Origin of the sequence: Sphingobacterium sp. UBA5996 (genome assembly GCF_002429765.1) — a bacterium.
Taxonomy (GTDB): Bacteria; Bacteroidota; Bacteroidia; order Sphingobacteriales; family Sphingobacteriaceae; genus Sphingobacterium.
The window spans coordinates 1-230,686 of record NZ_DJAS01000012.1; the positions used below are offsets into that span (position 1 = coordinate 1).

At 38.6% G+C, this 230,686-nt stretch carries 203 protein-coding genes, 1 tRNA gene and 2 riboswitches (1 of these 206 cut by a window edge); of the genes, 97 read left to right on the forward strand and 107 right to left on the reverse strand.

What is annotated here, in order from left to right; all coding sequences use genetic code 11:
• Positions 1-619: 619 nt before the first annotated feature.
• From B3E00_RS08765 to dinB, 10 genes are all read right to left on the reverse strand, one after another.
• Positions 620-2,446 (reverse strand): UvrD-helicase domain-containing protein, encoded by a 1,827-nt coding sequence (locus B3E00_RS08765; RefSeq protein WP_293938101.1) that lies wholly within the window; start codon positions 2,444-2,446, stop codon positions 620-622.
• On the reverse strand, positions 2,446-4,374 hold the full coding sequence (locus tag B3E00_RS08770) for an ATP-dependent nuclease (protein WP_293938103.1): 1,929 nt from the start codon (positions 4,372-4,374) through the stop codon (positions 2,446-2,448). Before B3E00_RS08770 ends, B3E00_RS08765 begins: the two co-directional genes overlap by 1 nt.
• A gap of 122 nt (positions 4,375-4,496) precedes the next feature.
• Complete coding sequence (locus B3E00_RS08775; RefSeq protein ID WP_293938105.1) at positions 4,497-6,032, reverse strand: ADP-ribosylglycohydrolase family protein; 1,536 nt, start codon at positions 6,030-6,032, stop codon at positions 4,497-4,499.
• Positions 6,032-6,712, reverse strand: a complete 681-nt coding sequence (locus B3E00_RS08780; RefSeq protein ID WP_293938107.1) for a DarT ssDNA thymidine ADP-ribosyltransferase family protein — start codon at positions 6,710-6,712, stop codon at positions 6,032-6,034. The genes B3E00_RS08775 and B3E00_RS08780 overlap by 1 nt, the downstream gene beginning before the upstream one ends.
• A 2-nt stretch (positions 6,713-6,714) precedes the next feature.
• Positions 6,715-8,223, reverse strand: coding sequence for an ATP-dependent helicase (locus B3E00_RS08785; protein ID WP_293938109.1), 1,509 nt, complete (start codon positions 8,221-8,223; stop codon positions 6,715-6,717).
• A gap of 24 nt (positions 8,224-8,247) precedes the next feature.
• Positions 8,248-8,427 (reverse strand): heavy metal-binding domain-containing protein, encoded by a 180-nt coding sequence (locus tag B3E00_RS08790; protein ID WP_293938111.1) that lies wholly within the window; start codon positions 8,425-8,427, stop codon positions 8,248-8,250.
• Positions 8,428-8,881: 454 nt separating this feature from the next.
• Positions 8,882-9,679, reverse strand: coding sequence for an SOS response-associated peptidase (locus tag B3E00_RS08795; RefSeq protein ID WP_293938114.1), 798 nt, complete (start codon positions 9,677-9,679; stop codon positions 8,882-8,884).
• A 111-nt stretch (positions 9,680-9,790) separates the two neighbouring features.
• A complete protein-coding gene (locus B3E00_RS08800) occupies positions 9,791-10,264 on the reverse strand; it encodes a hypothetical protein (protein ID WP_293938116.1) in 474 nt (157 codons plus the stop codon).
• A gap of 125 nt (positions 10,265-10,389) precedes the next feature.
• Positions 10,390-13,326: a DNA polymerase III subunit alpha gene (locus B3E00_RS08805; protein WP_293938118.1), complete on the reverse strand. Its 2,937-nt coding sequence runs from the start codon at positions 13,324-13,326 to the stop codon at positions 10,390-10,392.
• On the reverse strand, positions 13,307-14,488 hold the full coding sequence (gene dinB, locus B3E00_RS08810; RefSeq protein WP_293879018.1) for a DNA polymerase IV: 1,182 nt from the start codon (positions 14,486-14,488) through the stop codon (positions 13,307-13,309). Before dinB ends, B3E00_RS08805 begins: the two co-directional genes overlap by 20 nt.
• Positions 14,489-14,691: 203 nt before the next feature.
• Between dinB and B3E00_RS08815 the strand changes: the two genes are divergently transcribed.
• Positions 14,692-14,931 (forward strand): hypothetical protein, encoded by a 240-nt coding sequence (locus B3E00_RS08815; RefSeq protein WP_293879020.1) that lies wholly within the window; start codon positions 14,692-14,694, stop codon positions 14,929-14,931.
• A gap of 124 nt (positions 14,932-15,055) precedes the next feature.
• Here B3E00_RS08815 and B3E00_RS08820 read toward each other — a convergent pair whose 3' ends face one another.
• The 6 genes from B3E00_RS08820 to B3E00_RS08845 all read right to left on the reverse strand — a co-directional run bounded on the left by B3E00_RS08820 (position 15,056) and on the right by B3E00_RS08845 (position 24,424).
• A complete protein-coding gene (locus tag B3E00_RS08820) occupies positions 15,056-15,472 on the reverse strand; it encodes a hypothetical protein (protein ID WP_293879022.1) in 417 nt (138 codons plus the stop codon).
• Positions 15,473-15,788: 316 nt separating this feature from the next.
• Positions 15,789-16,226, reverse strand: coding sequence for a hypothetical protein (locus B3E00_RS08825; protein ID WP_293879024.1), 438 nt, complete (start codon positions 16,224-16,226; stop codon positions 15,789-15,791).
• 339 nt (positions 16,227-16,565) lie between these two features.
• Positions 16,566-16,928, reverse strand: a complete 363-nt coding sequence (locus B3E00_RS08830; RefSeq protein WP_209581916.1) for a DUF1493 family protein — start codon at positions 16,926-16,928, stop codon at positions 16,566-16,568.
• Positions 16,929-16,976: 48 nt separating this feature from the next.
• Complete coding sequence (locus B3E00_RS08835; protein WP_293938120.1) at positions 16,977-20,411, reverse strand: DUF6443 domain-containing protein; 3,435 nt, start codon at positions 20,409-20,411, stop codon at positions 16,977-16,979.
• Positions 20,412-20,413: 2 nt separating this feature from the next.
• On the reverse strand, positions 20,414-23,374 hold the full coding sequence (locus tag B3E00_RS08840) for a hypothetical protein (protein WP_293938122.1): 2,961 nt from the start codon (positions 23,372-23,374) through the stop codon (positions 20,414-20,416).
• 351 nt (positions 23,375-23,725) lie between these two features.
• Complete coding sequence (locus tag B3E00_RS08845) at positions 23,726-24,424, reverse strand: YbjQ family protein (RefSeq protein ID WP_293938124.1); 699 nt, start codon at positions 24,422-24,424, stop codon at positions 23,726-23,728.
• A 571-nt stretch (positions 24,425-24,995) separates the two neighbouring features.
• On the opposite strand from B3E00_RS08845, the gene B3E00_RS08850 reads away from it, so the two are divergent.
• The 5 genes from B3E00_RS08850 (at position 24,996) to B3E00_RS08870 (ending at position 33,293) form a co-directional block, all read left to right on the forward strand.
• Entirely contained in the window at positions 24,996-26,234 is a 1,239-nt protein-coding gene (locus B3E00_RS08850; protein ID WP_293938126.1) for an exonuclease SbcCD subunit D, read from the forward strand.
• Between the two features lies 1 nt (position 26,235).
• A complete protein-coding gene (locus B3E00_RS08855) occupies positions 26,236-29,970 on the forward strand; it encodes an AAA family ATPase (RefSeq protein ID WP_293938128.1) in 3,735 nt (1,244 codons plus the stop codon).
• A gap of 130 nt (positions 29,971-30,100) precedes the next feature.
• A complete protein-coding gene (locus B3E00_RS08860; protein WP_293938130.1) occupies positions 30,101-31,273 on the forward strand; it encodes an SIR2 family protein in 1,173 nt (390 codons plus the stop codon).
• 2 nt (positions 31,274-31,275) lie between these two features.
• Positions 31,276-33,063, forward strand: a complete 1,788-nt coding sequence (locus B3E00_RS08865; protein WP_293938132.1) for an ATP-binding protein — start codon at positions 31,276-31,278, stop codon at positions 33,061-33,063.
• Between the two features lie 17 nt (positions 33,064-33,080).
• Complete coding sequence (locus B3E00_RS08870) at positions 33,081-33,293, forward strand: KTSC domain-containing protein (protein ID WP_293938134.1); 213 nt, start codon at positions 33,081-33,083, stop codon at positions 33,291-33,293.
• A 421-nt stretch (positions 33,294-33,714) separates the two neighbouring features.
• Here the strand turns inward: B3E00_RS08870 and B3E00_RS08875 are convergent, their stop codons facing one another.
• The 7 genes from B3E00_RS08875 to B3E00_RS08905 form a co-directional block, all read right to left on the reverse strand.
• Positions 33,715-35,976 carry a hypothetical protein gene (locus B3E00_RS08875; RefSeq protein WP_293938136.1) on the reverse strand — a complete coding sequence of 754 codons (2,262 nt, stop codon included), beginning with the start codon at positions 35,974-35,976 and terminating at the stop codon, positions 33,715-33,717.
• Positions 35,976-37,154: a hypothetical protein gene (locus B3E00_RS08880; RefSeq protein ID WP_293938138.1), complete on the reverse strand. Its 1,179-nt coding sequence runs from the start codon at positions 37,152-37,154 to the stop codon at positions 35,976-35,978. The genes B3E00_RS08875 and B3E00_RS08880 overlap by 1 nt, the downstream gene beginning before the upstream one ends.
• Before the next feature lie 93 nt (positions 37,155-37,247).
• The gene (locus tag B3E00_RS08885) at positions 37,248-37,811 is read right to left on the reverse strand and encodes a hypothetical protein (RefSeq protein ID WP_293938140.1); all 564 of its coding nucleotides are present in this window, start codon (positions 37,809-37,811) and stop codon (positions 37,248-37,250) included.
• Positions 37,812-37,843: 32 nt separating this feature from the next.
• Positions 37,844-38,053, reverse strand: coding sequence for a hypothetical protein (locus B3E00_RS08890; RefSeq protein WP_293938142.1), 210 nt, complete (start codon positions 38,051-38,053; stop codon positions 37,844-37,846).
• 14 nt (positions 38,054-38,067) lie between these two features.
• Positions 38,068-39,555, reverse strand: coding sequence for a P-loop NTPase fold protein (locus tag B3E00_RS08895; protein WP_293938144.1), 1,488 nt, complete (start codon positions 39,553-39,555; stop codon positions 38,068-38,070).
• 416 nt (positions 39,556-39,971) lie between these two features.
• On the reverse strand, positions 39,972-41,720 hold the full coding sequence (locus B3E00_RS08900; protein ID WP_293938146.1) for an ATP-dependent nuclease: 1,749 nt from the start codon (positions 41,718-41,720) through the stop codon (positions 39,972-39,974).
• A gap of 64 nt (positions 41,721-41,784) precedes the next feature.
• A complete protein-coding gene (locus B3E00_RS08905; protein WP_293938148.1) occupies positions 41,785-41,937 on the reverse strand; it encodes a heavy metal-binding domain-containing protein in 153 nt (50 codons plus the stop codon).
• A 417-nt stretch (positions 41,938-42,354) separates the two neighbouring features.
• Here B3E00_RS08905 and B3E00_RS08910 point away from each other — a divergent pair, with 417 nt between their 5' ends.
• Positions 42,355-43,587 carry an IS256 family transposase gene (locus B3E00_RS08910; protein ID WP_293938151.1) on the forward strand — a complete coding sequence of 411 codons (1,233 nt, stop codon included), beginning with the start codon at positions 42,355-42,357 and terminating at the stop codon, positions 43,585-43,587.
• 111 nt (positions 43,588-43,698) lie between these two features.
• Here B3E00_RS08910 and B3E00_RS08915 read toward each other — a convergent pair whose 3' ends face one another.
• On the reverse strand, positions 43,699-44,571 hold the full coding sequence (locus B3E00_RS08915; protein WP_293938153.1) for a restriction endonuclease: 873 nt from the start codon (positions 44,569-44,571) through the stop codon (positions 43,699-43,701).
• A 652-nt stretch (positions 44,572-45,223) separates the two neighbouring features.
• A complete protein-coding gene (locus B3E00_RS08920; RefSeq protein WP_293938154.1) occupies positions 45,224-45,853 on the reverse strand; it encodes a hypothetical protein in 630 nt (209 codons plus the stop codon).
• Positions 45,854-46,031: 178 nt separating this feature from the next.
• Here B3E00_RS08920 and B3E00_RS08925 point away from each other — a divergent pair, with 178 nt between their 5' ends.
• Positions 46,032-46,394, forward strand: a complete 363-nt coding sequence (locus B3E00_RS08925; RefSeq protein ID WP_293879033.1) for a hypothetical protein — start codon at positions 46,032-46,034, stop codon at positions 46,392-46,394.
• 645 nt (positions 46,395-47,039) lie between these two features.
• Here the strand turns inward: B3E00_RS08925 and B3E00_RS08930 are convergent.
• From B3E00_RS08930 to B3E00_RS08950, 5 genes are all read right to left on the reverse strand, one after another.
• On the reverse strand, positions 47,040-47,507 hold the full coding sequence (locus tag B3E00_RS08930; protein ID WP_293938155.1) for a hypothetical protein: 468 nt from the start codon (positions 47,505-47,507) through the stop codon (positions 47,040-47,042).
• Between the two features lie 337 nt (positions 47,508-47,844).
• Positions 47,845-48,375 (reverse strand): DUF6705 family protein, encoded by a 531-nt coding sequence (locus B3E00_RS08935; protein ID WP_293938157.1) that lies wholly within the window; start codon positions 48,373-48,375, stop codon positions 47,845-47,847.
• A 147-nt stretch (positions 48,376-48,522) separates the two neighbouring features.
• Entirely contained in the window at positions 48,523-49,587 is a 1,065-nt protein-coding gene (locus B3E00_RS08940; protein WP_293938159.1) for an RES family NAD+ phosphorylase, read from the reverse strand.
• 10 nt (positions 49,588-49,597) lie between these two features.
• Complete coding sequence (locus B3E00_RS08945; RefSeq protein WP_293879041.1) at positions 49,598-50,536, reverse strand: sce7725 family protein; 939 nt, start codon at positions 50,534-50,536, stop codon at positions 49,598-49,600.
• Positions 50,537-50,543: 7 nt separating this feature from the next.
• Positions 50,544-51,434 carry a sce7726 family protein gene (locus B3E00_RS08950; RefSeq protein WP_293879043.1) on the reverse strand — a complete coding sequence of 297 codons (891 nt, stop codon included), beginning with the start codon at positions 51,432-51,434 and terminating at the stop codon, positions 50,544-50,546.
• 117 nt (positions 51,435-51,551) lie between these two features.
• Here B3E00_RS08950 and B3E00_RS08955 point away from each other — a divergent pair, with 117 nt between their 5' ends.
• The 4 genes from B3E00_RS08955 (at position 51,552) to B3E00_RS08970 (ending at position 54,627) form a co-directional block, all read left to right on the forward strand.
• Positions 51,552-52,754 carry a hypothetical protein gene (locus tag B3E00_RS08955; RefSeq protein ID WP_293938161.1) on the forward strand — a complete coding sequence of 401 codons (1,203 nt, stop codon included), beginning with the start codon at positions 51,552-51,554 and terminating at the stop codon, positions 52,752-52,754.
• Between the two features lie 108 nt (positions 52,755-52,862).
• On the forward strand, positions 52,863-53,180 hold the full coding sequence (locus B3E00_RS08960) for a hypothetical protein (RefSeq protein WP_293879047.1): 318 nt from the start codon (positions 52,863-52,865) through the stop codon (positions 53,178-53,180).
• 17 nt (positions 53,181-53,197) lie between these two features.
• Positions 53,198-53,698: a hypothetical protein gene (locus B3E00_RS08965; RefSeq protein ID WP_293938163.1), complete on the forward strand. Its 501-nt coding sequence runs from the start codon at positions 53,198-53,200 to the stop codon at positions 53,696-53,698.
• A gap of 77 nt (positions 53,699-53,775) precedes the next feature.
• Entirely contained in the window at positions 53,776-54,627 is an 852-nt protein-coding gene (locus B3E00_RS08970; protein ID WP_293938165.1) for a hypothetical protein, read from the forward strand.
• Between the two features lie 69 nt (positions 54,628-54,696).
• On the opposite strand, the gene B3E00_RS08975 is transcribed toward B3E00_RS08970, so the two are convergent.
• The gene (locus B3E00_RS08975; protein ID WP_262886229.1) at positions 54,697-54,831 is read right to left on the reverse strand and encodes a hypothetical protein; all 135 of its coding nucleotides are present in this window, start codon (positions 54,829-54,831) and stop codon (positions 54,697-54,699) included.
• Between the two features lie 56 nt (positions 54,832-54,887).
• Positions 54,888-55,484, reverse strand: a complete 597-nt coding sequence (locus B3E00_RS08980) for an SHOCT domain-containing protein (RefSeq protein WP_293938168.1) — start codon at positions 55,482-55,484, stop codon at positions 54,888-54,890.
• Between the two features lie 142 nt (positions 55,485-55,626).
• On the opposite strand from B3E00_RS08980, the gene B3E00_RS08985 reads away from it, so the two are divergent.
• Positions 55,627-55,854, forward strand: coding sequence for a hypothetical protein (locus tag B3E00_RS08985; protein ID WP_145326993.1), 228 nt, complete (start codon positions 55,627-55,629; stop codon positions 55,852-55,854).
• A 104-nt stretch (positions 55,855-55,958) separates the two neighbouring features.
• Positions 55,959-56,678, forward strand: coding sequence for a hypothetical protein (locus tag B3E00_RS08990; protein WP_293938172.1), 720 nt, complete (start codon positions 55,959-55,961; stop codon positions 56,676-56,678).
• Between the two features lie 764 nt (positions 56,679-57,442).
• Here B3E00_RS08990 and B3E00_RS08995 read toward each other — a convergent pair.
• Positions 57,443-57,910, reverse strand: coding sequence for a hypothetical protein (locus B3E00_RS08995; RefSeq protein WP_293938174.1), 468 nt, complete (start codon positions 57,908-57,910; stop codon positions 57,443-57,445).
• A 266-nt stretch (positions 57,911-58,176) separates the two neighbouring features.
• On the opposite strand from B3E00_RS08995, the gene B3E00_RS09000 reads away from it, so the two are divergent.
• From B3E00_RS09000 to B3E00_RS09020, 5 genes are all read left to right on the forward strand, one after another.
• Positions 58,177-58,971: a hypothetical protein gene (locus B3E00_RS09000; RefSeq protein ID WP_293938176.1), complete on the forward strand. Its 795-nt coding sequence runs from the start codon at positions 58,177-58,179 to the stop codon at positions 58,969-58,971.
• Positions 58,972-59,141: 170 nt separating this feature from the next.
• Complete coding sequence (locus tag B3E00_RS09005; protein WP_293938181.1) at positions 59,142-59,399, forward strand: DUF7660 family protein; 258 nt, start codon at positions 59,142-59,144, stop codon at positions 59,397-59,399.
• Positions 59,400-59,483: 84 nt separating this feature from the next.
• Positions 59,484-59,891 (forward strand): GNAT family N-acetyltransferase, encoded by a 408-nt coding sequence (locus B3E00_RS09010; protein WP_293938183.1) that lies wholly within the window; start codon positions 59,484-59,486, stop codon positions 59,889-59,891.
• Between the two features lie 180 nt (positions 59,892-60,071).
• On the forward strand, positions 60,072-60,611 hold the full coding sequence (locus B3E00_RS09015) for a hypothetical protein (protein ID WP_293938185.1): 540 nt from the start codon (positions 60,072-60,074) through the stop codon (positions 60,609-60,611).
• 287 nt (positions 60,612-60,898) lie between these two features.
• A complete protein-coding gene (locus B3E00_RS09020) occupies positions 60,899-61,342 on the forward strand; it encodes an SMI1/KNR4 family protein (protein WP_293938187.1) in 444 nt (147 codons plus the stop codon).
• A gap of 19 nt (positions 61,343-61,361) precedes the next feature.
• On the opposite strand, the gene B3E00_RS09025 is transcribed toward B3E00_RS09020, so the two are convergent.
• A complete protein-coding gene (locus B3E00_RS09025) occupies positions 61,362-61,574 on the reverse strand; it encodes a heavy metal-binding domain-containing protein (protein WP_293938189.1) in 213 nt (70 codons plus the stop codon).
• Positions 61,575-61,869: 295 nt separating this feature from the next.
• Between B3E00_RS09025 and B3E00_RS09030 the strand changes: the two genes are divergently transcribed.
• The 8 genes from B3E00_RS09030 (at position 61,870) to B3E00_RS09065 (ending at position 67,514) form a co-directional block, all read left to right on the forward strand.
• Positions 61,870-62,448 carry a zeta toxin family protein gene (locus B3E00_RS09030; RefSeq protein ID WP_293938191.1) on the forward strand — a complete coding sequence of 193 codons (579 nt, stop codon included), beginning with the start codon at positions 61,870-61,872 and terminating at the stop codon, positions 62,446-62,448.
• Positions 62,438-62,620 carry a hypothetical protein gene (locus B3E00_RS09035; RefSeq protein ID WP_028069684.1) on the forward strand — a complete coding sequence of 61 codons (183 nt, stop codon included), beginning with the start codon at positions 62,438-62,440 and terminating at the stop codon, positions 62,618-62,620. The genes B3E00_RS09030 and B3E00_RS09035 overlap by 11 nt, the downstream gene beginning before the upstream one ends.
• A gap of 685 nt (positions 62,621-63,305) precedes the next feature.
• The gene (locus B3E00_RS09040) at positions 63,306-64,037 is read left to right on the forward strand and encodes an SMI1/KNR4 family protein (protein WP_293938193.1); all 732 of its coding nucleotides are present in this window, start codon (positions 63,306-63,308) and stop codon (positions 64,035-64,037) included.
• Positions 64,038-64,211: 174 nt separating this feature from the next.
• Positions 64,212-64,889 carry an SMI1/KNR4 family protein gene (locus tag B3E00_RS09045; RefSeq protein WP_293938195.1) on the forward strand — a complete coding sequence of 226 codons (678 nt, stop codon included), beginning with the start codon at positions 64,212-64,214 and terminating at the stop codon, positions 64,887-64,889.
• A 35-nt stretch (positions 64,890-64,924) separates the two neighbouring features.
• Entirely contained in the window at positions 64,925-65,470 is a 546-nt protein-coding gene (locus B3E00_RS09050; RefSeq protein ID WP_293938197.1) for an HAD family hydrolase, read from the forward strand.
• 51 nt (positions 65,471-65,521) lie between these two features.
• On the forward strand, positions 65,522-66,055 hold the full coding sequence (locus B3E00_RS09055) for a hypothetical protein (protein WP_293938199.1): 534 nt from the start codon (positions 65,522-65,524) through the stop codon (positions 66,053-66,055).
• A 98-nt stretch (positions 66,056-66,153) separates the two neighbouring features.
• The gene (locus B3E00_RS09060; RefSeq protein WP_293938201.1) at positions 66,154-66,711 is read left to right on the forward strand and encodes a hypothetical protein; all 558 of its coding nucleotides are present in this window, start codon (positions 66,154-66,156) and stop codon (positions 66,709-66,711) included.
• A gap of 26 nt (positions 66,712-66,737) precedes the next feature.
• Entirely contained in the window at positions 66,738-67,514 is a 777-nt protein-coding gene (locus tag B3E00_RS09065) for a DUF4241 domain-containing protein (RefSeq protein ID WP_293938203.1), read from the forward strand.
• 16 nt (positions 67,515-67,530) lie between these two features.
• On the opposite strand, the gene B3E00_RS09070 is transcribed toward B3E00_RS09065, so the two are convergent.
• The 3 genes from B3E00_RS09070 to B3E00_RS09080 form a co-directional block, all read right to left on the reverse strand.
• The gene (locus B3E00_RS09070) at positions 67,531-68,034 is read right to left on the reverse strand and encodes a hypothetical protein (protein ID WP_293938205.1); all 504 of its coding nucleotides are present in this window, start codon (positions 68,032-68,034) and stop codon (positions 67,531-67,533) included.
• A 55-nt stretch (positions 68,035-68,089) separates the two neighbouring features.
• The gene (locus B3E00_RS09075) at positions 68,090-68,845 is read right to left on the reverse strand and encodes a DUF6882 domain-containing protein (RefSeq protein ID WP_293938207.1); all 756 of its coding nucleotides are present in this window, start codon (positions 68,843-68,845) and stop codon (positions 68,090-68,092) included.
• 121 nt (positions 68,846-68,966) lie between these two features.
• Entirely contained in the window at positions 68,967-69,632 is a 666-nt protein-coding gene (locus B3E00_RS09080) for a DUF4844 domain-containing protein (protein WP_293938209.1), read from the reverse strand.
• A 65-nt stretch (positions 69,633-69,697) separates the two neighbouring features.
• On the opposite strand from B3E00_RS09080, the gene B3E00_RS09085 reads away from it, so the two are divergent.
• The 3 genes from B3E00_RS09085 (at position 69,698) to B3E00_RS09095 (ending at position 70,720) form a co-directional block, all read left to right on the forward strand.
• On the forward strand, positions 69,698-69,904 hold the full coding sequence (locus tag B3E00_RS09085; RefSeq protein ID WP_293938211.1) for a hypothetical protein: 207 nt from the start codon (positions 69,698-69,700) through the stop codon (positions 69,902-69,904).
• A gap of 180 nt (positions 69,905-70,084) precedes the next feature.
• Positions 70,085-70,528 (forward strand): DUF6934 family protein, encoded by a 444-nt coding sequence (locus B3E00_RS09090; RefSeq protein ID WP_293938213.1) that lies wholly within the window; start codon positions 70,085-70,087, stop codon positions 70,526-70,528.
• Between the two features lie 30 nt (positions 70,529-70,558).
• Positions 70,559-70,720, forward strand: a complete 162-nt coding sequence (locus B3E00_RS09095) for a hypothetical protein (RefSeq protein WP_209581852.1) — start codon at positions 70,559-70,561, stop codon at positions 70,718-70,720.
• Between the two features lie 110 nt (positions 70,721-70,830).
• Here the strand turns inward: B3E00_RS09095 and B3E00_RS09100 are convergent, their stop codons facing one another.
• Entirely contained in the window at positions 70,831-71,124 is a 294-nt protein-coding gene (locus B3E00_RS09100) for a DUF6896 domain-containing protein (protein WP_293938216.1), read from the reverse strand.
• A gap of 58 nt (positions 71,125-71,182) precedes the next feature.
• Between B3E00_RS09100 and B3E00_RS09105 the strand changes: the two genes are divergently transcribed.
• From B3E00_RS09105 to B3E00_RS09115, 3 genes are read left to right on the forward strand one after another with little or no spacing between them, the layout of a single operon-like run.
• Positions 71,183-71,659, forward strand: coding sequence for an energy transducer TonB (locus tag B3E00_RS09105; protein ID WP_293938218.1), 477 nt, complete (start codon positions 71,183-71,185; stop codon positions 71,657-71,659).
• A complete protein-coding gene (locus tag B3E00_RS09110) occupies positions 71,640-72,386 on the forward strand; it encodes a metallophosphoesterase (protein WP_293938220.1) in 747 nt (248 codons plus the stop codon). Before B3E00_RS09105 ends, B3E00_RS09110 begins: the two co-directional genes overlap by 20 nt.
• A 19-nt stretch (positions 72,387-72,405) precedes the next feature.
• Positions 72,406-72,825 carry a hypothetical protein gene (locus B3E00_RS09115; RefSeq protein WP_293938222.1) on the forward strand — a complete coding sequence of 140 codons (420 nt, stop codon included), beginning with the start codon at positions 72,406-72,408 and terminating at the stop codon, positions 72,823-72,825.
• Positions 72,826-72,862: 37 nt separating this feature from the next.
• Here the strand turns inward: B3E00_RS09115 and B3E00_RS09120 are convergent, their stop codons facing one another.
• Positions 72,863-73,168: an HAD domain-containing protein gene (locus B3E00_RS09120; protein ID WP_293938224.1), complete on the reverse strand. Its 306-nt coding sequence runs from the start codon at positions 73,166-73,168 to the stop codon at positions 72,863-72,865.
• Positions 73,169-73,293: 125 nt separating this feature from the next.
• Here B3E00_RS09120 and B3E00_RS09125 point away from each other — a divergent pair, with 125 nt between their 5' ends.
• Entirely contained in the window at positions 73,294-73,881 is a 588-nt protein-coding gene (locus B3E00_RS09125) for a hypothetical protein (RefSeq protein ID WP_293938226.1), read from the forward strand.
• 486 nt (positions 73,882-74,367) lie between these two features.
• Here the strand turns inward: B3E00_RS09125 and B3E00_RS09130 are convergent, their stop codons facing one another.
• The 3 genes from B3E00_RS09130 to B3E00_RS09140 all read right to left on the reverse strand — a co-directional run bounded on the left by B3E00_RS09130 (position 74,368) and on the right by B3E00_RS09140 (position 76,836).
• Positions 74,368-75,279: an Rpn family recombination-promoting nuclease/putative transposase gene (locus tag B3E00_RS09130; RefSeq protein ID WP_293938228.1), complete on the reverse strand. Its 912-nt coding sequence runs from the start codon at positions 75,277-75,279 to the stop codon at positions 74,368-74,370.
• 484 nt (positions 75,280-75,763) lie between these two features.
• Entirely contained in the window at positions 75,764-76,000 is a 237-nt protein-coding gene (locus B3E00_RS09135) for a hypothetical protein (protein WP_293938230.1), read from the reverse strand.
• 470 nt (positions 76,001-76,470) lie between these two features.
• A complete protein-coding gene (locus B3E00_RS09140) occupies positions 76,471-76,836 on the reverse strand; it encodes a winged helix-turn-helix transcriptional regulator (protein WP_293887865.1) in 366 nt (121 codons plus the stop codon).
• A gap of 128 nt (positions 76,837-76,964) precedes the next feature.
• Between B3E00_RS09140 and B3E00_RS09145 the strand changes: the two genes are divergently transcribed.
• From B3E00_RS09145 to B3E00_RS09185, 9 genes are all read left to right on the forward strand, one after another.
• Positions 76,965-77,756 (forward strand): SDR family oxidoreductase, encoded by a 792-nt coding sequence (locus tag B3E00_RS09145; protein WP_293938232.1) that lies wholly within the window; start codon positions 76,965-76,967, stop codon positions 77,754-77,756.
• 21 nt (positions 77,757-77,777) lie between these two features.
• The gene (locus B3E00_RS09150; RefSeq protein WP_293887863.1) at positions 77,778-78,095 is read left to right on the forward strand and encodes a nuclear transport factor 2 family protein; all 318 of its coding nucleotides are present in this window, start codon (positions 77,778-77,780) and stop codon (positions 78,093-78,095) included.
• Between the two features lie 261 nt (positions 78,096-78,356).
• Complete coding sequence (locus B3E00_RS09155; protein ID WP_293887862.1) at positions 78,357-79,340, forward strand: phosphotransferase; 984 nt, start codon at positions 78,357-78,359, stop codon at positions 79,338-79,340.
• A 767-nt stretch (positions 79,341-80,107) separates the two neighbouring features.
• On the forward strand, positions 80,108-80,620 hold the full coding sequence (locus tag B3E00_RS09160; RefSeq protein WP_293938234.1) for a sigma-70 family RNA polymerase sigma factor: 513 nt from the start codon (positions 80,108-80,110) through the stop codon (positions 80,618-80,620).
• 86 nt (positions 80,621-80,706) lie between these two features.
• Positions 80,707-81,888 carry a FecR family protein gene (locus B3E00_RS09165; protein WP_293889160.1) on the forward strand — a complete coding sequence of 394 codons (1,182 nt, stop codon included), beginning with the start codon at positions 80,707-80,709 and terminating at the stop codon, positions 81,886-81,888.
• A 172-nt stretch (positions 81,889-82,060) separates the two neighbouring features.
• Positions 82,061-85,345: a SusC/RagA family TonB-linked outer membrane protein gene (locus B3E00_RS09170; RefSeq protein WP_293889159.1), complete on the forward strand. Its 3,285-nt coding sequence runs from the start codon at positions 82,061-82,063 to the stop codon at positions 85,343-85,345.
• A gap of 11 nt (positions 85,346-85,356) precedes the next feature.
• Complete coding sequence (locus tag B3E00_RS09175; protein WP_293889158.1) at positions 85,357-86,952, forward strand: RagB/SusD family nutrient uptake outer membrane protein; 1,596 nt, start codon at positions 85,357-85,359, stop codon at positions 86,950-86,952.
• Positions 86,953-87,638: 686 nt separating this feature from the next.
• Positions 87,639-88,472: a hypothetical protein gene (locus tag B3E00_RS09180; protein WP_293889156.1), complete on the forward strand. Its 834-nt coding sequence runs from the start codon at positions 87,639-87,641 to the stop codon at positions 88,470-88,472.
• A 460-nt stretch (positions 88,473-88,932) separates the two neighbouring features.
• Entirely contained in the window at positions 88,933-89,235 is a 303-nt protein-coding gene (locus tag B3E00_RS09185; protein WP_293889166.1) for a GNAT family N-acetyltransferase, read from the forward strand.
• Positions 89,236-89,660: 425 nt separating this feature from the next.
• Here the strand turns inward: B3E00_RS09185 and B3E00_RS09190 are convergent, their stop codons facing one another.
• The 3 genes from B3E00_RS09190 to B3E00_RS09200 all read right to left on the reverse strand — a co-directional run bounded on the left by B3E00_RS09190 (position 89,661) and on the right by B3E00_RS09200 (position 92,901).
• On the reverse strand, positions 89,661-90,581 hold the full coding sequence (locus B3E00_RS09190; protein WP_293938236.1) for a hypothetical protein: 921 nt from the start codon (positions 90,579-90,581) through the stop codon (positions 89,661-89,663).
• 513 nt (positions 90,582-91,094) lie between these two features.
• Positions 91,095-91,697: a DUF421 domain-containing protein gene (locus B3E00_RS09195; RefSeq protein WP_293938238.1), complete on the reverse strand. Its 603-nt coding sequence runs from the start codon at positions 91,695-91,697 to the stop codon at positions 91,095-91,097.
• A gap of 340 nt (positions 91,698-92,037) precedes the next feature.
• Positions 92,038-92,901, reverse strand: coding sequence for an SDR family oxidoreductase (locus B3E00_RS09200; RefSeq protein WP_293889150.1), 864 nt, complete (start codon positions 92,899-92,901; stop codon positions 92,038-92,040).
• 204 nt (positions 92,902-93,105) lie between these two features.
• Between B3E00_RS09200 and B3E00_RS09205 the strand changes: the two genes are divergently transcribed.
• From B3E00_RS09205 to B3E00_RS09220, 4 genes are all read left to right on the forward strand, one after another.
• Complete coding sequence (locus B3E00_RS09205) at positions 93,106-93,246, forward strand: hypothetical protein (protein WP_293938240.1); 141 nt, start codon at positions 93,106-93,108, stop codon at positions 93,244-93,246.
• Positions 93,247-93,387: 141 nt separating this feature from the next.
• Complete coding sequence (locus tag B3E00_RS09210; protein WP_293938242.1) at positions 93,388-93,846, forward strand: GNAT family N-acetyltransferase; 459 nt, start codon at positions 93,388-93,390, stop codon at positions 93,844-93,846.
• A 394-nt stretch (positions 93,847-94,240) separates the two neighbouring features.
• Complete coding sequence (locus B3E00_RS09215; RefSeq protein WP_293889148.1) at positions 94,241-95,296, forward strand: saccharopine dehydrogenase NADP-binding domain-containing protein; 1,056 nt, start codon at positions 94,241-94,243, stop codon at positions 95,294-95,296.
• A gap of 260 nt (positions 95,297-95,556) precedes the next feature.
• Positions 95,557-95,751, forward strand: a complete 195-nt coding sequence (locus B3E00_RS09220) for a YdeI/OmpD-associated family protein (RefSeq protein ID WP_293889164.1) — start codon at positions 95,557-95,559, stop codon at positions 95,749-95,751.
• Positions 95,752-95,784: 33 nt separating this feature from the next.
• Here the strand turns inward: B3E00_RS09220 and B3E00_RS09225 are convergent, their stop codons facing one another.
• From B3E00_RS09225 to B3E00_RS09250, 6 genes are all read right to left on the reverse strand, one after another.
• Positions 95,785-96,339, reverse strand: a complete 555-nt coding sequence (locus tag B3E00_RS09225) for a hypothetical protein (protein WP_293938244.1) — start codon at positions 96,337-96,339, stop codon at positions 95,785-95,787.
• 55 nt (positions 96,340-96,394) lie between these two features.
• On the reverse strand, positions 96,395-96,958 hold the full coding sequence (locus B3E00_RS09230) for a hypothetical protein (RefSeq protein ID WP_293938246.1): 564 nt from the start codon (positions 96,956-96,958) through the stop codon (positions 96,395-96,397).
• Positions 96,959-97,490: 532 nt separating this feature from the next.
• Positions 97,491-97,838 (reverse strand): dihydrofolate reductase family protein, encoded by a 348-nt coding sequence (locus B3E00_RS09235; protein ID WP_349681459.1) that lies wholly within the window; start codon positions 97,836-97,838, stop codon positions 97,491-97,493.
• A 30-nt stretch (positions 97,839-97,868) separates the two neighbouring features.
• Positions 97,869-98,063, reverse strand: coding sequence for a hypothetical protein (locus B3E00_RS09240; protein ID WP_293938250.1), 195 nt, complete (start codon positions 98,061-98,063; stop codon positions 97,869-97,871).
• Between the two features lie 149 nt (positions 98,064-98,212).
• Positions 98,213-98,878 (reverse strand): DJ-1/PfpI family protein, encoded by a 666-nt coding sequence (locus tag B3E00_RS09245; RefSeq protein ID WP_293889141.1) that lies wholly within the window; start codon positions 98,876-98,878, stop codon positions 98,213-98,215.
• A gap of 218 nt (positions 98,879-99,096) precedes the next feature.
• Positions 99,097-99,510, reverse strand: coding sequence for a hypothetical protein (locus B3E00_RS09250; protein ID WP_293938252.1), 414 nt, complete (start codon positions 99,508-99,510; stop codon positions 99,097-99,099).
• A gap of 372 nt (positions 99,511-99,882) precedes the next feature.
• Here B3E00_RS09250 and B3E00_RS09255 point away from each other — a divergent pair, with 372 nt between their 5' ends.
• Entirely contained in the window at positions 99,883-100,485 is a 603-nt protein-coding gene (locus B3E00_RS09255; protein ID WP_293889137.1) for a DUF6624 domain-containing protein, read from the forward strand.
• Between the two features lie 51 nt (positions 100,486-100,536).
• Positions 100,537-101,292, forward strand: coding sequence for an immunity 22 family protein (locus B3E00_RS09260; protein WP_293938254.1), 756 nt, complete (start codon positions 100,537-100,539; stop codon positions 101,290-101,292).
• 70 nt (positions 101,293-101,362) lie between these two features.
• On the opposite strand, the gene B3E00_RS09265 is transcribed toward B3E00_RS09260, so the two are convergent.
• Positions 101,363-101,983: an alpha-ketoglutarate-dependent dioxygenase AlkB family protein gene (locus tag B3E00_RS09265; protein WP_293938256.1), complete on the reverse strand. Its 621-nt coding sequence runs from the start codon at positions 101,981-101,983 to the stop codon at positions 101,363-101,365.
• A gap of 245 nt (positions 101,984-102,228) precedes the next feature.
• Positions 102,229-103,209, reverse strand: coding sequence for an SDR family oxidoreductase (locus B3E00_RS09270; protein WP_293938258.1), 981 nt, complete (start codon positions 103,207-103,209; stop codon positions 102,229-102,231).
• Positions 103,210-103,496: 287 nt separating this feature from the next.
• On the opposite strand from B3E00_RS09270, the gene B3E00_RS09275 reads away from it, so the two are divergent.
• Positions 103,497-103,934, forward strand: coding sequence for a hypothetical protein (locus B3E00_RS09275; protein ID WP_293938260.1), 438 nt, complete (start codon positions 103,497-103,499; stop codon positions 103,932-103,934).
• A 298-nt stretch (positions 103,935-104,232) separates the two neighbouring features.
• On the opposite strand, the gene B3E00_RS09280 is transcribed toward B3E00_RS09275, so the two are convergent.
• A complete protein-coding gene (locus B3E00_RS09280; RefSeq protein ID WP_293938262.1) occupies positions 104,233-104,592 on the reverse strand; it encodes a winged helix-turn-helix transcriptional regulator in 360 nt (119 codons plus the stop codon).
• Between the two features lie 48 nt (positions 104,593-104,640).
• Between B3E00_RS09280 and B3E00_RS09285 the strand changes: the two genes are divergently transcribed.
• Entirely contained in the window at positions 104,641-104,817 is a 177-nt protein-coding gene (locus B3E00_RS09285; RefSeq protein WP_293938264.1) for a hypothetical protein, read from the forward strand.
• Positions 104,754-105,374 carry an SDR family oxidoreductase gene (locus tag B3E00_RS09290; protein ID WP_293938358.1) on the forward strand — a complete coding sequence of 207 codons (621 nt, stop codon included), beginning with the start codon at positions 104,754-104,756 and terminating at the stop codon, positions 105,372-105,374. The genes B3E00_RS09285 and B3E00_RS09290 overlap by 64 nt, the downstream gene beginning before the upstream one ends.
• A gap of 517 nt (positions 105,375-105,891) precedes the next feature.
• On the opposite strand, the gene B3E00_RS09295 is transcribed toward B3E00_RS09290, so the two are convergent.
• Positions 105,892-107,460: a hypothetical protein gene (locus B3E00_RS09295; protein WP_293889124.1), complete on the reverse strand. Its 1,569-nt coding sequence runs from the start codon at positions 107,458-107,460 to the stop codon at positions 105,892-105,894.
• A 15-nt stretch (positions 107,461-107,475) separates the two neighbouring features.
• Positions 107,476-107,649: a hypothetical protein gene (locus B3E00_RS09300; RefSeq protein ID WP_209574193.1), complete on the reverse strand. Its 174-nt coding sequence runs from the start codon at positions 107,647-107,649 to the stop codon at positions 107,476-107,478.
• 297 nt (positions 107,650-107,946) lie between these two features.
• Here B3E00_RS09300 and B3E00_RS09305 point away from each other — a divergent pair, with 297 nt between their 5' ends.
• From B3E00_RS09305 to B3E00_RS09350, 10 genes are all read left to right on the forward strand, one after another.
• Complete coding sequence (locus B3E00_RS09305; RefSeq protein WP_293889122.1) at positions 107,947-108,576, forward strand: response regulator transcription factor; 630 nt, start codon at positions 107,947-107,949, stop codon at positions 108,574-108,576.
• Positions 108,560-110,467 (forward strand): sensor histidine kinase, encoded by a 1,908-nt coding sequence (locus B3E00_RS09310; RefSeq protein WP_293889120.1) that lies wholly within the window; start codon positions 108,560-108,562, stop codon positions 110,465-110,467. Before B3E00_RS09305 ends, B3E00_RS09310 begins: the two co-directional genes overlap by 17 nt.
• A gap of 394 nt (positions 110,468-110,861) precedes the next feature.
• Positions 110,862-113,672, forward strand: a complete 2,811-nt coding sequence (locus B3E00_RS09315; RefSeq protein ID WP_293938266.1) for a SusC/RagA family TonB-linked outer membrane protein — start codon at positions 110,862-110,864, stop codon at positions 113,670-113,672.
• Between the two features lie 11 nt (positions 113,673-113,683).
• Positions 113,684-115,378, forward strand: coding sequence for a RagB/SusD family nutrient uptake outer membrane protein (locus B3E00_RS09320; protein ID WP_293889116.1), 1,695 nt, complete (start codon positions 113,684-113,686; stop codon positions 115,376-115,378).
• A 23-nt stretch (positions 115,379-115,401) separates the two neighbouring features.
• Complete coding sequence (locus B3E00_RS09325; protein WP_293938268.1) at positions 115,402-118,503, forward strand: SusC/RagA family TonB-linked outer membrane protein; 3,102 nt, start codon at positions 115,402-115,404, stop codon at positions 118,501-118,503.
• A gap of 9 nt (positions 118,504-118,512) precedes the next feature.
• Entirely contained in the window at positions 118,513-120,264 is a 1,752-nt protein-coding gene (locus B3E00_RS09330; RefSeq protein ID WP_293938270.1) for a RagB/SusD family nutrient uptake outer membrane protein, read from the forward strand.
• A gap of 177 nt (positions 120,265-120,441) precedes the next feature.
• Positions 120,442-121,470, forward strand: a complete 1,029-nt coding sequence (locus tag B3E00_RS09335; protein WP_293889110.1) for a LacI family DNA-binding transcriptional regulator — start codon at positions 120,442-120,444, stop codon at positions 121,468-121,470.
• A gap of 147 nt (positions 121,471-121,617) precedes the next feature.
• Positions 121,618-123,906, forward strand: coding sequence for an FAD-dependent oxidoreductase (locus B3E00_RS09340; protein ID WP_293879113.1), 2,289 nt, complete (start codon positions 121,618-121,620; stop codon positions 123,904-123,906).
• A 20-nt stretch (positions 123,907-123,926) separates the two neighbouring features.
• The gene (locus B3E00_RS09345) at positions 123,927-125,609 is read left to right on the forward strand and encodes a sodium:solute symporter family protein (RefSeq protein WP_293938272.1); all 1,683 of its coding nucleotides are present in this window, start codon (positions 123,927-123,929) and stop codon (positions 125,607-125,609) included.
• Positions 125,606-127,009, forward strand: coding sequence for a sialate O-acetylesterase (locus B3E00_RS09350; RefSeq protein ID WP_293938274.1), 1,404 nt, complete (start codon positions 125,606-125,608; stop codon positions 127,007-127,009). Before B3E00_RS09345 ends, B3E00_RS09350 begins: the two co-directional genes overlap by 4 nt.
• 47 nt (positions 127,010-127,056) lie before the next feature.
• Here B3E00_RS09350 and B3E00_RS09355 read toward each other — a convergent pair whose 3' ends face one another.
• The 4 genes from B3E00_RS09355 to B3E00_RS09370 all read right to left on the reverse strand — a co-directional run bounded on the left by B3E00_RS09355 (position 127,057) and on the right by B3E00_RS09370 (position 131,623).
• The gene (locus B3E00_RS09355) at positions 127,057-128,211 is read right to left on the reverse strand and encodes a glycoside hydrolase family 88/105 protein (RefSeq protein ID WP_293879119.1); all 1,155 of its coding nucleotides are present in this window, start codon (positions 128,209-128,211) and stop codon (positions 127,057-127,059) included.
• A 260-nt stretch (positions 128,212-128,471) separates the two neighbouring features.
• A complete protein-coding gene (locus B3E00_RS09360) occupies positions 128,472-128,657 on the reverse strand; it encodes a hypothetical protein (RefSeq protein WP_209574231.1) in 186 nt (61 codons plus the stop codon).
• A 41-nt stretch (positions 128,658-128,698) separates the two neighbouring features.
• Positions 128,699-131,398 (reverse strand): DNA ligase D, encoded by a 2,700-nt coding sequence (gene ligD / locus B3E00_RS09365; RefSeq protein WP_293879122.1) that lies wholly within the window; start codon positions 131,396-131,398, stop codon positions 128,699-128,701.
• A 33-nt stretch (positions 131,399-131,431) separates the two neighbouring features.
• Positions 131,432-131,623, reverse strand: a complete 192-nt coding sequence (locus B3E00_RS09370; RefSeq protein ID WP_293879124.1) for a DUF3606 domain-containing protein — start codon at positions 131,621-131,623, stop codon at positions 131,432-131,434.
• 349 nt (positions 131,624-131,972) lie between these two features.
• On the opposite strand from B3E00_RS09370, the gene B3E00_RS09375 reads away from it, so the two are divergent.
• Together B3E00_RS09375 and B3E00_RS09380 are read left to right on the forward strand one after the other, a co-directional pair.
• Positions 131,973-132,737, forward strand: coding sequence for a DUF6597 domain-containing transcriptional factor (locus B3E00_RS09375; protein ID WP_293879126.1), 765 nt, complete (start codon positions 131,973-131,975; stop codon positions 132,735-132,737).
• A gap of 24 nt (positions 132,738-132,761) precedes the next feature.
• A complete protein-coding gene (locus B3E00_RS09380) occupies positions 132,762-133,163 on the forward strand; it encodes a VOC family protein (RefSeq protein ID WP_293938275.1) in 402 nt (133 codons plus the stop codon).
• A 184-nt stretch (positions 133,164-133,347) separates the two neighbouring features.
• Here B3E00_RS09380 and B3E00_RS09385 read toward each other — a convergent pair whose 3' ends face one another.
• A complete protein-coding gene (locus tag B3E00_RS09385) occupies positions 133,348-134,301 on the reverse strand; it encodes a fasciclin domain-containing protein (RefSeq protein ID WP_209574249.1) in 954 nt (317 codons plus the stop codon).
• Between the two features lie 340 nt (positions 134,302-134,641).
• Here B3E00_RS09385 and B3E00_RS09390 point away from each other — a divergent pair, with 340 nt between their 5' ends.
• Entirely contained in the window at positions 134,642-135,523 is an 882-nt protein-coding gene (locus B3E00_RS09390; protein WP_293938276.1) for a DJ-1/PfpI family protein, read from the forward strand.
• 76 nt (positions 135,524-135,599) lie between these two features.
• Here B3E00_RS09390 and B3E00_RS09395 read toward each other — a convergent pair whose 3' ends face one another.
• The 4 genes from B3E00_RS09395 to B3E00_RS09410 all read right to left on the reverse strand — a co-directional run bounded on the left by B3E00_RS09395 (position 135,600) and on the right by B3E00_RS09410 (position 140,651).
• Positions 135,600-136,370 carry a hypothetical protein gene (locus tag B3E00_RS09395; RefSeq protein ID WP_293879133.1) on the reverse strand — a complete coding sequence of 257 codons (771 nt, stop codon included), beginning with the start codon at positions 136,368-136,370 and terminating at the stop codon, positions 135,600-135,602.
• A 78-nt stretch (positions 136,371-136,448) separates the two neighbouring features.
• Positions 136,449-136,919: an SRPBCC family protein gene (locus B3E00_RS09400; RefSeq protein WP_293938278.1), complete on the reverse strand. Its 471-nt coding sequence runs from the start codon at positions 136,917-136,919 to the stop codon at positions 136,449-136,451.
• Between the two features lie 197 nt (positions 136,920-137,116).
• Positions 137,117-137,764 (reverse strand): type A chloramphenicol O-acetyltransferase, encoded by a 648-nt coding sequence (gene catA / locus B3E00_RS09405; RefSeq protein ID WP_293879137.1) that lies wholly within the window; start codon positions 137,762-137,764, stop codon positions 137,117-137,119.
• A 283-nt stretch (positions 137,765-138,047) separates the two neighbouring features.
• Complete coding sequence (locus B3E00_RS09410; RefSeq protein ID WP_293938280.1) at positions 138,048-140,651, reverse strand: alpha-L-rhamnosidase; 2,604 nt, start codon at positions 140,649-140,651, stop codon at positions 138,048-138,050.
• A 191-nt stretch (positions 140,652-140,842) separates the two neighbouring features.
• Positions 140,843-140,938, forward strand: a riboswitch (TPP riboswitch).
• A 59-nt stretch (positions 140,939-140,997) separates the two neighbouring features.
• On the opposite strand from B3E00_RS09410, the gene thiS reads away from it, so the two are divergent.
• From thiS to B3E00_RS09450, 8 genes are all read left to right on the forward strand, one after another.
• Positions 140,998-141,204, forward strand: coding sequence for a sulfur carrier protein ThiS (thiS, locus tag B3E00_RS09415; RefSeq protein ID WP_293879141.1), 207 nt, complete (start codon positions 140,998-141,000; stop codon positions 141,202-141,204).
• A 45-nt stretch (positions 141,205-141,249) separates the two neighbouring features.
• A complete protein-coding gene (gene thiC, locus B3E00_RS09420; RefSeq protein ID WP_293938282.1) occupies positions 141,250-143,064 on the forward strand; it encodes a phosphomethylpyrimidine synthase ThiC in 1,815 nt (604 codons plus the stop codon).
• Positions 143,061-143,678, forward strand: coding sequence for a thiamine phosphate synthase (locus tag B3E00_RS09425; RefSeq protein WP_293879145.1), 618 nt, complete (start codon positions 143,061-143,063; stop codon positions 143,676-143,678). Before thiC ends, B3E00_RS09425 begins: the two co-directional genes overlap by 4 nt.
• Entirely contained in the window at positions 143,624-144,256 is a 633-nt protein-coding gene (gene thiE / locus B3E00_RS09430; protein ID WP_293879147.1) for a thiamine phosphate synthase, read from the forward strand. The genes B3E00_RS09425 and thiE overlap by 55 nt, the downstream gene beginning before the upstream one ends.
• Positions 144,253-145,023: a thiazole synthase gene (locus B3E00_RS09435; protein ID WP_293879149.1), complete on the forward strand. Its 771-nt coding sequence runs from the start codon at positions 144,253-144,255 to the stop codon at positions 145,021-145,023. Before thiE ends, B3E00_RS09435 begins: the two co-directional genes overlap by 4 nt.
• Before the next feature lie 10 nt (positions 145,024-145,033).
• Positions 145,034-146,158 (forward strand): 2-iminoacetate synthase ThiH, encoded by a 1,125-nt coding sequence (thiH, locus tag B3E00_RS09440; protein ID WP_293889101.1) that lies wholly within the window; start codon positions 145,034-145,036, stop codon positions 146,156-146,158.
• A 4-nt stretch (positions 146,159-146,162) separates the two neighbouring features.
• On the forward strand, positions 146,163-146,873 hold the full coding sequence (locus B3E00_RS09445) for a HesA/MoeB/ThiF family protein (protein ID WP_293879153.1): 711 nt from the start codon (positions 146,163-146,165) through the stop codon (positions 146,871-146,873).
• Between the two features lie 143 nt (positions 146,874-147,016).
• Entirely contained in the window at positions 147,017-148,252 is a 1,236-nt protein-coding gene (locus B3E00_RS09450; RefSeq protein WP_293879155.1) for a YaiO family outer membrane beta-barrel protein, read from the forward strand.
• On the opposite strand, the gene B3E00_RS09455 is transcribed toward B3E00_RS09450, so the two are convergent.
• From B3E00_RS09455 to B3E00_RS09470, 4 genes are read right to left on the reverse strand one after another with little or no spacing between them, the layout of a single operon-like run.
• Positions 148,249-151,668, reverse strand: a complete 3,420-nt coding sequence (locus B3E00_RS09455; RefSeq protein ID WP_293879157.1) for a sulfatase-like hydrolase/transferase — start codon at positions 151,666-151,668, stop codon at positions 148,249-148,251. The two genes, B3E00_RS09450 and B3E00_RS09455, sit on opposite strands and share 4 nt — an antisense overlap.
• Complete coding sequence (locus tag B3E00_RS09460) at positions 151,662-152,729, reverse strand: HEAT repeat domain-containing protein (protein ID WP_293879159.1); 1,068 nt, start codon at positions 152,727-152,729, stop codon at positions 151,662-151,664. The genes B3E00_RS09455 and B3E00_RS09460 overlap by 7 nt, the downstream gene beginning before the upstream one ends.
• Before the next feature lie 5 nt (positions 152,730-152,734).
• Positions 152,735-153,091: a response regulator transcription factor gene (locus B3E00_RS09465; protein WP_209574302.1), complete on the reverse strand. Its 357-nt coding sequence runs from the start codon at positions 153,089-153,091 to the stop codon at positions 152,735-152,737.
• A gap of 4 nt (positions 153,092-153,095) precedes the next feature.
• Positions 153,096-157,013, reverse strand: a complete 3,918-nt coding sequence (locus tag B3E00_RS09470) for a response regulator (RefSeq protein ID WP_293879162.1) — start codon at positions 157,011-157,013, stop codon at positions 153,096-153,098.
• A 301-nt stretch (positions 157,014-157,314) separates the two neighbouring features.
• On the opposite strand from B3E00_RS09470, the gene B3E00_RS09475 reads away from it, so the two are divergent.
• The 3 genes from B3E00_RS09475 to B3E00_RS09485 are packed head-to-tail and all read left to right on the forward strand — an operon-like array spanning position 157,315 to position 159,238.
• Positions 157,315-158,241, forward strand: a complete 927-nt coding sequence (locus B3E00_RS09475) for a ring-cleaving dioxygenase (protein ID WP_293879164.1) — start codon at positions 157,315-157,317, stop codon at positions 158,239-158,241.
• A gap of 42 nt (positions 158,242-158,283) precedes the next feature.
• Complete coding sequence (locus B3E00_RS09480; RefSeq protein WP_293879166.1) at positions 158,284-158,583, forward strand: GNAT family N-acetyltransferase; 300 nt, start codon at positions 158,284-158,286, stop codon at positions 158,581-158,583.
• Between the two features lie 22 nt (positions 158,584-158,605).
• The gene (locus B3E00_RS09485) at positions 158,606-159,238 is read left to right on the forward strand and encodes an alpha/beta hydrolase (protein WP_293879168.1); all 633 of its coding nucleotides are present in this window, start codon (positions 158,606-158,608) and stop codon (positions 159,236-159,238) included.
• A gap of 49 nt (positions 159,239-159,287) precedes the next feature.
• Here B3E00_RS09485 and B3E00_RS09490 read toward each other — a convergent pair whose 3' ends face one another.
• A complete protein-coding gene (locus B3E00_RS09490) occupies positions 159,288-160,571 on the reverse strand; it encodes a Gfo/Idh/MocA family protein (protein ID WP_293879170.1) in 1,284 nt (427 codons plus the stop codon).
• Positions 160,572-160,876: 305 nt separating this feature from the next.
• Between B3E00_RS09490 and B3E00_RS09495 the strand changes: the two genes are divergently transcribed.
• Both B3E00_RS09495 and B3E00_RS09500 read left to right on the forward strand, forming a co-directional pair.
• The gene (locus B3E00_RS09495) at positions 160,877-161,068 is read left to right on the forward strand and encodes a cold-shock protein (protein ID WP_046672944.1); all 192 of its coding nucleotides are present in this window, start codon (positions 160,877-160,879) and stop codon (positions 161,066-161,068) included.
• A gap of 186 nt (positions 161,069-161,254) precedes the next feature.
• Positions 161,255-162,379 carry a DEAD/DEAH box helicase gene (locus B3E00_RS09500; protein ID WP_209574322.1) on the forward strand — a complete coding sequence of 375 codons (1,125 nt, stop codon included), beginning with the start codon at positions 161,255-161,257 and terminating at the stop codon, positions 162,377-162,379.
• Positions 162,380-162,449: 70 nt separating this feature from the next.
• Here B3E00_RS09500 and B3E00_RS09505 read toward each other — a convergent pair whose 3' ends face one another.
• From B3E00_RS09505 to B3E00_RS09515, 3 genes are all read right to left on the reverse strand, one after another.
• On the reverse strand, positions 162,450-164,717 hold the full coding sequence (locus tag B3E00_RS09505) for a cation:proton antiporter (RefSeq protein WP_209574325.1): 2,268 nt from the start codon (positions 164,715-164,717) through the stop codon (positions 162,450-162,452).
• A 177-nt stretch (positions 164,718-164,894) separates the two neighbouring features.
• Entirely contained in the window at positions 164,895-165,617 is a 723-nt protein-coding gene (locus tag B3E00_RS09510; RefSeq protein ID WP_209574330.1) for a LytR/AlgR family response regulator transcription factor, read from the reverse strand.
• On the reverse strand, positions 165,607-166,341 hold the full coding sequence (locus B3E00_RS09515; protein ID WP_209574333.1) for a histidine kinase: 735 nt from the start codon (positions 166,339-166,341) through the stop codon (positions 165,607-165,609). The genes B3E00_RS09510 and B3E00_RS09515 overlap by 11 nt, the downstream gene beginning before the upstream one ends.
• Positions 166,342-166,603: 262 nt before the next feature.
• Between B3E00_RS09515 and B3E00_RS09520 the strand changes: the two genes are divergently transcribed.
• Positions 166,604-166,822, forward strand: coding sequence for a hypothetical protein (locus B3E00_RS09520; RefSeq protein ID WP_209574336.1), 219 nt, complete (start codon positions 166,604-166,606; stop codon positions 166,820-166,822).
• Positions 166,823-166,940: 118 nt separating this feature from the next.
• On the opposite strand, the gene B3E00_RS09525 is transcribed toward B3E00_RS09520, so the two are convergent.
• The gene (locus B3E00_RS09525; protein WP_293938287.1) at positions 166,941-168,119 is read right to left on the reverse strand and encodes a thiolase family protein; all 1,179 of its coding nucleotides are present in this window, start codon (positions 168,117-168,119) and stop codon (positions 166,941-166,943) included.
• A gap of 320 nt (positions 168,120-168,439) precedes the next feature.
• Here B3E00_RS09525 and B3E00_RS09530 point away from each other — a divergent pair, with 320 nt between their 5' ends.
• Together B3E00_RS09530 and B3E00_RS09535 are read left to right on the forward strand one after the other, a co-directional pair.
• Positions 168,440-169,615: an acyl-CoA dehydrogenase family protein gene (locus B3E00_RS09530; protein WP_293879191.1), complete on the forward strand. Its 1,176-nt coding sequence runs from the start codon at positions 168,440-168,442 to the stop codon at positions 169,613-169,615.
• Positions 169,616-169,647: 32 nt separating this feature from the next.
• Positions 169,648-171,762 (forward strand): 3-hydroxyacyl-CoA dehydrogenase NAD-binding domain-containing protein, encoded by a 2,115-nt coding sequence (locus tag B3E00_RS09535; RefSeq protein ID WP_293938288.1) that lies wholly within the window; start codon positions 169,648-169,650, stop codon positions 171,760-171,762.
• Between the two features lie 167 nt (positions 171,763-171,929).
• On the opposite strand, the gene B3E00_RS09540 is transcribed toward B3E00_RS09535, so the two are convergent.
• The 8 genes from B3E00_RS09540 to B3E00_RS09575 form a co-directional block, all read right to left on the reverse strand.
• Positions 171,930-173,387, reverse strand: coding sequence for a bifunctional 2-methylcitrate dehydratase/aconitate hydratase (locus tag B3E00_RS09540; RefSeq protein ID WP_293938290.1), 1,458 nt, complete (start codon positions 173,385-173,387; stop codon positions 171,930-171,932).
• A gap of 117 nt (positions 173,388-173,504) precedes the next feature.
• Positions 173,505-174,656 carry a bifunctional 2-methylcitrate synthase/citrate synthase gene (prpC, locus tag B3E00_RS09545; protein ID WP_209574347.1) on the reverse strand — a complete coding sequence of 384 codons (1,152 nt, stop codon included), beginning with the start codon at positions 174,654-174,656 and terminating at the stop codon, positions 173,505-173,507.
• Positions 174,657-174,665: 9 nt separating this feature from the next.
• A complete protein-coding gene (gene prpB, locus B3E00_RS09550) occupies positions 174,666-175,541 on the reverse strand; it encodes a methylisocitrate lyase (protein ID WP_293889079.1) in 876 nt (291 codons plus the stop codon).
• A gap of 297 nt (positions 175,542-175,838) precedes the next feature.
• The gene (gene prfH, locus B3E00_RS09555) at positions 175,839-176,465 is read right to left on the reverse strand and encodes a peptide chain release factor H (protein ID WP_293889077.1); all 627 of its coding nucleotides are present in this window, start codon (positions 176,463-176,465) and stop codon (positions 175,839-175,841) included.
• Between the two features lies 1 nt (position 176,466).
• Positions 176,467-177,858 (reverse strand): RtcB family protein, encoded by a 1,392-nt coding sequence (locus tag B3E00_RS09560; RefSeq protein ID WP_293938292.1) that lies wholly within the window; start codon positions 177,856-177,858, stop codon positions 176,467-176,469.
• A gap of 534 nt (positions 177,859-178,392) precedes the next feature.
• A complete protein-coding gene (locus B3E00_RS09565; protein ID WP_293938294.1) occupies positions 178,393-179,706 on the reverse strand; it encodes a PDZ domain-containing protein in 1,314 nt (437 codons plus the stop codon).
• 629 nt (positions 179,707-180,335) lie between these two features.
• Positions 180,336-180,415 (reverse strand) — tRNA-Leu (locus B3E00_RS09570).
• Positions 180,416-180,529: 114 nt separating this feature from the next.
• The gene (locus tag B3E00_RS09575) at positions 180,530-181,267 is read right to left on the reverse strand and encodes an SIMPL domain-containing protein (RefSeq protein WP_293938296.1); all 738 of its coding nucleotides are present in this window, start codon (positions 181,265-181,267) and stop codon (positions 180,530-180,532) included.
• Between the two features lie 94 nt (positions 181,268-181,361).
• On the opposite strand from B3E00_RS09575, the gene B3E00_RS09580 reads away from it, so the two are divergent.
• Both B3E00_RS09580 and B3E00_RS09585 read left to right on the forward strand, forming a co-directional pair.
• Positions 181,362-184,169 (forward strand): S9 family peptidase, encoded by a 2,808-nt coding sequence (locus B3E00_RS09580; protein WP_293938298.1) that lies wholly within the window; start codon positions 181,362-181,364, stop codon positions 184,167-184,169.
• 173 nt (positions 184,170-184,342) lie between these two features.
• Entirely contained in the window at positions 184,343-186,532 is a 2,190-nt protein-coding gene (locus B3E00_RS09585) for a glutamine synthetase III (protein WP_293879208.1), read from the forward strand.
• Positions 186,533-186,628: 96 nt separating this feature from the next.
• Here B3E00_RS09585 and B3E00_RS09590 read toward each other — a convergent pair whose 3' ends face one another.
• The gene (locus B3E00_RS09590; protein WP_293938300.1) at positions 186,629-189,079 is read right to left on the reverse strand and encodes a TonB-dependent receptor; all 2,451 of its coding nucleotides are present in this window, start codon (positions 189,077-189,079) and stop codon (positions 186,629-186,631) included.
• A gap of 343 nt (positions 189,080-189,422) precedes the next feature.
• Here B3E00_RS09590 and B3E00_RS09595 point away from each other — a divergent pair, with 343 nt between their 5' ends.
• From B3E00_RS09595 to B3E00_RS09610, 4 genes are all read left to right on the forward strand, one after another.
• Positions 189,423-191,450, forward strand: coding sequence for an FUSC family protein (locus B3E00_RS09595; RefSeq protein ID WP_293938302.1), 2,028 nt, complete (start codon positions 189,423-189,425; stop codon positions 191,448-191,450).
• A gap of 180 nt (positions 191,451-191,630) precedes the next feature.
• Positions 191,631-191,743: riboswitch (SAM riboswitch) on the forward strand.
• A 256-nt stretch (positions 191,744-191,999) separates the two neighbouring features.
• Positions 192,000-193,310, forward strand: coding sequence for an O-acetylhomoserine aminocarboxypropyltransferase/cysteine synthase family protein (locus B3E00_RS09600; protein WP_293879214.1), 1,311 nt, complete (start codon positions 192,000-192,002; stop codon positions 193,308-193,310).
• 35 nt (positions 193,311-193,345) lie between these two features.
• Positions 193,346-194,389, forward strand: a complete 1,044-nt coding sequence (locus tag B3E00_RS09605; protein WP_293938304.1) for a homoserine O-acetyltransferase family protein — start codon at positions 193,346-193,348, stop codon at positions 194,387-194,389.
• A 38-nt stretch (positions 194,390-194,427) separates the two neighbouring features.
• Positions 194,428-195,609 carry a homoserine dehydrogenase gene (locus B3E00_RS09610; RefSeq protein ID WP_293938306.1) on the forward strand — a complete coding sequence of 394 codons (1,182 nt, stop codon included), beginning with the start codon at positions 194,428-194,430 and terminating at the stop codon, positions 195,607-195,609.
• Positions 195,610-195,673: 64 nt separating this feature from the next.
• On the opposite strand, the gene B3E00_RS09615 is transcribed toward B3E00_RS09610, so the two are convergent.
• Positions 195,674-198,004 (reverse strand): GH92 family glycosyl hydrolase, encoded by a 2,331-nt coding sequence (locus B3E00_RS09615; RefSeq protein WP_293938308.1) that lies wholly within the window; start codon positions 198,002-198,004, stop codon positions 195,674-195,676.
• Between the two features lie 352 nt (positions 198,005-198,356).
• On the opposite strand from B3E00_RS09615, the gene B3E00_RS09620 reads away from it, so the two are divergent.
• Positions 198,357-199,691, forward strand: a complete 1,335-nt coding sequence (locus B3E00_RS09620; RefSeq protein WP_293938310.1) for a hypothetical protein — start codon at positions 198,357-198,359, stop codon at positions 199,689-199,691.
• A 64-nt stretch (positions 199,692-199,755) separates the two neighbouring features.
• On the opposite strand, the gene B3E00_RS09625 is transcribed toward B3E00_RS09620, so the two are convergent.
• Positions 199,756-200,490, reverse strand: a complete 735-nt coding sequence (locus B3E00_RS09625; RefSeq protein WP_293879222.1) for a GntR family transcriptional regulator — start codon at positions 200,488-200,490, stop codon at positions 199,756-199,758.
• A gap of 93 nt (positions 200,491-200,583) precedes the next feature.
• Between B3E00_RS09625 and B3E00_RS09630 the strand changes: the two genes are divergently transcribed.
• From B3E00_RS09630 to B3E00_RS09640, 3 genes are read left to right on the forward strand one after another with little or no spacing between them, the layout of a single operon-like run.
• Entirely contained in the window at positions 200,584-201,921 is a 1,338-nt protein-coding gene (locus tag B3E00_RS09630) for a sugar porter family MFS transporter (RefSeq protein ID WP_293889062.1), read from the forward strand.
• 53 nt (positions 201,922-201,974) lie between these two features.
• Complete coding sequence (locus tag B3E00_RS09635; protein WP_293938312.1) at positions 201,975-203,729, forward strand: class I mannose-6-phosphate isomerase; 1,755 nt, start codon at positions 201,975-201,977, stop codon at positions 203,727-203,729.
• 30 nt (positions 203,730-203,759) lie between these two features.
• Complete coding sequence (locus B3E00_RS09640; RefSeq protein WP_293938313.1) at positions 203,760-205,061, forward strand: amylo-alpha-1,6-glucosidase; 1,302 nt, start codon at positions 203,760-203,762, stop codon at positions 205,059-205,061.
• A gap of 259 nt (positions 205,062-205,320) precedes the next feature.
• Here the strand turns inward: B3E00_RS09640 and B3E00_RS09645 are convergent, their stop codons facing one another.
• Positions 205,321-205,956 (reverse strand): nitroreductase family protein, encoded by a 636-nt coding sequence (locus B3E00_RS09645; protein WP_293879230.1) that lies wholly within the window; start codon positions 205,954-205,956, stop codon positions 205,321-205,323.
• Between the two features lie 288 nt (positions 205,957-206,244).
• Here B3E00_RS09645 and map point away from each other — a divergent pair, with 288 nt between their 5' ends.
• Both map and B3E00_RS09655 read left to right on the forward strand, forming a co-directional pair.
• Positions 206,245-207,006, forward strand: coding sequence for a type I methionyl aminopeptidase (map, locus tag B3E00_RS09650; protein WP_293938315.1), 762 nt, complete (start codon positions 206,245-206,247; stop codon positions 207,004-207,006).
• A gap of 523 nt (positions 207,007-207,529) precedes the next feature.
• On the forward strand, positions 207,530-208,312 hold the full coding sequence (locus tag B3E00_RS09655; RefSeq protein ID WP_209574378.1) for an alpha/beta fold hydrolase: 783 nt from the start codon (positions 207,530-207,532) through the stop codon (positions 208,310-208,312).
• A gap of 77 nt (positions 208,313-208,389) precedes the next feature.
• Here the strand turns inward: B3E00_RS09655 and B3E00_RS09660 are convergent, their stop codons facing one another.
• The 7 genes from B3E00_RS09660 to B3E00_RS09690 all read right to left on the reverse strand — a co-directional run bounded on the left by B3E00_RS09660 (position 208,390) and on the right by B3E00_RS09690 (position 213,713).
• Positions 208,390-209,688, reverse strand: coding sequence for a cryptochrome/photolyase family protein (locus B3E00_RS09660; protein ID WP_293938317.1), 1,299 nt, complete (start codon positions 209,686-209,688; stop codon positions 208,390-208,392).
• Between the two features lie 155 nt (positions 209,689-209,843).
• The gene (locus B3E00_RS09665) at positions 209,844-210,899 is read right to left on the reverse strand and encodes an NAD(P)-dependent alcohol dehydrogenase (protein WP_209574381.1); all 1,056 of its coding nucleotides are present in this window, start codon (positions 210,897-210,899) and stop codon (positions 209,844-209,846) included.
• Positions 210,900-211,141: 242 nt separating this feature from the next.
• Positions 211,142-211,372, reverse strand: a complete 231-nt coding sequence (locus B3E00_RS09670; protein ID WP_293879239.1) for a hypothetical protein — start codon at positions 211,370-211,372, stop codon at positions 211,142-211,144.
• 7 nt (positions 211,373-211,379) lie between these two features.
• Positions 211,380-211,688: a hypothetical protein gene (locus tag B3E00_RS09675; RefSeq protein ID WP_293879241.1), complete on the reverse strand. Its 309-nt coding sequence runs from the start codon at positions 211,686-211,688 to the stop codon at positions 211,380-211,382.
• A 127-nt stretch (positions 211,689-211,815) separates the two neighbouring features.
• Complete coding sequence (locus B3E00_RS09680) at positions 211,816-212,403, reverse strand: TetR/AcrR family transcriptional regulator (protein ID WP_293879243.1); 588 nt, start codon at positions 212,401-212,403, stop codon at positions 211,816-211,818.
• 186 nt (positions 212,404-212,589) lie between these two features.
• Entirely contained in the window at positions 212,590-213,270 is a 681-nt protein-coding gene (locus B3E00_RS09685) for a hypothetical protein (RefSeq protein ID WP_293938318.1), read from the reverse strand.
• A gap of 248 nt (positions 213,271-213,518) precedes the next feature.
• A complete protein-coding gene (locus B3E00_RS09690; protein ID WP_293879247.1) occupies positions 213,519-213,713 on the reverse strand; it encodes a hypothetical protein in 195 nt (64 codons plus the stop codon).
• Between the two features lie 286 nt (positions 213,714-213,999).
• Here B3E00_RS09690 and B3E00_RS09695 point away from each other — a divergent pair, with 286 nt between their 5' ends.
• Together B3E00_RS09695 and B3E00_RS09700 are read left to right on the forward strand one after the other, a co-directional pair.
• The gene (locus B3E00_RS09695) at positions 214,000-214,200 is read left to right on the forward strand and encodes a YqaE/Pmp3 family membrane protein (RefSeq protein ID WP_293879249.1); all 201 of its coding nucleotides are present in this window, start codon (positions 214,000-214,002) and stop codon (positions 214,198-214,200) included.
• Between the two features lie 192 nt (positions 214,201-214,392).
• Complete coding sequence (locus B3E00_RS09700) at positions 214,393-214,842, forward strand: hypothetical protein (RefSeq protein ID WP_293879251.1); 450 nt, start codon at positions 214,393-214,395, stop codon at positions 214,840-214,842.
• 68 nt (positions 214,843-214,910) lie between these two features.
• Here B3E00_RS09700 and B3E00_RS09705 read toward each other — a convergent pair whose 3' ends face one another.
• From B3E00_RS09705 to B3E00_RS09765, 12 genes are all read right to left on the reverse strand, one after another.
• Complete coding sequence (locus B3E00_RS09705; RefSeq protein WP_293879253.1) at positions 214,911-216,119, reverse strand: DUF1266 domain-containing protein; 1,209 nt, start codon at positions 216,117-216,119, stop codon at positions 214,911-214,913.
• A 29-nt stretch (positions 216,120-216,148) separates the two neighbouring features.
• The gene (locus B3E00_RS09710) at positions 216,149-216,802 is read right to left on the reverse strand and encodes a hypothetical protein (protein ID WP_293938319.1); all 654 of its coding nucleotides are present in this window, start codon (positions 216,800-216,802) and stop codon (positions 216,149-216,151) included.
• Positions 216,803-216,989: 187 nt separating this feature from the next.
• Positions 216,990-217,343: an arsenate reductase (glutaredoxin) gene (gene arsC, locus B3E00_RS09715; RefSeq protein ID WP_293938320.1), complete on the reverse strand. Its 354-nt coding sequence runs from the start codon at positions 217,341-217,343 to the stop codon at positions 216,990-216,992.
• 286 nt (positions 217,344-217,629) lie between these two features.
• Positions 217,630-219,369: a HAMP domain-containing sensor histidine kinase gene (locus tag B3E00_RS09725; RefSeq protein ID WP_293879258.1), complete on the reverse strand. Its 1,740-nt coding sequence runs from the start codon at positions 219,367-219,369 to the stop codon at positions 217,630-217,632.
• Positions 219,370-219,393: 24 nt separating this feature from the next.
• The gene (locus B3E00_RS09730) at positions 219,394-220,515 is read right to left on the reverse strand and encodes a sensor protein KdpD (RefSeq protein WP_209574406.1); all 1,122 of its coding nucleotides are present in this window, start codon (positions 220,513-220,515) and stop codon (positions 219,394-219,396) included.
• Positions 220,516-220,578: 63 nt separating this feature from the next.
• Positions 220,579-221,664 (reverse strand): porin, encoded by a 1,086-nt coding sequence (locus tag B3E00_RS09735; protein ID WP_293938321.1) that lies wholly within the window; start codon positions 221,662-221,664, stop codon positions 220,579-220,581.
• 47 nt (positions 221,665-221,711) lie between these two features.
• Positions 221,712-222,278, reverse strand: coding sequence for a K(+)-transporting ATPase subunit C (locus tag B3E00_RS09740; RefSeq protein WP_209574410.1), 567 nt, complete (start codon positions 222,276-222,278; stop codon positions 221,712-221,714).
• Positions 222,279-222,300: 22 nt separating this feature from the next.
• Entirely contained in the window at positions 222,301-224,310 is a 2,010-nt protein-coding gene (gene kdpB, locus B3E00_RS09745; protein WP_293889034.1) for a potassium-transporting ATPase subunit KdpB, read from the reverse strand.
• A gap of 24 nt (positions 224,311-224,334) precedes the next feature.
• Positions 224,335-226,020, reverse strand: coding sequence for a potassium-transporting ATPase subunit KdpA (gene kdpA, locus B3E00_RS09750; protein WP_293879267.1), 1,686 nt, complete (start codon positions 226,018-226,020; stop codon positions 224,335-224,337).
• Positions 226,021-226,149: 129 nt separating this feature from the next.
• Positions 226,150-226,227 carry a potassium-transporting ATPase subunit F gene (locus B3E00_RS09755; protein WP_209575115.1) on the reverse strand — a complete coding sequence of 26 codons (78 nt, stop codon included), beginning with the start codon at positions 226,225-226,227 and terminating at the stop codon, positions 226,150-226,152.
• The gene (locus tag B3E00_RS09760; protein ID WP_293879269.1) at positions 226,228-226,605 is read right to left on the reverse strand and encodes a DUF7674 family protein; all 378 of its coding nucleotides are present in this window, start codon (positions 226,603-226,605) and stop codon (positions 226,228-226,230) included.
• A 26-nt stretch (positions 226,606-226,631) separates the two neighbouring features.
• The gene (locus tag B3E00_RS09765) at positions 226,632-226,754 is read right to left on the reverse strand and encodes a hypothetical protein (RefSeq protein ID WP_293879271.1); all 123 of its coding nucleotides are present in this window, start codon (positions 226,752-226,754) and stop codon (positions 226,632-226,634) included.
• 728 nt (positions 226,755-227,482) lie between these two features.
• Between B3E00_RS09765 and B3E00_RS09770 the strand changes: the two genes are divergently transcribed.
• Complete coding sequence (locus B3E00_RS09770) at positions 227,483-228,214, forward strand: 3-keto-disaccharide hydrolase (protein WP_293879273.1); 732 nt, start codon at positions 227,483-227,485, stop codon at positions 228,212-228,214.
• Between the two features lie 255 nt (positions 228,215-228,469).
• Here B3E00_RS09770 and B3E00_RS09775 read toward each other — a convergent pair whose 3' ends face one another.
• Positions 228,470-229,378 (reverse strand): NAD(P)/FAD-dependent oxidoreductase, encoded by a 909-nt coding sequence (locus B3E00_RS09775; RefSeq protein ID WP_293879274.1) that lies wholly within the window; start codon positions 229,376-229,378, stop codon positions 228,470-228,472.
• Between the two features lie 10 nt (positions 229,379-229,388).
• A complete protein-coding gene (locus B3E00_RS09780) occupies positions 229,389-230,015 on the reverse strand; it encodes a class I SAM-dependent methyltransferase (RefSeq protein WP_293879276.1) in 627 nt (208 codons plus the stop codon).
• Positions 230,016-230,260: 245 nt separating this feature from the next.
• On the opposite strand from B3E00_RS09780, the gene B3E00_RS09785 reads away from it, so the two are divergent.
• A protein-coding gene (locus B3E00_RS09785; RefSeq protein ID WP_209574425.1) for a DUF1349 domain-containing protein crosses the window boundary here: on the forward strand, positions 230,261-230,686 show its 5' portion. The gene runs 237 nt beyond the window's last position; only the first 426 of its 663 coding nucleotides appear in the window; it begins with the start codon at positions 230,261-230,263; its stop codon lies beyond the right edge, outside the window.

The window sequence follows — 230,686 nt, forward strand, 5'->3', positions numbered from 1 at the left end:
CTATTTTTAGGGGAGATTACAGAACGAACTGCTGGAACTGGAGGATCCGATTCTCGACGGGCTTCTTAATGCCGGTAATCCAGCCTATCGAGATGCCCGGTTTGAGGATTTCAAAGAGCGACTTTCCTATTTTCAGCAGGAACTCAGCCGTGCGGGTGTTACCCGTAAACTTCTTTGGGAAGAATATAAGCAGAGCGTGTCGGACGGCTATGAACTTTCACAGTTCTGTTTCGGTTTGACCGAAATCACTGGCATCATTGCTCCGAAATACCCAAAACCGACCTTAAAACTCTTTAAGAACTCCTTGTCGTTTAATAGTGACTCCTTGTCAATCATACTCTTATAGAGTTAATAAATAAAAAATGCGAATTCCTTTCAAACTCCGCATTTTTATAACTTACACACTTTATGAGACAGTTTCTGTTAAAACTCTACACCAAAGTAGTGTATTCTGCAGCGGAATAGTGGTGTAATATGGTGCGGAATATGCAACACTAGCACCTTCAAAGAAAAGTGCCTAGTTCAATGTTCAAGTTTCTGCTTTAGCTCTATTAGTTTTTAACATAAAAAAAATGATTATACATTATTTTCAAAGATATGAGCTTGAGCTACAAAGTCATCAATTACCCTTCAATTCTTTTTCCGCAATTATTATAATCTTTTCCCCAAATTTCTCTTTAATTTCAATATCGCTTATCGAATTTGGGAAGGCCATCGCTAACATTTTTTTTGGTCTAGATAAAGCGACATAAATTAATCGTTTAGTTTCATCTGGAAATGTATCATTTGAATTAGAAATGTTCTCAAACCTAATATTATCCTTATGCTTCTTCTCATTAAAAAAAACAAGAATTGAATCAAGTGTTTGTCCTTTAACTTGATGAATTGTGGTTATTGGAGTATTAAAAGTCGAGAAGGACTTTTTAAAGTGTATATTAACACTTTCAAATAATGTTGTTTTTTCAAAATATTTTGATTTTCTACTTCGTAAATTAAAATCTACATCATAACTAAGTTCCAAACTATCCTTCAAGAATTGTTGAGTTTCAAATGTCCAATCTTGAATTGATTTATCAAAATCTGGCAATCCGTCTAAAAGAGTAATCATTAAAGAATTAAATTCAGGATCAATACTCTTTTCTTTTTCAATTTCCTTTAATTCATGGTAATCTGTTGAATCTGGATAAATAAGTTGAACACTAATTGCTCGAATTTCTTTTACAGCATTTTTGATATCACCACTGGCGTAAAGATTTTTAGCATAAATGATATTTTGCGGTAATTGAGTACCCCAGGGCCGCTGTTCTATTTTTCTTCCTAATAATGAATCTTTCAGCGAATTTCCCCGAACTACGATGCAGTTATTTAGGTATTTTTTTGTTACACAATAATCATCATAATGCTTAATAATCAATTGGTGATTAGTGTTTGAATATTTGTAGACTAAAACTGAGTTATTTAATTCTTCACATGATAAACTTTTGATTTTTGAGTCATCTGAGCGTCTGACCTTAGAAAAAATATCAATAATGCTTTGGGGAGAACGTCTATTGTCCGTTAAGTCATACGATTGCCACGTTTGATCATTTCCATATTTTCTTAAAAATTCAGCAGGATTTGCATCTCTCCATTCATACAAACTTTGATAAGGGTCTCCAATCAATTCAATATTGTTCAAACCCTGCTTCACCAACTCCTCGAATATGGCATGCTGCATTAGGGAATTGTCTTGCGCTTCATCTATTATAATATAAGGGAATCGTAAACTAAGCCATTGACAAATTTTAGGGTTATTTCTTAGTAGATAAAGTGCAATATATGCTGAATCACCCGTTGATATAAGCCCTTTTGTAAACTGCGTTCTTTTTATAAATTGACAATATTTGTTAAAATTATCTTTACTCACTTTATCTGGCGATGGTTGATTACCATTAATTGAAAACGTGCCATCAGGTTCAATTCTTATATCGCTGGGAGGATACAAATGATATATACTTCGATTATTTTTAGCTTTGAATTCTGTGCTATTTAAAGGTCTCAATAGGCCCTCCAGCGTTTTGCCATCCTTAGTGTAGGTAGTTTTCCACATATCGTCCAAAATACTTGTGTGATCCAGTATTTTCGGCCTATTGAAGTCACGATTAAGTAAGTTATAGAATGGAAGAGTAATAAATTTATTTATAAAACTATCAATAGTCGAAACATGGTTAGGAAACTGTAATAATATGCCACTCATTTTCTTGTATGCTTCATTAATTTCGTCTTTAGCTGAATTTGTAAACGATAAACATGCAACTCCTGAGTAACCTCCTATCTCTTTTGAAGTTTCTAAATTTATTATTTTCTTAGCAATAGTCGTCGTTTTACCACTACCTGGACAGGCATTCAGAATAACTTTTCCTCTAGCTCTTAAATATGCTAATCTTTCCTCATTTTCAAAATACATTATAATCCGTTTTTTAAATGATTTAAAGCATTTAATATATAGCTGGGCACTCTAAATGTTGTCTTCGCATCTTCTAAATTATCTAACAAATGGATTGAGAAATCTTGAGCAAACTCAGCTTTACCAGGGAATGTCTTCCATAAAAGAATCGCAACTTTCCTTTTTTGGTCAAGTGTCATCAAATCTGTTCCAAATGTTGATATATAGAGTTCAATTTTATTGATCTTGGATTTTTCGATTACATCCAAATATTGTACTAAAAAGTTGTTTTTAAAATTTCTCCTGTCGATATTTACATTATGCAATGCGATTTCGTACTCCAATGTTTTGAATGATTCAAAGATTTGAATATTATCAGAACTATTTTTAACAGAATTTAAATTTTTTATTCGCGATACAGGATTAGCTTTCTGGATAGAATTATCTAATAAATCGAGAATATATGTGTCATTTATAAGACTGTCAAAACTATATTCAGAATTTTTTGAATCTGTAAATCGATCGTCATCTGTGATAATAGAAATAGGTTTATTAATTCGTCTTAAAACATTCGAATGATTGAAAAGATATAAAAAAGGGTAGAATGATGTTCCTTTTACGTTTACAATTTCCGCTCTATAATCTTCTAATTTATAATCCTCTAAAAGTGTAAAAGCTGAAACTAATAGTTCTTCTGATATTCCCTCAATGAACAAAATTGACTTTGCAAATAGAAGTTGAGATTTTGTTACATCAATATATCTCTGAAGTTTCTTCATTCTATTTTCATAATCAGGGTCTTTTAATTCTTTATTTTTAGTTGTATCCTCAATTATTTTCTCAGGTTCTCTATTTTGAAATTGTTTATCAAGCTTTGTCGCTTTACCACCATCTAACAGAATTAAATTTTTTAAAGGTACTTTTGAGGTTAATGTTGGAGAATGAGTAGTTATAAATAACTGACTATTTTCAGTGGCATTTGCATTGTTGAGGAAGTTATACAAACTTAATTGTAATTGGGGATGCAAATGAGATTCTGGTTCCTCTATCAATAAGGCAAAATGAGGAAGGCCATTGTCCTTAATTTGTTCTTTAATATCACCTAATACGACTGCTATATATATGAGATTGTTTAATCCTAAGCTGTTTTGCCATAAATGAAATCCCTCATCCGTCAGAGTTGTTCTATCATGTGGAAGATACGGCTTAATAGCATTAACAATATATTCTGTTTTTGCTTCTTCAATTCTAACTCCTATCTTATTATCTATAACTTTTTTAAAAATACTTTCAAGGTTAGTATTTACCCCATCTCTAGTATCCCTAACTTCATCTCGCCTTAATAATTGGGAATTAGCATCTTTAATGATTTGTTCAATCTCAGATTCGGATTTTTCTCTTTTAACAAATCTCCTTATAACTTTTCCTAAAATATTATTCCGAGTGCTCAACAAGTCTTTTGTACTATCCCTCAATGCTCCTAAGTAATAATGCTGAAACAGTTCAAATGTTTTATAATCTGCTTTTTGGCCATCAATATTCCCCGTGTTATAAGAGAAGTTGGGGTATTTTCCGTCTCTTTCCTCATAACTGATAGAAATTTTAGCATAATCCTCTTCAACTCTATTTGGGTCAATTACCATGTATTCATAAAAAGCTCCTTTTTGCGCTGTCGATAATCCCTTAAAAATATACGTGATAGTGATAATGTAAGACTTTTGAATAGTTTTATTCGTTCCATTCTTAATTGTCTTTTGATAAAAATCATCAGATGAAACAGATAATTCTCTAATAGGTTCTCCAATATTGTATAAGAGGCGTATAGCATCAATGATAGCAGACTTCCCACATCCATTCTCCCCTATAATAATATTTAGTTTTGGGTCAAACTCCGTTTCTATAACCTCGATACCCTTATAATTCTCAACTTTGATATAAGCCAAATGCATTTTGTCGGTTGATTTTAGTAAATAATATTCATTTTGCTCAATATTTTCCTTAAGAAGTTATACTACAACAAATCGCCTCTCGATAAACAATTTATTAATACAACTCTATCCTGTATAAAAAACTATCTTTCATTCTTGATTATGAGTTCAAATATTCTAATTTGCTCTTTCGATAACTTGGTATGTTTAGCGATATATTCCTTAAATTGCTCATAAACATTTGGTTTCAAATTTATTGAAGCTAATTCTGTTATAGCTTCAATGTCAGAGACAGGGTTATTTGTATTTATAACCGTTTCAACATTAGAATTATTAAATATTTTGGACACTAAAATGCTTTGCCCTATTTCCAAATTTGCTTCAATTAACAAGTTATATTTCCCTTTGGTCAGAGTAGGTTGCCTGTTAATATTTACAATCTCACCTTTTCCTAAAGGGACAAACTCAATTTCTTGATTTAGTTCGAAATCATCATTTAAAGGATTATTTAATACTTTTTTTTCTAATTGAAAATTATTTCTCTTTTCTTCGAATCTACCTTCTGAAATTGCCAATAGTCTCTCAGATATTTTATCCAAATATTCAATATCTTGTACCCTTTTCCATTTCTCAGGGATAATGTTATGGCCGTGTAAAGCTCCAGTAAGACCTCCTACGAAAGCTGCGATACTGTCAGTATCAGAGCCTAGAGCATTGACGGCTTCAACTATTGCGAATAATGGTTTATTATGAAATCTTGTTGCTAAATATATTCCTGCGATTACAGTAGAAGTGCCAGAGCCTTTGGTAGCTGATGCGAAACACCCTAGTTGTTGGAGTGTTTCTTTAACAGATATATTCTGTTTAATATTGTTATAAATTAACCTTAAATACTGTCGTGTTTCAATTAATATTTCCTCATAAAGTAATTCAAAAGGCTTACCACTTGATCTGTTCCACTCCTTTAACCATACTTTTATCTCAGGCTTATTGATAAACGATAAATTAAACTTGTTTGGAAAATCTAATCCTATTTGAGTTATATAGTTTTCCCAATTAAAATCTTCTGGTCTAATAACTATAATTTGATTAATTGCGTATCCATACAACATCGCACCCAATAGTGCTCTTGGATGACCATGTGTGATTATACTATTGCAAAAGATTTCCTCTTTTATTTTTTCTGTATCACCAAGGTTAGCCATTGCTATAGGAAGTACTCTCATAGCAGCACCATTAGCTCCGCTTTGTCTGTAATCGTTGTTCTCTCCGTTGACTTTGAAACTATAAAAATTATTAAACCACTGAACAGATTTTCGTTGAATTTTTTCTGCAGCCGTTTTTACAGTTCGTCCTCCTCCCCTAGAATAGTCTAGCCAATTGGCAAGTTCAATCTTCGCAAAATAATCATTATTTAAACTTCCGTCCGATTTAATACTCCTTGCTACAGCTAAAAGTAACTGCGTATCGTCCGAATAAGATCCAGCTTTAATATAGTCAACATATCCGTAAAATCTCCCACCTACTTTTTTTTCCCATGAATAAAATTGGTCAATTTTTTCTGTATTGAATTTTTCCCTAAGAGAGCTAGGGTCTCTTTCAAATTCAGTAATCCAACCTAAAGCATCACCAATAGCTGATAATTTTATACTTCCTTTATATTTTGATTCTGCTTTCATTATAATCTCGAATTGGAATACAAAGACTCTTCTATCACAAAGTTACTGGTATTATAGTCGCTTAATGCAGCTTTTCCTATTGCCAAATCATTTTCATCTCTAAAACATACTTGGAGAATATCTGACACTAAAATCTCATTTTTCACCAAAACTTCCGCCTGTTCATCCGTTGGATATTTATATTTCAATTGATTTCTTGCAATAGTTCTTGAATTATTTGAAGTGACGATTTGCAACGAATTTGCAAACAACATTTTGAATTTAGCAATATCCCCGGTAATTCCCATATTTTTTTTATTGTGACTATTTGCGGCATTGGTGACAGAAAATAATGTATCAGCTTGGTAAATGTATTTCTTATCAATTTTCAACACACACCAAAATATATGACTTTCTTTTGCTAATTTTTGACGAAAACGATTAAACAAAAATGAATTGGGATGTTGTATTGATAGGTTGATATAGCTTTTGTCGTCAAATCTAATTTGGTCGGTGAATTCCACATAATCAAAAATGTCAGTTTGACCAATGTCGAATTTTTCAAGCAATGATCTTGATAATATTTTATCTTGCTCAAAAATGCTCAATAAATTGATTACAGGCGTGAAATGAATTAAATATTCAATACCTCTTTTATCAATTTCACTCTGAAAATCTACGTAATTTGGCTTTAAAATCATACTCAAAAAGGTAAATCATTATTAAAAATTGGAGCTGATTGATTAGGCGAAATTATCTCTAATAATGAAGCGTCGATTTCTATTAAATACCGCGATGGATTTGAACCATCACTACTGAAAAGAAAAAGTGTATTTCTAGCTCTTGTCATGCAGGTATATAACAATCGTCGTTCTGTAGAAATATGATATTCATCATCAGCTTCTATAAACCCTGGAGGATATGGGATTATATCATCATTTAGATCTAGGATAAAAACGTTGTTAAATTCGAGACCCTTAACGGAAGACATTGTACATATTTTAATAGTTTCACTTCCATAATTTATGGGGAGATTGGATTTTATTAATTCTGTTGAGAAGCCACTTTTAATTAAAAATAAATTTATTTCCTTTACACCAAACGTGCTTCTGTGGAGAACAACAGTATTCGATATTTGATTACTATTTTTGAGTGCATTTAATTGGGAGATTAGACTATTCATTTGATTCGAAAAATCGCTGTAGTAGCCAATTTTAGGTTTATCTCCTTTCCTAACCGAATATTCTATTTCTGTAAAGTCTTCATTATCCTTTTCGTTTTCTAGTAGTGATTTAGCCGCTGTTGCAATTTCAACCGTATTTCTATAATTTTTCTTAAAGGAGATAGTCCTACCTCCCCTAACTTCTATTCCAACTTCAGACCAGGTAAATCCACTTTTAAAAATTCGTTGAGCAGCATCTGCAATTATCGATAAACTATTGGTTTCTTCGTCAACCAACTTTGAAATTGCCAAAATTTGAGCCTTATTTAAATCTTGAGCTTCGTCTATTATAATATGGGAAAATGGGGGAACAAAATTTGGATCGTCTTCGATTTTTTTCAATGCAAGTAAAGCGTAGTCGTCAAAATCTACTTGCCCCAATCTTTGAAGCTCCAAATTGTATCGCTCAAACACTTCCCAAATTACCTCTTTGTCTCCTTTTGTAACACGATCAGAAGTTCCTCTTCCAGTTCTTACCGCTTCAAGATATTCATTCTTGTTTTTAAAAAGCTTGCCTTTCATCCATGATATTTCCTCTTGAAAAAATTCAGGGCTTTTTTCAAGGATATTTGAAGAATTGGAAGACAACTCATTCATTATGCCTCTTACAATCTCAATTTGTTTCCATTGCATTATAGTTTGATCCTTTTCGATCCCAGAAAAATGATAAGCCCAACTATGAAAATTTACAATTTGTACATTTAACCCATCTGGAGTGTTTGACTTTATTTCATCACTATCTTTTTGGTAACCTCCATTTATATAAGGCTTTATCGCCGTAATGTATGCAGCAAGAGTTTTATTGTAAGTAAATATCACAACCCTCGTTTCTTTAAAAAGATTGGCTTGTGTTTCAAGAAGATGTTTTGCTCGATAAAGTGCTACTGTCGTTTTTCCACTTCCGGCAACTCCTTTAATCTGAATTGGATTTGTTGGAGAAAGAAATAATACTTTTTTCTGCTCTCCAATAAGTGTAATCTTTTTTAGCATATTATTCTTTTCATTTTAGGCTATTTAATCAGTAAATATGGATTTCTTATTTTCGTTACTACTCGAATGACCGTTAAAGAAATCTACATAGCTCGCGCCTATATCGCTAAAGACAGTGGTGCCGATGACAACATTGGCTGCTATTGGATCATTATATCGTGAAATCTCCCTCCCTTCGATGGAATTGGTCGTGGTTACTATCATGGCATGCTACTTTTCAATCGGGCAAGGTTAATACCCAAGCCTAATATACATTATTTATTCTGAATTAATATGTTTACAGATATTAACTTTCAAGATTATTACAAACTGTAAGGCTAAGGTATGGCTTTGAAAGTAGGACTGGTTACGGGAAACCGTAGCTGGTTTATTCAGCGGTTTTACTAAGACAATAAAGTAAACAAAAAAGCTCCCCTTGTTAACCGCCAAGGGAAGCAATTTGGCTAGATGCTCGCTTTGTCAACCAATTTAACTGGCTTGGGGCGTTCATCTATTGTAAAGATCGTTAGATTATTTGAGATATCAGTTGCTCATTTTATTCAACTACTTGCTAAAATTCGAACTTTTAATCTTTTTTTATGAAGGAATAAGATTTGTACTGCCAATAGTTGGCGATCGTTCGATACAGATTTTGTTAAACTTGTTATAGAATACCGATTTAAAACAACGAAGTCTGTGCGGTATCGCTGCCTAATGGTGGCAGTCCCTCCCAGTCGAAAGCCTCATAACGGTGCTTTCCATCCGGACGAACTGGATATCCCCGCAACGTATAAACCGGGTAATGTCTCAGCTTTTCATTGGGCATTTCAAAAAGGAAAATAGGTGGCATATCGTCCTCCTGAATATCCTCTATCCACTGCCGCTCGAGATCCTCTGGCAGAAACAAAGGCATACGGTGTTTATTCGGACCATCATTGTGGATATTGGCCATCACTTCATTAGCCGCACGGGTAAGCATACCAAAAGACCCTACACGTTCAACAACGCCATCCTCATCCACAGTCTCGTGCCACTGATACAAGCCAGGTAAATAGATGAGATCTCTTCCCTCCTCTCCAATGAAATAAGGGACTTTCTTTTTCCAGCCCTTCACGGCCCGGTGTTCGAAGGTTCCGCTCACCGGAATAAGGCAGCGCTGCTTGCGCAGACGGTACCAATAGGACTTTTTATCTTCGAGGATACGCTCGCTGCGCACATTGATCATATTGCGCCTGCGATCGGCCTGCAGCTTGGGATCGTCAATGTAGGTGGGTAATATGCCCCACTCCATCTCGGTCAATGCCAGCTGGCTTGAATCTTTATCTTTATAGAGGATCGGATACTTGGGAAAGGTAATGGCCTGCACATTCTCCAGATAGTCATAGTTGTAGTCTAACTGACGGCGCTCGTCCCGCAATTGCGGAAAGGTCTTTTTGATAATCTCAATATCGGTATGAAGGCTAATATCCCAGCACATAATAGTATCCTTTTTTTGTTTGGCTCTGATACGAATATACGCAATTTGTGCTGTATACAACGATTGTCCTAAGGCAAGAAAAAAGGGTATTTCAGTTTGGCTCCCATCATGCTACCGAAGTATCTCTATGGCAAATACTTTCTTTGTGGTCTGCCCATCGGTAATGGTCGCCACCACACGGCCATATTCCAGTGAAAATAGGATATCAATGGGACTCTTGCGCTGAAAACGGGTCCTGGTACGTAAATAGTTAACAATATTTTTCTCATAGAGCTTGAGCATGCGCGTGTCCCAGTTCTCTTCCTTGATCCGGTTGAGAAAGATCCGGTAACCGGAACCTGTTGCTAGCATATTCTCGATCTTATCGGCATCTTGGGGCAGTTGCAAAGCTCTTCCCTCCTTTGGATCCAGCTGATGGGCATGCTGACCAGCAGTTTCCTTATCATCGTAAGGGCTGAGCAGAAAGCCTGTTTTCTCCCTGACATCTGGCCACTCAAAACGCTGCAGCACAAAGTCAGTATAGCCGGACTCAACGAGCTCGCGGAAACTATTTTTGGTGACTTGTTCAAAGGGATTGTACAGCATAATATTCCATGATAACTATTGGTAGAATAAAAATACAAACAATGATCTCAATTATTGACAGGGAAAGCATATTAAACTCGTGATTATTTATTATGTTTTCTTCGCTATATTTTTTTTAAGACTTCTTATTCACTCCTTGGATCGGGTTTTAAGGGCATCTTGGCACAGCGGATCACTTCAATAGATGGGCATCCATATTCGACGACAACCTTTCCCTCGACCAGATAGATACCTGCACCCCGCAATGGATACTTTGCCAGGCTCTGCGGAAAATGCACCGTATCGAAGAAATAGCCATCCGCATCAAGGAAGGTTCCAAATTTCATCAGGTCTCCCCGCTTGGTCTTGACAAATTTCTCGCAGACAAAATCACCCACGACCCTTACAATTTTACCTTCATGCTGGCCTAGTTCTTTCGACGATATATCACCGCGATAGTCACTTTTGGTCAGATCAAATAATGTACCTGTGACACAGAACCCGATGAGCTCCATCTCGTCGTAGTAATCCTCCAAAATATCTTCCTCCAGTGGCGGAAGAATCGGCTTACGGCTTTCCGTTTCAAAAAGGGCCATGCTGGTCACTACGGGTTTGTGTTTGCTCATCAACAGATGGGCTTCCCAAAGCAGCTGTTTTTTGCCTATACCTATAAACCGCAGCGCACCGACCCGAATAAGGAGGATTACCTGTTCGAGCCCGGCCTGAGTTCTTTTAACAAAGTCTTCCAGACTACGATATTGACCGCCATATTCCCTCTGCTCGATGATCCGGTTTGCTAGTTTTCCTTCCAGATTGAGAATACAGTCAAATCCGAGATAGATATCTTTCCCCTTAATGGAGGTATTGAAGACGGACAGGTTGACGCATGGAAGACAAATGTTTCCGCCTGAAATACGTGCTTCGTTTACATAAACCTTGCGGTTATAAAAACCGCCATAATTGTTGAGCACCGCAACCATAAATTCCAGGGGATAATAAGTCTTCAGAAAAAGACTCTGATAACTCTCTACAGCAAAAGAAGCCGAGTGTGCTTTGTTAAAGGAATAGCCAGCAAAACTTTCCATCTGACGCCAGATTTCACGGCTCACCTTTTCGTCATATCCTTTTGCCTTACAGTTTGAAAAGAATTTGTCTTCGATCTCAATCAGATGGTCCTTGCTCCGATATTTGCCCGACATCATGCGCCGCAGCACATCTGCATCGGCCATATCAAGTCCACCATAGGCATTAGCAATTTTCATAACATCTTCCTGATAGACCATCACGCCATAAGTTTCCTCCAGCTGTTCTTTAAAAACCGGATGTGGATAGACCACTGTGGAGGGATCATGATGGCGACGGATGTATTCGCCCATCATTCCGGAACTTGCAACACCTGGCCGGATAATAGAAGACGCCGCTACTAAAGTGAGGTAATCATCACAGCGCAATTTGGTCAGAAGCTGTCGCATGGCGGGACTTTCAATATAGAAACATCCAATGGTATTGGCCGATTTAAGCTGTGCAGCAATAAGCGGGTCCTGAAAAAAACGTTTTGGATTGTCCGTATCGATGACTACCCCGAGATTTTCGCGTACAATGCTGCGGCAATCTTCGATATGCCCGATGCCGCGCTGCGACAGGATATCGAATTTTTCAAAACCGATATCTTCGGCCACATACATATCAAACTGCATGGTCGGCAATCCTTTAGGCGGATTGTCCATCGCTGAATAACAGGTAAGCGGTTCTTCCGAGATGAGCACGCCACTGGCATGGATTGTTCGCTGATTGGGGAAATCGGCCATCCGGTTGTAAACGCTCAAGATCGTATTGGTCACCTCGTTTTTATTGAGCAGATGTTCAGGTTCATGAACCAGCCTATCAATTTCCGCTTTGGGTAGACCGTAGACCTTTCCAAGCTCGCGCAGGATACTCCTTGAACGGAAAGTGCTCATTGCGCCCATGAGGGCCGTGTGACCGGTCTGATAGCGGTTGAAGATATAGTCGTACATCTCGTCGCGCTCATTCCAGCTAAAATCCACATCAAAATCCGGTGGACTTTTCCTTTTGGGATTAAGGAAACGCTCAAAGGGAAGATTGAGTGCAATAGGGTCAACATCTGTGATACCAAGACAATACGCTACTGCAGAATTTGCTCCGGACCCCCTGCCTACATAATGAAAATTACGTCCACGTGCATAGCGGCAGATATCGTCGGTAATCAGAAAATAACTGGAGAAGCGCAGATTTTCGATAATCTCTAGTTCCCGCTGGATACGTTCTGTGGCGATCCGGTCATTCTTGCCATAGCGCCTGGCAAAACCATCCATGCAGTACTTATGCAATAGCTGTTTATCGTTATAACGGTTTCCTGTAAAAGTTGCTTTATTCTTAACGCTTGTAAAATCAAAACCAAAGGAACATTGCCCCAGCATACGGTTGGTATTGGCAAGCAGCTGCGGCAGCTCCGAAAATAGGCGCATCAGTTTTGCCTTGGGAATAAATACCTCATCATTGGTGGCAACCTGCTGGCTTTCGAGCTGCGAAATCAGCAGATTGTTGTCAATGGCCCTTAACTGCCTGTGCAGGGTGTAGTCGGATTTACGAAAGCTAACAGGTGCAAGGATCACACAGCGGTCAAGGATACGCCGTTCCATCAATTGGGCTTTTGTACGTTCGCCAGGTCTTATTCCGATATATTCGAAATCACGCAGTACAAAGCCATCTATTTTATGAAAAGGATAGATTACGAAGACCTGATCAAAACCGGGCGCACGCTCAGGTACCGCACGGTTTTCCATATTGAGCCGGGTGCGGTATTCGTTGATCTCACGGAAACCGTGTTCATTCTTGGCAATGGCAACAAAACATAGTTTGTCTCCATCCCGAAATTCCATGCCTGCAAGTAAATTCAGACCAGCTTCCCTACCCTGTTTGATAAAATCCAGCGAACCGGAACTGTTGTTGATATCGGTCAGCACAGCAGTGTCATACCCTCCCGCCAGCATTCCAGAAATGAGATCCTGTAGACTGAGGGTGCCATATCGAAGGCTAAAGTAGCTATGTAGATTTAAAAGCATCTCCCCCTCCTTTCTCCGGCAGCGGTGCGCAGATCCCTTTCATCAAAAATTCTGACCCATATCGCTTTCTGATCTTATCCATTGCCTGCATCAGGTTTACTTCCTCTGCACTATCATCAAAAAGGTCGGTCTGATAGGATCCGTAAATCAGTCCAGAAAACTTGATTCCGATAAGCCGTATAAGCATCCGCCGGCTATAAAGCTTTTTAAAAAGGGAAAGCACAACATCTGTGAGTTTCCGGTCCGAGTTAGTATAGGAAACGGATAACTGCTGGGTATGGGTATCAAAATTACTGTACCTGATCTTGAGCGTAACACAGCTGGTCAGTTTTTGGTCTTTTCTCAGATCAAAGGCCAGTGTATCGACCATACCGATCAAAGTGCGGCGCAGTATATCCATATCTATCGTGTCCTGTTGAAAGGTGTTTTCTTTGGACATGGATTTCTGTTCACGGAAAGGTACCACGAGAGAATCGTCAAGTCCATTCGCTTTGCGCCAGATATTGATACCATTCTCACCAAGCACTTTCTGCATGGTAAATACTTCCATCTGCTGTAAAGTACCGATTCTGGAGAGACCCATATTGCGGAGTAGTGTAAAGGACTTCTCTCCGACCATCGGTATTTTTCGGATGGACAATGGCGCCAGAAATCCTTTTTCTGTTCCGCTGTTGACATGCTTTTCGCCACAGGGTTTGGCCTGACCGGTAGCGATCTTGGAAACTGTTTTGTTGACCGAGAGTCCAAAACTGATCGGAAGGCCTGTTTCCTTGATAATCCGTTGCCGCAGTTCCTGGGTCCATTTCCAGCAACCAAAAAAACGGTCCATTCCCGTAACGTCGAGATAGTGTTCATCAATGCTGGCTTTTTCGACAATGGGGGTATCCTCCTCGATTATCTGGGTAACAATTCCGGAATAATGGCTGTAAAGATCATGATCTCCCCGGACAACGATGGCCTCAGGGCACATCCGTAAGGCCAGTCGCATGGGCATAGCAGAATGCACACCAAACTTACGGGCTTCATAAGAACAGCTTGCTACTACCCCACGGTCACTGCTTCCTCCAATGAGCACAGGCATGCCCATGAGCTTGCTGTTCTGCAGTCGCTCCACGGATACAAAAAATGTATCAAGATCACAATGTACTATACTCCTTTCCATGTCTTTCAATTGTATAAAAAGCCGTCCGCCGGCTTCTATTAATCTGGTAGTTGCCGTGTTCAAAATTACTAATATTATTAGCAAACAATCAAGAAGGCGTAATGGTTTAATTTTTATTACATTCATTGTCAGCGACATAATTTATAGCAGGGGCTTTGCTTAAACAAGTGGGGTACTGTGCTGTTTATTATAAAACAGGACCTATGAACGAAAAGATACTCAGCTATCTGAAAAGTGAAGGATTCACTTATCTATGGCGGAAATTCGGCGAACATGCCTATAGACCCATGAAGGGAAATCTTGAGCAACTGCTCACCCGAACCTGCACAACCCCACTTTGGGAAGACGATCTACTGTCGATCGACGATGCGCTTTTATTGGTGGGTACGGAGAGCGCGCAAGACGGCTGGATCGTCCTTGTGAAGCAGAAAGGGATATGTTAAAGTTTTCATTTTCTAATGCTTTTGTTCTGGAGATAATATACGTACCCCCATTTTTAACAGTTCCACCACTTGCATTAATTATTTTGTCTTGGTTATTTTTCTTAAAGACAGAACAGAATTCCTATCAACCAGCGTTGGGTTTTATATATCCAGGAAGGAGTGTTTCTATCCATTCCTCTTCCATGTATTCTAAAACTTCACTATAATTGCCCTCTTTCGGGGAGACCACTGTAAAATTTTGGTGCAAGGTCCCTTCCAAATCCATATGCTGATAAATATAAAACACATCCCTATTTGAAAGCTTAACGAAGTAACTTGTTAATTCATCTTCTTTAATTTCTGTAATGTGCAATGAATCTTTTCCAAGCTCTTTATAAATTAGTTTATTCCAATTTCTCCATCCATCAAATTCAGGAGCATCTGTATATATAAAAGTCGTCGAATCAAACAGCAGGTATAACCCGTCCAAATCAAACACAAACTTAAGTCCATAATTTCCTTCTTCAAAATTGTAATAGATATTTTTCAGATTTTTTGTCATATTATTTATTTTCTAATTCTACACCTTTCGTTATAACTTTATCATATACAGTCTCTCCTGCTGTTCTACCACTGAAATATCCAGCTGCCCCACCTATTAATCCTCCGACAAATCCACCTAAAACGACACCTCCGATATAGCATAACTATTACCTAATTTGTAAGACGATCCACCAGTTTGATCCATCCATTTGCACTAATTTAAGTGCCGAACGGATATTACGGCTCATAAGCCGTGAAAAGCTTATATACAATAACAAGAAAAGCCTAATCTTTCATTGGATTGGGCTTTATATTCGCTACTTTGAGTAGTCAATTTAATTATCATATTCAACTCCCTGTATTTTTTCGAAGATATTCCCAATGAAACTATCATCTTTACTACAGACTAGCCAATAGGATGAATCAACCAACTCAATTATGTATTCACAATTTTCATACATCAACTTATCACCCTCATATTTTCTGATATTTTCAATATTACTGTCGCCAATCACTAAAAGTTCAATTGCTTGATCGATTTTAGAAGACAAGTTCAATATGCTATCCAAAGAGATTAATTTGCCACGCTTTGATTTGTTGATTTCTTCTTCAAATTTAACAATATCACAATCCACCTCTTGGACTGTTGTCACGTATACCCATAGCAACCCCCAAAAAACTTCATCCTTTTTTCTTTCAAAACAGTTCAATATATCTTCAAGTCGCACAGACAGAATAGAACTATCGTCTCCATGTATTATAATTTTTCTCATCTTCACTTATTTAGGCCATTTATCCAATCTGTATATGTTAAAGGTGCTGGAGTTTTATCTCTGAATTCTTCTGATTCCCTCATTATTCAGGTAGACTTCTGCTTTTATGCATGGTTTCAGTTTGGCTGGAGATTCCGCTAGCATTAACGAGGTAAATTCGGAAATCGGAGGCCAGTCAATATGGATAACTTGGACCAGCAAAAAAAATCAACCTAAACAAGTTTTAATTCGTTTTTTATATCATTTTGTACATTATCTCTTCCGATAAATTCTCAAAAGAATGCAGTCCGACTTTCAGAAATCTCCACTAAGCCTCCTGCATTTATAGTAAAATATTATTTAAGAATTTATAACATCCTCATCTAAACGACCAGCTATAACCGCTTTTTCCAATTGACCTATGTTTAATGATTTTATACCTTTTTCCTTATTTCTAAAGAGGTCTTTGATCAGGCTGGAAACAAAGTCTTCTTCATTGCCAAAATAGTCTCCTATTTTAAATCGGCTTATATCAACGTTAAATTTTTCAGCAAAGGCAATAAAAAAATCATCTGCATCATCACCTGTTATTTTTAAATCAACTACTAATTTTGTATCCCTATTAATTTCCTTTTTTTTAAACAAAAATGGAAATGGTAAAGTATACCCCCAACCACCATCATACACGAATGTTCTGATTTCGTTTAAAATTTCATCTTCCATATCCATAATTTTAGAATCTAAGAAAGCTCTATTTATAATAGTTATGCTTTACTTTATATACATCCAGCCATTCTTTGGATCCGCTTGAAGTTTATAATAGTCTCCTCCTCCCATACTAAATGCTTTAGCGCCCGCTGCAATTTCTTTTCTAAATTCCCATAAATCAGTTGATGTTATCGCCCATCCAGCCACAGGGATGGCTCTACCTAATAATCCACCCAAACGCTTAAAAATTAAACTAGCAGTCTTCTTGCCTATAGCTTTTGCAACTTTATCACCTGCTTTTTTTTCAATTGTTCGTACTGTTACTCTTGAAGCTAGAGAAGCAACTGAGGTACTCTTGTTCTTACCTACTGCAAGTGCATGGCCGTAAAAATACTTAACAATAACTCCATCTTTCGGAAGAACCGGTTGCCCCAGCATAATCAAACTAGGTCCCCAAGGATTAATTTTTTTGTAATCGGTAACCGTAACTTCTTGCAATGTTTTAGTTGTATCAAGTCCCATAGGATCAATAAAACTAAGAGGATTGTTCAATACATAGGCATAAGGACTTGAATTATAATGAACCGCAGAATTATCAGCAGTAATCACATTGCGTGGACCTAATAAACTAAAATAGTTACCTGCATTTACTCTACCTTCAGCAAGGTCCACATCATATCCCAAATTTGAAAGTTCCTTAGCATAAGTATCATCATATGCACTCCAATATTCATCCTCTTGAAGTGGATCCAAAACATTCCACCTCCCTATCTCAGCATCATAAAACCTTGCCCCGTAATCCAGCTGTCCTTCCAGTACATAAGAAGCTCCCAAGGTGTGCGTACCACCATTCAGGTCGGTCTGCATCTCCTTGCCATTATAAAGATACTTATTATTGATACTTGTTGCAATAGATTTCGTCTTACCGAATGGATAGTAATCCTGCTTCTGCATCACTGTAGCAACAGGTGCTGTTGACGTACCATCTTTCTTGAGTACCACCCGCACATTGCCTAGATGATCTGTCAGGTTATAATAGTAACTATAGTTTCCTGAACTGTTCAAAAGAAAACCATCCTCTGTAGCGATACGTTCAATCACTGGATTTGCTCCATTAGCTTTGATGTATTCAATCCCGCTAATATAATCCTGCTCAGTAGTGATACCGCCGACCGTAGATTTGCGGTTAAGCTTGGCACCAGATGCATCGTAGGTGTAGGCAATGCTCTTACCTGTACCGCTCACTGTTTTTGGAAGATTCAGATAATTGTAGCTAAGGATCATCCCCGTACGGTCCTTGGTCGCATTTCCGTTCAGGTCATAGGTAAATCCCCCGGTCAAACCGCCCGAAAGACTGGCCAGCCTATTGCCCTTATTTGCATTGTTATAGTTGTACGTAATCGCCGTACCATTGTCACGAACAAGGGTTTTGATATTGCCCATATCGTCGTAGGTCAATACCTCGCTCATCACCGTACCTGTACTCACTCCACTCATCAACCTGTTGAGCGCATCGTAAGCGTAGGTGAATGTATTGCCTGTGGTAGCAGCATAGCCCCACATTTGCTGCGCAATATTTCCATTATACTGCGCATTAGCAAGCACGGTTGTACCATTGACATTATAGTTCAATTGCGAGGTGAACTGCGCTGAGCTTGCTTTGGTCTGCCATCCACGTTCATTATAGGTATACCCAATGCTAGTCATGAAGTTGCCACCACCGTTCTCACTATGAAGGGACTTGGTCTTCAATTGACCGATCTCATTATAGGCAAGCCTGCTCTGGATCACCTCATCCTGTTCATTGATCTTTTTTTTGATCTGCACCAACCGGTCAACGTGATCGTAATTATTAGTGGTCAATATCTTGGTTACCGAATTAGTTCCGTTGATACTATGTTGCCTATTACTTGTCAATAGTTTTCCTGTAAAATCATAAGTATTAGCGGTCCTGTCAACCCCTGACAAATTGTTATCCGCAACAATTTCTACGATCCGTCCATAACGATCATAATAGATAACAGACATCAGTGGATAACTTCCATCTTCCCTACTTACTTTTATCCCAGTGAGTAATCCCTTGACCAAATAAGTACTATCTATTCCATTTCCTGCAGCAAGGGTCGTTACGGGTTTAAATTTATAGTCGTCATAATAATTTACAATAAGTTCCTGAAGCTGTGAAAGAGTACTGGGAAAACTCGCATTCGTATAAGTTGTGGCCCCATTTCTGCTTTCATACTGTACAGAGACTGCATCAGCCAATGCCTGCACTTGAACTCTTGTCGTTTGGTTAATTATCGAATTTGTATAAATTCCGGAAGATACAACCTTACCAAAAGCATCATACTTTATATAAGACCACTTCTTAGCGCTCCGTTGATTAGCATCCTGAGTCAATATGACTCTGTCGCCGCGGTTGTAGATCAAATACTCCCACCCCTTTCCGGGCATCTTCTTCTCCACTAGTCTTCTTTTGTCATCATACCGATAAGCATAAATGAGTTCAAAGAAATCCGTTGTGTTTTCGTCTATTGTGTTGCCAGTGAATCCAGGAGGGATAACATAGCTCAGAGCCCCGAAATCATCGTATACATAATATGTGTCCAGTTTCTTTGTTTCGGTTTCCCAGATCCGTTTTAAGACCGTTTGGCCATTATCATCAATAAAGTTTTCGATAGTACCCTGCTTTCCCGCGATCCAGTTCTCATCTTTAGTAATATTTTTCTTTAATCTACCACGTAAATAGTATTCGGTGCCATCTGCACCTCCAACTGAGGGAAACCAAAACTTCACCTCATTCTCAATATTATTTTCATAGGACTTCTTTACGGTATGGCCGGAATTCGCAATTTCCGAGCTGAAAGGTTGCCAATGCTCTCCGACTGCGCCCTGCTCTAAGGTGCGGCCGAAAGCCGAGAGATCAAAAGAAATCACTGAAAAAGGTTTGGTTGTTTTGGGAGTAGAATCATCCCAACCTGTTGTAGCCGAATAAAAATCCAATTGCTGTTGCTTTACATTCGTCTTAAAACTACCATCATTACTAAGGTTGTCGGCATAAGGCTCATATAATTTGCTTTCCCTTCCGTATTCGTCGTACTCCTTATAACTTACTACGTCACGATAGGCTGGGCTCGCCTTTAAATCTATTTTTTGAATCAGTCTCCCCAGTCCATCAAAATATGAAATAGTCTGGTTCTCTTCAAAAATACTTCTTTCATTATCAATATTAAGTAGATTGACGCCCTCCTTTTTAAATTTCCTTGTAAGTATGTAATTTTGAGTGTTACTTGGCAAACTACCAACATTGACCGTATTTGATATATATAGCCGTACATTGCTTCCTGTAGGAATAACAAAACCGTTCTGAAGGGTAATACTCGAGATAGCAGTTATAGTAGGCTGTCCTCCATAAGAACTGAGCTTTAAATCGACCTGTTGTGAAGTAGCCTGTTTTGCCATTCCCAAAAGCATTATTGATATCCAAATCTTTTTCATAATTAATGCTTGTAATTGTATTTGTATTGCTCCAACCAACTTCCCTCAAAATTAACCATACCTTCCAAACGGCCAGAGCTGTCATAACGGAATTCTTTTTTCTTTAGATTGTTATCAATTATTCCAGTCACCCCGACCAAATGCTTGTATGTAAAACCAGTAATCTCTACATTTGAAAGCTGTGACCTGAGTAATTTTAGAACGTTCATAACAAGGTTATCAGAAATATTACTAGAATTGAGCTGATCAATTGTTGACTGTCCAATGATGGCAAAAACCTGAGAGTAACTTGTGTTATCTATCTTTGCAATGGGATATTTTCCTTTGTAGCCCCAAATGTAGGTTGTAAGTCTGCCGTCCTGCTCCTTGATCTCTACAGGATTTCCATATTTATCATAAACTGTAAATTCGGTTGTTCCATTTCTTTTCACATGGTATTCATTTGTCATTGAATTTGCCACATCTGATACCTGGTAAATATATTTTGGATAAACTTTAGAACTGTTGAAGTATCCGTATTCCGTTACCTGGGAATTATTAACCGAGCGCATTCTAACTTCGGTACCATCATTCACAAAGGTAAATTTGCTCTCAGCAAGACTCGGATAAAAATTACTTTGGTTAAACTGAGATAATAGTTGTCCATAATTGGTTTGGATAGCATTATCCGTAACAAGCAAGGGATACTGGGAATAGTTTTTTATTGCATAAACAGTCGTTTTTGTCTTAAGAAATCTGGAAGTCGAATATTCTTCCACTTCCGAGGAAATGGAACTCTGCAATCTAGGTCCTATATATTCATACTTTGCCTTGTTAACTATACTGTCCGCCCCATAATATTCAACTTTCAAAGACTGATCAAGAACTGTAGTCGCAATATCAATCGTTAGGGGTTTATAAATAATTGGTGGCACTTTGAAAGTAACACAGGCTCCCGCAACATTCAAGCCGAGCCCAGAAACCAGCTGAGGTTCGTATTCAATACTTAGTACCGGGCCGTTGACCAAGATTCTCTTATATTCAGCCATCCGAACAGCTTTAAAATATTGTAGCTGCTGTTTATTAATTTTGCGGTAGATATTCTTCTCAGAACCGATTAGAACGTACTGACCATTCCTGAAATCAAAAATATTCTTTCTCTTCAGTTGGGCAATGTTGAATTCATTACCAATCAAATCATCAAAAACTGGGAAACCCGGAACGCTTTCAAATCCCGGCTCAGGGATAAGTGGCCAATACCTTGATAAATAACTCTTTTTTTGAGTATTCATAAAAATAAGAGGAAATTCGAATTCATAGGTTTCCCGAATATTTTTCCCAGTAACAGTATTGACGATATATTTTGCTACATTTCTGTAATATATATTTCGTGGGTAATTACTTGATATTGGCATATATAGATCCACTGGAAAACTATTTCCATAGTTCCAAGATGTGTGGGGCTCATTTGCTGTAAAAACAAGTTTGAAGGTCTCCAGATCTCTATCACTAATACTGACAGCCAGTTCACCCGCACCATTTTCGTTCAGACCGTATCTAAATTCTTCTATAATAGCTGGACTATCTTCTGAACTATATTTGATCTGCTTCAAACGGATACCATAATAATTATCCAACACTCCATTTTTCAAGACTTTGTTCTGCTCCCAGACAAAATTATATAAACCTTTCGTCGGAAGCTCTATAGTAGATAGTGCAAAAGAACTCGTAAATAACGGCGAGGGTTGTCTCCTATTGGTCATTACATTACCATTGCCATCGTAAGATTCGTTAATAAAATTTCCCAACCCAGAATAATAGCCATACCAGTCCCTCCTGTAACCGGTCGAACTTCTAAAATCATAATTATCTGGGCAGGAAAGATAAGTAAACTTAAAAGTCGAATTATCCAAAAACTTAATTTGTTCCAATTTACTGTGCGGATGGTTGGTTGAAAGCGGCATATAAGAAAGAGTGGAATTATAAACAACTTCCTGGAACATATTTTTTACAATTACATTCTGAAGATTAATATTATTATAGACAAAATCAACTGCCCCCCCCCTAAATTTGATCTGCTTGAGATATTTTGTATAATAATAACTTATTTGACTATTGGTTGAGTTGTTGTAATCAAAAATAGGTACACAAGTACTAGGAGTTGCGTTGTATACTCGGTCGCTAGCTAGATAGCTGTCATCACTAGTGATGAGTCTCGGGTTTTGCTCGTACTCAAATGATATTGTATCGATCTTATTGTAATCGACCATACGATTCAGCAACCAGGCCGTCGGCTCCCCATTTGAAGAATACATATACCTCTCAATTTCACCGCCTTCACCAAAATCATAACTTGTCCCATCCTGATCAATGATCTTAAACCCATTTAATCCACTATTGGTAGAACTAGTTACATCAATTAGGGGAATAATTTTTGTCAGTGTATCACCTGAGAGTGTTACAACCTGAACGCTGTTATTTACCTTACGGAGGATAAAGCTATCAGATCTATCACCAAGTGAATAAGTAAATACATCGGGTTCAGTATCAGCTTCACCATCCACCGCTTTTCTCAGATGATAATACTCTTGTAGTACAGTCTGGCTGTTGAGATCCGCTATCGAATTTATTGTACTGCTTAGTTTCAATTTACCAGAAGGGTGTTCATCTGCAATGCCCCGAATGACACGGGAAATACTACCACCTGCCTTTAATCCCCAGCCCAATCCTACCTTGCTGTAAGTTTCATGGGGTTTAAAGCCTGTAAAATAGTAAAAGAGAGAAATGGCAGACCTGAGTTTTCCCGAGGTAATTTCGTATAGTGGCACTGAGTAATCAGGAAGTCCCTGAAATTCATTCGCCTTAATTTTTTGAAATTCCACCAGACGGTTGACTTCGGGAGAAGGAAGTATAAAATCCTTCTTCTGCCCCTTAACAATCAAGGCACATAAAATAACTATAATAAAAAAAATACCTTTTCTCATTTGTTTATTCAAAAATTAGGTTAAACAGGTTAAACAAAAATTACACTAAGGAAAGATTATGACCCTAGAGGTGAAAACGGAAATTAACAACAAATTTACAAACACATTAAAACCAACTTAATAATATTTAAAACGAATTGTTATTTAGTCACCCCTACACAAACAACTTTTATATAAAATAATATTATAAATTTAATATTAAAAATCAATATTTTTATGAATTTTAAAAAAAATCACAACTGTTGCTTTTATAATAAAATATATTCCTCTACAAACGAAAAAATGCGACACAGCGAAAAACACATTTATACACTGAACTTTAAATAGTTATTCTTTCACTAGCTTGTTAATTCAATTTTCGTCCATACTAATTAATAGCTTTGTATAATCCATAAATTTGGATGAAGTGATAATCGCATTGATACGTTTTACTTGTAAGGTTGTCAAATTACCTTCTAATAAAGCGTTATAAAGTATAGCAATGGCTTCCTCATCGGGTAAGTAATCAAAATAACGGAATAGCATTTCCAGTTTATCTTTTGGAGTTTGTTCTAGGCCATAATCTTCATTCATTGCTTTGAACACAAGCGGCTCAAATTCCCTTAGGCCCGATGTAGCTATAAATTCAGCAGTTTCCTTATTGATAGATTCTACCGACTTATAATTTTCTAAGATAATGTCTGCTCGGACCTTTTGCTGAATCAGTTCGCCATCCAATAGATCATCCTGCTTCTCCACCGGAACGCGAGCGACCTCTTTGAGATGTACTGGTGTACCCACTGCAGTAATCATAAACATTTGACTCCCCTTTCCTGAGATTTCGTCGATATCTACACTAAGCCCAATAATAGCATCAGCACGAATTGCCTGTGCACGCTGTTTGAGCGTTTCAGTAACACGTTTGTACATCTCTTGCATCTTCTTCTCATAGCTGGTAGAGCGACCGCCAAAGGAATTGACATAGCTCGTTCCTATAAAACTAAAGATATTGGCCCCGATTAGAACATTAGCTGCTATTGGAAGGATGGAATAATTACTGGTTACTATCATGGTTTGTTACTTTTCAATCGGGCAAGGTCAATACCCAATTCTAATATACATTATTTATGCTGAATTAATACGTTTACAGATATTAATTTTCAAGATGATTACAATATGTAAGGCTAAGGAGTGAGTTTGAAAAAACTTATGGTTACGGGAAACCGTAACTGATGATCAAACAGCTCTAATAAGAAATCAAGGTAAATAATTAAACAAAAAAAATCTCCCTTATGACCTTAAAGGGAGGCAGTTTTGACTAGATGTCCGCTTGAGCTAGATCATCGGTCGCAAAAAGGATGTAATAAATTACAATTTTCAAAATATTTTATCAATTCTCTTGGCCAAATACGGTTTCCCGTAAAAAATTTAAAATTGCACACTGTATTTTTCCCTAGAATAATCGAAAGAACTTTTTCTTGTAATTCTTTATTAAACGCTGTAAAAATTATGCTTAAAAAATTTATGTTTTAAATTACAATTATTATATTGTACTCACATATTATTAGACCGTAACACCTTTTTTCCGTCGTGATAAAAACGAGTTCAAAAGGACGATTTATGAACTAGCCATTTATTAAAAATGAAAATTCTTCATACAGCAGACTGGCATATTGGCCAATTATTTCACGAATATGATCGTACCTATGAACATCAGCAATTCTTAGATTGGCTGGTCGAAACATTGCATCATGAAAAAATTGACGTACTGCTTATTAGCGGAGACGTGTTTGATATATCAAATCCGTCGGCTCAGTCGATCAGAATGTTTTATTCCTTCTTGAATCAAGCTACTTCTAGAAACCCAGATCTACAAATTATAATCACTGCCGGAAATCATGACTCTGCATCACGCCTGGAGGCGCCAAAGCCTTTACTGCTGTCTTCAAAAATTCATATTGTTGGATTGGTTGAGAAAGATGCGGAAGGAAAAATAGATTATGAAAAGTTGATTGTACCGATATATGATCAGGCTGGAAGAATCAAGATATACTGCCTTGCTGTACCATTCCTGCGTATGGGAGATTACCCAGCCATACCTGACTGCTCTAACCCCTATACAGAGGGTGTAATCGCACTTTATAAAGAGTTATTTGACTATGCGCAAGAAAAAATTAAGGACGATCAAATCATTATATCGATGGGGCATCTACATACGCACCATGCTGAAATAACTGAGCTAGATACAACAGAAAGACCAATTATGGGTGGTGTAGAATGTATTCCGGCAACGACATTTCATGATGATATAAAATATGTTGCTCTTGGACATATTCATAAGGCGCAAAAAATAGGCGGCAAAGATCATGTGCGTTATGCTGGCAGTCCCCTGCCTATGTCCTTCTCAGAAATTAACTACAAGCACCAAGTCATCGCATTTGATCTCGACGACGAGATGCGTAACCTACGATCGATCGAGATACCATTGTTTGTACCTCTGCTGAGAGTTCCGTTAAAACATCAACCTTTACATGATGTCATTGCTTTGCTTGAACAACTACCTCCTTCTGATCAAGCTAACAAAGCTACAATACCTTATCTGGAAGTTCGTGTATTTTTAGAAGGTCCTGAACCAGCATTGAGGCATAAGGTAGAGGTGACATTGCAGAAGAAAAAAGTGAGACTTGCGAAAATTGATGTGAAGTATCCTGACTCCAAAACGGTGCAACATCAACTCATCGCTCCAGAGCAGTTGCAGGAATTAAAGCCGATTGATGTATTTGGAAGAATATACCAATCGAGATATAATAGTGCCGTACCCGAAGAGATCCTACATCTTTTTCAACAAGTAGTGGAAGAAGTCAATCAAACAGCCGAGTAGAATGAAGATATTAGCTATAAGAATTAAAAATCTTGCTTCCCTAGAGGGAGTGACAGAAATTGACTTTACTTCCGAGCCATTATCATCCGCTGGCATATTTGCGATTACGGGAGCTACTGGCGCTGGAAAATCTACGATATTAGATGCCTTGTGCCTTGCTCTTTACGGAAAGACACCGCGGTATCTGCAGGCGAAAGAATCTGGTATCGAAATTAGAGATGTTGAAGGGAGCACCCTAAATCAGGGTGATGTGCGGAGCATCTTGCGCGATGGTACCGCGGATGGCTTTGCTGAAGTAGATTTTGTTGGTATTGACGAACAATATCATCGTGCTACTTGGAGTGTAAGGCGTGCGAGAAATAAAGCAGATGGTAGCATGCAATCTGATGCTGTGACGTTGAAAAATATAACTACGAATATCGATTTTCCAGCGAAAAAAGCTGAAACGTTAAGTGAGATTGCAAGGTTGGTAGGTCTAAATTTCGATCAGTTTACCCGGTCTGTGTTACTAGCTCAAGGCGATTTTACAGCTTTTATGAAAGCCGATAAGGGTGAAAAAGCTTCTCTGCTTGAAAAGTTGACGGGCACTCATATTTATTCGGAAATATCGAAAAAGATCTATGAAAAATACAGAGCTGAAGAAGTGCTGTTGCGAGAGCTTAATATTCGGAAAAACGAAATCATTACGCTCACCGACGATGAGTTGAAGGCGCTGTCGGATGAACAGGAAGCATTGGAAATCGAAATCAAAAGTCTAGAAAAAGAAATCGAAAAACTTACTACCGAAATCATCTGGCACGAACAGCTCGCTAATTTGCAATCCAATATTAATCTAGCGTACACAGCATTAAATGTTGCAACGGAGATCCAAAGCTCTGCCCTGCCACGCAAACAAAAACTGAAAACTGTTGAGCAAGCACAGCAAACAAAAAGTTGGGCGGATGCATTGAAAAATGCTCAACAGCAGCATGCTGAAAAAACAGCTGCCCTCGCACAGATCAAAGCAAACATCGTTGTCCTACAGGAGGAAAAAGAAAAGCTTGAAAATAAGCTGGAGGTAGCCGAAACCAATCTTTCAGAAAAAGACAAAGCGCTAACCGATGCCCTTCCCCTACTGGAGCAAGCTAGACGACTTGATACGCGGCTGGCGGAGAAAAAACAACAGGTAGAAAAACTTAAAGAAGAAGCTGAAAATTCTGTTGAAGCCAATAATCAACATCAAACCTTACAGAAGGCTAAACAAGAGGAGTTTGCAAACCTTGCTAATCAAATAAAAGATATCACCGACTGGAAAGCAGGCAACAAATACCGCAGCCCGATTGCGGAAAATAAAGACCTCATCTTGTCAAAACTAAAGGATGCGCAGCAGTTTCTAGAAATAGCGCAGCAATCGTCCGCTATGTTGAAAAAAATACAGGATAAATTCGATAAAAACGAAGCCGAGAGGTCAACAATAGAATCTGATTGGAAGCAACAGGTAGATCGCCTAGAAATTTTAAGAAAAAGCAATGATTTGCTATCCAAAGAGTTAAAATTAACCCCTATCGAAACTTTAGGCTTAGAAAAATCCGAAACAGACAGACAGGTTGAATACACTATAAAAGCACAGGCGCATTGGCAACTGTTTTATGGTGCACTTACGGAATTGGAAGCACTAAACCAGAAACAGGCAAATGATAAGTCTGACCTTCAAACAAAACAGGAATCTTTACAAAATTTAGCCCAGCAGCTGCCGTTGGAAAAGGCACAACGCGATACGGCGCAGCAGCTTTTACAGCAAGCTCGTCTGGCATCGACCGAAAACGTAGAAACATTGCGGGCGGCTTTAGTGGATAACGAGCCTTGCCCTGTTTGCGGAAGCATAAGTCATCCCTATGTGCTTCATAATCCGCAATTGGAAAATGTATTGGTGAAACTGGAAAAATCCTTCGAGGAACATGATCGGAGCTATCACGCGAGCAATAACCTCTATATAGCCCTGGAACAGGAAAGTAAGATGCTACAGCAAAACATTGAGCGCCAAAATGAAGAAATTGCAGCAAGGCAAGTAGCATTAGTCTCTAAAAAGCAAATTTGGGAACAATTTGATATTGCCGACGAAAGTAAGGCCATAGCCAGTGCTGAAAAAGCAGCCTGGATTGAAACAAAATTACAGGATCTTAAAATCAAACAGGGTGATCTGCAAGCGCAAATACAAGTTTACACTGAGAAAAAGCAACAAATAGAAGTTGGCAAAACACAAATAGACCAACTTAAAGAAAAGACCGATAGCCTTGCCAATCAACTCAAAGACATCCAAAACCAACTGGCTATTTACAAAGAACAGCAAAGCAGCCATACGAGAGATCGTGATAAGGCATCACGTGATTTAGACAGTGTTGAACGGCTGCTCTCCCCCTATTTCACCGCTCCAGAATGGATGAAAAATTGGAAAGCTTCACCTCTAGCATTCGTTGAGCGTATTGAAACCTTTGCCCGCGATTGGAAAGAAAAAAGCGAAAGGATGGATCAATATACCCGTCAACATACAGCACTCGAAGCCACGATAAGCCAACTGGAACACCAAGCTAAAAGTCTTGCTTCAGATGTTAGAAAAAAAACGGAAACTCATATTGTGGAAAATAAACTGTATCTAGCGTTATATCAAGAGCGCAATTCGATATTTGGAGGTCAATCTGCAAGCGAAACGGAGACCAAGCTAAAGCAAGCCATAAACGATGCTCAGCACCAACTCGATCAACTTAAAATAACCAGAGAACAACTCAATATCAACAGCACCAAAGCCCAAACCCAATACGATGAATTGGCCGCTTCAATAATAGCTTTAAAAGCCGACGCTCAAAATGCATTGGAAAAAATGCAGGGTTGGCTTGACGATTTCAACACAAAGAACAGTCAATCGTTAACCATTGAGGAACTCCATGATTTATTGTCAATGAGCAACGATTGGATGGCTAAAGAACGCGGGGAATTGCAAACGATGGACGAGGAAGTAACCAAAGCTACCAGTGTTCTTTCAGAACGAAAACATGCTTTAGACACCCACAAAGAAAAAAGTATATCCGACCGAGCAGTTGAGGAACTCATTGATCTCAATGCCGTAGCAAAATCGGCTCTGGAAACTAATAAACACAAAAAAGGGGAAAACAGCTTCCGCCTACAACAAGATGCTGTGCATAAACAGAATATTGGTGACTTGCTGGAACGTATAGCGGCGCAGGAAGCTATCAAAGATAACTGGAGCAAACTAAATGAAATCATCGGTTCCGCCGACGGTAAAAAATTCCGTCAGATTGCCCAAGAATACACACTCGATGTTTTACTAGGCTATGCCAATATTCATTTGCAAGCACTGACCAACCGGTACAAAATCGAACGGATACCTCTTTCACTGGCTCTACAAGTAGTCGACCAAGACATGGGCGATGAAGTGCGTACGGTATACTCTCTTTCGGGCGGCGAATCGTTTCTGGTTTCGCTTGCCTTAGCATTGGGCCTTGCTTCTTTGTCATCTAGCCGTATGAAAGTGGAATCTTTATTTATTGACGAAGGTTTTGGGTCGTTAGACCCTAATACACTGAATATCGCTATGGATGCTCTTGAACGCCTGCACAATCAGGGGCGTAAAGTGGGTGTCATCTCTCACGTGCAGGAAATGACGGAAAGGATCCCTGTACAGATTAGAGTGAGTAAGCAGCAAAGCGGGAAGAGTATGGTGGAGGTGATAAGCTTATGAAAACAACATTGATATATTATGTCTCTGGGTGTGCCCCGTCGGGTCGGGCTATCCGATTCAAGTTCTCACTACGCTGTGGCCATTACTCTACTATCTCTCACGCAAGAGTACACATTAAATATAAAATCTTATGAATATGACCGGTTACAAACATGATCCATTAAGGGAATTATTAGAGATACGAAATCAATTATCTTACACAAAACGACTAGGGTTTCTTTTTGGAGCTGGAACCTCAAAGGCAATGGGAATATCTGACATTGCGAGTCTCACAAAAAAGATAGAAGAATCTTTAGGAGAAGCAGATAAAAAAGAATTTTTTTTAGTTAAAAGTTCTCTTGATCCAGAGAGCCAACACATTGAAGCAATTCTTAACCAGATTCGACTTATTAGACAATTAACAAGTGATAAGGCTACAAAATCATTTGATGGAATTGACGGTGAAAAAGCTAAGAATTTAGACAAAGTAATTTGCAATAAGATTTACGAAATAATTTCTGAAGAAGAAAAAACCGCAAACTTAAAGATATCAAAGAGTTTTATAAGTTGGCTGAACTGGATTTCAAGAGATTTTACCAAAGAAATTTTTACTACAAACTATGACTTGATTCTTGAAAAGTCATTTGAAGATCTATTAATACCATTTTATGATGGGTTTGTTGGGGCGCATGAACCTTTTTTTTGTCATGAAACCTTAGATGGTAAATCAAAATATGATCGCCCACCTGTGTCATGGATAAGACTTTGGAAACTACACGGTTCATTGGGCTGGTTTTGGAAAGAGAAAGAAGATAATTCATACAGAGTGATAAGGCTAAGTTCTGGAGCGAAAGCAAAACTACCAGACTCAGAGTTAGTTATATATCCTTCTAGGGATAAATATGAATCATCTCGTAAGCAACCTTTCACAAGCTATTTTGACAGACTTAAAGAATGCCTTATAGGCGGGGAAGGAATATTTATTATAAGTGGATATTCATTTTCTGATGATCATGTAAATGAGGTGATATTTAATGCACTCAATCAAAACAACAGACTCCATGTTATTGCTTTCTTTTATGATGATAACCCATTAGAAAAAATTATAGGGGAAGGTAAAAATTTCCCAAACTTGACTTTGATTGGCCCATCCAAGGCATCTATTTCTGGAATTGCCGCAGAATGGAAACATAGTAAGGGAGGTGATTTACTTGATCCATTTTGGAATAACAATAAATTAAAACTTGGGGATTTTAAAGAGCTGGTTAACTTCCTTATACTATGCTCAGGAAAAAAAGACAAGATAGAAAATCAACTAAAATAACTATGCAGTCAGAAATTACATACTTAGGAAAAGTCATAAATGTTAACAGTGGTAGTGTTGAAGTAGAAGTATCAAAAGATATTCCATCTGCTGCCCCTATCATCAATGGTAGATTATATAAAATTGGCCAGATTGGTACATTTATAAAATTCCCTCTAGGAAGTTTAACTCTTTATGGACTGGTATCTTCCGTTAGTAATACTCCCTCGACAATCGACAACGCTATTTATGAACCTAATTACGGATCAAGATTTCTTCAGGTTCAATTAATAGGTGAAAAATTGGGAGATGAGCGCTTTCAAAAAGGCATAGGAACATTCCCCACAATTAACGATGAAGTACATATTGTCACCGAAGAGGATTTAAAGTTAATATATGGAGATAAGTCTGAGGGATTTGTTGAAATAGGTAAACATTCATCTTCTGAAAATTTATCAGTCTATATTGACACTCATAACCTTATTCTTAGACATTCTGCTATTTTGGGATCTACTGGTAGTGGGAAATCCAATACTACTGCACACTTGGTAAAAAGAATTCTAAACGATTATACAGGTTCTAGAATAGTTTTGGTTGATACACATGGCGAGTATTCTTCTGCTTTTACGGACAAAGCCCAAATATTTAGAATAAATGACGAAGCTAGCCCTCTGTGTGTTCCTTTTTGGGCAATGACATTTGATGAGCTATCATTCTTTTTAGTTGGCCGCCCAGAAGGGCAGGAAAGACCAGAAGATAAAGAGTTACGTGAAAAAATAATCGCATTAAAAAAAGCAAGTGCTGGCAAGCTAAAAGCAGGAGCAATAGATCAAGCTTATATAACTGCCGATTCCCCAATCCCTTTTGATATTAAGCAAATGTGGTACGACTTTGATAGAGAGATTAATGCTACTTATAATCATACGAGCGATCATATCCATGCTAACGAATGCTTAGAGGAAGAAGGAGATCCCAAAATTCTAAAGCCTGCGCGGTTTACACCTTATTCTCCAGGAGGAGGCAGCCCTTTTAAATCAAAGAAACTAACCATGTATCCTTATTGTGGAAAAATATATTCCAGAATAAAAGATAGCAGATACAGCTTTATGTTTAATCCTATTGAATACAAAGATGCTGAAGATCCAAATAATGATATTGACCACCTATTAAGATCTTGGATAGAACACAATAGCAGGCTAACGATACTTGACCTTAGTGGTATTCCTTTTGAATTGATAGATATATCTGTGGGTTTAATTAGTAGATTTTTATACGATTCCATGTATTGGGGTAGATTTGAGGCATATACAGGACGAAATAGACCTTTACTTATGGTATATGAGGAAGCTCATTCGTATTTACCTAGGTCAGAGAAAAGTTCTCACGTATATGGATATGCTAGAAAGGCAGTCGAAAAAATATTTAAAGAAGGAAGAAAGTTTGGAATTGGAGCAATGGTAGTAACACAAAGACCATCCGAAATATCCGAGACTATATTGGCACAAGTAGGTACTTTCATTGCGCTAAGATTAACAAATAGCGGAGACAAAGGTACCGTCCAATCTTCTGCTCCTAATAATATGAATAGTCTAATAGAACTACTCCCATCACTTCGAATAGGAGAAGCAATTATTGTAGGCGAAGCAATTAATATACCATCGCGAGTACGTATTGAAATAGTTGAACCACGTCCTTCAAGCAATGACCCAAATCTTGTGGACTCATGGAAAAATACTTTTGAATCAAATGAGCATAATTACAAAGCTGTAGTAACAGCGATAAGAGAACAAAAAGCTATTATTAAAAAATAATCTAAACAATAATTATTATGGAAATGACACCAGTAAATTCTTCAAACATTGAAGCTGTCGGATACGATCCAGACAGCGCGACGTTGACAATGCAATTTAAAAAGGGCTCTGTATATGAGTATTACGATGTTCCCCAATACGAATATGATGGTCTAATGGTTGCAGATTCCAAAGGAGAATATGCACATGCAAACATTTATAAAAACTATAGGCAACAAAAGATCGCCTAAACAATGTAATCTAAGGATGGCTATAAATATTATAAAAAGATCCAAGATCCAAGGACAGACCTGCTTTGTGAATTAATTATTTATAACCTGATTNNAATCAGGTTATAAATAATTAAAATATCTAAAATTGACAACAAACTGTATAAATAAATAGCAAAGGTTGTCGGGGTGTAAATTTTTGAAAAATAGGCAGGGTATGATACGGTTTTTACTTTACCGTTTTGGTGGGTGAATCGATATTATGAAATAAGCATATCACCGGAATTTTTATCTCCCAATACTCACAGCGGTTGGAGTAATATGGTATCCGCCTTATGAATTACAGGATAAGCTATAGATTTTTTTCAATAGGCCAACGAGTAGCCAATCATAAAAAATCTGAAGGATTCAAAACGTAATCCTATAAACCGCTTCGTGCTATTTACAATGAGCTTTTATACACTCTGTTTATAGATTTGCTGAATATCGTAACATATTCGTTCTCTATCTTGTTTATCTCATCTAGCAAAGTAAGATAATGGTCCTTTACAAGACGGAGCTTTCCTATCGACAACGCATAAAGAAATTCCAATATTGCTTCCCCCTGATATTCTTCCCTATGTTTTATAAAAGTCTTTAAAAGCATGAGCATATCTTCTGAATGGCGACGACTAAAAGAATAATTTATTTCGTCATACTTTGCCGCTCTTAATATCGATGCCTGGATAACTCCATCATTAAATCGATTGAAGATAAAAGGATCGAGTAGGTTTTTCACAAAACTAGTTTGACAAAGTCCATCTATCTTATTATTCCGCATGTTGTTTAATACACAGGCAATCGTAAAGTAAACATCCGATTGACACACATTGTCAAAGTAATCGTTACTATTGAAAAAGGCAGAATTTTTTCTGATTTCAAGCTCCGATCCATGGATATCGGTATAGAAGATTTTTTCGGCACCACCCTTACCTTCTTTACTTGCAAAAGTATTAATTGTACAAATCCTTTCATCTATAAAACGGGATGGTTCATCCAATTCCTCCTGTATCTCCTTTAGATGGTTCAACTCCGTTTCCCAAGGAGTACCATGATTAGAATTATCACAGTTAATTGCTTCAATTTCGATGAAAGAACTGTTTTCTGCACCATGTAACCCATACTTAATATTACTCTTAAGTTCTCTCTGCTTATCGGTATCACTGATTCTATTAATACCTATAAAATAAATCAGTCTTATGTCTTCATAGTTACGGAAAAATCTACTTAAGTAAAGTAGATTTTTACCATTGGTTATACATGAGCCGGCAATCAAAATCGAGCCTACTTCACTCTTGGATATGAGTTCTTCTGTCAATTCCGATTGATTTATGACATTTATGGAATGCCTAGAAGCCGTCTCAATCCTTTTTAGAATATAATCCGCCAATAAGTAGGATCCTTTATCATTTAAATGAATAATGTACTTTAATGATGCAGGAACATATTGATCAATGAAGGCATCTAGCTTAGCTTTATGGCCTTGAAATTGTTTATGATTTATATTTTTTATAATGTTCTCATAATCAATATATAAATTATACTTTTTTCTAGTAACTGTATCTTCACTAAAAGAAACCTTTAAAGACGTACCAATATCACGATTGTGCTTAAACATTTCAACAAAATCCTTTAAGTCTTTGGTGATGTACCTTTTTGCGACAATGTTTCTCGTATTAATTATTGGCTCGTCCAGACTAAAAGAATCCCCAGTTATTTTCACAGCAGTAGATTGATTCGTGCAAAAAGGACATTTTTCACCGGGCTTGGACTGTTGATAAACCTCGATGCCGTAATTGAGTTTTTCATTACGTTCCAAGTTGCACAAAACTCGTTCTAAAGCCAGTTGTGACTCACGGTCAATAGGTAGGTAATAAAGAACGCAGATATCTTCAGAATGAATCTCGGGATGTTTCTCTTTTAAGTAATGAACCAACCCTCCAGAAGTCGATGCTGATATTAAAAAAATAGAATCGTCGTAAAAGACTGCATTTCTATTATAAATTCCATCATAAGATTTGAAAGACTCAATATTGATATCCTCTCGCTTTTCAAAACGCTTTATGTAATCACTTATAGCATACCCCACCACATTTATGGATAGAGTATCACAATAGATATTTTTAATTGATGACTTTTTTAATAGATACAGCGTATTTAATGCTATAAAATCTATTTCACTCTTGCAGACTAAAACGTTAGCTGTTCTAAGAAATTTCGAAGAATGCTTTCCTGAAGGGAAAACATAGTGATGGGAAATACCATTACTCTCTACCAATCCCCCATTGCAAACAAATATGTTGGTCAAGCCCTGATTAATTATCTCTGTGAAATTCTTTTGCAGAAATACATCTCCCTTTGGAAACCCAAAACCTAACTGGCTGAAAGAAACATAGAAAATATTATCCGCCAAAGACTTTTCCTCAACTTTGGGAATACTTCTGAAAATCTTGTCAATATTTTCTTTAATCAGCGTTTCTGTAGAAGAAATTGTTGAACAATGAACGAAAATAAGCGCTGTGGTTTGATGGAAGTATCGAAAATGTTCTGTCAATTCATTTTTTAAAGCTCCGAAATCAAATGCTACACCTGGGTTAAAGACAACAGTAACAGACCTGTATTTCTTATGCTCGATATTTGAATTATAGATATAAAACTTGCCCATTAACTGTTACTTTTGAAAGGGTACAAAATGCTAATGAAGGAACCTTGTGATTTTACAACACTATCCATTGCGAAATCATTTTTGCTCCAGTCTTCAAGTTTGAGATATGCTAATTGATTCACATCAATCGGCATATAGTTATCTTTTATCAAATCCCTATAAACACAGTATTTATCCGTTGATATCCTTAAAAAACCTCTCTCATTTAAGATGTTTAAAATCCGGTCTAACCCTATTCCCTTTTTAGACTTCAGGTTGGATGTAGAGGATGTTTGGTTTTTCACTAAGCACTTCTTAATAATTTCCAAATCAGTTAAATCCCCCCTATCATAAAATTTATCTATGAAACCTACCCCTGAATCAAAAACCAATATTTCTAGATAGTAAATTTTGTTTTGGACATTAATACAGTTCTCCAAAATAAAAGGATGTCTAAAAAAAGACTGAATAGGTGTACCCTCAAATTCCCGATCAATTTTATCACTGTCATTTATATGAAATCTAAAATATACTCCTCGTATACTAGCTGCTACGTCTATAAGGGTAGAATCCGTTTTTCCCCATTCATAAGTGTTCTTTGTCAATTCATAGATTATAGCACCTATGTCCCCGATCATATGCCCAATTTCTTCTTTATTATTTTTATTGAACGTTAAAACGTATTCATGAAATATTTTGAATACGCTTTGAGTTATCTGATCTTCATTATCATTAAATCCATTTGCATCTTCAAACAGCCTAATTAGACCTCTGCTTTTTGAAAGATGATCTGCATTGGTGAGTATATACTTATTCCCCTTGATCCTAGATAAGGTATTCATTTTTATAAAAAAAAGATTCTGCTTATCTCTCAATAAAGTTTTGATATTTACATCGTTTTTATCGACAAAAGTCGCTGTATTCCATAACAGCGAAACTATCGGATAGGCATATTCCTGATTATAGAACTCGTCCAGGTCCTTCACACTCATATCAAGAACCAATGTGCTTATAGAGGACCTTTTATTTAAGGTAATAACAAACCTGAGCAAATCGGCCAATAAACCAAAAGTATATTTACTTACAGAAGCCGGGATTTTTAGAATCACCTTCTCGAGCTGCTGCCCGTTTATATACCCGGCATACAATTCATCGATCTTTTGTGGAGTAATACTTTTAGGTATCGTAATTTCAGTCATTAATTTGTTTTATTGCATGGTAAGCTAAATACATTGCAAACATAATAAATATTACAGAGAATATTAAGCGACAAGTAATCCCCTACTAGTCTATCAAATACTGTGAAGCACGTTTTCCCGCTCATCATTCAAATCATCAATATAACACCTCAAGTTGCTTGACACTTTTTCTAGGACCTTTAATAAATAAGGGCTAACACTTTCCATAGTCAACTGCTGACTTAGATCAAATCCATGGTAATTATGCAAATGATGCTTTACGTCTTCGACTTCTCGATCTTCGAGATACCGAAAAGGATTAGATATTCGATAATCAGCCATAGGTGACAAGTGTATAAACGCACAACCTAAACGATAAACGGAATTTGTCCAACCATGTAACCTGTCGGTCAGATCCACCATAGCCCTATCCGTAACTATTGTCCTTGACTTCGGCAGCGTCCATTTTGCATTGTCTAGGGTTTGGGATATAAAATTTCGTCGCGTAGATAAATCCTTACTGAGTAAAAAGACAGCTCTAACCAAAGAGTCAAGTTCCTGCCTCAACACCGATATAAGTTGCCCATAAATTCGATTTTCAAAAAGTAGCCTACCTGCCGAAACATTTTCGGCAGACCGTTCTTTCAAAAGCTGGCAAAACTGTTCATTTTCAGCCATATACTAAGTTCATCATTACATTAATACTATATTTAAAAATCATCATCTTCTCCTGCCCTTTCATGCCAGGAATAGGTATCAACATCGTAATCATCCACATTATAGTTGCCCAAGGGAAAATCTTCGATAGCTCCATAGCCATAGGATTCAATCACATCACATATTGTAGCGAGTTGATCATGAAAGCCATAGACCGTGGAACCTATCATAATCTTAATCTTCGAAGAACTCGATTTTGCCATAATAAATCATTTGGTTAGGAAAGCAATTTCCTGTTTTCAACTATGGTTAATGCTTTTTCTAAAATACCTAATAAGTTTAATTGGGTGTGGAGTATATTCAAACTATCTACGGCTATCGATACAATTTTTCCATGTTTATAGTTATCCACTTCATACTCTAGCTCAGATATACTGTCTCCCAATTTTAACTTGAATTTGTGTTTGCCTCTATCTGTATTCTCAAAAGTTACATCTATAAGGATCATCATTTCTAACAAACTTTGCAATACGTCTTGATAACTGTATGGATCAATACCCAATGACAAAAGGTCACCGACATCAATCTGTAATGCTAGATGTTGAACAACTTCTTTAAATCTCGCCCTACTGCCAAAAAATTGGGAAAGATAGTGGATTAACACAAGAAGTTCATAATTATAAATACTCGAATTGCGTCCTCGTTTACTTAAATAAATCCCTTTATTTGGTATTTTGAGTTCTTTAATATTTTTTAATGCCCTCAAACTCAATACACCCTGCAAGACAAAAATCTGCAAAAGATTGTGAATGACTAAATAAAAATGATGATTTGTACTATCAGATAAATGATATTTTATATGTTCTGAATTACCACTTATATCCGGATACTGAAGATTGTCAAGGTAATCTCGTAATGCATCTTTTATATAGCGTCGATTATCAAATTCATAGATCGAACGGCTATAAAATTTATTAATATATCCTTGAAAATCTACATTCCTACCATAACGGTGTTCGTATATGCGCTTTATATTTTCAATATCACAGACCAAAATAACTTTATCAAAGCCAAACTTATTTTTTGATGTATGGTAGTCACGATGTGCGCTTAATACGTTAAAAATGCGGAATATATGTTCGGGATCTATACGGTCGAGATCGTCAATAATCAAAACATTTTGCTTATTTCTCAATTTCAATCGCCGAAGTATTTCGCTAATCAGAGCTGATATAGTATCATATTCCTTTAAACCTCTCCCCCCTTCAAATGACTCAAGATATGCCCTTATCGTTTCAAATTCATTGGCTTTCAGACCACTATAAAACTCATCAAATTTATCCTTTTCAATTTTTAACAGGCCTAATATATCAGATATACTTTTTCCTAGCTTTGTAGTGGCTTTGAAAACTTGTTGAGTAAAATCCAGTGCCTTAAAGTTATCTTGCATATAGAGCTGCAATGCTAGGCCTTTGTCCAATTCTAATGCATCTATATTCTCAATAGAATCCTTATATTTCAATACTAATTCAAAAAGTATATCGTACTTTATCAACTCGAATATATCTTCATTACTTGATACAGAATAATTGACAGGATATAGATGTATTGCATTATACTGTTCTTCACACTTGGGTACAAAATCTTCCTTTAAGAAAAAGGTCTTTCCAGTCCCAAAGGGCGCCGAAAAAATAATATCATTATTCCCTTCTAGTTCCAGATGATTCAAAAAATCCTGAAGTAAAGTGTCGTTTTTAATATTCATGTGTTAATCTTTGTTCATTATATATTAAGTTTGGCTACTTCACCAATCCCATATTTATAGCTTCCAAAGCCTTCGTGACTAAAAAAGACTTGCTTCGGCTTAGCGGTAATGAGATATCATATTTTGTTTCATTTCCATTTATTCTTATGCAAGGTCTGTAATTCTGATTTTTTTCTTGTACAATATTTATAAGGCTAATATTGTATCTCGACTCGATGAAAATAATCAGGCGATCAATCGGCTTTAATTTCATTATCCGACTAGAACAATGATCGCTATATTGTTTATAGATGTTTGGAAAGCTTTCCGCAAGTTCTTTTAATGTCATGGTGATAATTTCCGGATACTAATTTAAATTTTGTCGATATTCTCAGATATTAACCTTATTATATGATTAATACCTGAAATTTAGTTTTCTAATGATTTGTAATATTTTTTAAATATCTAATTATTGGTACTTGATCTATTTCTTGTTTTGAGAGATTGGGTTGAAGAATCTCTTTCCAATACAAATTGGCATTATATGGTTTTCCATCGGTTGCTTGATACAAATTACTATATCTTAAAATTTCAACGATATTGTCATTTCGGTGGGCAGGTTCAAATGTTGGCTCGTTAATTTGAAATAGGCCGCATTTATAATTAACCTTTTGATAATCCGATCTAAACTGATCATAGATAGTTTTCTGAATTCCTGAAATAAATCCTACAAGGCCATATTCATCTATTGCTTGCATCTTGGCTTTATCAGAATCACAAATAACATGATATTTAATATTAAATCGAGAAAATATCTTTTGGAAAAACGGAATATTATTCACTGTACCGCAGTTAACTACAAAAATATCTTTATCAGATTGAATCTCATTTAGATACCCCCTTAAGATTATTTCCTCTGTAGGACCTTCGATCAAAATAACTTCATCGGCATAGAACGATTCGCAAATAAATGGATTGAATCGCAAAACCTCATTCATCTCCTGCTTAAGCTGTTCCTTCGTTTTAATATCTTTCGAATCCTTAAGAAATTCATCATTAATCTGATACAATTGTGTTCCTTCATTATTCTTTACCATTCTAACCAAGGATGACTTTTCTTTTGTAATGTCTATCATCTGGGGCGAATGAGAAGCACATAAAATTTGGTATGGAGTACTGCTTTCACTCACTTTGTATATTAAAGACCTTAATTGTTTCATCAATTTTGGATGTAAAAACAATTCCGGTTCTTCAAATAGGACTATATAGTCTTTTCTATGTTCCACTCTAACAAACTCTTCAGCAATATCTTTCATCAGTAATAGTGAAAAAATGGCAGAACGTACTGCTCCATGCCCAATTCTCTCGTAACTGGTCGGAATTGTATTATCTTTAACACCATCAGTACTGTGCTCGAAATGTATCGAAAAGCTTTTACCGATAGAGTTTTCAGTCCATTTAGCTTTATCTTTTTCGCTTAGTTCTATTTTTGTATTCGGGAATAATGATTGAAAATATTTATTTACCTCTTCTTTGTAGGTTTTGATTGAATCTGGATTATACAACTTGTCTTGAAGTTCCTGAATTTTCGCCTGTGCCTCCTTTAATTCTTGTCTTTCTTTATCCTCTAACTTCGAACTTGCCTTTTGTTTCAAAATTTCATTAATAATGGCTTCTCCCTCAGCCTCCGTGGGCATAGCTTTAATGAAAATTGGTGTCGGCAAAGCCGCTTGGAAAACTGTATCTAATCCTATACCACCATAGTTCTTCTTTTCCCATGAACCATTTTCATAGCTCCAAGTAAAGTTTTCCGCTTTCTCGAAGCTTAATTTCTTCCCCTCAGCAGGCTTTATAGTCCTTCTTATTCTTAGATAATTATTTTCGCTTAACCACTTCTTTAATCCTTCTCTTTTATTATTTATAGAATCTTTTGCAAAATCATAATCATCTAGTTGAAGTACCAACTCGAATTCGATAATGTTTTCAGGGTCCATTCTATAGATATCTTCCGCTAATGGTGTAGCATTTTTATAATAAAACTCATAAGCCTTTAAAAAACTAGATTTCCCAACGTTATTTTGGCCCAACAGAAAAATCGTATTTGAATTATTGAATTCGATGATGTTTTTTTCTAGTCCACCAGCTATTCCCCTAAAATTATTGACTCCGAACGATACAATTTTCATATTTTATATTTTTTTAAGACGTAATTGTGAGTAAATTTTGCAGAATTAAATAACATAATTTTGATTATAAAAGATACCAAAAGTCCTCAAAGAAATTGACATAGCTCGCTCCTATATCGCTAAAGACAGTGGTGACGATGACTACATTGGCTGCTATTGGATCATTATATCGTGAAATCTCCCTCCCTTCGATGGAATTAGTCGTGGTTACTATCATGGAATTATACTTTTCAATCGGGCAAGGTTAATACCCAAGCCTAATATACATTATTTATTCTGAATTAATATGTTTACAGCTATTAACTTTCAGGATTATTACAAACTGTAAGGCTAAGGTATTGATTTAAAAGAAGGATTGGTTACGGGAAACCGTAGCCGATTTATTCGACCGTGTTAATAAGACAATAAAGTAAAAATTAAATAAAAAGAAGCCCCCCTCGTTAACCTTCGAGGGAGGCCATGTTGGCTAGATGTCCGCTTGGGCTAGATGTTAACCGGCTTTGGGCATTCATCTATTGTAAAGATCGTGAGATTAGTTGAGATAATTGTTGTTCATTGAGACTGTAACGTGAACTGTGTCAACGGAATAATTCAATAAGGTTTTTTTATATTTAATTATTCAAACGACATGGTCATGAAAGAAAAGACCCCATTTGACTTTGAACGCTTCAAAGAGGAAGCTATGCAAGGTCTTTATAACGGAAAGAGTTTATCTCCCAATGATGGCGTTCTAGCGCCCTTAATGAAGCACTTACTGGAGTCGATGATGGATAGCGAGCTGGAAAGTCACCTTCAGGAAGATAAAGCTTCCGGGAACTCCAATCGTCGTAATGGCAAGACCAAAAAGACTGTTCGAGGTCTTAATACCGGAACATTTGAGCTTGAATCTGGACGGGATAGATCGGGTACATTTGAGCCCAAGGTAGTTCCCAAACGTCAGCTTATTATAACAGAACAGCTGGAAGGTCACGTGCTGAGCATGTATGCCAAAGGTATGAGCACACGTGCAATAAGTGATTTTATCCGCGAGATGTATGCTATGGAGATTTCTGCAACTGAAATATCCCGCATTACAGAAAGCGTCATGCCTGCTGTTAACGAGTGGCGAAGTCGTCCGCTAGAAGCCGTCTATCCCTTTGTCTTCCTAGACTGCATGCATTATAAAGTCCGTCAGAACGGTACGGTTGAGTCCCGGGCCATTTACAATATCCTGGGCATAGGAATGGATGGGCGTAAAGACCCGATAGGGCTTTATAGTTCGGAAAACGAAGGAGCAAAATTTTGGCTATCCTTACTCACCGATCTAAAGCAACGCGGTGTCGAGGACATCCTGATAGCCTGTATTGATGGACTGAAGGGCTTTCCTGAAGCTATAGAAGCTATTTTTCCAAAAACAAAAGTTCAGTTATGCATTGTCCACCAGATCCGTTCAAGCATGCGTTACGTTACAGAAAAGGACAAAAAGGCCGTTATTGAAGATTTAAAGCTCGTTTATAAAGCTGTAAACGAAGAAATGGGATATGAAAAACTACTGGTCTTTGAAGAGAAATGGGGCAAGAAATACCCCATAGCCGCTAAGTCATGGCTCGATAACTGGATCAACCTCTCTACTTTTTTTGAGTATGATGAGCAGGTGCGTAAGACTATCTATACCACTAATCCTATTGAAGGAATGCACCGTCAGATCCGAAAAATAACGAAGTCTAAAGGTGCATTCAGTTCTGTGCAGGCTCTTATGAAGCTGATGTTTCTGATAATAAAGGATATCTCTAAAAAGTGGACAATGCCTGTGCATAACTGGGGCCTGACCATATCCCAACTTTACATTAAATTTGGGGATAGGCTCAAACTTGATAGAGGCTTTTAGATTTTGGTTAATTATCCAATGACACAGTTCAGTTTACACTCCCTGTTCATTTCTTAAAAAATGTTGTTCAAAAATTGTATCCTAATAATAATTTAATTCCAAAAGGCTATTTCACTTCACCAAAATATTATTATCTGTCTCACGAACACTCCAGATCAACCCACTCTTCGATAATGATAGTCGTCTTTTATCAAAAAGTTCTTCCATGATCATCCATACCTGATCCGTCAATGTAAAATATTTTTTTGTGCTTAGATCATCTATAGTCAAAAATCCGGTAACAGAAAACTTTTCGATGACTAGTACTCCGTTTTCAACATCCAGAAATAATTTTCTATCCGTTGAATAATCAAGTGTAATATTCTTTAGAACCTCTCTCCTTTTGGTAACCTCAGAAGCAAATTTTAGCAGATACGGTTTTAAGTTAACTTCTCTTCCACAAGCATCACGAAGATTAAATAAATAGGCCGCACCTTTCAAAGGATCAAAATGAATAGTTTTATCTACAAAGGTTATACTGGTTATATTAGCACGAGTGCGTGTAATGTTTAGACGAATATCCAGAGTTCCAAATTCTATTTCCTTTTTGTAATCCACATGACTCTCTCCGACTTCCCAGAGCTTAACTAGCTTTATGCCTTTGTGTTCAGCATACATTACGGTGTCTTTGGTAAATCCTGATTTGCATACAATTATTCCCTTTTCTATACCCAAGTCAAGCATAGTTTCAGATAGTTTCATTACAATATCCTTATTAGCTTTCTCTTTGCAGTATTTACATTCAATCGCAGTGCGCATGCTTTTCGTACCATCTAATTGCTCAGTCAAGACATCAATCTGATGCATGACACCAGACTTCCCTTTCAACTTACACGCATTACCGTAACCTAAGATCTTGATGCCATATTGCGCACCGAGCGACTCATATACGTATTTAGTAATGGCTTCATAGTCCTTCCAGTTTATTTTGGATGTCTTAGACATAGCTAGTTTTTAAGTTTCATTGATTATATAAAATGTGAAATTCATGTAATTGAATTAAATCGACATTGAAACCTATGCAGTTTGTTCAGTCCAATAGCTAAATCATATTTTTATTTCCGATTTCTATTAATCCAACTATTGTATATTGCCAATTCTAAGTCAGCTATAAAATCAAATGATTCTTTACTCATCCTAACTTTGGCAAATTCAATAAATCGTTTATAGGTTTCGACATTATCCAATTCCGTCCAGTTAAATAAGAATTCATATTTTAATACCTGTTGAATCATTCGTTAATAAACTTTTTGGGATAAAATAGGTCTTTTAACAATACAAAATATAAACCATTTAGCGTTGCATGGGGGATTAAAATAGCACTGACAAGCCGTGTATCAGCATATAAATAGGTATTGCGGCTCAATCTTCTAGCTCATATTAATCTGACAAGCCGTTAACCATAATTTTATTCCAGAACTTATTCTTCATAATATATCTAAGGCCCGTCATAAAGTTTCTTTCAAAAAGTTTTAGCACGGCAATTAAGAGTCAGTATTCTGCCAAAATATTCTTATTTTTTACGAATCCATTTCAAATACCATGATAGCCTACAGCAAAATTTTACAATATGATATTATTTAGAATAATACGTTCCTTATGGAACTAATCTATCCAAATCCAGGAGATGGTATTCCGATAGTTCGACAGAATTTGGCCTGACACTGTCTCGCCAGCTCATACTTCTATGACAGGACGGTCCGGCCTGATATTGACCGGAGCTACCTATCTCCTCTACAAATGAGAATAAATAGATTTTATGTTCCGGAAATATCACTTCCTGTTCGTATATGAGCGGCTGCTCCTTCAAACTGCGGCTTAATTTCTTTATTATGGTAACAGGATCCTCCAGAAAAACCGGAATATTCATAAAAGTTAGCTTTTTACAGTTTTCATCAACGAAGATTTCTGTAAGTCGGCCAGATGTATATTCAAAAGATAAACCGTTTGTCCTGAATTCCACAACCCTGTCATCCATTGCAGGACCAAACTCTACGATTGCTTCTGAAACTGTTTTAAAATCTTCGTCATTAAAAAGATCGGGAAAAACTTTATAAAGATCCTCCAGTCCAGCTTGTTGACTTTCAACTGTATCACTTCTTTCAGCCTGAATTGAGCCAATGTCTGCACTAAATCGATCGACCTGCGAACGCGACATGGAAAATTTGATCGGCCCAAGACCTCTTAAAGTATGTACTTGCCATATAATATCACCATGTTCGGACATAACTCTTAATTTTAATAGTTTACACAAATTTAATTTTTTTTTCATCAATATCTTGACGGTTTAGATCATTTAGGTAGTCACAATTAAAGTAATGTTTAAATGATAAGGTAGACTTACCTGTTTGGTAGATTTACCTGTTTGGTAGATTTACCAAAATGGTAAGTCTTCAAATTCAATATTGATAGGAACACCGCTGAGTCAACTATTAACAAATTATAAATTTGAAAAAGCAGAAAGCATTAACTATGTCGGCTATAAAATAGCCAACTGCGAAACAACATCCACTAAAGCTTTTGGTTTCTCAAACTTCACTGTATTTTTTGATACGGAAGAAGAATTTGTAAAACATATTTGGCTTTCGATCAACGCGACAGCTTCTCGAACGGAAATTTCACGGGAACATTTCAAATTGATTAAAGACGCACTATATAGCTTAGGAGAAGAATACGAAATGGTTTTAGCGGACTGGAATAGCTTGCAATTAATCGATTTAAGCAACAGAAATCAGATTGACAAATACCTTAACGGTTACTGGAAATAGTACGTAAGGTATTTTGTATAGCGAAGAATTAGATCATATAGGGAACTCCTTTGAAGAAAATATGAAATTTCCAACCAGTAATTGCATATTTGACCAAAGGAGTAATGTTGGCATGCTTAATTTATTCAACAATTTTAAGAAGGTAAAAATTAAAAAAAAGCCTCCCTTATAACCGTTAAGGGAGGCAATTTTGGCTAAATGTCCGCTTGAGCTAGATGTTAACTGGCTTTGGGCATTCATCTAGTGTAAAGATCGTAAATTATTTGGAGATAATAGTTGTTCATTTCATTCAGATTGTTGTTCAAAACTTGCCAACTGATAAAAAATTGATTTTATAATGCTATTTCACTTCATCGAATATTATTGTTAGCCTGACGAGTACTCCAAATCATCCAAACCTGGTCCGTCAATGTGAAATATTTTTTTAGTGCTTAGATCATCTATCGTTAAAAATCCAGTAACAAAAACCTTCTAGACAGCTAATACTTCATTCTCAACACCAAGGAATAATTTTTTTTAAAACCAAACAGGATTCGATATTGTATTAATAGTACTTTTCAAAAATAGGTAGTAATTTAGGTAGTAATTGGTAAACCTTGAGATCCTCCCAGACTCAAGGTTTTTTTATTGTTTTTATATTCTTTTTCATTGAATATCATCCTTTATCCACTTTAATTCCCCGCGCTGGATCATGGCAATATACTTTTGCACGTGATCATCGGTCAATAAGCAATTGTCATCAAGGTGGTAATTGAACTGCTTAGTGAAGCTATAATATTGAATACTTCCTACATAAGCATTATTGAGATAAATATGCCAAAGGCTGTATTCCTTGGCCCGAACTTCCACTACCTGGCGTTTTCCATGGTGATAAAACAGCTCAGGCACATCCGTATCAAAGCGAAGTATAAGGGCGTCAATGCACGCTTCCCTGATGTCATCGGCAAGTACACCGTATGCCAATTGCCACACGCCCTGAAATTTCCTGAAAACATAAAAAGCAAGGCCATTTTTGTTATAGACATGATAATCTTTCATGCCCATGCTTTTATCATGCACGGTAATTTGAGCGTGCATTACCCGATTTCGGCAAAAGATTTCTAGTGGTTTCATTTTACAAAATTACTAATAATATTAGTAATATTGTATATGGTAAAGATATTTGGGTTTCTCATTTTTTATATGCATTTGGAATGTTGGAATTGGTATGCTGAATTGATAGGCTTACAGCTATTAACTTCAAGATTATTACACATTGTTAGGATAGGATATGTGTTTGAAAGTAGGACTCGTCACGGGAAACCATACTGATTTAGTTAGCAGTTTTACTGAGACAATAAAGCGAATACTTAAATAAAAAAGCTTCCCTCTAATTCACAGAGAGAAGCTTTTAAGCTAATGTGTTACTCTGAAATTGCGCAAATATCTATCACGCACTGTACATTTTTTTCTATTTCACTCTTTTCAATTCAATATTATTCGGAACGTGAAGTTTATATTGACCACCTTTCCCATCTATACTTATCATTCCCCAACCTTCCGCTAATATAAATTTTAAAACTAGTTTATCAGGATTTCCTTTGACATAAGTTAATGTTCCTCGGGCATTAACACGATTTTTAGTTTCCCTAAATCGAAAAGATAATACATTTTCATTATCTATTTTTTTATCAAAAGATCCGGTAGTTATGGTATTCTTACCACCAACGTCATAACCATCGATCAACGCACCATCCTTTTTATAAGAATGGTAACCAACTGCGAAATCTAACTTATCACCATTTTTTTTGTTAAAATACTCTTCTTTTACTAAAACTATAGTAAACACTTCATCCTGCCCCTCATACTTCCAGGTACCATAAAATTTATTTAATCCAGCTGGCTTAAGGTGTCTACCTGATTCATTTCTATTATCCTTAGATTGAGAGAAAATACATCCTGTGATTAAAAACATCATAAATAGAATTGCTGCTTTTTTCATCTTTACCATTTTTATTGAATTTAACATGGATGGGATATTATAGCTATGATTACAAACTGTAAGTCTAAAGTATTGGTTTGAAAGAAGGACTATTTACGGGAAACCGTACACATAAAAATCTAGTTTAAAAAATTGAACATAAGCATGTTACCAATTATATTTCAAGCCTTTCACATGATAATGTTTCACTTCCATACAAACTAAGTCAGTATCATTAAAAACTGCCAAGTTATAGCCTCCGGCCTTCATTGCGCTTCGATATTCTACCGCATGAAACCCTAATGACTTAATATACTCACAAAGATATTGGGTAGGCAAGTAATCAAGGTTTACATCTTGCTTCCGAACGGGTTTTGACAGCTCTTCTTCGAGTTTTAGCAAATAAGATCGGACCAACATAAACTCCTCAATATCAAATCCACGATCCTGAATTTCAAATGGTCCGTAATCTTCAATATTTTTTAAGGAAATGACCTGCAATGGAGCCTTTAACGTAAAACGTCCGATACTAATGGACTCGTGCAAAGAAACCCGTGTTTCATAAAAGGTCGTCTCTTCACTTTCAGAAATATATAGATACGGTATACCAACTGGATTGGCCCTGCCTGGTGTTGTATACAGCTTGGGCGGTTTACCCAGCTCATAGACTTCAAGTGGGCGCTCGCTGATCCGCGCTCTGTAAAAATGCGTTCCAACAGGATAGGTTTTTGCAAATCTGCTAAAGGTAGACTCCAGCAACTCAAAATCTAAGGTATTAGCAATAAAAAAACGGTTCTCCTCTTTTATCTCGGATGCAAATTTCTCCCATTGCATCCGATGGGAATCGTCCGTCGCTTCACCATTAAGATAGATCTGCAACTCTACTGGTTCCTCAAATAATGATTCCTTGAATCCGACCCAGCCCCGGCCAATCTGGTTAAGCAACTGTTTTACATCTTTGGGTTTTAGTTTGTTGCTATCGAACAACTTTGGCCAATAACATATTAAATGTTCATGCATTGCAACCGACCTGTCATCTTTGAGGGATAATACAGCCGTTGGATGATTGATATAAAGTTCAAATAGTGCATCAAAGACATCAGATAGTTCCTCGCAGGCTATCAAAAAGACATCTTTACTTTCACAAAAATCACAAAGTCCCTTTCCATTTGATTCCGCTTCTATCCTATCCCGCACCCCTTGGTCTGCGAAACAGTTTACACAACAATTCATAGCTTTGAGATTAGGAGATTAGCCCTTGGATTAATTCGATGTGATGCATGATGGAGAGCTTTTTGACAACGCCGAGGCCCGAAAAAGATTGCTGCCGATAATGTCTACGAAACTCTCTTATTGCTATTGTTTCAGGGATTCTCTTTTCATCAACAAATTGTATTAAATCCTCCAAGGCTTCAAAATATTTCCTTGCCGGATCGGATGCATCATCATTTGATTTAGAAACAAAGTGTGCAATACGGATATCCTCGTCTCCATCCAATTTAAAGGTTAGATGTATGGCGACAGCATAAGCAGGACCTCCGCCCTCACTATAAGCGCTTCCAATGGATTGGTAATCTGCAAAAGCAATGCATCCCTCATCCGGATAGTAAAGGTAATCAGTTGAAAATACTTCTTCTCTTATCCCAATGTAATCCGTATTCTTTGTAAGTTTATTGAAATTATCACTCAATAACGCTCTGTTATCATACTTCCGCTTAAGACCAAAAAGATTGTTTATATGAATGGTATTATAAAGGCAGGCTGTATCCTTTGTAAAATCGCTTAAAGATTGAATATCATTTGTTTTATTAAGATGAACCAATGCATAACCACTATCTGAAAAGCCTCTTTGCCTAATGCTTTCTTGCGCAAAAAAGCTATCACGATCAGTCTTAATTAAATAGGTCGGTATAATGGATGTGACACCTAGATCTTTTAGTTCTTCAATTAAATTAAAAATGGATTCACTATCACCTTTTAATTCTCCATGCTCAGTATTTACCACCAACTGTACACGGATATTAGCCCCGCTTAAAGCTTTAAGTGCTGTCCTTAGCGAAGAGGTATTCTTCTTTACAGGTTCAATAATAGGAATGATCTTCTCTGGGTTTAATGGAAGCCCTACAAGTTCACGTAATGCAATTAACTCAAATTGCTTACCTCGGAGATACGGGAAATACATAAGCGCTTTATAATAATAGGTTCTTACTTAGATTATTAATCAAAGTAAGATACGACTTTTTATTGTATTTCGCCTGATAAAAAGAGAAGTTAACGAATGAAGGTACATCGCCAAGAGTCAAGTATAAATTGGTTTGTGGATCAATACGACTTTTTAAGATATGGCAATACATTGCTTGGACTTCTTCTACTGGCAGCTCCGTTAATATTTCCAGACATGCTCGATAATAAAATACTGGTGTTACGTCAGGTAAAAACCCTACAAGTTCTTTTATAAGCCGGCTATATTCAGGTTTTCGCAAGGACGACATCATATAGCTGGCATCAAGACAAGCTGTGTATTTGACAGCAGCACGATATTCAGAAACCTCTCCCTCTTCTGTATAGATCAATACGCCTACGTAAGCAGGAAGTACCCGAAGATATTTGTTTAGCAAGGAAACGTGCGTAAATAGATAAACCTCGGTAAAAGCTCGGTAATAATCGTTCAACTGACTTACTAAGCGTTCGGGGGAATCCAGCTCGGTCTTTATTTCAAAAACCTTATTCGTTCCGTTGACAAGCACCGTATCTGCAATGGACTGACCAACACGAAACTCATTGAGTAGAATTGTGTCATCTAAGGAATAGTTTTTCAAGACATACTCATTGAGCAACTTATTCTTGTAGATATATTCGTGCCTATAATTTTGTTCAAGGATCTGATAAGAATGTGCGATTAAATCGCCTAATTGGTTGGGTTTATTTTCAACCATCTCATTCCAACCTACATACTTTTTCATCTTCCTGATATAAGAAGACTGATTGGTACTGCTTGAAAGCTTCTTGAATGACGCATGAGACACCAAAGAAGCCAATTCTCGCAAGTTCGCTTTGTCGTATGTGAGATCGGATTGCATATAGCAAATTTAAAAACTTATCGCGACTTAACGAAAATGATATGTGCTGATTTATTATTTGAAGAAGCAAAGAGGATTTTTCGCTACCTTTGTTTTTAATATTAACCTTAGAAAAAAATGAATTTCGGAAAAGTATGTTTAAGAAGCATGCTATTGTTAGGGATTAGCTTATCAAGCTATTTTTCTACGAAAGCACAATATAATAAGATAGACTACGACAATAGCAATTATCCCGAATTGATCATCGAACAAATTGATCAATACGATTATAGTACTGTCATTCATTTTTCATACACAAGCATTACATCTCTGGAATTAAATGGATCTGAGGATATACAACTTATTTCCAACGGAAAGGCAAAAAAATTATTGAATAGCTACAATCTCCCGTTGGATGAAAAGAAACATTTATTCAACGATTCTGGTGAAAAATTAAATTTTTCACTTGAATTTGAAAAAATAGATAATGTTAACGATGCCTTTGCTGTCCAAAGCGCAACGATTAAGAAATTCAACCTTCCTCATTTAAAGATCGATAGTTCACAATCAACAGAGTTTTTAGATGTTGATGCATTCATTGGTAAAACACCTTCGAGAGAATTTTACATCTTCTACAATGAAGGCTCCCCCGTACTACGGTATGCATACAAAGGAATGATTATCGCGATTAAATTGGCCATTGAAGAAAACTATGGGAAATTTTTTCAGCCACAGATTTTTGTACAAAATTACAACAAGAAAGATATATTGTTAGATCCATCCAAAATATATGCTCAATATGAAGTGAAATCCAAATTCTTTACTGCTCCAATTTTTGACTATAAAAAATACCTTTCAATGGTCAAGAAAATCCAAAAGAGTGAGATGTTTTGGAATGGGCTATCTGAGGGGCTCGCAGCTGTTGCAGCTGGTTATTCTTTTATATCTTCCAACTCGAACACATATGTAACTGCAAATGGTCGCTCTCTTAATTATGGATTTTTCGGAAATAATATGTACGCTGGAACTAGTTCTACGTCCATGACAGGTTCCATAAATACAAAATCAAATTCGACAGTATTTAATGGTGGCAACGCTTATATAGCCGCTCAATACGCCCGCCAAAACTTAGAAAGTTTGAAAGCAAAACAGGTTGATCGGCTTACGTCTATTCAAAATGGCTATATAAAGATGAACACAATATTCCCAAACACTGAGTATAGTGGTTATTGTAATATTCCGTTTAGATTAGACATTAATTCATTTTTGATGAAAGTTGAAATTAATGGTAGCGATTTCTTCTTTGAGTGGGACAACGATAAATTAAATTCAATGCTTTAGGAACTCGTAGGATTAATATTGTTTTAGATAATTGCTATTTACTATTTTAATCTTATAAGTCCTCATTATAAACCTATTGAAGCATTTAGCTCAGTTTAATATACCAACATGATGAAAAAAATACTATTCGCTATATTATCAATCCTGACGTTATCTCTAAGTGCGCAAAACAAATATGCAACAACGACGGATGGAAAAACGGTATTATTAAAAAGCGACGGAACCTGGGAATATGTAAAAGACAAATCTACATCATCAAATATCAATCAATTTAAAAGTACGAGCTCCTCCCCTTCGCCGCGCAAAACAAATAAATCTAAAAGTAGTTCTTCTTCGAGAAATTACATCCGTGGCCCTCGTGGAGGCTGTTATTATATTAACTCCAATGGCAACAAGACTTATGTTGACAGAAGCATGTGTAATTGATTGGGCAAACAAGATCTATGACTATTAGGGCTATTCTCATCATATGTATATATTTATTTATATCCTGTAAATCGGACGTAAATAAAAGATACTACGTCGACTCTAACGACGATAACCCAAATTCTTTTTATGAAAAGTCTGAACAGCAGAACATCCTCGAGGACGAGAAAGATGATGACGGATATGAATACAAGGACGGAATGTACTGTGCATCCGTAGAATACTATAATCCAAATACAGGAACTAATAGTACATATACCTTAAATATTGAGGTGGAAAGTGACAACTTAGTTATTATACATTGGCCAAATGGTGGTTGGCTGGACGAGTCTCATTTTATATCGAAAGACATTTCTAGTGGCACCTGTTCGTTTACAAGCGATAAAGGCTATGAGTATAATGTAACTATTTTAGGTAAAAATTGCCAGTTCACGGATAGCTCGATATCTGAAGACCTTAATGAAGAACAAGAAATAGATATTGAAGATGAAGTACAGCCTGATGAAGAAATAGAATAATGTCGCTTTACGGTATTCCGTAACATGAATATCTGTCAATACTTTATTTTCGAAATCTACTAAAATATTAACGTTATATGCAGCATAACATGACCAATTTTGATATCGATAAGATTGTTAATTATTTAAAGCCTCTGTGTGGCCATTTAAATGAACTTTACAACTGGAATGCAAATCTAACAGCACTAATTCCTCTGCAAATACTGACGCAAGAAATGGTAGATGAACTAAATAGTAAAAGTTTCTATGAAAAAGAAATAACACTAAAAGCTATCTTGCGCCCGCATTTAATTGATGCTCATACCAATGACACCATATTGTTTGAAAAGTTGACAATGTGGATTATTAAAGAATGGGGTGGAATTAAAGTCGCAAATGAAGAAAGTACCAAACTATTAATACAGGAATTTCTCAAAAATCGAGTAGCCAAATTTGACCGTATTGCGAGTATCTCAAAAGTTGCCGCATATATGTTCCCCGAAGAATGCATTATTTATGATTCTCGTGTTGCTTACTCCCTAAATTGGATATTGCTCTCTCAAAATGCGGGTCATAAATTTTTTCCAATCCCAGAAGGCCGCAATTCCAAAATGTCCGCTTTCAATATGGATACACTTATCCGACTAAAATATGTGCATAAATATGTTGCTCCAGATAAAACATCGCTAAGCAACAAAAAGTATATTAGCAAAATAGACAGCGAGTTATATATCAGTAAAGAACGAGCATACCAAACACTCAATTGCCTCATTAAAGAGATAGCAAAAAGACTTTGGGTTGGACAAAAGGAGAAATGCGACCAACTTTTTTTTACCGAAATGCTCTTATTCTCCATTGCCGATCGAGAAGTATTTTTGGATATAACAAAACATTTCTCCGAAGATCCATACACCTCTCATCAACGATTAATAGAGCTTTCATTTCAGTAGGGGTTAAGATCCTTACAATATTTAAATACACAATGCAAATAACTTTGCATTGTGTATTATGAAAAAATACTACTTCTTCCCTTGTTGTCTTTTTGGAGGAGGTAAAGAAGGCGTATTGCCTGGAGTTTCTTTGTTGTCTCTTTGGCGTCTGTCTGGTTTGCCTGTCGATTCGGCAATTCTTTTTGGTCCTGGTTTTAGTGCCATAATTTTGAAATTTATTTATAAAGTATGTTTATTAATAGCCGCATATTTCTAATAGTCTATGACCTGCTATAGACTTCAAAAATATCGTAATAAGCAGCTTCATCTTTGATAGTTTTAAGATATACGGTCTTTTCGCTTGCGAATACTGATTTAGGACTAATCACCACTTTCACGTCATCTGTCTGTACATTGAAATCTATTGCATCATTCTTACTCCAAGGTAAAGTAACGAAACCTCCTATATCCCCCACCCTTACCATAAGTGTTCCTGACATACTTGGAGTCTGCGAGCAATATAAGGCAAGTACCGTTTTCTTAATAGGGGCATTTCGTCTTAAATTCTCTTTTTCCGACTCGAACTCCTCTCTGCTAATCAGACCGGAGTCCAACAATGTCTTAAGTTTAAATAACTCATCTGTAAATGATTTATGACCAACGTTTAAGATGCCATCGGTTTGCTTTTTTGCATGTGAAAGCAATTCCGTTTCAAATCTGAGTTGCTCGTCTGATTTAGACACCAGCGTAAAAATGAGTCCAATAACCGGAGATAGGAATAATGAAAGAAAGAATGCTCCGGCAAAACCTATATTTCTATTAACACCAATAGCTCCCACTGCTAACGAAAAGATAATCCATCCTAAAAATATTTCCATTGTCTATGTTCTTTATAATAACTTGAAGCAAAACTAAAGCTTGTTTAAAATGAAATTATACGGGAACCCGTAAGGAGAAAGTAAAAGAAAGGCTGAGATTTGCTAGTAGATTCTATTTAATCTTAGAACCAACTGCAACAACATGGCGCAAAGAAAACCTTATAATCCGAATACGAAATATGGTCGTCGCAAATTAAGGGAAGATCATTACCGTCGAGTGGCAAATATGACGGACGACGAAAGAAGTAAACTAGAAGCCAATACTTTTGGATGTTTGCTAATGTTTATCATCATAGGTGGTTTAATTGTATTTTTTCTTTTTGGCGGAGATGGACTTATGAGATGGCTTGGTGGAAAACACCCCTATTAAAACAGTTCATTTAAACTTTAAATAGCTTAGAGTACAGGAAATCTTAGCTTGTTTAAAATCGCAAACAGGAAATTTAACCAAAGCACATATTAAAGAATACTACGATGAAAAGATTTTTATTCACATCCCTGAGTGCAACAATACTTTTTGCTAGCTGTCTAAATTCAGAAACAACTGAGTCTACTGAGTTGACAGACACAACTAATGATGAAATAAGTATAGCGGCCCCCACTAAACTAAGCGGATACACAGTATCACCACCAACCATTTCTAGAACACCGACAAAAACCTTATATAGAGCCGACATCGTATTAAAGGGTGACGATGGATTAAATGATGAAAACAATAAACAGCTTCTACTCCATCTTTATGATTCTATAAAGAATAGTGATGCAAGCCCAAATGCAGTCAGTCTATTTCTATTTCAAACGGAAGAGCACAGTCAAAGTGGTATGGGACAATGGGTCGCAAGGCTTTCAAAGGCTAAAAACGATGATGAACCTACCGTAGCTGCACAGCATTTTAAAATTCCTCCTCCGGAAAATGCACCATCCTATCGCAAATCACTTACACTTGAAATTCGAAAAGAGATATTTAAGGAGATTATCCAGGCAGAGGACAGGTCGATGCAAGAGGCCGAAAGAAAGTATCCATTGACGAGCTTTAGCAACGCAGAGAAGAATGATAGTTATCAGCATCAACTGGCAAAAAAGTTCAAGGCCGAGATTCAAAGAAAATTTAAAGTAGACCAGAAAACACTTAAAACAATATCGTTGGAAGGATTGGAATATAATTGGCCTATGCCAAAATATTCGAAAGACTAACAATAGATATTAAACAAGGTACGACGTTCTATCATGGCGTTATACTTTTCAATCAGGCAAGGTCAATACCCAAGCCTAATATACATTATTTATGCTGAATTAATATGTTTACAGCTATTAACTTTCAAGATTATTACAAACTGTAAGGCTAAGGTATTGGTTTGAAAGCAGGATTGGTTACGGGAAACCGTAGCCGATTTACTCAACCGTTTTAATAAGACAATAAATAAACAAAAAGGCCTCCCTCGTTAACCGTCGAGGGAGGCCATGTTGGCTAGATGTCCGCTTGGGCTAGATGTTAACCGGCTTTGGGCATTCATCTACTGTAAAGATCGTGAGATTAGTTGAGATAATTGTTGTTAATTTCTTAGAAAATGTTGTTCAAAAATTCCATCCTAATAATAATTCAATTCCGAAATGCTATTTCATTTCATTAAATATTATTATCAGTTTCGAGAACACTCCAGATCAACCCACTCTTCGATAATGATAACCGTCTTTTATCAAAAAGTTCTTCCATGATCATCCAAACCTGATCTGTCAATGTAAAATATTTTTCGGTGCATAGACCATCTATAGTTAGAAATCCAGTAACAGAAAACTTTTTGACAGCTAGTACTCCGTGCTCAACAGCTAGAAATATTTTTTTTAAAAACCAAACAGGACTCGATATTGTATTAATAGTACTTTTCAAAATAGGTAGTAATTAGGAAGCCTTGGGATCCTCCCAGACTCAAGGTTTTTTTTTCCTTTTATATCTTTTTTCATCGAATATCGTCCTTTATCCACTTTAGTCCCCCGCCTTGGATCATGGCTATATATTTTTGCACCTGATCATCGGTCAATAAGCAATTGTCTTCAAGGTGGTAATTGAACTGTTTAGTGAAGGTGTAATATTGAATACTTCCTACATAAGCATTATTGAGATAAATATGCCAAAGGCTGTTTTTCTTGGCCCGAACTTCCACTACCTGGCGTTTTCCATGATGATAAAACAACTCAGGCACTTCCGTATCAAAGCGAAATATAAGGGCGTCAATGCACGCTTCCTTGATGTCATCGGCGAGTACACCGAATGCCAATTGCCACTCTCCCTGAGATTTCCTGAAAACATAAAAAGCAAGACCATTTTTGTTGTAAAGATGATAATCTTTCATGCCCATGCTTTTATCATGCACGGTAATTTGAGCGTACATTACCCGATTTCGGCAAAAGATTTCTAGTGGTTTCATTCCACAATAATACTAATAATATTAGTATTATTGTAAACGATATAGATTTATAGGGTTTCTCATTTTTAATATCCAATTGGATGTAGTAAGCCTATCATAGCCCGATAATAGCATTATGGGAAACCTTAGTCTATATTAAGATTGGAATTGACGTAAGCCGTCGCTACGCGGACAGCTTACCATAAGCGACTTGGTTAAACAGCTCCACTTTCGTATCTTCGATACGGCTACGTTACTTCGCTAAGTCGCCGCTCCATAATATAACAATGCTAAAAACTACCATACATACATTCAATGACCTTGACAAATGGTTGTCCGACAACTTCTATTTTGAAGACGGACACGTTTTGGCAATAAAAGAAAATCCGCTTGAAATTATTGTTGGTTATAATGTGAAAGCAAATTATAAGGCAAATTCAGAAAGACACATTTTGCCTTTCAAAATCATTCCATCAAAAATTTACGAATGGACTTTTGACATAGATGTAACAAATGTTGGTGACGGCAACTACATTGAATATATTGAAGCACGAGAAGTTGAAAATGGAATTTGCTTAGAGTTCGCTACACCTGCGACTTTTCGCCTTGTTACAAACAGCCTTGTCATTGAAGAACAAGAGCTAATAAAAACAACATTTAAGCCTTGGACAAGTGAAAAAGAAGTGTATCTGACCGCTGACCTTTCTGAAGTTCCGAGACCTTTGTTTTGGAAAGAAAAATTAAGCAAATACGGACACGACATTTTGTTCCGTTATTATTCAGGTGAAGAAAGACAACCAGAGCAAGTTCCTTATCCAGACTATCAAGGTTACTATATACAACTTGCGGATAGAATTAGCTCGACACAAGAAGGTATTTTTCTCAAGCATATAAAAGCAGAAAACGGAAAATTTAGTTTAAATTTTGAAAACAAGGACAATGAATTGAAAGATGTTTGGAACGGCTTAACAGCAATTCTTGCAGACTTTCCTAATGCTCAAATCAAAAGCGGAAATTGCGAGTTTATTGGAAAAAAATGGAAACAATATTTAGCTGACAAACTATTACCGACTACAGAATGACAGGAAGCACAGCATATAACGGTGGTGACTTAATTCGCTTGCCGTAAGCTCCCTCACCATTACCCGCTATTATTGCGAAATATTGCAACTAACATTTACGAGTAATTGATAATAAAGGACATTTATTTATTAAACTAGTAAAAGTGTTATAATCAATTATGTAAAAACACATGGATAATCAATTGTACGAATTAAAAGTCACAGACAGACAAAGCTTCATTAAATTTCTTGATCTTCTGCATAAGAATCTGCTCCAAAATCCTGAAACTTGGGAAAACAAAACTTTACCCGACTTTCTGGAGGCTTTGGCCTCATACGCAGAAGATATCCAAGGGTATTATGATAATACAGACGCAAATGTAGATGCTGAAAAAGCTGCGTGGTCAACGTTTGCTGATATTTTCAAAGGAGCGAAAGTTTACGAGTAATAGTAAGCATTTCTTTCAATCGTCCGCATATTTACTAGCGAAGAACATTTGCTAGATATACCAACAAAAACTGCAGAATAATATATGAACATACAGCTTAGTGCCAATAGAGATTTAAACGCAAACGATATACTACAACTTTATCAAGCCAATAAATGGAGTGCAGCCGATAAACCAGAACTACTGATTAAAGCACTCTTAAATTCGCATTCTTTAGTTACGGCATGGGATGGTACAACATTAGTAGGTCTCGGAAATGCAATTTCCGATGGGTATCTCGTGGTTTATTATCCGCATCTACTAGTGCTACCCTCCTATCAAGGCAAAGGGGTTGGTCATTTGATTATGGATAAAATGCAAGAAATTTATAAGGATTTTCATATGCAGATGCTTACTGCTGACGGTAAAGCCATAGACTTTTATAAAAAGAATGGTTTTGAACGAGCTGGTCAAACAGAGCCTATGTGGATCTATTCTGGCGGTGATCATTAAAATGGAAAAAATCACAAAGTTCGAGCAAATATTGTCAGTAATAATGGCATGATACAAACATTACAAATATCATATAGTGATTCCTTGTTAAATTCTACTTCACAAATTAAAAGGAATTGCATTTACTATTTTTTTTCGGGCAAACTAGCCGAATATAAGAGATTAAAAAAACTTAAACGTGTGGATTATTGGTGGGTAGAAATTGACGATATAAATAATTCAATTACAAGGAAGATTCCCTTTGATGTTTTTAAAAATCCAATAAGGGGATTGAGGGACGCAGAATTACATTTAAGCTCCATTCAACCCATAAAGGACATAGATAGGGAGTTGTTTAACGATATGTGGAGTATATATGACAATTTCAATTTCAACAAACTTGAGCAAATCATTTCCAAATACTTGAAAAACTGGAAAAGCAAGGACAAATTTAATCCTCCCTTGTTTCCTTCGATAATAATTGACTTAAAATATCCCAAAGATATTATTGAATTGGAAACGATTGAAGAATTAGTAGACCAAGTTGATTTCATTGGGTACGAATGGTCTGACTCAGAACGATTGATTGATTCGACAGGAAACATGTACAGCACCGAATACTTAAATTTTGGACATCCGGTTGGCGTTGTACTACCGAAAAAAATTGATGGAAGTATAACGAACGAAGAACTACTCCTTTTAATAGGGAATAACAAACTGAACTTTAAAATTATTGATTAAACATCCTATGCTAAAAATAACAGATATTAATCAGGGAGACTTGTTAACATTCAAAGCCGCTGACAATAAATTTAAAGTGTTACTTTGTACGAGTACAATGGAAAATTTAAACGAAAGAGTTTGATATGCTTGTTATGGTTCCACCGAAGGTTTCGAGAAATTGGAACGGAGGTATTAACTTTATCAGAACTACATTTACTCCTACTGCGTTTACTTATGGACGAATATATTTAATAACTTTATCTTAAGATGATGTTATACCCCGCCAGTTTTACCACATAATAGCAATGAGACAATTAATTACAGCTATAAAACAAAAGCACGAGAAAGATGGAATTGACATCTATCCTGGAGCAATGCTCTCGGAGATTGATACCTTTGAGCAAAAAATTGGATTTCCTTTGCCCGATGAGTTTAGAAGATTTTATCTCTTATGTAATGGTTTCGGTTGTAATGAAGATATTTTCAATATTATACCACTTGATGGAATAATGGAGTACTCAGACAACTATGGGAATAATTGGTTTTATTTTTCAGAATATATGATTAATTCAGATATATGGGGATTAAGGTATTTAAGAGATTGCCGATATGAAATATTTAATGCAACGCACCCTAAAATTGCATTGACGTCGTCCCTCACAGAGTTTTTGCAGCGTTTTTTAAAAGGGAATGTCTTCGACCCCGGAGGATTATATCAGTGGCATCGAGAGTTGGGTATTACATCCTAAAATTCCGTCGATATCGACACTAAACCCAATAATAGCAAGCACGAATTGCCTGTGCACGCTGCTTGAGCGTTTCGGTAACACGCTTGTACATCTCCTGCATCTGCTTCTCATAGGTGGTAGAGTGGCCACCAAAGAAATCAACATAGCTCGCTCCTATATCGCTAAAGACAGTGGTGCCGATGACTACATTGGCTGCTATTGGAAGGCTGGAATTGGTCGTGGTTACTATCATGGCATGCTACTTTTCAATCGGGCAAGGTTAATACCCAAGCCTAATACACATTATTCATGCTGCATTAATAGGTTTACAATATTAACTTTCAAGATTATTACAAATCGTTAGGCTAAGGTATGGGTTTGAAAGCGGGATTAGTTACGGGAAACCGTAGAGCTGTTAAAAAAAGCCTACTCGAACTTTGTGCTCCTTCCGCTTTTGAAGTGAGTAAACTACCGCTACTGAAATAACCAATTTTAAATAAGAAATTAAAATTTGGTCAATTTTCCCTATTTTAACAAAAAAACAGCATATGCCAAATATCTACATTATCTCTGGCTGCAACGGAGCAGGAAAAACAACCGCTAGTTACACCGTGTTACCGGAGATATTAGATTGCAGGGAATTTGTAAATGCCGACAACATAGCAGCAGGTATTTCTCCTTTCAACCCGCAAAGCGTAGCTGTATCAGCTGGACGAATTATGTTGGAGCGTATAGCGGAATTGATGAAGAATAAAGCTGATTTTGCATTTGAAACAACGCTCTCCACTCGAAGCTATAAAAATTTAGTAACCGATGCTCAAAAAATGGGCTATTTAGTCACTGTACTCTATTTTTGGCTCGACTCGCCTTCACTGGCCATTCAACGTGTGAAAAAAAGAGTAGAAAACGGGGGACACAATATTCCATCTGATGTGATAGAAAGACGATATAATCGTGGTTTAGAAAACCTGTTTAACATTTATATTCCGATATGTGATCGATGGCTGGTTTTTGATAACATGGATCTAATCCCCGAAATTATTGCTCAGGGTGATAAATTTGGAGAATTCGTTTCAAATAGCGAAATTTGGTCAACACTAAAATCGAAATACTATAATGAACGATAAGGTAAATATTGAAAATATTAATCTTGCTGAACGAATTCGTTTAGGAGTGCAAAAGGCTTTACGAAAACTAGCCGAAGAAAGTGCAGCAAAGGGTGAGAGTTTGGTGGTAAAAGTTGACGGAAAAATACAAGAAGTACCTGCAAAGGAACTACTTATGAATTTACCAAAATAGTTTCTTCTGTAAACTATTTAACTAGGCCCCCGGCTATACGCCAAAAAATCTTTAATTCCTTAACGCGTATATTTATTATCTGGAGTTTCTCTTCTGTCTCTTGATTAAAATAGCCTTACCACTGCATATAAATCTCTGATATATCATACCGAGTGGCTTCATGCTTCACTGCTTTTAGATAGACCATCTATTCCTTGGCAAAAATTCCAGTCGGACTTTGACTTCGCCTGCATGTACCCCGAAATCTAAAGCGCTATTCCGTCCCTGTGGTAAATCGATAAAGTTTTCAATGCACCACCATGCTTCGTAATTTGGGGTAACTTTTGACCACACACGTCACATTCGAACTTTCTATCCTTTTTCATCGAATATCGTCCTTTATCCACTTTAATTCCCCACGTTGTATCAGGGCTATATACTTTTGCACGTGATCATAAGTCAATAAGCAATTGTATTCAAGGCTTTCTCAACTTCAAAAAATCTCAATTCCTTGTCAATATCTAGTGGTATCTCCATAAAAATTCCGATAGCTTCAGATTCCTCATTTAATGGCGCATCCACTAAATTATAACAAGTGACTTGGCAAAACAGCTCCACTTTCGTATCTTCGATACAGCTACGACAAGTCGCCGCGCCAATTACCTACAAGCATAACACGACACATCAAGAAAACACAATTGCATTTATGACACCGACAGAAAAACTGACATCCATTTTGACAGAACAATATATTTCAGAAGATGGCGACGAATATAAAGTAGAACTAAAAGAAGGTTTGACCAACCAACAGATTGACGAATTAGCCAAACGACTGCCGACAGGACAAATTCCGCCAGAGATAAGAGAATTACTAAAATTTGCTAGCGGCTTTGAATTTTTTGGACTTGAAGAAATCACATTTGACGGAGTAGGTCAATTTGGATTTGAAGAGTTTTTTCCTAATTCAGTTCAACTTGCGGGAGACGGATTCGGAAATTTTTGGATTTTAGATGTTGACAACAGTGGAAGTTGGGGAAGCGTGTTTTATATGTGCCACGCCCCAGCTGTAATCGTAAAACATTCGGACAACTTAACTCAGTTTATAGAACACATCGACGATTTTGGAAAAAATGGGAATAAGTCAAACCTTGATATTATTCACGAAAAAGTGGTTATCGATATTTGGAGCAAAGGAAATGGATTTATTGAACTTGAAAACGCAAGACAATCTAACGACACAACATTGAAAAACTTTGCACAATCGCTTCCTGACAATTTTGTAATTGCAGACTTGAGAAACAAACAAATTCAGAGCGGATTTGCGTGGGGAAAATTCGGGCCGAACATTGACAAAGCAAAACGACACGAAACGGAATTAATGTGGGGAATTGAGAAGCCAATTAAAAAAGGATTTTTATCAAAATTATTTGGACGATAATGATAACAGAATAACACCTTTAATAAAATACATAATTGGATTAATTAGAAAATCCAGTCCCTGTAAACCGGGATTTCAAAATGGACGTGCTGTGAAATGTGGATACACCTCCCCCCTATCATTCAGTGATGGTGATTTAAAATTAGATAATTAAAGTGATAAAACTGACTGCAAATGACCGACAATATCGAACAATTTTTTAATGCATATCTGACCAGAGATGTAAGTTCTGTTTACACAGAAGATGTTCCAAAGGAAATGATGGCATCCAAGGTAAACGAAGATGGCTGGTACGAATGGAAGCTTATTCCTGGATCATTAAGTAATGATGATTACAAAAAAGTGGCTGCAGAATTTGGCACTTCGTTACCCGTTAGCTTTATTGAATGGCATAAGCGCTATTTCTTTGCCGACTGTGATTGTTCAATCGTCAGACTACCTCACTCTTTGCCTTCTCAACCGTTAGCTGAAATAACAGCTAATCTGGATTGGTACCTACCTGAACAACTCATCCCACTTGGCCTGATTCCGTTTGCGAATGAAGGTAATGATGCAGGACCACTGGTATTTGATACGAGAGGCTCGGTCGAAACAAATGATTATCCGATCAGAGTCTACGACCATGAATATGATGGTGATCTCGACGGACTGAGCGAAATTATCTTTTCGTCATTCAACAAGATGTTGGCATGCTTAACCCATTTTTTAAACGAAACTAATACAAGAAAAAATTTTGAAGTGATCACTGACTTTTATACTATCGACCCAAACGGTGCTGGGTCTACGGGTCAATCATATTGGGAAAGCTGGATAGCAATGGGCCGGGCGAACTTTGAAGAATTTGGATATTAAAGTCAGAACACCGGAAATGAACCGGTATAAATAATATGAAGGAAACTCTTTTGGTATTGGATTTGGACGAAACATTGCTGTACGCTACAAAAGATAAGCTGGAACAGCTGGAAGACTTTGTTGTAGGGCCTTATTATGTATATGTCCGTCCAAATTTAGCCTATTTTTTATCAGAAATGGCTGGAGATTTTAAACTGGCCATTTGGAGCTCTGCGGATGATGCTTACGTGCATGAGCTCGTTGATAAAATAAAACCAGACGCTGTCGATTTTGAATTTATATGGGGAAGATCTCGCACAACAAAAAAACGGATCAGTGTGACTGATGAATATTATTACGTAAAAAGGTTATCCAAAGTAAAACGCAAAGGCTTCTTATTGGAAAGAACGCTTATAATAGACGACACCGCTGAAAAATCAATGCTGAACTATGGCAATGCAATCCAAATAGCTGAATTTACAGGGAACGCCAGCGATGATGAGTTACTCCTATTGGCTTCTTACCTAAAACAATTAAAGAATGTACGGAATGTCAGACAAATCGACAAAAGATATTGGAGGAATCAAGATTTGCCGACATAGATGATTATAATAACGATCGGGGTTCATGAACTAAAATCTAAAGACAGGAAAATGCAAATTATTAGAATAACCACGACTTCACTCTGCTGCATTTTGGCGGGCTTTATTTCTTCAGTTTTCATAAAATGGGATTGGTCATTTATCCTTATTCCGACATTAATATCATTAGCCGTATCATTAAGCAATTTTGATAGGATCAGTTTTCCCAAGAAATTGATAGGCATGCTCCTACATTGGTTTTTGAGTATTGTTATCTTTATCATCACGATTGGCATCAGTGTATTTATTCTTTCTCCAATGGGAATGCATGCGATGTATATTGGTTCCGCTTTAGCTGCCATACTATTTGCACTTATTACAAATATAAACTTGACTTTTCCAAAGTTCTGGCTGTCAATGGTGGTTATATTCGTATTGTCTTTACCAGTATGGCCGATAGCAGATTATATGCACGCCCATCCAACATTTAAATTCGCAGCATTAAATGGGCGTGAAAATATCATCACGATATGGTGCTCACTTGTTGGATTTGGAGTTGCATTGGGTATACATTATAAGAAGTACAATCCCGATGACAACTCATGACTGCGATAATTTGATTCATTTTAGAAAAAGTCATGATATATGGTACAATTTTGTTACGCTAGAGTGTCTAGCAGATAACTATAGACTTGAATTAATACATGTCCAAAGATAGCGTAAAAGGCAATTCAGTAAACTCTGCTGATTATATAAAAGGCTTGCCATTTGACTACATCGAAACATATTCCCTCCAGCGCGGAGAGGAATACAATGCAGTGATCCAAATTCTAAAACCGGAACGACATACTTTAAAAGTAAGAAAGGAGAAAAGCAATAATCTGACCGACACCGAAGAAATTCGACTGAGCGAACTTGACGCGCCATTAGGTTTAACACAGTACTTAATTGATAGTACAGGTCGATTTCATTTTTCCGGTCAAAGAACCAATACTTTCCAGCATGGTAATGAGACAATCAGTCTACTAAAGAATATTTTACTTAAAAAAACAACTAACGTCAACAATTGGATATGTGCCCCCATTTACAGGGATGCTATTGTGTTCTACAAAAGCTCTGGCGAAATTGTATCTGTTTTGAATATCTGTTTAAGTTGTGAAGCAATGGCGCTAATTAGTTCCAATCAGGTTAAAGCCGATAGTAGCACATATGAAATGCTTAGACAGTCTTTTAAGGAGATAGGTCATCCTGTAGAGTCATGAATTAGACAAAGATAATTATACGTTCAATGCACAAAAGAATAATAGCAATATGTTTAATGGCCCTGGTGCTATTTTCATGTACTTCGACAAACAAAGTTCCAAGTAATAGTAACGACATCGTTGTACCGACAGCCAAATTTGACTTCACAGATACCATACCGAAAATAACCGTTCGGGATACATCTCTTGCATTCCCACAGATATTTGAGGGAAGTTTCTTTGCCGATACAAAAGTATTGCAATTCGGCACAGAAATAACTTTTGACAAGATAGCTGTAGGAAATCTAAAGGTATCATCAGGGCAGATTATCGCAACTGATCCCGTTACCCTAGGAGATGCAATAGCTTTTAGCGAAAATTTCTCTCTTGGTGAGTTTCCGGTCGAATTGGCAATGGCAAACATCAACGCCAATAAGGATCGAAGGGTCGCATTTTCACGGGTAAAATTCTCAGATGAGCCCATCCGAAAATGGGAGTTTGCCTTATTACCTAAACAGACTCCAATCCCCCTTAAATCCAAAGAAATCTATGGCTACGGAGTAGATGCAGGACTAGGTCTTTTCGTTGATCAAGCAGCAAAGAATAGTCTGGATACGCTGCTGGATGAAAATTGGAACAATATGTTTTCCGAAAAATTCGAGCATTATTTAAATTACAGCTTTCAGAATCAAAATGCCGCCTTTTTCTCCACGGGGTTTGGAGATGGTTTTTATGCTACTTACATCGGAAGAGATAGTTCAGGTAAAATTTGTCAACTATTGACTGATTTTAATATTGTACTGTGGCGGAATGTTGCAGAGTAGCGAAAGATTGAGCGTTTTATTTCTTTTCTAAGGAATCTAAATTAAGCTCGTAAACGTCCCCTAATTCACCACTGCATTTTATGAAGATATTCTTAGGAATCTCAGAAAAATCAATTTTGGTGATTAACGATCGGTCACATTCATTTTTAGTTGTGTTATAAAAGAACAGTTCATTCTTGTCTAACTTTATAGGTAGATCACTTGATGCTCCCAAAACATAATTCCCAAAGTATTGTTTTTTATTATCATATAACAGAATTGAACCTGAAGTATGTTTATTCGGGCCCCATACCCTACCCCAAGTTACTATGTAGTATTTTTCCTTGGCTTTCGTCTCTATCTCACCTAGATAGGCTACATCGACTTCATTCAGGTAATCCTTCTTATCACTCAGATTAAACCTGAATGTCTTCCCTACAACGTTTTTGGATAAAACAGACAATACGATCTCATCTGTATCTCGAAATTGTCTCGCGCAAGACAAACAAAGCAGAATAGAAATAATTAAAAGCTTATTCATACATCTAATAATTTTGCAATGCTAGAGAGTTAAGCTCAAGAAAATAATCGTCTGTTTAAAGACAATTAAAGGATTTTAGTTCAAAGTAGCAATATTCACAGACCAGTTTGATCTTTGCAAACTCTTCAGCGTATTCGTTCCAACCGTTATTTCTGATCCTGACCTTTTCACATTCATCACACCATGCTTGAAAATCGTCATCTTCACTAAGTTCCATCCCCTTATATGTTTCAAAAGCCTCCTCAAAACCTTTCGGATGCTCCACGTTAAGATGCCGACAAACAAACGCTGGCCTTGACCGCCCATGGATTTTGCATTCAACTTTTGCCTGGTTAAAATGGATAACTTCCCGCGAATCTTCTTCCAAAACAGCGGTAATTAGAAGATAGCTTTGAAGTTTTTCGGTGGGAGCTCTATAAACTCCTATCCCCTCCAAAATGGCAAATGATATCGCAGCAAACTCCCAACAATCATATTCATCGGCCGAGAAAGTGCCTGCTGTCAATTTCGGGTAATCGTTTTCAATGCCAAGTTCCCTAACAACAGATGTTCTGTCCTTATTGGGTTCAAAACTGTGATCATTGAACCAACTCCACATCCAAGTTTCTGATGTAAGCGAAAAGGTACCAATGGGGATATATTTTAGATACAGTTGATCTGTATCGTCATTGTATAACCGCAAGAGTGCAAGTTCTGCATCATAATACCAATGCTGATAGCTGCCGATACTCAACTGCTCCATAAACCTCTCCTGGATCTGCATAAGTTCCCGACATTTTTTACCGGCAAACTGTTCGTAATCTATTTTCAACGTTGTGTATCTTTTATTTGTGGCAATTTTTATATTATTTTGAGCTTATCATCTTGGTTCATTTACCAATTAGGCTACAACGGTTGTCCTCATCTATTATGTGCCGCCCTTCTTCGCTCTGTCATTTTTTTCTAAAGAATTTTATTTGTTCAAGTCTCACGTTGGCTTGCTCCTCTGTATATTCCGCTTTCGGCAATTGCTCAATTGATTTATAGTTACCAAAACGCATTACTTTAATATTTGGACCTTTCGAAAGTAAATTAAATTCATTGCAATTGTTACATTGAATAATATTCCAACTATAGTCCGGAATACCTTCTTCTTTTTTTATAATGAATGTCTCAAGTTTTGAACCACATTGAGTACAGTCTTGAGATAAAATTTCAACTATATTGTCTTGTCCTTCGAAAAATGAAGTCAATTTAAATAGTGTATTAAGCACTTTGCCATAAAGCCATCCATTTAAGTTGTCTTTAAAGTCAACTGAAACAACCTTTGAAAGTTTGTCGAAATAATCGCAGATAAATTCACGCTCTTCTGTATCATAATCTGAACGATCAATGCTGCCCAACGATTTTTTTAATACGCTTTTGAGTTGTATTGGTTTATAATCGGAATTTACAGCTTCAATTAAATTATTAGCACAATCGTTGAATAAACTTTGAAGTCGGTCGCAGGTTTCACTATCAGATAGTTTTAGTCCCCGTTCTTCCCAAGCAGAAATAGAAAACTTGTCCCGCAGTATAAAGGCATTTAATTTATTTAGTGTTGTCTGTTTGTTTGTCATTAAAATTGTCAGTTTGGTATTTAATCTTTCGGCCTGTTAGGATTGCACTTGCTTAATATTCTTCCATGAAACCAAATTACATAAAAAAATGGACTGTTTCTGCTGGACGCTTATATTTGCAGGTTATTGCTTTGATTGACTTTATTGTTTTTCTCTCCATGAATAATGAGAATTTTGATTTAAAATATAACCGTGTTTATTTTTCTCAGCCCATTATTCATAATTATGTGCCCACCTCCCCATTCCCAAAAAGGATGCTGCGACTGAAATAGAGCGATTACATGGATTGATGGGAAAAGGAATGATTACACAAACAGAATTTGAGTGCGCAAAGCGCAAGCTTTTATGAGAATAAAGTTGCATATTATTAGCTTTCCAACAAATTCTGTATTTTTGTATCAGTCCAGAGCAACAGGAATATCAAACCTATTTGGATAAATAACCAATTCTTTGTGCATGAGGAGTATTATAGTTTTGAAAAAACGCCTGACATACACTATTACGAATTTTTCAGTATAGGCCCAAAAGGTAACATAAGAAAAGTAATTCAGTTTCAACAGATCAATATTGAAGAAAACGTGTATAATCTTGGGTTTGGAGATTTTGATCCTAGTACAAAAGAGATAAGTGATCTAACAACGACAAATAATTTAGATACAAAAAAGGTCCTTACTACTGTAGCTAGAGCTGTCTTAAACTTTATTCATAAACATCCTCAAGTCATCGTAATGACAAAAGGTAGTAAGGCATCCAGAACGAAATTGTATCAAATGGGAATAGCGGAATTTTGGGAAGATATTCAAGAAATATTTAAAGTGAAAGCCTATTATAAAGACAGGTGGGAATCCTTTGAGAGAGGTAAAAATTATGATGCGTTTTTTATATTTAAAAAATAATAACGAACTTTGTATTAGGAGGTTTAAAACATGAGTACAAATACGAATAAAAAAGATAAAAATAATCATGATATGACGGCTCAAGATCGCCAAAATATTTATAATACATCTTCATTTTTTAAGAAAAAAAACGAAGATGCTATTGATTTTCTGAAAAAACATCCTATACCTAAGGAGTATATCCGAAAATAGAATTTTGCGTTAAATTTGGTATATTTCCGAAATCACGCCACCTAATACCAATTTGACAAGAGTCCCATCTTCAACCAGTGTATGTAGTACCTCATGTAATTCCGATTCCTCTAATTATCTATTCCATATACCTTGTTGGTCAAAATAAATTCGCTGATTTTCCATAAAGAAAATTTTATGGGATATTCATTGGTTGGCATAAAGTCAAATTCACATACTATACCGTCTTTCTCTAAACGGCAGCCCGCACCATGAAACTGGTAATTGAATCCACCAATTTGTCCCGAGCGATTTCGACTGCTCTTTTGTTCAAATTCATCCATATTTGGAGAGAACTGATATTTGAAATCGTTTATGAAAGTGACATAATCGTTCAATACTTTCCTTATAACTAGATTAATCATGTTGCATCAAGATACAAATTAGATATGTAAATTAGCTACTGAATTATATATTAATAAAATGGGGATTTTATCGGTTCGTAAGTTATCATTTACATGTATTTTATCAATAGGCCTGTTATCGCAGGCTTTCGGTCAGTCCCTTGTTTTGGATGACTCAATCGCGGATATTCCTCCTCACATGATTGAAATATTTCCTGAGCCACTTTATGGCACAAACGGATTTAAAAATTGGATTTTTAAAAATTATAAGATACCAACGGCAGCCAAGAAAGCAAAAGTAAACGGCAAACTGATGATCAATTTTACGATTGAGAAAGATGGACGGCTCAGTAATTTTCGGATAACCAAAGATATTGGTTATCAAACCGGTGAAGCATTAATAACATTGATTCGAAAATCAAGTCCATGGAAACCGGGATATCAAAATGGATGTGCGGTAAAATGCGGCTATACATATCCCCTGTCATTTAGTAATGGTGAAATAAAATTAGATAAGGATATACAAAAAGACAAAGATGAAAATCCATATTATTAGCGACCTGCATAGAGAATTTGGATACAACGATATCAATCTGAAATTAGCAGACGTACTTATATTGGCTGGAGATACGGATCTAGGGGTAAAAGGGATCAGCTGGCTCAAATCACTTTCATTGGATATACCGATCATCTATGTGCTGGGAAATCATGAGTATTATAAGGGCGCATATCCGAAAACACTATATAAAATCAAAGACGCTGCAAGCAATTCAAACATCCATGTGCTGGAAAATGAATCTTTGGAGAGCAACCTCGTTTGTTTCCATGGCTGCACACTCTGGACTGATTTTTCGTTAAAGGGCAATCCTGCTGCATATGGATCGCTTTGTCAAAGCCGTATGAATGATTATAAGAAGATCAGATTAGGTGACAATTATGTAAAATTAAGAAGCATCGATACGTTTAGAATCCACCAAACTTCGAGACAATGGCTGATGGAAAGTCTTAGTGTCAGCGAAGCAAAACATAACATCGTAGTGACGCATCATGCTCCGAGCATGCGATCCTTACCAAAGAAGTATTTGGACGATCCGATCAGCGCCGCCTACGTCTCGGATATGGAAGCCTTTATCTTAAAGCATCAACCCTCCTACTGGATTCATGGTCATATACATACTCCCGTAAATTATAAAATCGGTAACACTGAAATTATATGCAATCCACACGGCTATATCAATGAACCGTATAATGGGTTTAATAAGAACCTTGTTATAGAGATATGAACAAAAAACAACAATGAGAATGGAACAAATCGACGTCCTATGGCAGGGAAAAGTTAATCAATTTCCATATCGGATATATAGATCCACAACGAAAAATGACGTTGAAACGATGAAGGATTTTGAGGAACTAGGTCTCATGACCCGTCATCATGATGGGTACATTCGTGAAATAGCAATAGCGAAACTAATGAATCTTTTTCCCTCGGAAAGCATTCCATATGTAGTGCAGCTATTAGGTGAGTATGTTATGGAAATCCATTTGACCATTATTGCATGCATTACCCCGCAGCAAAAGAGTTGGATCAAAGAATTCTTTACTGAAAACACATTATATGAAAGGGCGATCCGAAGTAGAATAATAAGCTATTGGAATTGTTACTACAGATTTGACTTTATCAAATTGAAAGATTATCCAGCTTTCCAGTTTTTCTCTGATTGACTTATAATCAATGCGACAACTATTAATATGAAATTACCTATTGAGTATAGTCTTCAATCTTTCGCGTATAGTGATCAATCAAATGTTGTTCAGCATTATCCAACAGTTGAAGTGAATCAATTTTAATATCCCTATCAAGAAATATCTTTTTCCATTTTGCTATTGTATATCTAGAACGGTACGAGGTGGAGAGGATCACCTGATCTTCCTCTGCAATGAATATCGTATTAAATGTATCTACAGCAGCACTACTGTATACATAAAAGCCATCAGTTGCCTGCTCTAAATGCCTATGTGGATTGGCACGTACCATGACACCGTCTATATCTAAAAGGAAAATCATATTGCACGAAGCTAATGATTAATTTGGCTCTTCCACTCCACCCGTTTGCAATTTAAGAATAAAAAATACTAGCCATAGATGGATAGTCCATCCTAATTTTGTAAATTAAACGTATAAGCCATAGCATGAAACAGTTCATAAAACTATTCCACATTTCTGCCCTTACTATCCTCGTTACTGGTTGCAAGGATCCATCTCGCACAAAGACAATGGATTTTGGTCTATTTACACTTGAGGTTCCCTATAAATGGCAACAAGTCAAACAAAACGGAATCGACAGTTATGTCGGCGCAATTGCTGTAGACAACAACGATACGCTTTACTTCGATCTGGGGATGTATTCCAATAGTTTGACAGAGCATAACATAGAAGTCATTACCAAACAGATGATGGAGGAAAGTGCAACGGACTCTTCGGACTATATTATTGTAAAAGATATGCCGATATTGGATTTGGATCTCGATGCTGATCTTTACAGAAAACAAAATGTATCCTGGGATACTATTGATAACAGAAGAGCGAAAATCGTATTTCCGAGAATATCCGGAAAAGGAAACACCGGAGTGTACATCGGCAGCCTATGGGGAGACTCTTCAAAAGTCCGATTTAACCTTCATGGTTCAAACCTGAAAGCGCAAACTGAACAGGATCTTCTTAAATCGATAAAGACATTGAGATTCCACAGACGTAAAGTAGATAATGAAGAGAATTAACGCACCACTATTTGTACATCTCAGTTCTATGGCTTTAACATTTTATGTTGTATTAACAGACGGAGATTGTCTGAGGTATTTTACGGGGAGTTTAAATTTTAACCTGATTATTTTTGGATTTCAAGTTGAAGCACTTATTTATGCAGGATACCTACAAGCGAAAAGAAATAGAAAGATATTCTCTATATTTTGGCCAGCATTGATTGGACTACTGATGTTAATATTTTGTATACTCATAACAGGAAATTATCAGTTTAACACAAATATAGGTATCACCATTTTATGGCTAATTCCTGAGGCTTATTACATAGCATATGATGGTTTAATAGCTCATCTCATCAAGGAAATGCCACTCCCATTGAATATAAATTGGCAATTTCAAGCGAAATGCATCTATATTATTCTCTCAGCCATATCTCCCTTGATCGGATATACTTTCTTTAAATTGAAAAAGAGTGACGCAATTTACTTTACACTTCCCAAAACTCAGAGCTTTTCAACCTCTTCAACAGAAAATCCAGTGCCTTTAGCAATATCAGCTATAGGTAGCCCCATTTCCTTAAATGCTTTGGCAGTCTCAAGAGCTTTTTTACGCTCTCCTTCTGCTAGACCCTTAGCGTGACCTAAAGCTTCTCCGGATTTCTTGGCCGAATTAAATACGCTCTCAGCATCACGCTTATGTTTTAAACTTGCTTCGTATGACATTAGCTCCTCCTCCGTTAATTTACCTATCTCTCCTATCTCAAAGATAAGACCAAATATTCTTTTATCCAAAAACGTTGGCAATCTATCCATGGTACTCAAATGTTTAAGTAAGTACAACCACTGATCCATAACTGTCTTTAGTTCTTCTGGCTGTTTATTAAATAATGGGAGCGAAATCATTTTATATCCCAATTTATCATAGAATATTTCTTTGGTCAATTTGTCACACAGCGCCACATCATAGAAATAAGGGCGTTCTGTGACACGGGATATACCGGAACCTCCATTTCTATCCATGTCAAACTCCAAAATACCAATAAAGTAAACCTCAGGTAGGTAATAATCACTACCCTTCTTACCTCGCGCTAATTGTTTATTGATGAGACGTGAGGTATAGTACACCGCGCGGTCCTTAAAAAATTCTTGAAAGAGCTGCTGCATCTCAATGATGAAAACCTCACCATCGCTGCCGATACAATGTAAATCAAATACAACACGACGCATTTCCTCATAATCACCATCATGTTCTACAGGCTTATATCTTAGATCCGAAATTATCTTCTCTCCATGAAATAGACTATTGAGAAACTCAATCAGTAAGATTTTGTTTTCCTCCCTACCAAAATAAAATTTCCAACCGAAATCGGTACGTGGATCTACATACTTACCCAAATGTTTTTTTGATCTAGACATAATGTTTAAAAATTGGTTATCAGGCAAATATACAATAATAAATTAAAAATTACTAAAATAATTAGCAAAAAAAACACGGACAGAAAAGTAATCCCCTTTCTAACAACTTTAATTGGACGTGCCGTAAAATGCGGCTATACATACACCCTATCATTCAGTGATGTTGATTTAAAAATACAAACAGAAGAGGATTTTCTCAAAGCGATAAAGACATTGAGATTCCACAAAAATAATTTGGATAATGAAGAGAATTAACAGTCACCTATTTGTATATATCTGTTTTATGGCTTTTGTATTTATATGGTACTAACAAATCGTTTCTGCCACCACATAGAATTCAAAAGATAACCTGTTCCTTAGTAAGCCAAACAGCATATACGGAAAGCTTATAAATTAATTTTATTGACCACGTATTTGATAAACCAATTTGGAAGCTTGTTTTCTGGCAATAAAATGGCGATCCCTCCTTGCAATACTTCCGTTATCAAAACCATTGTTTTGCCAGAGTTATCAAATAATTAAGCTTTTTCGCAAGCTTTATTGCAGGTAATAAATTGGTCAGCGTACGATAGTACCTGTCGACGATTTTATCCTCTGCCACACCATGGCCGCCTTTTTCCTTTCTAATTTCAACGCGGAAAATATTAATCAATCGATTATCCAAGTAAACAAAATAAAGATAAGTCCTAAATTTTCTTTCACTTGCTTCATCGATTTCCACCAGTTTGGATGGATGACTCATTACGGTCTCAAACGAATAACTGATACCATTTTCTAGTAAATGATAACGTATGATAAAACTTTTGGCAAATGCGCTTATATCAGTCTTTTAGTTGCATTTCCTTGAACGGATACACTGTCTTTAAATGGAAACGAGCACGTTCTATACGTAAACGGGTATCTATGGGAGATAATATTTGGATGGGAACTAGTACAGATTCGACTTGCTGAAGGAAATAGTTTTTTCAGTATGAGTTTCAAATTTGATTCTGACCAGTCAGAATTTTATAGCAAAGTGCATGATAGTTCTATAATCAAAAAATGAGCATTTAAAATTGAAATCTCATTTTGCTTTAATTTTATCTCTATGCTTTCGACCAAATTTAATTAAAGCATTGGCAAAATCCTACCTTTCTTTAGCATAGGCGGTAAGCGCATAAAAAAAAGTCATGCTGAAACTTTAAAAAATAATCAACTTTCCGACTTTAAACGATTTAAAATCAGAGAACGCAGAAGTTCTTCATGTTCATCTCCCCAGCGTCCCAATGCAGAAATAATCGGAATCAATGTCTTGCCGAAATCCGTAAGACTATATTCAACTTTTGGCGGTACAACAGGATATATTTTTTTTGTAATTAATCCGTGGTCTTCCAACTCCTTTAACTGAATATTTAAAACCCTACGCGAAGCATCCGGAATTTTACGCTGCAATTCGCTTGGTCGTCGATATCCCTGATCAATAAACCAGAGCAAACGTATTTTCCATTTGCCGTAAAGCACTTCACCGATCAGATCAAGACCACAGTTCAGGTTCGGAATTATTTTTCTCTCATACATATTCCAAAATTAAAGGTATGTTCTGAATTGCACAATAGGGGAAAAATTTATCCCTATATGAATCGTATTTCCGTACTTGTGCTAACTGTTTTTATAATCCAATTTTGTCCTATAAACAATTCGTAAAAATGGAACAATTCAATTTCAACAATGAATTATCAGGCAAAATAGCTTTGGTGACCGGCGGCACTAAAGGTGCCGGAAGAGCAATTGCAGAAAGACTGCTACAGGCTGGAGCAACAGTGATAGTAACCGCAAGAAACGCACCTGAGAAAGAAAACAGTAACCTGCATTTCATCGCATCCGATTTGAGTAAAACAGAAGGTGCCCAAAACGTAGTTAGCGAGGTACTTACTAACTATGGAAGATTGGATATTTTGATAAACAATCTTGGTGGGTCATCAACCCCCGCCGGCGGGTTTGCGGCACTCAGCGATGCGGATTGGGAATATACGCTACAGGCGAATCTTTTGGCCCCGATTCGTCTAGATAAAGGATTTTTACCGCAAATGATCGATCGGAAAACAGGCGTTATCATCCATATAGCTTCAATTCAGGGGAAATTGCCTCTATATGATTCGACTTTGCCGTATGCCGCAGCAAAGGCAGGACTGCGTAACTACAGCAAAAGTTTATCGAATGAAGTAACTCCAAAAGGTGTTCGTGTACTGACTGTTTCGCCTGGATGGATCAATACCACAGCATCGGAAGCATGGCTGGGCGAAATTGCAAGAAACACCAAAAGTACAGTAGAAGAAGCGCAGAAAGGCGTAATAAACGCTTTGGGTGGAATCCCTTTCGGAAGACCAGCCGAACCTGAAGAAGTGGCTGAACTCGTTGCTTTCCTTGTTTCACCGAGAGCCAGCTATCTAACAGGAACCGAATATATAATCGATGATGGAACAGTACCAACAATTTAATATTATTTAAAAATAAAACATATGAACTTACCGAGAATAATTGCCGAGTTAGTAAAAAAACAAAACAACTTCGATAGTGCAGCTTATGCCCGATGCTTTACAGAAACCGCGGTAGTATTTGATGAAGGAAAAACCCATAACGGTAAAGCGGAAATTGAACAATGGATAGATAAATCCAATAAGGAGTATAACGCTACTATGGAGCCATTGGATTATGACGAAAAAGAAAATATGCTGTCCGCGGAAATTTCTGGATCTTTTCCTGGAAGTCCAGTCATTTTAAAATTTCATTTTCAGTTGTCTAATGGGCTTATTCAATCACTCAAAATTACTGAATAGAATCTTAAACAATCCGATTCAAAAAAAGCTGAGGTGTTTACTCCAGCTTTTTTTGATAGCCAAAGTATTTAAGATACCATTAGTAAGATACCATACTTCGCCATCAAAATCAAAGGAATGATCTCATTCATTTACCCTACGTGGCTTTTAATTCAAAATGATTAATACGCGAAAATGTTCGAATCCCTTCGTATTTATGTATATTCGCGGGGATAAAAATCAAATAGTCATTTACAAAGAATTAAATACGACCAAAATTTGATGTCCATTTTTCCAGTCATAACATCAGTCTTATCAGAGAAGAACTTAGGTGAATTTATTAAAGATAAATACGATCTCAGAGAGGGATTTCAGTGTACATTATTCCGAACAGGTGTAAATCATACTTACTTTATCTCTGACAAAAAAATAAAGTATGTAATAAGAGTCTATTGCCATGGTTGGAGAACCAAAACTGAAATTCAAGAAGAATTGTGGCTTCTTAAACTGTTGAAAGAAAATAGTGTTTCTGTTTCATTCCCTATTCCAGATAAGGAAAATAATCTGATACAAGAAATCAATGCACCTGAAGGGCAGCGCTACATTGTACTATTTTCATATGCTGAAGGAAAAAAGATGAGATTTATGGATAATGAAACTTGTTATGAAATGGGATCTCTAATGGCAAGGTTTCACACCATTACTTCAAATAAAAACATAAATAGAACCAACTATAATTCAGAATTACTTTTAAATAAATCATACGAATTATTAAAGCATTATTTCGCAGAGGATTTGAGCGAGATGCAATATCTTAAAGAAATAGGTCTTGAAATCTCCAATACATTTCGAGAAATAGAACAATCAGAGGTTAAGAAAGGAATAGTTCATCTCGATATTTGGTATGATAATGTAAGTGTAAATAATAAAGAAGAAATAACCATTTTCGACTTTGACAATTGCGGTAATGGCTTTTTGTTTTTAGATATTGGTTATTTCTTTATCCAATTATTTCACATAGAGATAAATAAAGAAAGCTATGAATCAAAAGTTGAAAGCTTCCTTAATGGTTACCAAAAGGTAAGAGCGATTACGAAAAAAGAAATTAAACTAATTCCAGAAGCTGGGGCAGCTATTTTTGCTTTTTATCTCGGCGTTCAAGCACAAAGGTTTGATTGGTCGAATATCTTTTTGACGGAAAACTACCTAAAAATGTTTGTTAAAAGGATAAAAACCTGGAAAGAATATTATACATCAAAAAAGTAACTGTGGCTAACAATGGCAATACACTGTAAGTGACCATTGACTTATCAACGATGGAAGTAATTCGATATTGAGTTTGAAACACATCTCAATTCGCTCAATTACGTATAGCATTGTATCACTAAGTATAATTTTCAGGAGTTTTTGTAGTCTTTTGCAGAATATAAATTTTATTTGACACAATTTTTAAACCATTTTTTGGATTTTAGTATTAAACAATTGTTGCTCATCTGTCGTTAATGGATTGACGCATACACACAATTTTTCAATCCTGAAAATTTCATTGTCCTACGCTTTCAATACATATGCCCAACCAGTAGAACTGGTCCCTAAATCAAGTCCCAGTATTCTTTTCATCATTTGATCAATTTGGTATAGTATTATACGATACTAAGGAAAATATTCTCTTATTTTACGGCAAGCCATAAGCACAGGTTTTTTAAATAACTCCATTAATGGGCTGTTATTTTCACGTACATTGATAAGTGCGCTACAACCAGGATATCTATGATAACCAAATGATTATGCATAAATTTCAAAAATAATTCTCGGTTTTCTACTGATCTATGAAATCGGAATATGGTTCGCAAAGGAAATAAAGAACACTTCACCCAAGTGCCAGCTCGTAAAAGCGATGAATTATGCTGCTGACGAGTGGAACAGCAGTCATGAACCTTCAAATTTGTAAAAGGTTTTACCTACATAAAATCTCTAATATTATTCTTTATATCACTTTTAAAATTTATATTTTACATAAAAAAGCAAACGATATGTTATCCACAGAATATTATTTTAACAAATATTTTCTGCAACTCAGCGTATTTGCATTTCCATGGGTTGGCTCAGAGGAAATTGCAAAAGACATCGTGCAGGACGCATTTATCGTTCTAATGGGTAGACAGGACTTGCTACTAAAGGGAGAGCCCGTCATTAAAAGCTTCCTCTATAGCGCTGTAAAAAATTTAGCGATGAATATCAAGCGAAGAAATGTGGTATTTGATCGTGTACGGAGCGAATTTAATACTGACCAGCCGGATGAAAACGATATCCTGGATAATTTAATAAATGCAGAATTGATCGGAGCTCTTCACCGGGAACTCAATGAACTGCCCGAAGGTTGTCAACGAGTCTGCCGCTTAATCTATCTGGACGGAATGAAGTACGAGGAGGTGGCACAGGAACTCAATGTTTCGGTAAATACGGTAAAAACACAACGGATGCGTGCGATAAATCTGCTAAAAAGGAAATTTCTAAGCATACTTTTTACGTTTTTTATACTCTAACACACAACGCTTTACAAATAATACTCCACTTTTTTCAATGGATCGATCACCCATATCGATCCTTCAAGTTATTTAGCTTATGAATTATGATAAAAACCGACAAAATAGTATTAGCAGAACTGATTGCTCTTCTATTAAAAGATGGTGAGCTACCATCCGACAAAGAAGACCAATTAAAAAATCTCTTACAAAAATATCCCAGCGCAAGGGATAGCTTGTCTCGTCGGCTATCACATACTGATATTTATGCTCCATTTGATCTTCGCAAAACAGATGTAAACCAAGAATGGCTAATCACACAGCAAAAATTCACGGCAAAGAAGACTGTTGTACAACCAAAAAAAAAATACCTCTCCTTAAACAAAATACCGTACAAAGTTATTGGAATAGCGGCTGCTGTAATACTTGCCCTAACACTGTTATGGCAAAAGCAACAGCGCGAAAAGTCGGTAAGCTATTTAATTCCTGACAAGATATATGGACACAAAAATGATGTTCTTCCCGGTGGAGCAGGTGCAATTTTAAAAATTGAGGGGAGAAAAGAAATACGATTAACCGAAAAAAAAGCCATCCAATATTTTGCTCAGGGTATCGAATTAAAAGATGGGCAACTTGTATACGCATCCAACTCAACAGAAAACCTACGTAATACCTTAATAGTTCCCAAACGGTCTACTATGGTATTAACCCTTAGCGATGGCACTAAAGTGTGGGTAAATGCTGCCTCAGAGCTCAGCTATAAAGCAAATTTTGATAAAAAAGAGCGGAGAGTAATACTAAAAGGTGAAGCCTATTTTGAAGTTGCGAAAGATGTACATAGGCCTTTTATCGTTGAAACAAATCATATCAATATACAAGCGATCGGAACAGCTTTCAATGTAAATTCCTATCGTGCAAATACGAGAGTATCATTGACAGAAGGAAAGCTTAAAGTCAGCAACGAAGAACACGAAATCTATATGAATGCCGGTAGCGAGACGCAGATTATCGAAAAAAAACTAAAAACTTTTCCTTTAGCCAGTAAAGCCGAAGCCACAGCCTTCAAAGACGGTTATTTTTATTTTAAAAATAAAGATATGCAACAGATACTTGATGAAATAAGCCGCTGGTATGGAATTCAGGTCGATTGCAAGATCCCTTTAAATAATGAACGATATGAAGGTAGCATGAAAAGAGATGTAACGCTGGCGGAACTTTGTAATGTACTAAAAGATTTGACAGGTTATAAATTGACCATTGACAAGGATAAACTAATTGTAAACAGATAACTAATTGTAAACCGATAACTAATTGTAAACCGATAAACTTATTAAGGAGGACTTTGTATGTAAAAAAGCGAAAAACCTAAATTAATATGATAAAAATGCAGAAGTACGGCAAATACTCCTGCATCGAATTTGAATTAACACTGATCATAAACCATTAATTCTATACCAATTTATGAATAATTTATTTTATTCAAAAGGGACCTTATGTCCCGTTGACAAAGGGAAAACTCTGAACCATTTATTAAAAATGAAACTGACAGGAATCTTATTGGCGACATCTATGATGGGCGCCTACGCTTCAAGCTCCGCTCAGATTACTTTACATGCCCAGAATACCAGGATTGAAACTGTACTGGAAAGCATTACCAAACAGACTGGTATACATTTTATCTTTAAAGAAGGATTGCTGAAAAATGAAAAAGCAACCGTTGAAATCACAGCTGTATCACTCGATAAGGCCTTGGATCAAATTTTCAAGAGTAGCGCTTTTTATTACATGTTACATCGTGGCACTGTTGTTATCAAGCGTAAAAATGAAGATATTTCTTTGCCAGAACAAAGTACCTCCGGCATATCCAATCTGCAGCAACAAGTCATAAAAGGAAAAGTACATGATACCAAGGGAAATCTATTGTCTGCTGTCAGCATCCTGCTAAAAGGTTCCAATACAGGAACTTCGTCGAATACGAAAGGAGAGTTTCAACTGACACTCCCCGATGGCAAAAAAGGAACCCTGATTTTTAGTGCAGTCGGATTCAAACAGCTTGAAATCCCGATTAACAACAAATCGGAGCTCAATGTTATTATGGACGCGGATGAAGTGGGACTTGATGAAGTTGTGGTTGTTGGCTTCTCCGAAGTAGACAAAAAACACATCGCATCTTCCGTATCCCAAATGGATATGGAGAAAATTAAAAATCGCCCAATTTTTAAAATGCAGGATGCTTTTTCTGGAACGATCCCAGGAGTCACAATGATGCGCGGAAACAGTATGCCAGGAAGTGTTCCGGGTACCATCTCTATTCGCGGAATAAGTACCTTACAAAATGCAGATCCCTTGGTCATCGTCGACGGTATGGAACAGAGCATCCACGACATTGACCCCAATCAGGTTAAAAGCATTACCGTTTTAAAAGATGCCGCCTCAGCCTCCATGTATGGTTCCCGTGGTGCAAATGGTGTTATCATCATCGAAACGGAGCGTGGACAGACGGGACAATTTAAAGTCGTTACCAACAACTGGTTTGCAGTCAACAAACCGATTGATCTTCCGAAATTTGTCGGTGCTGTCGATTTCATGAAATTGCGAAACGAAACCTTAATCCAACAGGGGCAACCTGCAATCTACCCCGAAGAAACAATTAACCAATATGCCTCCGGAGAATTAAAGCAGGTCAATTGGCTCGATCAGGTCATGGAACGGACTTCGACAGCGATTAATAATAACGCGAGTATATCCGGGGGTGGTGGCGTTGGTACTTTTAATTTAATGCTCGGCCATATAAAAGAAAATGGCCTCAATAAGATTGAAGGTACTCAAAAGTTTTCAGCCCGCTTCAATACGAATATTAACATCGCCGATAAATTTGTATTGATGGCCGACTTCTACGCACACCGTTTACAGGTAGATCGATTATTGGCAAATGATGACGGACACGGCCTTTATAAACAGGCTTGGCGCTTGAACCCAACGCAACAAATTTTTTATGATTCTGAACTTCCCGAACACTATATTCTGCATAACAATATCAACCCAATTGCTTCAATAAAACACGGTGGTACAAAAAACAATATGTATGATCGCAGTACAATCAACTTACGTCCCAAATATAACATCAACAGCAATTTTAATATTGAAGGAAACGTATCCTACATGATTAACAAATCGGCCAATAAACAAAAAAGACTGACCTATAAGTTTTTTGATGAAAATGGTGCTCCGGCAGCAATTTGGGGAAATGATGTCAATGCCTCACAAGGTGTTAGTGAAAGCCAGCTTACTGCACGGATGCTGATTAACTTCAACAAGGAGCTCCGCCAGGACAAAGACAAGATCTATCTTACTGCAGGGTCAGAGGTGATGAATTATACCTTCACTGATTTTAGAGAAATTAGCAAAGCTTCATTTTTCGGTAAACTAAATTATTCTTTTAACAACCGCTATATTTTGGAATTAACCGGACGTTCAGACGGAAGCAGCAAGTTTGCCCCTGGTCATCGTTGGGGATTTTTTCCTTCGGGAGCTTTCGCCTGGAACTTACATAACGAACATTTTTTCAAACCTATTCTCGAGTCGGGTGTAGTTAGTAATGTTAAGTTACGGGCGTCTTATGGACTTATAGGAAACGAAAATGTAGCGCCATACCTCTGGCAGGAATCTGTAAACACCTGGGGCTGGACAATACGTGTTCCCAATCCAAATTTCTCCTGGGAGAAACAGAAGCAATGGAACCTGGGCCTAGACGTCAATGCATTTAAAAATAGACTATCCTTTACTGCTGAAATTTATCATAAAAATTCATACGATCTTATTTATGATCAATTTGCCGTTCCTCCGCTCACGGGATCAAATAGTCTTGAATCTGCAGTCAACATCGGCGCCGTGGAAAATAATGGTTGGGAACTATCGGCAAGCTGGTCAGACAAAAAGGACGATTTTTCGTATACCATCGGTGGAATGCTTTTTGATAACCGCAACCGAATGCTCAAAGCTGGTTACAATGAAAACGATAGATTGATCTTTAAAGGCGATAATAACCGAATATGGTACAAAGGTGTCCCAATCAACAATTATTATGGTTTCCAGTCTGATGGCTATTTCCAAACGCAGGCGGAAGTGGATGCAACGCCTGCTAAAATGCCAAATTCAAAACCTGGAGATATCCGCTATGTAGATAAAAATCAGGATGGTATTATCAATGATGAGGACCGAAGCTACCTGGCAGACCCTCTTCCCCATTATAACTATGCTATAAATCTGGACTTTCGGTATAAAGGCTGGGATTTCTCTGCATTGGGTCAGGGGATCGGAAAGCGCACGGGCCGCTTGATTGGGCAAGAAGCCTATCCAGTTTATGTTGACGGAAATAGTAACGACCTCGGCGCACCGCGTGTCGAATATGTAGCAAACCATTGGAGTCCCGACAATCCGAATAGCCGTTTCCCACGTCTATGGACAGGCCCAAGCCCTAATACGCTACTCAGTGATGTTTGGCTTAGCAATGCAGCCTTTTTCCGCATCAAGTCTCTGCAGCTTGGCTATACATTTCCTAAAATCGGCAAAAGCATAAAAAATTTTAGAATATATGTTAATGCACAAGATGTGTTCACGTTCACGAAATGGGAAGGCCTTGACCCCGAACGTATTGATGTCGATAGCCCTGGAACAAATGACGGGAACGGAAATTATCCGCGTATGGCAACCTACAGTGTCGGACTGAGTGCCAGTATTTTTTAAAAACTATGCTAATGAAAAAGAAAATTTTAACCTTGATAATTGCGCTAGCAACGTTAAGTAGCTGCGAAAAATTTCTTGATAAACGAGATCCTACCGCAACATCTTTCGACGAGTTCTTCAACACCGAAGAAGATCTGCGCCGGGTAGTATACAGTAGTTATTTGGATGTTTTTATGGAACCTGGCGATCGCCGCCTACTCTTTTATATGTCAGATGGTCGTAGCGATAACGCCTATGCTCGAATAGAGACAGACCACCATATGGTCATTGCCAATGGTAATATGACAAGCAATGCACGCTTGGCGGAGTACTATTGGACATTATATAATAAACACGTGGGGCGGATCAATACGTACATCGCTAATATTGATATTCCCTATGTGGAAAATGAGTCGATAAGACAGAAATATAAAGCAATCTTAGAGGCACTCCGTATCTGGCATTATTTCAGGATCACTGAAGTTTGGGGTGACGTACCTTTTGTCCTAGTACCGGTTACCCTTGAAGAAGCTACACCTCCAGTAACGCCGAAAGCTGAAATACTGGACAAGCTATTTGAAATGAGCAACGATGTAGCAAACAGACTCCCTGAAAATGAAGGTACCACAAACGCCTATATGTTCAACAAATACTCCTTCAAAACGTTGATCATGAGGTACGCTCTTTATAATGGACGTTATGATCTTGCCGCAACCCTTGCGAAGGAAATAATGGATAGTGGAAAATACCAACTTCACCCTCAATATGCTAGCCTATTCAATTACCAGGCAGATAAAACCAATAAGGAGTTTATCATCAAATTTGACATGGAAAGCCACAATAATTCTGCTACAAATTCCTTCGAGCATCTTGCGCCACAATATAAGACTGGAAATGGACAATCTTATGTTGTTCCTTTGAAGTCGTTGGTCGATAGCTATTGGACACTACAAGGGCGGCCAATTGATAAATGCCCCTTATATAGTAAGCAGGAATATGAGCTCAACCCCAAATTAAATCGAGATCCACGTTATGCTGCTAGTATTTTCGGACAGGGCGACCTATTCAACAAAGAGAAAATAGATATTTATGACTCAAAGAGTCTGTTCTATTATCAAAACTTGCGGAGCAGCCGATCTGGTTATTGGTTTAAGAAATTTGTCGATGAAGCTGATGCATTTCGGACGGGAGGTAATATGTACTTTCCGCTGGCTCGTTATGCTGAAGTGTTATTGACCTATGCCGAAGCCAAAATTATGTTGAATAACGTAGATGAATTAGCGAAAAGCTGTATCAATCAGATTCGACAACGTGCAGGACTTGATATGAGCGTAGCGGATGTCAATCTAACGGTAAAATCTCAACAGGAATGGATCGACTTAATTCGCAATGAGCGAAGGGTCGAATTTGCCGGTGAAGGCCTGCGCTATAGTGATCTCCTGCGATGGAAAACAGCGGAAGTGGTTCTTAATCAACCTGCATTGGGTCATATGCGACAAGGTACAGAAGGTAAAACTGATGTGCTTAAAATTGAAGACAGAAAATTTTTGAAACATCAATACCTCTGGCCTTTCCATGAGAGTAGCTTTCAAGTCGAACCTAACCTAATCCAAAATCCAGGATATTAAGGGAGGTCTATAAAAGAAGAGTAGCGATCATAATCGCGCTACTCTTCTTTTCCTATAACCCTTTAATTTATTTTCAATGATTTATCGATCAACATTCTTAATATGCTGCAATTTTTTATTCTTGCAGACTACCTGCTTTAACCATTTATTTGTGCGGAGTAATAGCAACTCAACTTTTTGCTTTTGACCACACACTTCACATTCGAACTTTATATCGTCTTTCATCAAATATCGTCCTTTACCCGCTTACTGATCAAACAATTTGGATCACTGATGGCTGGAAAACCACAACGAATGAGTCAGATAGAACATCTACCCCGACAGCTGTCACACCTATTGGCCGTTAATTCGTTTGATACTTTTACTATAAATATCTATTTTCTGGCAATTGCTGGCCTTCTATTTCTTTTAATGTTCTAATACAGTTTTACTTCCATACTTTATGGAATAAATAATTCATTATATTGGCAGTATATATAACGAGTATTATATCAAACATATACTGGATAAAATTAATAGAATGCTAAGACAAAAACTAAGATTTCACAACCCTAAACAAATTTTTACACTAAATTAGATACAAAAGTTGCCTTGTCGAGGTGAACATGCGATATAATTAATATCGCTACAGCTTTACCAAATTGTCAATATTAGCCAGGAGAATTTATGGATATACATCCCACATTATGTTACGTAATCAATTAATAAAAGCGTTTAAAAAGCAAATTGAGAAAACCAAAAGAGATGGTATAGACCAGCAAATGCTAGAGCAGTATTTTGAGCTCATTAAACAAAGCATACAAGATGACATAAAAGAAGGGTATCAAGAAACCATTGCAAGAAATCTGACGCTAGGCATCGGTTTTCACGCGGGGGATTACCCTAAACATTTGATACTGAATGGTAAAAAAGATGGTTGGAAATACATTACCCGCCATCTTTTATGGCAAGGGCATATTTTGCAAACGCTATTTCACTACAAAGAAGTTACTCCACGAACGGTCGGCTGTATAATGGGGTTGTCGCTTCTTTGGAATATGACAGATCTGACAGAACTATCAAGAGAATACTTCCAGTTTTTATTTGAAGAAGAACAGGATAAATATAAACAAAAAGAAGTTCATCATCTGTTTATGGCAATTCTATTCGATTTATATACCAATAATGAAATTAATATGAACTTGTATGCAGTTTTACCCACCGATATTGTTTACCGACGGTTTTTAGATAATTGGAATTCTCCAAATGAGAAAGTAGTAAGTGAATTGCTTTTGGAAATATGTGATCATCATATATATAGTTCATTGGATCTCAAAGACAAATTCAGTGAGATACTTTCACTCAATTTTATACCGTATGAGATCAGGCTGATTGAAAAGATAAGAAGGAGAAGTGGATTAAGCGATATAAAAATTGACCATCCGCTTCTTCAAACTCCATTGGCGGAAATCCCAGAAAAAGCATATGAATGGGATCTTTCCAAAGATGAGGTTTTTCAATATCTACTACAGAGAGAATAATCAGCCGTTTGTCGAAAAGGTCTTCCATGATCGTCCACACCTGTCACATCTTCCGCTATCATTAAAAACTCAGAGAAAGCGATTGGAGTAGACATTGAAGCCGAATAAGCTAAGGCATTAGGTAAAACTATAGGTTATATAAGCCATGTTGATGCTGATCATCCGACCACAATTTCTAGGATAAGCAACCATTGTCTGCTTTATAGTAACACTGAGGATCTGTCTTTAAAATTCGACAATATTTTAAATAAGTTTATTTTGCAGTTGTAGATTTTTATTACTGAAAATAGGTTCTATATTCAATCAATATCTCAAGAAACCAAACGTTATGTCCAGTAATTACAGCTTTAAAATTGAACCGTGTGATAGACAGGGCGCACAAACAATTGTAAACGAAATCAACAGATTTAACTTCTCAAAAGTACCTGCACTTTCACCAGATTGGAACGCCCTCTAATTTATAGCTAAAAATGAGGATGGCCAGGAAATTGGAGGAATTTTAGGTGGAATAGATTGTTACCTCGGGCTTGAAATTAACATTCTGTGGGTACATCACAACTACAGAAAGAAAGGTTTGGGTTCAAAACTTCTTAAACACATGGAAAATATTGCAATTAATAATGGCGCAACGGTTTCAGTGCTGAATACTTTTGATTTCCAGGCAGAAGATTTCTATCTAAAAAATGGGTATCAAGTTTTTGGTAGAATTATAGATTACCCAAGAGGCCATTCTCGAATTTACTTTAAAAAAAATTTGATATAACCTCTAAGGGAAGATTACAAATGTAGATGCTGAAAAGCTATGCGGTCAACATTTGCTGATATCTTGAAGAGAGCGAAAATTTATGAGTAATGAATAGCATTTAAAAACGACAAAAATTACTCAATAATATATGAACATAACTATTAGCCTAAATAGAGATTTGAACGGAAACAACGTACTGAAACTTTATTAATTTCGATACTTTTTAAGCGTTGCTATAGAGGATTGAAGAAGACTTCGATGTGCCAGCCTTGTTTATAGATGTTTGCGACCAAAGAAGGCTTCCGACGGCAAACCGCTCTTGAATTCCCTTAAAAACAAATACTAATTGTAATCTACCTTCGCTAGGTACACCCAAAATTAAAGAATGCCAATAAGATTATTAATTTACTGCAACTCTCACACTAAGTCTTGACTACTTTAGTTTATTCAGAGCCAAAAAGCCTTTGCCACCACTTCCGCCCCGCTTTTGGCAAGTTGTTGTTATGCGCAGTCATTTTTCCCTCTCCCATTATTTCTGTAACGTTCTTAATTAAACCGTCTACCATTGGAAAAAAGCTGCTGTATTTTTTATGTTCAACTTTTATAATATGATATGATTGCTTAGCTATCTCGTCTGATGAGCTGTTTGTGCGAATAATTATCCTGCAAAGTTGTTCAACACAATCTCGTACAATATTTCTGTTATCTGTTCCATTTATTATGCTCTCAAGGATTTCAAGAGCTTTAGCATTTTCACCGATCTCAACATATAGCTCTGCCAATTGTTTATTGTAGTCTTCGATTAGAAAATCTTTATCATTTTTTTCGAGTGTCAATTTGAATGCTTCAATTTCTAAAACCTTGTCGTCTGCATAATTCGCGTATGTTCTATATAAACTTAATTCGTTATAAGTCCATGCTCTTTCTTGATCGATCCATTCAGGTAGTTTCTTCAAAAATAGTTCTCGTTCATTTGTCGAATAGAGAAAATACAGCTCATCTTGAATTGGAAATTTGTAACATTTGAAATAGGACTTTTTATGTTCTTTCCAATCGTCAATGTCTTCTTGCGAATAAATACAGCTTTCTTCCGTTTCTCCAATATACTTTAACAGTTCAGTTTTCTTTGGGTTGTCAGCTGTTTCTAAATATTGGTAGCATTCTTTAATTCCTGCCGAAACCAAATATTCGCCATCAAATCCAATTCCGCTGTCAAAATCGATATTTTTAGCTTCAAAAAACAACCAGACGGTTTCAGGTAAATTGAAAAGTGCCAATATGAAGGCGCAGAAATATAAATTATCAACTTTACCTTCTTTCCCAGATTTTCGCCATTCCTTTTCCTCTGCAAAAAGATATTTCACGATTTCATAGTCCGTTTGTTTAAGATCATTGTAAATCGCAATATTGAGTCTTAATCGGTCAAAGTGTTTTGAATCTATGGCGTCTCTATCAAAGCGATAATTGTCCAAGAGCGTTGGGTTCTGTCGAACTAACTCGAGTTCAGTTTTATAATTTTCTACTACTGTCAAGTTGTGTTGGTATTATTGTACATAGCTCTCAAATATACGCATTCAAAAAATTATAAAATAGATGCTTTGTGAATCTTTCGGGCATTGAAACTTTCTGCTTAATATTCAATGGGCCAGAATTGCCGGACTTGAATGGTCGTCAGTTTTCGAAACTGAACAATTAACGGTACCCAAATCTACAATTAGGAGAAGATCATTATGGGAGCGTTTTCATTGCATTCCTCCCCTTCTTCCAACTTGACAGAGCGGAAACTGATAAAAGTAATCTAAAAAAGGCTAAGTTACTATCGAACGAAGAAGCGCTTTCTGCGCGGAGAATGAATATTTTTACAGAAACTAACAACCCTAAACTCTTCTCGAATTCATGGCTTTACTCCATTGCTTTCTATGACACCTAGTACAGGATTCAGAATCGCTATCAAAACTAAACACAACATGGCCACAATACATACATGCAAATGGTCCTTCAGCATTGGATACATCGACCATTTTATAGGAGGAAGGGAACAATGGTAGCCCATATCTGACGTCATCATCAGCATAGAATAAAACGCTTAATGTCCCATCAATCTCTAGAACCCCTTCCTTAACCTGACCCAAATGTTCAACATTTAAATTTCGGAGTTCTGAAAAGAACTCCATTCTCGAAAAATTGTCATCATTTTCATGTTTTATGTGAAATACTCCGTCCTTCACAATGGGTAAAACTTTACCCTCTAATAAATGAGTGATCACCTCAGACTTGTACGTGAGCCAAGTTATCGCCTTGTAGACTGAAATTACACAGATAAAAACAACAACCGAATAGGAAATGGGCAAATCTTCCTGAAACATCGGATCTCCCGCGGCGGAGCCAAGACTGATAATAATCGCAACTTCAAAAACAGTTAGCTGTCGAACACCTCTCCTACCTGAAAGTCTCAGTATGATCAAAATCAGAAGAAACATTATTATCGTTCTCGCTGCAATTTCCACAAGGAATGAGCCTTCCACTCCGTCCGAGAATATTTTGTCTATATCAATCATAGCCCCTCAAATAACTAAATCTTAACAAGATTATCACAACAAGATTATCACATTTATTCCTTAAACATTTCTCGGATTGCAATAGTTCATCACTCGAGAAAAACAACATGAACAAGGATCTTTTATATGAGCGCAATGCTTACAAGATGTAAAAAAACATCGCCTTTAAACCTTCAGTTCCCATCTTTGAAGTAGATGAACACTTTAGATAGCTGAATACTCGTGCCGATAGACAACCTGACGAATATAATTTATTCCTTGGCTAACCATTGACGACTTCTCCGCCATTAGGGTGTAAAACTTGACCGCTCATAAAATGTGAATCTTCGCTCGCTAGAAATAGAAAGCTTGGTGCAATTTCATTTGGCATCGCTGCCCTTCTCATTGGCGAGTCGCTTCCAAATTCTGAGTTCTTTTTAGAGTCAAATGAGGATGCTATCAATGGAGTCCATACCGGACCTGGCGCAACAGCATTGACCCTAATTCCTTTATCAATAAGATTTGCTGACAAGCTTCGTGTAAAAGAAATTATTGCACCTTTTGTTGCAGAATAATCTATCAACTTTGGACTGCCTCGATACGCAGTCACAGAGGATGTGTTAATTATGCTTGCCCCCTTTTTAAGATAAGGTATGGCATATTTTGTGACCCAGAAATAGGAAAAGAAATTATTCTGAAAAGTCTTTTGCAACTGTTCAGTGGTAATTTTTTCAATTGATTCTGTTTCCCAATGAAGCCCCACGTTATTAACGATAATATCAACTTTCTTATGCATTTTTATCGTAAATTCAATTACTTTTTTACAGTGATTTTCTTTCCCCAAATCACCTTTAATTAGCGTACATTTTCTAGAGAAGGACTCAATCTCTTTCTTGGTTTCTTTTGCATCTTTTGTCTCATTAAGGTAGGCAATGACAATATCTGCTCCCTCTTTTGCAAATAACAAAGCTACAGCTTTGCCTATGCCGCTATCTCCCCCCGTTATTAACGCTACCTTATTTTTCAATTTTCCTTCTGCAGGATATGCTAACGGAGAAGTGTCAGGAACTGGAGTCATATTTCTTTCCAATCCGGGTCGCTTTTGCTTTTGTAACGGTCTAATCCTTTTACTTGCTGCTTTTTTCATACCATTTTTTTAATAATTACAGAGAATATCTGATTTCCAAAATTTGTAAGGGTCAGTGCAAATGTCAAGGCCTTACAGTGTCGGTAACCTTAGGTAAAGAGTTTTTACCGACTCATCCAACAAATGAACAACCCCAAAGTCTGAAAGGTTTGGTAGGTATTTACATTGAAAAAAAGGGCACTTTCAAAACGTGTATGGGAATCTATGAAAAACTTAAACGAAAAAGTTTGGTATGCATGTTATCCTTCCATCCTGCTGCAGGAAAAATTTCTTTTCTATATACAGGGCGGCAGCCCTCCGGTGCAAACACATCGCACATTGGATGTGAGGATAAGACGCCTCTGATCCAAAGTGAAGAAATGTATATTTCCTCAGAGCTATTTTTCGTTCCACTAAATCTCTTAAAAAAATATTTTTTTGCCAAATGCATTTGTATAAGTCTTTCGTCCAATGTTTTCCAGCTTATATTTTTAAATTTGCAAACATATGATATTGAATATCAAATACAGACCTGCATCAAAAAGTGATCTGGAGTTCCTGTTGGATCTCAGGATACATACAATGAATGCGCATTTAACTGCTCGCTCTTTACCAGTCTCAAACGAAGCTCATCTGCAAAGAATTAATTATCAATTTGAACACGCCCTAATAATCGAGATAGATAAACGTGCTATAGGGCTATTAAAAATAGTGAGGGAAGCGAATAATATCAACCTGATACAAATTCAGATAACTCCCTCCTATCAGAGTAAAGGAATCGGTAGGAAAATATTAAATGATTTGATAGAAGAAGCCATTGAATCAGAAAAAACGATAACATTGAGTGTCCTAAAGACAAATAAAGCTAAAAATCTCTATTCAAATATTGGTTTCATGATTGTTGTTGAGACGGATGATTCCTACCTGATGGTGTATGAAAACTATGCCCGTGAGAAAGGGTTTTGAAGTATTAAAGAAATTCTATTTCGATCTTTTCTACATTGGTTGTCATAAATTGATGTCTTAAAACTTAAATTATCTTTTTGCCTTCATTTACTCCCTTCTTTACTGTGTTTTTTTAAACGCATTTTCACCTCGTTGCTGCTTTTCAGGCTATAATAAAGTTTTAACGCCTTCCATACCGCTAATTTGTAATCATACAAAAAACCATTTTTTTTGCGCGTAAACGAAAGAAACCGACAAAAGTTTGCAATAGAATGTGTATAAATAAACATGGCATTCACAAAAAAATAAACGAAACAAATTAGATCCAAAATCATACAAATTTTCATCAAAAAAATATAACCTATTTAGTTATTTCATCTTGATCTTTGCTTTTCACATATTAGCATAATACCTGATGGACGAAAATATCTTGATAATTGGTGGCTACGGTACTGTTGGCGGAATGATTAGTATGCATTTGTCCGAATTATTTCCGAACAAAGTCATCGTTGCAGGAAGGAATTTCGGTAAGGCTGAAAGATTAGCCAAAGAATTAAACGGCCGTGTTTCACCGCTAAAATTTGATGTTTTAAACGAAGAAAATAATACTGTTCCAGCGCATGTAAAGCTTGTAATAATGTGTGTAGACCAAAAGAATACGCTGTTCATAGAAAATTGTATAGCGAGAGGGATACATTACATGGATATCACCGCTGAAAATATTTTTTTTGAAAAAGTGCAAAATCTACATCAAAAGGCTCTTCTAAATAATGTGAAGGTTTTACTTAGTGTTGGACTAGCACCGGGTATCAGTAATTTGTTGGCACAAAATGCCATGAACAGCCTATCAAATTGTACAGCAGTTGATTTGTACATCTTATTAGGACTTGGCGAAAAGCATGGTGACGCTGCATACAAATGGACTTTTGAGAATATCCACAGCAACTATACATTATTAACTGGTTTAGTCAAAGCACGAATAAAAAGTTTTAGTAAACCCAAGAAAACAGATCTCTTAGGCAAACGTACATTTTATTCGTTCAATTTTTCGGATCAGCATATTTTATCCAAAACAACCAAAGTAAACCAAGTAATGACAAGACTTGCTTTTGATTCGCGATTCCTAACAAATATCATTGCTGGGCTAAGAATAGCTGGGATAACCAAAATTTTCAAAAATACCATTGTCCAAAATATCATGCTCATTGCTTTTAAAAACATATCGTTAGGTAGCAATATTTTTGCGGTGAAATCCATCGCGACAAACAATGATAGAAAAAACCATGAAAGTATTTTAATAGGTCACAACGAAAGCTCAATGACAGCTTATATGACGGTTATAAGTGTTAGTGAATTGTTAGATAATCCAATTAGAGGTGGTGTTTTTCATATACATGAATTAGTGTCTGACATAACACTTTTTTTAGATAAACTGAAAAAATATGATCCGTCAGTTACAATTAAACTTTAATGAATTTTAAGCTCTTCGATCCGACCGCCCCAAACGAGAATGTCCAGACTTTAACGTGGCGGCTATGGCGCCAACCTTGCACTCAACAGCTCTAATGCCTACAATATAGCAGTAGGTATTTCTCCTTTCAATCCACAAAGCGTAGCTGTACCAACTTGACGATTTCTGTTGGAAAGTATCACAGAATTAATGAAGGCCGGCGCTGATTTGGCAGTTGAAACAACGCTTTCGACTGGAAGCTATAAAAAGAAGAACTGATCATTCCGAACGACTTAGAAATCGCATTCGAAAAACACCATGGCTCGAAAGATTATTTTCTGAGCTTGAGCAAATCAACAAGAAAAATAATATTGGGCTGGATTATCCTTGTCGGAAAACCGGAAACCAGACAAAAGCGCATAGCGGAAGTTGTTGAAAGTGCTGCACTAAATCTCAAACCTAAACACTTACGATAGACATTCAAATAATTCTTCTAAAATTTTAAAAGGCTACAGTCCCGGAGGAGTGCGATAAGTCAAGATTTCGGTACCATTAGACTTTTTCACAATCTCCTTTGTATTTCTAAGTATTAGTGTATGACTCCCAAGTTTGCTATAGGATACAAAGTCTCCATCCGGAGTTTGCCTGCATATAACAAACATATGCCAGCCACCTTCTGCCGGAAGTGAAATAATCACTTTTTTTTCGGACTTCAGCTCATTTTCTATGGTTTGAAAAAGGCTGTCAATCGGAAAAGTTGCATTCCGTGGCAAAACAAAGTTTTGAGAAAAGGTAATACCGTATAATTCTCTATTGTTAAAATCACGAAAAGAACCATCGGCTTTGTTCTGCCATTCATTTTGTAAATTGTAAAAATCAAAATCAACCACTTTATGATATTTTAGTATCATCTCTACAGCAGATGGAATGCACGACATTTGAAAGAGTTGATTATGGTTATTTACGACCGTGTCAAAAAACTCAAAATCATCATCTTTTTGTGTTTGAGCCTTCGAATGAAAAACAATAGATGTGTGTATGAACAAAGCTAAAATAAAGGGCATCTTTTTCATAATTTAACTTATTTTTGATTATAGCACAATACATGCTAATATTTTCCTATTCATTTGACGAAATGTTGTAAATCATGATTTCTGTTCCATTAGACTTTTTTACAATTTCTTTTGTATTTCTAAGTATCGTTGTATGGCTACCTAGTTTGCTGTATGAAACTAGCTCACCATCCGGAGCTTTTTTTTGGACCACAAAAATGGACCAGCCTGTTTCCACATGAAGTGAGATAATTACCTTTTTACCAGATTTCAATTCATTATCTATCGTTTGAAAAAGACTGTCCATTGGAAAACTTTCATCCCGAGGCAAATTAAATCTCTGAGAAAAGGTAATTCCGTGTATTTTTTTTTTGTCAAAGTCACGGAAAGAACCATCTGTTCTATTTTGCCATTTAAGTTGCAAGTCATAGAAATTAAAATCCACCGCGTTGCAATACTTTAGCACCATTTCGATAGCTGAAGGAATACCTGAAGGCGCAAAGATCTGATTGTGATTGTTGACGACAGTATCAAAAAAATCGTAATTGTTATTTTTTGGTTTTTGTGCCTTTGCATGAAAAATAACCGATGTGGATATTAACAAGACTAAAACGAAAAGCATCTTTTTCATAATTTAATTTTTTTTTATTAATTGATTTTTCAACTTTGTAGTTAAAATATTATCATTTTCAGCATATTTTTTGCTTTACTTTTTGGTTTATTTTGCTCGTAATTGTTTATCAACGATTCTACTTCCATTTATTAGCATAAGCTATTATTTATGGATCATCAACCCTTAACAAAATGATGTTCGATATACCAAAATGGAACTCCCTGCTTTAAATATTCACTTGATATCTGAAGTTTTCTAAAATATGGGGAGATTTCATATGAAGCTTTACAATTATAGAAAAATACGTGAAAAACAAAAATTTCAGCAGTCTTTCTGTCTCAATTTGTTGTCAATTTTTATTAATATCATTTACTGGACAACTCTAAGATGATGCATTACTCTTATTTTCTTCTTATTCAATGACATTTAAAAATGTTGCTCATGTCAGGAGAATTGACAAAATATACTGGAAGAGTGCCATGTCAAAAGCGTTTTTAATACTTAAAGAAGGTAAGATAGTCATTAAATTGACTTCTCAGCAGGTCGCCCTTTAGGTACACCTATAATGTAGTTGTACCAATCCAGAATCAAAGGCTTTTGATGCGATAATTTCTAGGGCTTGCTCAGGTCTTCCATCTTTAAAAAGTCTCGTACCATTACCCAGCATAACCGGAATAATGGAGATGACAAAATCGTCTATTAAGCCGCACTTTAACAGCGCATTGATTACTTCCGCCCCACCATCGCAATAGATATTTTTTTCAGCTACTGATTTTAGTTGGGCTACCAATTCGATTAAGTCACCTGTGTAGAAAATCGTCCTACCCACTTGTGGTTTCTCTGTTCTTGTGATGACATAAACATCTCGCTGTCCATTGTCGTAATGAGATGATCCGATTTCGCGAACGACATAGTCGTAAGTTTTTCTTCATACAATTATGGTGTCAATTTGAGACATAAATTCAGCGTATCCATAGTCTTCTCCTTCTTTTTCCACTAATTTTAAAAAGCTCAAGTCATCGTTAGATTTTGCAATGTAGCCATCCAAGCTCATTGCAATGAAAAGGGAAATTTTCGCATTTGTTTTGAGTTCTAAAGTTTTTTCAAATTTACGTTTACGCAAGGATCGATATTGTGTAGAAACTGAGCTGCGAATGATCAAAATAGCCACATTCAAAAACAATATCCATCAAACAGCGGCATTGCTTCAAATTTCGGATTGAGGACAAAGCTTTCTGAAAACGGATAATATTCCAATACTTTTTAGATAATTCAAATATCATAATCCATCCTCTTAGCCGTATTATCCGAAATTTCAATTCCGAATAGCTTTTGGATGATATACAATGACATATTAATTCCAGCTGAAATACCGCCCGAAGTTACTATTTTACCAGCCTCAACAAATTTTTGATCGACAACATCAATCAATGGATAGTCTTTGCGTAGTCGCTCTAAATCCATCCAGTGTGTAGTCGCCTTTTTGTTGTCTAGCAGCTTCGTTTCAGCTAAAATAATTGCGCCAGTGCAGACAGAAGCTGTGATAATAGTATTCTTATCTTTTTCAATGATCCAATTTATTAACTTTTCATTCTTATATTGGATGGTTTCAGCTCCATAGCCGCCCGGAACAACTAATATATCAATATTTATATCGTCGTTAAATGTAAAAGTTGGAATGACTTGAAGTCCATTTCTTGCGAAAATGGGATTTTTACATGCAGCAATTGTGAATACATTAAACAATTTCTGTGAGGCTGTACTCTCGGCTATAGAAAAAACTTCATAAGGTCCTGCAAAATCTAAAACTTCAACATCATCAAAAATTAAAATACCAACGTTTATCCTTTTTTGCACTCTATTCAATCTAGTTACTTTAACTAAAGTACAAAATATAGATTTATTTAAAGAACCCTTGCCAATAGTCAATAAGAACATTTATACTTACGATAATGGCGCCTAACTCCCCGATCCGATTCATATGCTATTTCTGTTAATTTTAACGCATAAAAATACGGATTGCGCAATTTTAAATAGGCAAAAAAAATAAATACATAAGTTTCCCAACTGTTGCCGCCAAAAAAATCTAAATAAAATACCTATAAATTTATCGTTCTCTCAATCTTAGGGGTATAAATAGAACGCTAGAACATTACTTATTTGTACCTAGAAAAGAAAGCGCTGTCTATAAAAGGTCCATTTTCATCATTCATCTTCTTTGTACGATACAAAAGAAACTTCCCGGAAGGCAGAATCTCTGCATAGGGGGCTCTCAGATCTGTAGTACTTTGAAGCATAATCAATTTATTCCCTCTCGGCCATGCTTTATAGGCATCAATCATTGGTTCCTTACCCTTGCCGATGTCATACCAGTCGTTAATGGTAAAATACTCCTGTCCGCGTTCATGATGGATCGATAGATGCCTTTTATTTTTTTTGTCGAACCAATTGCCTTTGATACGTTGAATTCTTGTCTCATGATTGCTCTTGGTACGCTGAGCACTACAATTGCTGTGAGCGAAAAAATACGCATAACAGAAAATTAAAACACAAAACTTGATCTTTATCATAATCTTATTCATTTAATCACTATTAACCAATATGTCCTGAAATACTGAAGCGATACCAGCCTTGCGTTCATAAAAGTACAAAATAAAAAGGTTTGCTGAAAGTTCAATCCAAAGAGAATACTTAACTCGCTAGGGCTCCAAAGAATCCAATAAATGTGGTAAATCGGAATCTTAAAAAAAAGCGCGAGTAGCAGACATTAAACACGTATTGACAATACAACAATTACACATTAAATTTGGGGAAAGGATTATGAACCCGGTAATTTAAATCTAATTGTAGTAAAAAGTGTTTCCGAGTGAATGAGTTGTATATTACCACGGTGAGTATGCTTAGAATTTTTAATCACAACATTTCTTTACGAAAAAGCACTTATGATGCAATATAAAGACATTGCAAAAAAAATAATTGATCTGAAAAATGCAGACTTAGCATTAAGGGATAAGCTTATTAATGAGGGTAAATTAGGCGATGGATATAATGAAGAAATGAAGATCTTACACAATAAAAATGCTCAGATTTTAGACAAAATCATGAATACCATCGGTTATCCTACAGCAGAAAAAGTAGGAAAAGAAGCTAGCGACGCCTCCTGGTTAATTATACAGCACTCAATTGAACAACCAGAATTCATGAAGAGAAGTGCCGAACTATTGAAGACAGCTGTAAAAAATAATAAAGCCGATCCTAGAAATTTAGCTTATCTAACAGACCGAATAGCTGTATTTCAAGATCAGCCACAACGTTACGGGACTCAGTTTGATTGGGACGAAAACGGAAATCTAAGTCCTCATACAGTAGATGATGCGATCAAAGTAAATAAACGACGAAAGTCAATCGGCCTAAACACGGTTGAAGAGCAAACTGAAGTGATAAGGATACAGGCACTGCGTGAAAAGCAGTCTCCACCTAAAGACTTAGAAAAGAGAAAACGAGAAATGGAAGAGTGGAAGAAAAGTGTAGGATGGACAAAGTAAATAAAGGGATGCTATTAAAAACTTATTCAGATCTTAAAATTACACAACAAGATGAAAAAACTACATATATGGCTCGGAAAGTTTAAAACAGAGAAAGAATTTAAGAAATATCTGGATCAAAAAGATTACCTAGAAGCATGGTCTGCTTATGACAACGAACCTCCAACAGGTGACAAAGAGCACGATGCAGAACCTAATCCGCAGTTGCGCTGTGATTTCTGCAAGGAAATTTATTTGGATACGTATGATGAAGATCTCATGATGATTAAATATTACGATAACCCTGTTAATTCCAAAATCGTTGCAGATGATATTTGCATAGACCAAAACGAACTAGAAGTACGATTAAGACAGCACGGTCTTATTGATTGGAATGCTATTATAACGCTAGAAGATAATAACCTAGATGTGAAAGATGCCTCTCGCTCTAAAAAGATACATTATATCGGGAACTTAACTCAGCTTTCCTATCAGACTGCATCAGACCAACAGGTACATTATTTATGGATTGGACATAATAAAATCAATAAAAAAAATATTATTCAACAAACGGGGCTGGATAAAAAAGATAGTATAAAACTGAATTATCACCATTCTTCAAAAAGCGGAAATCTTGACGAGATACTGATGCTAAAGATCGAGGATTATAATATTGCCGAAAAGATGATTCTCAAAGTTGATGAGCTGAAAATGATCACCACCAATTCCATACTTGAAATTGTAGTAAATGGCACAATCGACATAGACGGTAAAGAAGTTGCAGAAACGCTAGGTATGGCTTATATCGGAAAATTTGACAATGGGTAAGTTAAAATAGATAACTAAGACAACTATAGAACTCGCTATATAAATATTTATACATCTGAAATTCGGCTAATTAAAAAACCTTATATACATCGCCGATTAAGCGAAAAGTCAAGTTGATACGAGCTTTCATTTTTTGCGTGGATTTTGCGACGCGATGTTCCCAAGTTTCCTGCAAATCGCCTTTCATCAGCAAAAGGGAACCATGATTTAACAACAAGGAATACTTTTTACTATGATCGTCAACCTTCCTAAAATCGAAAAAGCGTGCCTGTCCCAGACTTATCGATCCAATTACAGGCCTATGTCCCAGTTCGCTATCTCTATCACGGTGCCAGGCCACCGAATCACTGTTGTCGCGATATAAATTAAGCAATACAGAATTGAATCGATAATTGAAGCGCTGTTCGATCTTCTCCTTCAACGCTTCCAAAGGTTCAAGCCATTGATTTACAGCGATCGTTTTTCCAGCGAGCTGGTAACTTGTATTTTTATCGCCATACCAAGCCGTTAACCTAGGGGTCAATAGCGTTCGATGGTACATTGTCTTCGATGTCTGCTGCCAACTGACCTCCTTGAGCAGTAGATCAAACAAATCGTCAGCTTCTTTTTGTGTAAGAAAATCCGCTTCGAAGTCTAAGAGCTCTTCCGGAAAATGATATCCTTCGTTTTCAAATAAGCTAAGCTGATCCATGTTCCAATTATTTAAAGGTATATCAATGGGCCCATTCTCTCCAACGGCCTTTCAGGGAAGAACAATTTATCCTGAATAAGGTGTGTCGATTATAATAGTGGCGGGCCAGGTGTATGTTTAATAAGTGTATATTTAAAAGGAGTTGCAATCAGCTTCTCACCGATTGCAACACATAGAAAACACTTAGATAGATATTTGATAAAACAGATGATCCCGTAGTAGCGCTGATCAGCTTGCGGATCAGCTTAAGGTTGCCCTCCTCCTCCAGCAGCTCCATAAATCTGTCCATTAGCGTAACTGGCATCTGATGCGGCAAGCTGAACATAGATCGATGCTAGTTCCGCCGGTTGTCCGGGTCTTCCCATGGGCGTGTCGCCTCCAAAATTCACCAGCTTTTCCTGTGTCGCACCGCCACTTACTTGTAGCGGTGTCCAAATAGGTCCCGGAGCTACGCCATTCACGCGAATACCCTTAGGTCCTAACTGTTTCGCCAGAGACCGTATATAGTTTGTTGTAGCAGCTTTTGTCTGCGCGTAATCGTAAAGATCTTCCGATGGATCTGTCGCCTGTACTGAGGTTGTTCCTATAATAACTGAACCGGGCTTCAAATGCGGTAGAGCAGCTTTAATAAGCCAAAATGGGGCATAGATATTAGTCTTCATGGTCGCATCAAATTCTTCGGTCGTAATATCCAATATAGAAGGTTTTGTCTGCTGTCGCGCAGCGTTATTGACCAAAATATCCAAACCACCCAACTGCTGGGCCGCCTCCTCTATCAGACGCGTACAGAACTTTTCTTCCCGAAGGTCACCCGGAATTGCTACCGCCTTTCGCCCTGCAGCTTTAATTAATGCGACAACTTCTTTGGCATCAACCTCCTCATCCGGTAGATAATTAATAGCAACATCGGCTCCCTCGCGTGCATAGGCGATTGCGGCAGCTCGCCCAATTCCAGAATCGCCGCCGGTAATTAAGGCTTTTCGCCCATTCAACCTCCCACTTCCTTTATATGATTCTTCGCCATGGTCGGGTCTTGGCTTCATTTTACTGCTCAATCCGGGCCAGGACTGGAGTTGCTTTTGAAAAGGCGGTTTAGGATATTTGTCGTTTGGATTCTGTAAATTAGCATTTCCACCTTGCTGAGCTTCAGCTGGCCGCCATCCTCCCACCAGTCCTAAAGCTAATACACTAGTTCCTATTGTTCCCAGAGCCTTGCGTCTATCCATTTTTGTTGAATTTTCCATTTTCTCTATAAATTTTTAATGATCGACTCAGTGTCGTGTGAGCAAATTTTTTAAAAATTAACAGCGATCACAGTACTTTCGTTCGATCATAGCTGATGGATGCGTTAATTCACGCATAAATCGGTCACAAAAAGTAGAAACACGTTGGTCCATTGAAAAATGTAATCTACGTAGAGATGAAATTTCACGTATAAAGCGGCATTTATAGCGTAGTTAATCAATCAACAATTGTCGAATATCCGGTGTCCTACAAATAAAATATGTGTAACATGAACAGAAAAAAAATAACGCAAGATCAGCATCAAGGTATGCCTATCATTGCATTTGCGATCATCTCACAACAGAATCCTGATCAAGATCTTTTTAAAAATGAATCCGATGAAGATCCAGAAATCCCAGCAGAGGATGATCTCGGTATTCAAGAAGAAATTGATTTTGAGGATGAAAGTGAATTTGACGATGAAACCATTGCCGAAGAAAATGATCTGGATATCCAAGAAGAAATTGATTTTGAGGATGAAAGTGAATTTGACGATGAAACCATCGCCGAAGAAGATGATCTGGATATCCAAGAAGAAAGTGGTTTTGAGGATGAAAGTGAACTCGACGATGAAACTATCGCTGAAGATAAAGAGGCAAATGATGCAGAAGGGCTCCCCCTTCAACCGCCAACAGAGCCAGCAGATGTAGAGGAAGGAACCATTTAATAATCAACGTGTGGGATGCTATAGCAAACGGATTGATGTAACAAATAATCCGTTTGTTCTTAGCGATCAGATCAAAGGACGACGCCCAATGTATAAGAGGAAAATGCTGAAAACAAACCATCAATTGGTCAGTCAATGGATATTAGACCTTAAATTATTTTTATCTTCAGCTCGTTCAAAGAACGTGAAAACAGTGGCATGAAAGTACATAATCCTCAGTGACTGGTCTATCTCGCCCCATAAATTATATTGAAGTAAATACTATGAGCCTCTTGCCCTAAGTTTGATATTTCTTCACTTAACTTGAAAGTCTCCTTAAGATTAACCTTCTCAGTCTTTCATCGTTTGGATCCCCCCAGTAACCCAGCGCGGAAATTACAGGAATCAAACTTATCCCGAAATCGGTAAGCGAATATTCAACTTTCGGTGGAACGACAGGATATATTTTCTTGGTGATAAGCTCATGATCCTCCAGTTCTTTTAGCTGGAGGTTAAGGACCCGTCGAGAAGCATCCGGTATTTTACGCAGCAATTCACTGGGTCTTTTATATCCTTGGTTGATAAACCACAGCAAACGGATTTTCCATTTGCCATAAAGCACTTCACCTATCAAGTCAAGGCCACATTTCAGATTTGGAATTACTTTTCTTTCATACATATTTCAAAATTAAACGTATGAACCCATTTGTACAATAGGGGATAAAAAATGGAACAGTTTAAATTCAACAATGAGTTATCCAACAAGATTGCCCTGGTAACTGGGGGTAAACTGGAAGGGCAATTGCAGAAAGACTATTACAGGCCGGAGCAACAGTTATCATTACCGCGAGAAACGCTCCTGAAAAAGAAAATAGTAATCTGCATTACATTACGTCTGATCTGAGCACGGCAGAGGGAACCCAAAAATTAGTGAGCGCGGTGCTTGCAAACTATGGAAGGCTAGACATTCTGATAAATAATCTCGGTGGATCATCTACCCCTGCAGGAGGTTTCGCTGCCCTCAGCGATGAAGATTGGGAATCGACCATACAGATTAACTTTTTGGCACCGATTCGTCTCGACAGGAGCTTTTTACCACAGATGATCGAACGCAGAAACGGTGTAATTATTCACATTTCTTCTATTCAGGGCAAATTACCCTTATATGATTCAACGTTACCATACGCAGCGGCAAAGGCTGGATTGAGAAACTATAGCAAAAGCTTATCGAACGAAGTTACGCCCAAAGGCATTCGTGTCCTAACAGTTTCCCCTGGGTGGATCAACACCGCAACATCCGAAGCCTGGCTAGGTGAAATTGCCAGAAACTCAAATAGCACTGTCGAGGAAGCGCAACAGGGCGTAATGGATGCATTGGGGGGAATTCCTTTCGGAAGACCTGCTGAACCTGCAGAGGTAGCTGAACTTGTCGGCTTCCTCGTTTCACCAAGAGCTAGCTGAACTTGTCGGCTTCCTCGTTTCACCAAGAGCTAGCTATCTAACAGGAACTGAATATGTAATTGACAGCGAAACATTACCGACCATTTGGTAATAATCTAACTCAGTAAAACACAAAGCGAATTTGACCTTGGCGTTTAAGTATACGAACATCATTTACGAGTGACTTACGGCAGAACTAAATACCTAAAAAGACAATTTATCACGATGAAATCTTTCTGGGCCTAAGCCATCTCGAATATGATTAGAGCGTTTCAAACACCGCCCTATCTGCATGCGATATCTAAAGAAATTTAGCACACCATTTTGCTAGTCGATTCAATTAAAGACTTCATTACCGCTGAAAAGCGTAAAACATCCAGCAAGAGTTCGAAACCCTGAGATGAGGTTAGCATAAAAAAAACCATTATCGAAAACAATAATGGCTTTTTCTTGATTTAATTAAACGAAATTGTTAACGAATCCCTATTTTAAATCCAGGTAATTTATACCCGCTTTAAGCTTACAAAGAGGGTCAAAATTAATTTGCAGCTACAGTGCCTTTAACACATCTCACGTAGCTTGGACTAGTACGAAATCCTGTATCAAAGCCGCCCGAAGTCTCACTAAAACTCCATTGATTGCCATGATTAACTCCATTATAATTTCTAGAACTTGATGCCCAATAAAAACCTGAGTCTGAAATAGTAATCGGAGCTTTTGTTCGATTCCAAAGCGTACTAGAAGGCGTGCTAGCACCATTCCAGTACAAATTTGGAGTCTTTGGCAATATAACAACAGCATTACCATTAGAAATCCGAACGCCCCGCCGACCATTTTCTGTGACCAAACTTTTAGTCGACCCTATGCTTAGTGCCTGAAAATCCGCATGACTAGGCGTTCTCCATCCGCCGCCATTTGCCGTTACCTTTGAGCAAGGATCTCCTACAGGATTGTAAGCATATGCCTCTCCGCTCTTAAGGCTTTGCCAACCAAATGCTGTCCCCAATTCTAGATTAGGTGCAAAGGAATAAGCACCATTGATCTCTGACAAGTTTCCCGGTGCCCATTCCAATCCGTTTATTACAGTAGAATTCTTTTTGAGCGTGAGACTTAACTTGTAGGACTTTCCTCTTGTTAACGGAACATTAGGAATAGTCAAGTCTTTTACTTCTCCGCCAACATTAATACCACTGATTTTTATATTTCCAAGACCGTCAGGCGCTGCCAGAATAAAGGGTGATGATTGTGCGTATTGTCTTGTTCCATCAATTGTCATATTGATGGGATAACCTTGTGAAATTAAATCTTCAGCTTTATAAGTTAAACTCGCGTCACTCACTTTTAAAGAAAGTCCACTATAATGGGAAGATGCGTTCCAGCTACCAATTGCATTGATGTTTCCAACATTCTTAGAATCTAAACTAACAGTGATTTCGCAAAACAAATGTTCGAACAACACATCAATATAATTGGTCCCGTAATTCAAAACTTTATCTATTCGAGTGTACATCTGATCTAAATTCTGTCCACCGCTTTGTGTCAGTAGCCTACCTACCACAGCCTTATCAAGATCTTCGGTGGAAGGTGGCAAAGCAACCGTATAAAGTTTGGTATTGTTACTCTGAAATATAAAGGTATATTTCTCACCAGCATTAAATTTGTATTCACTGCCAGACGTAGGGGTAGTATCTCCGACTTTGTATCGGTTAAATCCTACATATTTGCCATCCTTATCATAGTATGTTACCGAATATAGCGTACCAATTTCTACAGCCGATCGTCCAACTTGAGCAACTAAATTCGTACTTGCTGATTGCGCTTTTGCCATAAGACCGCTAGAAGTTTCCGATAAAACACACTCAATCGAATATTTATCATCAACATTTACAGAATAACGATTCTCTGCACTGGCTGCTTTCGAAGTTGTTGCTTTGGTTGCAATAGCTGAATTAGTATTGAAACTATTGATTTTGGAATCAAAAATTACCTTTACCGCATCGCCCTCATGAATTTGGTTGGACTGTTCCTTTTTACATGAATTCAGCAAAAAACAGAAAACTAATACGCCAGAACCAATAACTATTTTATGTTTAAAATTTCTTTTCATAATATTTAACTTTATTTACCACGTAATTTCCCAGTCTTTATTCTCCCCAGGTTTCCATTCATGTGCTATACCACCGCCAGATCCATCACCTGGTATCACAATAGCTGAACTTGCTGCTAGAGAATTTTCCATTTTAATGTCCATAACCTCTACGCGAGGAGGAACATATTTCTTTTTGACATCTTTCATCTTTTATCAATTTTAATCTTTTGTAATAATTTTGTCTTCATACTTCAAAGAGACTTTGCAACAGCGATTTTTTGAAACTTTTCAAGCATTATTAGACAAATCAAAACAATCCTGTAATCATAAAAAACAAACGGAAGCGATAAACACCAATTTTAGGTATGGTTATAATTACTTATCCCCAGAAATTGGTAGTTAAATGTCTACAAGATTTACAAATACCTTGTTTTAAGCACTTTTGAAACTAATCAATAGTGTAAAAGACTTATATTAGAGGTCAAAAAAAATACAATATAACCTATGAAAGAGGTAAAAATGGCAGTGATCTTGGATGATGAAAAACTATTCGCTAACTCCTTCTCACTTTTATTAGAGAAATATAAAATATTTGAACACGTACTTGTGTTTAATCAATTTAACGAGATGATCAATTACCTAATTCAAGAAGAAAGAAAAAACATTCATTTTTTTTTAGACTATTTTTTGGGAGACAATAATGGCGCTAGTGTACTTCAAGATATCAAAAGACTTGCTAAACACTCTCATTTTATTTTTTTATCATCAACCACAAGCCCACATATTATCCACAATATGCTACAGGTTAGACCAAACGGAATTATTAGCAAATCATGTGAAATATCCTCATTGATTGCATGTATAAAAGCTGTGGAAATAAATGAATTATATATAGAAGAGTCATTGAAAGTTCTCATCGACAATGCGCATAAGGATTCGATCGTTTTTTCTCAAAGGGAAATCCAGCTCCTTTATCTCTTTATGAGCGGGTTGAGTATTGCACAAGCGGCAGAAAAAGCATGTTTAAGTACACATACCATTATAACCTATCGTAAAAAAATGATGGCTAAAGCAAATTGTCATTCTATTGTTCAACTATTAAAAATAGCAAAAGACCATGGCATTATTAACTAAATCATTATCTATATTCTTTTTGTTTCTAAACATTTCCAGTGCTATTGGGCAATTTTATAATGATAATTTCTTAAAACTAATTGAAAACAATAAAGTTGAACAAAAGGAATACTTGGATAAAATGGACATTTGGATCGATAGAGAGTTCTCTGAAGGCCGTACTTTTTCAAGGGAAGAGTTAACAGAGCACTTAAAAACTTATCTCGTCTTATCACAAAAACACAAAGATCTTTATCCTTATAAAATCAATTATTACATCAAATTAGCTAATAATGCTCAATATGCGAATCGAAATGGTGAGTGCTTCTATTTCCTTGAAAAAGCAGAAAAAGAAATATATAAGCTTTTCAAACAACGCTCTTTAATTGTTTCAGGAAGAAAAATAAATGTTTACTTAGAGAATAGAAACTATAAAAAAGTTATTGATACATACAAAAATAAGCAGTCTTATCTAAATACCTTACCCAAACTAATTAAAGATAACGCGTTAAACCTCAATATTTCCAATGAATATATTACCATTTTTAACCCAGCCATGGAGGCCTGTGTTGAAAGTGGAAATATTAAAGAAGCCGATAGCGTCTTTGCACTTTCCGAAAGAATTTACGCTGAGCTGAAACAAAAACTGCCACAGGATAATTTACAAGCCCAATATGTTAATTTCTATCAAGCACACATCCGATATCAACACAGTTTAAATGGAGTTTTCAAAAAACATAAAGCACTTCAAGCTTTAAATGAGATGAAACAAGCTGTCAATAGTGAGTATGTTAATGCAACTGAAATTAATAATGATATCAAAAGCAAATATTATTTATCCAAAGCCAAGTACTATTTACGCGTCGGAATTAAAGATTCAACAAATTCCTATCTAGATTCACTTAGAAATGTCCCATTTCTCAATGAAGAACAACATTATGAAGCGAATGCCCTAACAACATTAATAGCGGAGAAAGAAGGAAATTATTACAAGGCTTACAATGAAATGAAGAAAGTAGCGATTTCAAGCGATTCATTGCGGGCATTGCTGGTCGATGATATAGATAAGCTTATTTATGCACACACAGAATCAGAGGTAAATCGCGAATTATTGCGAGTTTCCGAAGAGAAAGAAAATACGCGGAACCTTTGGATTATTTGCTTAATATCGATATTTACCATAATTGGAGCACTACTATATATTGTCATAAAAAGGAGAGAAAAAGCGTCAAAAAAGCGTATTGAAGAGTTAAATACAGAAGTAAACCTCCAAATTTCAATTATGGAAGAACGACTAGCATTTGTAAGAAGAGATGAAAAGAAAAGATTAGCTCAAGATCTGCACGATTCATTTTCCAGTAAAATTGCAAGTGTCAAACAGCGCTTGACAATACTACAAAATGAGAACATGAGTGCCGAACAGATCGAAAATATCGATGTTCTCATCAATATTTCAAATGAATTGTATAACGAGTCTAGGAAACATAGCCACAATTTGTACACGGAAGATTTCATTAGCGATGACAAAATATACATTGAAAATTTAATGAAAATCATTAAATATGCATTGCCTAAAAATAGATATGAAACCGAGATAAATATTGACCCAGGCGCGCTAGATAAAATCACTCTTGAAATCCGAATTCAACTTATCTATATATTTCAAGAAATATTAACAAATATAATTAAACATGCAAAGGCAAAAAAAATACAGATAGCTATTTATAAAGAAGACAACAAATTGAACATATTAATTGAGGATAATGGAAAGGGGTTCAATGAAAATAAACAGCTTAAACAAGGTATAGGATTTAAATCTATACAGAATAGGCTGGAAAATATCAACGGTAAACTCACTATATCATCAAATTCAACTAAAACGTCTATCTTCATTGAAATTTTTGTGGTATAAAAGCCTCCATAAATAAGCTAGCAGATAAGCGTTTGAGGCTTGTCCATATATTTGTCTTCTTTCGAAACGGATATTTCGACCGATGTACCGTATTCGCCCACCTAGATTTTCCCAAAAAAAGTACTTGAAATTCGCAAACACCAAAACGGATCATTCTAACCGTGAAACCGTTCCCAAAATTTGGGAACGGTTTCATTAAAAAAAAACCAGTCTAGCAAACCTTTCCGAATGCAACTATAATATCTTTGAGTATTGACTAACCGAATATAGTAGACCTACAAGCCTTATTTTATAATACACTAAGCATAAGATAACGGTAAATATTTTTCTATGTAGGCTGAAAAGTTCGTGATGCTCAAAAATGTTAAGAGACCAATTTTAAACCAATTAAGGTATGTTAGAATTACAAAGTTTGCTTAAATCTAAGACAGCTTATGCTATGCTCTTTTGTTTCCCCTTGTGGAGCTATGCACAGCAGGATGTCTCTTTAGAGAAAACTCTAGAGCAAGATTCTATCAGTAACATCAATCAATTAATCTATTTCAATACACCGAAGCAGTACTCCACAGCTTCGGTGTCCAAATTACCTGGCTATGCAATTGCCTCAACTCCAGTATTTGGTTACCTTACTGCAGCGGCGGGACAATTGGCCGGTCTAAAGGTTAGCCAAAACAATGGACAGCCATTAAATGAAGACATGAGCTATCAACTCAGGGGTCGCCCGCCGATTATCCTAATCGATGGTATTCCGCGTTCTGTCACCGAAATTGGCATGCAGGAGATCGAATCAATTTCGGTGTTGAAAGATGCTGTCTCCTTAGCAATGCTGGGCATCCGTGGCGCTGATGGTGCAATAGCAATTGTCACCAAAAAAGGGTACACCGATAGGACACAGATTAATTTCTTGGCTCAGTATGGTATCCAAAAACCATTACAGAATTTAATCGGAAAGCCATTGAATGCCTACCAGTATGCCCTATTGTACAATGAAGCATTAAAAAATGATGGGCTTTCGGTCACAAACAATGGTTTTAGTGAAACTGCCCTAATGAGCTTTAAAGATGGTAATAATCCATTGACCTATCCAAATGTGAATTGGGCTGAACAGGTCATTAAAAACAACGCTACTGTTGCTCGATACAATCTGAATACCCGCGGAGGAAACAAATATGTCAAGTATTTCGTCAATCTCGAACATCTCAGTCAAAACGGCCTAATGAAAACCAATGCCAACAACAATTATAGTACGAACACCAACGCGAAGGGATATTTTGTCCGTTCGAATGTGGATGTCAAGCTTTCCGATTTACTGGAGGCCGGAGTGTATATCCAAGGCCGTATATTGAATGCCAACAGCCCCGGTAATGATGGGACAGACAATATCTTTCAGTCAATTTTAAACACCCCTAATAGTGCATACCCGATATATAACTTGGATGGGACCTTTGGCGGCTCTTCCAAATTTCAAAATAATATATTAGCGCAGACTAACGCTTCAGGATATGCGATAGCTAATACGCGAACTATATTAACGGACTTCTACTTAAAACGTTCTTTGGATGATGTACTGAAAGGCTTGTGGTTAAAAGCCAGAGCTTCATTTTTTTCCAACCTCCGTGAAAATTACGTACGAAACAAATCATTCGCCGTATTTCAGTTAATGAACGACGATCTCGAAGCACCAATATATAAACAGTATGGTAATAATACGGAACAAAATAATAGCAATAACGTAGCATTTCAAAATAGATCAAATTTTCAGGAGCTTTCAATAGGCTACTCCAATGAAACCGAAAAGCATGGGATCGACCTTATACTGTTAGCTAATCGGGACAATCTGGTCAATGGTTCAGACCTACCCTATACTGTACAGGGCATATCGGGGCATGCTGCTTACCACTATGACAATCGCTACCTAGCAGAGCTGTCTTTTGCTGTTAATGGTGCTAATCGTTACCCAAACGACGGAGGGTTCAAATACGGTACATTCCCCGCTATCGGCTTAGGTTGGAATATACACCGAGAAGAACTACTTAAAGACGTAAAATGGATAAACAAAATAAAGCTATTCGGATCATATGGTTTATTAGGTCGTGACAATGCGAGTTATTACACCTATATACAAAGTTATAATGGTACGCCAGAAACTTTTTTCGGATCAACAGCGGGCTCAGCAGGAACAATAGGCGAGTCTTATTTGGCCAACGCAAACCCGACCTGGGCCAAAGTGAATATGCTAAATCTCGGTATCGATGGTGCGCTCTTTAACGACCAATTCACTTTTCAACTCACTTACTACAAAAATAAATACCGCGATCTCAATATTACACGCAAAAGCAACAATTCGCTGTTGGGCATCAGTTATCCCAATGAAAATATCGGCAAACAGGATTACACCGGATACGAAACCGAAGTGGGATGGCGCAACCATACCTCTAAATTCTCCTATTATGCCTTACTGAACGCAAGCATCCAAAAATCGAAAATGGTCTACGAAGCCGAACCTGCGTTGGCCTATTCTTACATGTCTTCTTCAGGGCATCCTGTTGGACAGACCATAGGATATATCGCCGAAGGATTATACAGGAGTGCTGATGAATTACAATCATCACCAACAGTGGAGGGCTACACACCACAATTAGGAGATATTCGTTACCGAGACCGCAATGGTGACGGTCTGATCAATCAATATGATCAGGGTCCAATAGGTTCAGAAAAACCACAAATCTTGCTCGGAACCAATTTAGGCTTTAGCTTCGCCAACATCGATTTTTCCATCTTCTTTCAGGGTATGATAAATCGTGAAGTCTATCTTTCTGGCAATAGTTACCGGGAATTTAACAGCGGTACGGGTCAGGCTTACAGCACACAGCTCGATCGTTTTACCATAGACAACCCGAATGCCGGCTATCCAAGATTAAGCACCAGTTCAGGCCCACAAAGTGGTGCAATTAACAACAATGTATATTCAACCTTTTGGTTACGTAGTGGCAACTATCTACGCATTCGCACTGTCGAATTAGGCTATACATTACCCACAATCTTAACGCAACGAGTTAAGATCAAGTCGGCGCGGGTTTTTGCTAATGGTTTTAACCTATATACATTTAGCTCAAAAACATTCAACGGTGCCGATCCAGAAAATTTCCGTGGTCTGTACCCTATACAAAAAATCATCAGTTTCGGTCTAAACATCCAACTATAATACAGGGAGATATGAAAAAAACAGTAATTTGTGTACTAGCCTGTGCCATGCTCGGGATAGCTTCTTGCAACAAATTTGAACACCAACCAGAAGAAAGGATTCTGCTCGGTGATGTGTTTGATCCCACTGATAAAGAGGGTGTACAGGCAAAAGCCTATCTATTCGGAATCTACTCCTTTCTTCCTAACGGATTCAACCGCATAACAGGCGATATGCTTGATGCCGCAACGGATGATGCTGTACCATCTTCCGAAACATCGGATATTCGGCTATTTACAAACGGTCAGTTAACCGCTGTAAATTATCCGGACAATAACTGGCAGAATAGCTATACGATTATTCGCCGAGCAAATGTATTCTTACAAAATATATCGGTAGTACCCATTCCCGAAAACATGATCCGACGCTATAAAGCCGAAGCGCGGTTTCTTAGGGCATTCGCATATTTTGAGTTGTTAAAGCGCTACGGTGGGATCCCAATAGTGGGCGATAACATATTCGAACTGTCCGATGACCTGAATATCCCTCGGAGCTCCTATGCTGAATGTGTAGATTTGATTGCCAGTGAGTGTGAGGCGATCAAAGGTGATCTGCCCGCAGCTTCTTCGGCCCTGCTCACTACAACGGAATATGGACGTGTGACAAATGAAGCTGCTTTAGCGCTAAAACTGAGGCTATATCTCTACGCAGCTAGCCCTCTTTTTAACGGCGGCGGCGTTAGTGTTAACCCACAAATCAAACTACTTAATGGTTATCCAGACAAAGACAACGGACGTTGGACGCGTGTGCTTTCGACCGCTGAAGAATTGATAGCCAAGGGCTACCATAAATTACCAGCTGGCACAGGTTCAATCGCTTATGCAAATATCTTTACAACCAAAGTAAATACGGATATTATCTTTGCCAAGCAATCGGCCAATTCAACTTCCTTAGAGGCAAATAATGCACCAGTGGGCTATGTTGCTCCTGCGGCCAGCAATGGTCGAACAAGCCCTACACAAAACTTTGTCAATGCCTTTCCTATGGATACCGGGTTACCCTATGTTGGTTTAAGTACTGATCTCAGCCAATACGAAAATCGCGATCCCCGATTAAAAGCGATCCTTTTTTACAATGGAGTCCGGTGGTTGAGCAGGCCGATTGAAACATTCGAAGGTGGCTTGGATAAACCCAATAAGCCTTTCTTAAGTCAAACCAAGACCGCTTACTACTTACGTAAATTCTTGGGTGATTTCACAAACGCTACGACCTATGCAAATCAAAGCCATAATTTCCCCTATTTCCGTTATGCTGAAGTCTTACTAAGCTACGCCGAAGCCCTTAACGAAGTCGGTCGTACCGAAGATGCAGTCAAACAGATCACCTTGATACGGGCACGCGCTGGTATTAAACCTGGTAACAATAGTCGCTATGGTATTTCGGAAGGGATCGCACAAACTGCAATGCGCGATCTTATAAAAAATGAAAGACGTATCGAACTGGCCTTCGAAGAACATCGCTTCTGGGATATCAGACGTTGGAAGGATGCTGGAGACATCAAAAATTCGCTCAAAGGTCTTGTACTCCATAAATCAGGGGCGTCTGTGACGGCAATCGAACAAATGCTTACCCCCTTTCATTTTGAAACCAAGTATTACCATATGCCTATACCTTATAGCGAAACGTCTAAAAATCGTGCATTGATTCAGAATGAAGGCTATTATTAATCAAAAAAGACAGATACTCTAAAATGAAAAACTTAATATATTATCTCATTGGCCTAACCACGATTACCTGCTCAACTGCTCTCAGCCAGGAAAGACAGTTGACAGGCACCGTTCGCGGAAGCAGTGGTCCCCTCAAAGATGTGACAATTACAGATAAAAATGCAACAAATCGCCAAACACGCACGGATGAAAACGGCCGCTTTAAATTAAATATCAGCAGTGAGACGATTGTAGTCAACCACCTTGGTTATTTACGCCAGGAGGTAGACGTGCAGGGAACAAACACAATTAACATCCAATTAGTGGCGCGTGAGCAGGAAATCGATGAAGTCGTCGTGGTGGGGTATGGTAAAACTACAAAAAAAACGCTTACAGGCGCTGTAAGCTCCATTAGTGGTGATGAAATTCGGCAAAGCCCATCACCTAGCTTACAAAATACGTTGGCGGGCCGTTTAACAGGATTTACCAGTCAGCAGCGCTCAGGACAACCAGGAAACGATGGTGCCACGTTCTATGTTCGTGGAACAAGTTCTTATACCGGTAACAACCAACCGCTTATTATTGTTGATGACATCGAGTTCACTTATGCACAATTCCAAACCCTAAATGCAAATGAAGTCGAATCCATCAGTATCCTCAAAGATGCTGCAACAACCTCCATTTACGGTATCAAAGGTGCTAACGGAGTTGTCTTAGTAACAACAACACGAGGAAAGTCGGGCAAGCCTCAAATCAACTTTCAGACTGAATATGCACTGAGTCAATTAACCCGGACACCCAAATTTTTAGACGCCTACGAATCAGCCAAACTCCTGGTCGAGTCCCAGGTCAACACAAATAACTTGAATCCGAACGCAAATTTTAAACCGCAATTCTCAGATGAAGATCTAAAATTGTTCAAAGACGGAACTTCTCCCTATACACACCCCAATAACGACTGGACGGAAATCCTATTACGCAAATTTGCACCGCAATCGACAAATACACTGAATGTAACAGGTGGTACAGACCGCGCAAGATATTACGTATCTGTAGGGTATTTGAACCAAGGTGGACAACTAAAGGATTTCAGCGAAGACCTGAACAGTAAATTCTATTATAAACGATATAACTATCGCTCAAACATAGATTTAAAAGTGAATAATGACCTCGATGTGCGTTTTGATTTCTTCGGTAGCCTAGGTGAAACCAATCGCAACAATGCCAGTGCTAACGACAATATTTTTAGCGATCTCAGCCGTACGGCCGAGACCGCGCCTTATAACTATCCCCTATTCAATCCAGATGGTAGTCTAGGCTATAGCGTGTGGCAGAGAAATTCTGCCGGCAGAAATAACAACAATCTCATTGGTCGTTTGATGTACAACGGTTACTATCGTACCCACAATAATAATATGAATCTGGCAGCCTCCGCAAATCAGAAATTGAACTTCATTACACAGGGGCTGTCTTTCAAAGGAACAATAGCCTACCGCAACGACTACGCTTACAACCGTTCTTTACAACGTCCTACCGCCGGCGGTGGTTTCCCATCGTATATCTATGATCCGACAACAGATTCCTATTCGTTCGGGCGTCAGGATAATGTCTATCGTATCGCAACGCCAACCTTAAACTATGGCGCCGGAAGTACCAATTACGCAATCACCTTGCAGGCCATGCTGAATTACAGCCGTAGTTTTGCACACGCACACCATCTATCCGCACTGGTATTATACAACCAAAATAGTAAAAGCGCAACAGGTGCCAAAGATTATAATTTTATTCCGGAGAATTTCCGGGGCTATACAGCACGTATAGGATACGACTTCCAGAATAGATACCTATTTGAGATCAGCGGCGCTTACAATGGATCCGATCGATTTGCGAAAGAACGTCGATTTGGCTTCTTTCCTGCAGCCTCTATCGGATGGAACATCGCGGAAGAAAAACTTGTTAAACAAAAACTTCCCTTTATTGATATTTTCAAGCTGCGTGGCTCCTATGGTCTAACCGGCGTAGACAATACCGGTGGAGTATATGCCTATCTTCAAAACTACAGTATCGGCAGCGGTTCAGGATTATTTGGCGAAGCTAACAACAACAGCTATGTCACCGCGGCAGAGGGTGCCCTAGGAAATAACCAGGTAACCTGGGAGAAAGAAAAGAAAATGGATATCGGTCTTGATTTAGCTTTTTTAAATCGCAAGTTAACAGCAACCATTGACTATTTTGACAACAATCGCTTTGATATCCTCACCAGCAGAGGCGCTGTTTCAGCGGTATTCGGCCAAACGCTGCCTAACGTCAACTTAGGGAAAACCAATAATAAAGGTTGGGAAGTCGAATTAGGCTATACAGGCCAAATTCAGGACAATTGGCGATACACTGTAAAAGGCACCTATTCGTTGGCGAAAAACAAGGTGTTGTTTAGAGACGAACCAGTACCCTTATACCCTTATCAAAAACAAACCGGCCAAGCAATTGGAGCCAAGCTGAAATATAGTTGGACAGGCGAGTTTTACACAACCGAAGAAATTGCGGATCCTACTGTAGCCAAACCCGCAGGCGGCCGCCCAGGGGATTTGAAATACAAAGATTTGAATGGGGACGGGATTATAAACGCGAGTGACCAATCTTTTTTTGGCTATACAAACCTGCCTAATACAACCTATGGAATTACATTGGGTGCCGGTTACAAAAATTTTAATGTTACCGTGCTCTTTCAGGGAGCTGCCAATTTCGTCGCTAGCGCCGAAGGTGCTGTTATCCATCACAACGCCAGCAAAGCACTCCCGATACACCTGCAACATTGGACACCAGAATTAGGAAACGCGGCCAAATATCCGCAAGTATATACAAGTGGGCTGAGCCAAAGCCCAAGGGATTGGTATTCGGACTTCTGGGCTATACCAGGCGATTATATCCGACTTAAAACCGCTGAGATTAGTTATACACTAACTGCAAATGTACTTCAAAAACTTAAAATAAAACAATTACGCATCTATAGCAGCGGCTACAATCTATTCACATGGACAAAGCTAGACAAACTATACAATTTAGACCCCGAAGTGCTGGAATCATCTGCAGACCTACCATACCCCCCTACGCGTATTTTCAACTTCGGTTTAAATGTAACTTTTTAAAGCACAATCATGAAGATATTTATATTTCTAATTGCATTGACAAGCATCATATACTCTTGTCAAAACTCCAAATTCTTGGATGATAAAACTGTAGGCATTTCTGCTGAAGATGTCTTTACCGACAGCGTTCGGACACTCGGTTTTCTAAATCGAATTTATCAGGACATGGGCTATAGCTTTGACCCCTATCGTTTCTCGGCCGCTGGTGGCTCCGGCAACATGGAATTGGCTACGGATAATGCCGAGGGTAATAATAATGTCTCGGTCTGGGGAAATGCTTATGCGCAAGGTGTAATAGCCCCCAGCAATGTACTCACGGGCTTTGCTGCGAACAAAGATCTGTGGAATACCCCCTATACCAATATTCGTCGCGTAAATTTACTGTTGACAAAGCTTCCGAATGCGCCATTTACGCCCGCTACCCGAACAAGGATGGTTGCAGAAGCACGCTTCCTACGCGCCTTCTATTATTACAATATGGTTGCCGCCTTTGGCGGTATACCCCTTGTAGGTGATCGCGTATTCGAAATCAATGATCTTATTGACCTTCCACGTAACACGTTTGAAGAATCCATCAATTATATTGTACAAGAATTGGATGCCGCAGCAGCGACTCTCGCGTCCGTGGTCTACAGAGATATCGACTTTGGCCGGATTACCAATGGAGCCTGCCTGGCTTTAAAATCACGCGTACTGCTCTACGCAGCAAGCCCACTCTTCAACGGTGGACTAAGTAGCGAGGCAACGGCCGAACTTAGTGCCCTAGTAGGATACCCAAACTATGACAAAAACCGCTGGCAAAATGCCGCAACTGCTGCTGAAGCGGTAATTAGTAGTCACAAATATGCGCTCAATGTAGATAACGAGACTCGCCCCGGCAACGGTTTTTATCAAGTATTCCTCAAACGAATAAACAGTGAATATATCCTCGCCTACAATCGCACAACACAGAAAGAGCTGGAGGCCTATTACTTACCCCCCACCCGTTCAGGCAGCTCAGTGATGAAACCAACGCACAATCTAGTCGCTGCATTTCCCATGAGAGATGGTAAACCAACGAACGAAAGTACGCTCTACGATCCCAACAACCCTTATGCAAATCGGGATCCGCGATTCGACTATTCCATTATTTATAATGGATTATCCTATGTATCCAACACCGGTCCAAAGACTACAATCTATACGTATATGAGCAACGGCTCGAATCCTGCCAACCCCACAAACGATGCCTATACACCCAACAATTACTCCACGGGCTATTACAGCAGAAAAATGCTGGACGAAAATCTAGCCACCAATACGGCAGGTTCTACCGAACGCGGATGGCCCCTGATTCGCTATGCAGAAATTTTACTCAATTATGCTGAAGCGATCAACGAAGCTGGATTCCCGGAAAGAGCTTATGACAAGCTGAAAGAATTACGTGAAAGAGCAGGAATTTTTCCGGGTTCTGACCGCATGTATGGTTTGAAGGTAGGGATGAATGTCGAGCAGATGCGCATAGTCATTCAAAATGAAAGACGAATCGAACTGGCTTTTGAAGATCATCGCTTTAATGATATCCGGCGCTGGATGATCGCAGAAAATGTGCTCAAGGGCTTTAACAAAACAATAATTATCACACGCAATGGTAATACCTTTACCTACTTAGTGGGTTCAGCTTTACGACCGTTAAACTTTAGGAAAGCAATGTACCTCCTACCAATTCCATTGAGTGAAATTCAAAAAATGCCATTGATGAGACAAAATCCCGGTTATTAACAACTAGTTAGCCAATCTACAGCAGTAAAGGTGCAAATGTCATTACATGCACCTTTACTTCAATAAATCCCCGAAAGATGGACAGGGTCCCAACGCTAAAAATTAAAATTGTTCACTTTATCATAAACATATCTTATTTTTAAAGCTCATTATAAATCGAGACCAACGCTTATTTCTATGAAAAGTGATCAGATAACTATTGTTGATATTGCCAACGAACTAAATATTTCAAAATCCACCGTATCCCGCGCCCTTACCGGCCATGCCAATGTAAAGGCAGAAACGCGCCAAAAAATCTTGGAACTGGCTCAGAAATTAGATTATCAGCGCAATATGCAATCACTAAGCCTCATCACGAACAAGACCAACACGATCGGTATTGTCTTACCTGAATTCTCTACCTCTTTTTTTCCACAAGTTGTCGTTGGTGCGCAAGAAGAGGCTAGCAAACATGGCTATTCGGTACTGATATCGCAATGTAATGAAAGCTATGCGACCGAAGTTGCCAATGCTAAGGTCATGTTGGCCAATCGTGTAGATGGAGTAATGGTTTCATTGACAAAGGAAACACTGAATTATGATCACTGGAAAGTATTTATTCGCAAAAAAATTCCGATTGTGTTCTTCAATAGGGTTTGCAATGAAATTATGGTCCCCAAGGTCGTGGTCAATGATTACGATGCCGCATTCCATGCGGTGGAGCACCTCATCAGCCTGGGAAGGCGCAGAATAGCACATTTAGCAGGCCCCAGACAACTCAGTATTAGTCAAAAAAGGCTCAATGGATATTGTGATGCTTTGACCAAACATGGTATTCCGATCGAACAGGATTTAATTATTGACTCAGACCTCAGCTTAAATAAAATCAAGATGTTTGTTAAATTTCTTGTGGAACTAGAAAATCCCATAGATGGTATTTTCGCTGTGAATGATCCCACCGCAATAGAAGCTATGCAGATAATCAAAAAAATGAATAAACGTATTCCTGAAGATATTGCTGTGGTCGGATTCAGTGACAACTATGGTTCAAGCTTCGCCGAACCTAGCCTCACTACAGTTGCACAGCCTGTACGGGAAATAGGCAAGACAGCGATGGAACTCCTATTGGGATTGATCGGAAAAGATATTGAAGAATGGAAGCCAATCATCCGTACAATGGAAGCTAAGCTCATGGTACGTGATTCTACTGTACGATCCGGAGAGTGATTCCCAAAAACAGCAACGAACACGGGAGCGTTCCCAAATATAGGGAGCGTTCCCATGGAAATTTTACAGCAAAGTGTACCAGCTCCTACTCTCAGAATGGATAAATTTGGTCTTAACGAATGATAGCACTTAATTCCAGTTATATCCATGATTACTAGTAACACGCAAGAAAAAAGAAAGCTAAAACATATCCAATACGATAGCGATCTCGTCGTGACAGGTGGAGGGATGTCGGGTATCTGCACCGCCATTACTGCCGCGCGTCAAGGTTTAAACGTAATCTTGATACAAGATAGACCCGTCCTAGGCGGCAATGCCTCCAGCGAAGTTCGCCTTTGGATGTTAGGGGCCACCTCACATATGGGTAACAATAATCGCTGGTCCAGAGAAGGTGGCGTAATCGACGAAATTCTGGTTGAAAACACCTATCGAAATCCACAAGGAAACCCAATCATCTTAGATATGATCCTGATGGATAAAGTAAATCAGGAAAAAAACATTCGTCTCTTCCTAAATACAGCTGTATACCATGTCGAAAAATCTGCTGCAGACCAAATAGAGAGTGTAAGCGCTTTCTGTAGCCAGAATTCGACCCTGTACACCTTCCACTCGCCGTTATTTTGCGATGCTTCTGGAGATGGTATAGTCGGTTTTCTCGCAGGAGCTGCATTCCGTATGGGCGCTGAAAGTAGAGAGGAATTTGGTGAAGGTATGGCGCCGAGTAAGGAATATGGCGAGTTACTGGGCCATTCTTTATATTTCTATACCAAGGATACGGGGATGCCTGTTTCATTTATCCCTCCTACCTTCGCTCTTAAAGAGATCAGTCAAATCCCGCGATTTAAACAGTTTAAAGCGAACGAACATGGCTGTAAACTATGGTGGGTGGAGTATGGAGGACGTTTGGATACTGTACATGATACTGAAACCATCAAATGGGAACTATGGAAAATCATCTATGGAGTATGGAATTATATCAAAAACTCCGGAAATTTTCCCGAATCCGAAACACTTACCTTGGAATGGGTAGGAATGATACCTGGAAAACGTGAGAGTAGGCGCTTTGAAGGAGACTATATGATGATACAACAGGATCTCGTTGAACAGCGTCAGCATCCAGATGCGGTTGCATATGGCGGCTGGTCAATCGACTTGCATCCCGCCGACGGCGTCTATAGTGAACTGCCAGGCTGTAACCAATGGCATAGCAAGGGAATATTCGATATCCCCTATAGAAGCCTATATAGCAAAAATATTCGTAATCTATTTCTGACCGGACGTATAATCAGCGTAAGTCATGTTGCGTTTGGCGCCACGCGAGTTATGGCAACCTGTGCTTATGTCGGTCAAGCTGTAGGTATGGCAGCAGCGCTGTGCAAGGAACTCCAGCTGTCACCCCAGCAACTGACCTTAGACAATAATATGCATCAACTGCAACAACGTTTAATGGCAGAAGGTCAGCATATTCCGTCTTTGGCCTTACGCGAAAAGCATGATCTTGCACTCCAGGCGCAAATCAGTACTTCCAGTGAATTACCGTTTACTGGTTTTGGTGACGTCAGTCTATGGAAGCCGCTGACTATACCATCAGCGCAGCTGCTCCCCATGAAAAAAGGGAAACTTCCAGTTTTCCAACTAGCCCTGCAAGTACTTCAAGATACCGTCTTGGAGACATCGATACGGATATCGGAGAAAGCTGGAAATTTCACTCCAGACATTACGCTTGCGACACGCACGATTCCACTTACCAAGGGAACCACTTCAATCGACATTGATTTTGATACACCATTAGCTTCTGATGGATATGTCTTTCTGACTTTCCAATCTAACCCTTACATACAATTGGGCTATACAGATCAACGTGTAACAGGCGTAATGTCCGTATTTAACTCTTTTAACAAAGCAGTATCCAACAATGGAAAGCAAATACCAATTACTGGTGTTGGTGTAGACGAATTTGAATTCTGGTGCCCACAGCGCAGACCCGATGGACAAAACATAGCTGTAACTTTCAAACAGCAAATAGATACTTTTGCAAGTAATCAACTGAAAAATGGCGTGAATAGACCGGTAACGACTACAAATGCTTGGGTTGCACACCCTGAAGATAAGACACCTACCGTTGTGCTCGATTGGGATAATCCGCAGGAAATCGCTCGCATAGATCTGTGGTTTGACACGGACTTTGACCATGCCATGGAATCGGTATTAATGAGTCACCCAGAAAACATAATGCCTTTTTGTGTGCGCGCATATAACATCAAAGATTCCTCAGGTAAGATTATATATTCAACAGCTGATAACTTTAGGACATTAAACCGGATTACCTTCCCCGAACCGATACGCACTGAACGCCTTAGTATACAAATGCTACACCCGTCAGATCATGTGCCGGCATCGCTATTTGATATTCGTTGCTTCGAAAAAAATAAATGATCTTTTAAAAGAACTATAGAATGATACAGTTAGACTATATCGTGATGGGCATTTTTAGCCTATTGATTTTTGCTATTGGACTCACTTTTACACGGGTAGGAAGTAAGACTGGACAAGCTTTTTTTGAAGCAGGTGGTGAAACACCCTGGTGGATCAATGGACTGTCTCTTTTCATAAGTTATTTTTCCGCAGGCACATTTGTAGTCTGGGGATCGATTGCTTACACACACGGACTAATCGCAAATGCCATCCAATTGACGATGGCTATTAGCGGTCTGCTTGTCACCCTTTTTATCGCTTCAAGATGGAAAAAAACAGGTGTGGCAACTGCCGCAGAATATATAGGAAAACGCTTTGGTCAGAAGGAAAAGCAGTTTTATACCTATATGACTTTGCTTTTAAGCTTATTCACTACCGCCGCAGTTCTTTATCCCGTAGGAAAAATGGTTCACGTAGCGGCTGATTTGCCGGTAAATCTGTGTATTGTGATCATTGGACTCATTATCATCTTGTATACCGCTGCGGGTGGGTTATGGGCCGTTTTGGTGACGGATGTGGTACAATTCGTTATATTATCAGCTGCAGTAGTCATCGTGATTCCAATTGCATTCAGTGAAATTGGTGGCTTTCAAACCTTGGTCCGCGAGGCGCCCAAAGATTTTTTCAAACCTTTTAATGAAGAATATACCGTTGGTTTTATGCTGGCTTTTATTGTATACCAGACATTCTATCTTGGCGGGAATTGGTCCTATGTACAACGCTATACCAGTGTAGGGTCGGCAAAAGAATCAAAAAAAGTATCGGGTATTTTTAGCATCCTATACTTTATCTGTCCACTGATTTGGATGCTTCCGCCGATGATCTATCGCATTATTAATCCTAATCTGGGCGGACTCGAGGTGGAAGATGCCTATATGATGCTTATCCAAAAGGTCATGCCTGCAGGACTTATCGGCTTGGTTTTGGCAGGGATGGTATCGGCCACGTCAAGTAAAGCGAACACCACAATAAATATGGCCGCGACAGTATTTGCCCAAGATATATATAAGAACCTAATCAGGCCCGAAGCTTCTGAAAAATCGGTTATTACCGTAGCAAGATTATTTACGTTGATCTTTGGCATAGGTACCATCCTAATTGCCATGTGGATACCATCTGCGGGAGGGATCGTCAATGTTGTACTGAGCACTGCATCCATCGCCGGCGGGGCCCTCTTCGCGCCCATTATATGGAGCTTATTCTCAAAAAGACAAACCGGATTTTCGGTCATATGTGCCACGATCATTTCCTTGTTTGTCAATCTATTTTTAAAAACAATTGCACCAGGCGTATTAGGATTGAAGCTAAATTTAACGATGGAAACTACATTCGGCATGGGAATTCCAATCCTTATATTAACTACTTTTGAGTTGTACTATCTTTCAACAGGTCAAGTGGCGCAACATGTCCTAGTCCCTATGACGGTCAAAACGAACAATTGCATTACCCAAAACTTCGATATAAGAAATGATGACACCGAGCAGCAGAATCGATTTGGAATTAGGGTTATTGCCGCTTCTATGGCAGTAGTCGGGATCGGAATTATGATTCTTGGTGCATTAACTTCGCAGTTCTCGTACATGGTCATGACTGTAGGATTGGCTGTGTTGATCATTGCTGGATTTATAGCAAATCTTACACGGAATAAAAAGTTCAATACATGAAATATATCATCGCCCTTATATGCAGCTTATTCATTTGTCAACTAAGCTTTGCAGCGTTAACCATACCAAATTTTTTTGCTGATAATATGGTATTGCAGCAATCAAGTCAAGTCAAGATCTGGGGGAAGAGCACCTCAAAAAAGAAAATACAGGTGACAACTTCCTGGGATGGCAAGAGCTATAAAACAGCTAAAGATCAAGATGGAAATTGGTCGCTATGGATAGAAACTCCAAAAGCAGGTGGGCCTTATAACATACAAATACAACAAGAAGAGAAAATTACATTGCACGATGTTTTGATCGGCGAGGTTTGGATATGCTCCGGTCAGTCCAATATGGACATGCCCATGAAGGGCTACTATGGCCAACCTATTCTACATGCGGCAGAATTGCTGTTAGCGTCACCCAATGACCAGATTCGTCTCTTTCGAGTAGAAAGAGCGCATGCCGAAACTGCAGCGTTTGATTTAAACGGAAATTGGTCTGTAGCAGATGCGGCGTCGGTAGCTAATTTTAGTGCGGTGGGCTACCAATTTGCAAAGTATCTACAGCAGCACCTTAATGTGCCCATAGGCATAATTCAAACCACTTGGGGTGGCTCACCAATTGAAGCATGGATGCGGCCATCGCTTGTAGAAAGATCTCTAAGACAACAAAAATTACCCAATAGAGCGATTGGAAAACAAGTCCACCAACAGCCGGGCAATCTTTATCATGCGATGATCTGTCCACTAATCGGATTTCGAATTGCAGGTGTAATTTGGTACCAAGGCGAACAAAACCGATATAATTATTATGATTATAACATTTTACAGACCAATATGATCCGTGATTGGAGAAAGAGTTGGGATATAGGAGAATGGCCTTTTTACTATGTAGAGATCGCTCCAATGCAATATGCCGGTGGACAGGGAGTTTTATTACCACGCCTTCGCGAAATACAACTCAAAACGCAAGACAGCTTGTCCAATGCGGGAATGGCTTCTACCATAGATGGAGGTGAAATGCATAATATCCATCCAGCCAATAAAACCATTGTTGCACAACGATTGGCAAGCTGGGCATTGGGTAGCCATTATCAAAAAAATGGAATCGTTTATCAAACGCCAACGTTGGATAAAATCGTCATCCTCCATGATACAGTACTTGTTTCATTGAAGCATTGTCCCTTAGGTATCACAAGCTATGGAAAATCATTAACCCAATTTGAACTCGCTGGCGCCGATCAAATCTTTCATCCGGCAATAGCCATACTGCAAAATAACCGTATTGCCGTAACTTCAACTGCCGTGAAAGCACCCGTCGCCGTGCGCTACGCTTTTCATGACTGGTGTTTCGGAGAACTTTATCGTACGGAAGGTATTCCTGTAGCGTCTTTTCGCTCGGATGATTGGCCGTAGACAACGCTACGACCAATTTTTCCTACCTACCTATTACCTACAATTATTTATTTTCCTGTAGCGCTACTTTTTTCTGCGAGTTTCAATAACTCATGACCAGCCAAAAGAAATGCGCCCACGCCGTAAATTTCCGTATCATCGTAGTTTACTTCGCCTGGAGCCTCACCTACTTGCTGCACATAGCCCAGTTTTCCATCGGGATGAACCGCATTAACAAGTGCATTCCAACCTTTCCATACGACAGTTTCATAATCTTTTGAAGGAATGACTTTATTGTTTATCCCCCACGCTATTGCATACGTAAATAGTGCTGTACCGCTGGTTTCTTTAGCTGGATAGCGTTCAGGATCCAAAAGGCTCGTCCGCCAATAACCGTCATGCTGTTGCAAAGAAGCAATGCGCTTTACCATGCTACGATAGAGATCTTCCCATCTCGCGCGGCTTTTGTAATCTTTTGGCATATCATTCAAGACACGAACCAGCCCAGCCAAAACCCAGCCATTTCCCCTAGACCAGAAGACGTCCTGACCATTGCTTTCCTTTTTATCAAAATAACTTTGATCTCTATAGAACAAACGCTCTTTGGGATTGTAAAGATAATTTGTCGTCTTCCACCATAAAGTGTCTACCAAATCAAGGTACTGTAGATTGCCCGTCACTTTATAAATTGACGAAAGTGCCGGTGGTCCCATAAATAAGGCATCGCACCAAGCCCATTCTCGCAGTGCAATATTATTTTTCCAAGCCAATGATTCGCTATGTGGACGACTTACCAATGTATCAGCCAACCTGACGAAATCTGCTATGTAATCGATATTTTTATCGCGAGTATACTTCCAGGTATACAACTGCCCAACACAATAATTGTCCGCATAATACCGATAGTTGTCCGCATACATTTTCCAAGCAAACTGCTCGCCTACCGACTCGAGATACTTGGCATAACGCGCACCGCCTGACTGCTTTGTCATCTCTATCAGGCCCGTAAATAAAGTTGCTGAAGTCCATTCACGGCCAGCATGACGGAGCCCATTATGTTCGATACTGTCCAACTGCCATGAGGCGACCCGATCCAAATACCGCCTAACAACAAACACTTTTTCTTCTTTTCGCACATCCATAGCGCGTGTGGGAACCTGAGATGCTGATAGCCCCGGATAAAGCCCTAAGATACCCAACGCAATAAAACGCCTTATTTTCATTAAATTATATTTTTTTAAAGATTGACCAACAGCAACATTCTATATAATCACCGACAGTAAAACGGATACTTTAGTTTCATACTTTATGGTGATTTCAGATCATGTGCAGGAATGTTTGAAATGTCCAAGCAAAATGACATAGATACGTTAGTTATCCTAAATTAGATAAAGGCTTTCAGGATTTTAGGCATAGGTTATGATTAAATTTTATGAAACCGTTCCCAATTATTGGGAACGGTTTCATAAAATTGTTTTTATACTTAGGCCTCATCTTTGGTATTCTTTACAAGGCCTATACCAGCGAAAAAGAAGATTAATCCCAATACACCAATTACGCCTAAAGTAGTATAGGCAGCACTTTTATTGATAAGTTCATATCCGGTATAAATTAAACCGACAATACCAAGAACAGTTAATACTGTCCCAAAAAAACGTTTTACGTTCATAATGATTAATTTAAAATTATAGATTACTGAAAATGAAACCGTTATTTGGAAAGTTTATCTACTATACTTTTTAGATTGATACCTTTTCCCAATACCGGTTTAAAAATATCTCCTTCACTTCGCATCCTCTCAATGGCGTTTAAAATATGAAAATCACTTATTTTTAAACCTTTTTTCACTTCCTCCCAGTGTAATGGCATCGACACAGTGGCTCCGGGTTTAGGACGAACGGAATAGGCTGCCGCAATTGTTGCGTGAGGCCTATTCTGCAGAAAATCAAGATACATTTTGCCCTTGCGATCTTTTATGGATCGCTCCAAGCTCGTGAATTTAGGAAGCTCATGATGAACCAGGGTAACGATAACCCGGGCGAACTCTTTGGATTGATCGTAAGTATATTTCCCGCCAAGCGGGATATAGATGTGAAGCCCCGTAGAACCGCTGGTTTTACAATAGCTCGATACCCCCATATCATCCAATATGTGCTTTGTGACCTGTGCAGCCTCAATAACCTGATCAAAAGAATTTTTATCCGGATCAAGGTCTATAATACAGAACGATGGATTGTCAGGCTTCTTCACAGTACTACTCCAGGGATTCATTTCTATACAGCCAAGATTCGCCATATAAAGTAGTGTAGCGTCATCCTTCCCAACAAGATAATGACGGTCTTTTTCATCAGCTTCACTGTGGTAAAGATAAGTTTCCGCCCAGTCTGGCGCCATATCGGTCACGTTCTTAAAGTAGAAACCATCTTCTTCAATTCCGTTGGGAAATCGATTCATACTTTGCGGCCGATCCTTTAAATAAGGTAATATAAATGGAGCTGCCTGATAGTAGTAATTGATGAGGTCTCTTTTTGTTATTCCCTCTTTCGGCCAAAAAACCTTATCCAGATTGGTAAACTTCAATTCATGTTTGTTTACCTTTCTGACCTGGGTTTTATCCGAGGGATTTAAGAGGCTCTTCCGCTGCCCCTTCACTCTTGACGAAACTATTTTATCTTCCATATGATCGACCATTTTTTCAGTAGGAGCCTCATCTTCAAGAATAACATTTTTAGCACGTTTGTCTTCTCGCATTCCGTTAAACGAGGGATGACGCATAATACCATCGCTGGTTAACTCCGTAAAACTCACCTCGCATACAAGTTCCGGTTTAAGCCATGTCACAGTAGCATGTGGCGGATTTGGTCTAAACCTCGAAGGCTTATTAACGTCGGGTTCTTCAGAGAAAGCCGCTTTAGAAACAATCAGCGGCTTAAATAGTTCCATCATCTCCTTTTGAAGTTTTACATTGAAACCAGTACCCACTTTTCCGGTATAAATCAATTTTTTACCTTCATAAATACCGACTAATAAACTACTGAACAATTTACTGGAATCATCATTCAAAGTGAAACCACCGATGACGACTTCCTGCCTTTTGTTCGCTTTAATTTTCAACCAGTCTTTGGAACGGTTGTGAACATGATATAAACTATCCTTCCGCTTTGCCATAATCCCTTCAAGCCCCAATTTCTTGGCCTCTTCCAGAAAATGAATTCCGGAAGTTTCAAAGTGTTCGCTGACTAGAATGCTGTTGCTCTCAGGAAGAACTTCTTTCAAAATTGATTTACGCTCAAGCAATGGCATGTCCTTCAAATCGTGGCCCTGATACCATAAGATATCAAAAACGTAATAAACGAGGTCACCATCCGCTTCGCTGCGCCAGTTTTGTAGCGCTCCAAAACTAGCTGTGCCATTTTTATCTAAAACGACCACTTCTCCATCCAAGATGGCGTCTAATTTAAGAGTCTTCAATTGCTCATAGATCGGATAGAATTTTTCATTAAAGCTTTTGTCATTACGGGATTTTAGTTCAACTTCACCCTTATTCATAAAAGCAACTGCCCTGTAGCCATCCCATTTAACTTCATATACCCATCCTTCATCATCGAACGGCTTATCCACAAGTGTAGCGAGCATAGGCTCTATATGAGAATAGAACTTCTTTGCGGGCGCATTTTTTACTAAGGTCTGAAGATTCCTCTTGCTTTTAGCGCTATGCTTTGGAACAGCTTCCAACTGATCGTTGATTAGTTTGGATGCCTTGTCTTTAGTCGAACGATTGTCTTTTACTGTGCTGTTTTTCTTAATGATATTTTCACCATATACTTTATCAGGTGACCTTTCCATTTGCTGAATAGTTTTACCCGATATCACCGATTTATCGTTTTCAGTAATATCCTTATTGCTAGCATATTGATCCTCCAGCTTCATTAAAAGCCAACCATTATCTCCCCTCCCATGAGCCTTAACAAGAGCAAACTCGCCGTTAAGCTTTTTACCGTTAAGCTTAAATTTAAGCTTGCCAGAATGAAGTTGATGTAAGAAATCTTTTTCTTGTTTGGAGATATCCTTGACGCTCCCATCAGCCGGTTCATAGTATCCCTCATCCCAAACGATAACCGTGCCTCCGCCATATTGTCCTTTAGGGATTGTACCTTCAAAACTTCGATAATCATAGGGATGATCCTCCACCATCACAGCGAGGCGTTTGACACTTGGATCCATTGATGGGCCCTTAGGAACTGCCCAACTTTTCAGAACACCGCCCATTTCAAGACGAAAGTCGTAATGTAGATGTGAAGCATCATGTTTTTGGATTACAAACCGAAGTTCCTTTCCGTTTGGCTTTCCTCCAAATGGTTCTGGGGTGTTCTCCTCGGAACGCTTTTCGCGATATTTAGACAGTCCCATAACTACTGTATTTAAGTATATTGAAAATAACGTTTATTTTCCGTGCCGTTTCTTCAAATAATCTTCAAGAACTTTTCTTTCATTCGATCCGGTCGCCCGTATCGCGCCAACAACAGCTTGACTGCTCACCCCCATCTTATTCTTAAAATATTGAATTTCGTATTGTTCTGATCCGCTTACTTTGCTTCTGTCGGATTTCCCTTTTTTAGATTTATTATCTGCCATGGTATTTTGTTTTAGTGTCTTTTCTTTTGGCGATTGAAAAATCCTAGATTTCAATTCGCGATACGTTCAATTTTGATATAACACAAACGTCGAAGTGAAAAGGTTTTTAAAGAATTGCGCTTAAGGAAAGCATACATGAAAGTATTGCTCGCTATTGCTGGCCTAATTGTATTTTCCGTACGACTAAAGCTAACTTGGAATGTTATATTGAATTTTAACAGAAGCAGCATTTAATTTGTAACTTGCTGTTGAAAAGATACTACGTTCTTTTATACACTACGTTTGCTAATAAAAAACGTGTATGTTGGATATTGCTTTTGCAACATGTTGTTTTGTATGGATTATCAGTATGAATTTACCTAAATATGCACTGGAATATACATCTTTAGCCCCGCCTCCAGCACTTGCTGCGGTAATCGAAAGTATTTGGATGTTGAAAAATCATTCGGATAAGATAGATGAAGGCATTATCATACCTGACGGAAAAATAGATTTATTTCTCTTGATGGAAGAAAACAATAATTTCCAGATCTTCATTTCAGGAGTCTGTGATAAACCCATTTTAAAACCGCCCTATCCGAAATCGACGATGTTTGCCATAAGTTTTTATCCGTTGGCCGCTGAGTATATTTTTAAGCAGTCTTTCGAAAAATTAAGAAACCAAAGGCTAGTACTGGCAAATGATTATTTGGGATTTGGCAAAAATGATCTTGCAGATTTTGGAAACTTTTACACCAAAGCCTGTAACATATTCGAAAAGCAACTCGAAAACAAGATAGATGTGAGGAAAAAAAAACTATTCGAACATATCTACCTATCAAAAGGCCAAATGACGGTGGAAGAACTGTCTAATAAGATTATTTGGAGCAACAGGCAGATGAACCGCTATTTCAACCACTGGTTTGGGATTCCATTAAAATCTTACATCAATATTATTCGTTTTTCAAACTCCCTAAAACAATTAAAAGTCGGCATATTTTATCCGGAACTCAATTATGTAGATCAATCCCATTTCATTAGACAGATAAAGAAATTCTCAGGGGTAAGACCAACTATACTACATAAAAATGAAAACGACCGATTTATCCAATTGAGTGTATTAAACGATCGCTAATTTTGTCTGTAAATCAACAAAAAAATGAGTATTAATCATATCAATCTTGTCGTAAAGAATGTCGATAAAGCCGTTAATTTATTGACAGATATTTTCAAATTCAATTTAATGGTCAACCGCAATAGTAAAATGGCGGTACTGAAGGATAACAATAATTTTGTACTTGTAATTTGGGGACAAGAATTGAACAAAGAGAAAGATGTACCACAATATCCTAAGAATTTCCATATTGGGTTTTATCAAGACAACGAAATTGCAGTCCAAAACATTTTCGAACTTTTAAAAAACAACGACGAATTAAAAATTGATGCAGCGCCAAAAAAAATCAGAAATACATTCGGATTTTATTGCTACTTTGAGAATCTAATGATTGAAATTAGCGTAAATCCTTTCAATTATGAACAGGCTGCCCATGAAGATGTATAATGACCGCTAAATTCTGATCCGTTGAACATATTTATTAATAAGATTTCGGCCGGGTTTATTAAAAATAAACTTCCTCATTGGAAGTAATTCACATCGGGATATATTTATATGCTGCATATAAAAAGTTTTGGCCGCAAAGAATCTCATTCTCTGCGGCCAAACTAGCAGCTAGCATAAAGCTAAATTAAGGAAGAAGAACTTGATCAATTACATGGACGACACCATTTGTTGCCAGCATGTTTACGCCAGTTATTGTGGCCTCACTGGTATTACTTTTACCTTTCAGCATTGCCTTTCCAGACAATTTCACCGTGATTTTTTCACCGTTTAGGGTACTTAGCATCTGTCCATCTGAAAGATCAGAAGAGAACGCCCTAGCTGAAAGAACATGATAGGTTAGAATCTTTGTCAGTACTGCGGGATCAGCTTGATTAATTGAAGCTATTGTGTTGAAACCCGCGTTGATAAAAGCTTGATTTGTAGGTGCGAAAACTGTATATGGTCCTGATCCGCTCAACAATTGAGCAACATTTGTCGTTCCTTGACTTGCTCTCAACACTGCAGCAACTAAGAAGGATAAATCACTATTAGCTGTCGCAAGTTCCACTATATTTTTTGTTGCGGGCATAAGTACATGAGAAATACCATGAATTACACCATTCGTAGCCATCATATCTGGTGAGGTTACCGCCCAGCCATTTACAAATACACCCTTACTATTTTTAGTGACATAAACATTGCTTCCGTTTGCTGTCTTTACTTCTGCATTAGGGCCGGCGGGTACACTAGAAGCGACTACTTTAGCGGATAGTGTATGGTATAACAAAACAGATTTCAAGCTTTCCGCAGACATACTACTAATATCTGCCGAAGTCATCCCTGAGCTTTCGAAAGCAGCGTTATTCGGAGCAAATACTGTAAATGGTCCCGTCGAAGAAAGCGTTTCACCCAGACCAGCCTTTGTCACGGCAGAGGCTAATATGGAATAATCCTTGTTCATGGATACCATCGCAGAGATTGTTCCTGTTGTTTCCATCTGCTTGTCATCATCTTTACTACATGATAGTGTAATCATCGAGAATACCATTAAGGCTGATGCCATACTCGATAGTCGTTTGATGTTCTTGTTGAATTTCATAATTATAATTTTTAATCTTTTGATTTACAAACAACCAAGAGAACAAAATAGTTTAATAATAAACCAAATTAATTGACATTTGTCATAGAAATCATTTTTAAGGCTTTAATACGATATTATTAGTATCAAAATAAACTAAAAAAAGCTTTTGTATGCGATATAGATTTTTAAACAAAACAGCATTGCCCTCAGCATTGTTATGCTTTAAGATCATGCAAATGTGTTATTTTTTCCACAGCGTGTTTCGGCTGTTTTGGAGAATAAACGAACGATAAGCTGGCAAAAACATTTGATATCATAAGAGTGCGATAAATTATACACCATAAACAATACATATATTATGTCATTATTTTCAAAAGATTTGAGCAAAGAGCCAGTATTTGACGGCGTGGGCTATGAGCCTTCTTTTTTTTCGAGAAAAGCAATGGTTACTACAAAAACCGACTATAGTAAGAAGAAATATGACGAGGGCAACAAAGATACGAGAAAAAAAATTCTTGTACTTTGTACGGAGGAACGCTATATGAGCATGAAAAATGGCAAGAAATTTTCTACTGGCAATCATCCCGTTGAAACACTCGTTCCTATTCTTCATTTTGACCAAGCCGGATTTGACGTAGATTTCTATACGCCAACTGGTGGCACCGTGAAGTTTGAGATGTGGGCAATGCCTTATGAAGACGAGCATATTGGCAAAATTCTTGAAAAATACAATACACAGTTTTCAAACCCACACAGTCTCCAGGATTTTGTAGCGGACACCGCTAAATCGTATGTCGACTATGTGGCTGTCTTCATCCCGGGAGGACATGGCGCAATGCTCGGCCTTCCCGAAAATAACGATGTAAAAGAGCTGATTAAATGGGTAATAGCCGAAGATAAATTTATGCTGACAATATGCCATGGGCCCGCAGCCCTCTTATCTGCTGCACAAGGTGTTGATGAGGGTGATTTTCCATATAAAGGATATAAAATCAATTCATTTCCTGACGAAATGGATCTCATTCTGCCACAAAGTGGATACCAGCCCGGCGAAATGCCTTGGCTATATGGCGAGAAACTGAAAAAGCTGGGGATTGAAATTTTAAATAAAAAAATTAGCGGCGATTGCCACATTGACCGGAAGCTGATTACCGCCGACAGTCCGCTAGCAGCGGATAAATTCGGTAAAATATGTGTGGAAGAATTGCTTGCTGATGAAAAGTCTAAGGTAGAAAATTAATCAAACAATTTCATGCCTCGACCGACGACAGATCGGCCGAGGCTCACGCTAATGCGTCTTAGTTATCATTTAACTGCTATAATAATAGTTGTTTACGATATCGAATACAATAGGAAAACAGGTTTAGCAGCACAATAATTGCTACTACCATCGCCGCTGTATATAAGACGCTATTCATCCCCTTATTAGCCACTGCAATTGCAATTAAAGCCCAGGCAGCTACGAGTCCAAATGCGGGCATACGACATTGCCAAATCATCAGCAAATGAATTACTAGCGCAACTACAAACATGATAAGTGTCCATGCTGTTGCAGATATTCCGAATCCATCCCAACCTATCTTGGTAAGATATGCCGCAACGTCGGCAATCAAAGCGACAGAAATCCACCCAGCATAAAGATGAAAAGGCAACTTTAAAAAGGCAAGCTTTTTAAGGTTTGATTCAAAAGCAATAGTCCGAGTATTCTGAATGATCTGTAACAACGATACAAAGAGCAGGAGCATCAAAAAAATGGTCACAAAAGTGTAGTCGTACAACCAGGTAATAACCCATAGACAATTTGCCAAACAAGAGACCGAAAACCACCACCCCACTTTTGAGATCACTTCTTCCTTTTCTCTGGTCTGTTTTAAAAGTGGGCCAAAATAGACCACAAATCCAAACAAGCCCAGATATATCAAGCCCCAAATGGAGAAAGCATACCCGGCCGGTGTAAAAAGGTTTTGATACTTGGCCGATATCGTTGCCATCGTTTCCCCGTTGAAAATACCAGTATTGGATAAATAATTGATAACTACAGTAACGACTAAAACAATTCCATTGACTATTTGGTAGATTTTTTTCATTGTATACGTTATAAAATATTTTAATAAAGGCCGATTTATTAGTTTATGCCCGATCGATAAGCGATTAAAGAGTAGCTATCATACCTTTTTATTACGATTAAATAGCTCTTCTAAAATCTCATAGCGATAATCAAAAATTTGATCTAATTTCTTTTTAACAAATATACTGTGCGCAATCGTGCCTAATATTCCGAAGGGCAATTCATAAACAACAGTATCTTTCATCAACACGCCTTTTTCATTTGGAATAAATTCATGAAAATGATTCCAAAATCGATAAGGTCCTTTTAACTGAAAATCGGTAAAACTCTTATTCTTTTCCACCTGTGTTATTTTGGTCTTCCACTTCAACGGAATTCGAAAAATTGGAGATACTAAATAATCGATGACCATCCCCTTTACGATTTCTTTTCCATTAAATTCTGAAACAACCACAAAGCCCATGTCCTTTGGCGTTATTTGAGCAAGATTTTGTGGAGACGAAAAAAAACTCCAAGCGCGCGCTATATCGCAAGCTAATTGTTGTTCCCTATATAATGTATACTTCATTTGAATATGAATTGCAAAAACCAATTTGATGCCCATCGCTAGCATGCTATTAAAATAACAATGCGAGGATTATTTAGTTTAAAAACATACTAAAGATACAAAAAAAATAAAAAAAACAGTATTAAAATAGCAAACAAAGAATAAAATTAAACTATATGTAACTATAATAACACTATGGGATGTAGAGTTTCGATCGACTAAAAAGACTCGACGTCCTGAAAAAGTGCTTCAAGCGTATCGATCAGCTTGGCAACATGCAGACCATCACATACCGCATGATGTACCTGTATAGCCAATGGCATAAGGGTCTTATCTCCTTCAACCTTATATTTTCCAATCGTAAATGTCGGTGAAAAATAATTGCTAAAATCTGCAACATTAAGATTGAAACTATCAAAATGAATCCAGGGAAGAGCTGAAATATTAAAATGGTTTTTTGGCGGTTTTTCTGGGAAAAAGAGCTTGTTATCACTGTATTTTTCAGCAACATGCTCGTATTCTTGCAGAAAAGAGGTAAAATTTTCCTGATATCCTATTGACAATGCAGAAAAAGTTTCGGCTTCTTTATGCAGTATTGTGTAAATAGGGTCAACCCTGTCCCAACAAATTAATTCGCTACCTCTCATTGCCATTTTGAATTCAGCATGTTGGTTCACAGCCCTCGAAAGGAGGTAAATCATGACAGGATAGAACTTATAACCGCGCATTTTTACAAATTGGACCACCGCCGATATATCGAGCTTAACTGTAAGGCTAAAACCACATTTTACATCCCCACGGTAAATCTCGAAGTGCTCCCTTCGCTTCCAATTTGCTGTATCAATTGTTTGATATTTTGTATCCATTTTTATCAATTATCTAGCTAGTATTTATTTCCTCGTCGCTATAATGACTTAGACAGTCAATTTATCCGACAAAGAACGCCTTTAAAAATATTCTATTTTTTTGGTTGCAACTAATTACGACAAGTTTCCAAAAGATGAAAATTTCATTTTGATACGATTGACTTCAATTTCCTATATTGGAAGATGAATTCAAAAAGGTAAAATCGTTCCACGTATTTCTTCCAAATATAAAATATTTTTGCTGGTATCAATCAAATACAATAGGATTGATACCAGTAAAATGTTACTTGAGTTCCAATTCCAACCGGTGTTTACCAGCCTTCAATGCAATAATATTACCATGGCTTACATTATTTGGAGGATAAAATGTCGCCTTCGCATTTGGAGGTATCTGAACATCATATACAATCTTATTACCACTTAATTTCCAATGAGATAAAATTTTACCATAGGGTGATTCGTAAGAAATGGATGATTCTTTCAATTCCTGAGGAAAAATAGGCTTCAACAGTATGTTTTTGAATCCAGGTTGTTCGGGATCAGGAAGAATCCCGCCGATAGATTTAAAAAACCAGCCACCAATTTCACCAAACATCATGTGGTTGTCCGAAATATCCCGAGTTGCTTTTAAATCCCAGTTCTCTAACAGTGTTGTCGCCCCATTGACAATCCACCATCCCCAAGACGGATAGGTATCTTGTACCGCAACTTTATACGCGGTAACCCCATACCCGTTATCTTTCAATGCATTCAAGAGGGCTTTTGCTCCCAATACCCCTACGTCCAAGTGAAAGTGAGCCTCTTCAACTTTCCTATTTAGATTGGCCGCAACCCTCGCTTTCATTTCGTCAGGGACAACTCCCCAATAGAGCGGTACACTCAATTCCGTCTGTGTTCCATTGTTATAAATTCCACTAGAAGCATTCAAAAATCTCGCATTAATTGCCGCCTTGATTCTTTTGCTAAGTTGATCATATTTTTGATGGTCTGCCGTTTTTCCGAACAACTTTGCAGCTGCAGCCAAAATGGTCGCATCAGCATAGAAATAAACAGATGACGTCAGTTCCAAATTGGACTGAGCCTTAACTGGAACCCAATCTCCGCGTCCAAAAGTAGTAAGGCCTGAGGGGCTGATGCCGTCGACATAATCGACATAGCGTTTAATATTATCGTAGCATTCTTCCAATGCAAGGGGATCACCATAAAACTGATAGATCTGCCAAGGGATAATGGCGATGGTGCTTGTCCAGTCAAGACCATTCGCAGTACCATACCCCCATCCACCCGTTGGAATAATATCTGGTAATACGCCATTCTCTTGTTGCTCATCACGATGATCGGCCAGCCATTTTTCATAAACTGTAATACCGTCAAAATTATACAGGGCAGTTTCAATCGCCAGGTGACCATCCCCTGTCCAACCATTTTTTTCGCGTTGCGGGCAGTCCGTAGGATACCCCATCAAATTCGACAAATAGGCATTGTTGGTCGCTTTCCATAGTTTGTTAATCAATTCCGAGGATGTTTTAAGCTGTCCGATAGGTTCAACATCGCTGTGCATAAAATAGGCAGTCACAGCAGAATTATCCAAAGCTATCGCTGCGCTGCTGCTAACCTCGACATAACGAAAGCCTTTATAACCAAATTTAGCCATAAACTCATCATCGCGACCACTTAAGGTTAGTATATCCGTCTGAAATGGCTCGCTTTCCTTATCGCCAAGATAGTAAACATCGATATTGGACTGATCGAGTCGGCCATCAGACTGTAACCGTTCACCATGCTTAATACGCAGAACAGTACCCCTCGGCCCCTTTACCTGAATCCTTGTAATCCCCGCCATATTCTGCCCCATATCGAAAACATACGTACGGTGGTCAATCTTTGTGACTGATTTTGGTCTGAATACTTTTCCCAGTCGAATCGGAACCATTTGTTGAGAAACGATATAGGTAGATGGAGCAGTTCTATATTGAACGGCCTGCCAGGCTGAATCTTCAAATTTTGGCATATCCCACCCGGGCATGTCAATTCGAGCATCGTAATGCTCACCCGTGTAAATATTGTTATAGATAATTGGACCGGAAGCTGTTTTCCACTGCTTATCTGAAACGACCGTTTCCTGTGTGCCGTCTGTATACTCGATTTTAAGCTCCAAACAGAATGTTGGCCGATTTCGCCATGGGGCTTGATGAAAGTTCCATACCGCCAGCGGTTGATGATTATACCATCCATTTCCCAAAACGACGCCAATCGCGTTCGCACCTCGTTGAAGTTGTCCGGTAACATCCTCTACCACATACAGTGTTCGACGATCAAATCGCGTATACATGGGATCAAGACGGTGGTCTCCAATGCGCACGCCATTAATAGAAAGTTCATATAATCCGGCAGCAGCAACATAAGCACGAGCCGATTTTATTCGCTTCTTGGCAGTGAATTCAGTCCTAAAATACGGAGCGTTGCGCGCATTGATATCTTTATTGTCACTGATCCATTTTCCTGTCCAAAGATCCTTCCCCATCATTCCAGTCTCGAAAGATGCTATTGCTGAAACGCTGGAAATGCCGTCTCGGTCCCATACTTTAACTCGCCAAAAGTATTTTGTCCGCGGTTTTAACTCGGTACCATTATATTGCACCAACATCTCCGAACTTAGCTGCTTTCCACTGTCCCAATGCGCTTTTGCCCCGTGTAACAATGCAAGAGAATCTTGCCCTAAAAGAATCTGATAAGCTTGTTGTAAAGCGTCCCTTCGCTGGTCTTCAAGGCGCCAGCTTAGTCTCGGACGGGATGCGTCAATGCCTAGCGGATTGACCAGATGTTCGCATGTCAACTGTACAGCAGTGCAGTTATTCTTAGATTGTGCATATGCAGTACATGCCATACACAATAGTATTGTCAATAAAATCCTACGCATTAAAGGGTATAATTGTCGGTAACTGTTAAATTGTTTTAGCTGATTAAAAAACGAATATATTAAATATTTCCCAAATCGCGACCTGCACTTTCCTGATCTATCTGTGAGGCATTTAAATTAAAATTCTTGCAACTTTCACAAAAATAATACTATCTTCGTTTTAACTTTAGGGGTGTCTGCTTGTGCAGGCTGAGATTTTACCCTTAGAACCTGATCCGGATCATACTGGCGTAGGGAAAAGTGAGCTGTCTAACAGGTGCATTGCTGTACCTTCGTGTAGCCATTCCTAAAGTTTAACCAAAAAAATTAAGGAATGGAACTTACAATAAACCATCAAATTCGATTTTTCGACCCCGCCCCTCTTTCACTTGAGGAACTATTGGTCTTGGAATTATCTGGCAAAACCCAAGGTGTTGCCGCTGCCATCAACAACCATGTTATACCCAAGGAAGATTGGGCTACAACAACACTCAATCCTCACGATCAAATCATCTTAATAACCGCATCGCAAGGCGGATAATGATTTCAAAAAAATCACCCTAATCATTCACTTCAATTCAGAAAAATGACAGCTGAAACAATTACGCAATCCCCTTTTCCCAATTCAAAGAAAATTTTTGTACCTGGAACGCTATTTCCTATTCAAGTTGCTATGCGACAAATTTCTTTAAGTCCAACCAAATTGAGCAATGGGCAAGTAGAAATTAATCCCCCTATCACAATCTACGATACCTCTGGTCCATATACCGATGAGGATTTTCAGATCGATATCCGAAAAGGTCTCCCGCGGCTTCGCGAACAATGGATATTGAATCGCCAGGACGTGACCCAGCTAGCCAACATCACATCCCAATACGGACAAAAAAGGCTCTGTGACCCAACGCTTGATGCGCTCCGATTTGCCTATAGTCATAAACCGAAGGTGGCCACTTCTGGCGGAAATGTCACCCAATTACATTATGCAAAGAAAGGCATCATTACCCCCGAAATGGAGTACGTAGCTATCCGGGAAAATCAACGTATCGAGCAGCTAGTAGCCACCACACCTGGAATGGATCATCAGCATACAGGTGAAAACTTTGGTGCCAGAACACCTAAAAAAAAGATTACTCCCGAGTTTGTCCGCGAAGAAATCGCTGCCGGAAGAGCGATCATTCCCAATAATATCAATCACCCTGAAAGTGAACCGATGATCATTGGCCGTAATTTCCTGGTTAAGATCAATGCCAACATTGGCAATAGTGCTGTTAGCTCGAGTATCGAAGAGGAAGTTGAGAAAGCGGTTTGGGCCTGCCGTTGGGGGGCCGACACCATCATGGATCTCTCCACAGGTAAAAATATTCATGAAACCCGCGAGTGGATCATCCGCAATTCACCCGTTCCAATCGGCACCGTACCAATCTATCAAGCATTAGAAAAAGTAAAAGGGGTAGCCGAAGACCTTACTTGGGAGATATTTAAAGACACCTTGATCGAACAGGCAGAACAAGGTGTTTCATACTTTACTATACATGCAGGTGTACTGCTTCGCTATATTCATCTTACAGCTTCAAGGGTAACTGGTATCGTCTCAAGAGGTGGTTCCATCATGGCTAAATGGTGTCTTTTTCACCACAAAGAAAACTTTCTTTATACCCATTTTGAGGAAATCTGCTCGATTATGAAACAATATGACGTCGCTTTTTCGCTTGGCGATGGTCTTCGCCCTGGAGCTATTGCGGACGCCAACGATGCGGCTCAATTTGCTGAACTCGAAACATTGGGTGAACTTGCGAAGATCGCCTGGAAACACGATGTTCAGGTAATGATAGAGGGCCCCGGTCACGTCCCAATGCAACTGATCAAAGAAAATATGGACAAACAACTGGAATGTTGTAATGAAGCTCCATTTTATACCTTAGGCCCGCTTACCACCGATATTGCTCCGGGGTATGACCATATTACTTCGGCCATTGGAGCCGCGATGATCGGTTGGTACGGTTGTGCCATGCTTTGTTATGTCACCCCAAAAGAACACCTCGGACTACCAAATAAAAAAGATGTTAAAGATGGTGTCATCACGTACAAACTAGCCGCGCATGCTGCCGATTTGGCCAAAGGACACCCTGGAGCACAGTATCGTGACAATGCTTTAAGTAAAGCAAGATTTGAATTCAGATGGGAAGATCAATTCAATCTGTCCCTAGATCCGGATACCGCACGGGAATATCATGACGAAACCTTGCCTGCAGATGCAGCTAAAGTCGCTCATTTCTGTTCCATGTGCGGCCCCAAATTTTGCTCCATGAAAATTACGCAAGAAATACGGGATAGTGCAGCGCAGGGTATGCTTGAAAAATCCCAAGAATTTATCGCACAGGGTAAAGAAATCTATTCATGATCATTGCACTAACGCCAGAAGAGACCATAGATACCGAAAAAGCGGTTCTCCATACACTTTTTGAAAAGGGACTCGATTTCCTGCACTTACGCAAATATCATTTTACAGACTTACAAATGGCAAGATATGTAGAATCAATAGATCCTGCATATCTTGAAAAGTTGGTCCTCCATTCCCACCCTCACCTGTCGGCTGAACTTGGGATCGCACGCATTCATATAAATGAATGGAGTAGACAGCATAGCCCCTCCAGTCAGATGAACGCTCCAATTATTTGCTCAACATCTGTACATGATATCCTGGCATTCAACAAACTGGATGAATGCTGGGCTTATGCTCTTCTCAGTCCAATATTTCCAAGTATTTCAAAAAAAGGATACGGACGAGATAATGCCCAACTGAATCAACTTCCAAAACGCGTTAATTTTACGGTTCGTCTGATAGCACTTGGCGGTATAAACCAAGCTAACTGCCTCCTGCCATTGCAGGAAGGGGCAGATGGAATTGCTTTGTATGGCGCTTTATGGCAGCATCCAGACCCAATTCAAAATTTCATTGCATGTCAACAAAAACTATGGAAAAACTCCAATACATATCACAAGGACAAACATTAGATGCACAAAAAGATAATATTTTAAAAGCTCTTGATGCTGGTGTCAAATGGATACAAGTTAGGTGGAAAGGAGCTCGCCAAGAGCATCTTTACACATTGGCAGAAAAGATCAAAAACGTGTGTTCGCTATACGGCGCCACCTGTATCATCAATGATCATCCTGCGCTTGCAGCGGCTGTAGACGCAGACGGCGTACATCTCGGACTGGAGGACGGCAGTATCGCTGCGGCAAGGAAGCTATTGGGGCCAGGAAAAATAATTGGCGGTACTGCCAATAGCTTTACAGATGTAAATCAAAGAATAACGGAAAATTGTGACTATATCGGGCTTGGACCATTCCGATTTACGACAACAAAACAAAAACTAAGTCCCGTATTGGGGCTTGACGGATATGAAAATATCATTAGGCAGGTCAGACGAGAAGGGTTATCCCCTATCCCGATATTCGCCATAGGCGGTATAGCCCACCTCGACGACATTCAACAGCTATTACAAACTGGAGTTTATGGAGTTGCAATTTCCGCTCGTATAACCTATAATCCAGCAATCGTTTCATCAATCAACAAAATTTTAATATGAGCAATTTAACCATAGCCGATCGCGTATTTGAATCAAGGTTATTTTTGGGTACGGGCAAGTTCGGCAGTCTCACAGAAATGAGCCATGCCATTGAATCTTCGGCTTCCCAGTTGGTTACCGTGGCCCTCAAACGCATCGATCAGAACACCGTAGACGACAATATCCTGAATGCCCTCCATCTGAAAAATATTCATTTGCTTCCCAATACCTCGGGAGCACGTACTGCTAAAGAAGCGGTACTCGCAGCCCAACTTGCACGAGAGGCTTTGGAAACAAACTGGGTAAAGTTGGAAATTCATCCCGATCCTCGCTATCTATTACCTGATCCCATTGAAACCTTACGTGCAACTGAATCGTTGGCCAAATTGGGGTTCGTCGTCATGCCTTATATCCATGCAGATCCAGTACTTTGTAAAAGGCTGGAAAATGCAGGCACAGCAGCAGTTATGCCTCTAGGTGCTCCTATTGGCAGTAATAAAGGACTTCGTACTATGGACTTTCTTGAAATTATCATTGAACAAAGTAATGTACCCGTCGTTATAGATGCTGGCATCGGAGCGCCTTCCGATGCCGCCAAAGCTATGGAAATCGGAGCAGACGCTGTTTTAGTGAATACGGCAATTGCCATTTCCAATAACCCCGTACGCATGGCCGCAGCATTCAAAGAAGCGGTTACAGCTGGCCGAAGAGCCTATGAGGCCGGCTTAGGAAAGGTCGGAGCACATGCCGTCGCTTCGAGCCCGTTAACTTCATTTTTGTTAGACTAATCATTGCCTTATGACCGATTTTAAAATGCTTTTCAATCAATACTCCTGGGATGAAATCCAAATGCAAATTTACAGCACTACAGATCGGGATGTACAGCATGTGCTAAATAAGGATCATTTGACCCTATATGATTTTGGCACACTTACCGCTCCGGCAGCGGCTCCATATCTGGAACAAATGGCTCAAAAGACACAACAACTCACACAGCGCCGATTCGGCAAAACTATTCAGCTGTATGCTCCCCTTTACCTCAGCAATGAGTGCCAAAATATTTGTACCTATTGTGGTTTCAGCATGGACAACAAAATCAGACGAAAGACGCTTAGCGATACCGAGTTGTTACTGGAAGCGATGGCACTTAAAGCTATGGGAGTCAACCATATCCTCCTCGTTAGCGGAGAAGCTAACAAAACTGTTGAAATCAATTATTTCCTACATGCTATTCAACTTCTAAAGTCCCATTTTTCCCAGATATCCATTGAGGTACAACCGTTGGAACAATCCGAGTACGAGTTATTGCAGGCCGCTGGCGTATATGCCATCTTGGTTTATCAGGAGACATACCACCGGGAAGTTTATAGGCAATATCATCCCAAAGGAAAAAAGTCAAATTTTGATTATCGTTTGGATACACCTGATCGTATAGGCCGGGCAGGCATCCATAAAATCGGATTGGGTGTATTACTGGGGCTCGAAGACTGGCGGGTGGACAGTTTCTTTACCGCCGCACACATTGCTTATTTACAAAAACATTATTGGCAGACTCGTTATTCAATTTCCTTTCCACGCCTGCGTCCAGCTGCTGGCTCTTTGGAACCAAATTTTCATTTGGCCGACCGCGATCTACTGCAGCTGATCTGTGCATATCGCCTGTGGAATGAAAATTTGGAAATCTCTATTTCCACAAGGGAAAACGAAACTTTTAGAGATCATATTATACCCATTGGAGTAACGACGATGAGCGCTGCATCAAAAACAAATCCCGGGGGCTATGTTGTCGATCCACAAGCTTTAGAACAATTTGAAGTAAGCGATGAAAGGGATATGGAAACCATAAAAAGTCAAATCCGAAAAATGGGATACTCGCCGGTGATGAAGGACTGGGAAACCAATTTCGCTGGCATAGTACGTTAAATAAATGAAAAAAGACAATATTTTTGAGCGCTATAGCCGGCAGATTTTTATCGATGAAATTGGCGTCTCAGGACAAAGAAAAATCATGGATGCCAAGGTATTGATTGTTGGCGCAGGGGGACTCGGAAGTCCCGTCCTTCAATATTTAGCCGCTGCAGGTATAGGTAAACTTGGCCTGGCTGATTTTGACCATGTTGAAATCCACAATCTAAATAGACAGATCATACACTCCGAAAACAACATTCACAAAACTAAAACCGAAAGTGCCCAAGACTATATTCGACAGCATAATAGTACAATTGATTTTCATACGGTTCAGGTGAAGATAGAACCGAACAACGCGGCTGCAATTCTTGCTCCCTATCAAATAGTAGTAGATTGCTCGGATAACTTCTCGACACGTTACTTACTGAATCAAATTTGCTTGAAACTCGATAAACCCTTGGTATATGGGAGCATCCACGGCTTTGAAGGACAGCTGGCAGTTTTTAACTTTGAAGGCAGTAAACACCTTCTGGACATCTTTCCCACTCCCCCAAACCCCGATCAGGTTCCAAATTGCGATAAAAATGGAGTACTAGGCCCCCTGCCAGGGATCATAGGTAGCATGATGGCTATGCAGGTACTTAAGATCATAACCGGTTTACCTGTAGACAGCAACCAGTTAACCATTATCGATACCTTAAATTGGCGGTTTTCTAAACTCTCATTCTAAATGTCGTCTCAAATGGTATCCCATAAATGGTTTAGAAGGATTCACGAGCGCGCAAAATTTATTTAAAACCACAGTGCACAAACAAATTTTGCTAATTTTAGTTTATATATTAGCAAGCTTAAATGTCAACTATACAATCCGGAATGAAAAAAGTAATTTATCCATTACTATCACTAATACCTTTATTCTCCATGGCGCAAGAGACAAAACTCACTGCCGATGATCTCTTTGCTAAAGCGCGAAAGGTTGCTTTTGAATCAAAAGATTATCCACAAGCGATTCAATTATCCAAGCAGGCGCTACTTCAAGCACCGGACTACACGGATATCAACATTTTTTTAGCGCGCATTTATACCTGGTCAGATAAGATAGATTCGGCAAGGGCCATCTTTACGGAACTGGATAGAAAAAATACCACTGATGAAGATTTCTTTTTGGCGTACGCTTCGCTTGAGTATTGGAACGACCAGGCTGAAAGAGCAATTGCAATTACCGATAAAGGGCTACGCATACATCCGCAGTCTCAGGATTTACTATTGCTAAAAGGCAAAATAAGCTATGGCAACGATCAATACGAAACTGCCGAAAAGGCAATTCATAGTTTGTTGGAAATTAATCCAAAAAATACGGAGGCCAGAGCATTGACAAAAAATATTGAAGAGTATACCGCTAAAAATGCAATCGGTCTGACGTACAATTTTGTCTATTTTGACAAACAGTTTGATCACAATTGGCACATTGTTGGATTAAGTTATAAACGGGCAACAGCAATAGGATCTGTAATTTTCAGAACTAACTATGCGAATAAATTTGCAGAAAATGGCGTCCAATTTGAGATGGAGGCTTACCCACGGCTTTCAAAGATATTTTACCTTTATGTCGGAGCAGGCTATTCCAATAATGTGGGGATTTTTGCGAAATATAGAACTGGTGTGTCTCTCTATGCCAATCTTCCGAACAGCTTTGAGGGGGAAATCGGATATCGTCAGCTCTATTTTAGTGACAACATCTGGATGTACACAGCTTCAGTCGGAAAATATTACCAAAACTTGTGGTTCAATCTAAGGACTTACCTTACTCCAGGCGAAAAGAATATTTCCCAATCGTATACCGGAACAGTCCGCTATTATACAAAAGGAGCAAACGATTACTTCGGATTTAGCGCCGGAACGGGTTTGAGCCCTGAGGAAAACCGAAATAATCTATTGGACAACGCTTCCTATAAATTAAAAACATTTAAAGTAGGTGCTGAATATAATTTCTCTGTTAAGCAAAGTAATCTGTTTTCAATTTCGGGCACCTATTATAACCAAGAATTCCGTCCCAAAGAAAAAGGAAATCAACTAGACATCATCCTAGGCTATATTCGAAAATTCTAGCGGTTTCCTGTCCGTTTGAAATAGTTGGTATAGACGCTATCCGGAATGAGCCGCTTCTCTGTATAGAATAGCTTATTTTTGCGCTTAAATAATTCAAAGCGCCTTGTAACCTCCTCTTTCGCATTATCCGAGGCCACGTCTTCATTGAACACACCATCCAACTGATACAGTTGTCCATCAGAAAGATGATAATTACCCCTTACAAAATCAATCAACTGATTTTTGCTCTGCATCATACCGATGCCATCACCTTGTGCAGATGCCCCTTTGTCAAGGCCCGCACCTATCCAAGTAACTTGACCGGGAGTTTTAACTCCAAAGTTTTCTCGATAGTAGGCCAATATAGATGGCGCGACATCAAAATGGCTAACAAAATGATGAAAAGTCTTTGGCCCTTTTAAAAGTGGTGAATAAATCAACAAAGGAACATGATAACGATCGATTTTGCTTTGTAACGGTATCTCAGGCATTGCGTGGTCTCCAGTTATGACAAAAATCGTATTTGCAAAATCTGCTCTCTTTTTGTAAGATTCAAAAAATTGTTCCATCGCATCATCCAAATTCAACACTGAGACCAGCTGCGTACGGTTTTCTAAAGCCCACTTTTTCTGCTCGGCCGTAAGGTTCAATGTCACCATACGTTGATCAAATAATTGCTCATAATGGGCCGCATTATTAATCAAAAATGGATTATGTGTAGAGAGCGTCAAAAGCACATGGAAATAAGGTTGTTGCTGCACTTTCTGTACTTCAAGAAGCTTACTAAATACAGCTTGGTCTTCATATCCCCAACTTTCTCCCCCCTTTTCAGGCAATTTCTTATATGGAGGACCAAATGCTTCCTGATCGATGAGCATATCAATTTTATTATAATCCATGAACTTCTTCATGAAGTCAAAATTTGAATGACCGCCATAGAAAAAACCAGTATTAAATCCGTTGCTCTTTAGAATATTAAATAGATTGAAATTGTCTGGTAAGGTATCTTGCTCTAAAAAACCGTGCATAGCAAAAGGTAGTGAGCCTGTTATCGTAGGCAGAACAGAAAATGTCCGTCCTGAAGAACTCATGTTATTGTCCCAATACAGCGATTGCTGCTTCAGTTTACCGATAAATGGCGTAAAGTTACCGATATAGCCATTCTCAGCGCTATAGGCATGCCCTAGCCCCTCAATGACGAGAATAACTAAATTGGGCACTTTCGTCGTTTTCTGAAGGTGTGTTCCTAGAAAATCTTTGGTATCTTCTTTTTTCAAAAAAGGAAATTTAGTATCCAACACCTTTGTATCCTCCTCTTTATGGAACATTGCGAGCATACCCGGGTGTTCATCCACATAATTTGATAAATTGGAATTGAAGAAATAACGCCATTTACTCCGGCTTGCATTGGCTACGAATTCATCGTTATCGGAGCGACCCCCTAAAAGCGAAGCCGAACTAATGAAAAACGATATGATCCCCAAAGATAAGAGTGCAATACTAACATAGTTTTTTTTGAATGTCTTTTTATTGGCAATCCAAAGCGGAACCCAAGAAATTGCGATCAATAATAAAAGTAAAGCAATATTGGTAAAACTCAACATACCGCTAGCCTCCAAAATTTGCTTCATCTCTTCCGAACTGTAATAGAACATATCAGCCCCAAGCAAATTTCTCGATTCGCCAAAATACAGAAATAAGATGAACTGCATAACAACAATAAGCGAGAACGAAATGATCAAAAGAAGCCTCGCCCAAAATCTGCTTAAGAATTGTAGCAATAAATAGCCTATTCCCAAACACGCTAAGGCTTGAAAGATAAACAGGATGTTATCCAAAAATAGGTATTTGCCTGCGTGGACCTCCGAAAGCTGAGAAAATCGACGACCGTACCACCACCATTCTACACCAACGGATAACATATACAAGGCAAAGGCAACCAACATCACAGGTCCTAAGCTTTTTAACGACAGATTTAATCGGTGACCGAGGTATTTCCAAACCGACTCATTGGCATCTTTTTGTTGAAAGCCTTGTCGTGTCATTTCTCCCCAGCCATGCTGCTTGCGAAAGTAATCAACAACCCCCTGGACTCCAGCTTTAACGACAATAGGGTGAAAGTAAAATGGTTCTAGAATAGCGGTAGTTATTAACGTCGAAAGGTCCCGCTTCTTTGAATAGACCTGGTGGCTAACAAGATCAATCAGGATGGCATAGATGGAATACAAAATTCCCGAAGCAATTACCAGTGCAAAAAGTGCGAAGAAAAATGGCCAGTTGATGATTCCGAGTATAAAAAAGATTAGAAAAACAATGTAACCCGTAAATTCGACAATAGGCCCCAAAAATTCAAAGAAAAACCAATAAGGCATGCTAACCATACCGAACCGACCATACTTCGGATTGAACATGAGTTTACGATGCTTCCATAAGGTTTCCATCGTGCCGCGCATCCAACGATTGCGCTGCTTACGTAGTACCTCTTTAGATTCTGGCACCTCCGTCCAGCATAAGGGATCAGGAATATTAACGACCTCGTAAGCCTGCTTTTGCTCTTCCATATAGCGACGCATACGAACAACAAGCTCCATATCCTCCCCAACCGTATTTCGGTCATAGCCTCCGCAAGCCAACACAATCTCCCGGTTAAAAGCGCCAAATGCACCTGAAATCAGAATTAATCCCGAAGCTCTAGACCAAGCCATTCGCCCTAAAATGAAAGCACGGATATATTCTAAAGCTTGCGTGCGCCCCAACCAAGACTTTGGCAAATTAACATCCACAACAGACCCATCCACGACGTTACAGTTGTTGGCCAAACGGATAACGCCACCGCAAGCGATAACGCGTTTGTCAGTTTGTTCTAGAAATGGCTTCGCTAATTTTAAAATCGCATCCTGTTCTAAAATACAATCCACATCAATACAAACGATATAATCTCCAGAAGAGATATTCACCCCAACGTTAAGCGCGTCCGCCTTGCCGCCATTCGCTTTGTCTACAACAATCAGCTTCTTAAAAGCCGGGTTTTTACTTTTATAGATTCCCCGTATCTCCTTCGTCTCAATGTTTCCTTGAACAAAGAAAGACGTCGGTTCAAGTTCATAAGACGTGATCAATTTTGATATAGAATCATCCTTACTCCCATCATTTACGATAATAATTTCTAGATTATGGTAATACAACGACAATAAGGACCGCACATTCTCAACGATGGTCATGCCCTCGTTATAGGCTGGTGCAATCAGACTGAATGTAGGAGCATTGGGATTGGTGGCAATAATACTATAGTCCGTAAACGTATTATCATGTTTGTAACGAAACACAGCTCCATAAGCATATAATCCTATCCAAGTATAAATAAGAAATACCGCCCCGGAATAAAGCAAAAATAACCAAACTATAATTTCATATACGATATGGGAAAACTCTAACATTTTTTCTCTTGCAAAGCGTGTTTAATAATTCGTCTAAGTTCGTCGTAGGTATCTCCAGCTTGTGATACCTCCTGCAAATAGTGTTCTTCTCCAAGAACGACAAGTACTTCGGCGGCAGAAATTTTAATTGATACTTGGGGATGATTCCACAGTAGTTCTTTAAGAAAATGCTCGCTTTCTTTACTCTTGGCTATCTTCATCGCTTTCAGAATCTCATTCTGCACTGCGAGTGGCTGCAGATCGAAACTTTGTATAAATTGCTGAATTGTCCCACGATGCTCGATGGCTTGTAAAGTTCTTACAGCCTGTACACGAACCATCGTCGATGGGTGAGCCAACAGGTTATGAACCGCCGTATAGAGGGTCATCAATCTGAATTTTCGGATTAGACGTAAAGTGAATATGACAACCGAATCATTTGTGCTATTAATCCAATGATCAACTTGCAAATCAGATTGTTCCGGTATATCATGAATGGAATACAATAAGCGCAACTGTTGCCAATCTGATAACGGCTTATCGAAATGCTCCAAAAAGCCAAGGCCTTCGTATCCCTTAAAACTGACAATTGCATATTGGGCCTCCTGATAAACGGCAGTTCGGGGATCGTTTAACTTCGCCATGATTTCAGGTATTGCAGCTTCAACATTCATCGCTGCAAGCTCCTGAACACCGCCGGCTACCAAATAGCCGCTGCGATGCCTGAGTTTCCGCCAGGCTTCATCCTCGAGTTCAAAATCACGAAACAGCCTATTAATCGATTGTTTAGCACCACCAGAAAATTTTCTATCCGAATCAACCAGTACATCTAAAAAAAGTGCCCGAAATGAAGGCTCCTTTAAATGTTTCGCAAATTCCTTATCGCTATCACTACGGTCATCATTCCCTACGATTGTCTCCATAATCTTATACTCGATGATTTCTCTCCAAGATTGCTTATTATGAAGTATTCGATAACTATAGAAGCTGTAACCCAATACTGTAATAATCAACAACAGTACTAAGATCAACACGATAACTATCGCAAGAATAAGTTCATGTAGTGCGATATGGTGATACATATTGTTTATTTATTTTTTAGGCGTTTTATTCTGAGAATGAGCTCGTTTGGACTAAATGGCTTAACCATAAAATCTGATGCTCCTAAATCGAACGCATCGACCACAACCTCCTCCTGGCCCATACTCGACAATACAATGACTGGAATCTCCTTTCCAACACGCTTAATCGCCGAAAGGATTTCAATACCAGAAGCAAAAGGCATCATAATGTCCGTCACAATTAAATCCAAATCCAGTTCATTAATTTTCTCTATCGCTTCACGACCATTTCTGGTCAACACTACTTCGTGCCCTTCTTTTACCAACTTGTGTTCAACAGTACGTAATATCAATTCGTCGTCTTCAGCTATTAAAATCAACATAGCGTTATTTATTTAAAATTTTTGTAATGAGTTCCAAACCTATATCCATTTCTTGTTCAATTGCTCTGAAAGCGTTCGCAAGATCATTTTCAATGGTCGAACTTGTTTCCAATTCTTTTGTCATCTCGGCCAATTTGACAAGCCCTGCTGTTGAAGCAGTGCCCCGCAATTTGTGTAGCAGCTCCTTGACATGGACAAAATCATCTGCATGGATTGCCACCTGTAGCTGCTTTCTAGCCCCTGTTATCTCCCGTACGACCAAATCCAGAAAAAAAGCTAAAAATGCAGGATCATCACCGGCCTGTTCATCCAAGCGATGCATGTCTAAATGTTGATCGCCGTGTGCTAATTCGGAGGCGTCGTCAGCAATAGGAGTACCGGATATTGCTTTATCCAACGCTATGTACAAATCTTGTTGTCGAATAGGCTTAGCTAAAAAATCGGACATCCCCGCCGCTAGACAGCGTTCCCTTTCTCCCGAAATATTACCGGCTGTAACCCCAATTATAGGTGTTTCGGCGTAACCTTTAATCTGGCGAATCTGTTTGGTAGCTTCAATACCATCGACCTCAGGCATCTGAACATCCATTAAAATAAAATCAAATGTCTTCTTCCTACAGGCCTCAATGGCCTGAGCGCCATCAGACACTTCTGTCAGGCGTGCACCCGGCATTATACTGGCCATAATGCGCAAATTGAGCGCCATATTGACCGCATTATCATCTGCCAATAAGACCTGAATTTCCTTATGATAAAAATCTGAAGACACAGACAAATTTTCATTAGCTTTTGATTGGACGGCTTCTTGCCTATTTTGCTGGATCGCTCGGCGAAGTGTTGAATATAACTCTTCTGACTTAATGGGTTTAAGCAAACAGAAAGAATGCTCTTCCTGTCGGAATGCCGAAATCACCTCATGCTCTTCCGATGAGGTATGCAACACAATCAATGGAATGCCTTCCTCTTGCTTCAGAAAGAGTTCTTTGATTTTACCGATCGTTTCTAGGCCCGATAATATCGGCATATGATAGTCCATTAAAATAACATCGAACCTTTCACCTTTCATCAATAACTGTAAAGCTTCCATACCATTAGCCGCGAGTACAGAGTCGACGTTCTTATACGATAGCATATGTTGAAGAATGATCCGATTATTAGCGTTATCATCAACAACAAGGACACGATTTAAAGGCAGTTCTGTATCTATATCCTCCTGTTCTTCAAATCGGACCTCAATATCAAAGAAGAATGTGGACCCGACGCCCATTTTGCTCACCAAATTCAGTTTGCTTCCCATATATTTCAACAGGTTGTTAGAGATTGTCAAACCAAGTCCGGTGCCACCATAACGTTTACTTACGGAACTATCTTCTTGGGTGAAAGCATCAAATATACGTTGTTGCTTGTCGGGCGGAATTCCAATACCAGTATCTCTGACTTCAAAACGTAGCGCTAATTTATCCTCGCTATTATAGCGCTTACTGATCTTAAATTCGATCTCGCCTTTTTCTGTGAACTTCACAGCATTGCCCAACAGATTCACCAATACTTGCTTGATACGTGATTCATCAATCCAAACAAAAGCGGGTAGCCCCTGCTCAATATTCAGAAGCAGTTCGACATCCTTTCGCTGGGCTTGATAGAGAACAACATTAATAACCTGATTAGCTACATCATATATATTATATTTATCAACAAATAATTCAAGTTTTCCGGATTCAATTTTTGAAAAATCCAAAATGTCATTAATAATATTGAGCAAGCTATTCCCCGATTCATTGATATAGCCAAGATACTGCAACTGCGTATCATTTAATGGCGTTTTCAGCAATAAGTCCGAAAATCCGATCACCCCGTTTAAAGGTGTTCGAATTTCGTGGCTCATATTGGCCAGGAATTCGGACTTTGCTTTACTGGCTAGCACGGCTAGTTCTTTTGCTAATTTCAATTCATCATTTATTTTTACTGACTCCGTTATGTTCTGCGTAAAAATAATGATCCCGCCGATACTTCCATCAGCAAGATGCCATGGTCTAACTTCCCAATTGAAATGCTGCGCTTCGGCCAATCCACCAGCCTGAATAATCTCATCCCTATTCTTATAAGGTATGCCACCCAAAGCATCGCGGTATATTGTTTTTCTATTTTCCGGAATATGAGGAAAAAGATCGAAAAAGTTACTATTAGTCGGTAAACTGGCCCCATCATGAAAGTCTTCCAACCATTGATTACTAACCGAAATATAGTTAAAATCACGGTCAAACATAGCAACAGAAGCCGGAACGTAATCTACAAAGGCGCGTAACATCGATTCTTTGCGTTCTAATTCCAGAAATAGCGATTTACTATGATCGATATCCTGTATAATTCCATACACACGTTTGCATAAATCATTTTCAAATTCGGGAATACCCTTTACGCGTACCCAAATCGACTCGCCGCTTTGCTTTAGTAGACGTAATTCCGTATCATAAGGTGTCCTGGAAGCAATTGCCTCTTCAAATACTCGTCGCAATGTGCCCTGACTCTCCTGTTCATAAAATCCGATAGCATGCTCAAAATCCGGTGTAAAATCAAGAGGTACACCATGGATAAGCTTTGTAGAATCCGACCAATAGACCTTATTGTTAACCAGGTCTACCTCCCATCCACCAACTTGAGCGACAGCATTTGTCTGTTCTAAGATCTGCTTGGTATGCAAAAGATCATTTTCAAGCCGCAGCCGATCCGTCATATTTAACGCAGTGCTGACAACGTAAGACTTTCCATTTTCATCAGTTTCTAGCATGTTATGATAAAGCCAAGAGATATCTTCACCATCTTTTGTTTGCAAAACCATCATTCCTGAATCCTCTCGGTTGCTCGCAATACGTTGAAGATAATCTGCGACTAAAGCAACATGATGAGCCGGGACCAAGTTTTTTAGATTAAGTCCTTTGACCTCCTCTTTGGAATAACCTAATAACTCTCTTCCTTTTTCATTAACTGATAAAATATTGCCTTCCATATCATGCATGCTCATCAGGCCAATGGCATTTTCAAAAAAGCTACGGAATCTACGCTCAGAATTTTCCAGTTTCAGTTTTTCTTTCCGTTCCGCTGTCACATTTCTGCCAAAAGCCAAAATATCACGGTTGACTGCATCAAATTTAAAATTCCATTCAATCTCCACCATTTGGCCGTTCTCCATTCGAGTCGTACTACTGCTTTGGATACCGTATTTTGTTTCCGCTACCCGGTTCAAGTTGAATGCTAATTTTTCTTCAGTATCACCCAATAAAGTGAAAATAGATTTGCCTAAGCTGTCCGAGCGGGACAATCCTAAAACTTTACTAAATGCAGGATTAACATCTTTAACATTGTGCATATCATCCAAAACACAAATGATATTGTTGGTCAAATGAAAAATTTCAGCGAAATAACCCGCCTGTTTTTTTCGATGCTTTCCCAGTAATATCTTGGTCGCTGCCTTGCCTAATTCTGCCAGGGAGCTGACCTGTTTCTCTGAAAGCTGTTTGGGATGGAAATCAATCACGCAAATTGTCCCAAGCGCATCACCATCATCGTCCAAAAGCGGAACCCCCGCGTAAAAACGGATATTTCCCTCGCGAATCAAGGGATTGGAAGAAGAGCGAACATCGTTAAAAGTGTCTTCAATGATGAGCACTTCTTTACTCATGATCGTATACTGACAGACGGTATTCTTCCTGTCCACAGTGTCCAACGCTATCCCAACGCAACTCTGAATACGTTGCGTTTCTTGTTCCATCATGGCAATTAGAGCAGCAGGACAATCTGTAATCAAACAGGCTGCCTGCGCAAAAACATCTAATTCCGGGTCTTTCCCGAGCCCCATTAACTCATAGGATTTCAGTTTTTCTATCCTTCTTAACTCATTTTCAGGAAAAACATTATTTACCATTTATCTCCAGTATTTAGATCAGATTTATTATCACTGTGAAGTTAACAAAAACATTACTGAACGCCGCGTAAATAATAAGGAAATTGATCAAATAATGTTTTATTAAGAACAAACACTGCGAAGAATAGTTGTTGTATGGCAAAAATTCATCGCCTATATTCCTAATAAATAAGTTATTTTCCAACTTTAATTTACAGAGATACCGTTATTGATACACAATTGAGTTTATTAATCTAGTTCAATAAAACTTCCTTTGGGTTGGCGTAACTTTACATTAGTCAAGAAAACATAATACGTTAATATGGAAAATAAAATATTAGGATTGCATCACATTACTGCGATAGCCGATAATGCAAAACGAAATCTCGATTTTTATACGCAAGTACTGGGTGTCCGTCTTATAAAAAAGACCGTAAACTTTGATGATCCCGGCACCTACCACTTTTACTACGGCAATGAAATGGGAGAACCTGGGACTATCCTTACTTTTTTCCCTTGGGAAGGTATCGGAAAAGGAGCCCCAGGTGCAGGAATGGCTACCCACATAGGGTACTCGGTACCGAAAGGTAGTCTAGATTTTTGGAAAAATCGCTTAACACAATATCGCATCCAGTGGATAGAAGATGAGATTTTTGGAGAGAAATTAATATCATTTCGTGATCCTGACGGGTTGCAGCTTCAGTTTATTGAAACAACTGATCCAAGACTTCCTTGGACAACCACCGATATCCAAGCAGAAAATGCCTTAAAAGGCTTCCATAATGTAACACTCTCTTTAAGAAAGGCAGAACCAACCGTAAAAATACTGACCGATATTTTAGGCTATACGCTTAGCCAACAGATTGACAATCGTTATCGATTGACGACGTACAGTATAGCCACAGCCAACATGGTCGACATCATTGCAGATGAAAATCTGAACTACGGCAAAAATGCAGCCGGTACAAACCATCATATTGCATTTCGCGTGAAAAACGATAACGTCTTGATGGAGTACCGCGAAAAAATACTTTCGGCAGGATTAGATATCACGCCTAAAATAAATAGAGACTATTTTTTCTCGTTATACTTTCGTGAACCAGGAGGCGTACTTTTTGAAATCGCGACCGATAACCCCGGTTTTACAGTGGATGAACAGCTATCGAGTTTAGGTTCTGCCCTCAAATTACCAAAACAGTATGAAAGCCACCGATTACAAATTGAAAAAGCATTACCGAAAATAGACTAGATCAATAAATCACATTAATTTCACCTGCAAAAAAAAAGAGCTATGGAAAGAACTGAAATTATCCTGGACAAAAGTCAACGCGGCGAACTCCAGTTATTCTCTGATAATCATAAAGCCGGCTTAATGAGCATTGCGATCATCGACGGCAACCTTGTTGTTTACCACACCGAGGTAGATGATGTATATGAAGGCAGAGGATTTGCAAAAATACTTCTCGAAGAGCTCGTATCTTATGCCCGCGAAAATAACATGAAAATTGTTCCATTATGTCCTTATGTAAATGCACAATTTCATCGCCATCCCGAGCGCTATCAAGATATTTGGTTTAGAAGAACAACATAATTATCAAAAAAGAAAAAGCAACATGAGTCATCCAATAAACATCAAGAGAGCCGGTCACAATTTGGAACAGGCAAAAAAAGCCATCATCATGATCCATGGCCGGGGCGGAAGTGCCGAAGATATACTTAGCCTGTCATCGTACCTTCAGGTCGATAATTTTGCACTGCTGGCACCTCAAGCCGAAAACCACAGTTGGTATCCCTTTTCCTTTATAGCTCCTGTTCAACAGAACGAACCGTGGTTGAGTTCAGCAGTGGACTTAATCGACCATACCGTTCAACTCGCTTTAGCGCAGGGAATCCCTGCCAAAGACATTTATTTTTTCGGGTTCTCTCAAGGAGCCTGCTTAACGCTCGAATACCTTGCACGGCATGCGCAGCATTACGGAGGGGCAGTCGCAATTATCGGCGGCGTAATAGGTGAAGAAATTAACCACCAAAATTACAGCGGAGATTTTGCACAGACTCCAATTCTCCTCGGCACTAGCGATCCCGATTTCCACGTTCCATTAGAACGGGTCAAAACAACAGCATCCATTTTACAAAAAATGAATGCAAACGTACAGCTCGCTATATATTCAAACGGAGGTCATACCATCAATCGCGAGGAGATCGATCTTGCAAATGAATTTGTGCTCAAAGATGTACAGCAATAACCCATTGGTTGTTGATTATTTATTTTAATCAACAACCCGTCGCAATGCATTATACCTTTGGATATTTATATCCGTTATGATAAACCGATGCTAAGTACGCATTCGCCTTTTGATCCGTAAAATTCTGTTGTTCTTTATTCCAATAGAGCTTTTGACCTGTCCTGAATGCTATATTTCCTAGATGAGAAAAGATGGCGATATGGGCGCCAACTTCGATTGGTGCATGAAGTAATAGCGGATTACGTTGACGAATGGCGGCCACAAAATTTTCCATGTGCTTATCTAGTCCATCGTCTAAAGAAGGTTGCATAGCGACCGCTTCCATCCGCCCCTTTTCTGGAATCACCTCCCATCCAGACCGGTTTAAAACCAGCGTACCATTGTTACCAATAAATGCGACACCGTGGTTACGGTTATATGGACCAAGATCAATTCCTTTGGCATGCTCCCATTGAATATTAAAACCCTCAAACTCGTACACGGCCGTCATTGTATCCGGCGTTTGTCCAGCGTCATCCGGAAAAGCAAATTTGCCTCCTGAGGCCATAATAGACTTTGGATCGGAAACGTTCATGCCGAGTAAAGCATAGTCCAGCATATGGACCCCCCAATCGGTCATCAAGCCACCCGCATAGTCCCAAAACCATCGAAAATTAAAATGAAATCGATTCAGATTAAATGGCCTTTTTTGCGCGGGTCCAAGCCATTCCGTATAATGAACACCTGCCGGAACGGGTTCGTCAGGTACAACGGGAATGGCACTTTTCCACCCTTGGTAGGACCAAGCCTTTACTAATCTTATTTTGCCCAATTTTCCAGAATGAACAAAATCAATAGCGTCTTGAAAATGTTGCTGACTTCTTTGCCATTGGCCAACCTGAACAATAGCCTTATTTTTTTTCGCAGCCTGAACCATTAATTGACATTCAAGAATAGAGTTGCCAATGGGCTTCTCTACATACACATGCTTTCCTGCATTGACAGCATCTACCATTTGCAGGCAATGCCAATGGTCCGGCGTTGCAATGATCACTGCATCCACACGTGAGCTCTGGAGCATCTTTTTATAATCCACAAAAGTTTCGACGTGTATGTTTCTTTTCCGCAGCTCTTCCGCTCTCTTTTTAAGAATATTATCATCTACGTCACAAAGAGCCGTACACACAATCCCGTCATTCTTTAATAATGAATTCAAATCTGACCAGCCCATGCCATTTACACCAATCAGTCCAACTCGAATAGACTGATCTAATAAACTGGAACCTTGGACATTTAAGAAAAACGATGATGCAGCCAAAACAGTAGACGATTTAATAAAATCTTTTCTATTCATTAGATAATGGTTTAAAAATTGTTATTTGCGCATTGCCGAGGTGATCGATATGAATACATACGCCCCGATGAATACCTTATTGAGAAATGCTCCCTTTTTTATAAAAAGCAAATTGCTTCGATGAAATTACAAAAATGAATTTAGGTGCCTGCAATACGCATTGTAAAATATATATATACAAACCTAACGAAAGTTTACATAGACGATGAAAATTAGTCAACTTAACAACACATTTTGTAATTCATCAAAAAAAATGAGCGATTAATGGTTTTTTATACCTAACTTGCCGCACTTAATTAAAAATAATGAATACAGGTAAAATTAAATTTTTCAATGAAACTAAAGGTTTTGGTTTTATTACACCAGAGGATGGTAGTGCAGATGTTTTCGTACACGTTTCTGCGCTTAAAAACCAAGTATCTGAAGGCGACGTTGTTACTTATGATGTAGAAAGAACTCCAAAGGGGATCAGCGCTACAAATGTAAAATTGGCGTAATCCAAAAAATACACTTTCTTGTTAAATGGGGTAATTCATGATGACTTATCCCATTTCTTTTTCCTATTCTTCCTTTACAACTTTCATTAATCTTATACTTTTTCGTTGAAGACTTTTGGCATTCAAATAAAAAGCATACAATGATTTGAAAAGGTTTTATTTAAGACAAATTCGAACATACTACGCATGGAATTTAAACAACTCAGTTTAATTGATCCGCTTTTAAAAGCAATAACAGAAACAGGCTATACACATCCCACAGCAATTCAACAAAAGGCGATTCCAATTGTACTGAAAGGAAACGATCTGATTGGGTGTGCACAAACGGGCACAGGGAAAACTGCCGCTTTTGCACTCCCCCTTTTACAACGCCTTGAAGAAACCAAGACATCAGGTAAATTCGTTCCGATTAGGGCACTGATTCTTACGCCAACACGTGAACTGGCTATTCAAATCGGAGATAATATAAATTTATATCGAAAATATCTAAAATTAAACTATTGCACTATTTTCGGCGGAGTAAGCCAAGAAAAACAGGTCAAAGAAATAAAAAAGGGCGTTGATATCCTGGTGGCTACCCCGGGGCGCTTACTGGATCTAATAAACCAAAAGATCGTTTTTCTAGATAAGATCGAAATGCTCATATTGGACGAAGCCGACAACATGCTGGACATGGGCTTTATACATGATATAAAAAAGATCCTAGCTAAGATTCCGTCAAAGAGACAAACACTATTTTTCTCGGCAACAATGCCTCCCAACATCCGTAAGTTTGCCCATGGAATATTGAATAAACCTTTGGAAGTTGACGTTACTCCGGTAAGCTCCACAGCCGAAAAAGTAAATCAATCGGTATTTTTCGTTGAAAAGAAGGATAAAATCAAATTGCTAACGGTCCTATTAAAAAAACTTAAACAGGAACGTACGATCGTATTCTCCAGAACAAAACACGGAGCCGACAAAATTGTTAAGCTACTTGCGAAAAATGGTTTGAGAGCAGCAGCCATTCACGGAAATAAATCTCAAAATGCCAGACAAAAGGCACTGGGTGAATTTAAAGACAATCATCTAAAAATATTAATTGCCACCGATATTGCTGCAAGAGGAATCGATATCGAACAACTTCCCCTCGTTATCAATTATGATCTCCCGAATGTACCTGAAACCTATGTTCATCGCATCGGAAGAACAGGAAGGGCCGGACTCGAAGGAAAAGCAATCTCTTTCTGTGATGTGGAAGAAAGACCTTATCTGGCTGATATTGAAAAACTGATCGGATTAAAGATCAAAATAGAAAAAACAAGTAAATAAGCATTCATAGCCTTAAACAAAAAGCCCTTAAATCAAATGCATTAAGGGCTTTTTGTTTAATGGTACTTTTTTAGGGCTTACGATCAGCCATCAACAACGTTGACGGTGTAGCAGAAAGCCAATGTACTTTCTTATTGATAATCTTGTTCCAGCTGGGCAAGCTGATCAACATGAGATCCTGCTCCTGCCAGGTATCACTGTCTAACGCTTTTTCAGTTATAGTCAGATGATTTGGTACAAGTTGTTCCAATTGCCGAAGTTTCTCTTTAAAACCCGCATTGGTTCTCAAGACTTGATTTACGTCCCAAACAATAACTTGAGCATCTGAATGATGGATAAAGCGCTGTATCATTTCGTAGAGAAATTCATCGTTCTCCAAGACAATGGGAACGGTCACTCGCCTTGCTTTCACAAAGTTTTTGTCAATCAAAACGCCCACCATGGCACTCACTTTGGCATTGATCTGTTGATTTCTGTCAAATGTTGTAAAGGGTGATTCGGCATTTGTAACTGTATGGAATAACTTCTCGGGGTTTATAATTCGTGTCGTAAAGTCTAAAAACCTTCCCAATAAACTACCCTCATAAATAGATTCGCTTACACCCAAGAGGAGCAGATCATGATCGCCTTCGTTGGACGTCTGAACAATTCCACTATCAATATCACTCGAAATCTTAAATACGGTCTTAATCGGTTGATCAAGTTGCTGAGCAACCTGCTTTATTTCACGAAAACTATCTAACTCTTGGGTTTCCACTTCATAGTGATGTAACTCATTGGAAGGTTCAATATGCAGCGCCGTAATTTCAGCATTTTTTTTTGATTTCAATGTTAAAGCATTAGCCAGATATAAAAGTGAAATCCCAGTATTACTTTTTGCAAAAGACAATAGAATCTTAAATTTTGATTTATCCTGCAGATCTTCCCGCATGAGCGTTTTTCGGGGTCGATAAAGAAAATTGATAAGATCTAAGGATGGTCCTGTCATAAAAGTGGTTACTAAGGCCATAACAACCATCATCGAAAATAATTCTGCACTTAATACGCCAAGATCATATCCAATGTTGAGTACAATAAGCTCCATCAGACCCCGCGTGTTCATTAATGCACCAATACTTAGGCTATCTTTCCAACTTTGACCGACAAAACGTGCCGCTAATGTACTACCCATAAATTTACCAATCACCGCTACCAAAATAATACCAACGGTGATTATCCACAAATGAGGGTCATTAAGCAAACCAATCTGCGTCCGCAGCCCTGTATAGACGAAGAATAATGGTAGCAACAACAAGGTCGCTACATCTTCGATTTTTTCAATAAATGCTGTTCGAAATCGACTTCCTTCAGGCATAATCGCACCCGCCATGAATGCGCCAAAAAGTGCGTGGATACCGATCACTTCGGTCGCATAAGAAGATAACAACAACACGATAAAGAAAATCGCTACAACAGGTTTACTTAAAGCTTCTTTACTTCCCTTCACCTCCCCTACGCGCTTTAAAAATGGTCTAATGATTTTGATCATAACGAACACATAACCAATAGCCAAGCCGATTAAATACAAAGCACTGGCAAAATCACCTGCCTTTACAATGGCAATTACCACAGCCAAAATACACCAAGCTGTAATATCATCTGCCGCAGCGCAGGTAATCGCCATTGCACCTAACTTGCTTTTCTGCAACCCCCTCTCTTGTATAATTCGAGCAAGAACAGGAAATGCGGTGATACTCATTGAAATACCAATAAACAAGCTATAGGATAAAAATTCTACATTTTTAGGTGGATGGAACAGGTATAAAAAATAGGCCAATGAGATTCCCAAGGTAAATGGAATCACAATGCTTGCATGAGAAATGACCACAGCGTCGTGCGCTTTATTCCGTAGCACATTCAAATCTAACTCCATACCAATGATAAACATAAATAAGATCAGTCCGATTTGACTTAAAAACTGCAAATTACTCAACGATTCTATTGGAAAGAGCGTATGGGAGAATCCTGGAAAATAAACACCCAATAACGAAGGCCCCAATATAATCCCTGCGAGCATCTCGCCTATAACGACGGGCTGTTTAATCTTAATACAAATCCAGCCCATGATACGCGCCGCGATAATAATCGTTACAATTTGAGCCAACAATATCGCTAATGGATGCTGCAGACTATCGAATAAGGTAGATATAAAATCCTCCCAAGCACCATTATTTGTTTTTTCTCCCCGAAGAAGCTCTGGAGCTTCTAGCTGTGTTCCCAAACGAATCACCCAATACATTACGGCGAGTAATGTACCGATCAAAACCACATAGAAAATCGTGTTTCTATATTTTCTCATCTTCTATAGCAATTGAAATAAATGTCCTAATAACGGCATACTAAGTCCCGGGGAGATAGACATCAACATGGGGTTTTGTAAATGCGGTCACAACAAAAATATAATTCTCTAAGAGTTTTAATGCTTTTCGCTAGGGCAGTTTGAAGAAATATGTAATGAAACAACAGAATTTTGTAATCAGCTGAATTTCTCGAAAAACATTTTCTTGTACGATTCGCCTAAATTGAAAATAATGGGCATAGCTTGTGGATCCAACAGGTTGCTTGTAATTTCATCAGCAGAGAAAAATTTAACGATCTTGGTTGCAATCACCTCTTTTTTATTGATACGTATAAAGTCCTGCACAGGCAAAATCTCCAGCAACTTATCAAAACTTATATTTTTCAATAAAATGGACGAACCATCAGCCAAATGGACTTTTTTATCTCGGCTGTCCACCTCAGCAATCTGAACATAGTTGATCTGATCGAAATACAAAATCGTTTTTCCTTTATTCGTGTTGAACTGGCCAAAAAGCATAATTTCAGGCTGATTATTGATTATTTGCGCCACCTTCGTAATAGCTTGCTGAAGACGTTGCAATGATATTGGTTTACGCATGTAATCTACTGCGTTGATATCATATGCATCACTTGCATATTGTTTATATGCGGTAGAAAAAACAATTGGAAAGTCTTTCAGTGCTCTGGCGACATCGAATCCATTAAATTCTGGCATTTCAATATCCAGAATACAAAAATCAAAACTTAGCGTACCGTATTCTCTCAATAGTACCGCCGGATCATTAAAAGTTTTGACGACCTCCAAACCAGGAATTTGCTCACAGAGCATTTTCAAAAATCTCAAACTTGGTATTTCATCATCCAAAAGAATACATTTTAGGTTTCTTTCACTCTGCATATAATCTGATTTGAAGGTGGGCATTATACACATCATTTTCTACAAATCTGCGCAACTGATGCCTACCCGGATAATACAACATCAGACGCTCCTCCAAAGTTTTGCTACCTATTCCACTTTTTGACTTTTGCAAGGGAGACCGTTTTGATATTCTATTGCTCACCATAAGGTCCAGCCAACCATTCCTAAATGTTAATACGATGGAAATAAAAGAATCAGAACCGTGAAAATCAGCATGCTTAAACGCATTTTCAATTAAATCAACAGACACCAAAGGAATCAACGACGGTGTATTCAACATCGAACTATTTACCTCATCAATGTCAAACCTAACACGTATATCAAATAACGGGCTCAGTTTTACTTTGTTAATCTCAATGAGATTGCGCGCAAATTCAATCTCGGCTTTAGGTGAAACGAGTTCATCTTCGCTCTCATACAATACATAATCCAATACCATAGCCAATTTGTCCATGGTATAATAGGTCTGATAAGCATGAGAGAGCATTCCGTTCAACGAATTTTTTAGCAAATGAGGATTTAACTGTGCGCGGTGAAAATGCTCGATTTTTTGGTTATCCATGCGATTAAAAAGCTCCTTTTGGCGCGTGTTCTCTAGCAGCAACTTCCTATATTTCTTTCTCAAAACAAAATATAAGATCCATAGTACTACAACAATAGCGAGCAGTGATAAGATGATGATATAAGAGATTTCAATAGTCATGATAAATCCAAACTTACCAAAATTTCAGTACCCATAAAAATAGTGTATCAAAAAATCATGCATTCAAGTATCGAAATACAGCCCTTCTATTCTCATATTTATTACAAAAATTAACAGCTTCATTACAATTTAATCATTTTAGACCATTAATTTAACATTATTATGCGTATATTGATACTATCGTAATTAGCCGATCAAATGATTGTCTATACTATTTTGGTTAAACACGCCTGATTTTTTATCGGGCCTAATATGGAACACTATGGAAAAGCTCATTTTCGAAACTAATGCTCAACATCCCAGTCTTGTAGACAAAATCAAAGACGCTATTGAAAAATTGAATGGCATCCACGAATGGAAAATCGACTTGGATTCTATTTATAATCTATTAACCATAGAAGGTATCCGACTCAACCCTACGGAAATCGAATCGGAACTAGCCCTTCACGGAGTCGAGGCAAACCGCTTATATGAAGAGTAGAATCAATCTATGCTGTCACCAATAGAACAATTCTCTTGGAAGCTATGAATGATCAACAATAGAATAAATGAATAGAGCTTCTTCCAGGTAAGTACAATAATCTGATCTGGAAGAAGAATTAAGTTCTTCTGATTATCATGGCAGATGCGCCACCGCCACCATTACAGATTGCCGCAAGCCCCAATGAGCCTCCCTCTTGTCTTAAAATACTATTTAATGTAACCACGATTCTTGCTCCCGAACAACCTAATGGATGACCTAAAGAGACAGCTCCTCCATACACGTTGACTTTGTCCATTGGCAAACCCAAAATTTGTGCATTTACCAACGCCACAACAGAAAAGGCTTCATTAAATTCAAAGTAATCAATATCTTGGAGTGTCAATCCAGCTTTTTTCAGCACTTTCTCGGTAGCAACGCTTGGGGCCGTTGTAAACCATTCTGGAGCCTGTTCCGCATCAGCATAAGCGACAATTTCTGCAATTGGATGAAGTCTAAGTTCTTCCATTTTTTCGCCAGAAACCAAAAGGACAGCCGCCGCTCCGTCACTGATGGTCGATGCGTTTGCTGCAGTTACAGTCCCCTCCTTCTTGAAGGCTGGTTTAAGTTCGGGTATTTTGTCAAAATTGACCTGGGAAAATTCTTCGTCCTCCGAAACTACCGTGTCCCCTTTACGACCTTGTATTGTTACAGATTGAACCTCCTTTAAAAACTTATCTTTCTGCCAAGCATCGAGACTGCGTTTATAAGAGCGAATGGCATAACTATCCTGCTCTTCACGACTTATGTGATATTTTTCGGCACATAGCTCGGCGAAGCACCCCATAGCTTCATTTGAATAGGCGTCACTCAAGCCGTCACGCTGTAAACCATCATTTAGACGCTGCGTACCAAACTTAGCACCCCAACGCATGGAATTAGCATAATAAGGCACTCTACTCATACTCTCCATCCCACCCGCAATTATAATATCGGCGTCGCCTAAAAAAATAGCCTGCGCAGCGACGGCTATTGCTTTCATACCGCTCGCACAGACCTTATTAATGGTTGTTGCAACCGTATGATCCGAAAGACCAGCAAACTTGGCCACCTGCCTCGCCGGCGCTTGCCCCAAGTCTGCTTGCAAAACTGAACCCATAATGATTTCCTCAACCAAATCGCTAGCAACACCTGCTTCTTTAACAACAGAACGAACAGCGTGAGCTGCAAGCTCTGGTGCCGATAGGGTCGATAATGCACCACCAAAACTTCCAATTGGCGTACGTTTCGCAGCAACGATAAATACTCTTTTTGACATCTTATAAAAGTTTATAATTGTTTTGCTAAAATCAGATGGCTTTCCTGATGATAACCCGGCCACCTTCCTGATGTTTAAAGATAAAAAATTTAACAGATACAGCACAACAACGCCGTTTTATTTTTACACATTAAAACAGAATAAATAGCAAAAAAACATTTGAAAAACTTCCCTACTTAAACAATTGAACGAAAAATAAAGAATAAATATTTGTAAAAAGCCAAAGCTTTTAATTAAATTAGTATAGGTAATATCCCGAAAGAGCAGATACGTAAACGCGCTCGTATTTCAAAAATAACCAATAAGGAAAATAAACGATTATGCAGACAGTCAGGTTCACAGCCGAACATCATATTTTTCGCGATACACTTCGCGCATTTATTCAAAAAGAAATTACACCTTACATCGACGACTGGGAAAATAGAGGTGAAATAGATCGGAATATTTGGAAAAAAATGGGTGATATGGGACTTATGGGACTAAATATGCCAGAAGCTTACGGCGGAGTAGACCTGGATTTCTATTATTCCTTGATCCTTTGTGAAGAATTATCATCTTGCTTTTCTGGAGGATTTACTATTTCCGCACTTGTTATTCAGTTTATGTCCGCTCCTTACTTACTCAAATATGGTTCAGAGGATCTAAAAGCACGTTATCTTCAGCCCGTTATTGCAGGTGATATGGTCAGTGCTGTGGCTATAACGGAACCCGGAGCCGGTTCTGATGTAAAGCAAATCAAGACAACAGCCGTACGCGATGGAGATTTTTATATTGTCAACGGGTCTAAAACTTTTATCACTAATGGGTATTATGGTGATTTCTTTATTACAGCTGTCAAGACATCTCCTGAACAGGGTACAAAGGGTATCAGCTTGCTACTTATGGATCGAAATGCAACTGGCGTTTCGTCAAGCAAAATCAAAAAACTAGGCTGGCATGCCTCTGATACAGCTGAATTAGGATTTAACAACGTTCGGGTCCCTATTTCGCACCTCATTGGTAAAGAAGGAGAAGGATTCCGCTACTTAATGGATGGGCTCCAATTGGAACGACTAACTGCAGCTATCCATAGTCTTGCTACCGCGGAATCTGCATTTCAGTATACACTTGACTATGTAGCACAACGTGAAGCCTTCGGCAAGAAAATTCAGGAATTTCAAACCATCCGGCATCGCCTCGCGCAGATGAAAGCGAATATAGCTACGACGAAGGCTTTTATTTACTATTGTTGCGACCTACAAAATCAGCAGGAATATGCCGTGAAGGAATGCTCCATCGCTAAACTACAAGCGAGTGAGCTTGCGCTGAACGTTGTAAATCAATGTCTCCAATTATTTGGTGGCTATGGATTTACAGAAGATTATAAAATCGCCCGGTTATATCGCGATGTGCGTGTAGGAACTATTATTGGCGGCACATCAGAAATCATGCTCGAAATCATCTCCAAAATGACGATAGATCATGTAACCTATCCATCCAAAAGTTCCAATCAATAATCGAAGTAACGCAACACCTATTGCCAAGTATTATGCAGGAAAACGAATCTTATAGGACACATCCCCTCTTTTGGGTAGAACAGGACGATCATCATATCATTACAATAAGCCCCATCTCAACGGCAATAGCCGAGCCGCTGGATATTGTGGGTTATCTCACGCAATTTGTTGACCTGGTCACGCTTGTTCTCGAAACGAAAGAAATCAAAGGCGTTGTGTATACTTGCCCTATTCAAGATGAAAAAATCGAATATATTCAGTTATTTGAGCAATTTTCACTGAGCCGTGCAACTTCTTCAAACTTATACACGCTTCTATCAAAGGTATTGCGTTGGAAAACGTTTAATATACCTATTGTTTCCATTTTTACTGGTAATTGTTCAGGCATAGCACTAGCAAGTATGTTGTGGTCTAGCTATCGAATTGCACCAACACAAATAGAATTAGGCTTCCCCGAAGCTCAATACGGGCTGTTTACAGCTTTTGGTACAACCGTCTACTTACCACCATTGATCGGTGCCAACGATGCGCTCCGCTTGCTGACACAAGGCAAACTTTGGAATAGTGAGGAAGCCCACAACCTGGGATTGGTAGACGAATTAGCGTATCACTCCGATGACTGCCTATATTTAGCCAAAACCTCGATCCGCCATACACCTCAATGTTTTGATAAACAAGAGAGTCGGCATACCGACAAAATAACAGCCGATGCAGTCTTCAATATTCAAAAAAAGGCACGCGGTTTATATCCCGGCATAAATGCTGTTATTGAGTTATTAACAGCAAACTCTTCATCCAGCCCTCTTGAAATCGCCGAGAAGGAAGCACAGTTATACCTGGAAACCTTCAGCCTTCCCGAGACATTGAGTATGGTCCGCACACTGCATTACGGCGTAAAATCAGCAAAATCATCCACGAAGATCACACATGGTAACGACTACAACCTAAAAAAAATCGGCATATTGGGCGCCGGTATGATGGGATCTGGTATAGCTTATGAAGCTGCGCGAGCGGGAATTGAGGTCGTTTTAAAAGATGTTACACTCAACCAAGCTGAACAGGGCAAAGCCTATTCCAATCGGATATGCAAAAAACTATTCTCTTTCGGTGGCATCACCTCCTCACAACAACACCAATTACTTGCTCGTATCAAACCCACCGATCAAATGGCAGATCTTGACGGATCTGATTGCGTTATTGAAGCGGTATTTGAAGATTTCCACCTTAAAGCACAAGTAACACGACAAAGCTTACCTTATTTACACCAAGATGGGTTCTTCGCCACAAATACCACATCATTGCCCATTACCGAGCTTGCAAAAGCATCCAACAATCCCGAAAATTTTATAGGTATGCATTTTTTTTCTCCGGTAGATCGCATGCCCCTTGTCGAAATCATTTGCGGTAAACAAACCGCACAAAAAACTTTAGAGAAAGCACTTATTACAGCTTCACGCCTAAATAAAGTTCCGATAGTCGTACATGATGGTCCTGGCTTCTTCACTTCGCGCGTATTCTTCAACTATTTACTCGAAGGTATTACCATGGTCCTGGAGGGTATCTCACCGGAGTTGATCGAACAAGAGGCGGCGGCAACAGGATTTGCAGTGGGGCCCTTGGCAGTATTGGACGAAATTTCCCTGGAACTGATGTTACATGTTTACGATCAATTACCTCGACTGCACGCCAGCCAGAAGCGCGCATATAACTACCTGAAATCGCTAGTTGAACAGGGAAGAAAAGGAAAAAAATGGGGAGCAGGATTCTACGATTACCCAAGTGAAAACAAAACGATTTGGAAGAATCCCAAAATTTCATCTTTAAAGGAAAATGTAAAGCCTACGACAATTCATAAACGTTTGTTGCATGTCATGGCATTAGATAGTTATCGATGCCTCGAAGAAGGCATACTCGATCAGCCCATCGACGGTGACATCGGCGCTATTTTAGGCGTAGGTTATGCCTCTTATACCGGTGGAGTTTTTAGCCACATCGACCGCACAACGCTTCCGGTTTTCGTGGCCGAATGTCAGGTATTTCAGTCCCTTGGCGATCAATGGGACATCCCCGAATCTTTAAAAAAACTGGCGAACAAGAATTTCAGATTTTATCATGGCTTCGAGTCAAACTGGCCCTGTATCAGCTAACTTGAATTTGAGACTGCTGCTGCATGCTCCGATGCGAATCTAATAGCTGATTATAAAAATACGAAGAGGTACAGTATACCTATTACAATCTTAAAACAGCGTAGTGATTTAGTGATGTAGCGAGGTAATAAAAAAAGTAGGGCGACATTGAATGCCGCCCTACTTCGCTACCATTGGCGGACAAACAAATCCATGAGATGCGAAACATCCTGCTCAAGGAATGTATCGTAGTCCAAAGTTGCAGCAAGAATGGTTTGCTGTTGCTTTTCCGAAAATACACGAGCAAGATTTGTTTTGTATTTTTCAGTTAACTTAGGAATACCTTCTGCCCTACGCCTGGGATGACCTATCGGATATTCAACCACTAATTCAGGCAATATTGTACCGTCAATCAATTCAATTGTCAAACCGTTTGATATTGCACGTTTTTGAGGATCGTGATAGTCAGCAGTGAACTGCGCATCTTCAACACAGGAAATTTTATCGCGAAGCGTATCGATTCTCGGATCAGAAGCAATATGATTTTCATAGTCGTCAGCTGTCAACCGGCCAAATATCAACGGAATCGCCACCATGTATTGAATACAGTGATCCCGATCTGCAGGATTGTGTAAAGGCCCCTTTTTATCAATAATACGAATAGCGGCTTCATGTGTGCGGATGGTTACACGAGCGATATCCGCACTGCTCTTTCCAAATTCTTTCAGTTGCTGATAAAGTTGCATAGCAGCTTCAGCTGCAGTCTGCGCATGGAATTCGGCCGGAAAAGAGATTTTAAAAAGAATATTTTCCATTACATAAGATCCATATTCCCGTTGAAATTTAAATGGATTCCCTCGAAAAGATACATCATAAAATCCCCATGTTGGCGCAGTCAAAACAGAGGGGTAGCCCATTTCTCCAGTTTTTGCGATCAACGCGAGCCGAACAGCACGCGAAGTAGCATCTCCGGCAGCCCAGGATTTTCGGCTACCTGTATTTGGTGCGTGTCGATACGTGCGTAATGCTTGCCCGTCAACAAAAGCCAACGAAACCGCATTGAGAAGTTCTTCTCTTGTTAGACCGAGAAGCTTACCTACAACAGCTGTTGAAGCCACCTTCACCAAAATAACATGGTCTATCCCCACCTTATTAAAAGAGTTTTCAAGTGCTAAAACACCTTGTATCTCATGGGCCATAATCATTGCTTCCAGCACCGCTTTAGTCTTTAACGGCTTTTGACCGTTAGCTATATTGATTCGACTCAACCAATCTGCCACTGCTAAAATACCCCCCAAATTATCTGATGGATGTCCCCACTCCGCAGCCAGCCAGGTATCATTAAAATCTAGCCATCGAATAATCGTGCCGATATTGAACGCCGCCTGTATCGGATCCAATTGAAAATTTGTACCTGGTACCCGTGCGCCGTTTGGCACAATGGTACCGGCAACAACAGGCCCTAAGAGTTTGGTACAGGCGGGATATGTTAGTGCTTCCAAGCCGCAACCAACTGTGTCGAGAAAACAATAGAAAGCCGCATTCCAAGCGACTTTCCCTCCAATTTGATCGTGTAGAACATAGTCCACAATGTCCACTAAAACCTGATCTGGCTGTGGTCTTTCATTTGATATTGCTGAGCCCATTCGTGTATGTTGTATAAGACTGTCGTTTTATTTATTGATTAAAATCCGCTCTTACGCCTAATTTTCCTAATAGCTATATGCTAACAAAGAGGTTTGGCTTCTTGCCCCCAGTCCTATTTACCGTTCAGAAATAGGCACAAAAGCTCTATTGTCGGGACCAGTGTAATGTGCACTTGGCCGGATAATTTTTCCATCCTGACGCTGTTCGAAAACATGCGCAGACCATCCGGTAATACGTGAGAGGACAAATAAAGGAGTAAACATTTCTGTCGGAATGCCCATGATATGATAGGACACTGCCGAGTACCAATCTAGATTAGGGAACATTTTCTTTTCTTCCCACATGACTTTTTCCAATCGCTCTGCGATCAGATAGAGTGTCATGTTTCCAGCTTCCTCCGAAAGCTCCCTTGCCACTTGTTTTATCACTTCATTTCTTGGGTCAGAGATGGTATATACAGGATGACCAAACCCAATAATAACTTCCTTATTAGCCAATCGTCTCCGGATATCCACTTCCGCCTCATCAGCATTTGCATAACGGCTCTGTATTTCAAAAGCGACCTCATTGGCCCCGCCATGCTTAGGTCCGCGTAACGCACCTATCGCACCAGCTATACAGGAATACATATCAGAACCTGTCCCAGCAATGACCCGCGCTGTAAATGTAGATGCATTAAACTCATGTTCTGCATATAAATTGAGTGAAATTTGCATAGCTCTTACCCAAGAAGCGGCGGGTACCTTTCCATGTAGCAGATGCAGAAAATGGCCACCTAAAGTTGCATCGGCTGTCTCAACCTCAATTTCACGGCCATGCTGACTGAAATGGTACCAGTACAACAGCGCTGAAGCCATTGACGCCATCAGGCGAGTTGCAATATCCCGAGCCCCAGCAATGGGATGGCTTTCTTTTTCGGGTGAAACACTTCCAAAAAAAGATACATAGGTTCGCAAGACGTCCATGGCATGAGCAGTGGATGGCAATTGCTTCAGTACGTGCTGAACAGTAATCGGCAACCCACGCTGACTTAAGATCTGACTTTGATAACTGCTTAATTGCGCCTGAGTTGGTAAGCTCCCATAAACAAGCAGGTAGGCCACCTCCTCAAAACTGGCTTGATGCGCCAACTCCAAGATATCATACCCCCTATAATGCAAATCATTACCACTTTTTCCGACAGTACTCAAAGCGGTATTACCTGCCGGTACACCAGAGAGTGCTACACTTTTTTTAGGCTTAAAACCCGTACCGTTTGTCTCTTCCATCTGATAAAATTATTTATTAAACAATTGATCCAATCGATTTTCATAGGCATAATAATCGATACTTCTGTATAACTCTTCTCTCGTCTGCATGTGCTCGATCATATTAGCCTGTCCGCCATCTCGCCGAATGTGACGATAAACCTCCGTAGCCGCTTTGTTAGCCGCACGGAAAGCAGAAAGTGGATAAAGAACAATAGAAACGTCCGCCTGACGCAGTTCATCCAGATTAAACAACGGTGTCTGTCCAAATTCGGTGATATTCGCCAAAATAGGGAGGCCAGTCGCGGCACTAAATTGGACGTATTGGTCCAAATGGTGTACTGCTTCAGCAAAGATAAAGTCTGCTCCAGCCTCTTTATATGCGACAGCTCGTTCCAGAGCCAATTCAATACCTTCCGAAGCGAGTGCATCTGTGCGTGCACCAATGACAAAATGTTCATCCGTTCGCGCATCCACTGCCGCTTTTAGGCGGTCGACCATTTCAGAGGAAGAGACCAGTTCTTTACCCGGCCGGTGTCCACAACGTTTAGCTCCCACCTGATCCTCCATATGTATTGCTGCTGCACCCACCTTAATTAACGACTTTATCGTTCGGGCAACATTAAAGGCCGACGGACCAAAGCCGGTATCAATATCCACCATCAAAGGGAGATGACATACATTTGTAATGCGATCTACATCAATCAAAACATCGTGTAGTGTGGTAATGCCAAGGTCTGGAATTCCTAATGAACCGGCAGCAACACCACCGCCAGAAAGATAAATTGCCTTAAAACCGGCCTGATCAGCCAAAAGAGCATGATTAGCATTAATAGCTCCAACAATTTGCAATGGTTTTTCGTTCTTAATCGCTTCCCTAAAGAGGAAACCTGGGGATTTTATCATAATATAGAATTTGAAATTCCAAGCCCTGCAATTACCTTTAGATACAGGCAACAGCGACTAATTTAGTTTACGTAGTCTAAACACTCTTCTTTAGAGCGTTCTTCCTAAAGATACAAATTAACACACCAATAAAACAAATTAATTTCTAAACGCAAGGTTATTTACAGAAGAAAATACGGCTATAAACAAAAAAGCACTTCACCTAATTTAAGAAGCCCTGAACTTAGGTTCAAGGCTTCTATCTAAATCCGAATGACCACATGGATCATTGCTTTGTTTATAAATGCACAAAAAAAACTATTTTTCGATAAAATTAGGACCATGAAAAACCCGCTTTGCCTGCCCCCTCTTCACTTCGATTTGATTTTTCCATTTTTGCTCATTGGCCACATTTAACTCCTCACGGCCCAATTCCCTCAAACGCTCCGCTAATCGCAGCAGTGCAATCTCTTTATTCTGCAACTGCGACCTCGTATCCATCACCTGTACACTGATACCGCTAGGAACATGCGTTGCTCTGACTGCTGAACTGACCTTATTAACATGTTGGCCTCCTGCTCCGCTGCTACGCATTGCCTGAAAATAGACATCTTTCAAATGCAGTACATCTTCCTTTGCTACCGGAGAATAGGGTTTTACTTCCACAAACCAATTTTTGCGTTTATGCAAAGGACGAAAGGGACTTTTACAGACCCAACAGACTGTACCAATCCATTTATCCAACAATTGGTCCAGATCATTTCCCCTCAGCCGGAAGGTCGAAGAACAGGGAAGTCCATCAATTTCTTCTGTTTCTAATTCTTCGGCTATTGCCCCAACTTTACGCGCTTCAAGAGTGATGCGGCTAGCGACTAGCCTAACCGCCAAATTACATTCCTTAGGACCTCGTCCTGAGGTAACTTGCAAGTACTTTTCCTCCATCATATTATTTATCCATACGAACGATCTTCGGACTGAATGTACCGAGAACACTAACCAGTTCTTGCTGTAAGTTCATGACCCGATCAATATCTTTGTAAGCTCGCGGTGATTCATCCAATGCCCCACCAATTAAATGCACCCCATGGGTTTCCAGATCTTTCATCATGTCGCTTTTTGTCAGACTGTTTTTACAGGCTGACCTCGACATAACACGCCCAGCTCCATGTGAAGCAGACTGTAAACTTAGTGGGTTTCCCTTCCCCTCCACAATAAATCCTGGCGCTGTCATAGAACCAGGGATTATCCCCAGCACACGATCACCAGCAGGCGTTGCGCCCTTCCGGTGAACGATACATTCTTCACCATTCACAAGTTCCTTCCAGGCGAAATTGTGATGGTTTTCGATCGTTACGATGGGATTACTCCCAAGTGCTTTCGCCAGACGTCGATGAATATCTGCATGACAGGCCTGTGCATATTCTCCCGCCAAATTCATTGCCATCCAATATTCCTGTCCCTCTTGGCTTGCTAAATCCAGCCAGGCCAAATGCTGCACGTGGCGCGGTAAGGGACATTGCTGTGCCGCAAGAGCTGTATAATGTTTAGCGATATGCGCGCCCAGTCCCCGAGAGCCACTATGGGATAAGATTCCCAGATATTGCCCTGGACTTATTCCCCATTCATCCCTCACGGTATGAAGTTCAACTACACCGAATTCGACAAAATGATTACCGCTGCCGGAAGTCCCAAACTGTCTGTACGCTTTACCTAACAGCTCTTTGAGCATCGGAATGTCCTGAAATTCAGCTCTGCTGAAAATAGCGTGATCATGTTTATCACGATGTGTTTCATTTAAACCAAATTTGGTATTTTCCTTCAATATATTTCTAAGTTGAAATTCTCTCCCTTTGAAATAACTACCCGGCAAATCGAATAGCGACAGACTCATCCGACAACCGATATCGACACCTACGCCATATGGTATTACGGCATTTTCTACAGCCAGCACGCCTCCAATAGGAAGCCCGTAACCCGTATGTGCATCCGGTAGCAATGCACCTTGTCTTGAAATTGGTAATCTCAAAGCATCATACAATTGCCTTTTGGCCTGCTCATCAATTTCATTCTCTCCAAATATGCTAAATGGAGCAGGATGTGAATGCAGTTCCTGCATGCGCAGCTCAACGGGCTTAACCAACCCTTCAGATACTTTGCCCCATATTTTATGCCCCATAAACCGCTCTGGAGCTTCTAACAGCTCCGTAAGTTCAAGAAGAATCGTTGTTTTTTCTTCTTTCTTACGATACCTTGTGATCAGCCCTAAAGCTGTATTAATTACATTATTTTTAGGAAATCCTATTTTAACTAGATCTTTCCCTGATAATTTACTTCCCATTTTTATTAAAAAAATAAACAGTTAACGGTCAATCTGTTCTTGCGAATCAAATTGACAGCATGTTGAAAAAATTCGGGAACATATTTTGGATATAAAACGTTTAATTCTGCGAATTATCCTCCAGCGGCGCGCGCAACATCGCTTCTATCCCTGTGATGTGTACGCACAAAGACACAAAGCGATCATCGCCTATTGCGGTTAGCTCGTTTAATTGAACATCAAATCCGGAAAATAAAAAAAGCCCGAATGAACTTCGGCTTCTTGATTTGTATAAATTGGTTTTCCAAAAGAATTAAGCTACTTGACAATTCATCCTAGCGGATTGAATCTATCAGGATACGCTTATATTTCGAACAATATCTTACATCTTACAAAAAGCACGAAGAATGCTTTCGGCAAATCCATTTGCCTTAAAAGCTTGCTGTGTTATCTTTCTAGCGACCAACATATCTCTTCGTATTTAAAGTGTTAAAATTATAATAATATTGAGCGCAAATATAAGTATATTTAGATAATAAAAAACCAGAAGCTATTTTAATCTACGTTGAATGGAAGAGGATCTTTTAATACAAATTTAAAATCCACTGTATTCCCGCCCCTCATCACACGAAAACGCATCTCCTTACCCTCTTCCGATTTAAAAAGATTATGAATCGACTCCAAAGAAAATGAAGATGCGGACCGACCATTGATCCTTATGACTTTATCATCAGGCAGTAGTCCTGCGATTGCCGCAGGTGACCCCTCACGCACCGTTGCAATCTTATACATATTTCGGAGCACAAAGCGATATTGCACACTATTTCCCATTCTCACCTCTGTACCACCATCTTTTTGAAGGACCACTGGTATTTCTTCTCTTTCGTATTGAATACCATCATGTATAATTTCTAGACCACTCATATTCAAATAATAAAAACGATCAAAATCCTTATTCTTACGGAGATAGATTACTTTATTTGGATAGTCTAAGATGACTTTAAATCGACGCAACAATTCGTTGCCAAGAGAGCCTATCCTTTCACTTACAAATGTCGCATGTTGTAACGAGCTCAACTCAGGATAGGCGACAAGCGGATAATTCATTGTGAACGGACCGAGCTCGAGCGACCGTATTCGATTTCTTTTCCCGTAAATCTCGCCATTAAAGCCTTGCCCAATATAGTCATCGATAAAAGGAGGTTTAATATCGAAATTATTTAACTTCGAAGGTATAAGCATCAAAGCATCGCTATTTCCCATATCAATCAATACTCGGCCATCGATCACGGCATCATCCTGTCTGAAAGCAACTGCAATATAGGGGCGGCTATTTACAATATCCAACGGTAAACATTGCATTTTCTCCAGCCCCTTGGGCCGATTTGTCTTAGGAAATAACGTGATGCGATGTTTTTGGAAATCAATTTCTATCATTTGGTTTTCAAAAAAACGACTTCCCATAATGCCATTTACCTCTACTCCTATGCGAGTAGAGATATCAATATGAGCATTTTGTAGAATGTATATTGGCTGGTCCAAATCTTCATATACACCAGCTATATTTACATGGTTATTAATCGACAAATAACCATCCAGTCCCTCATCACGACCTAAACCCTGAAATTTGTTGACAAAAACGGCGGTATCGATTGATTTTAATGTCTCGCCAAATATCATAGTTTCCTTTACGCCTGTATCCAAGAGGAAGTTCATCGTATAACCATTCACCAAAACTGGAATGATGACCAAGTTATGTACAAAGAGGAAAGAAAATTTAGCCTGCTTTTTTCCATTCAATACAAAGCCTACTTGCCCCTGAGTGAGGAGAAAGCAGAACAATCCCAGCGATAGAAAAAATACCTTCATTCAAGTTTACATTTGGTATTTCCAATTTAAACAACAAAATTCATATAAAAAAAGGTTTTTAAAAGGCGAAAACTGCCTGAGCAATTTTCAATCTTTTATCGCCAGTTGTTTACCCGAGAAAACGACATGTTGTTGTACCTTATTGCATCTGCCTTTAAATCCTTCCGGACCGGATCCTATCGTATACCTATGTTAATATAAATGCTGGAAACGGAGACAAACCGAGTCTGAAAAAAGTAAAACCAAACCGTTATTGACCATGCTAGAATTGGCATAGTTGCAATTAACTAAGATAACTAATAAAACTAGGATATCCTAATACCAACTTGTACCAAAAAACAATATTTACTTTATATATGGACAGTAATTAGTCACTGCTTATTCAATTCTCACTGAGTCATCACTGAACGAGCACTGAACAAACACTGAACAAGTAGTGACGTAACGGTTAAATTGGTTGCCATTTGATCGCCATCAGGTGTAGCTAAAAAATTAAGAGAAAAAAAGGCAGGGAACTTCGCTTATGTAACAAAAAAGGATCATCTCGGCGTGATCATCGGATGTGATGATTCATTGAAAAAAGCCCATAAACCAAAAAAGCCTCTTTACTAAAGTAAAGAGGCTCTGCGTACCCGGAGCCGGAGTCGAACCGGCACGGTTTCCCACTGGTGTTTGAGACCAGCGCGTCTACCAATTCCGCCATCCGGGCATATCCGTTTGGGATGATGCAAAAGTAGGTTTTTTCGTGAAAAAGAGAAAACTTTTTGAATAAATTTACCGTATAAATGAATATAAAGCTGAAATTCAGCCAAATAATTTTCTATCAGTTACTCAGATAACTTGCTCTGACGGTAATATTCGCCGTTTTTTTCCGTGAGGTTGTATTAAACACCCCCCCAGAGGAATATTCTTCGTTATCATTTTGACCAGTTATCTGAAAAATTCCAAGATCGGCCTTTACAAGGTTGCCCAATTCGGCATTCGACTCGGTTGCAATATTATTGGCACGCTGATGTGCATTTTTTGAGGCTTGCGAAATAAGTTCCAATTTCAGATCTTCCAGCTTAGAATAATAATAATTAGGGGTACTTGAACTGAGCTCAATTCCTTTGGAAATTAACGTGGATATCTCTCTTGAGGCATTATCCACCTTGTTCAAATCTTTCGATTCCAAACTCACCGTCTGAGACAAAGTATATCCAGAAAAAGTATTGTAACCATTGCCCTTCCCATCGGTATGGTATTCAAAGTCCTTCGCAATGTTGACAGCTTCAAAACGGATCTCGCCGGCTTTCACCCCTTGTTGAACTAAAAATTCCCGAACCAAATCACGATCTGTTGCCAATTGAGCAGAGGCTGCACTCAACTCGAAGTTTTTTCTGCTGAAAGTAGCGCTCCATTTGACCAAATCGGACTCAAAATCCTTTTTGGCATTCCCATTTACGGTGATCGTCTGCATGGATTTGAACTTATATCGGTATGCGGCTCCCACGATCCAGGCAGTGACTACGATTACAAGCCCCAAGATAACTGAAGCAATAATAGAGGATGAAGATTTCATAACCAGTTTTTTATGTTTACGTAACAATGAATATACCAAAAAATCAACGGTTTTTTATTTTTTATAGATAAATTGCGACAAAAAGTATTAAAATATGAATAAGAAAAATATCTGTATTCCATTTTGTTTTCTAGCAGCGTTTGCTGCCCATGCTCAAAAGAAACCGTTGGATCATACAGTATATGATGGTTGGCAAAATATCTCCGCGCCATACATCAGTAAATCAGGTAAATTTATCCTATTTCAAGTCATCCCCCAAGAAGGAGACGGTCAACTTTTTTTAAAAACAAAAGATAGCAAAGAAATCGCTCAAATTCCTAGAGGCTATAATGCGAAGTTAACGGATAATGAAAATAATTTAGTAAGCTTGATCAAAGCCCCGTTTGCAGCCACCCGGGAGGCTAAGATCAAAAAGAAAAAAGCTGAAGATCTTCCCAAAGACTCACTCGGCATTTACAATTTAACAACCTTTGCCCTCGTTAAATTTCCGCAGGTAAAGTCCTATAAAATTTCCGAGCAGAACAATAATTTCGTTTCTTTCCTTTTTGATAAAGAAGTAAGTGAGCAAGCCGCACCAAATGCTGGTTCAAAAAATAAGAACAGTGATAAAAAGAAAAAGACGATTGCAACTCTTGCTTTATACGATTTAAATACTGGAGATTCCGTCCAATTTTCGGCTGTAGATCAGTATGAATGGAACAAAACAGGGTCGAAAATCGTTTTCTCCAAAAAAACAGATACAAAAGACAGCTTATCAAAAGAGTCTGGTGTATACCTTTACGAATTAGCAACCAAAAAGCTCAAAAAGATATCAAATGGAAAAGGCAATTACAAAAATTTCAAGTTTGATGATGCAGGCGATCAGCTCGCTTACTTAGGGGACCTCTCAAATGAAAAAGCATTACTAAAAAATTATAAGCTATATTATTATACAAATGCGATAGATACAGCCCAATATCTTGCAACACAAACCAGCAACGGCATACCTAAAAACTGGGCCGTTAGCGGAGATGGTGAAATCCGTTTTAGTAAAAATGGAGAGAAGTTGTTTTTTGGAATAGCACCAATACCTCGTGTCAAAGATACCACCCTAGTGGATTTCGAGCATGCAAAAGTGGATGTTTGGCATTGGCAAGACGACTACTTACAACCTATGCAGCTGGTCAATTTAAAGAAAGATCTTGCAAGAAATTTCTTAGCGGTCACTTACCCCAAATATAATCGCACGATTATTCCGCTGACAGACAATACGTTTAATTCAACTTCACTTACCCCAGATGCAAACGGGGAATATATCTTGGCGCGAACTGATTTCGGCAAACGAATTGAAAGCCAATGGGAAGGTAGTACACGGGATGACATTTACCTGGTCTCGACGAAAACAGGGAATAAAGAATTAATTCTTTCAAACTTTTCAGGAAATGCGATTTTAAGTCCCGATGCAAAATATATTGTGTTTTTTGATCAGGACAAGGGGACTTGGAACTCCTACCACATCAGTTCAAAGAAAAAGATCGTGCTGAATGACGGCATACCCGCATCGTTCTCCGATGAAGAAAATGATATGCCTACCACTCCACAGGGCTATGGTATGGCTGCCTGGACGCCAGACTATAAGGGGATATACGTCAATTCAAGATATGACATCTGGTATTTTAACTTAGACGGCTCAAGTAAATCTATTTTAACCAATGGTTATGGTGCGGCGTCACAGACAACATTCCGTTACTTGCCTTTTAGACGAGAAGAAGACCGCAACCAAGCCACAACACTTGACTATAAAAAGGGCGGCTATCTGACATCCTTCAACAACAAGACTAAAGAATCGGGTTTTTACCAGTTCAAAGGACAACGCAATGACCCAAAAAGCCTCCTGATTGCGCCTAAATCTTTCAAGAACATTAGTGCCTCCGCAGATCAAAAAACCATCCTTTACAGTAAGGAGGATTATATAATGTCTCCCAACCTCTATACAAATACCGCAAAATTCAACGATGAATTACAGTTATCCAATATAAACCAGCAACAGGCTAATTATAATTGGGGTACAGCAGAATTGGTTCACTGGACCACGCCTGAAGGCAATCAAGCGGAAGGTATTCTGTATAAACCGGAAAATTTTGATCCGGCAAAAAAATATCCGATCATCGCTTATTTTTACGAAAAGCTCTCCGATGGTCTATACACCTATCAGGCTCCTGCACCTACCCCTTCGCGTTTAAACATCCCTTATTTCGTTAGTAACGAATATTTGGTCTTCGCACCAAACATCAGTTACAAAACCGGGCACCCTGGCAAATCGGCGGAAGAATACATTAATTCGGGCATGAAATACCTGGCTCAAAACAGCTGGGTCGATAGTACGAAAATGGGGATCCAAGGACAAAGCTGGGGCGGCTATCAAGTGGCACATCTGATTACACGGACGAATATGTATGCGGCAGCCTGGACTGGGGCTCCTGTCGTCAATATGACCTCGGCCTATGGCGGAATACGCTGGCAAAGCGGCATGTCTCGTCAATTTCAATACGAACATACACAAAGTCGTATCGGTAAAACGCTATGGGAAGCACCAGAACTCTATATTGAAAATTCACCATTATTCCATTTAGATCAAGTAAATACTCCCGTTGTTATCATGGCAAATGACAATGATGGTGCTGTGCCATGGTATCAAGGGATTGAAATGTTTACCGCATTGCGCCGATTGAAAAAACCTGTATGGATGTTGAATTACAATGGTGACGAGCACAATCTGATGCTGCGACAAAACAGAAAAGATATACAAATTCGAGAGCAGCAGTTCTTCGACCATTTTCTAAAAGGAGCCCCTGCACCCAATTGGATGAAGAAAGGGATTCCAGCCACGGAAAAAGGAATAGACTGGGGACTTGAATTCTAGCACAAAACAATAAAAAGGTGTGATTTTTAAAAATCACACCTTTTTTAATAGCTAAAAACTCTATTTCCCAAATTATTTTTAAAAAAACATCAAAAAAATTTCAATTTTTAACAAAAACACGATATTTTTGAAAAACAAAATCAACAAAACTGTAATTTAACTACAAAATACAAATGTCGAACCTAAGATTCAAAGCAGTAGAAGCAGCTGGCTCACGCCAAATCGCTTCATTTGAAAAAGTTGAAACTAAAAAAGCAACTGACATCTACGGAAAGAATGTTTTTTCCGTAAACAAAATGAAAGACTACCTTCCTAAAAATTCATATAAGGAGTTAGTTGCATCCATTGAGGAGGGCCAAATTATTTCAAGAGATTTAGCTGAGCATATCTCACAAGCGATGAAAACTTGGGCACTTAATCACGGTGTTTCACATTACACACACTGGTTTCAACCCCTAACTGGTTCGACTGCTGAAAAACACGATGCATTCTTTGAACCTGATGAAAACGGTGAAGCAATTGAAAAATTTACAGCTGACGCATTAGTTCAACAAGAACCAGATGCATCGTCATTTCCGAATGGTGGTATCCGCAACACGTTTGAAGCTAGAGGTTATACTGCTTGGGATCCATCTTCTCCAGCTTTCATCTATGAAACAGGAGCTGGTAAAACACTCTGTATTCCTACGGTTTTTGTTTCTTATACAGGAGAATCATTAGACTATAAAGCACCTTTGTTAAAAGCTATCAATGCCGTTGATAAAGCAGCAACTGATGTCGCTCAATATTTTGATAAATCTGTTACCAAAGTCAATGCCTCTTTAGGTATTGAACAAGAATATTTTTTGGTCGACCTTTCTTTATATAATGCTCGTCCAGACCTTCAATTAACTGGCCGTACGTTATTTGGACACATGTCTGCTAAAGGGCAGCAATTGGAAGATCATTATTTCGGTGCCATTCCAGAACGCGTATTGGCTTACATGGTGGATTTGGAAAATGAAGCTTTAAAATTAGGTATTCCATTAAAAACTCGTCACAACGAGGTTGCTCCGTCGCAATTTGAGTGTGCGCCAATGTATGAAGAGATCAACTTGGCAATCGACCACAACCAATTGTTAATGAACCTCATGGAGCAAGTAGCTTTACGACATAACTTTAAAGTATTGTTACATGAAAAACCATACTCTGGTGTTAATGGATCGGGTAAACACAACAACTGGTCTCTCATCACAAATACAGGTATAAACTTATTGTCTCCGGGTAAAACTCCGAAGAATAATTTGATGTTTTTGACTTTCTTTGTCAACACCATCAAAGCCGTTTATGAATATGCTGATTTAATGCGCGCTTCTATTGCAAGCGCAAGCAACGACCACCGTTTGGGTGCAAACGAAGCTCCTCCAGCAATTATTTCAATTTTCTTAGGTTCTCAATTGGATGAACTTCTTGAAGAAGTTGAATCGGCCCGCGTCGCTAAAAAAGTGAAAGCAGAGGCGAATTTATGGCATGGAATTCCTAAAGTTCCTGAATTAAAATTAGACAATACAGACCGTAATCGTACATCGCCATTTGCTTTCACCGGTAACAAATTTGAATTTCGCGCGGTCGGTTCTTCGGCAAACTCCGCTTTACCAATGACGGTATTGAATGCAATCGTTGCTGCACAGTTGATCGAGTTCAAAACAGAAGTTGATAAACAAATCAAAAAAGGCACTAAAAAAGATCTCGCGATCTTAAACGTAGTCCGCAAATACATCAAAGATTCAAAAGCGATCCGTTTTGAAGGTAATGGATATAGTGAGGACTGGGAAAAAGAAGCCGAAGCTCGCGGTCTTTCGAACATCAAATCTACACCTAGAGCGCTTGACGTATATGTTAAAGAGGAATCTTTGGCATTGTTTGAGTCGCTCGGTATCTACACAAAACGTGAATCAGAAGCTCGTCATGAGATTTTACTGGAAAACTTCTACAAAAAATTACAGATTGAAGCTCGTGTGATCGAAGAAATGGTTAACAACCAAATCGCTCCTGCGTGTTTCATTTATCAAAATGAATTGATTGAAAACGTCAAAGGATTAAAAGACCTTGGTCTTGCTGCTGCGTCGTTCAGTTCTCAATTGAATTTTGTAGAACGTATATCATCACATGTCAATACCATCTTGGAACAAGCTGAAGCGATGCGCCAAGAACGTAAAAAAGCAAATCAAATCGAAGACGTTCGTGAAAGATCAATCGCGTATGATGAATTGGTTAAACCTTACTTTGATGTCATTCGTTATCATGTCAACAAATTGGAGAAAATTGTTGATGATAAAAAATGGCCTCTACCGAAATTAAGAGAAATCTTATTTTTAAGCTAAGATAACTTCCCTAAAACAAAAAGAGCCNNGGCTCTTTTTGTTTTAGGGAAACGTTCGCTATATCTTGCTCCTTATCTCCCCTTACAACAGTAGCTCCTATTTTTTTAATCGATTATCTTCATCATTGTTACCAGCCTTCTTATTGACTGACTTAATATTCATATTACCAAAACGATAAGAGACTGACAATCGGATAACCCGACTATCATATCCATTTCGTATACGATAGTATCCATTTTCCTGATAACTCGACAATCTGCGCTGACCTCTTGTATTCAACACATCATTTACAGCCAACTTCACATTCAATTTTTTGTCAAGAAATGTTTTTCCAGCACCTAGATCGATACCATAGTAAGACTGAAAACTAAATACCCCATAAACTGCTGGCGAAAAATAATTGGCTGTCAGCTCCAGATTTGTTGTTTTCCCAATTCGAATATCATGATTGGAACTTACCTGGAAAGATAACTTTTCCAATTGGCGTTGCGCTCCGGAGTGTTCATCCAAACTAAACTTATTATAAAAAGCGCTGGCATTGTTAGAAATACTCCACCATTTGAAAAGCTTAATGGGTATATTGACATTCATATTGTAATAATCAAAATAAGCCAGGTTTCGGTCTGTCTGTGCAATAGCTTTGGTCTCCGAATTGCTTTCTATGACCTGAGTGATGGCATCGTTAGTCCTTTTGTAGCCCAAACTCAATAAATAGCGTTCTTTAAAGGTATAATTTACTTCATACGAATTGGTATATTGTGGATTTAAATAAGGGTTGCCATACTGATACGTGTATTGATCCAAATAATACACAAAGGGATTCAATGCCCCATAATCAGGGCGGTCAATACGTCTGCTATAACTCGCACCAAGCTTATGATCATCATTTATCTGTTGCTGTACAAATATTGACGGGAAAAAATCAGTATAGGAACGTTCTGTTTGTTGCCCAAGCGTCACCGAGTTTCCCAGGGAGCTCGTATTTTCAACACGCAGTCCAGTTTGTACCGAAAATTTTCCGAACGATTTATTTAGGCTGAAATAAGCTGCAGCTATATTTTCATTATACAAAAACTGATTACTTTGACCATTATTTTGCACGAACTCGCCTTGCTGATCCTGATCTTCGTACAACAAATTATTAGCTGTTTTTACACGGCTATATTTTAAGCCCGCCTCAAGTTTCGTCGTTTTATTAAAGGGATGCAGAAAATCGGTTTTAAAAACTAATATGTTTGTCTTAGAAAGCATATCATTGCGGAAAATATTCGGTGATTTAAATTCCTCCCAATTTGCGTCCAGAAAACGGTTTCCAACGGTGCTATTGTCATTATTTTTCGAATATGAATAATCTCCATTAATGGTCAATTCAGTCCCTAAAGTATCAAATGTCTTTTTGTAGTTAAGATTATAAGTGAAGTAATGGTATTTAAAATCTGACAAATTGCTTCCTAATACAATCGAATCAAGCTTACCTTTTTGAGAGGCGATCAGATTACTTCCCGCGCGTGTTGAATGGCCATTACTTACGTTACCGTTAACCACAAATCCAATGACCTCCTCTTTTCCTAGGTTAAAATCTCCCGCAAATTTGAAATTGCGGCCTCGATAACGGAATTTCGAATAAGAATCCGAATTAAAAAAAGTCGTCCCGGTTTTGGTATCTACAGCTCTATCGATATCTAAATCATTAAATCCTAAGGCAGTTGCGTAGTTATAAGAAGAAAATAAGTTCACCCAATTGTTACGATGGTTTATTAGAAAGCCACCATCCGCCTTTGTATATTTACCTTGCCCTAAATTGAGGTTTAAACTAACATTACTTCCAAATTGCGTATTCTTCTTTGTCTTAATATTAATAATTCCTGCATTCCCTGCGGCATCGTATTTTGCGGGTGGATTGGTGAGTACCTCGATCGACGCTATTGCATTGGAAGCCGTATTTTCCAATAATCGCGATACTTCATCCGCAGAAAGATAAGTAGGCTTACCATCAATCATGATAATCACATTACTTTTTCCACGCAGATTGATCTTTTTGTTATCTAAAGTTACTCCTGGAACCTTTTGCAGGAGCTCCAATGCGTTATTCCCTGTTGCCAAAATACTGTTTTCGACATTGAGTACAACTTTATCGAGATGACTTTCAATCAATGGCTTCTTACCGATCACCTGCGCCTCACTCAACACTTTACTTTCCAGCTGTAAACGAATCGTATCCAGCATCTTGAGATCTCCCGTAATTACGACCATTTCAGCAGAATGATAAACAGCATACCCTACCGTGGACACACGTAGGCTATACTTGCCCTCGGGGATCGCAGACAACACAATTTCTCCATTTTCGTTGGATAAAGTTCCCTTTAATAAGATATCATTGGGCTTCCGAAATAGTGAAATATTTGCAGCCACAATAGGCTGGTTGTCTTGTCCAACAACGACTGTATGTAATCTTACCCCGTCAGACTGTGCTGAAACGGGTCCGGCAATAGAAAACAGGACTAAAAAAAGTGAAAATAAGAGCAATTTAATTTTTTGTGGTTTCATAATGTAGTTTCTTTAGGCTATCGATTAGATAGTCAACTTCATAATAATGACAACAAACCTCGTATATTCATTACACATTGACTAGTAGAAATAGATAGATCGTCCGATTCACTCGGTAGACAGCCAAATAACATCGGTAAACCATATCCTTCACTGATCGATGCTAAAGCCGGTAAAATCATCCCAGCTAATCTTGAATCTCCAAGAAGCACAGCGCAAGAAAAGCACATCGAATCAAAATAAAAATTCAAAAAATAAACAAAATTCAAAACAAATAAAATGTATAATACAAATATTAAGCATAATATTTGTATTTTTACGGCGAAAATTAGTAAACTGATTGATGAGCATTGAATCATTAAAGAAAAGATTCTACCTTTTTTATATCCATATTATCCGATTCATCCAGGGAGAACATACTGGCGATGCTTTGCGCAATGTATCTATCAGCATTTTGCCGAGTTTGGCGATCTATCTGTTGGGTGCACCAGCAAACGCAGCCATCGGTATTGGGGTGGGATCATTATTGACTACATTAACCGATCCTCCAGGTAATCGGAAAGATAAATTTTCTTCCGCTCTTGTTTGTATTCCCACTTTCTTTATTGCTTCGCTTCTTACAGCCTTTCTTTTTCCTTATCATTGGCCGCTGGTTATTTTATTGAGTTCCGCAGGCTTTATCTGCACTTTTTACGGGGTTTTAGGCCCCCGTTATGCCGCAATTGGGAACATGACATTGATTCTGATGAGCTTTGTCATCGGCATGGCCCCTCAACATCCGCTTTCAGTGAGCTTACAAATTACTGCAGGCGCCAGCATCTATTATTTCTTTAGTCTATTGCAGGCTTACATACAACCCTATCGCTCTTTAAAACACGCCATGGCCAATGGGTTTCACGGTTTATCTCAATTTCTATTGATACGTTCTGAATCTTACGATCCGGATATTCCGCTGGACTTGACTTACAGCCGCGTCGGAAAAATTTATGGTCAGATCAGTGAACAACAGGAGCAAATCAGATCCCTCTTATTCAGGGAAGAAAAAATCATAAGCCAACGCTGGCACAAAAGCAACTATTGGCTTAGTCAGGTCTATGGATTAATTGATTTACACGAATTAATTATTGCATTGGATCATGACTATGATGCCATTCGAAAAAATTTGCTGGATACCGGTAGCCTTCCCATAATTCGTCGTAGCATAACATTACTGGCCTTGGAAATCGATAGTTTTTCGCAGCCTAATAAAAGGTTTCGCTATGCAGAGCAGCGCTACGATAACCACAGTAAAATCAATGCGCTGTTGTTGGATCTAAAGGAGATTCAAGAACAACAGACTGCCCCAGCAGATGGTATTCTCGCTTCCATCATCCGTAATATTGAAGCTATTATTGAAGTTCTCAAACGGATTCAAGTTGCTTTTTATCAAAATCAAGAAATCAAAAACAAAATTGACACCAATGAGTATCAGCAATTTATCAATCGTCCTTTGCGTAATTTAAGTGATATCAAGAGCAGACTCAATCTCCATAATCCAATTTTCCGTTTTGCACTCCGGATGGCCGTTCTCTTCGGAACAGGCGCATTGATCGGCATTTCTTTCTTGGATTTTAAATATACTTATTGGATCTTACTCACTATTGCCATCGTTGCGAGACCTGCATTTTCAATGACCAAAACACGCAATATAGAACGCATACTAGGTACACTTTCGGGAATTGCCGTCGGAATACTCTGTTTGGTCTCCATTGACTTTCTGCCCGTTCTTCTTCAAATTGCCGCTATTGGATTATTTGGATTCTTCCTATTCAACCGATCAAATTATATGGTCAGTGTGATCTTTATTACGCTAGGCATAGTCATCGCATTAAACTTATTTGAAGGAAATATTAATATCATTTTAGGCAGTAGAATAATTTTTACTTTAGTTGGTGCGCTGCTGGCAATAGCGGGCTATTTTTTGATACCCGTACGCCAAAGCACGAGCATGGTCCACTTGGCAAAAGAGGTCGCATTATATAACCACCATTATTTTCAAATTATCAACAAACGCCTATCTGATGATCTGCAAAGTTCGTTCGACATTCGACTGGCTCGGAAAAAAGCACAGACTGCCATGGCTCTCTTTTCCGATGCGATCAATCAAATGAAGAAGGAACCTGAACACAAGTGGGTAGACTGGTCCCATATCCATCATTTTCAAGCACTCTCCTATCGCATCAATTCGCATTTGGTTGGTCTCTCCATATCGTTAGGTAGAAAAGCGAATCACGACATACAACAGGGTATCCACTGCAGAATTGATGCTTTAAAACCCCTTTTAACCGACTTAGATCAGCTGGCAGAAAATATCAACTTAAGAAAACCATAAAGGCAAGCTATGTATTTATGTATCAATATTGAATAACAAATATGCGATTACAGCTCCCGAAGTAACGCTCTTTTAAGTAAAAAAAACGTATTTCTTTTGCTTTAATAAAAAAGAAGTTTATATTTGTGTCGTCTTCGAAAGAAGATTTCTAATCAACACCTTCCTTAATCAGTAGGTCTTGATTTATAAAGAAGTGGCGAGAGACTGGCTCAATGACCCACTGGCAACCTTCAATTTGCTTGAAAAGGTGCCAATTCCTGTCCAAAATAATATCGTTTTGGAGCATATAAATGATATAAGACAATGCTTATTAAATTACTGAAATCCATTAAAAATTCAGGTTCAATACAACTGAACCTTGCGAACAGCAAAAGTGTACTACATCGTAAAAAAGTATCGATGCGAATGCGTATGCATACACACTTCCCTGCTTGTTAAAAATCATTTCCTTTTTCTTGGATAACGATTTGACAGACCTTCCAAGTAGGTGTGTATGCTTCTCTTTTACCTTTACAAATTCTTTTTTGAAACCTTAAAATCTGATCTATTATGTCTTCTAACAAAAATTTGAAATTCGAAACACTACAGGTTCATGCTGGCCAAGTCGCTGATCCTACCACAGGATCCAGAGCAGTTCCTATATATCAAACAACATCTTTTGTCTTTGAAAATGCAGAACATGGGGCCAATCTATTCGCATTAAAACAGTTTGGAAACATTTATACCCGGATCATGAATCCAACTACGGATGTATTTGAACAACGGATTGCAGCTTTAGAAGGTGGTGTTTCCGCAGTCGCAGTTGCATCTGGTCAGGCAGCGCAGTTTATTGCATTAAATAATATTCTTGAAAGCGGTGACAATTTCGTTGCAGGGTCCAACTTATATGGAGGTACATTCAATCAATTCAAAGTTGCATTTAAACGGCTAGGTATTGAAGCTCGTTTTGCCACCGATGCTGAAGCTGATAAAATAGAAGCGCTCATTGACGATAAAACTAAGGCAATCTATGTCGAAACAATAGGGAACCCAAGCTTCAATATTCCTGATTTTGAAAAAATTGCCGCTGTAGCCAAAAAATACGATTTGCCATTAATTGTTGACAACACATTTGGAGCTGGGGGTTATTTATTTAAACCTTTAGAGTATGGCGCAAATGTGGTCGTTGAATCGGCAACGAAATGGATTGGTGGGCATGGAACAAGCATTGGCGGCGTCATCGTTGATGGAGGTAACTATAACTGGGGAAATGGGAAGTACCCACAATTTTCTGAACCATCTGAGGGCTATCACGGATTGGTCTTTTCAGATATTTTTGGTGAAAATGGCCCATTTGGCAATATACAATTTGCAATTCGCGCGCGTGTAGAGGGATTGAGAGATTTTGGACCAGCACTCTCTCCTTTCAATTCATTCTTGTTGTTACAAGGCCTTGAAACATTGTCTTTACGTGTACAACGGCATGTCGACAACACGTTGGAAATCGCTAGATGGCTTGAGGCCCACCCTCAGGTAGAAAAGGTAAATTATCCAGGATTAAAAAGCTCTCCAAGCTTCGCTAATGCGCAAAAATATCTTAAAAATGGGTACGGCGCAGTGCTTTCTTTCCAGCTAAAGGGCGATGCAGCACAGAAAGCCAATGACTTTATCGACAGTTTAGAATTAATCAGTCATTTAGCTAATGTAGGCGATACTAAATCGCTGATTATTCATCCAGCCGCAACGACCCACCAACAATTGAGTGACGAAGATCAAGCGCATGCGGGTGTGTTCAAAGGACTATTGCGCCTGTCAGTGGGAATAGAACATATTGATGACATCAAAGCAGATTTACAGCAAGCTTTTGATAAAATCAACTAATTAGACTTTAGTCGGCTATAAAATTTAAATGTAAAATGAGTAAGCATATTTATCTGCACCCGAAGCCTTTTGTATTTGAAAATGGACGAGAGCTTACTGATTTACAAATCAGTTATGAGACGTTTGGCAAACTTAATCCAGATCGCAGCAATGTGATCTGGGTATGTCATGCCCTAACGGCCAATGCAAACGTCTTGGATTGGTGGCCGGGCCTTTTTGGAACCGATGACTTATTTGACCCGAGCGGCTATTATATCATCTGCGCCAACGTCATTGGGTCGGCCTATAGCAGTAGCAACCCATTGTCTATTAACCCATCCACTGGGCACCCCTATTATCTATCATTTCCGGAGTTTACGGTAAAAGATTTGGCCTGTGCACACCAATTTCTTGCTGACCATCTGGAAATCAAGCGTATTAACGTTCTGATCGGGGGCTCATTAGGGGGGCAGCAGGCATTGGAATGGGCGGCGTCCAACACAATCGCAATCGATCATTTAATCGTCGTTGGCACAAATGCTGTTCATTCACCATGGGGTATTGCATTCAATGAGAGCCAACGCCTTGCCATTACAACCGACCGCACCTTTTATGCCAACCATCCTGATGGCGGTGCTAAGGGACTAAAGGTGGCACGTTCAATGGCATTGCTGTCGTACCGTAATTATACAACCTATAGTAATACGCAGAGCGAAAATGATAATAATAAGCTAGGCGACTACAAAGCGTCATCTTATCAAAACTATCAGGGGGAAAAATTAGTAAACCGCTACAATGCTTACAGCTATTATTTCCTGACTAAAGCAATGGATAGCCACAATTTGGGGCGCGGTAGATTGTCTATTGAATCTGCATTAGCAAGCATTAGCTGTCCAACATTGGTATTAAGTGTCAATACAGATTTATTGTTTCCTCCACAAGAGCAACAATTCATAGCACAGCATATTCCCAATGCTCGTTACGAAGAGATTGAATCAACCTATGGTCATGACGGCTTTTTAATCGAAACAACAAAACTAACGGAAACTATTAGCCACTTTCTGAGAGCGGAGAAAGCATGTGTTCCTGAATTAGTATAAGAGATTGAACAATATAATAAGAGAATATAAGAAGAGATATGAGCAATAAATTAACAATAGGGATGTTTGGATTTGGTGTTGTAGGCCAAGGTCTTTATGATATTATCAAAACCAAAAATCTTAATCTGGAAATCAAGAAGTTCGTCATTAAAAACGGTAATAAAAAACGCTCGCTACCAGCGGAGCTGTTTTCTACTGACGCGGAGGCAATTTTAGGTCATCCAGAAATTAATACTGTTGTCGAACTGATTGATGATGCCGAAGCAGCTTACCAACTAACTGTTCGCGCACTGAAATCGGGAAAAAATGTGGTTTCAGCCAATAAAAAAATGATTGCGAGCCATTTGGAGGAACTGGTCGATATCCAGCATGAATATGGCACAAGCTTATTGTATGAAGGTGCTGTTTGCGGAAGTATTCCCATTATCCGGAATTTAGAAGAGTATTATGATAATGAACTACTCCACTCTGTTAGTGGCATTTTTAATGGATCTTCCAACTATATTCTATCTAAAGTTTTCAATGAAAATCAGCACTATGCAGATGCTTTGAAGAAAGCACAGGAACTCGGATTTGCAGAAACAGATCCAACCTTGGATGTAGGTGGATTTGACCCCAAATTTAAAGTATGTATTGTTGCTTCACACGCGTATGGGATCTATGTCAAACCAGACGATGTCTTTAATATTGGTATAGACAAACTCGGGCAACAAGATATTCGTTTTGCAAAAGAGAAAAATTTCAAGATCAAATTGATACCGACTGCAAAAGAGATTGACGGCGACAAGGTTGTACTTTATGTATTACCACGTCTGATAGGTAAAGACAGCATGCTCTATAATGTGGAAAATGAAAACAACGGTGTATTGGTTAAAGCGGCATTTGCAGACGAACAGTTTTTCTACGGTAAAGGGGCGGGTGGTCATCCAACTGGTTCTGCAGTATTGTCAGATATTGCAGCCCTTCGTTATGGATACCGTTATGAATATAAAAAACACTTAGAATCCAGCACATTAAGTTATAGCCAAGATTATTTAATCAAAGTCTATTTGAGATATGCTGACGATGCACTGATTGAAAAGTTAAACTTCAGTGAAATCACAGAACGATATTACGCATCAGATTTCAAATATGTAATCGGTCATATTAATCTTCAACAAATTGCAGCTCATAAGGCAGATTTGGATCAAGATGGCAATTTTATTGCCGAAATCGCGTAGGCAATCAACAAACCAACCTACCTGAAAATAGCCCCGAATGGGGCTATTTTTTTATTGTTTAAATTTAGTTACCTTTCAACTTGAGCTCTAAAATCCCACCTTCCATCAGACGTTCGAAAGGAAGTTGCCAACCTTTCCACGGGCGATTATTCCACCGAACCTGATCCACAATATAATTATTGGGCTGCTCTTTAGTCACCTGAATTATAAATTTATTTTTTCGCAATTTCTCCGGTAATTGTATCGTTACCCGATCGAACAGAGGTGCGCCAATCTGAAACGCTGGCTGTTCGGTGGTTAAGCTCCGTACATCAAATAGCCCTATACTGGATAAGACATACCAAGCTCCGAGCTGGCCTTGGTCTTCATCCTGTCCATAGCCATAGCCGTGTAGGGCATCCGTACCATAAAATTCATTGCAAATTGCCCGAACCCATTTCTGACTTAGGTCAGGTCTACCAGAAAAATAGAACAGCCAAGAGATATGCAGGTTCGGTTGATTACCATGATTATAGAGACTTTCAATTCCAGCAAAAGCATCAATATGGGTGCCCCCTCCAAAAACGTTCTTCTGTGACACCGTAAAGATACTATCTAATCGTCGGTTGAATAAATCCTTTCCTAACAACTTAACCAATTCTTGTGGAACATGCGGAAGGTAAAACGTATATTGCCAAGCATTTCCTTCCTGAAATCCACGCCATGATGCATAAGGATTAAAGTTTGATATAAATTTCCCTACACTATCCTTTGGGCGCATAAACTTCGTTGTGGCATCGTAAAGCGTGCGCCACCCGTCAGATAATTCCTGAAATTTAACATAATCTTTTTGGTGCCCCAATGATTTTGCAAATTGTGAAGCGGCTCCGGCTGAAAAAGCATATTCCAATGTGTGGGAGGCGCCAAACGGAGAGCCGCTAGTCATTAATTCCGGACTCACACTATTGTCTTCAATATAGGGCGAATAGCCTTTACGGACAAAGACTCCGACATCTAACTTACCTGCTCCTGGCAGACGGTCCTTCGCTTCCAATTCATTTTTGCGCACCGCAGTATAAGCAAGATTCACATCATAGTCACGAATACCCACATTATAGGCCGCTGCAATTGCCAAACCCGTAAAATTAGTTCCTACACCCGAAACGTATTTACTGTTGGCAATACCGTCTCCTAACCAACCTGCATCGCGATAGACCAACAATTGACTCTGAATCCAGTCGTTGTAATAGTCTGGATACGCAATAGACCACAACTGTGTCAAATTCCAAAATGCGCCCCAGATAGCATCGGTATTATAATGATGATGAATCGGTTGCCCTTGCTTATTTAGGGCAATCTGCCCCACCGAGCCGTCATTTTTGGGATATGCACCATTTACATCGCTTGCAAGCCCACGGCCAAGTAAAGCATGATACAATCCGGTATAAAATTTAATGCGGTCGTCTGCTTTTCCCCCTTCCACCAAAATTCTTCCCAGTTCACTATTCCAGGTTTGCAAGGCATTATTCTTTGCAGCATCAAACGACATATCCTTCGCCTCTTTAAGCAAATTCAGTTGTGCGTTTTCTACAGAAGTATAAGATAAACCCGTCTTGATGTATATTGATTCGCCTGCTTCAGTGCCAAACTTCAGATATACTCCAGCTCCTTTTCCTTTTATGCGCGTATGTTGGTCAAAAGTTATAGAATCTCTAAATGTCCCAAAAGACTTCGGTTGTTTATTGATCTCCGCAAAGAAAAACATTTTGACCGTAGCCCCCTGCTGATATTTTTGTACGTATACAGGATTGGTGACTACATAGCCCCACACGTGTTGTTTGTCGTAATTGACCTCAGCATCCACGACTGGCCCACTTTCCCCCATCACATGGCCAATATCGAAAATAAGGTTGGCTTCTTCCGTTTTTGGAAAAGTATAGCGGTGAAAACCGACACGCTTCGTTGCCGTAAGCTCAGCAAGTATATTATAATCTTTTAGCTTGACACGGTAATAGCCAGAAGTGGCAAATTCATCCTTCTTGTCAAAATCGGAACGATAACCGCTTTGTGGACGATCAAGTTGACCGGGCATTGTCTTCAATTTTCCAACGGATGGTGCAAATACCACTCCGCCTACCTGAAATTCGTGAAAATTAGCAAAGCCTTCTATTGAAGTATGCCTATCGTCATAACCCACGGCCTCCCAGCCCGACTTGTTCCCATAGCTTCCATTTGTGCTCGGAGCGAGCTTAGCCATTCCAAAAGGTACGGCTGCTGGTGTATAAAAGAAATATCGACTATGGACGGATCCAATATTAGGTTTTACAAAAACGGTCAAATCTGTTTTCTGCTGTGCGAAAACAGCCGCCGTACTCACATATAAACTACAAAAATAATAAATGATACGCTTTACCATTGTTCTCAATTAGGTTCTACAGCAAACTTACAAAAAAATACAGTATGTATAAACATGAGTTAGATTTTCTTACCTAATTTAACGACTTAACAGATTACATCGCAACGCCTAAATTTGTAAAATTTTAAATACTAATCAAATAAAACACTGTTAAAGTCTATATACTGACATTTTTCCATAACTTTGATTGTACATACATATTAAAATATAACCAGTAAATAAATTCAAAAAAAATACACATCGAACGGCTGATCTTCGATCACAAGCCTGAAATAAATACAAATTAACGTTGAAATAAATACCAATGATTGACAGGTACACTTGTCAATCCATTAATTACAATACAACCACAATGAAAAAAAACACCACATTTTTTAGTCTAATACTTCTGTTACTCGGAACCCAACTATCAGCACAACAAACAAAACCAGACCGTATCGCGCAACTTAAGTTAGCAAAAAGCATTCTAGCGGATCAAAACCTAAAATATGTGGACAGCCTTGCCCGAGAGGTCATCAAAGAAGGTTTCAATGCGGGAAGTGGCTACTCACAAATTTGGGCCAGAGATCTCAATACATTCATCGAAACCGCATTGGAAGAGCGGTCCCAAACGGACATTAAAGGGGCTATTTTAGTATTTTTTAAGATGCAACAGCCCAATGGCGAAATGGTAGACGGCTATGTACTAAAGAAAGACTTTACCTGGCATGATGATACACCCTATTATTCAAAAAACGCTCCTGATCATGTGGGTTTTAAAAACACGGTAGAAACCGACCAGGAAACGTCACTCATCCAATTGTTGGGTAAATACATAATAAAATCAAAGGATTACAGTATCTTGGAGGAGTCTATCGGTGGAATTTCTGTAAAAGACCGTATCCAACTTATGTTGGATTATCTGAAAAAGGAACGGTTCAACCAAAAGTATCAGCTACTTTGGGGTGCGATGACAGCAGATTGGGGAGATGTACAGCCCAACGACAGCTTTGGTTGTGATTGGAATGACCAACTTTCCAATGAGGCAATCGATATTTATGACAACGCGATGTTTATTATTGCATTGCAGACCTTAATTGAAATCCAGCCCAACTCTCCCAAGGTGGCGGAATGGAAAGGATTAAAAAAGAGTCTCGAAACGAACAGTAGACGTTATTTATGGGATAAGAAAAAACAAAAATTCATTCCGCACATATACCCTAAGACATCACCTATTCCTAAAGCATTTGATGAAAATACGATCCATTATCATGGCGGCACCGCCATCGCTATAGAAGCGGAGCTAATGACACCTTCAGAAATAAAAACAGTCAACAAACAAATGCTTGAAAACGTGCGGTTATCTGGCATGCCGAGTATTGGATTGACCTTATACCCAACCTATCCAGTTGGATTTTTCATCGGCGGAATGGCTCAGCCTTACCAATACCAAAATGGTGGTGATTGGACCTGGTTTGGCGGACGGATGATCCAGCAACTCGTTTTAAATGGCTTTTATCAGGAAGCCTATACCGAACTCCAACCGATGATCGATCGGGTTGTGAAAAACAAAGGATTTTACGAATGGTATGGTCAAAATAACGTACCCAGTGGATCAGGAAAATTCAAAGGTTCAGCAGGCGTGCTGAGTAAAGCAATAACTCTCCTAGAAAGCTGGGCTGAAACTACCCTGGAAAAGAATCATTAAAAGAATAAATAAATTAGCTATTCACTCATCCAATTGATCCATTCAAAAAGGATGAGTGAATTTCCTAATAATCTCTTCTGCTTTCGACAGTATAGGTAAAACTTTCCGCGCGGTAGAACCCCAAATTATATTCAATAGGCTTCCCAGATTGGTCAAATACAAAGCGCTTGCGGGACAGAATAGGATCACCGATATTAATCTCCAATTTATCAGCTATAAATTTATTCGCGGCCATCGCATCCAGCTCTTCCTGAGAAAGATCTGCAATGACATGATAATCTGCTTCTAAGATCTCATATAAAGGTCTCTTAAAATCTTCATCGCCGTTTAAACCTATACGCGGATGGAAGTAAGAGATAAAATAAACAAATGGGTCATCTTTCTTTCCTCTCAGACGTTCTAGTTTTAATAGCTTTTGGCCCTCATCTACATTAAAAAACTTCGAGACTGCTTTGTCCGGAACAACCCAGCTGACGTGAAGCTCAAAATTCTTTACCTCAATTCCTCGGTTTTTCATCTCTTGTGAGAAACTCAGCCAATTCTTGGATTTGGAACTAAATTTGGAACTAGCCACCTTCGTGCCTATTCCCTTCTTTCTAATGAGCAACTCCTCGTAGACTAGTTTATTGATCGCCAAACGCAAAGTAGAACGGGAAATTGCCAATCTTTTTGCTAATTCAATTTCGTTGGGCAATAACTTACCCTCTATATATTCAGGCTGCTTGATTAATTCGCGTAACAGATTCTCTGCTTGTATATGCAGCGGAACAGGGCTTTTATGATCTATTTTTAAATTCATCAGTTGGATTGCTTGTGCTAAAATAAGATTTTTTGAATAATTAAAAAAATAGATATATGTTTGTATGTATATACATATTAATATAAACAGCAGATGTCAAAGAGATTTATCATCATTTTATGTATCGTTTCACTTGGAGGACTCCTTTTCGGTTTCGATATGGCTGTAATTGCAGGTGCATTGCCATTAGTAAAGCAATTTTTCGGACTATCTCCCGCTCAAGAGGGCGTTTTTGTCAGTTCAGCCTTGCTAGGCTGTATTTTTGGTGTATTTTTCACAGGACCATTAACAGATAAATACGGCCGAAAACCAGCGTTTGTTACTGCTGCACTGCTCTTTTTATGCTCAGCAATTGGCTGTGGATTCAGTCCTTCTTATAGCATATTAATTGCAAGTAGAATCATTGGGGGCTTGGGTGTTGGAATAGCATCAATTGTTGTCCCCTTGTATCTCGCGGAAATATCGCCAAGTAAATTTAGAGGAAGATCAGTCACCTGTTACCAACTCGCTATTACATTCGGTATCCTTTTTGCGTATATCAGCAATTATTTGATTCTCGAATATAGCTCTGCACAGCAAAATGAACTCTGGCGAACTATGTTTTTAGTTGGTGCAGTACCGGCTTTATTGTTATGCATCGGAGTTTACTTTATTCCTGAAAGTCCACGTTGGCTATCTAAAAATGGGCGGAACACGGAAGTTGCAGCAATCAGTGACGCATTAGGACTATCGGATATACAAGAGTTCGGCAACGTTTCCTCGAAGGGAAATCTACGTGATCTCTTCTCGCCTATTTATCGCAAGGCCTTCCTATTGGGCTTATTCCTTCCTTTATTTTCACAGCTGAGTGGCATAAACGCAATTGTCTACTATGGTCCGAGCATATTGCTTGAATCTGGTATTTCATTAAATAATTCCTATCATGCTCAATTATTCTTTGGAGCCGCCAATGTGTTATTTACTTTCTTTGCCATCTGGAAGGTTGACAATTGGGGTAGACGTCCCTTATATCTTTTGGGAACGGTAGGGGCTACCCTGAGTTTGCTGGTTACTGGATATCTTTTTAATCAAGGTCAAGTCAATAATATCGCATTGATTATCGCTATACTTTCGTTCTTATTTTTCTTTGCTTTTTCCATTGGCCCACTAAAATTTGTCGTCGCAGCCGAAATCTTCCCTAATGCCATCCGGGCTCGTGCCATGGGTATCAGTATTATGGTGATGTGGATTTCCGATGCGACCGTGGGGCAACTAACGCCTATTCTTCTCGCTTCCTGGGGCGCCTGCTATACGTTCTGGTTGTTTGCACTTTTCTGTGCCATCGCATTCCTTGTCGTACTTGTATTCCTTCCGGAAACAAAGGGCAAACCTTTGGAGGAGATTGAAAAATTCTGGATTGATAAACACTACAAAAAATCGACAAACAAGTAAGCAAAAGCTATTTGCTCTAGCATTATTCATTGGCAATAAAAATTTACATCAAAATGTATTCCAATACGCAAACCAAAACTTTTCAGTACGAAATCACACCGAAGTTTCCGGTTCAAGGAACATTATCAAATTCCTACCCGAATCTTGTTGCACATCTCATTACACATAATATACATAGCATTGATGGTTTTGTAGGTGTTGACTGGGATACAATTATCCCCAACCTGAAGCAAGAACTTGAAAAACAGGGCCTAGCCCCACGATTTATTGCCATGGATTCAGCTTTAAAAGCCGAATCAGCGATCCAGGAGCTTGTCGGACCATACCTCGGTGGCGACGATCCATTATTTGGAAAAAAAGCCAGGATTCAACTCATTGAATGCTTTGACACCCAAAAGCTTGCGGACCTTCAAAACATACGAGCAAACTCCGAATCAAGACAAGCTGAGTATACCATCTTTTATGGCCCTGGAGCATCGTTAGTCGATACGTCTAGTCAGCTGATGTTTATTGATCTGCCCAAAAACGTGCTAATTCAACGTATGCGTGCGGGAGAAGCTTTAAATTTAGGTTGTTCAACACAGACCAATCAAAAGGAAACCTACAAGCGTTACTATTTTGTCGACTGGGAAATATTGAATAGACATAAAAGGTCCATCCTTTCCCGTGTCGAAATTCTTGCCGATCAACAATCGTCCCATAGCTTACCATGGATCACACGGAAAGATCTACGCGATACGTTGCGAGCCATGTCCCAAAATTACTTCCGCGTACGACCAACTTTTGAACCCGGCGTATGGGGTGGACAGTGGATGAAAGAGCACCTTTCAGGCATAGATCAGCATGTCAAAAACTATGCGTGGTCCTTCGAAATGATTGTCCCTGAGAATGGCATTTTGCTCGAAGCAGATGGACATACACTCGAAATTTCATTTGATCAATTGATGTTTCAAGAAAGTGCCAACGTACTGGGGCATGCACAGCAACGTTTCGATGTTGAATTCCCAATACGCTTCAATTTTCTGGATACCTTTAATGGCGGCAACCTATCCATTCAATGTCACCCTAGTCCAGCCTATGCAAAAACAGAATTTGGAGAAAACTTTACACAGGACGAATCATACTATATCGTTGATAGAAAAGAGGACGCACAAGTGTATCTGGGCTTTCAGCAATCCATTGATGCAGACAAATTTCGCTCAGCTTTAGAAGAGAGCTTCCATACTGGAACAGCCATAGATATCGAGCAATACGTTCAAAAATTCGAATCCAAGAAACACCAATTGTATTTGATACCACACGGTACCGTACATTCTTCCGGCGTGAATAATCTCGTACTCGAAATCAGTGCAACACCTTACAATTATACCTTTAAAATGTACGACTGGTTGCGTCCGGATTTAGATGGGAAACCACGCCCATTAAATATTGATAGAGCATTCGCCAACCTCAATTTTAGCCGAAAAGGTGATGTCGTAAAAAACACACTACTCGCTCAGCCCACTGAAGTAGCCCTTGATGCGCAAGCAACAAGAATACATTTGCCAACGCATGAAGATCATTTCTACGATGTTTTTAGATACGAATTCGATGAGGATGTTGCAATTGAAACACAAGGACAGTGTCACATCATGATGCTTGTGGAGGGGGAGGCAATTGAGCTGACGACAGCAAATGGCATGAAGAAAGTCTTTCATTATGCAGAGACTTTTGCTGTTCCTGCTGCTGCTGGATCCTATACATTGCGTAATTTAGGAAACGATAAGGCAAAGGTTATCCAATCTTTTGTCAAAGAATCCAAATGTTAATCAAACCATTTACTATAAACTAACAGCACAATGGGAACTATATTTTTTGCATTATCTTCGTCTCTCCTATTACTGTCCTGCCAAAATGCTGGCGGTAAAGTTTCGACAAACAATTTACAGGACAGCATCCAAAAAGACAGCAGTTTCAATCTTGTAAAAGATATGGCTACGAACGTCATTAAAAGTGGATTCAATGCGGGGGATGGATACAGTGAGGTGTGGATTAGAGATTACAATACATTTATCACCTTAGCAACAAAAGTACATCCCCATGAACAGATCAAAGATCAATTAGCTTTGTTTTTTAAGCTACAAGGTCCTGATGGTAATATTGCCGATGGTTTTGTCAAAAAATCCAGCTTAAAAAATGGCGTATCGGACTATTATACCATCACTAGTCCCTTAGCTCCTGATTATGCAGCACACAAAAATACAGTTGAAACGGACCAGGAGTCTTCTTTAATCCAAGCGGTACATAAATATATCGCTGCAACGAAAGATAAGGCTTTTCTCGATGGAAAAATTGGAAATTCGACTGTAAAGGATTGCATGGAGCATGCTTTACAATTTTTATTGGGCAAACGTTATAATGCTACTTATGGTTTACTTTGGGGAGCAACTACGGTCGATTGGGGTGACGTTCAACCTGAACACGATTGGGGTGTCCACCTCGATGAAAATTCGCATATTGCTTTGGACATCTACGACAATGCAATGTTTTTGATCGCGCTTGACAATTACATGGATCTTTTCCCTGAGAAAAAAGAAAAGTGGGGAAAAATCAGAGCGTCTATAGCAAGTAATACCATGAAACACCTTTGGGATGAAAAGAACCAAAAGTTTATTCCCCATATTTATATCAAAGGCTCTCCTTTTGCGGCTGATTTTGATGAAAATCAAATCTATTATCATGGTGGAACAGCAATTGCTATTGAGGCTAATTTGCTCAGCAAAGAGCAAATAAAAGTTTCATTGGATAAAATGATTAAAAATGTAAAGGACGCTGGTGCAGCAACAATTGGACTTACTGTGTACCCGACTTATCCGGCAGGCTCGTTTAAGAACAAAGGCATGTATCCTTACGGTTATCAAAATGGTGGGGACTGGACCTGGTTTGGTGGTCGTATGATTCAGCAGCTCGTTAAAAATGGCTTTCAACAGGAAGCTTATACGCAAATACAGCCGATGCTTGCCCGTGTTATCAAAAATAAAGGTTTTTATGAATGGTACACAAAGGATAACAAACCAGAGGGTTCAGGAACTTTTAGAGGTGAAGCAGGTGTTCTTTACGATGCCATCGAATTATTGGAAAATATAGAAGCAAAAAGATAAACGTTTCAACAAATATGCGCCCTTTTCTTCTAAACACTTTTGAATGCAAGTTTATCTTCTATCTATAATCACTTCGCATTCGCTGTAAAGGCAATTACGTTGGAAAAATAGAATTATTTTAGCCGTTGGACAATAGTAAACCTAAAAATGTCTGCACGATACTCAATCGCATTGCTCATCAATTTCAATAGCATTAAGAGCGAAAAAAAAGCGTTTCAAAAATTATTTGAAACGCTTTTCAGTATGCTAAAGCGACTGCCTAGGTAAGTTCGATCAAAAACTCTTCTTTTGGAAGTCTAAACTTTTTCAATTTCAACAACCAGTCTTCCCCTTCCATACGATATCCCAAAGGGAGCATGGTCGCGCTCTTCAACCCAAGTTTGTCCAATCCTAGCAATTGATCTAACTCCACATTTGAAAAACCTTCCATTGGTGTTGCATCAATACCTAGTTCTGCTGCTTGCGCAATTGCCAACCCAAAAGCAATATAGGCTTGTTTTGCCGCATGCGCAGCCTGCTGCTCTTCGGTAAAAGTCGCCAATTGTGCTTTTAAGTTATTCTTATATTCATCTGTTGTATCAAGTGGTAAACCACGTGATGCATTCATTTGGTCAAAAGTGCTGTCAATTCGCTCGTCAGTATATTTATCCCATCCTGCAAATACCAGCAAATGCGAACTATCAGCAACAATCTGTTGCCCCCAGGCTATGGGTACTATTTTTTCTTTTAATTCCTGATTTTTAATCACGATTACACGAAACTGCTGAAGACCCGAGGAACTGGGTGCCATTCGTGCAGCTTCCAAAATCTTGTCTACATCTTGTTGAGCGACCTTTTTCGAAGGATCGTATTTTTTTGTGGCATAGCGCCACTCCAGATTATCTAACAAAGCCATTTTTTCCAATTTAAATGATCTATAGCAACTCATTAAAGTTATGTAAAGATACATAAAAAATCAAATGTCTAAACATCAAATTTCAGGGATCAAACTGTTGACATTCTTAAATATGCTTTACCATCCGTCCTCCGTAACCTTAGTTGTTAAAATGTCGTATATTTGCTTTGAATAGGAATTAAATCGCTGTTTTAATCGAATTCAATTAAGAATTTTATATCGGTTTATATTCCAATAGAACCACATGTTCTGGGAACAGATCTTACATGTTCACAATAAATATTAGCGATGTCCATAACGAATGAAACCGAATTAACAGGCATGCAAAAAGCTAGCAATGCTGTTGCAAAGACGTTAAAATCCATGATAGAATATGCTCAAGTGGGAATGTCTACGAAAGAGCTTGACGAATATGGAGCCGAAATATTACAAAGCATGGGTGCAAATTCTGCTCCAGCACTTACGTATGGATTTCCTGGCTATACCTGTATTAGTGTAAACAACGAATTTTGTCACGGAATACCGCATGCAGAAAGGATACTGCAAGAGGCTGATTTGATCAATATTGATGTATCTGCAGAGCTCGATGGCTATTGGGCTGATAATGGATGTTCCTTTGTTATCGGAAAAGATATACATCAACATGAAAAATTGGTAACAGCGTCCAAAGAAATTCTTCTAAAAGCAATCAATAACATCCGTGGCGGCGTAAAAATAGCAGACATTGGGCATCTTATTGAAACTGAAGCTAAAAAAAGGGGGTATAAAGTTATCAAAAATCTTGGTGGACATGGTGTAGGTAAAAGTCTGCACGAAGAGCCTGATGAATTGCTGAATTATAAAAATCGCTTCGACCAACGCAGGTTTCGTAAAAACACTGTGGTTGCTATTGAAACCTTTATCTCAACAGCATCAACTTACGCGACTGAACTCAGTGACGGCTGGACTATGGTTGGCGATAAGGGCGGTTTCATGGCTCAGCATGAACACACGATTCTGATTACTGATGGCTCCCCTATTATATTAACTGCAGAAAATGCAATTTTTTAGTTTTCAATAGCTAGATATTCTTCAACCATTTTGAATAATTTATTGAAAGCGACTAAAATGGGGCATTTTTTTAAACCAAGAATTTAGCCTATGAAAAAGTGTATAAACACTCCACTTAACCTGAGCGATGGTAAAAAAAATTAGGGGCCTCTCGTAAGAGAAAACCCCCAAATAATATATTTTTTATGGCTAAATTTATTAATAGCAAGTTCAATAATATCCTTTTAAGTGCTACTTTAGTAAAGATAGATTTTACTTTTCAAGAAAAAAGTGATGAAAATCACTTTTAATAAAAATTTATTCCCATTGTAAACAATCAACCTTTTGCTTCGCTGAGCGGCAAAGAATATATAGCCAGTAATGCCCTGCGAAATCTGACGAAAAGTGGCAATGATAATAACATGGAATGAACTTCTAAAGGGATAAATGTTTTACATAATTTGGTTCAAAAATTCAGCAACAAAAGCTAACTTCGCTACATATACTCATCGCATACAAATGAAAATTTGAAATTGGAGCTATCATGACATTGAAAGAACTACAACACAGTAAAATATATGGTGCAAATAATGGTGGAACGCCATTAATTGTGCTGCACGGTCTATTCGGAATGGCAGATAACTGGGGATCCTTTGGCCGTAGTTTCGGGGAGAAAAGACAGGTACATTTACTCGATCTACGTAACCATGGCCGTAGCTTTCACAGTGACGAAATGTCAATAGAAGTGATGGTAGACGACCTTCTTACTTATCTAGGGTCCATCGGAACAGATAAAATAGCACTTCTGGGGCACTCTTTGGGTGGAAAAGTGGCAATGCAATTTGCTATCGACCATCCAGAAAAAATTGAAAAACTGATTATCGCTGATATAGCTCCCAAAGCTTATCCTCCACATCATGAAGATATCTTCGATGCATTGTCTGCTGTAGCTATCACGACGTTAGAAACTAGAAAGGATGTACAAGATAAGATTGAGCACTATTTAAACGACCCTGGTGTTATCCAATTTTTATTAAAAAATGTATATATCAGAGCAGATCGAAAATTAGATTGGCGATTTAACTTGGATGTTTTAAAAAATAAATATACTGAATTTATAACAGTAGGGGTAAAATCAGGGATATATAGCGGCCCCACTTTATTTTTAGCGGGCGAGAAATCAAGATATATATTACCGGAAGATAAGGCAAAGATCAAGGAACAATTTCCAAATGCTGAGTTTAAAACAATACCTAATGCAGGTCACTGGGTTCAAGCCGAAAATCCACAGGTGTTTGACGCTTTTGTTGATGAATTCTTAGATTAGTAAATTCACAAATAGCCAATGTCTATCCCTGTTTGCCAGTTAGTAAAACCTGACGTTCTAGGCAGACATTGGCATTTTTATTTCAAAGCCGTTGAATAGGTTTTTATTGCTCGATCGCGAGCCATTTGGTGGTCTACCGTAGGCTGGCAATAATCTGCAGTACCAAATTCCGGTACCCACTTTTTTATATATTCCTGATTTTTATCAAACTTTTCCGCCTGCAGAGCCGGATTGAAAACCCGAAAATAAGGTGCAGCATCACAGCCACTCCCAGCGGCCCACTGCCAGTTGCCATTGTTGGCAGACAGGTCATAATCATTTAGCTTTTGAGCGAAGTAAGCCTCCCCCCACCTCCAGTCGACCAATAAATGCTTGCAAAGAAAACTTGCCACGACCATTCGTACACGATTGTGCATATAGCCTGAAGTATTCAATTGTCGCATGCCTGCATCGACCATGGGATATCCGGTCTCTCCCTTGCACCATTGCAGAAATTCCTCTTCATCATTCCGCCATGGTATAGTGTCGTATTGCTTTCTAAAGGATTCGGTAACGACATGGGGATAGTGATAAAGTATCTGCATAAAAAATTCACGCCAGATCAACTCAGATAACCATGTTGCATTATGTTTTAACGCAAATGCAACACATTTACGAACACTGATGGTTCCAAAACGAAGTGCTATCCCCAATTTGGTGGTACCCGTTAAAGCTGGATAATCGCGTGTTTCATCGTAATGGTCTATGATACTGGCATCCAGATGCGGTTCTTCAAAAATGAGGTCTGTTTCTAAGAAACCCATCTGTTTTAACGGAATGATTCGCTGCTGTTTTTGCTGAAAGAAAAATTCCGTTCCATAAGTATAGGAACGATAATCGTCGGGGCTCAATTTCTCCCGCCATTTTTTTGCATACGGTGTATAAACCGTATATGGCGTTCCATCATTCTTTAAAATGTCTCCCTTATCAAAAATTACCTGATCTTTTATAGCTTTGAAAGGAATTTCAATCGATTTGCAATATTCGAAAATTTCCTTGTCCCTACGAATTGCCTTCGGCTCATAATCTCGATTACAATAAACTCCCTGGATGTCAAATTTTTCAGCTAGGTTTTTAAAAATATTGATAGGTTTACCGTAAAATGTATTTAACGAGGCACCACTTTCTTGCAGTACAGCATTGATATGCGTTAGCGCTTGATGAATGTAATGAAGCCTACGGTCCCGTTTATCTTCCAATTGCTCCAAAATTTCCTCATCAAATATGAATATGGGCAATACAGGGATTCCAATCGTCAGCGCGCGAGCAAGACCGCTATTATCGTCTAAGCGTAAGTCCCGCCGAAACCAAAATATAGTAACTTTAATTTTTTCCATAAAATGACGAATTTTCCATTCCCTAATCTTAGCTAACAACTCTTCGGCACAAATGGTCAGTGCAGCAATTAGTCATCATTAATGCTATACAAACTAAACCATCAAGAGTAATAGATATGATGCCTGATGGTTCAGGGTTGAAAAATTATATTGGATTAGTTTTTCAAACTTGCCATATCGATAACAAACCTATATTTAACATCACTTTTCAGTAACCTGTCGTAGGCATGATTGATATCCTGCATTTTAATTAGCTCGATATCGGATGTAATATTGTGCTTACCGCAAAAATCAAGCATCTCCTGCGTTTCTGCAATTCCACCGATCATCGAGCCTGAAAAACTTTTACGCGTTGGAATCAGACTAAACGGAGCGACGGGTAATGGATGTTCTGGAGCACCGACAAGGGTCAGTGAACCGTCCCGCTTCAATAAACTTAAATAGGCATTGATGTCATGCTGTGCCGAAACGCAGTCTAAAATGAAATGTAATGTTCCCGCATGCTCTTTCATTTGTTCTGCATCGGTTGATAAGATGACTTCATCAGCACCTAACCGTTTAGCATCGTCGACTTTCGAAACAGAAGTTGTAATCACAACCACTTGAGCGCCCATTGCTTTGGCTATTTTGACACCCATATGTCCCAAACCACCAATACCAACTATACCAACTTTTTGTCCTGGTCCGACATTCCAATGTCTCAACGGGGAATAGGTAGTAATTCCGGCACACAATAAAGGAGCTGTTGCTGCGAGGTCCAAATTTGCAGGGATATGAAGCACAAAACCCTCATCCACCACTATGCGTTCGGAATAACCACCAAACGTCTGTTTGTTGAGATGTTTATCGTGTCCATTGTATGTTTGGATATTTCCATTTTCACAATATTGTTCCAGCCCTTCTTTGCAACTTTCACATTCACGACAACTATCTACCATACAACCTACGCCGGCTAAATCGCCGACTTTAAACTTGGTTACAGCATCCCCAACTTTAGTAATTCGTCCTACAATTTCATGGCCGGGTACATTTGGGTAAACAGTCCCACCCCACTCGTTTCGCGCTGTATGTAAGTCAGAATGACAAACACCACAAAATAAGATATCAATCTCGACATCTTTTCCAGTGACTTCACGCCGTTCAATAGCCATCTGTTGCAGCTCGGCAGCTGGTGCGCTTGTGCCAAACGCTTTAATTGAAAATGTACTCATACTTGATAAAATCGTTATATTATTTTTGAATAAATGCCTAAAATCCCCATAGCTCCTAAATCCATCCACGCGATAAAAATAACCACTGGATGTGAAAAATGTTTTGAAGGAATTAAAGTAAAAGTAAATAGTAACTTTTAAATTAGCATTATTCGAAGGCTCAAATTGCAGTTTCTTTATGGCTCATCACATACTGGGTTAAAAAGCACTTTAAATATACGAAGTGTTATAAACCAGATGCACTAATCAGTATCCTCTACTTGTACAAATTGCATTGTCAAACCTTGCTGCTGACATATATTCAGAATAGAGAATTCTAGTCGGCTACTCATCCGAAGGACAAGCAGAAATTGTTGGTCATCCAACATGAGATCAATATTTTTTATCTCAGGGAAACTCTGATAGAGAAAATGATAAATCTCGCTGGCTCTCCATTTTAGCTTGCGAGACAACGAATAAACTACTTTATACATATTTAGATTATTTCAAAATTTTAACGGCAATTTGTTGTAGGTGATGGCTCAAAAAGTGCATCTGCTTTAGTTCTTCAATGTCCCGGGCTAGTCGAACTTTTTTATTTTCATTTTCCAGCGCAAGAGCAAGCCCATCCAACCGCTCTACATCACTGTTGATTAATAAATAACAATCTATATCTGGATCCAACAGTCCCATAATCTCAGTACGGCCGGCTTGCTCTCCCTCCACCATAATCAAAATGCACCTTTCTGATGCAACACGCTTTACCGACTTGCCCACTTTTGCATTTAATGCCACAGTACTTTTCCCCATATATGTTTTTTATTAAAAGAGTTTAAAAATTAATATAGACATATTTTGTATTAATGTCGAATCAGAAAACAAAAAAACAGCAGGTATATTCCTCACTATCCAAAAAATTTTCCTTATTGTAAAACTATTAGCGAAGCCCCTTGACACAGATACTTGTTAGCCAAGAAAGTCGGGCTTCAAAATCTGGAAAACGATCAAAGAGTAAAACTTCCTGCTCAAAACAACGCGATGTGGTCACTAACATTTCCGATAAGAATAAGATGTCATTTTCGCCAAGTGGCTGAATCTCCTCTTTCTTAATGGCCAATTCAATCATTTCACGGATCAGCTTGATTTCGTCATCCAACATGTAACGCGTTTTTGAAACCATCAAAGCTGGATCTGACTTCATGTCTTCAAATGCGAGATGAAAACGCTTAGTGATTAAGTTGATTTGGCGCAATTTTGCCTGTAAAAAACCAACTAGGTTATCTTCCAATGTAGCATCTCTATGATATGTTTGACTCGCAACTTGAAATACTTGTTGACACAGGTACTCCGCAATTGCATCGAACACGTCCATTTTACTGGTAAAATAATAATACAAAGTGCTCCGCCCCTTTCCACAAGCTTTTGAAATATCCTGCATAGAGACTCTTGCAAATCCATATGTTTCAAACACTTTCATGGAAGATAAGATAATTTCTTCTCTAATATTTTCCTGTTGACCTGTCATTGTTCGACAAATATATAAAAAATGTCGAAAACAAAAGTTATATCATTATTTTTTTATTATGGGTATTGATTTCCTTTATCTGCTTTTGTTATTCTTTACTGTTCCTATTCTTTGGCGAATCGAGAAATGATGATAGATTTAAAGCTAGTGGATTTATCAAGACTGAGTGTCTAACCATTTGTACGTCTATTCATTGCCATGAGGGATATAATCTGGTAGATAAACGTGTTCTTTTCTCATCGTTTGGATATACATTTTACCGTAAATCTCCAAACGGATATCGACAATTTCAGTGATTGCAGGTTTATTGTCTTCATCTTCCCCGAATGAGAAAATCTGTTCTTCCCGTCTATTTTTTTTTAGTAAAAAATAATAAAAATCTTCGCTTTCCCAACCTTCTATACTGCCGCCGACATCATTCTGAAGCTTTAGTGCTCTATAGTTTTTTTGTAAATAGCGATGAATTTTATCAAAATCATCGCTATTTTTTGAGCTCTTCATCGCATTTAGATAAGCAAATTTACCACCTTGATCTTCCGCCATCGTTAGGGAAGGAAATGAGACTCCGTTAAAGAGCGCTATGGTATCTTTTTCTTCATTGTAAGAAACAGTGGCATAACGATATCCAAAATTTTTGACTGGCTTTAACTTTCTTGTCCCCCAACCACCGGTAGATTCCAGGTAAAATGCGGTCGGTAGACTGCCTTCCGAATTGAAAATAGCCAGGGTATCCTTTTTAAATATAGCAGTTTCAAAGATTTCCTTTAGCCTTTTTTTATCCATATTTTTAACATCTGCATGCAACAATTCCTCACTCCTCTTTATTTTGGGTTCATAAAATCTGGACACATTGAATGTTTTATCCATTTTTTCAAGTATCACCCTATCCCCGTTTTTCGGTTGACAGGAATACAGGATACCAGATAAAAAAATCAGACAAGATGTAGCTTGGAATAGAAAGTGAAATGGCCTCATGGGAATTATCAATCAAATTATTTTTTTGAGTTACGATTTTAATACGTCGTAAAGATCTTCAAACTAAAATAAATTTGTAGTTATTTGCAAATGAAATAGGGCCATATCGCCTATTATCTGAAGTCGTCGGGGACTTACAATCAGTCTTTCGGTAACAATTGATCGACGTATTCTCTTATCTCTTGTGGCAACATGAGGTAAACTGATGTTTTCAGATTTTCTTTACTCGGCACGCCATCGATAAAAATATTTTGAAACCCTTCATTGAGCCATTTTCCTTCATCTTCCAGGTATCCACTATATTTGTTGTTTAAATTTTCAATAATACTACTCATGTTTTCCGTCATTTATTCTATGTTAACTGCACCTACGCTATACGATAGGAAGATATCAACATTGGTGCCACTCCAAGCTAAAATTTTAAAATTTAATGATCAAATAGTATATTTTAAGTTTTCTTAACATTTACTTTTTCTGACAAAACGTAACCTTTACGCATTGCCTATTAATGCATTTAAACAGAGTAAAAAAGTAACGCAATTTGCTTTAGTCGATATTATTTTCGACTTTTATAAATCAATACGCTGATTTGTATTTTATTCTATAATTCACCGATTATTTATGATATTAATAGCAGTTTTACTTCCTTGGTTATCATTCTTTTTGCGCGGAAAGATCCTAAGCGGTATCCTCTGTTTGATTCTGCAGATGACCATACTGGGCTGGATTCCCGCAGCTATATGGGCAGTTGCATCCCGTGTCGATGGTAAGAATAAACAGCGCATACGAAGGTTGGAACGTTATATGCATCATGAACGGTAAAGCTTTAACACCCCCCACCTATAATTGATTAATCTAACTAGTAGGCAGCTTTCTGCATGTAAAATAAGAAAATAACTGAGCTGTATAGTTCATCTATAATAGGGTCTGAAGTCTCATCAATATATCTATTAAGGATGAAACACTGTGGTATATTTATTGTATGAACATCATGAAATTTAAAACCTGATTCATATGAGAAAATTAGCATGTATAGTAGCCGGCCTTGTTACTTTAGCCGCTTGTAACAATGCTCAAAGGGACAATGAAACCACACATTCAGCGACTGACAGCGTGAAAGGAGAAACGCCATCAATCGGCGGCAGCAAGGATGAGCACGGCTGTCTTGTATCGGCAGGACAAACATGGAGTGAGATCAAGCAGGGCTGTATCCAGGTCTTTACTATTGGCTTTCGCTTAAATCCGGTTGATGTAGAAAAAGGAAAAGCCGTTATAAGTGCCTTCGTTGTGCTAAGCGAAGATAAGTCAAAGGCAGAATTATTTTTACCTGAAGCCAGTAAAAATAACATTCTCCTAGATAAAGTTGATAATGACATTTACCAAAAGGATAGCTATCGATACGATGCCAAGAAATCAGTGCTCTATGTCAATGATGCAATCAAATATAAGGGTAACATTGAGTAGGACCATCGACCGAACCTTTGCGTAGATAAAGCTGACTGATTCGTACATTCGCCGAATCAGTTAGTGTTTTAACTTCCACAACTCAGATAGAACATCGGAATTCCCTCTTCATCTTTTTCAATTACATCCAATCCTTCAAAAAAGACATGGTCTCGGAGTTCTTTCTGAGCGATTTGTTGCTCCAATTGATAAAGCAAATCCAACGCCGTAAAATATCGGCTATTTGAAGACTTTAATTTTGCGCACAATTCTACCTGGTAAAATCCAGCGTGATTCTTATCTTCAGAAAAGGCCTCTATCTCATTGTCCAATAAATATTCATTTTCTTCTAAATCGTTCATACTCCGTATCCATACACGATAGCAGACCTCAATTTGTGCTTTGTCAACGACAATTTGATTCGGGATCCAATGATTCCATTTTTCAACTGTACCTTTTTGATACGCGTTAACTTCATTTTCAAATTCTTCGATATGAAGATATTTTTTCAGCTGGAATCTCCAAGTCAAATGTGTTAGTATTCCAGACGGGCTTCCTGCACGCCATGCTATATTATTCCAGGGACTTCCTTTCTTTTCCCTCAAATATCCGATGTATCTTTTCAAATAAGATTTCCTGATTTTGCTAGTTAAACCTACATGGTTCTCTCCTTCTAAAAAATAATCGGCAAATAAAAACCAATCACCAAAATGCTTTTTCGCATAGTGCGACAAATTCTTTAGAATATTTGAAGCCACAGGTTTTGAAAGGTACCCAGCGTCGGTTGCAGATGTAGTAATATAACTTATTATAGCAATAGCAAAAGCATCTACCCCTACTTTGGAAATGTTCCAAACATCTGTATCAATTTGACCATTTTTTTCCTCCAATGCGGTTCCTCTCTTTTCTATGCCAAGCAAATTAAAATATGAACTCAAACTATCGAGACAACTTTCCGTATCTTCGATAGCAAAGTCACTTTTTAACAGTCTGATAAAATCATTTTTGTATTGATCAATTTTTGGATAATTTCCAAATTGATATAAGTGAAGAGGATAGCTCCCGTCATCGCCGTTACTTCCGGATACGGTAAACCAGTCTCCAAAAACAATCACCCTAAATGCGGCTCCAAGTGCGTTACCAAACTGTTCTTCATAAGGAATACCCAAGATTATGTTGCTATCGATCAATGTGCTGTCAGCCTTTTGTTCCTCTCCAGCTTTCAAACTGAGTTCTTCTTTGGGCTCATTTACGCCAAGCTTCGCTGCATTTAATAATTCTTTAAAAAATTTCAACATAATCCTATGGCTATTAACTGCATAAAAACTTACTTGCTATACTTTGCAACTAAAGCATAATCATAAGGGATCTGCATGGATAATTCGCGTGCCTGCCAAATATCTCCTTCCGACGTTTGATAAAAGTCATAGGCATTTTTCATAAAATTCTCTCCGTTTGGAGCTTCAACCCAATCTTTCTTCTCTCGATTATACAGTAAAATCATGCAACTTACGCAGCGATAATAACCTGATATGTTCGGATTTTGATAACAGGTTCCAACTTTAATATTGATCTTTTGATTGATAATGACATCAGTCAATTTCCGATCTGTGAGATGAATTAATGCGATCTGCGCGTCTTCATGGTCTGGCGCCAACTTCGTGGCCACTAATCGTCCAAAATCGGCTTTTTTAATTCTTTCGATTTCCAATGCCATAAACTCCGGCGATACGCGATTTGTATCCACTGGATATAAGTCATTTTCTGGAGCGGCCGCAACCACATCGGTCATAGCGGATTCGTTTGTTACAGCAGCAAGAAGTTTCTTATTGTGTTCATAATTTCCCCAATCCGTCTTATCATACGTCATCCACTGCTGCATTTTATACAACAAAGTCTCGTTTTTATTGACTTTCACAAAAAAGGCTGTCACTAAAAATGCAATGAGCAAAATAAATAGTACAAGTAGTATTCTTTTCAAACCAAAATTATTTATTGTTAGTATGCTATATATTATTAAATGCGTGTAGCATCTTTCATTTGATGCTATAAATCTGCATATAATTATTCAATCAGTACATCTAGAACCTATATTAGGTCAAATTTTGACGATATTTGTAGCTCAATATTCAATATTTGAAATAACTTAAAAAAAAATTAAGCGATTGCTATGGTTTGATGGCAATGAGTTCTATGACTTTTTCAATCGGCCTGCCAATTATTGCGACACCGTCCTTTACCACGATGGGTCGCTCAATCAAAATAGGATGCGCGAGTAGCACATCTATCCATTGCTCATCCGTCAGTTGACGGTTTTGAAATTTCTCTTGAAACACCGATTCTCCTTTTCTAATGAGCTCAAAAGGTGTTATCCTGAGTTGCCCCAATAACTCGACTAATTGTGCCTTCGTCGGCACTTCATTAAGATAATCGTGTACCTCAAATTGAGCGCTATGCTTTTCTAACAGTTTCAGTACATTGCAGCTCTTGCTACAATGTATATTGTGGTAAATTTTAATCATGGACGCAACGTGTAAAAATTTCATCCCTCAGAAACCCCATTCTGAACACTCCAAAAATAGCAACAAAATCATGAATCATTCGAGTAAGTAGCGCATTGCCGCTTTAGAAAAGACGATAGTTTACCTAAATGGATAAAAATAACGGTAAAAAAAAGTCTGAAACGTCTGGTTACAAATATGATAGACCTCTATTATGCACATGGTGTAGATCCGAATCTAGCGGAAAATGCTGGAGCCATTGACGTAGAATTATTGGATATTATAAAATAATTATCCATCGGAGACATTAGTTTTCATTGGAAGCCGCACTGCGCAATGAAAAATAAAAAGAACTTCCAGCACCATAATCACTTTCAACGCCGATTTCTCCCCCCTGTGCTTCTATAAACTCTTTACTGATACTTAAACCAAGACCGGTTCCCCCTTTCTTAGAGCCCGGCACACGAAAGTAACGTGCAAAGATTTTCTCGAGGTACTTAGCTTCTATTCCTTGTCCATTGTCTTTTACGGTAAATCTGGTTTTAAGTCCTATACTTTCAACGGCTATATGGATGACAGAATCTTCGTAGGAATATCGTACTGCATTGGAAAGGAAATTTGTCAATACCCACGCTGTTTTTTCATTGTCAGCAACAATGTACTTCGCCGTCGGCGCTACTTCAATAGTAAAATGAATATTTTTCTGGTTGGCAGCAAATTGATTAGCCATGACTGCGTATTCAATAATAGGCTGTATTTCTGTCGTATGTAAATTAATCTGAATAGAACCGCTTTCAACTTGGGTCATATTTAACAGTTCGCCTGTAATCTGAAGTAAGCGGTTGGAATCATCCTTTATTCCATTTACAAGCGCGAGCTGTTCGGTATTCAACGGGCCTATTTGCTCGTTCTCCAGCAATTGAACTCCCATCTGAATCGCTGCAATAGGTGTTTTGAACTCGTGAGAAACGGTGCCGATAAAGTTTGTTTTTGCAAGATCAAGTTCCTTAAATGGCGTAATATTCTTTAGGATAACCACCTGCCCAATAAACTTTGATTCCAGTTCACCTGTCGGCAAAACATTGATATCGATAACATCTTTCTCAAAATAGCTTTCTCTATCGTCCGCATAAATTTTAACAGCATTCTTTTCACGTTGCTCCACAGGAAGGAATAGGTCTTTAAAAATATCTTTAGCAAGATCATTTTCATCTGAAACCGCCAAAGCAGATCTTCCGAGAAGTTGATCTTTATGTAGATTGGTGATGCGAAGCGCTTCCTCGTTGACAAAAATAACACGTCGCTCTTCGTCGAAGCCTATCACCGGATCATGCATATGATCAACAAGAGACTCGATTCGACTTTTTTCCTTTAAAATTTTTTCAAGTTTACTTTCAGCGTATTCTTCCAATTTCTCTGCCATGGAATTGAATGAAGCGACGAGTTCAGCAAACTCACCTCCGCTCTGTACCTGAATTCGTTCTTTGTAGTTCTGTCCTGCAATCTGTCGAATACTCGCTGTCAATTTTGCTATGGGATCAGCTATATTGGATGGCAAATTGACCAGCAATATAAAAGCAATAATAAAACAGAGTGCCCCAGCAAATGAAATGACCAGAATGGCATGTTCTGCGGTGCGATCCGCAACAATACTCTTCCGAGAAATTGCCGTCATATTTTGCTCCATTAACAAAGCAATATCCTTTCTGATGGACGAGATAATAGTGATGTCTAAGGGATTATATTTCAGTTTTAAAAAATGTTCAGCAATCGCGTTCGTTGTTTGTTGCTCTCCGACTTCAGTAACATTTCTCCGTTGTTTGTCAAGGTTGACCTCGAAGTTCTTAAAAGCAGTTTTTTCTACAGGAATTTCCTCCAGTGCCAATAACATATTTTTGGCATACAGCAGCGTATTATAGTTCGCCGTCAATATATTTGCGGTATCTTTTTTTAATCGGTTCACATACCAGCCACTTAACGCGGCAAGTAAAAAGATCATGAGAAACAGTGCCCCCACACCGAATGTAAGTTTGGTTTTTATTTTCATCTTATTCAAAATTGGTCTTTATCATTAAGACAATATTATCAGATCAACATCTTCAGTAGACAGCTGTGCCAAAAGTTTGCTAAAAATATCTCTAGCCAGTAAAATCCTCAAAAGGGACAACCGCGGTTTCCCAATACAAACTGTAGTGATCTTACGTGTCACACAGAGGGTGATGATCTCCTTGGCTACGCTCCGGCTTTCTACTTTAATAATTTCCCCTCCTAGTTCTGTTGCCAATTTGAAATTATTGATCAAGTGCCGTTGTTTATTCAACGCAATCCGATCGCCGCGTTCTTTTGGTAACTGTACATATAGCAAAAACCAGCTACTGTTGTAATATCCTGCCAATCTTGCTGTCTTTCGGATGACGTTTTTTGCTTTTGTTTCATTGGAACTTATACAGGCCAAGAAACGTTCCTTTCGCACCCATCGCTGGGGCTGCACTTCGGTCTCTACTTTGCGCTGGACCTGGGAGGCCACTTCTTTCAATGCCATCTCGCGCAACTGCAAAATATGCTCACTTTTAAAGAAATTTTGAAGTGCAGCCTGAATTTTTGAGGCATCATAGATCTTGCCCTCTTTTAGACGAACAATAAGTTCCTCTGCGGTGAGGTCAATATTAACGACTTCGTCTGCAGAATCAATAACACTGTCGGGAACTCTTTCTTGCACTTCGATCCCTGTAATTGCTTTGACTTCTTCGTTTAAACTTTCGATATGCTGGATATTAACAGCACTGATTACATTAATCCCTGCCTCGAGAATTTCTATGACATCTTGCCATCGTTTGGCATTTTTGCTGCCTTCAATATTGGTATGTGCCAGCTCATCGATAATGACAACCTCTGGACGTGAATTCAAAACAGCATACAGATCCAATTCCTCCAACTGCTTGCCTTTGTAAAAAAGATGACGCCGAGCAATAATCGGAATACCATCAAGCAATTGATGTGTATCCTTTCGATTATGGGTCTCAATATAGCCGATACGCACATCGATTCCGCCCTGTAAAAGTGTATGTGCATCCTGTAGCATGCGATATGTTTTTCCGACACCAGCACTCATTCCAATATAAAGTTTGAATCGCCCTCGTTTCGATTTCCGGATCAGATCCAGAAAGTGCTCAGCGCTTTTCCTTTCTTCCATGTCTAATACCTTTCATTGTCAAAAAGTTCCTGCCGATGTAACACAAGGCAGGAACCTTTGTTTTTAAAAACTAACCGTTAGTGCCGTGACAGCCGTCACGGTATTTTTAAGCAGCTGATTTGACCGATCAAGGAACATAGCATCTTTATTCCTGAGGTTGCGCAACTCTGTACGCCAAAGAACATTTGGGAGAATCGCATAATCCGCATTTAAAGAGTAGCCAAATGTTTGAAAGCCCTGAGCTGTTCCAGTAGAGACAATAACACCATGTTTATCGTTGTAATATTCTCCTCTTGCTGTTAAGCTAAATCTTTCAGTCGTTGCGTATCGTGCAATTAATACAGGCGTGTACCATACGTTGTACGTTGAGCTCCCCTTTGCTTTTTGTTCTGCCCCAATATCAAATCCCACTGTAATGCCTAGCTTTTGGTTCATTTGATAGATTGCATACAGGTTATGGAAATAACGCATCTGTCTTACACTATCCGCTTTATCGCTGCCGATAAAAGAACCGCTATTAATGGTCCATTTATCTGTGGGTTTATAGACCAATTGATGTCCAAATGCAGGCAAACTACTGCCATCTACACGTTGAATACGCTGCCAGCCGTTTAAAACAAGCCCACTTAAAAACAGTTTTCCAGAAGCAGATGTGTACGATATTTTTGCGCCAGTTTCGAAATATGGCGAATTATCAGCAAAAATACTTCTCGTTACCGTCCAATTGTCCTTTCCTATAGCGCTTTCAAAGCCCAAATGGGAGGAAAATATTCCCGCATCGATCCATAGATTATGCTTTTTCGAGATGCGAACACCAGCATTCGCTTCGTAAATATTTTTTAAGACGCCAGGTTCCGCACTATAATTGGCATTCATATATGTACCGACACCAAAAGCAAGATTTGCACGGGTATTCGTTGTTTCGTATGCAGCTTTTAAAAGTGCCAAATTTATGTTTACTTCATTCGCTCTGTTATGGCTATAAACAAACCCGGGGCGGGTGTTTCCAATTGGATTATTAAAGTCCCGAAGGTAATATGCTTCAAGGTAACCGCTAATAGCCAATGAGATATTTCTAGTCGTATCCTGCTGTGCAAATAATTGTGTTGTGCCTAGTAACATAAAGGCCAACATCGCGAGTTTTTTCATATATATCGTTGTTATAAAGTGGATGTCAAGGGCTCCTCCGGTCAATTTTATTTTTCAGCCATCTTATCCAATGCTATATTTAGTTCAAGGACATTGACCTTTCGAGGTCCGAATATATGCCACAAAGGTGCCTGCACGTGGGCATCGACAAGAGACTGTAAGCTATTGACAGATATACCTCTCGCTTTCACAATACGGTCAATTTGTATTTTTGCTGCTTCAACGGAAATATCGGGGTCCAAACCACTACCGCTGGCTGTAACGATGTCTACAGGTACCTGTTCGCGTTTTACCGTAGGATTGTGCACTAAGAAAGTATCAATACGGGATTTCACTTCCAAAAGGTATTCTCCATTGGACGGACCTTTGTTGCTTCCCCCAGATCCTGCTGCGTTGTAACCGACTGCTGAAGGACGCGACCAGAAATAATCATCGCCTGAAAAAGCCTGGCCAATATTCCTGTAATACGTCTGACCATTATGTTTTAGGATTTCGCCTTTTCCACGATTGGGTGCTATTTGAGCTATCGCCCATACAAGGGCTGGATATACAACTGCCAGTAGGAGCAATAAAATCATTGTAATCTTTATCGCTGGATATAGATGTGTTTTCATTTTCTTTTTTGATTAAAATTTATTAGATGAATAGAGAAACCAGTAGATCGATGGCCTTGATTCCAACAAATGGAACAAGTACCCCTCCAAGTCCAAATACGAGCAGGTTTCGTCGCAACAATGCACTTGCACCGATCGGTTTGTATGCAACACCTTTTAATGCTAAGGGAATAAGTAATGGAATAATAATGGCATTAAATATAACGGCAGATAGTATAGCACTTTGGGGGCTACTGAGCTGCATGATATTCAAGCCCTGAAGTGCAGGTATCGCTGCAATAAATAAAGCTGGAATAATTGCGAAATATTTGGCGACATCATTTGCGATACTAAAAGTCGTCAAAGTCCCTCGCGTCATCAGCAATTGCTTACCTATTTCTACCACTTCAATCAATTTGGTGGGATCGTTGTCAAGATCGACCATATTGCCGGCTTCTTTTGCAGCTTGTGTTCCACTATTCATCGCTACTCCAACATCGGCTTGCGCAAGTGCCGGGGCATCGTTTGTGCCATCCCCCATCATTGCTACCAATCTCCCGTCGAGCTGTTCTTTTTTAATGTAGTTCATCTTATCTTCAGGCTTAGCCTCTGCAATGAAATCATCTACGCCTGCTTTTTCAGCAATATACTTGGCAGTTAGCGGATTGTCTCCAGTCACCATAACGGTCTTGATACCCATTTTTCGCAATCTTTCAAATCTTTCGTGTATCCCGGGTTTTATCACATCCTGTAATTCTATCACTCCCAGCACCTGTTCATTCTCGGCAACGACCAGTGGTGTACCACCGTTTTGGGAAATAAGCTTCACGCGTTCATCGATTTCCGCAGGAAATCGATTACCAGCTTTTAAAACAATATTTCGAATAGCATCAGTGGCACCTTTACGAATACGTGTTTGTGCAAAGTCTATTCCTGAGCTGCGGGTCTCGGCGGTAAACTTGATAAATTCGGGGTTTTCGACCTTATAGCTCGAAGGATTAACCTCCGCCAATTCTACGATTGATTTGCCCTCAGGTGTTTCATCAGCCATCGAGCTCAACGTTGCCGCCCGCACCAACGATTCCATCATGACACCATCTGCAGGGTAAAAGTTTGTCGCCTTACGATTTCCAATGGTGATTGTTCCGGTTTTATCCAGCAACAATACATCAATATCGCCAGCTGTTTCAACGGCTTTACCGCTTTTCGTAATGACATTCGCGCGAAGTGCCCGATCCATACCCGCTATACCAATTGCCGATAGAAGACCGCCTATTGTGGTGGGAATAAGACAGACGAAGAGTGAAATAAACGACGCTATGGTGATACCGACATTGGCATAATCTGCAAATGGTTTTAAGGTTACGGTTACGATGATAAACACGAGTGTAAAACCTGCTAGAAGGATCGTCAATGCAATCTCATTCGGCGTTTTTTGTCGGCTAGCCCCTTCTACCAAAGCAATCATCTTATCTAAAAAGCTTTCGCCCGGTTCTGTTGTCACCTGTACAACAATTCGATCCGACAGCACCTTGGTACCACCGGTAACTGAGCTTTTATCTCCCCCAGCCTCGCGGATTACCGGTGCCGATTCCCCTGTAATTGCGCTTTCATCAATGGTTGCCAATCCCTCAATAATCTCACCATCCAATGGAATTACATCCCCGGCTTGACAGACAAAGACGTCACCTTTTTTCAATTGTGCGGATGAGACTACCCGGCCATCGCGTAAAGTTGCGGGGGTTTCCTCCCTTGTTTTCCGCAAGCTATCTGCTTGCGCTTTACCCCTGGCCTCTGCAATTGCCTCTGCAAAGTTGCCAAAGAGCAGGGTCAAAAATAGAATAACGAATACCGTAAAATTATACCCCAATGTACCTTGTGATTTTTCTCCAGCCATTATCCATAGACAGACCACAGCCATAATCAATGTTCCGACTTCTACGGTAAACATCACTGGGTTACGGAACATTATTTTCGGATTCAGCTTCACGAAAGATTGCTTTAATGCTTTTTGGACAAGTTCTTTCTGAAACAATGTTTGTTGATTGCTCATTTTAAAGTGCTTTAATTTTACGTATTACATGGAAAAATATTCCGCTATTGGACCCAAGGCCAGTGCTGGGAAGAAAGAGAGCGCTGCGATAATCGCAATCACGGCAAATACCATCAAACCGAATGTACTGGTATCTGTCTTTAACGTCCCCTCTCCTTCTGGTATGAATTTCTTTTCGGCCAACATTCCTGCAATAGCTATAGGGCCTATGATCGGTATAAAACGGCCGAGCAACAAGACGATACCCGTCGAGATATTCCACCAAATTGTATTGTCTCCAAGCCCTTCAAAGCCACTTCCATTGTTCGCCGCAGATGAGGTGTATTCGTACAATATTTCACTAAAACCATGGAATCCAGGATTGTTCAATGTAGAAGCACCCTGGGCTGGAAATGCTGTCGCAAGTGCTGTACCGACAAGGATTAGAAAAGGATGGGCAAGAGCAACAATCATGGCGATTTTCATTTCGCGCGCTTCCACTTTCTTACCCATAAACTCGGGCGTACGCCCTACCATTAAACCGCTGATGAAAACAGCGAGTATAATAAAAATAAAGAAGTTGAGTATTCCAGCTCCCACACCACCATAGAAGGCATTTACCATCATGGCTATCAATTCGTTCATTCCAGATAAGGGCATATAACTATCATGCATCGAATTGACAGAACCTGTCGAAATCATCGTTGTAACGATACTCCAAAACCCAGATGCGGCGGCACCTATACGTACCTCTTTTCCCTCCATAGCTCCCATCGATGTGTCAATCCCCATCTGTGCAATAGCTGGATTTCCTGTAACCTCCATTTTTATATTTGGAATGACCAGCAAGAGAAAACCAATGGTCATTACACCAAACATCATCCATGAAAATTTGCGTTTGCGAATAAAAAAGCCAAAGGCAAATATCATGGCCATCGGGATAATAAACTGGGCGATCATTTCAACCATGTTGGTCAAATAATTCGGATTCTCGAGTGGATGCGCGCTGTTCGCGCCGAAGAAACCACCACCATTTGTACCCAGATGTTTAATTGGAACGAAGGCAGCTACTGGTCCGCGGCTCACCTCTACAGTATCTCCGCCCATTGTCACCATACTGTCCTTACCTTCGAAGGTCATAGGCATGCCTTGGAACACAAAAACGGTAGCAACCAACACAGAAAGAGGCAGTAAAATACGGGTACATGATTTTACAAAGAAATCATAAAAATTACCCAATTGGGTTGTTGTTTTATCCCTAAAAGCTTTGAAAATAACAACTGCGGCAGCCATGCCAACACCAGCTGTCACGAACTGAAGAAACATGAGCCAAATTTGTCCAAGATAGCTTACGCCAGATTCACCCGAATAGTGCTGAAGATTACAGTTGACCAAAAAGGATATACTGGTATTAAAAGCCAAATCAGCAGTCATTCCTGGATTTCCATCGGGATTCAAAGGCAAATGCCCCATATTCATTAGGATAACCATACTCAATAGAAACCAAACCAAATTGATAGTCAAAAGAGCAATAAGGTGCTGTTTCCACGTCATCTGGGAAGTAGGTTCAATTCCTGTCAGTCGATAAAAAAATCTTTCAATGGGCTCAAAGAATGGATCTAACCACGTCTTTTCATTGCCATATACCTTAGCTATATATTTTCCCAGGGGAAGTCCAAGCAGCAATGTTACGATGAACATTACTATGATTCCAAGAATCTCTGTATTCATTTCTTTAATTGATTTGTATAAAAAGTGTATCATTTCCCATCTTTAACTCACACCATCCCCCTTTTTCCATTTCATGGTAGGGTAGCGCACTATTACATGAGTGACGATATCGTATGAGCAATCTCATTATTAGAATTTTTCAGGTTTTAGAAGTACATAACAGATATATCCAAAAACCAGTAGTGCTACAATAAATAAAGCTGTCATTTATTTTGATATGAATAGATTATGTATTTGTTGTCCTTTACGGATTTCTAAAAAAGTTACGGGCAACCGAGCTTCGATTACGGTCCATGTATGAACGGTACTGATGCGTTGAAGACCTCCCAAGGATCTTACAAAAAGGTTTTCCAAAATATATTTGACGTAATGGTTTCCATGGCCGTAAATCGTTCCGAGAAACTCGATATGCTGACAGATTTTGTCTGTGCTGCGCACGGTAATCAAGTGTCGAAGATGATTAATCACAGCCTGCAAGACGCCGGCAAAATTGTGCTTCCGAAGCAGGAAATTAATCTCTGATCGAATTTCCTTATAATGAAGGGCCATATACAAACCTGCCCTGTATTGATTTAATTTTTTCATGTTTGAATAGAACTATACTTCAAAATCTAACCGACATAGAGCTGAAAAACCATCGCAATAATTAGCACCATTAAAATAATCTTCGCTATGCGGTCTCCCGATATATTGTGCGGCGATACTGTACCTTTATTTTCTTGCTTCTCTTTCATATGATCTCTTCTATATTTTCTCAAAAAAATCCACCATTTTGTAGAATAACCAGAAGCAAAAGATTCCAGTTATGAGGAGTATGATTGTCATTACCATTGTTAAATTTTATTAGTGATTCGCGATTTCTTTTTTTTTAAATTTCCATTACATACTAGAATTTGTGACAATCACTCCTTTGGAGGACTTTTGCCGCAGGTTATTCTTTTTCGTTCTGTTCCCATTTGTATTGTCATTTGTCCCAATAAGCCAAAGGTTGTTCCAGTATGCCAAAAGACAGCATAAACAATTATTAATCAGTGAATAAAAAAACAAACACTCCGAAAAGCATTTGGAAACCCTATCATTTTGATCGGGTCCTTTTATCAAAATGAGAATGACTATGCGGAAAATGTGATCAAATTATTATAATTTGTACCTTGTCTTACACTTCTGAAAAAAAGGGGGCAAGTTAACGCGCTCTGTCCAACCGACTGACTAGACAGTTATGGTTTCAACTGGCTAGACAGTAAGGTTTAAAAATTGATAAATGCGTATGCTAAGAGGCGTTTTTTCGATTGTATAATCAGAAGCACTGTGTAACTAATTTGCAGAGAAAAAGCAGATTGTTGCGCGAAGTAAGTATTTAAAATTATCTTAGTAGAAACGTAACAAGTGAAGACACTATATTAATTAGCGCTTAGCTGTTGAAACATAGAATTACCAAACGAACACTTATAGAAATAAAACTATGATAGACTTAAACCTTTTTAAGAAAATTATCTTATCGGTCTTTATGGGCTTTGTTTTACTATCCTGCCAAAGTGAAAAAAGCAATCCCAATACATTGACAGAAGAAGAGCAAAGTAATGGGTGGCAACTCCTATTTGATGGTACTACACTCAACAATTGGCATACGTACAACAATAGTAAAAATGCGCCTACAGCGTGGATCGTTAAAAATGGAACGATATACTGCGATCCAAAAAACGAAAGCCAAAAATATGATTTAGTATCGGACAAGGAGTATAAAAACTATGAGTTTAAGTTTGAATGGAAACTGGAAAAAGAAGGAAATAGCGGTGTTTTTGTCAATGTACAGGAAAAACCGGATATCGATGCGACCTACCATTCAGGACCAGAGTACCAATTGTTGGCCGATTCTCATCCTGATTTTGATAAGCCATTAAAGCGTTCGGGATGTCTCTATACATTTCTACCGCAGCAAAACTTTGTCAATGTTAAAGCGCAAGATGCTTGGAATGAATCAAGTATCATCCAAAAGAATGGAAAAGTCACTTTTTACCTCAATGGTAAAATCACCGCTGAAATGGATTTTAATTCAGCAAAATGGAAAGATTTAGTAAAACAGAGTAATTTCAAAGATTATCCGGAGTTTGGTCAGCATATTAGTGGAAAAATAGCGCTTCAGGATTGGTCAAGAGGTGTCTCATTTAAAAATTTAAAAATAAAACCATTGTAATTAAAAAGTCCTATTCTCCTTATTAGGTTAAGTTAAGCAATAGCTATCAAGAAACAGCTGTTCGCTATGGAAGGTATCTCTAGGCCAATGTAGAAAAGATGAAACCGATAGTGGTTTCATCTTTTTTATAACTAGATTCTTCCATTACATCTGCTATTGTCACATGTAATTTTTCAGTAACAACTTTAGGGTAAGGACGTGCCAATAGACGGGAGTAAGGTACAACTAACGCCCGAAAACAGATTAGTACAGTCACTAAAAAGCTTCGTCGACAAGTTCTTTATTGACCATTGCTCCAGCTAAATTTCCCTTAGCAACAGCATTCGCCACTGAACGCATCGCACTGGAGTTGTCTCCACAGGCAAATACTCCTGCGAGTGAAGTTTTTTGAAAATTATCTACTTGGATATGCCCCTGTTCGGTTATTTCACAACCTAAGGCAGCAGGAATAGTAGTGTGTTGTCTGAAAGGAATGGCAGCATAAACAGCATCGAAGGCAAGTTCACGCCCGTCTTTTAATTGAACTTGCTGAACCCATCCATTCTTATGTTGGATTTTATTGATTTCTTCTTCAATAATAGCAATACCATGTCGATTTAGTTTTTCTATCTGCTTGACATCGAACCCTGCTCTACCTGCAGTCAGCAGTGTTAAGTCGGACGATAGATTGTGAACCAAACCTGCAAGGTGAAGTGCTCTTTCACCATTCGCTATAATTGCAGTTTTTCCCTTCCGGAATTCATAGCCGTGACAGTATGGACAATGGATAACCGAAATTCCCCAACAGGCTGAAAATCCTTGTATACTAGGCATAATATCTTCCACACCCGTGGCGAAAATGAGCTTTTTAGCCTTAAATACCTCCCCATTCTCGGTAATTATTTCAAAACCTTCAGTGGTCTTCGTACCGACCACAGCAAGTCCCTTCTGAAACTTGACACTGGGGTAGTTGATGACTTCTTCCCTCGCTTTTTTAGCTATACTCAGCGGCTTTTCGCCATCATGCGTGATGAAATTATGGGAGTGGGGCGTCTGCCTATTACAAGGTAGACCACTATCGATAATCAACACGTTTCGCAAGGATCGTCCTAATGCCATCGCTGCAGAAAGCCCGGCATAACTTCCCCCAATAATAATTACCTCAAAACTTCTATCATCTTTCATATATACATTATTAATTATTAGTCCGCTTCTGACAAATGATGAAGTAGAATGGAAAATTTTCCTCCACTTCCCTAATTTCGATTAATCCATAGAAATCGAATTCGGCATGAATGGAATCAACATCGTAAAAGAACATATGTACTCCTCCAAACATTGCAAATCGATCAGTGCCTATGGCCTCCCCCTTTCCATAGATGCTTGCTAGCTTTGATACGGTCGTAAAAATCATAAAACCTCCTTCAGCCAATTGGTCAAAACAATGCTGGATTAACGCAACGCGTTCATCAGCATCCAATAGATGAATAAGCCCATAACAAAATATACCGTCATATATGTGCCGATCAAAGGGCATTTCATTAACCGAACCATGATAGATAACCGTATCTGCCCCAAAGGATTTACGGGCGAGTTCAATGGCAGTTTTAGAGATCTCAATACCTGTAATTTTTATTCCGTTTTCCAAAAACGGGCGACCATTGCGACCGTAGCCGAACCCGGGGATCAAGATATTTTTGATGTTGCGCTCCAAAAAGAAGCGCACCGCAAGACGTGTAGACTGTGCGGCTTCATCTCCCCACATTTCCTGCTTCTCTACAAAATTACGTTCCCAAAATTCCATACTGCTGTTGCTTATCATGTTTAATATTGAAAATCAATCCTGTAGGCCATACCACTACGGTATACTAACGAATTAAAAGTCAACTTTACGAAGATAATATTTTTTACTATTGCAACTATGTAGCAAAAACACTAAATGCAATTAAATTGCAAATAAATTACAATGGGTATTATTGAAAACGTGGTTATTTATCAGTATTGAAAACTTATACTATGCTTAAATATCTTTGCTGATGAAATCAATTTCATCACAAAAACAAAAACATGAAAACTATAAGGACATTTTTAGCAGCTTCGTTACTTCTATTACTAACTGTACAGGCTAGCGCACAAAAATTGGATCGGATGCTTTGGTTTAACGAACCGACAGAATGGAGTATCAAAAACAATTCGCTGTCGATGCTTGTTACGCCTAAAAGCGATTATTGGCGTATCTCCCATTATGGATTTACAGTAGATGACGCCCCATTTTTCTATACGTTACGCGGGGGAGAGTTTGAAGTCAAGGCGAAGATCTCCGCCAACTACAAAACCCGGTTCGATCAAGCAGGTATTATGCTGCGCATTGATCATGAAAACTATATAAAAGCGGGAATCGAATTTGTGGACGGAAAATATAATTTAAGTACGGTCGTTACCCATAAAACGAGTGATTGGAGTATTGTTCCGATCGATAAGGAAATCCCCTAC

Coding starts and splice junctions, on each gene's coding strand:
- B3E00_RS08765 (WP_293938101.1), bottom strand. CDS start 2,446: ATGTATTTTGAAAATGAGGAAAGATTAGCATATTTAAGAGCTAGAGGA.
- B3E00_RS08770 (WP_293938103.1), bottom strand. CDS start 4,374: ATGCATTTGGCTTATATCAAAGTTGAGAATTATAAGGGTATCGAGGTT.
- B3E00_RS08775 (WP_293938105.1), bottom strand. CDS start 6,032: ATGAAAGCAGAATCAAAATATAAAGGAAGTATAAAATTATCAGCTATT.
- B3E00_RS08780 (WP_293938107.1), bottom strand. CDS start 6,712: ATGATTTTAAAGCCAAATTACGTAGATTTTCAGAGTGAAATTGATAAA.
- B3E00_RS08785 (WP_293938109.1), bottom strand. CDS start 8,223: ATGCTAAAAAAGATTACACTTATTGGAGAGCAGAAAAAAGTATTATTT.
- B3E00_RS08790 (WP_293938111.1), bottom strand. CDS start 8,427: ATGATAGTAACCACGACCAATTCCATCGAAGGGAGGGAGATTTCACGA.
- B3E00_RS08795 (WP_293938114.1), bottom strand. CDS start 9,679: ATGTGCTGGGATATTAGCCTTCATACCGATATTGAGATTATCAAAAAG.
- B3E00_RS08800 (WP_293938116.1), bottom strand. CDS start 10,264: ATGCTGTACAATCCCTTTGAACAAGTCACCAAAAATAGTTTCCGCGAG.
- B3E00_RS08805 (WP_293938118.1), bottom strand. CDS start 13,326: ATGCTTTTAAATCTACATAGCTACTTTAGCCTTCGATATGGCACCCTC.
- dinB (WP_293879018.1), bottom strand. CDS start 14,488: ATGGAAAGGAGTATAGTACATTGTGATCTTGATACATTTTTTGTATCC.
- B3E00_RS08815 (WP_293879020.1), top strand. CDS start 14,692: ATGAACGAAAAGATACTCAGCTATCTGAAAAGTGAAGGATTCACTTAT.
- B3E00_RS08820 (WP_293879022.1), bottom strand. CDS start 15,472: ATGACAAAAAATCTGAAAAATATCTATTACAATTTTGAAGAAGGAAAT.
- B3E00_RS08825 (WP_293879024.1), bottom strand. CDS start 16,226: ATGAGAAAAATTATAATACATGGAGACGATAGTTCTATTCTGTCTGTG.
- B3E00_RS08830 (WP_209581916.1), bottom strand. CDS start 16,928: ATGGAAGATGAAATTTTAAACGAAATCAGAACATTCGTGTATGATGGT.
- B3E00_RS08835 (WP_293938120.1), bottom strand. CDS start 20,411: ATGAAAAAGATTTGGATATCAATAATGCTTTTGGGAATGGCAAAACAG.
- B3E00_RS08840 (WP_293938122.1), bottom strand. CDS start 23,374: ATGAGAAAAGGTATTTTTTTTATTATAGTTATTTTATGTGCCTTGATT.
- B3E00_RS08845 (WP_293938124.1), bottom strand. CDS start 24,424: ATGATAGTAACCAGTAATTATTCCATCCTTCCAATAGCAGCTAATGTT.
- B3E00_RS08850 (WP_293938126.1), top strand. CDS start 24,996: ATGAAAATTCTTCATACAGCAGACTGGCATATTGGCCAATTATTTCAC.
- B3E00_RS08855 (WP_293938128.1), top strand. CDS start 26,236: ATGAAGATATTAGCTATAAGAATTAAAAATCTTGCTTCCCTAGAGGGA.
- B3E00_RS08860 (WP_293938130.1), top strand. CDS start 30,101: ATGAATATGACCGGTTACAAACATGATCCATTAAGGGAATTATTAGAG.
- B3E00_RS08865 (WP_293938132.1), top strand. CDS start 31,276: ATGCAGTCAGAAATTACATACTTAGGAAAAGTCATAAATGTTAACAGT.
- B3E00_RS08870 (WP_293938134.1), top strand. CDS start 33,081: ATGGAAATGACACCAGTAAATTCTTCAAACATTGAAGCTGTCGGATAC.
- B3E00_RS08875 (WP_293938136.1), bottom strand. CDS start 35,976: ATGGGCAAGTTTTATATCTATAATTCAAATATCGAGCATAAGAAATAC.
- B3E00_RS08880 (WP_293938138.1), bottom strand. CDS start 37,154: ATGACTGAAATTACGATACCTAAAAGTATTACTCCACAAAAGATCGAT.
- B3E00_RS08885 (WP_293938140.1), bottom strand. CDS start 37,811: ATGGCTGAAAATGAACAGTTTTGCCAGCTTTTGAAAGAACGGTCTGCC.
- B3E00_RS08890 (WP_293938142.1), bottom strand. CDS start 38,053: ATGGCAAAATCGAGTTCTTCGAAGATTAAGATTATGATAGGTTCCACG.
- B3E00_RS08895 (WP_293938144.1), bottom strand. CDS start 39,555: ATGAATATTAAAAACGACACTTTACTTCAGGATTTTTTGAATCATCTG.
- B3E00_RS08900 (WP_293938146.1), bottom strand. CDS start 41,720: ATGAAAATTGTATCGTTCGGAGTCAATAATTTTAGGGGAATAGCTGGT.
- B3E00_RS08905 (WP_293938148.1), bottom strand. CDS start 41,937: ATGATAGTAACCACGACTAATTCCATCGAAGGGAGGGAGATTTCACGA.
- B3E00_RS08910 (WP_293938151.1), top strand. CDS start 42,355: ATGAAAGAAAAGACCCCATTTGACTTTGAACGCTTCAAAGAGGAAGCT.
- B3E00_RS08915 (WP_293938153.1), bottom strand. CDS start 44,571: ATGTCTAAGACATCCAAAATAAACTGGAAGGACTATGAAGCCATTACT.
- B3E00_RS08920 (WP_293938154.1), bottom strand. CDS start 45,853: ATGTCCGAACATGGTGATATTATATGGCAAGTACATACTTTAAGAGGT.
- B3E00_RS08930 (WP_293938155.1), bottom strand. CDS start 47,507: ATGAAACCACTAGAAATCTTTTGCCGAAATCGGGTAATGCACGCTCAA.
- B3E00_RS08935 (WP_293938157.1), bottom strand. CDS start 48,375: ATGAAAAAAGCAGCAATTCTATTTATGATGTTTTTAATCACAGGATGT.
- B3E00_RS08940 (WP_293938159.1), bottom strand. CDS start 49,587: ATGAATTGTTGTGTAAACTGTTTCGCAGACCAAGGGGTGCGGGATAGG.
- B3E00_RS08945 (WP_293879041.1), bottom strand. CDS start 50,536: ATGTATTTCCCGTATCTCCGAGGTAAGCAATTTGAGTTAATTGCATTA.
- B3E00_RS08950 (WP_293879043.1), bottom strand. CDS start 51,434: ATGCAATCCGATCTCACATACGACAAAGCGAACTTGCGAGAATTGGCT.
- B3E00_RS08955 (WP_293938161.1), top strand. CDS start 51,552: ATGAATTTCGGAAAAGTATGTTTAAGAAGCATGCTATTGTTAGGGATT.
- B3E00_RS08960 (WP_293879047.1), top strand. CDS start 52,863: ATGATGAAAAAAATACTATTCGCTATATTATCAATCCTGACGTTATCT.
- B3E00_RS08965 (WP_293938163.1), top strand. CDS start 53,198: ATGACTATTAGGGCTATTCTCATCATATGTATATATTTATTTATATCC.
- B3E00_RS08970 (WP_293938165.1), top strand. CDS start 53,776: ATGCAGCATAACATGACCAATTTTGATATCGATAAGATTGTTAATTAT.
- B3E00_RS08975 (WP_262886229.1), bottom strand. CDS start 54,831: ATGGCACTAAAACCAGGACCAAAAAGAATTGCCGAATCGACAGGCAAA.
- B3E00_RS08980 (WP_293938168.1), bottom strand. CDS start 55,484: ATGGAAATATTTTTAGGATGGATTATCTTTTCGTTAGCAGTGGGAGCT.
- B3E00_RS08985 (WP_145326993.1), top strand. CDS start 55,627: ATGGCGCAAAGAAAACCTTATAATCCGAATACGAAATATGGTCGTCGC.
- B3E00_RS08990 (WP_293938172.1), top strand. CDS start 55,959: ATGAAAAGATTTTTATTCACATCCCTGAGTGCAACAATACTTTTTGCT.
- B3E00_RS08995 (WP_293938174.1), bottom strand. CDS start 57,910: ATGAAACCACTAGAAATCTTTTGCCGAAATCGGGTAATGTACGCTCAA.
- B3E00_RS09000 (WP_293938176.1), top strand. CDS start 58,177: ATGCTAAAAACTACCATACATACATTCAATGACCTTGACAAATGGTTG.
- B3E00_RS09005 (WP_293938181.1), top strand. CDS start 59,142: ATGGATAATCAATTGTACGAATTAAAAGTCACAGACAGACAAAGCTTC.
- B3E00_RS09010 (WP_293938183.1), top strand. CDS start 59,484: ATGAACATACAGCTTAGTGCCAATAGAGATTTAAACGCAAACGATATA.
- B3E00_RS09020 (WP_293938187.1), top strand. CDS start 60,899: ATGAGACAATTAATTACAGCTATAAAACAAAAGCACGAGAAAGATGGA.
- B3E00_RS09025 (WP_293938189.1), bottom strand. CDS start 61,574: ATGATAGTAACCACGACCAATTCCAGCCTTCCAATAGCAGCCAATGTA.
- B3E00_RS09030 (WP_293938191.1), top strand. CDS start 61,870: ATGCCAAATATCTACATTATCTCTGGCTGCAACGGAGCAGGAAAAACA.
- B3E00_RS09035 (WP_028069684.1), top strand. CDS start 62,438: ATGAACGATAAGGTAAATATTGAAAATATTAATCTTGCTGAACGAATT.
- B3E00_RS09040 (WP_293938193.1), top strand. CDS start 63,306: ATGACACCGACAGAAAAACTGACATCCATTTTGACAGAACAATATATT.
- B3E00_RS09045 (WP_293938195.1), top strand. CDS start 64,212: ATGACCGACAATATCGAACAATTTTTTAATGCATATCTGACCAGAGAT.
- B3E00_RS09050 (WP_293938197.1), top strand. CDS start 64,925: ATGAAGGAAACTCTTTTGGTATTGGATTTGGACGAAACATTGCTGTAC.
- B3E00_RS09055 (WP_293938199.1), top strand. CDS start 65,522: ATGCAAATTATTAGAATAACCACGACTTCACTCTGCTGCATTTTGGCG.
- B3E00_RS09060 (WP_293938201.1), top strand. CDS start 66,154: ATGTCCAAAGATAGCGTAAAAGGCAATTCAGTAAACTCTGCTGATTAT.
- B3E00_RS09065 (WP_293938203.1), top strand. CDS start 66,738: ATGCACAAAAGAATAATAGCAATATGTTTAATGGCCCTGGTGCTATTT.
- B3E00_RS09070 (WP_293938205.1), bottom strand. CDS start 68,034: ATGAATAAGCTTTTAATTATTTCTATTCTGCTTTGTTTGTCTTGCGCG.
- B3E00_RS09080 (WP_293938209.1), bottom strand. CDS start 69,632: ATGACAAACAAACAGACAACACTAAATAAATTAAATGCCTTTATACTG.
- B3E00_RS09085 (WP_293938211.1), top strand. CDS start 69,698: ATGAAACCAAATTACATAAAAAAATGGACTGTTTCTGCTGGACGCTTA.
- B3E00_RS09095 (WP_209581852.1), top strand. CDS start 70,559: ATGAGTACAAATACGAATAAAAAAGATAAAAATAATCATGATATGACG.
- B3E00_RS09100 (WP_293938216.1), bottom strand. CDS start 71,124: ATGATTAATCTAGTTATAAGGAAAGTATTGAACGATTATGTCACTTTC.
- B3E00_RS09105 (WP_293938218.1), top strand. CDS start 71,183: ATGGGGATTTTATCGGTTCGTAAGTTATCATTTACATGTATTTTATCA.
- B3E00_RS09110 (WP_293938220.1), top strand. CDS start 71,640: ATGAAAATCCATATTATTAGCGACCTGCATAGAGAATTTGGATACAAC.
- B3E00_RS09115 (WP_293938222.1), top strand. CDS start 72,406: ATGGAACAAATCGACGTCCTATGGCAGGGAAAAGTTAATCAATTTCCA.
- B3E00_RS09120 (WP_293938224.1), bottom strand. CDS start 73,168: ATGATTTTCCTTTTAGATATAGACGGTGTCATGGTACGTGCCAATCCA.
- B3E00_RS09125 (WP_293938226.1), top strand. CDS start 73,294: ATGAAACAGTTCATAAAACTATTCCACATTTCTGCCCTTACTATCCTC.
- B3E00_RS09130 (WP_293938228.1), bottom strand. CDS start 75,279: ATGTCTAGATCAAAAAAACATTTGGGTAAGTATGTAGATCCACGTACC.
- B3E00_RS09140 (WP_293887865.1), bottom strand. CDS start 76,836: ATGTATGAGAGAAAAATAATTCCGAACCTGAACTGTGGTCTTGATCTG.
- B3E00_RS09145 (WP_293938232.1), top strand. CDS start 76,965: ATGGAACAATTCAATTTCAACAATGAATTATCAGGCAAAATAGCTTTG.
- B3E00_RS09150 (WP_293887863.1), top strand. CDS start 77,778: ATGAACTTACCGAGAATAATTGCCGAGTTAGTAAAAAAACAAAACAAC.
- B3E00_RS09155 (WP_293887862.1), top strand. CDS start 78,357: ATGTCCATTTTTCCAGTCATAACATCAGTCTTATCAGAGAAGAACTTA.
- B3E00_RS09160 (WP_293938234.1), top strand. CDS start 80,108: ATGTTATCCACAGAATATTATTTTAACAAATATTTTCTGCAACTCAGC.
- B3E00_RS09165 (WP_293889160.1), top strand. CDS start 80,707: ATGATAAAAACCGACAAAATAGTATTAGCAGAACTGATTGCTCTTCTA.
- B3E00_RS09170 (WP_293889159.1), top strand. CDS start 82,061: ATGAATAATTTATTTTATTCAAAAGGGACCTTATGTCCCGTTGACAAA.
- B3E00_RS09175 (WP_293889158.1), top strand. CDS start 85,357: ATGAAAAAGAAAATTTTAACCTTGATAATTGCGCTAGCAACGTTAAGT.
- B3E00_RS09180 (WP_293889156.1), top strand. CDS start 87,639: ATGTTACGTAATCAATTAATAAAAGCGTTTAAAAAGCAAATTGAGAAA.
- B3E00_RS09195 (WP_293938238.1), bottom strand. CDS start 91,697: ATGTTTCTTCTGATTTTGATCATACTGAGACTTTCAGGTAGGAGAGGT.
- B3E00_RS09200 (WP_293889150.1), bottom strand. CDS start 92,901: ATGAAAAAAGCAGCAAGTAAAAGGATTAGACCGTTACAAAAGCAAAAG.
- B3E00_RS09205 (WP_293938240.1), top strand. CDS start 93,106: ATGAAAAACTTAAACGAAAAAGTTTGGTATGCATGTTATCCTTCCATC.
- B3E00_RS09210 (WP_293938242.1), top strand. CDS start 93,388: ATGATATTGAATATCAAATACAGACCTGCATCAAAAAGTGATCTGGAG.
- B3E00_RS09215 (WP_293889148.1), top strand. CDS start 94,241: ATGGACGAAAATATCTTGATAATTGGTGGCTACGGTACTGTTGGCGGA.
- B3E00_RS09225 (WP_293938244.1), bottom strand. CDS start 96,339: ATGCCCTTTATTTTAGCTTTGTTCATACACACATCTATTGTTTTTCAT.
- B3E00_RS09230 (WP_293938246.1), bottom strand. CDS start 96,958: ATGAAAAAGATGCTTTTCGTTTTAGTCTTGTTAATATCCACATCGGTT.
- B3E00_RS09245 (WP_293889141.1), bottom strand. CDS start 98,878: ATGTTCTTATTGACTATTGGCAAGGGTTCTTTAAATAAATCTATATTT.
- B3E00_RS09250 (WP_293938252.1), bottom strand. CDS start 99,510: ATGATAAAGATCAAGTTTTGTGTTTTAATTTTCTGTTATGCGTATTTT.
- B3E00_RS09255 (WP_293889137.1), top strand. CDS start 99,883: ATGATGCAATATAAAGACATTGCAAAAAAAATAATTGATCTGAAAAAT.
- B3E00_RS09260 (WP_293938254.1), top strand. CDS start 100,537: ATGAAAAAACTACATATATGGCTCGGAAAGTTTAAAACAGAGAAAGAA.
- B3E00_RS09265 (WP_293938256.1), bottom strand. CDS start 101,983: ATGGATCAGCTTAGCTTATTTGAAAACGAAGGATATCATTTTCCGGAA.
- B3E00_RS09270 (WP_293938258.1), bottom strand. CDS start 103,209: ATGGATAGACGCAAGGCTCTGGGAACAATAGGAACTAGTGTATTAGCT.
- B3E00_RS09275 (WP_293938260.1), top strand. CDS start 103,497: ATGAACAGAAAAAAAATAACGCAAGATCAGCATCAAGGTATGCCTATC.
- B3E00_RS09280 (WP_293938262.1), bottom strand. CDS start 104,592: ATGTATGAAAGAAAAGTAATTCCAAATCTGAAATGTGGCCTTGACTTG.
- B3E00_RS09285 (WP_293938264.1), top strand. CDS start 104,641: ATGGAACAGTTTAAATTCAACAATGAGTTATCCAACAAGATTGCCCTG.
- B3E00_RS09295 (WP_293889124.1), bottom strand. CDS start 107,460: ATGAAAAGAAATTTTAAACATAAAATAGTTATTGGTTCTGGCGTATTA.
- B3E00_RS09300 (WP_209574193.1), bottom strand. CDS start 107,649: ATGAAAGATGTCAAAAAGAAATATGTTCCTCCTCGCGTAGAGGTTATG.
- B3E00_RS09305 (WP_293889122.1), top strand. CDS start 107,947: ATGAAAGAGGTAAAAATGGCAGTGATCTTGGATGATGAAAAACTATTC.
- B3E00_RS09310 (WP_293889120.1), top strand. CDS start 108,560: ATGGCATTATTAACTAAATCATTATCTATATTCTTTTTGTTTCTAAAC.
- B3E00_RS09315 (WP_293938266.1), top strand. CDS start 110,862: ATGTTAGAATTACAAAGTTTGCTTAAATCTAAGACAGCTTATGCTATG.
- B3E00_RS09320 (WP_293889116.1), top strand. CDS start 113,684: ATGAAAAAAACAGTAATTTGTGTACTAGCCTGTGCCATGCTCGGGATA.
- B3E00_RS09325 (WP_293938268.1), top strand. CDS start 115,402: ATGAAAAACTTAATATATTATCTCATTGGCCTAACCACGATTACCTGC.
- B3E00_RS09330 (WP_293938270.1), top strand. CDS start 118,513: ATGAAGATATTTATATTTCTAATTGCATTGACAAGCATCATATACTCT.
- B3E00_RS09335 (WP_293889110.1), top strand. CDS start 120,442: ATGAAAAGTGATCAGATAACTATTGTTGATATTGCCAACGAACTAAAT.
- B3E00_RS09340 (WP_293879113.1), top strand. CDS start 121,618: ATGATTACTAGTAACACGCAAGAAAAAAGAAAGCTAAAACATATCCAA.
- B3E00_RS09345 (WP_293938272.1), top strand. CDS start 123,927: ATGATACAGTTAGACTATATCGTGATGGGCATTTTTAGCCTATTGATT.
- B3E00_RS09350 (WP_293938274.1), top strand. CDS start 125,606: ATGAAATATATCATCGCCCTTATATGCAGCTTATTCATTTGTCAACTA.
- B3E00_RS09355 (WP_293879119.1), bottom strand. CDS start 128,211: ATGAAAATAAGGCGTTTTATTGCGTTGGGTATCTTAGGGCTTTATCCG.
- B3E00_RS09360 (WP_209574231.1), bottom strand. CDS start 128,657: ATGAACGTAAAACGTTTTTTTGGGACAGTATTAACTGTTCTTGGTATT.
- ligD (WP_293879122.1), bottom strand. CDS start 131,398: ATGGGACTGTCTAAATATCGCGAAAAGCGTTCCGAGGAGAACACCCCA.
- B3E00_RS09370 (WP_293879124.1), bottom strand. CDS start 131,623: ATGGCAGATAATAAATCTAAAAAAGGGAAATCCGACAGAAGCAAAGTA.
- B3E00_RS09375 (WP_293879126.1), top strand. CDS start 131,973: ATGAATTTACCTAAATATGCACTGGAATATACATCTTTAGCCCCGCCT.
- B3E00_RS09380 (WP_293938275.1), top strand. CDS start 132,762: ATGAGTATTAATCATATCAATCTTGTCGTAAAGAATGTCGATAAAGCC.
- B3E00_RS09385 (WP_209574249.1), bottom strand. CDS start 134,301: ATGAAATTCAACAAGAACATCAAACGACTATCGAGTATGGCATCAGCC.
- B3E00_RS09390 (WP_293938276.1), top strand. CDS start 134,642: ATGTCATTATTTTCAAAAGATTTGAGCAAAGAGCCAGTATTTGACGGC.
- B3E00_RS09395 (WP_293879133.1), bottom strand. CDS start 136,370: ATGAAAAAAATCTACCAAATAGTCAATGGAATTGTTTTAGTCGTTACT.
- B3E00_RS09400 (WP_293938278.1), bottom strand. CDS start 136,919: ATGAAGTATACATTATATAGGGAACAACAATTAGCTTGCGATATAGCG.
- catA (WP_293879137.1), bottom strand. CDS start 137,764: ATGGATACAAAATATCAAACAATTGATACAGCAAATTGGAAGCGAAGG.
- B3E00_RS09410 (WP_293938280.1), bottom strand. CDS start 140,651: ATGGCATGTACTGCATATGCACAATCTAAGAATAACTGCACTGCTGTA.
- thiS (WP_293879141.1), top strand. CDS start 140,998: ATGGAACTTACAATAAACCATCAAATTCGATTTTTCGACCCCGCCCCT.
- thiC (WP_293938282.1), top strand. CDS start 141,250: ATGACAGCTGAAACAATTACGCAATCCCCTTTTCCCAATTCAAAGAAA.
- B3E00_RS09425 (WP_293879145.1), top strand. CDS start 143,061: ATGATCATTGCACTAACGCCAGAAGAGACCATAGATACCGAAAAAGCG.
- thiE (WP_293879147.1), top strand. CDS start 143,624: ATGTCAACAAAAACTATGGAAAAACTCCAATACATATCACAAGGACAA.
- B3E00_RS09435 (WP_293879149.1), top strand. CDS start 144,253: ATGAGCAATTTAACCATAGCCGATCGCGTATTTGAATCAAGGTTATTT.
- thiH (WP_293889101.1), top strand. CDS start 145,034: ATGACCGATTTTAAAATGCTTTTCAATCAATACTCCTGGGATGAAATC.
- B3E00_RS09445 (WP_293879153.1), top strand. CDS start 146,163: ATGAAAAAAGACAATATTTTTGAGCGCTATAGCCGGCAGATTTTTATC.
- B3E00_RS09450 (WP_293879155.1), top strand. CDS start 147,017: ATGAAAAAAGTAATTTATCCATTACTATCACTAATACCTTTATTCTCC.
- B3E00_RS09455 (WP_293879157.1), bottom strand. CDS start 151,668: ATGTTAGAGTTTTCCCATATCGTATATGAAATTATAGTTTGGTTATTT.
- B3E00_RS09460 (WP_293879159.1), bottom strand. CDS start 152,729: ATGTATCACCATATCGCACTACATGAACTTATTCTTGCGATAGTTATC.
- B3E00_RS09465 (WP_209574302.1), bottom strand. CDS start 153,091: ATGTTGATTTTAATAGCTGAAGACGACGAATTGATATTACGTACTGTT.
- B3E00_RS09470 (WP_293879162.1), bottom strand. CDS start 157,013: ATGGTAAATAATGTTTTTCCTGAAAATGAGTTAAGAAGGATAGAAAAA.
- B3E00_RS09475 (WP_293879164.1), top strand. CDS start 157,315: ATGGAAAATAAAATATTAGGATTGCATCACATTACTGCGATAGCCGAT.
- B3E00_RS09480 (WP_293879166.1), top strand. CDS start 158,284: ATGGAAAGAACTGAAATTATCCTGGACAAAAGTCAACGCGGCGAACTC.
- B3E00_RS09485 (WP_293879168.1), top strand. CDS start 158,606: ATGAGTCATCCAATAAACATCAAGAGAGCCGGTCACAATTTGGAACAG.
- B3E00_RS09490 (WP_293879170.1), bottom strand. CDS start 160,571: ATGAATAGAAAAGATTTTATTAAATCGTCTACTGTTTTGGCTGCATCA.
- B3E00_RS09495 (WP_046672944.1), top strand. CDS start 160,877: ATGAATACAGGTAAAATTAAATTTTTCAATGAAACTAAAGGTTTTGGT.
- B3E00_RS09500 (WP_209574322.1), top strand. CDS start 161,255: ATGGAATTTAAACAACTCAGTTTAATTGATCCGCTTTTAAAAGCAATA.
- B3E00_RS09505 (WP_209574325.1), bottom strand. CDS start 164,717: ATGAGAAAATATAGAAACACGATTTTCTATGTGGTTTTGATCGGTACA.
- B3E00_RS09510 (WP_209574330.1), bottom strand. CDS start 165,617: ATGCAGAGTGAAAGAAACCTAAAATGTATTCTTTTGGATGATGAAATA.
- B3E00_RS09515 (WP_209574333.1), bottom strand. CDS start 166,341: ATGACTATTGAAATCTCTTATATCATCATCTTATCACTGCTCGCTATT.
- B3E00_RS09520 (WP_209574336.1), top strand. CDS start 166,604: ATGGAAAAGCTCATTTTCGAAACTAATGCTCAACATCCCAGTCTTGTA.
- B3E00_RS09525 (WP_293938287.1), bottom strand. CDS start 168,119: ATGTCAAAAAGAGTATTTATCGTTGCTGCGAAACGTACGCCAATTGGA.
- B3E00_RS09530 (WP_293879191.1), top strand. CDS start 168,440: ATGCAGACAGTCAGGTTCACAGCCGAACATCATATTTTTCGCGATACA.
- B3E00_RS09535 (WP_293938288.1), top strand. CDS start 169,648: ATGCAGGAAAACGAATCTTATAGGACACATCCCCTCTTTTGGGTAGAA.
- B3E00_RS09540 (WP_293938290.1), bottom strand. CDS start 173,387: ATGGGCTCAGCAATATCAAATGAAAGACCACAGCCAGATCAGGTTTTA.
- prpC (WP_209574347.1), bottom strand. CDS start 174,656: ATGGAAGAGACAAACGGTACGGGTTTTAAGCCTAAAAAAAGTGTAGCA.
- prpB (WP_293889079.1), bottom strand. CDS start 175,541: ATGATAAAATCCCCAGGTTTCCTCTTTAGGGAAGCGATTAAGAACGAA.
- prfH (WP_293889077.1), bottom strand. CDS start 176,465: ATGATGGAGGAAAAGTACTTGCAAGTTACCTCAGGACGAGGTCCTAAG.
- B3E00_RS09560 (WP_293938292.1), bottom strand. CDS start 177,858: ATGGGAAGTAAATTATCAGGGAAAGATCTAGTTAAAATAGGATTTCCT.
- B3E00_RS09565 (WP_293938294.1), bottom strand. CDS start 179,706: ATGAAGGTATTTTTTCTATCGCTGGGATTGTTCTGCTTTCTCCTCACT.
- B3E00_RS09575 (WP_293938296.1), bottom strand. CDS start 181,267: ATGAAATCTTCATCCTCTATTATTGCTTCAGTTATCTTGGGGCTTGTA.
- B3E00_RS09580 (WP_293938298.1), top strand. CDS start 181,362: ATGAATAAGAAAAATATCTGTATTCCATTTTGTTTTCTAGCAGCGTTT.
- B3E00_RS09585 (WP_293879208.1), top strand. CDS start 184,343: ATGTCGAACCTAAGATTCAAAGCAGTAGAAGCAGCTGGCTCACGCCAA.
- B3E00_RS09590 (WP_293938300.1), bottom strand. CDS start 189,079: ATGAAACCACAAAAAATTAAATTGCTCTTATTTTCACTTTTTTTAGTC.
- B3E00_RS09595 (WP_293938302.1), top strand. CDS start 189,423: ATGAGCATTGAATCATTAAAGAAAAGATTCTACCTTTTTTATATCCAT.
- B3E00_RS09600 (WP_293879214.1), top strand. CDS start 192,000: ATGTCTTCTAACAAAAATTTGAAATTCGAAACACTACAGGTTCATGCT.
- B3E00_RS09605 (WP_293938304.1), top strand. CDS start 193,346: ATGAGTAAGCATATTTATCTGCACCCGAAGCCTTTTGTATTTGAAAAT.
- B3E00_RS09610 (WP_293938306.1), top strand. CDS start 194,428: ATGAGCAATAAATTAACAATAGGGATGTTTGGATTTGGTGTTGTAGGC.
- B3E00_RS09615 (WP_293938308.1), bottom strand. CDS start 198,004: ATGGTAAAGCGTATCATTTATTATTTTTGTAGTTTATATGTGAGTACG.
- B3E00_RS09620 (WP_293938310.1), top strand. CDS start 198,357: ATGAAAAAAAACACCACATTTTTTAGTCTAATACTTCTGTTACTCGGA.
- B3E00_RS09625 (WP_293879222.1), bottom strand. CDS start 200,490: ATGAATTTAAAAATAGATCATAAAAGCCCTGTTCCGCTGCATATACAA.
- B3E00_RS09630 (WP_293889062.1), top strand. CDS start 200,584: ATGTCAAAGAGATTTATCATCATTTTATGTATCGTTTCACTTGGAGGA.
- B3E00_RS09635 (WP_293938312.1), top strand. CDS start 201,975: ATGTATTCCAATACGCAAACCAAAACTTTTCAGTACGAAATCACACCG.
- B3E00_RS09640 (WP_293938313.1), top strand. CDS start 203,760: ATGGGAACTATATTTTTTGCATTATCTTCGTCTCTCCTATTACTGTCC.
- B3E00_RS09645 (WP_293879230.1), bottom strand. CDS start 205,956: ATGGCTTTGTTAGATAATCTGGAGTGGCGCTATGCCACAAAAAAATAC.
- map (WP_293938315.1), top strand. CDS start 206,245: ATGTCCATAACGAATGAAACCGAATTAACAGGCATGCAAAAAGCTAGC.
- B3E00_RS09655 (WP_209574378.1), top strand. CDS start 207,530: ATGACATTGAAAGAACTACAACACAGTAAAATATATGGTGCAAATAAT.
- B3E00_RS09660 (WP_293938317.1), bottom strand. CDS start 209,688: ATGGAAAAAATTAAAGTTACTATATTTTGGTTTCGGCGGGACTTACGC.
- B3E00_RS09665 (WP_209574381.1), bottom strand. CDS start 210,899: ATGAGTACATTTTCAATTAAAGCGTTTGGCACAAGCGCACCAGCTGCC.
- B3E00_RS09670 (WP_293879239.1), bottom strand. CDS start 211,372: ATGTATAAAGTAGTTTATTCGTTGTCTCGCAAGCTAAAATGGAGAGCC.
- B3E00_RS09675 (WP_293879241.1), bottom strand. CDS start 211,688: ATGGGGAAAAGTACTGTGGCATTAAATGCAAAAGTGGGCAAGTCGGTA.
- B3E00_RS09680 (WP_293879243.1), bottom strand. CDS start 212,403: ATGACAGGTCAACAGGAAAATATTAGAGAAGAAATTATCTTATCTTCC.
- B3E00_RS09685 (WP_293938318.1), bottom strand. CDS start 213,270: ATGGATAAAACATTCAATGTGTCCAGATTTTATGAACCCAAAATAAAG.
- B3E00_RS09690 (WP_293879247.1), bottom strand. CDS start 213,713: ATGAGTAGTATTATTGAAAATTTAAACAACAAATATAGTGGATACCTG.
- B3E00_RS09695 (WP_293879249.1), top strand. CDS start 214,000: ATGATATTAATAGCAGTTTTACTTCCTTGGTTATCATTCTTTTTGCGC.
- B3E00_RS09700 (WP_293879251.1), top strand. CDS start 214,393: ATGAGAAAATTAGCATGTATAGTAGCCGGCCTTGTTACTTTAGCCGCT.
- B3E00_RS09705 (WP_293879253.1), bottom strand. CDS start 216,119: ATGTTGAAATTTTTTAAAGAATTATTAAATGCAGCGAAGCTTGGCGTA.
- arsC (WP_293938320.1), bottom strand. CDS start 217,343: ATGATTAAAATTTACCACAATATACATTGTAGCAAGAGCTGCAATGTA.
- B3E00_RS09725 (WP_293879258.1), bottom strand. CDS start 219,369: ATGAAAATAAAAACCAAACTTACATTCGGTGTGGGGGCACTGTTTCTC.
- B3E00_RS09730 (WP_209574406.1), bottom strand. CDS start 220,515: ATGGAAGAAAGGAAAAGCGCTGAGCACTTTCTGGATCTGATCCGGAAA.
- B3E00_RS09735 (WP_293938321.1), bottom strand. CDS start 221,664: ATGAAAAAACTCGCGATGTTGGCCTTTATGTTACTAGGCACAACACAA.
- B3E00_RS09740 (WP_209574410.1), bottom strand. CDS start 222,278: ATGAAAACACATCTATATCCAGCGATAAAGATTACAATGATTTTATTG.
- kdpB (WP_293889034.1), bottom strand. CDS start 224,310: ATGAGCAATCAACAAACATTGTTTCAGAAAGAACTTGTCCAAAAAGCA.
- kdpA (WP_293879267.1), bottom strand. CDS start 226,020: ATGAATACAGAGATTCTTGGAATCATAGTAATGTTCATCGTAACATTG.
- B3E00_RS09755 (WP_209575115.1), bottom strand. CDS start 226,227: ATGACAGCTTTATTTATTGTAGCACTACTGGTTTTTGGATATATCTGT.
- B3E00_RS09760 (WP_293879269.1), bottom strand. CDS start 226,605: ATGAAAAAATTAAATCAATACAGGGCAGGTTTGTATATGGCCCTTCAT.
- B3E00_RS09765 (WP_293879271.1), bottom strand. CDS start 226,754: ATGAAAGAGAAGCAAGAAAATAAAGGTACAGTATCGCCGCACAATATA.
- B3E00_RS09770 (WP_293879273.1), top strand. CDS start 227,483: ATGATAGACTTAAACCTTTTTAAGAAAATTATCTTATCGGTCTTTATG.
- B3E00_RS09775 (WP_293879274.1), bottom strand. CDS start 229,378: ATGAAAGATGATAGAAGTTTTGAGGTAATTATTATTGGGGGAAGTTAT.
- B3E00_RS09780 (WP_293879276.1), bottom strand. CDS start 230,015: ATGATAAGCAACAGCAGTATGGAATTTTGGGAACGTAATTTTGTAGAG.